Annotated in this window: 173 protein-coding genes, 1 tRNA gene and 5 pseudogenes; 114 read left to right on the forward strand and 65 right to left on the reverse strand. The window is 72.8% G+C overall.

Annotated elements, in window-relative coordinates:
• Positions 1 to 2: 2 nt before the first annotated feature.
• Entirely contained in the window at positions 3 to 1,430 is a 1,428-nt protein-coding gene (locus ACFYWG_RS23385) for a hypothetical protein (protein WP_383498619.1), read from the reverse strand.
• A gap of 1,024 nt (positions 1,431 to 2,454) precedes the next feature.
• On the reverse strand, positions 2,455 to 2,742 hold the full coding sequence (locus ACFYWG_RS23390; RefSeq protein ID WP_385415074.1) for a hypothetical protein: 288 nt from the start codon (positions 2,740 to 2,742) through the stop codon (positions 2,455 to 2,457).
• A gap of 992 nt (positions 2,743 to 3,734) precedes the next feature.
• On the opposite strand from ACFYWG_RS23390, the gene ACFYWG_RS23395 reads away from it, so the two are divergent.
• Both ACFYWG_RS23395 and ACFYWG_RS23400 read left to right on the forward strand, forming a co-directional pair.
• Positions 3,735 to 4,229: a hypothetical protein gene (locus tag ACFYWG_RS23395; protein ID WP_389203286.1), complete on the forward strand. Its 495-nt coding sequence runs from the start codon at positions 3,735 to 3,737 to the stop codon at positions 4,227 to 4,229.
• A gap of 127 nt (positions 4,230 to 4,356) precedes the next feature.
• Positions 4,357 to 4,665, forward strand: a complete 309-nt coding sequence (locus ACFYWG_RS23400; protein ID WP_389203288.1) for a hypothetical protein — start codon at positions 4,357 to 4,359, stop codon at positions 4,663 to 4,665.
• A gap of 80 nt (positions 4,666 to 4,745) precedes the next feature.
• Here ACFYWG_RS23400 and ACFYWG_RS23405 read toward each other — a convergent pair whose 3' ends face one another.
• Positions 4,746 to 5,054, reverse strand: a complete 309-nt coding sequence (locus ACFYWG_RS23405) for a hypothetical protein (RefSeq protein WP_383498605.1) — start codon at positions 5,052 to 5,054, stop codon at positions 4,746 to 4,748.
• Between the two features lie 389 nt (positions 5,055 to 5,443).
• Positions 5,444 to 5,911 carry a winged helix-turn-helix transcriptional regulator gene (locus tag ACFYWG_RS23410; RefSeq protein ID WP_389203291.1) on the reverse strand — a complete coding sequence of 156 codons (468 nt, stop codon included), beginning with the start codon at positions 5,909 to 5,911 and terminating at the stop codon, positions 5,444 to 5,446.
• Positions 5,912 to 6,004: 93 nt separating this feature from the next.
• On the opposite strand from ACFYWG_RS23410, the gene ACFYWG_RS23415 reads away from it, so the two are divergent.
• Positions 6,005 to 6,505, forward strand: a complete 501-nt coding sequence (locus ACFYWG_RS23415) for a PaaI family thioesterase (protein WP_389203293.1) — start codon at positions 6,005 to 6,007, stop codon at positions 6,503 to 6,505.
• A gap of 35 nt (positions 6,506 to 6,540) precedes the next feature.
• Here ACFYWG_RS23415 and ACFYWG_RS23420 read toward each other — a convergent pair.
• Together ACFYWG_RS23420 and ACFYWG_RS23425 are read right to left on the reverse strand one after the other, a co-directional pair.
• Positions 6,541 to 6,710 (reverse strand): annotated as a pseudogene (locus ACFYWG_RS23420) (IS5/IS1182 family transposase); the annotation flags it as partial.
• Positions 6,711 to 6,722: 12 nt separating this feature from the next.
• Positions 6,723 to 7,229, reverse strand: coding sequence for a GNAT family N-acetyltransferase (locus tag ACFYWG_RS23425; protein WP_376323988.1), 507 nt, complete (start codon positions 7,227 to 7,229; stop codon positions 6,723 to 6,725).
• Positions 7,230 to 7,851: 622 nt separating this feature from the next.
• Here ACFYWG_RS23425 and ACFYWG_RS23430 point away from each other — a divergent pair.
• The 6 genes from ACFYWG_RS23430 (at position 7,852) to ACFYWG_RS23455 (ending at position 13,485) form a co-directional block, all read left to right on the forward strand.
• Positions 7,852 to 8,742: an SDR family NAD(P)-dependent oxidoreductase gene (locus ACFYWG_RS23430; protein WP_389203295.1), complete on the forward strand. Its 891-nt coding sequence runs from the start codon at positions 7,852 to 7,854 to the stop codon at positions 8,740 to 8,742.
• Positions 8,743 to 8,821: 79 nt separating this feature from the next.
• A complete protein-coding gene (locus ACFYWG_RS23435) occupies positions 8,822 to 9,400 on the forward strand; it encodes a TetR/AcrR family transcriptional regulator (protein WP_389203297.1) in 579 nt (192 codons plus the stop codon).
• A 375-nt stretch (positions 9,401 to 9,775) separates the two neighbouring features.
• Positions 9,776 to 10,195 (forward strand): hypothetical protein, encoded by a 420-nt coding sequence (locus ACFYWG_RS23440; protein ID WP_389203299.1) that lies wholly within the window; start codon positions 9,776 to 9,778, stop codon positions 10,193 to 10,195.
• 59 nt (positions 10,196 to 10,254) lie between these two features.
• A complete protein-coding gene (locus tag ACFYWG_RS23445; protein WP_389203301.1) occupies positions 10,255 to 11,223 on the forward strand; it encodes an ankyrin repeat domain-containing protein in 969 nt (322 codons plus the stop codon).
• Between the two features lie 469 nt (positions 11,224 to 11,692).
• Entirely contained in the window at positions 11,693 to 12,190 is a 498-nt protein-coding gene (locus ACFYWG_RS23450) for a hypothetical protein (protein ID WP_389203303.1), read from the forward strand.
• A gap of 371 nt (positions 12,191 to 12,561) precedes the next feature.
• Positions 12,562 to 13,485, forward strand: coding sequence for an NADP-dependent oxidoreductase (locus tag ACFYWG_RS23455; protein ID WP_389203305.1), 924 nt, complete (start codon positions 12,562 to 12,564; stop codon positions 13,483 to 13,485).
• Between the two features lie 121 nt (positions 13,486 to 13,606).
• Here the strand turns inward: ACFYWG_RS23455 and ACFYWG_RS23460 are convergent, their stop codons facing one another.
• Entirely contained in the window at positions 13,607 to 14,122 is a 516-nt protein-coding gene (locus ACFYWG_RS23460) for a maleylpyruvate isomerase N-terminal domain-containing protein (RefSeq protein ID WP_389203307.1), read from the reverse strand.
• Between the two features lie 368 nt (positions 14,123 to 14,490).
• Between ACFYWG_RS23460 and ACFYWG_RS23465 the strand changes: the two genes are divergently transcribed.
• The 8 genes and pseudogenes from ACFYWG_RS23465 (at position 14,491) to ACFYWG_RS23500 (ending at position 21,544) form a co-directional block, all read left to right on the forward strand.
• Positions 14,491 to 14,694, forward strand: a complete 204-nt coding sequence (locus tag ACFYWG_RS23465; RefSeq protein WP_389203309.1) for a hypothetical protein — start codon at positions 14,491 to 14,493, stop codon at positions 14,692 to 14,694.
• A 60-nt stretch (positions 14,695 to 14,754) separates the two neighbouring features.
• A pseudogene (locus ACFYWG_RS23470) lies at positions 14,755 to 14,942 on the forward strand (IS5/IS1182 family transposase); the annotation flags it as partial.
• Positions 14,943 to 15,279: 337 nt separating this feature from the next.
• Positions 15,280 to 18,132, forward strand: a complete 2,853-nt coding sequence (locus tag ACFYWG_RS23475; protein WP_389203311.1) for a sigma-70 family RNA polymerase sigma factor — start codon at positions 15,280 to 15,282, stop codon at positions 18,130 to 18,132.
• A 297-nt stretch (positions 18,133 to 18,429) separates the two neighbouring features.
• The gene (locus ACFYWG_RS23480) at positions 18,430 to 18,834 is read left to right on the forward strand and encodes a DUF6153 family protein (protein ID WP_389203313.1); all 405 of its coding nucleotides are present in this window, start codon (positions 18,430 to 18,432) and stop codon (positions 18,832 to 18,834) included.
• A 115-nt stretch (positions 18,835 to 18,949) separates the two neighbouring features.
• Entirely contained in the window at positions 18,950 to 19,588 is a 639-nt protein-coding gene (locus tag ACFYWG_RS23485; protein WP_383498568.1) for a DUF305 domain-containing protein, read from the forward strand.
• Between the two features lie 190 nt (positions 19,589 to 19,778).
• The gene (locus tag ACFYWG_RS23490; protein WP_389203316.1) at positions 19,779 to 20,207 is read left to right on the forward strand and encodes a MarR family winged helix-turn-helix transcriptional regulator; all 429 of its coding nucleotides are present in this window, start codon (positions 19,779 to 19,781) and stop codon (positions 20,205 to 20,207) included.
• Between the two features lie 51 nt (positions 20,208 to 20,258).
• Complete coding sequence (locus ACFYWG_RS23495) at positions 20,259 to 20,690, forward strand: DUF6069 family protein (protein WP_389203318.1); 432 nt, start codon at positions 20,259 to 20,261, stop codon at positions 20,688 to 20,690.
• The gene (locus ACFYWG_RS23500) at positions 20,687 to 21,544 is read left to right on the forward strand and encodes an SDR family NAD(P)-dependent oxidoreductase (protein WP_389203320.1); all 858 of its coding nucleotides are present in this window, start codon (positions 20,687 to 20,689) and stop codon (positions 21,542 to 21,544) included. The genes ACFYWG_RS23495 and ACFYWG_RS23500 overlap by 4 nt, the downstream gene beginning before the upstream one ends.
• An 84-nt stretch (positions 21,545 to 21,628) precedes the next feature.
• Here the strand turns inward: ACFYWG_RS23500 and ACFYWG_RS23505 are convergent, their stop codons facing one another.
• On the reverse strand, positions 21,629 to 23,371 hold the full coding sequence (locus ACFYWG_RS23505) for a family 43 glycosylhydrolase (protein ID WP_389203322.1): 1,743 nt from the start codon (positions 23,369 to 23,371) through the stop codon (positions 21,629 to 21,631).
• Between the two features lie 173 nt (positions 23,372 to 23,544).
• Between ACFYWG_RS23505 and ACFYWG_RS23510 the strand changes: the two genes are divergently transcribed.
• Positions 23,545 to 23,997 (forward strand): transposase, encoded by a 453-nt coding sequence (locus tag ACFYWG_RS23510; protein WP_389203324.1) that lies wholly within the window; start codon positions 23,545 to 23,547, stop codon positions 23,995 to 23,997.
• A gap of 14 nt (positions 23,998 to 24,011) precedes the next feature.
• Here the strand turns inward: ACFYWG_RS23510 and ACFYWG_RS23515 are convergent, their stop codons facing one another.
• A complete protein-coding gene (locus ACFYWG_RS23515; protein ID WP_383498552.1) occupies positions 24,012 to 24,326 on the reverse strand; it encodes a hypothetical protein in 315 nt (104 codons plus the stop codon).
• 107 nt (positions 24,327 to 24,433) lie between these two features.
• Positions 24,434 to 25,057, reverse strand: a complete 624-nt coding sequence (locus ACFYWG_RS23520) for a hypothetical protein (RefSeq protein ID WP_389203326.1) — start codon at positions 25,055 to 25,057, stop codon at positions 24,434 to 24,436.
• A gap of 596 nt (positions 25,058 to 25,653) precedes the next feature.
• Between ACFYWG_RS23520 and ACFYWG_RS23525 the strand changes: the two genes are divergently transcribed.
• A complete protein-coding gene (locus ACFYWG_RS23525) occupies positions 25,654 to 26,139 on the forward strand; it encodes a hypothetical protein (protein ID WP_389203329.1) in 486 nt (161 codons plus the stop codon).
• 146 nt (positions 26,140 to 26,285) lie between these two features.
• Here ACFYWG_RS23525 and ACFYWG_RS23530 read toward each other — a convergent pair whose 3' ends face one another.
• A complete protein-coding gene (locus tag ACFYWG_RS23530; RefSeq protein ID WP_376324015.1) occupies positions 26,286 to 26,957 on the reverse strand; it encodes a hypothetical protein in 672 nt (223 codons plus the stop codon).
• A gap of 385 nt (positions 26,958 to 27,342) precedes the next feature.
• On the opposite strand from ACFYWG_RS23530, the gene ACFYWG_RS23535 reads away from it, so the two are divergent.
• The 4 genes from ACFYWG_RS23535 to ACFYWG_RS23550 all read left to right on the forward strand — a co-directional run bounded on the left by ACFYWG_RS23535 (position 27,343) and on the right by ACFYWG_RS23550 (position 32,361).
• Positions 27,343 to 29,169, forward strand: a complete 1,827-nt coding sequence (locus tag ACFYWG_RS23535) for a gamma-glutamyltransferase family protein (protein WP_389203530.1) — start codon at positions 27,343 to 27,345, stop codon at positions 29,167 to 29,169.
• Positions 29,170 to 29,255: 86 nt separating this feature from the next.
• On the forward strand, positions 29,256 to 30,101 hold the full coding sequence (locus ACFYWG_RS23540) for an inositol monophosphatase family protein (RefSeq protein WP_376324017.1): 846 nt from the start codon (positions 29,256 to 29,258) through the stop codon (positions 30,099 to 30,101).
• Positions 30,102 to 30,436: 335 nt separating this feature from the next.
• Positions 30,437 to 31,855: a phytoene desaturase family protein gene (locus ACFYWG_RS23545; protein ID WP_389203332.1), complete on the forward strand. Its 1,419-nt coding sequence runs from the start codon at positions 30,437 to 30,439 to the stop codon at positions 31,853 to 31,855.
• Complete coding sequence (locus ACFYWG_RS23550; RefSeq protein WP_383498533.1) at positions 31,852 to 32,361, forward strand: O-acetyl-ADP-ribose deacetylase; 510 nt, start codon at positions 31,852 to 31,854, stop codon at positions 32,359 to 32,361. The genes ACFYWG_RS23545 and ACFYWG_RS23550 overlap by 4 nt, the downstream gene beginning before the upstream one ends.
• A gap of 16 nt (positions 32,362 to 32,377) precedes the next feature.
• Here the strand turns inward: ACFYWG_RS23550 and ACFYWG_RS23555 are convergent, their stop codons facing one another.
• The 3 genes from ACFYWG_RS23555 to ACFYWG_RS23565 all read right to left on the reverse strand — a co-directional run bounded on the left by ACFYWG_RS23555 (position 32,378) and on the right by ACFYWG_RS23565 (position 35,818).
• Positions 32,378 to 33,211 (reverse strand): class II glutamine amidotransferase, encoded by an 834-nt coding sequence (locus ACFYWG_RS23555; protein WP_376324022.1) that lies wholly within the window; start codon positions 33,209 to 33,211, stop codon positions 32,378 to 32,380.
• A 517-nt stretch (positions 33,212 to 33,728) separates the two neighbouring features.
• Positions 33,729 to 35,138, reverse strand: coding sequence for a DUF2252 domain-containing protein (locus ACFYWG_RS23560; RefSeq protein ID WP_389203335.1), 1,410 nt, complete (start codon positions 35,136 to 35,138; stop codon positions 33,729 to 33,731).
• Positions 35,135 to 35,818 (reverse strand): potassium channel family protein, encoded by a 684-nt coding sequence (locus ACFYWG_RS23565; protein ID WP_385415152.1) that lies wholly within the window; start codon positions 35,816 to 35,818, stop codon positions 35,135 to 35,137. The genes ACFYWG_RS23560 and ACFYWG_RS23565 overlap by 4 nt, the downstream gene beginning before the upstream one ends.
• 390 nt (positions 35,819 to 36,208) lie before the next feature.
• Between ACFYWG_RS23565 and ACFYWG_RS23570 the strand changes: the two genes are divergently transcribed.
• The 3 genes from ACFYWG_RS23570 to ACFYWG_RS23580 all read left to right on the forward strand — a co-directional run bounded on the left by ACFYWG_RS23570 (position 36,209) and on the right by ACFYWG_RS23580 (position 37,965).
• Complete coding sequence (locus ACFYWG_RS23570; RefSeq protein ID WP_385415155.1) at positions 36,209 to 36,922, forward strand: HdeD family acid-resistance protein; 714 nt, start codon at positions 36,209 to 36,211, stop codon at positions 36,920 to 36,922.
• Positions 36,923 to 37,041: 119 nt separating this feature from the next.
• Entirely contained in the window at positions 37,042 to 37,512 is a 471-nt protein-coding gene (locus tag ACFYWG_RS23575; RefSeq protein WP_383498520.1) for an SHOCT domain-containing protein, read from the forward strand.
• Positions 37,513 to 37,545: 33 nt separating this feature from the next.
• Positions 37,546 to 37,965, forward strand: coding sequence for a hypothetical protein (locus ACFYWG_RS23580; protein WP_376324032.1), 420 nt, complete (start codon positions 37,546 to 37,548; stop codon positions 37,963 to 37,965).
• A 108-nt stretch (positions 37,966 to 38,073) separates the two neighbouring features.
• On the opposite strand, the gene ACFYWG_RS23585 is transcribed toward ACFYWG_RS23580, so the two are convergent.
• Positions 38,074 to 40,119, reverse strand: coding sequence for a SpoIIE family protein phosphatase (locus ACFYWG_RS23585; RefSeq protein ID WP_385415159.1), 2,046 nt, complete (start codon positions 40,117 to 40,119; stop codon positions 38,074 to 38,076).
• Positions 40,120 to 40,547: 428 nt separating this feature from the next.
• Between ACFYWG_RS23585 and ACFYWG_RS23590 the strand changes: the two genes are divergently transcribed.
• A complete protein-coding gene (locus tag ACFYWG_RS23590; protein WP_389203339.1) occupies positions 40,548 to 44,438 on the forward strand; it encodes a glycoside hydrolase family 2 TIM barrel-domain containing protein in 3,891 nt (1,296 codons plus the stop codon).
• A 27-nt stretch (positions 44,439 to 44,465) separates the two neighbouring features.
• Here ACFYWG_RS23590 and ACFYWG_RS23595 read toward each other — a convergent pair whose 3' ends face one another.
• Complete coding sequence (locus tag ACFYWG_RS23595) at positions 44,466 to 44,828, reverse strand: ArsR/SmtB family transcription factor (RefSeq protein WP_383510875.1); 363 nt, start codon at positions 44,826 to 44,828, stop codon at positions 44,466 to 44,468.
• 141 nt (positions 44,829 to 44,969) lie between these two features.
• Between ACFYWG_RS23595 and ACFYWG_RS23600 the strand changes: the two genes are divergently transcribed.
• The gene (locus ACFYWG_RS23600; RefSeq protein WP_389203532.1) at positions 44,970 to 46,439 is read left to right on the forward strand and encodes an AlkA N-terminal domain-containing protein; all 1,470 of its coding nucleotides are present in this window, start codon (positions 44,970 to 44,972) and stop codon (positions 46,437 to 46,439) included.
• 9 nt (positions 46,440 to 46,448) lie between these two features.
• Complete coding sequence (locus tag ACFYWG_RS23605) at positions 46,449 to 46,931, forward strand: methylated-DNA--[protein]-cysteine S-methyltransferase (protein WP_385415166.1); 483 nt, start codon at positions 46,449 to 46,451, stop codon at positions 46,929 to 46,931.
• A gap of 8 nt (positions 46,932 to 46,939) precedes the next feature.
• Here ACFYWG_RS23605 and ACFYWG_RS23610 read toward each other — a convergent pair whose 3' ends face one another.
• From ACFYWG_RS23610 to ACFYWG_RS23620, 3 genes are all read right to left on the reverse strand, one after another.
• Complete coding sequence (locus ACFYWG_RS23610) at positions 46,940 to 47,668, reverse strand: NAD-dependent deacetylase (protein WP_389203342.1); 729 nt, start codon at positions 47,666 to 47,668, stop codon at positions 46,940 to 46,942.
• A gap of 106 nt (positions 47,669 to 47,774) precedes the next feature.
• Positions 47,775 to 48,269, reverse strand: a complete 495-nt coding sequence (locus ACFYWG_RS23615) for an NUDIX domain-containing protein (protein WP_389203344.1) — start codon at positions 48,267 to 48,269, stop codon at positions 47,775 to 47,777.
• Complete coding sequence (locus ACFYWG_RS23620) at positions 48,253 to 49,383, reverse strand: ADP-ribosylglycohydrolase family protein (protein ID WP_389203346.1); 1,131 nt, start codon at positions 49,381 to 49,383, stop codon at positions 48,253 to 48,255. The genes ACFYWG_RS23615 and ACFYWG_RS23620 overlap by 17 nt, the downstream gene beginning before the upstream one ends.
• Before the next feature lie 215 nt (positions 49,384 to 49,598).
• Between ACFYWG_RS23620 and ACFYWG_RS23625 the strand changes: the two genes are divergently transcribed.
• Positions 49,599 to 50,759: a glycerate kinase gene (locus ACFYWG_RS23625; RefSeq protein WP_385415183.1), complete on the forward strand. Its 1,161-nt coding sequence runs from the start codon at positions 49,599 to 49,601 to the stop codon at positions 50,757 to 50,759.
• A 547-nt stretch (positions 50,760 to 51,306) separates the two neighbouring features.
• Here ACFYWG_RS23625 and pssA read toward each other — a convergent pair.
• From pssA to ACFYWG_RS23670, 9 genes are all read right to left on the reverse strand, one after another.
• On the reverse strand, positions 51,307 to 52,089 hold the full coding sequence (gene pssA, locus ACFYWG_RS23630; protein ID WP_333934415.1) for a CDP-diacylglycerol--serine O-phosphatidyltransferase: 783 nt from the start codon (positions 52,087 to 52,089) through the stop codon (positions 51,307 to 51,309).
• Between the two features lie 58 nt (positions 52,090 to 52,147).
• Positions 52,148 to 52,804, reverse strand: coding sequence for a phosphatidylserine decarboxylase (locus ACFYWG_RS23635; RefSeq protein ID WP_384321775.1), 657 nt, complete (start codon positions 52,802 to 52,804; stop codon positions 52,148 to 52,150).
• A gap of 170 nt (positions 52,805 to 52,974) precedes the next feature.
• Positions 52,975 to 54,180: an acyl-CoA dehydrogenase family protein gene (locus ACFYWG_RS23640; protein WP_055619373.1), complete on the reverse strand. Its 1,206-nt coding sequence runs from the start codon at positions 54,178 to 54,180 to the stop codon at positions 52,975 to 52,977.
• A 2-nt stretch (positions 54,181 to 54,182) separates the two neighbouring features.
• Positions 54,183 to 54,695 (reverse strand): MaoC family dehydratase, encoded by a 513-nt coding sequence (locus tag ACFYWG_RS23645; RefSeq protein WP_383321913.1) that lies wholly within the window; start codon positions 54,693 to 54,695, stop codon positions 54,183 to 54,185.
• A gap of 4 nt (positions 54,696 to 54,699) precedes the next feature.
• Entirely contained in the window at positions 54,700 to 55,662 is a 963-nt protein-coding gene (locus ACFYWG_RS23650) for an HpcH/HpaI aldolase/citrate lyase family protein (protein WP_383508716.1), read from the reverse strand.
• Positions 55,659 to 57,707, reverse strand: coding sequence for a protein meaA (locus ACFYWG_RS23655; RefSeq protein ID WP_389203350.1), 2,049 nt, complete (start codon positions 57,705 to 57,707; stop codon positions 55,659 to 55,661). The genes ACFYWG_RS23650 and ACFYWG_RS23655 overlap by 4 nt, the downstream gene beginning before the upstream one ends.
• Positions 57,708 to 57,725: 18 nt before the next feature.
• Positions 57,726 to 59,069 (reverse strand): crotonyl-CoA carboxylase/reductase, encoded by a 1,344-nt coding sequence (gene ccrA, locus ACFYWG_RS23660; RefSeq protein WP_389203352.1) that lies wholly within the window; start codon positions 59,067 to 59,069, stop codon positions 57,726 to 57,728.
• Positions 59,070 to 59,451: 382 nt separating this feature from the next.
• Positions 59,452 to 60,261, reverse strand: a complete 810-nt coding sequence (locus ACFYWG_RS23665; protein WP_376324059.1) for a TetR family transcriptional regulator — start codon at positions 60,259 to 60,261, stop codon at positions 59,452 to 59,454.
• Positions 60,262 to 60,397: 136 nt separating this feature from the next.
• Entirely contained in the window at positions 60,398 to 62,203 is a 1,806-nt protein-coding gene (locus ACFYWG_RS23670) for a 3-hydroxyacyl-CoA dehydrogenase family protein (protein ID WP_383508726.1), read from the reverse strand.
• A 396-nt stretch (positions 62,204 to 62,599) separates the two neighbouring features.
• Here ACFYWG_RS23670 and ACFYWG_RS23675 point away from each other — a divergent pair, with 396 nt between their 5' ends.
• The gene (locus ACFYWG_RS23675; RefSeq protein ID WP_376324063.1) at positions 62,600 to 63,175 is read left to right on the forward strand and encodes an adenylosuccinate lyase; all 576 of its coding nucleotides are present in this window, start codon (positions 62,600 to 62,602) and stop codon (positions 63,173 to 63,175) included.
• A 64-nt stretch (positions 63,176 to 63,239) separates the two neighbouring features.
• Here ACFYWG_RS23675 and ACFYWG_RS23680 read toward each other — a convergent pair whose 3' ends face one another.
• From ACFYWG_RS23680 to ACFYWG_RS23690, 3 genes are all read right to left on the reverse strand, one after another.
• A complete protein-coding gene (locus ACFYWG_RS23680) occupies positions 63,240 to 63,812 on the reverse strand; it encodes a GNAT family N-acetyltransferase (RefSeq protein ID WP_389203355.1) in 573 nt (190 codons plus the stop codon).
• Between the two features lie 56 nt (positions 63,813 to 63,868).
• A complete protein-coding gene (locus tag ACFYWG_RS23685) occupies positions 63,869 to 65,467 on the reverse strand; it encodes an alpha/beta hydrolase (protein ID WP_383508732.1) in 1,599 nt (532 codons plus the stop codon).
• Between the two features lie 137 nt (positions 65,468 to 65,604).
• On the reverse strand, positions 65,605 to 66,645 hold the full coding sequence (locus ACFYWG_RS23690) for an Rv2578c family radical SAM protein (protein ID WP_389203357.1): 1,041 nt from the start codon (positions 66,643 to 66,645) through the stop codon (positions 65,605 to 65,607).
• A 171-nt stretch (positions 66,646 to 66,816) separates the two neighbouring features.
• On the opposite strand from ACFYWG_RS23690, the gene ACFYWG_RS23695 reads away from it, so the two are divergent.
• The 8 genes from ACFYWG_RS23695 to ACFYWG_RS23730 all read left to right on the forward strand — a co-directional run bounded on the left by ACFYWG_RS23695 (position 66,817) and on the right by ACFYWG_RS23730 (position 77,475).
• Positions 66,817 to 67,260, forward strand: a complete 444-nt coding sequence (locus ACFYWG_RS23695; protein WP_376324069.1) for an SRPBCC family protein — start codon at positions 66,817 to 66,819, stop codon at positions 67,258 to 67,260.
• 152 nt (positions 67,261 to 67,412) lie between these two features.
• Positions 67,413 to 69,797: an MFS transporter gene (locus tag ACFYWG_RS23700; protein WP_389203360.1), complete on the forward strand. Its 2,385-nt coding sequence runs from the start codon at positions 67,413 to 67,415 to the stop codon at positions 69,795 to 69,797.
• Positions 69,798 to 69,915: 118 nt separating this feature from the next.
• Positions 69,916 to 70,749 carry a M55 family metallopeptidase gene (locus ACFYWG_RS23705; protein ID WP_383508739.1) on the forward strand — a complete coding sequence of 278 codons (834 nt, stop codon included), beginning with the start codon at positions 69,916 to 69,918 and terminating at the stop codon, positions 70,747 to 70,749.
• A complete protein-coding gene (locus ACFYWG_RS23710; RefSeq protein WP_385415215.1) occupies positions 70,742 to 72,055 on the forward strand; it encodes a M20/M25/M40 family metallo-hydrolase in 1,314 nt (437 codons plus the stop codon). Before ACFYWG_RS23705 ends, ACFYWG_RS23710 begins: the two co-directional genes overlap by 8 nt.
• Positions 72,056 to 72,059: 4 nt before the next feature.
• Positions 72,060 to 74,024, forward strand: coding sequence for a prolyl oligopeptidase family serine peptidase (locus ACFYWG_RS23715; RefSeq protein ID WP_383508744.1), 1,965 nt, complete (start codon positions 72,060 to 72,062; stop codon positions 74,022 to 74,024).
• Positions 74,021 to 74,953 carry an LD-carboxypeptidase gene (locus tag ACFYWG_RS23720; protein ID WP_389203363.1) on the forward strand — a complete coding sequence of 311 codons (933 nt, stop codon included), beginning with the start codon at positions 74,021 to 74,023 and terminating at the stop codon, positions 74,951 to 74,953. Before ACFYWG_RS23715 ends, ACFYWG_RS23720 begins: the two co-directional genes overlap by 4 nt.
• 147 nt (positions 74,954 to 75,100) lie before the next feature.
• Entirely contained in the window at positions 75,101 to 76,882 is a 1,782-nt protein-coding gene (locus ACFYWG_RS23725; protein ID WP_389203366.1) for a CocE/NonD family hydrolase, read from the forward strand.
• 32 nt (positions 76,883 to 76,914) lie between these two features.
• On the forward strand, positions 76,915 to 77,475 hold the full coding sequence (locus tag ACFYWG_RS23730) for a GNAT family N-acetyltransferase (protein WP_389203368.1): 561 nt from the start codon (positions 76,915 to 76,917) through the stop codon (positions 77,473 to 77,475).
• Between the two features lie 28 nt (positions 77,476 to 77,503).
• Here ACFYWG_RS23730 and ACFYWG_RS23735 read toward each other — a convergent pair whose 3' ends face one another.
• Positions 77,504 to 77,851, reverse strand: a complete 348-nt coding sequence (locus ACFYWG_RS23735) for a VOC family protein (RefSeq protein WP_333934216.1) — start codon at positions 77,849 to 77,851, stop codon at positions 77,504 to 77,506.
• A 109-nt stretch (positions 77,852 to 77,960) separates the two neighbouring features.
• On the opposite strand from ACFYWG_RS23735, the gene ACFYWG_RS23740 reads away from it, so the two are divergent.
• Positions 77,961 to 78,410, forward strand: coding sequence for a phage holin family protein (locus tag ACFYWG_RS23740; protein WP_389203371.1), 450 nt, complete (start codon positions 77,961 to 77,963; stop codon positions 78,408 to 78,410).
• 18 nt (positions 78,411 to 78,428) lie between these two features.
• Here the strand turns inward: ACFYWG_RS23740 and ACFYWG_RS23745 are convergent, their stop codons facing one another.
• Positions 78,429 to 79,388, reverse strand: a complete 960-nt coding sequence (locus ACFYWG_RS23745; RefSeq protein WP_376324086.1) for an LLM class F420-dependent oxidoreductase — start codon at positions 79,386 to 79,388, stop codon at positions 78,429 to 78,431.
• Positions 79,389 to 79,560: 172 nt separating this feature from the next.
• Between ACFYWG_RS23745 and ACFYWG_RS23750 the strand changes: the two genes are divergently transcribed.
• The 13 genes from ACFYWG_RS23750 (at position 79,561) to ACFYWG_RS23810 (ending at position 89,459) form a co-directional block, all read left to right on the forward strand.
• Positions 79,561 to 81,147: an NAD(P)/FAD-dependent oxidoreductase gene (locus tag ACFYWG_RS23750; protein WP_389203373.1), complete on the forward strand. Its 1,587-nt coding sequence runs from the start codon at positions 79,561 to 79,563 to the stop codon at positions 81,145 to 81,147.
• Entirely contained in the window at positions 81,144 to 82,991 is a 1,848-nt protein-coding gene (locus tag ACFYWG_RS23755) for a transketolase (protein ID WP_389203375.1), read from the forward strand. Before ACFYWG_RS23750 ends, ACFYWG_RS23755 begins: the two co-directional genes overlap by 4 nt.
• A complete protein-coding gene (ligD, locus tag ACFYWG_RS23760) occupies positions 82,988 to 83,947 on the forward strand; it encodes a non-homologous end-joining DNA ligase (protein ID WP_389203378.1) in 960 nt (319 codons plus the stop codon). The genes ACFYWG_RS23755 and ligD overlap by 4 nt, the downstream gene beginning before the upstream one ends.
• 96 nt (positions 83,948 to 84,043) lie before the next feature.
• Positions 84,044 to 84,448, forward strand: coding sequence for a gas vesicle protein (locus ACFYWG_RS23765; RefSeq protein ID WP_385415239.1), 405 nt, complete (start codon positions 84,044 to 84,046; stop codon positions 84,446 to 84,448).
• Positions 84,449 to 84,494: 46 nt separating this feature from the next.
• Positions 84,495 to 84,917 (forward strand): gas vesicle structural protein GvpA, encoded by a 423-nt coding sequence (locus ACFYWG_RS23770; protein WP_376324095.1) that lies wholly within the window; start codon positions 84,495 to 84,497, stop codon positions 84,915 to 84,917.
• Positions 84,914 to 85,687 carry a GvpL/GvpF family gas vesicle protein gene (locus tag ACFYWG_RS23775; RefSeq protein WP_383507590.1) on the forward strand — a complete coding sequence of 258 codons (774 nt, stop codon included), beginning with the start codon at positions 84,914 to 84,916 and terminating at the stop codon, positions 85,685 to 85,687. Before ACFYWG_RS23770 ends, ACFYWG_RS23775 begins: the two co-directional genes overlap by 4 nt.
• A gap of 4 nt (positions 85,688 to 85,691) precedes the next feature.
• Positions 85,692 to 85,955: a gas vesicle protein GvpG gene (locus ACFYWG_RS23780; protein WP_376324098.1), complete on the forward strand. Its 264-nt coding sequence runs from the start codon at positions 85,692 to 85,694 to the stop codon at positions 85,953 to 85,955.
• A complete protein-coding gene (locus tag ACFYWG_RS23785; RefSeq protein WP_383507586.1) occupies positions 85,952 to 86,575 on the forward strand; it encodes a DNA primase in 624 nt (207 codons plus the stop codon). Before ACFYWG_RS23780 ends, ACFYWG_RS23785 begins: the two co-directional genes overlap by 4 nt.
• On the forward strand, positions 86,572 to 87,876 hold the full coding sequence (locus tag ACFYWG_RS23790; protein WP_389203382.1) for an SRPBCC family protein: 1,305 nt from the start codon (positions 86,572 to 86,574) through the stop codon (positions 87,874 to 87,876). The genes ACFYWG_RS23785 and ACFYWG_RS23790 overlap by 4 nt, the downstream gene beginning before the upstream one ends.
• Positions 87,873 to 88,211, forward strand: coding sequence for a gas vesicle protein (locus tag ACFYWG_RS23795; RefSeq protein ID WP_376324103.1), 339 nt, complete (start codon positions 87,873 to 87,875; stop codon positions 88,209 to 88,211). The genes ACFYWG_RS23790 and ACFYWG_RS23795 overlap by 4 nt, the downstream gene beginning before the upstream one ends.
• The gene (locus ACFYWG_RS23800) at positions 88,208 to 88,969 is read left to right on the forward strand and encodes a GvpL/GvpF family gas vesicle protein (protein WP_389203384.1); all 762 of its coding nucleotides are present in this window, start codon (positions 88,208 to 88,210) and stop codon (positions 88,967 to 88,969) included. Before ACFYWG_RS23795 ends, ACFYWG_RS23800 begins: the two co-directional genes overlap by 4 nt.
• Positions 88,966 to 89,154 carry a gas vesicle protein gene (locus ACFYWG_RS23805; protein ID WP_333934199.1) on the forward strand — a complete coding sequence of 63 codons (189 nt, stop codon included), beginning with the start codon at positions 88,966 to 88,968 and terminating at the stop codon, positions 89,152 to 89,154. Before ACFYWG_RS23800 ends, ACFYWG_RS23805 begins: the two co-directional genes overlap by 4 nt.
• Before the next feature lie 41 nt (positions 89,155 to 89,195).
• Positions 89,196 to 89,459 (forward strand): gas vesicle protein K, encoded by a 264-nt coding sequence (locus tag ACFYWG_RS23810; RefSeq protein WP_333934413.1) that lies wholly within the window; start codon positions 89,196 to 89,198, stop codon positions 89,457 to 89,459.
• 75 nt (positions 89,460 to 89,534) lie between these two features.
• On the opposite strand, the gene ACFYWG_RS23815 is transcribed toward ACFYWG_RS23810, so the two are convergent.
• Positions 89,535 to 90,356: a class I SAM-dependent methyltransferase gene (locus ACFYWG_RS23815; protein WP_389203386.1), complete on the reverse strand. Its 822-nt coding sequence runs from the start codon at positions 90,354 to 90,356 to the stop codon at positions 89,535 to 89,537.
• Positions 90,357 to 90,543: 187 nt separating this feature from the next.
• On the opposite strand from ACFYWG_RS23815, the gene ACFYWG_RS23820 reads away from it, so the two are divergent.
• Positions 90,544 to 92,163 carry an ABC-F family ATP-binding cassette domain-containing protein gene (locus ACFYWG_RS23820; RefSeq protein WP_385415248.1) on the forward strand — a complete coding sequence of 540 codons (1,620 nt, stop codon included), beginning with the start codon at positions 90,544 to 90,546 and terminating at the stop codon, positions 92,161 to 92,163.
• A gap of 26 nt (positions 92,164 to 92,189) precedes the next feature.
• Here ACFYWG_RS23820 and ACFYWG_RS23825 read toward each other — a convergent pair whose 3' ends face one another.
• Positions 92,190 to 93,290, reverse strand: coding sequence for a Vms1/Ankzf1 family peptidyl-tRNA hydrolase (locus ACFYWG_RS23825; RefSeq protein WP_389203388.1), 1,101 nt, complete (start codon positions 93,288 to 93,290; stop codon positions 92,190 to 92,192).
• 64 nt (positions 93,291 to 93,354) lie between these two features.
• Here ACFYWG_RS23825 and ACFYWG_RS23830 point away from each other — a divergent pair, with 64 nt between their 5' ends.
• Positions 93,355 to 93,642 (forward strand): DUF6158 family protein, encoded by a 288-nt coding sequence (locus ACFYWG_RS23830; RefSeq protein ID WP_376324113.1) that lies wholly within the window; start codon positions 93,355 to 93,357, stop codon positions 93,640 to 93,642.
• A gap of 116 nt (positions 93,643 to 93,758) precedes the next feature.
• Here ACFYWG_RS23830 and ACFYWG_RS23835 read toward each other — a convergent pair whose 3' ends face one another.
• From ACFYWG_RS23835 to ACFYWG_RS23845, 3 genes are all read right to left on the reverse strand, one after another.
• Positions 93,759 to 94,301 carry a type 1 glutamine amidotransferase domain-containing protein gene (locus tag ACFYWG_RS23835; RefSeq protein WP_389203391.1) on the reverse strand — a complete coding sequence of 181 codons (543 nt, stop codon included), beginning with the start codon at positions 94,299 to 94,301 and terminating at the stop codon, positions 93,759 to 93,761.
• Positions 94,302 to 94,385: 84 nt separating this feature from the next.
• The gene (locus ACFYWG_RS23840; protein ID WP_383507562.1) at positions 94,386 to 94,817 is read right to left on the reverse strand and encodes a CBS domain-containing protein; all 432 of its coding nucleotides are present in this window, start codon (positions 94,815 to 94,817) and stop codon (positions 94,386 to 94,388) included.
• A gap of 278 nt (positions 94,818 to 95,095) precedes the next feature.
• Complete coding sequence (locus tag ACFYWG_RS23845) at positions 95,096 to 95,497, reverse strand: DUF2795 domain-containing protein (protein WP_389203393.1); 402 nt, start codon at positions 95,495 to 95,497, stop codon at positions 95,096 to 95,098.
• A gap of 161 nt (positions 95,498 to 95,658) precedes the next feature.
• Here ACFYWG_RS23845 and ACFYWG_RS23850 point away from each other — a divergent pair, with 161 nt between their 5' ends.
• Positions 95,659 to 95,841: a hypothetical protein gene (locus tag ACFYWG_RS23850; RefSeq protein WP_376324120.1), complete on the forward strand. Its 183-nt coding sequence runs from the start codon at positions 95,659 to 95,661 to the stop codon at positions 95,839 to 95,841.
• Here ACFYWG_RS23850 and ACFYWG_RS23855 read toward each other — a convergent pair.
• Positions 95,795 to 97,588, reverse strand: a complete 1,794-nt coding sequence (locus ACFYWG_RS23855; RefSeq protein ID WP_389203395.1) for a thiamine pyrophosphate-requiring protein — start codon at positions 97,586 to 97,588, stop codon at positions 95,795 to 95,797. The genes ACFYWG_RS23850 and ACFYWG_RS23855 overlap by 47 nt on opposite strands.
• A 243-nt stretch (positions 97,589 to 97,831) precedes the next feature.
• Between ACFYWG_RS23855 and ACFYWG_RS23860 the strand changes: the two genes are divergently transcribed.
• The 4 genes from ACFYWG_RS23860 (at position 97,832) to ACFYWG_RS23875 (ending at position 102,465) form a co-directional block, all read left to right on the forward strand.
• On the forward strand, positions 97,832 to 98,665 hold the full coding sequence (locus tag ACFYWG_RS23860; RefSeq protein WP_389203397.1) for an RNA polymerase sigma factor SigF: 834 nt from the start codon (positions 97,832 to 97,834) through the stop codon (positions 98,663 to 98,665).
• 78 nt (positions 98,666 to 98,743) lie between these two features.
• Positions 98,744 to 99,724, forward strand: coding sequence for a hypothetical protein (locus ACFYWG_RS23865; RefSeq protein ID WP_389203399.1), 981 nt, complete (start codon positions 98,744 to 98,746; stop codon positions 99,722 to 99,724).
• 441 nt (positions 99,725 to 100,165) lie between these two features.
• Complete coding sequence (locus tag ACFYWG_RS23870; RefSeq protein WP_389203401.1) at positions 100,166 to 101,413, forward strand: aminotransferase class I/II-fold pyridoxal phosphate-dependent enzyme; 1,248 nt, start codon at positions 100,166 to 100,168, stop codon at positions 101,411 to 101,413.
• Positions 101,410 to 102,465, forward strand: a complete 1,056-nt coding sequence (locus ACFYWG_RS23875; protein ID WP_389203403.1) for an MBL fold metallo-hydrolase — start codon at positions 101,410 to 101,412, stop codon at positions 102,463 to 102,465. The genes ACFYWG_RS23870 and ACFYWG_RS23875 overlap by 4 nt, the downstream gene beginning before the upstream one ends.
• Positions 102,466 to 102,542: 77 nt before the next feature.
• Here the strand turns inward: ACFYWG_RS23875 and ACFYWG_RS23880 are convergent, their stop codons facing one another.
• Both ACFYWG_RS23880 and ACFYWG_RS23885 read right to left on the reverse strand, forming a co-directional pair.
• Positions 102,543 to 103,199 (reverse strand): DedA family protein, encoded by a 657-nt coding sequence (locus ACFYWG_RS23880; protein ID WP_389203405.1) that lies wholly within the window; start codon positions 103,197 to 103,199, stop codon positions 102,543 to 102,545.
• The gene (locus ACFYWG_RS23885) at positions 103,196 to 103,969 is read right to left on the reverse strand and encodes an MBL fold metallo-hydrolase (protein WP_376324133.1); all 774 of its coding nucleotides are present in this window, start codon (positions 103,967 to 103,969) and stop codon (positions 103,196 to 103,198) included. Before ACFYWG_RS23885 ends, ACFYWG_RS23880 begins: the two co-directional genes overlap by 4 nt.
• An 83-nt stretch (positions 103,970 to 104,052) precedes the next feature.
• Here ACFYWG_RS23885 and ACFYWG_RS23890 point away from each other — a divergent pair, with 83 nt between their 5' ends.
• From ACFYWG_RS23890 to dnaK, 6 genes are all read left to right on the forward strand, one after another.
• Entirely contained in the window at positions 104,053 to 104,454 is a 402-nt protein-coding gene (locus tag ACFYWG_RS23890; RefSeq protein ID WP_383507537.1) for a hypothetical protein, read from the forward strand.
• 232 nt (positions 104,455 to 104,686) lie between these two features.
• Positions 104,687 to 106,747, forward strand: a complete 2,061-nt coding sequence (locus ACFYWG_RS23895) for a phage holin family protein (protein WP_385415278.1) — start codon at positions 104,687 to 104,689, stop codon at positions 106,745 to 106,747.
• Between the two features lie 94 nt (positions 106,748 to 106,841).
• Positions 106,842 to 107,903 (forward strand): ATP-binding protein, encoded by a 1,062-nt coding sequence (locus ACFYWG_RS23900; protein WP_389203408.1) that lies wholly within the window; start codon positions 106,842 to 106,844, stop codon positions 107,901 to 107,903.
• A complete protein-coding gene (locus ACFYWG_RS23905; RefSeq protein ID WP_389203410.1) occupies positions 107,900 to 109,693 on the forward strand; it encodes a hypothetical protein in 1,794 nt (597 codons plus the stop codon). The genes ACFYWG_RS23900 and ACFYWG_RS23905 overlap by 4 nt, the downstream gene beginning before the upstream one ends.
• A gap of 79 nt (positions 109,694 to 109,772) precedes the next feature.
• On the forward strand, positions 109,773 to 110,201 hold the full coding sequence (locus ACFYWG_RS23910) for an OsmC family peroxiredoxin (protein ID WP_369195001.1): 429 nt from the start codon (positions 109,773 to 109,775) through the stop codon (positions 110,199 to 110,201).
• A gap of 173 nt (positions 110,202 to 110,374) precedes the next feature.
• Positions 110,375 to 112,234, forward strand: a complete 1,860-nt coding sequence (gene dnaK / locus ACFYWG_RS23915) for a molecular chaperone DnaK (RefSeq protein WP_385415287.1) — start codon at positions 110,375 to 110,377, stop codon at positions 112,232 to 112,234.
• A 52-nt stretch (positions 112,235 to 112,286) separates the two neighbouring features.
• On the opposite strand, the gene ACFYWG_RS23920 is transcribed toward dnaK, so the two are convergent.
• On the reverse strand, positions 112,287 to 112,781 hold the full coding sequence (locus ACFYWG_RS23920; RefSeq protein WP_385415290.1) for a nitrate reductase molybdenum cofactor assembly chaperone: 495 nt from the start codon (positions 112,779 to 112,781) through the stop codon (positions 112,287 to 112,289).
• Positions 112,782 to 112,945: 164 nt separating this feature from the next.
• On the reverse strand, positions 112,946 to 113,809 hold the full coding sequence (locus tag ACFYWG_RS23925; protein WP_376324146.1) for a helix-turn-helix domain-containing protein: 864 nt from the start codon (positions 113,807 to 113,809) through the stop codon (positions 112,946 to 112,948).
• Positions 113,810 to 114,048: 239 nt separating this feature from the next.
• Between ACFYWG_RS23925 and ACFYWG_RS23930 the strand changes: the two genes are divergently transcribed.
• Positions 114,049 to 114,474 (forward strand): hypothetical protein, encoded by a 426-nt coding sequence (locus ACFYWG_RS23930; RefSeq protein ID WP_383504740.1) that lies wholly within the window; start codon positions 114,049 to 114,051, stop codon positions 114,472 to 114,474.
• Here ACFYWG_RS23930 and ACFYWG_RS23935 read toward each other — a convergent pair.
• Positions 114,456 to 115,262 (reverse strand): helix-turn-helix domain-containing protein, encoded by an 807-nt coding sequence (locus ACFYWG_RS23935; protein WP_389203414.1) that lies wholly within the window; start codon positions 115,260 to 115,262, stop codon positions 114,456 to 114,458. The two genes, ACFYWG_RS23930 and ACFYWG_RS23935, sit on opposite strands and share 19 nt — an antisense overlap.
• A 128-nt stretch (positions 115,263 to 115,390) precedes the next feature.
• Here ACFYWG_RS23935 and ACFYWG_RS23940 point away from each other — a divergent pair, with 128 nt between their 5' ends.
• The 3 genes from ACFYWG_RS23940 (at position 115,391) to ACFYWG_RS23950 (ending at position 117,717) form a co-directional block, all read left to right on the forward strand.
• Positions 115,391 to 115,696 carry a 4a-hydroxytetrahydrobiopterin dehydratase gene (locus ACFYWG_RS23940; RefSeq protein WP_383504735.1) on the forward strand — a complete coding sequence of 102 codons (306 nt, stop codon included), beginning with the start codon at positions 115,391 to 115,393 and terminating at the stop codon, positions 115,694 to 115,696.
• A gap of 4 nt (positions 115,697 to 115,700) precedes the next feature.
• Positions 115,701 to 116,465, forward strand: a complete 765-nt coding sequence (locus ACFYWG_RS23945) for a class I SAM-dependent methyltransferase (protein ID WP_385415301.1) — start codon at positions 115,701 to 115,703, stop codon at positions 116,463 to 116,465.
• A 340-nt stretch (positions 116,466 to 116,805) separates the two neighbouring features.
• Entirely contained in the window at positions 116,806 to 117,717 is a 912-nt protein-coding gene (locus ACFYWG_RS23950; protein WP_389203417.1) for a methyltransferase, read from the forward strand.
• Between the two features lie 150 nt (positions 117,718 to 117,867).
• Here the strand turns inward: ACFYWG_RS23950 and ACFYWG_RS23955 are convergent, their stop codons facing one another.
• From ACFYWG_RS23955 to ACFYWG_RS23965, 3 genes are all read right to left on the reverse strand, one after another.
• Positions 117,868 to 118,659 (reverse strand): aldo/keto reductase, encoded by a 792-nt coding sequence (locus ACFYWG_RS23955; RefSeq protein WP_389203535.1) that lies wholly within the window; start codon positions 118,657 to 118,659, stop codon positions 117,868 to 117,870.
• Between the two features lie 157 nt (positions 118,660 to 118,816).
• Positions 118,817 to 120,643, reverse strand: coding sequence for an AMP-dependent synthetase/ligase (locus ACFYWG_RS23960; protein WP_383504726.1), 1,827 nt, complete (start codon positions 120,641 to 120,643; stop codon positions 118,817 to 118,819).
• A gap of 326 nt (positions 120,644 to 120,969) precedes the next feature.
• Complete coding sequence (locus ACFYWG_RS23965) at positions 120,970 to 121,848, reverse strand: LysR substrate-binding domain-containing protein (RefSeq protein WP_389203419.1); 879 nt, start codon at positions 121,846 to 121,848, stop codon at positions 120,970 to 120,972.
• 143 nt (positions 121,849 to 121,991) lie between these two features.
• Between ACFYWG_RS23965 and ACFYWG_RS23970 the strand changes: the two genes are divergently transcribed.
• Entirely contained in the window at positions 121,992 to 123,029 is a 1,038-nt protein-coding gene (locus tag ACFYWG_RS23970; RefSeq protein WP_389203421.1) for a bile acid:sodium symporter family protein, read from the forward strand.
• On the opposite strand, the gene ACFYWG_RS23975 is transcribed toward ACFYWG_RS23970, so the two are convergent.
• The 3 genes from ACFYWG_RS23975 to ACFYWG_RS23985 all read right to left on the reverse strand — a co-directional run bounded on the left by ACFYWG_RS23975 (position 122,965) and on the right by ACFYWG_RS23985 (position 127,136).
• On the reverse strand, positions 122,965 to 124,200 hold the full coding sequence (locus ACFYWG_RS23975; RefSeq protein WP_389203423.1) for a DUF4185 domain-containing protein: 1,236 nt from the start codon (positions 124,198 to 124,200) through the stop codon (positions 122,965 to 122,967). The two genes, ACFYWG_RS23970 and ACFYWG_RS23975, sit on opposite strands and share 65 nt — an antisense overlap.
• A gap of 11 nt (positions 124,201 to 124,211) precedes the next feature.
• Positions 124,212 to 126,080, reverse strand: a complete 1,869-nt coding sequence (locus tag ACFYWG_RS23980) for an exo-alpha-sialidase (RefSeq protein WP_389203425.1) — start codon at positions 126,078 to 126,080, stop codon at positions 124,212 to 124,214.
• Between the two features lie 138 nt (positions 126,081 to 126,218).
• Complete coding sequence (locus ACFYWG_RS23985) at positions 126,219 to 127,136, reverse strand: zinc-binding alcohol dehydrogenase family protein (RefSeq protein WP_389203427.1); 918 nt, start codon at positions 127,134 to 127,136, stop codon at positions 126,219 to 126,221.
• Positions 127,137 to 127,239: 103 nt separating this feature from the next.
• On the opposite strand from ACFYWG_RS23985, the gene ACFYWG_RS23990 reads away from it, so the two are divergent.
• Positions 127,240 to 127,680, forward strand: a complete 441-nt coding sequence (locus ACFYWG_RS23990) for a MarR family winged helix-turn-helix transcriptional regulator (RefSeq protein ID WP_376324174.1) — start codon at positions 127,240 to 127,242, stop codon at positions 127,678 to 127,680.
• Positions 127,681 to 127,768: 88 nt separating this feature from the next.
• On the opposite strand, the gene fdhD is transcribed toward ACFYWG_RS23990, so the two are convergent.
• Both fdhD and ACFYWG_RS24000 read right to left on the reverse strand, forming a co-directional pair.
• On the reverse strand, positions 127,769 to 128,617 hold the full coding sequence (fdhD, locus tag ACFYWG_RS23995; RefSeq protein ID WP_385415320.1) for a formate dehydrogenase accessory sulfurtransferase FdhD: 849 nt from the start codon (positions 128,615 to 128,617) through the stop codon (positions 127,769 to 127,771).
• A gap of 7 nt (positions 128,618 to 128,624) precedes the next feature.
• Positions 128,625 to 128,982 (reverse strand): annotated as a pseudogene (locus ACFYWG_RS24000) (Fe-S-binding domain-containing protein); the annotation flags it as partial.
• Positions 128,983 to 129,128: 146 nt separating this feature from the next.
• Between ACFYWG_RS24000 and ACFYWG_RS24005 the strand changes: the two are divergent.
• The 3 genes from ACFYWG_RS24005 (at position 129,129) to ACFYWG_RS24015 (ending at position 131,685) form a co-directional block, all read left to right on the forward strand.
• Positions 129,129 to 130,466 (forward strand): OFA family MFS transporter, encoded by a 1,338-nt coding sequence (locus tag ACFYWG_RS24005; protein ID WP_389203430.1) that lies wholly within the window; start codon positions 129,129 to 129,131, stop codon positions 130,464 to 130,466.
• Entirely contained in the window at positions 130,435 to 130,575 is a 141-nt protein-coding gene (locus ACFYWG_RS24010) for a hypothetical protein (RefSeq protein ID WP_376324183.1), read from the forward strand. The genes ACFYWG_RS24005 and ACFYWG_RS24010 overlap by 32 nt, the downstream gene beginning before the upstream one ends.
• A gap of 171 nt (positions 130,576 to 130,746) precedes the next feature.
• Positions 130,747 to 131,685, forward strand: a complete 939-nt coding sequence (locus ACFYWG_RS24015; protein ID WP_383504705.1) for a beta-ketoacyl-ACP synthase III — start codon at positions 130,747 to 130,749, stop codon at positions 131,683 to 131,685.
• Positions 131,686 to 132,408: 723 nt separating this feature from the next.
• Here the strand turns inward: ACFYWG_RS24015 and ACFYWG_RS24020 are convergent.
• Entirely contained in the window at positions 132,409 to 132,891 is a 483-nt protein-coding gene (locus ACFYWG_RS24020) for a hypothetical protein (RefSeq protein WP_389203433.1), read from the reverse strand.
• Between the two features lie 762 nt (positions 132,892 to 133,653).
• On the reverse strand, positions 133,654 to 134,088 hold the full coding sequence (locus ACFYWG_RS24025; protein ID WP_389203435.1) for an Rrf2 family transcriptional regulator: 435 nt from the start codon (positions 134,086 to 134,088) through the stop codon (positions 133,654 to 133,656).
• 126 nt (positions 134,089 to 134,214) lie between these two features.
• Here ACFYWG_RS24025 and ACFYWG_RS24030 point away from each other — a divergent pair, with 126 nt between their 5' ends.
• Positions 134,215 to 134,964: an SDR family NAD(P)-dependent oxidoreductase gene (locus ACFYWG_RS24030; protein WP_389203437.1), complete on the forward strand. Its 750-nt coding sequence runs from the start codon at positions 134,215 to 134,217 to the stop codon at positions 134,962 to 134,964.
• A 122-nt stretch (positions 134,965 to 135,086) separates the two neighbouring features.
• Here ACFYWG_RS24030 and ACFYWG_RS24035 read toward each other — a convergent pair whose 3' ends face one another.
• Positions 135,087 to 136,481 (reverse strand): Mucin-2, encoded by a 1,395-nt coding sequence (locus ACFYWG_RS24035; protein WP_389203439.1) that lies wholly within the window; start codon positions 136,479 to 136,481, stop codon positions 135,087 to 135,089.
• Between the two features lie 234 nt (positions 136,482 to 136,715).
• A complete protein-coding gene (locus ACFYWG_RS24040; protein ID WP_389203441.1) occupies positions 136,716 to 137,513 on the reverse strand; it encodes a hypothetical protein in 798 nt (265 codons plus the stop codon).
• Positions 137,514 to 137,577: 64 nt separating this feature from the next.
• On the opposite strand from ACFYWG_RS24040, the pseudogene ACFYWG_RS24045 reads away from it, so the two are divergent.
• The 16 genes and pseudogenes from ACFYWG_RS24045 to ACFYWG_RS24120 form a co-directional block, all read left to right on the forward strand.
• Positions 137,578 to 137,806: pseudogene (locus tag ACFYWG_RS24045) on the forward strand (FCD domain-containing protein); the annotation flags it as partial.
• A gap of 215 nt (positions 137,807 to 138,021) precedes the next feature.
• The gene (locus tag ACFYWG_RS24050; protein ID WP_376324199.1) at positions 138,022 to 139,203 is read left to right on the forward strand and encodes an ROK family protein; all 1,182 of its coding nucleotides are present in this window, start codon (positions 138,022 to 138,024) and stop codon (positions 139,201 to 139,203) included.
• Positions 139,204 to 139,565: 362 nt separating this feature from the next.
• Positions 139,566 to 141,083, forward strand: coding sequence for a sugar ABC transporter ATP-binding protein (locus ACFYWG_RS24055; RefSeq protein ID WP_383504687.1), 1,518 nt, complete (start codon positions 139,566 to 139,568; stop codon positions 141,081 to 141,083).
• Complete coding sequence (locus tag ACFYWG_RS24060; RefSeq protein WP_383504684.1) at positions 141,080 to 142,099, forward strand: ABC transporter permease; 1,020 nt, start codon at positions 141,080 to 141,082, stop codon at positions 142,097 to 142,099. The genes ACFYWG_RS24055 and ACFYWG_RS24060 overlap by 4 nt, the downstream gene beginning before the upstream one ends.
• Before the next feature lie 17 nt (positions 142,100 to 142,116).
• Entirely contained in the window at positions 142,117 to 143,163 is a 1,047-nt protein-coding gene (locus ACFYWG_RS24065; protein ID WP_376324206.1) for a substrate-binding domain-containing protein, read from the forward strand.
• A gap of 55 nt (positions 143,164 to 143,218) precedes the next feature.
• Positions 143,219 to 144,430 carry a Gfo/Idh/MocA family protein gene (locus tag ACFYWG_RS24070; protein ID WP_389203445.1) on the forward strand — a complete coding sequence of 404 codons (1,212 nt, stop codon included), beginning with the start codon at positions 143,219 to 143,221 and terminating at the stop codon, positions 144,428 to 144,430.
• 13 nt (positions 144,431 to 144,443) lie between these two features.
• Positions 144,444 to 145,442 carry a sugar phosphate isomerase/epimerase family protein gene (locus ACFYWG_RS24075; RefSeq protein ID WP_376324211.1) on the forward strand — a complete coding sequence of 333 codons (999 nt, stop codon included), beginning with the start codon at positions 144,444 to 144,446 and terminating at the stop codon, positions 145,440 to 145,442.
• A gap of 266 nt (positions 145,443 to 145,708) precedes the next feature.
• Positions 145,709 to 149,440: a ThuA domain-containing protein gene (locus ACFYWG_RS24080; protein WP_389203448.1), complete on the forward strand. Its 3,732-nt coding sequence runs from the start codon at positions 145,709 to 145,711 to the stop codon at positions 149,438 to 149,440.
• An 89-nt stretch (positions 149,441 to 149,529) separates the two neighbouring features.
• On the forward strand, positions 149,530 to 150,837 hold the full coding sequence (locus ACFYWG_RS24085; RefSeq protein WP_389203450.1) for an inositol-3-phosphate synthase: 1,308 nt from the start codon (positions 149,530 to 149,532) through the stop codon (positions 150,835 to 150,837).
• Entirely contained in the window at positions 150,834 to 152,042 is a 1,209-nt protein-coding gene (locus tag ACFYWG_RS24090; protein WP_389203452.1) for an SCO3242 family prenyltransferase, read from the forward strand. The genes ACFYWG_RS24085 and ACFYWG_RS24090 overlap by 4 nt, the downstream gene beginning before the upstream one ends.
• Positions 152,039 to 153,058, forward strand: a complete 1,020-nt coding sequence (locus tag ACFYWG_RS24095; protein WP_389203454.1) for a sugar phosphate isomerase/epimerase family protein — start codon at positions 152,039 to 152,041, stop codon at positions 153,056 to 153,058. The genes ACFYWG_RS24090 and ACFYWG_RS24095 overlap by 4 nt, the downstream gene beginning before the upstream one ends.
• Positions 153,055 to 153,906: an EboA domain-containing protein gene (locus tag ACFYWG_RS24100; RefSeq protein WP_389203456.1), complete on the forward strand. Its 852-nt coding sequence runs from the start codon at positions 153,055 to 153,057 to the stop codon at positions 153,904 to 153,906. Before ACFYWG_RS24095 ends, ACFYWG_RS24100 begins: the two co-directional genes overlap by 4 nt.
• The gene (locus ACFYWG_RS24105) at positions 153,906 to 154,811 is read left to right on the forward strand and encodes a TatD family hydrolase (protein ID WP_389203458.1); all 906 of its coding nucleotides are present in this window, start codon (positions 153,906 to 153,908) and stop codon (positions 154,809 to 154,811) included. Before ACFYWG_RS24100 ends, ACFYWG_RS24105 begins: the two co-directional genes overlap by 1 nt.
• Positions 154,812 to 154,814: 3 nt before the next feature.
• A complete protein-coding gene (gene eboE, locus ACFYWG_RS24110; RefSeq protein WP_385415357.1) occupies positions 154,815 to 155,984 on the forward strand; it encodes a metabolite traffic protein EboE in 1,170 nt (389 codons plus the stop codon).
• Positions 155,981 to 157,399 (forward strand): alkaline phosphatase family protein, encoded by a 1,419-nt coding sequence (locus ACFYWG_RS24115; protein ID WP_389203461.1) that lies wholly within the window; start codon positions 155,981 to 155,983, stop codon positions 157,397 to 157,399. Before eboE ends, ACFYWG_RS24115 begins: the two co-directional genes overlap by 4 nt.
• A 114-nt stretch (positions 157,400 to 157,513) precedes the next feature.
• The gene (locus ACFYWG_RS24120; protein WP_389203463.1) at positions 157,514 to 158,701 is read left to right on the forward strand and encodes a sugar phosphate isomerase/epimerase family protein; all 1,188 of its coding nucleotides are present in this window, start codon (positions 157,514 to 157,516) and stop codon (positions 158,699 to 158,701) included.
• Between the two features lie 129 nt (positions 158,702 to 158,830).
• Here the strand turns inward: ACFYWG_RS24120 and ACFYWG_RS24125 are convergent, their stop codons facing one another.
• A complete protein-coding gene (locus ACFYWG_RS24125; protein ID WP_389203465.1) occupies positions 158,831 to 160,162 on the reverse strand; it encodes a DUF2254 domain-containing protein in 1,332 nt (443 codons plus the stop codon).
• A 142-nt stretch (positions 160,163 to 160,304) separates the two neighbouring features.
• On the opposite strand from ACFYWG_RS24125, the gene ACFYWG_RS24130 reads away from it, so the two are divergent.
• From ACFYWG_RS24130 to fusA, 6 genes are all read left to right on the forward strand, one after another.
• Positions 160,305 to 160,389 (forward strand) — tRNA-Leu (locus tag ACFYWG_RS24130).
• 170 nt (positions 160,390 to 160,559) lie between these two features.
• Positions 160,560 to 162,365 carry a S8 family serine peptidase gene (locus ACFYWG_RS24135; RefSeq protein ID WP_389203467.1) on the forward strand — a complete coding sequence of 602 codons (1,806 nt, stop codon included), beginning with the start codon at positions 160,560 to 160,562 and terminating at the stop codon, positions 162,363 to 162,365.
• Between the two features lie 27 nt (positions 162,366 to 162,392).
• Entirely contained in the window at positions 162,393 to 163,457 is a 1,065-nt protein-coding gene (locus tag ACFYWG_RS24140; RefSeq protein WP_389203469.1) for a ComEC/Rec2 family competence protein, read from the forward strand.
• Positions 163,454 to 164,734, forward strand: a complete 1,281-nt coding sequence (locus ACFYWG_RS24145) for a patatin-like phospholipase family protein (protein ID WP_389203471.1) — start codon at positions 163,454 to 163,456, stop codon at positions 164,732 to 164,734. The genes ACFYWG_RS24140 and ACFYWG_RS24145 overlap by 4 nt, the downstream gene beginning before the upstream one ends.
• A gap of 119 nt (positions 164,735 to 164,853) precedes the next feature.
• Positions 164,854 to 164,982 (forward strand): hypothetical protein, encoded by a 129-nt coding sequence (locus tag ACFYWG_RS24150; protein ID WP_389203473.1) that lies wholly within the window; start codon positions 164,854 to 164,856, stop codon positions 164,980 to 164,982.
• 90 nt (positions 164,983 to 165,072) lie between these two features.
• Complete coding sequence (fusA, locus tag ACFYWG_RS24155; RefSeq protein WP_383511623.1) at positions 165,073 to 167,112, forward strand: elongation factor G; 2,040 nt, start codon at positions 165,073 to 165,075, stop codon at positions 167,110 to 167,112.
• Between the two features lie 51 nt (positions 167,113 to 167,163).
• Here fusA and ACFYWG_RS24160 read toward each other — a convergent pair whose 3' ends face one another.
• Entirely contained in the window at positions 167,164 to 168,966 is a 1,803-nt protein-coding gene (locus ACFYWG_RS24160; RefSeq protein ID WP_389203476.1) for a coagulation factor 5/8 type domain-containing protein, read from the reverse strand.
• Between the two features lie 256 nt (positions 168,967 to 169,222).
• Here ACFYWG_RS24160 and ACFYWG_RS24165 point away from each other — a divergent pair, with 256 nt between their 5' ends.
• From ACFYWG_RS24165 to ACFYWG_RS24190, 6 genes are all read left to right on the forward strand, one after another.
• Entirely contained in the window at positions 169,223 to 170,539 is a 1,317-nt protein-coding gene (locus tag ACFYWG_RS24165) for an ABC transporter substrate-binding protein (protein ID WP_383510299.1), read from the forward strand.
• A 5-nt stretch (positions 170,540 to 170,544) separates the two neighbouring features.
• On the forward strand, positions 170,545 to 171,534 hold the full coding sequence (locus ACFYWG_RS24170) for a carbohydrate ABC transporter permease (RefSeq protein WP_389203480.1): 990 nt from the start codon (positions 170,545 to 170,547) through the stop codon (positions 171,532 to 171,534).
• Positions 171,535 to 171,542: 8 nt separating this feature from the next.
• Positions 171,543 to 172,382, forward strand: a complete 840-nt coding sequence (locus ACFYWG_RS24175; RefSeq protein WP_376324974.1) for a carbohydrate ABC transporter permease — start codon at positions 171,543 to 171,545, stop codon at positions 172,380 to 172,382.
• Positions 172,383 to 172,411: 29 nt separating this feature from the next.
• Positions 172,412 to 173,770, forward strand: coding sequence for a GH1 family beta-glucosidase (locus ACFYWG_RS24180; RefSeq protein ID WP_389203482.1), 1,359 nt, complete (start codon positions 172,412 to 172,414; stop codon positions 173,768 to 173,770).
• A gap of 140 nt (positions 173,771 to 173,910) precedes the next feature.
• Positions 173,911 to 175,788, forward strand: coding sequence for a discoidin domain-containing protein (locus tag ACFYWG_RS24185; RefSeq protein ID WP_389203484.1), 1,878 nt, complete (start codon positions 173,911 to 173,913; stop codon positions 175,786 to 175,788).
• Between the two features lie 196 nt (positions 175,789 to 175,984).
• Positions 175,985 to 177,874, forward strand: a complete 1,890-nt coding sequence (locus ACFYWG_RS24190) for a DNA/RNA helicase domain-containing protein (protein WP_389203486.1) — start codon at positions 175,985 to 175,987, stop codon at positions 177,872 to 177,874.
• 238 nt (positions 177,875 to 178,112) lie between these two features.
• Here the strand turns inward: ACFYWG_RS24190 and ACFYWG_RS24195 are convergent, their stop codons facing one another.
• Positions 178,113 to 178,736 carry an HD domain-containing protein gene (locus ACFYWG_RS24195; protein WP_389203488.1) on the reverse strand — a complete coding sequence of 208 codons (624 nt, stop codon included), beginning with the start codon at positions 178,734 to 178,736 and terminating at the stop codon, positions 178,113 to 178,115.
• Between the two features lie 168 nt (positions 178,737 to 178,904).
• Between ACFYWG_RS24195 and ACFYWG_RS24200 the strand changes: the two genes are divergently transcribed.
• A complete protein-coding gene (locus ACFYWG_RS24200) occupies positions 178,905 to 179,447 on the forward strand; it encodes a hypothetical protein (protein ID WP_389203490.1) in 543 nt (180 codons plus the stop codon).
• A gap of 56 nt (positions 179,448 to 179,503) precedes the next feature.
• On the opposite strand, the gene ACFYWG_RS24205 is transcribed toward ACFYWG_RS24200, so the two are convergent.
• Positions 179,504 to 180,463 carry an ATP-binding protein gene (locus ACFYWG_RS24205; RefSeq protein WP_389203492.1) on the reverse strand — a complete coding sequence of 320 codons (960 nt, stop codon included), beginning with the start codon at positions 180,461 to 180,463 and terminating at the stop codon, positions 179,504 to 179,506.
• A 104-nt stretch (positions 180,464 to 180,567) separates the two neighbouring features.
• Entirely contained in the window at positions 180,568 to 181,344 is a 777-nt protein-coding gene (locus ACFYWG_RS24210; RefSeq protein WP_383510323.1) for a CDP-alcohol phosphatidyltransferase family protein, read from the reverse strand.
• A gap of 108 nt (positions 181,345 to 181,452) precedes the next feature.
• Here ACFYWG_RS24210 and ACFYWG_RS24215 point away from each other — a divergent pair, with 108 nt between their 5' ends.
• From ACFYWG_RS24215 to ACFYWG_RS24235, 5 genes and pseudogenes are all read left to right on the forward strand, one after another.
• Positions 181,453 to 182,433, forward strand: a complete 981-nt coding sequence (locus ACFYWG_RS24215) for a zinc-binding alcohol dehydrogenase (protein ID WP_389203495.1) — start codon at positions 181,453 to 181,455, stop codon at positions 182,431 to 182,433.
• Positions 182,434 to 182,639: 206 nt separating this feature from the next.
• Positions 182,640 to 183,038: a 6-pyruvoyl tetrahydropterin synthase family protein gene (locus ACFYWG_RS24220; RefSeq protein ID WP_383510329.1), complete on the forward strand. Its 399-nt coding sequence runs from the start codon at positions 182,640 to 182,642 to the stop codon at positions 183,036 to 183,038.
• Positions 183,035 to 184,240 carry a glycosyltransferase family 4 protein gene (locus ACFYWG_RS24225; RefSeq protein WP_385415400.1) on the forward strand — a complete coding sequence of 402 codons (1,206 nt, stop codon included), beginning with the start codon at positions 183,035 to 183,037 and terminating at the stop codon, positions 184,238 to 184,240. The genes ACFYWG_RS24220 and ACFYWG_RS24225 overlap by 4 nt, the downstream gene beginning before the upstream one ends.
• Positions 184,237 to 185,316, forward strand: coding sequence for an SAM-dependent methyltransferase (locus ACFYWG_RS24230; protein WP_389203497.1), 1,080 nt, complete (start codon positions 184,237 to 184,239; stop codon positions 185,314 to 185,316). The genes ACFYWG_RS24225 and ACFYWG_RS24230 overlap by 4 nt, the downstream gene beginning before the upstream one ends.
• Positions 185,313 to 186,527: pseudogene (locus ACFYWG_RS24235) on the forward strand (lysylphosphatidylglycerol synthase transmembrane domain-containing protein); the annotation flags it as partial. The gene ACFYWG_RS24230 and the pseudogene ACFYWG_RS24235, both read left to right, overlap by 4 nt.
• A 155-nt stretch (positions 186,528 to 186,682) precedes the next feature.
• Here ACFYWG_RS24235 and ACFYWG_RS24240 read toward each other — a convergent pair.
• Positions 186,683 to 187,411, reverse strand: a complete 729-nt coding sequence (locus tag ACFYWG_RS24240) for a creatininase family protein (RefSeq protein ID WP_376324283.1) — start codon at positions 187,409 to 187,411, stop codon at positions 186,683 to 186,685.
• 41 nt (positions 187,412 to 187,452) lie between these two features.
• On the opposite strand from ACFYWG_RS24240, the gene ribA reads away from it, so the two are divergent.
• Positions 187,453 to 188,112: a GTP cyclohydrolase II gene (ribA, locus tag ACFYWG_RS24245; protein WP_376324285.1), complete on the forward strand. Its 660-nt coding sequence runs from the start codon at positions 187,453 to 187,455 to the stop codon at positions 188,110 to 188,112.
• A 151-nt stretch (positions 188,113 to 188,263) separates the two neighbouring features.
• Positions 188,264 to 189,313 (forward strand): saccharopine dehydrogenase, encoded by a 1,050-nt coding sequence (locus tag ACFYWG_RS24250; RefSeq protein WP_389203500.1) that lies wholly within the window; start codon positions 188,264 to 188,266, stop codon positions 189,311 to 189,313.
• Positions 189,314 to 189,397: 84 nt separating this feature from the next.
• Here ACFYWG_RS24250 and ACFYWG_RS24255 read toward each other — a convergent pair whose 3' ends face one another.
• Positions 189,398 to 190,627 (reverse strand): serine hydrolase domain-containing protein, encoded by a 1,230-nt coding sequence (locus tag ACFYWG_RS24255; RefSeq protein ID WP_389203502.1) that lies wholly within the window; start codon positions 190,625 to 190,627, stop codon positions 189,398 to 189,400.
• 129 nt (positions 190,628 to 190,756) lie between these two features.
• Between ACFYWG_RS24255 and ACFYWG_RS24260 the strand changes: the two genes are divergently transcribed.
• Together ACFYWG_RS24260 and ACFYWG_RS24265 are read left to right on the forward strand one after the other, a co-directional pair.
• Positions 190,757 to 191,050, forward strand: a complete 294-nt coding sequence (locus ACFYWG_RS24260) for an ArsR/SmtB family transcription factor (protein WP_376324293.1) — start codon at positions 190,757 to 190,759, stop codon at positions 191,048 to 191,050.
• Entirely contained in the window at positions 191,047 to 191,436 is a 390-nt protein-coding gene (locus ACFYWG_RS24265; protein ID WP_383511391.1) for a VOC family protein, read from the forward strand. Before ACFYWG_RS24260 ends, ACFYWG_RS24265 begins: the two co-directional genes overlap by 4 nt.
• Before the next feature lie 80 nt (positions 191,437 to 191,516).
• Here the strand turns inward: ACFYWG_RS24265 and ACFYWG_RS24270 are convergent, their stop codons facing one another.
• Both ACFYWG_RS24270 and gnd read right to left on the reverse strand, forming a co-directional pair.
• A complete protein-coding gene (locus ACFYWG_RS24270; protein ID WP_389203505.1) occupies positions 191,517 to 192,104 on the reverse strand; it encodes a histidine phosphatase family protein in 588 nt (195 codons plus the stop codon).
• Positions 192,105 to 192,106: 2 nt separating this feature from the next.
• Entirely contained in the window at positions 192,107 to 192,991 is an 885-nt protein-coding gene (gene gnd / locus ACFYWG_RS24275) for a phosphogluconate dehydrogenase (NAD(+)-dependent, decarboxylating) (protein ID WP_376324302.1), read from the reverse strand.
• Between the last annotated feature and the right edge of the window lie 118 nt (positions 192,992 to 193,109).

Below are 193,109 nucleotides of genomic sequence, written 5' to 3' on the forward strand. Positions count from 1 at the left end.
CCTCAGCTCCTCGACAGCGTGCAGGTGTACGCGGACGTACCGGACCCGCTGTAGGCCTCGACGTCGAGGTAGTACGTTCCCGCCCCCGACGCCGTACGGGTGAAGGTGAGCGCCTCGTCGGTCCCGGCGCCGTCGTTCACGGAGCGTTCCAGCGTGCTGCCGGCGGAGTCGAGCCAGTAGACGTCCGCGTCGTAGGCGGCGGGCACGTCGCACTGCAGCGTGGCGGTCTCCCCGGACGCCAGGCCGACCTTGAAGTGGTCCCGGTCGCTGCTGGACCCCATGCTGCCGGTGATCGTCGCCGGGGAGGAGAGCGCGGTGGCGTCGTCGGCGGTGTCGCGGGTGTCGTTGGGCTCGCTCTCGGTCAGCGCGGTGCCGCTCTGCGCGCCGCAGTTCGTGACCGGCGTCCCGTTGTACAGGCTGGAATCGGGAACCCCGTTGGTGACACTGCGCAGGTAGTAGCCGCACGTCGGACGGTTGCGGAAGTCGAAGGTGGTGCCCGGCGTCAGCCGCCAGATCTTGAAGCCCGAGTAGGTCAACGGCTTGCGGTCGACAGCCTGTTCGGGCTGGTGGTCGGCCAGGACCACGTAGGCGTCCTTGCCGTACTGGGTGCCCATGCCGTTGCGGTCGATGTAGAGGGAGCCTCCGCCCTCCTCGACGCCGACACCCCAGGCCGCGCCACCGGTGGTGAGGCCGTCCTTCACGGCCCGGGCGAGGAAGGCCATCGTCCGTCCCATCCGGTCGCGGGCGACGAAGTGGGAGTCGTTGACGACGCCCGCGTAGTCGGCCCACTGGAACATGCCCGTCGTGAACGAGATGGCACGGTCGTAGGGGTTGGCGAGCGCCTCGGTGCTGGTGACGCTGCCGTTGCAGGCGTCGTACACCACCGGGCTGTTGATGTGGTGGCCGGCGCTGCCGCCGCCGGCGCCGCCGCCCTTGGCCACGACGGACTCGACGGACGCTTCGAGCGCGGTGCCCTTCCAGGCCGCGTACCTGCACTGGTCGCCGCCCGCGAAGTAGACGAACTCGGCGTTGCGGATGTCGGTGTTCACCTGGCTGTTGTTGCCGTCGTTCGCGGCGGTGAGCGTCCACGTCGTACAGGAGTTGACGCCGGTCAGGCCCATGATCGTGTCGCACTCCGGGGTCTTGCTGCCCGAGGTGGGGGAGGAACCGGCCAGGACGACCACGTCCAGGGTGCCGGTGTTCGCGCGGATGTCGTTCAGGGCCCGGGTCATGGAGGCCGGTACGACAGCGCCCGCGCCGTTCATCGTGAACGCCGGCCCGTTCCAGGAGCTGCGGCTGACGTCGGCGGAGCTGCCCAGACGGATGCGGTTGGCGGCGGCCTGAGCGGACTGGGGGACGGTCATCGGCAGGACCACGGCCAGCAGGGACGCTGCCGTGAGCCCGACTCTGAGTGAGGGGCGGGAGTTCATGAGGGCTCCGTTTCGAAGGGGGTGCTCGGGTTGGTAGCGGAAGATACAAGTCAGTGATGCCGTGCGGAAGATGTATGACGGAGGAAGGTGGGCGCGGGGCTTCGAGGCTGGGGAAAATCAACAGCGGAAACGTTTCTGACCAGGCACGATGAGCGTCAAAACAGTGGCGTCACATGAACGTTACGCGCGATACATCTAGCCATTCATTGGCTCGTTCTGTAACTTCGCTGCTGTGCTGCCGATGGCAGGAACACGACCATGCACTTCCCGCCCGGAACGACGATCGCCACCACCGCTGCCGGAGGCGCATCGAGAGGGCGGTGCGTTCCTTCGCGAAGGAGCGCAGGACGTCCTCCACTGCCTGGCCGAGGTCGCGAGGGAGGTGCGGCAGGGGGTGCGGAGCAGCAGGTGCTGGGTGCGGTGCACGAGGATCAACTCGCCGGCGGGGGTTGCAGTCCATGAGCGTGAAGTGCTGGAGCGGCTCGTACCGCTTGTCCTCCAGATCGAGGCGCTGGGCCCGTACGCCCGTGGCCGTCGCTCGTGGCCGTCCAGGCGAACAGTCGGTACCGGTCGAGACGGTGGATCCACTCCACGTCCGCACACTCCACGGCCGTGTCGCCCGGCAGGCGGCGGGCCGCTTCGGGGAACCCTCGGGGCAGCGCCGTTCCGTTGGCCGGGCGGACGGCGATGAGGCCGTCTGCCCACCGGCCGGCGAAGGTGCGGTATCCATCGACCGTCAGCTGCGCCGCCCACCCGGGAGGCAACGTCGGATCATCGACCGGGTGCAGCGCGCATCGGCTCGGGCAGCGACCAACTGGTCGAGGACGGGAGCATGATCGACGTCTTCCGCCACCTGGCGCCCACCGCCCTCCGCTCGCCCGGACGGTCGCCAGTGGGTGCTCGCGCTCGAAGGGGAACTCCGTGCGTGAGAACCCGGGCTATTCAGGGGATGAGGACTTTCGCCCAGGTCGGAGGGCTGATCGGTAGTTCAGGCATGCAAGGCATCACCTCGCGCGGAGCAGCATCAGGATCCGTCACCCGCCTTCTGTCCCGTAGTCCGGCTGGCCAGGCGGAACAGGACCCGGGCGTACACCAGGGTCGCCGCCGTGATGATCGTCGGGATGACCGCCAGCGCCAGTATGCCCACCAACGCCCGGGCTCCTACGGCCGGTTCGAAACGTCCTCGGTCGTCGTCCAGCAGGAACCGGTAGCCGAACCACGCCCACAGCACCAGGGACAGCAGCATCCACCCGACGGCCCACTTCTCGATCAGGTGCCCGTCCTTGCGGAGTTGGTCTGCGTCCGACGTCATCTGTCCCCCTGCCTCACTGGTGATCAGTGGCAAGTTCATCACACCGCGCACGTGTCGTACGGACACCGATCTGTGAGGTGTTCCGGTCGAAACACTTCCTGCACTCGCGCCCGGAGCGGGTGAGCGTGTCCATCAAGTGGCGCGGCCGAACCGCTTTCTGGTGCCATCGTTTGCCGGAGTGGCCGGGACGGCAGCCCGCCGCCGCGCCCCGGGCTCCTGGTCGGAGGCGGCACTGCGGTGCGCGATGCGTAGACCTTCCGAGCAGCGGAGCACCCCCGCCTCGGCGGGAAGGGCGAGATTGAGGGCTGTAGGTCATCGCTGGGGCTCCTCGGGCCCGGCAGGCCAGGTGGGTGGCGGCCTCGGGTCCTGAGGTGGCGCCCCCGACTCGGCCGCCCCCGCGAAGCCGCCCACCTGCTCACCCACCAACTCACAGCCCCCGCCGCCCTGTCCTCCCTTGCCGCGCGGCGCCGCCCTACGTCAGGCCGCCGCCGAAGACCCCTGGCTCGCGCCGCCGACGAACTACGCACCACCGGCGACCGCCCCGAGAAGCCGTAAGCAGGTCGAACGAAAGGAGTCCGGTCGTAGCCCTTTCAGGCCTCACGGGTGTGACGTTTTCTCGGAAGCCGGCGCTGTTCCCTATGAGTAAGGCCGCCCACCCGCAGGCGAGTTGAGCGGAATCTGAGATTTCGGGGTGGCGGTAGTGGCCAGTCCGGTTCACGCCATACACCGCGCGATTTGCGCCACAACGTCCGTGAATGCCCGCCGGACTTGTGAACATTCCCCCGTGTGTCCGCCCGGCAGAAGCGAACGTTTCCGGGCATAAGCGTTCCAAGAGCTGGAACTCATGATCAACACAGGGTTAGGTTCTTTCCCGCCCCGGCACCGAACAGCCGGGGGTGCGGGCACCGCCCCTTCTCCGACGCACACGGTTTCCAGGCCATCAGTGCACCGGCAGGCAGCGCCCGCACCGTCTTACCCAAAGGAACACGATAGTGAATCGTCGCCACCTGCGCATGGGTGCGATCTCGGCCTTGGCCGCCCTCACCCTCGGTGTCGCCGGCACCACGGCGGCCCAGGCCACCACCCACCGGGAGACGGCCCCTGCCACTTCCGTCGCCGAGGACATCGACCCGGCATTCGACCTCTCCACGCCCGGAGCCTGGGCCGACTACCTCGACACTCCTGAGGGCCAGGAGCTGCTGAAGGAAGAAGGCCTCACCAAGCAGGAGGCCCTCACCGCCGTCAGCGGTGACGGCTTCGCCGCCAAGGGCTTCCTGGACAAGCTGAAGAAGAAGGCTCTGAAGAAGGCTTTCAAGGCCCTGCCCGACTCCTGGCAGAAGAAGCTGACCGACTGGGCGAAGAAGGGCAAGGGCTACTTCAAGGAGAAGTGGAGCTCCCTCCCCGGCTGGGTCAAGAAGACCCTGACCCTGGGAGGCGCGATCTCCGCGAAGACCGCCATCGAATGGATCATCGACCTCATCCTGTGACCTCCCTGATCACCCGATGAAGCCCTTCCCCGGGGGCTGAGAAACCCTCACCTGCGCCCCACGGTCAGTCCCCCTGCCGTGGGGCGCACCCATGCCGACCCTCGACACACCGCGGAGGCATCCCCTCATGACACACACCGAAAGTGCGAAGCCCGTACGGACCTTCGGCCCGGCTCAGTACATCGCCCCCTACCTGCTGCTCATCATCGGCAACGCAGGAGTGCAGCACGCACCCGCAAGCGAACGCCCCATCCTGTTCTGGCTCTTCACCGCCATCGCCGCGCTCGGCGCCCTGTCCGCCGGCGTACGCATCAACCGCATGTGGAGAACCCACCGCCGCCGCACCCTGCCCGCCTGGACCCGTTTCCTCGGACTGCTGCTGGCCCTGTACGGGCTGTACGTCGCCTACCGCGTCATCGCCGGCGTCAACGGATGAGGACACTGCGGGAGCCGGACGCCGGGAGGGGGAGTGACCGGCCTCCGAGTGTGCGGTTGGGTCGCCGTCGCCGCGGTCGGTCAGACTGAGTGTCCCTGCGACCGCAGCCAGCGGTGCACGGTGTCCTTGTCCGCCGGTGTGATCCGCACGTCGCTTTCGACGTGCGGGCCCTCATCCTCGTTGAACGCCGTGTCCGTGACGCGTGCGGTGACCCACGTGGCCAGGTCTTGTGCGGCCGGTTCGGGGAGGGAGCCCTGTTCCCAACCGGCACGGGCCTCGCCGGCGGCGTCGTGATCGTGATGCTCGGTCTCGGCCAGCCATGCCCTCACCAGCCGTTCCACTGTCCCGCGCTGCTGGTCGTCGATCTGCTGCCTGTCGTTGTCGTCCATGCCGTCCCGAGTGCCCACCCCTGCTGCCGCCTCCCCTGTGCACTCCGGATGTTCCCCGACGCTGCATTCCGCCCTGCCGCCATCGGACCCCTGCACCGGGCACGCAGCGCGTCAGCTGCCCTCCAAGGCGGCCGCTACCGCGCACTGGCGATCTCCGCCCCGATCGTCGTCATGCGGGATCCCCCCACCACTGCCGCCCGTGCTTGACGGGGCGGATACGAGTGCGGCCCGACCTTCGCAGGCGGGGGCGGCTGCCGTGGGGCGGGAGGAGTCGGGGCAGGCCGCCCTCGGCGGGAAGTGATCGTGACCTGATCGGCCCTCCGGTCGGAGCGGACCGGTGGAGAGGGAAGGCGGGCGAGGCCTCGCGGCCGGGCCCCGGTGCCGGTGATTCACCCCCGGGGCCGGGCGCCGGGCCCCAGCCGGGCGGTCACGTCCCTGGAAGTGAGGGCGGAATGTCCCTCGGAGCACTCGACGACGACGCGGACCGGCGTGCCGCATGCGGTGTGGCGGACGTCCAGTACCGGGCCCTCGTCGTCGAGGGCGTATCTCTCGCCCCACTGGCTCAGGGCCATCAGCACGGGCCACAGGTCCCAGCCCTTGCGGGTCAGCCGGTACTCGTTGCGGGAGCGGGTGCCCGGCTCCCGGTACGGGACGGTCTCCAGGACGCCGGCCGCGATCAGCTTGCGGAGGCGGTCGCTCAGCACGGCCTCCGACAGGCCGATGTGGCGGTGGAAGTCGTCGAACCGGCGGACTCCGTTGACGGCGTCCCGCAGGATCAGCAACGTCCACTTCTCGCCGACCACGTCGAGCGTGCGCTGGACGGGGCAGTTCTCCGTGCTCGCCTCAAGCCACTCCATCCCTCCATCGTAGAGCCCTGACTTCGTCATTGACAGTCAGGCGAGTGGGAGGCTAGCTTCACTTGCAAAAGTCAGAGGGGAAGGCACAGGGCCGTGGGGCGAATACGCACGTACCAATGGGAGGATCCCGCGATCCTGGCGGAGGCCGCCGGACGCATGGCCGGCATCGACTTCCTGCGCCTGCTGCAGGAGGGACGGCTTCCCGGACCGCCCGTCAGTCGCACCGTCGACTTCAGCCTGGACGAGGTGGAACCGGGCAGGGCCGTCTTCAGCCTGACGCCGGGGGAGGAGCACTACAATCCGATCGGCAGTGTGCACGGCGGCATCTTCGCCACCCTGCTCGACTCGGCCGCGGGATGCGCGGTGCAGAGCGTCCTCCCGCAGGGCATGGCGTACACCTCACTCGACCTGACGGTGAAGTTCCTGCGCCGCATCACCGTGGAGACGGGCACGGTGCGCGCCATCGGCACCGTGATCAACCAGGGCCGGCAGACCGCTTTTGCGCAGGCGCAGTTGCTCGACGCGAAGGACCGTCTGCTCGCCCACGCCACCAGTAGCTGCTTGCTCTTCCCGGTGCCTGACTCCGGGCGGTGAGCCCGGGCGCTTCGCAGGGTGTCGCGTGTGCCGCCGGCCAGGTGGATCTTCGTGATCAGCCCGCCGCGGGACCGGCCGATCGCCTCGCCCGGCCAGAGCCCCCTTCTCGCGCCCCGGCCGTGTGTTGGTGGGCCCGCACGGTCGTGGAGTCGACGCATGCCACGGTCCAATCGACGGCGCCGACGGCGTCGGAGTGCTGTTGGACGGCATTGCGGGGTCACAGCGCGCGGCGCATGCAGGCCCGCGGCCACCGGTCCAGGCCGTGTGCTGCCTCGCGTTCGCGGATCTTCCGTAGGCCGGGAGTGAGCTTGTTGCGGTCCACGAGTTGAAAGCCACAGCGGGCGTAGTAGGGGGCGTTCCAAGGGACTTGGGTGAACGTGGTGAGAGTCAGGGCCGGCGCCCCCTCGCTTCTGGCGTGGTCCGCCAGATGGTCCAGCAGTAGCCGGCCGACACCGCGACGCGCGCTGTCGGGGTGCACCGAGACCTGCTCGACGTGCAGGTTGCCGTCGACGCGGTCGGCGATCAGGTAGGCGATCGGGGCGTCGACGTCGTCGGTCACGACCCAGGCCAGCCCCGTGTGGTGGTATCGGGCGAGCTCATCGAGCGAGAGCGGCTCATCCTCGGCGATTTCCGGCATGCCGACATCTCGGAAGCACTGCCCGGCGGCCCTCTCGATGTCTCGGAGGACGGGCAGTTCGTCCAGGCGCACGGCTCGAATGGGCATGGACGCATTCTCCACGGCACGCCGGATGGCACCCACTGATTAAGCGTCCCAGGTGACGGTCCACCGGCGTGGCTGCGTGGCGCAGGGAGCCCGCATCGACCGGCCGGCCTCGCACCAATGCCGGCGGTCACAACGCGACGACCCTGCCTGACGCGGCACTTGCCCTTCATTCGCCGAAGGCGGGCACCGGGGCGACGTCGATGTCGGTGCGGACGCCGGTGGTCCCGACGGGGTGTCGTCACCGTCCGGCAGCTTCCCGGGCGACATCGATGACCAACTGCTCGGTGAGGGCGCGGCCGGCGGCCTGGGAGAGGGGGGTGCTGCGGCCGGTGTACTTCAGGTGACCGGCGCGGCACTCCTTCGGTGCCGGCCGCCGGCGGTGGTCCCCTGCAGACGGCGGGCCCGGGGCGACCAGCCGCGTGCTTCACGTCGACCGTCATGTGACACGGCTCCTTCGCAGCGTCATGTCCTGCCTGTCGACAGACCAGCGATTCCCCAGGCTCCTGCCGGCGGGCGGACCGCCGGTGCGCCGCCTCAACCGGATAGCTCATCCGTATTGTGTGCTACCGTCCGAGGCTAAGCGGATGATCTATCCGATTTGCTGCCCGGGGTGGAGGAGCGCATGAAGAAGACAGCAGTGATCACGGCCGGAACAGGGGGCATCGGCCTGGAGACGGCGTTGGGGCTGGCCGTCGCCGGGTTCGCCGTCACGGTGATCGGGCGCGACGCCGAACGGGGAGCCGAGGCCCTCGAGCGGATCAACGCGACGGGCCCGTTGCACCCGGCCCGCTTCTTGTCCGCGGACCTCGCCTCGCTCGACCAGGTGCGTGCGCTCGCCCGCAGGATCGCGGCCGACCACGCCGCCTCGGAGGAACCGCTGACGGTGCTGGTCAACAACGTCGGGGCGATGTTCGCCGAGCGCCAGACCCGGGGCGGTGTCGAGGCGTCGTTCGTCGTCAACCACCTCTCGCCCTACCTGCTGACCGAACTGCTGCTACCCACTCTCACGGCCGGTGCGCCGAGCAGGATCGTGAACGTGACGTCGGGCGCAGTCGCCCTGGCCAAGCGGGTGTTCGACGCCATCGAGCCGCCGGGCGGCTACTACGGCTTCCACTGGTACGGTCGCGCCAAGCTCGCCAACCTGGCCTACACCCTGGACCTGGCAGCGCGGCTGGACGGCACGGGCGTCTCCGTCTTCGCCGCCGACCCCGGAGGGGCCGCGACCGACATGACCAACGGCACCATGACCGATCCGAAGATCGTCTCGCCCGCCCTGCGACTGCTGTGGCCCCTGGTGCGCCGCACATTCGAACGCTCGACCTCGGGTCCGGCATCCGCGGCAGCCAGGCCCTCCATCACGGCCGCCACCTCCGACGCACTGACCGGCCGAACCGGCCTCGTCATCGGTGCCCAGGCGCACCCGGTCGCCCCGCACCGCGCGGCGGCCGACCCCCGCGTCGCCGAAGCCGTACGCCGACTCAGCGAACGGCACGCCCCGCTCGCCCTCGCCTGACGCGTCATACGCGCGGCGGGGCGGCCACCGGGCGGGCGGCGGAACTATCCGGATGAGCCATCCGATTAGCATGGGCCCCATGACGACGCCTCTACGCAAGGACGCGGCCCGCAACTGGCAGCGGATCGTCTCCGTCGCCCGCGACCTGGTCGACGAGGGCACGCCCCTGCAGCTCAACGACGTCGCACGCCGGGCCGGACTGGGGGTCGGCACCGTCTACCGGCACTTCGCCACGCCCGACGCGCTGCTGGAGACCGTCGCCGCCCCATGCCTGGAGGCTCTCGCCGCCCACGGCCGGCAGGCGCTGACCGATGCCGACCCCTGGCGAAGCCTCACAGGCTTCCTCTTCCACACCGTCGAGGCGCAGGTCACCGACGCCGCCCTGCCCCCCGTCGCCGCCGCGGCCACGAACGCCGTGCCTCGCACCACGGAACTCAAGGAGTCGATCGCGTCGGCCGGTGCCACCCTCCTCGCCCGTGCCCGCGATGCCGGAGTGGTCCGCCCCGACCTCACCGCCGCCGACCTCGTCCCGCTCATGTGCGGCATCGCCCACGCCGTGAGTGTCCACGGCGGCGCCCCCGCCGACCGGGTCGACACCGCACACCGCTACCTCGCCGCCCTCCTCGAAGGCTTGCGCACGACACCACCGAGCGCGTAAGCGACCCGCTCCCGGGTGCACCGGCGGAACCCCGGACGTGCACACGCACGGGACCTGAACTGCACACGAGCCACGATTACATGAGCATGGATCACGCTACGGTGAAGTCGGTCGCCTTGGTGGCCGGCGTTGTACCGCCGTCTTCAACTCCGGACTGATCAGCGCCAGTCCATGAGCCATGCCGAAGGCGAGAGGCCGGCAACTGCCGTCGATCAGGGCTGGACCGCAGGGCTGTTGACGCGAGGAGTGACGTCGGGATTCGCCGATCACGCGTACGTGTGCAGTTCCTCGACGGTGAAGTCGAAGGCAGCCTTGCGCTCGCCGACCGCGCCGGCCGATAGCCTCAGCCCTGAACACAGCGAACGGAGAGCAGACATGGGCGCCCGCCTGGACCCCACACCGGCCATGCGCCGCTACCGCGTCGAGGTGAACAGCCGAGGCTTCACCCTCTCGCGCACACTCGCCGGCCCGGCCACCCGGATCACCCGGTTCGTCGCGGCGCTGCCTCCTGCCGACCTGGACGCGATCCTGGCCGCCCTCGACCAGGTCACCGAAGACGACGCGTGGAGGAGGTGGGCGTCGGACGGGCGCCCCGCCGAGCCGGACACGTCTTGGACCGCCGACCCGCACGGCGACGGCGAGGCCGCAGACCCCGTCTGGAGCGTGCTGCGCCAGATCGACCAACTGACCATCAGCGGCCCGTGGATCGTCCGCTTCGAGCAGGGCCTGTGGTCGGCCCGGATCGCCTACAGCGACACCGAGTCACTGCGTCGAGCCCTCACCGCCGCCGTCTGACCCACGAAACGGAGCGCACGGGTCGCTCGTGCCGGTGCGAGGTGTTCCGAGGAGGAGCAGTGGCGGTAGCGGGGAACGGTTGGGCGGGCATGGGCTGGGACTGGTCGGATGCGGGCGAGATCCGTCGGCGCCTGGAGCGGGGAGCTGATCCGGAGAGCTGGAACGGAAGCCGGCCCCTGCACCGGGCAGCGGTGTTCGGCTCCCCGGAGGCGGTTGCGGAACTGGCCTGCCGGGTGGCGGACGTGGACGCGCTGGAGGACGGGGTGACGGCCCTGTGGGAAGCCGTCCTGTCGCGGAAGGCGGCCAACGCGCGAGCGCTCGCTGCTGCCGGGGCCGACCCCTGGCGGCCGCTGCTCGGCGGCTGGTCGCCGGGGCGGCTGAGCCTGGCCGGACCGACGCCCGATCTCTTTCCGGTGCCGGACGGGGTGTCCCTGAGCGCCATCGAGCGGGCGGCCGCGCAGGAGGCCCACCGGCTCACCGCGGCGCTGGGTGAGTTCTACGACGAGGGCATGGGCCTGGCTTGCGTGGCGGGTATCGACGCGGGCGAGGCGGTGCGCCGTCTTGAGGCGACGCCGGTGGTGGACGACGGCCTCCTTCAGATGCTGGACGAGCTGCTGGAGGAGCCGTACGCCTACGACATGGACGACAGCCTGCAGATCGTCGGGGTGACGTCCGTGCCGGGCGGCTGCGTCGTCACCCAGCCGTGGGGATACGCGCCGCAGATGCCGGGCGTGCTGGCCCGGCTGTCCGCGGGCACCGTCTGCTACGGCCTCTACGCCAATCCCAAGAGCGGCAACCAGGGCAGCATCGCCCGGCACGGAATCATCGAGGGCTCAGACCTGCACCCCGGCGGGGGACCGGAGGAGGACGACACCGCCGAGCAGGTCCTCGCCTCCTACCTCTACCACCTCGAACCCGTCGCCTACGCCTGCGCCTTCGCAGGCCTTCGTCTTGCCGACCGGCGCGCGGTCACCGGGCCGCCTGATGCGTGGGTCGAACTGCCCCGCGGCGACTACTGGAATCTGTGACGTCAGGAGCTGTCATGACGGAGCTGTCATGACGGTCGTGGGCGGCCGCGCCCCGGACGCCCACCGTCCCGGCCGTGCGGGCGTGCGCGGCCCTTTCCCGACCCCGGCGCAGGCGGTGCAGCGGCTGGCCGGGGATCCGCAGCGCGCCGGGACGCGAGCACTGGTCGTGTCGGCGGCTGGCGTGCCGAGGCGAGGAGATGCCAGCGGATCCACACCGCGACCGACCCGGTCGCGGTCGCCGCGGCGGCGGCCCTGCGCACGATGCGGGAGACCGCCCGCATCCCGACGAGGACGAACTGGCCGACGTGGACCGATGCCCCCGGGGGCCACGCCTCCAGAGGCCGGGACGGCCTGCCGGTGAACGTGACGGGCCCCTACCGGCCCGGGCCCCTACGGGGCTCCCGGGAGTTGGTCAGGACGACAGGCGTCGCCGGCCCGTGGACAAGGACCGGCTGTAGGCTGCCCGTTCATGACACGCCGGCTGGATCACTGGGAGCTGCGAACCGCGATCAGCCACGGGTCGTTCGCGCTGTTCGACAGGGACACGGACACCGATTGGCCGGAGCCGCGGGTCGGCGTCCTGCGGGTCGCACCCGGCCAGGTGCACGTCGAGTGCCCGCACGGCGTCACGTTCGTGCGCCTGTGCCTGGAGAGCTGGAGCACCGAGCCCCCTGCCCGCTCGGAGGAGTGGAGCGGGATCCAGGAGACGGAGATCGCCCTTGCGCATGCGGAACTGTCCTTGCGCCTAGTGGACGGGGGCTCACTGGACACGGACCTGATGCTTCCCTCCTCCGGCCGGTACCGGATGCGGCTGCTGTGGGTGGTGAGCCCGGAGTCGAGTTGCTGGTCGCGAGACCGTGAGTCGCCGCCCGGTCCGCTTCCCGTGCCCTCGGGCCACGCTGACGCCTTGGCGGATGTGGATGCGTTCTACCTTGCCCAGTTCTGGCGTACTTCCCGCACCCTCTGAGCAAGCCGCTCACGGCTCCCGAAGCGGCTTACACAGGCCGCGAACCTCCGCTGCCACATCAGGGGGTGGGCCGTCGTCGAAGACGGCCGCGGCGGTTTTGAGGTGGCCTCCGCAGTTCGGCGGGTAGCGCGAGCGCGACCGGATCGACGCCGGCATCGCGCACCTGATGGAGACGCCCGATGCATTCCACGTCCTGATCAGACCCAAGCGCCGACACCGGGCGGAGCTGCCCACGGCCCCGCAACCGTCGGCGCGGTCGGCCTGGTGCTGTGATCTGGGTCTCAGCCGGTTGCCCCTGACGTCAATGTCAGAGGTGAGGATGGTGACAACGCCCGGAATCACCGGGTCGGTCCTATGAGGGGCGGCGGAAAATGGGTCAGGCGTGGGGTTTCGGCAGGTATGGCGGGCCCGAGGTGCAGGAGTTCTTCGATCGTCCCGATCCGGTCCCCGGTCGCGGCGAGGTGCTGATCCAGGTCGACGTGGCCGGCGTGAATCCCCTCGACCACCTGCTGCGCTCGGGTCTGGTCGACGGGCTGGACGGCGGGCGTCCGTTCCCCCGCGTGCTGGGCATGGAGGCAGCCGGAACCGTTCTCGCCCGGGGCGAGGACGTCAGCGGGCTCGACGTGGGTGATGCGGTGTTCGGCTTCGCACTGACCGGTGGTGGCACCTACGCCGGGACGACGGTGCTGTCCGCGGCGAACACCGCCCGCATTCCGGAGGGTCTGTCCGCGACCGTGGCGGCAACGCTGCCGGTAGCCGGGACGACCGCGGTGGACGTGCTCGATCAGCTCAGCCTCCCGGCCGGTGCGACGGTCCTGGTCAACGGGGTCGGGGGCGGGGTCGGCCTCGCCGTCGCCCGGCTGGCCACCGGGCGCGAGCTGCGTGTGATCGGCACCGGCAGTACTGCCAAACGCGAGCACGCCGAGGCCGTCGGGGTGCGGTTCATCGACTACACCGCCGAGGACGTCGTCGCCGCGGCACACGAGCTGGTTCCGGACGGCTTCGACGGGATCGTCGACCTGGTCGGAGGCACCTCGCTGCGGATGGTCGCTCCGCTGGCCCGGGATCCGCGCAATGTCATCGCTGTGGGTGATGTGTCTGTGCCCGAACTCGGTGGGCGCTTCGTCGAGCGTCGCGTCGACCGCGAGAACCTGGAGCGGTCGGCCCGGCTGGCCCTCGACGGACTCCTCGCACCCGTGATCACCGCGGTCCATCCACTCTCCGACGCCCCGGCCGCCCTCGCCGCCGTCGAGAGCGGTCACACCTCGGGCAAGGTGGTCATCAAGGTGGCATGAGAAGTGCCCGGCCGCTGACGCTGACGCTGTCGACCGTCGCTCGCCGTCCGTGTCACCGGCGGGGAGTCACGAGCGGCCAAGGCCGGATGAGCACCGGCCGGTACGTGCCCCGGTGCCCGGGTCAGAACGCCGTGTGCGCGAACCAGCGGTCCAGGAGCCCGGTGTTGCCCGATACCTCGAATGCCGGCTCCCGGTGGGACCGGCGGCCGTAGAGGAGCAGCAGGAGGTCTGCGGCCGGAGCCCGGACGGCCGCGGAGTCCGCCGTCCCGGGGCCGCTCGCGGCGCCCGGCACCGGCCGGAAGCCGTCCGGCTCCAGCCGCACCCGCCACTCCTCGCCGGCCGCGCCGGTGGCGTCCGTGCTCCCGAACGCGAGGACCTCGCCGTCGCCGCGCAGTTCGCTCACACCCGGGGCGAAGAGTCCCGCGTAGGGGAGGTTGACCAAGAACTCGTCGACGCCGTCCGCGGCCAGCTCCGGGTCGACATCGGCGTCCCGGCCGACGGCACGCTCCGCGTCCACCCGGTGCACCAGCGTCTCGAACAGCATCCTGCGGGCCCAGAACCGCGCGTGCGGGTCGGCGCCCCAGGTCCACATCGCCGCCCCGGGATCGGTGCCCCGCAGCACAGCCGCCGACCGCACCACCCTCGTCCCGCCGGCTCGCTGACAGAACCGATTGATGTCACCCCGCGCCCGGCGGGAGGTGGGAGGCAACGGTCAGCCTTACGCCGGCCTGCCGCCCTGGCCAATGGCCTCAGCTCTCAACACAGCGAACGGGGAGGAGACATGGGTGCCCGCCTAGGACGTTTCCTCCGGATCAGTGACGGGAGTACAGGCGGTTGGCGAGCCGATACCCGGTGGGGATGGGGGCCCTACGTGTTCGAGCGAGGCATACGATGCCTGCCGTGGATGCCTCACACGACAACTTGCGGTGCGGGCTCTGTGGGCAGGTTATGGATGCCCAGCACGAGCAGAACCACGAGGGACCGGTGGTCAGCGCTGGCAGGAGCATGGAGTACGTCGTAATCGAACTGCGTGGAGCAACTGCTCATTGCCAAGCCGTCGATGAGCCGTCTCGAATGTTCAAGACCGGGGCCGACGTGCTGGCGGAGCAATTGGGGATTGCCCTGCCCGATCTCCTTGGCTGCCACTACACGTGCTGGGAGACGCCTGGGGAATACGGTGTCTTCCGGCGTGCCTTCGAACTGGTCTGACCTGTGACAGTGCGCCGGACGGTTTCAATTGGATCAGGCGATCTCGCCTGGGTCGTCGCGGTCGACTCCACCATCGTCCGGGCTCATCAGCACGTCGCCGGGGCCCGTTGAAAGGGGCGCCAGCCGGCGAGCCGGACCGTCATGCCCTCGGACGGTCCCGCGGCGGTCTGACCACGAAGATCCACCTCGCCGCGGACAGCCGCTGCCGTCCGCTCGCTTTCGTCCTCACGCCCGGGCAGGCAGGGGACGCCCCCGCCTTCGACCAGGTCATGGCCCGCCTGTGAGTGCAGCGACCGGTCGGCCGACCCAGGACCATCGACCCACGAAAACACTCCCCGGCTTTTAGCGCGTACGGTCGTGGGCGCCCTGCCGGCGGTGTAGTCCTACGGTGGGGTGCCGGAGTTCTGGGGACGGGGCAGTGACGGTCGCCCGCCGCACAGGCAGGGCAGCGGCCACCCTCGTCCAGGGTGCATGACGGGGGCGCCGGGGTGTGAAAAGTGTTATGGCCGGGGCGCTCGCTCGTCTCCTGTTGCGACAACCGCTCACCAGAGCAGTCATCCCTGCTCCCGTACGAGGATGTATCGCATGCAACATGACGGGTCCGACGGGACCGACGCGTTTCCGGACCGCCGCACGGTCGAGGCAGCCCGGAACGGGGACGCCGTGGCCGTCGAACGGCTCACCGCAGGCGCCCTGCCGCTGGTCTACAACGTGGTCGGGCGGGCGGCGGAAGCCGACCTCGACGTCGACGACATCGTGCAGGACACCATGGTCGCGGTGATCCGCGCGCTGCCGGACCTGCGGGACGCAGCCAAGTTCCGGTCGTGGCTGGTGGCCATCGCGGTCCGCCAGCTCACCGACGCCCGGCGCCGGGCGCGGAGCGGGCGACTGACGGCACTGGAGCACGCCGACGAACGGCACTCACCGGAACCCGACTTCGCGGCCCTCTTCCTGCTGCGGCAGTCGCTCTCCGCGGAACAGCGGCAGGTCGCCGCAGCCACCGCGTGGCTCGACCCGTCGCACCGCGACCTGCTGTCGTTGTGGTGGCTGGAAGCGTGCGGACGGCTGTCCCGGAAGGACATCGCGAGGGCTCTGAAGCTTCCCGCGGCCCATCTGGCCGTCCAGGTCCAGCGGATGAAGACCCAGCTGGACCTGGCGCGGACGGTCGTGCGAGCCCTGTCCCGCACTCCGCGTTGCCCGGAGCTGTCCTCGCTCGTCGGCGCGGGGGACCCGACTCCCAGTCCTCTGCTGCGCAAGCGGGTCGCCCGGCACCTGCGTTCCTGCGAGGCGTGCGGTCATCCCGCTGGCCGTCTGGTCCCGCCCGAGCGGCTGCTCGCCGGCCTGCCCCTGCTTCTACCGGGCCGCATGGGGAACTCCGCGGTGCCCGGGGCGACGGGGTGGAGCGGGCCTTCTGGTCAGCCCGCGCTCGGGGAGGCGGGGAGCGCGGCGGACGCCGTCGGCGGGCCGCCTTCGGGCGCGGACGCTCCGCTCGAGGCAGGTGGGGCCGCCGACGCCGGTGGCTGCTTCAACCCGTCCGCGACCGTCCGGCACACCGCTCACCGGCCCGCGCCGAGCGGACACGGTCGTCGCGCGGCCGGTCGCCCACGGGACGACCACGGGACGCTCGGCGGACTCTCCGCCAAGGCGACGGGCGCGAGCGTCGCCGCCGGGGTGACCGCGCTCGTTGTGACAGGCCTCGTCATGCTCCCGGCACCGGCCGAGCGCACCGCCGGCACGCACAGTACGGCCAACCAGCTGAGCCCGTCGACGCCGACCGGGACGCCCGCCCCCACCAGGCCCAGGAGCCCCCGTCCGCGCGGCCCCGAGCCGGCCGCCGCCGAGAGCCGCACCCCCGCTCCGTCCCGCGTCGCCGCGCGCGCTTCACGTACGTCCCCGTCCGCGAAGACCCCTGCCCCCACCTACTTCGTGAGCTCCAACGGCAGCGACTCCAACCCCGGAACATCGGCCGGATCGCCGCTGCGCACCCTGCAGAAGGCCGCGGACTTGGCCGGCCCCGGCGACGTCGTCGCCGTCATGAACGGCACCTACACCGAGGCCCGCAAGGGCAGCAACGTGCTGACCATCAAGCGCTCGGGGCGCCCGGGAGCCCCCATCACCTTCATGGCGTACCCCGGCCACCGGCCGGTCGTGAACCCGAAGACGGCCTGGAACGGCATCAGCGTCTACGGCGCGTCCCACATCGTCATCAAGAACCTGGAGGTCAAGGGCAACAACGCCGCCCTGTCCCTGGCCGACGCCGAACGCTCGTCGAGCAAGAGCGACCCCACGTACAACACCAACTGCATATCCGTGGAGAAGAACCGGCAGTCCGGCTCCTTCCCCCACCACGTCGACATCACCGGCAACCTGGTGCACGGCTGCGCGGGCGGCGGGATCTCCGCCATCGAGGCCGACCACGTCGACATCATCGGCAATCAGGTCCACTCCAACTCCTGGTTCACCGTCCACGGCACCAGCGGCATCTCCGTCCTCACTCCCCGCGACTCCGGCGCCGGGGACCCTCGGGCGTACAAGATCCGCATCACCGGCAACCGCGTCCACGGCAACGAGACCAAGGTCAAGTGGGAAGGCTGCCGCTGCTACTCCGACGGCAACGGCATCATCGTCGACACGACGAAGGGCGACCCCGAGCGGGCGAGACCGGCCTACAACGGACGCGTACTGGTTGCCAACAACATCAGCTACGACAACGGCGGCTCAGGCATCCACGCCTACAAGAGCCAGCACGTCGACATCGTCCACAACACGGCCTACCTCAACGGCCGCAGTACCCGCATCAAAACTCCCTACGCCAACATCTTCGCCCACGACAGCACCGACGTACGGCTCCTCAACAACATCGCCTACGGTCGCCGGGGCCAAGCCACCAACAGCAAGTCCCACAACGAGGACGTCACCTACGACTACAACCTCTACTTCGGCGGCGAGGCACCTGAGATGAAAGGCCCGCACGACATCATCGCCGACCCGGAGTTCACCGCCCCCGGCAAGAGCCCGAATGCGGACTTCCGGCTCACCAAGAGCTCACCCGCCATCGACTCCGCCACCCCGCTCCCGGCCGTGAGGACCGACTTCACCGGGAGCTCCCGTAAGGGCGGCACACCGGACCGGGGCGCCTACAGCTTCGGAGCCGCCACAAGCGACGGCGACTCGTCGGTGCCAGGTCAGGCGAGCCCGAACGCGGATGCCGACGACTCGAACGCGGATCCCTCAGCCGCGGCCGGTGGGGCCGGCGGCAAGCACGCCGCACCATCCGACGCGGCCGCCGGCAACGACTCCGGCCGCACAGCCCACGGCGGCAACGGACCGCTGGCGAGCACCGGAGCGACCGACCCGCTGTTGCCGCTGGGCATCGGCGCGGGCGTCCTGGTCGCCGGGGCCGGCTTGCTCGTGCTCGCCCGGCGCAGGCGTGACTGAAACGTCCGGCTGTCCCCGGGGCACCTGGGAGGGCCCGGACCTTTGTGGTGGCGAGGAAGACGAGTGCGCGGACCTTGCACCGTGCCGGTGCTCGGGCACCGCGTCGGCCGACTCAGCTGCGAGCGCGCTGCCTGCCGCATCGGCGGGCCGCGCCACGGCTCACGTCATCTTCGCGCTGGAGGAAGAGCACGGTGCCCGATCCCACCGTGCCGGGGCCTGCGACCGGCGAGGGTGAACGGATGAGGCAAGTGGCCGGTGGGTCATGCCCCGAGAGGGCTGCCCCGTACGATGAGTCCCGTGACCAGGTGCACCCGCAGCAGCAGCCGCCCCGCCGGGCGGCTGTTCGTGCTGCTGGTGTTGGCGGTCCTGGCCGGGGTGCTGGGCATGCACGGCCTGGCGCCGGGCGCGGCCGTCGCGGCGCAGGCGGGAGCCGGCCACGAGATGGCCATGGCCTCCGCCGACGGCGTCGCGCGCGCGGACGGGGGATGCTCGCACACGGACGGCGGGTCGGGACATCTCGATCACGCCGACGCCACCTGTGCGGCCACGGGTACCGGCTCGCCCTACACACCGCCGGCCCTGACCGTCGGCATGGCGCTGCCCACACCTGCCGCCACCGGCCCCGTCACCGCGCCCAGCGGCTCGTCGCATGACGGACGGGCTCCGCCCGACCTGTCCGAGCTGCAGCTTCTGCGGATATAGAGAGGCCCGCCCGGCACCCCCTCGCGCCCCGTGGCGTGGGTGCCGTGCTCCGGCATGCCCTTCATCCGATCCACCGCGCGCCGTGACCCGGCGCGCATCAAGGAGCTGCACGACCATGATCCGCACGCGTTCCCTGTTCCGCCGTACCGCTGTCGTCGCCGCCGCAGGTACGGCTGCACTCGTCCTGGCCGCCTGCGGCGGCGACGGCGACGACTCGTCCGGGCACGGCGGCCACGGCAGCAACAGCGCTTCCCCCGCCGCTTCCGCCTCGGCGTCCCAGGGGCAGCACAACGCGGCTGATGTCGCCTTCGCCGCGGGGATGATCCCGCACCACCGCCAGGCCGTGGAGATGGCCGACCTCGCACCCGAGCGGGCACAGTCGGCTGAGGTGAAGAAGCTCGCCGCGGACATCAAGAAGGCCCAGGACCCCGAGATCAGGACGCTGTCGGGCTGGCTGACCTCGTGGGGCGAGAAAGTACCCGCCGAGGGAGCGATGGACCACTCCATGCACGGCGGGGAGTCCGGCGGCATGATGACCATGCAGGAGATGGACCAGCTGGAGAAGACCTCCGGCAAGGCGTTCGACACCGCCTTCATGGAAATGATGATCAAGCACCACGAGGGCGCGGTCGAGATGGCTGAGACAGAGCAGGCCGACGGCGCCCACGGCCCGGCCAAGAAGATGGCCGGGCAGATCATCACCTCACAGAGCGCGGAGATCGAGCAGATGAACAAGCTGCTCGGCAAGGACTGACACACTCTCCCGCGAGCACGGGGCGGGCACCGCTGGTGCCCGCCCCGCACCGGGGCACACCACGCTTGCCGCTTGCCCCCTGCCGCCTGCTCCTGCTCACCGCTGCCGGGCTGCTGCCGGCAGGTACAGATGCGCTGCTGCGAGGCGGCGACGACTTGACTCCCTAATGTTCAGCACTAAACTCGACGGCATGCGGCACCCTGATCGTGAGCACGTGAGCGTCGAGCTGTTCGGGCAACTCGTTCGAGCCGTGCACGCCATCTCCCAGGCGGGGGCGCGTGAGCTGCGCTCCGAGGGCCTCACGCCCGCCCAGTACAAGACCCTGGCCATGGTGGCCGCGCGCCCCGACATGCAGCAACGCGACCTGAGTGACGCCCTCGGGGTGACCAAGGGCAACATCTCCATGCTCGTGGCCAGGCTGGAATCGGACGGGCTCCTCTCCCGCACTCCTGCCGGAGCTGCCTACCTCCTCAGGCTGACGCCGGACGGTCGGGACCTGGTGAACAGGCTCAGACCGCAGCACGCCCGCTTCATGGCCGCATGCTTTGCACCGCTCTCCGATGACGAGCTCGACACGCTCGGGGGACTCCTGTCCCGCCTGGAGGTCGATCGCCCCTGATCCTGCCGTTCGGCAGGAGCGAAGGTTCAGTACTGAACATTGGATATCACCGTGAACAAGCAATCCACAGAGGGCAAACGGAACGCCGCTCTCCGGCCCGTACTCGCTTCGGCTGCGCTCGGGGCGCCGGCGGCGATCCTGCTCACCCTCCCGCTTTACGGGGCTGCCCGTCTCGCCGGCAGTGACCTGCACGTCGTAACGCCCGGCAGTGCCTCGGGCACGGTGCCGCTCGCCGCGGTGATCGGAGCGTGTCTTGCTGCTGCGGTCGCCGGCGGCCTCCTGGCGGTGATCTTGGCCGGGCGTGCTCACGCCCGCCGGCTCTACCTCGTCCTCACCGCGGCAGGCCTCGTTCTTTCTTTCGGATCGCCGTTCGGGGCCGCCGAAACCACAACCACCGCGCTCTGGCTCTGCGCCATGCACCTCACGGCTGCCGTGGGCATCATCGCGCCGACCGCCCGCACCCTCGGAAGGACCACGTCATGAAGCACCTCACCGGGAAGTACGCGGTCATCACCGGTGGAACCGATGGAATCGGAGCGGCGACCGCCCGCGCCATGCGCGACCGAGGGGCCGAGGTCGTCATCATCGGCCGCTCCCCGGCCAAGGCCGCGAGCATGGAGAAGGAACCGGCCCTCAACGGAGGCTCCCTGCGCGCGCTGACCGCCGACTTCAGCTCCATGACGCAGGTGCGCTCCGTCGTGCGGCAACTGGCCGAGAACCACCGCCACATCGACTTCCTCGTCCACGCTGTCGGCATTCTCATCACCAAAGCCCAATACACCGACGAGGGCTTGGAGAAGGACTTCGCGGTGAGCTACCTGTCCCGCTACGTCTTCCTGGAGGAAGCGGCGGCGCTCGGCCTGATCGGGCCGGCCACCCGCATGGTCAACATCGCTGCCTCGGCACCGGAGGTCCCGAGGTACGCGCGCATGGAGTTCGACGACCTGGGGGCAGTGCGTGCCCGCACCGGCATGAAGGCCCACGGCCAGGCCCAGCTGGCCAACGACCTTCTTACCGCGCAGGCAGCCGACCGATACGGCATCACCGCCGTCGGTTACGGCCCCGGAGCGGTGAACACCAGCATCCGCCGGGAAGTCCCGAAGATCCTGCAGGCCGTCATGAAGCCGTTCTACGCCAGGGCCACACGCCAGCCGCAGGACGTGGCTGCGGACCTTCTCGCCCTCTTGGTCGACGAACCGACCCCGCTTTCCAGCACCACCTTCGCCAACCGCAACGGCCGCTTCGCCCCCTCGGCGTACCTCGCCGACCCCCACCGCCAAGCCGACCTGCTCAGCATCAGCGAGGCCCTGGCCCGCCAGGCGGCGCAGAGGGGCTGACAGCACATGCAGCGACCGTCAGCCAGGTCCAGCGGTTCCGGCCACCGCATCGAGCACCCGGGCAGCGGAGAAGGCGACTGATCCTCAGGGCCGTTGCACGCGAACGTAGTGGAACTCCGCCGTCGCGCCGCTGCCTCCCATGGCGCCCAGGCCGATCCGGATCCGGCTGTCCTGCGGAAGCGTCCACGTGCCGCCCGCGGTCCAGGTGCGTCCGTCGCGGCTGGTGTAGGCACGCAGGAGGTGCTCGCCCGTGGAGGGGGCGATGCGATGGCGCAGCCGAAGCCAGGTCGTTTCGGCCGGTGGTCCCACCGTCATCGAGCCGTACGCCGGCCGGCCGGCGTACGGCTGCTCCTGGGCGAACTCGGTCTGCCGTGTGTTCCAGATCGCTGTGTGCGCGAGACGCAGATAGCGGTCGTCGTCGACGTAGGCGAGGACGCCCGCCTGCTGGTAGTTGCGGACGGTCTCGACGCCGACGTCCAGGCGCACCCTCGTCTCCACGGTCCAGGCGCCCTCGGGGGCGTCCCGCAGCAGGAGCGAGGCCGAGTTGTTGTCCTTGTGCAGGTCGGCGTCCTGGGTGGGCCACACGAGGCGCCCGTTCTCGATGCGGGCGGCGGGAGTGCGCAGCCAGGTCCAGCCCGGCCGCGGCCGTTCCCCGTCGAAGTCCTCACTGAAGACGACGGAGCCCGTCGGGGCAGTGCCCGCGGGGGAGAGCGGCAACGGGGCGGGCCCTGATGACGGCCGCCGGGTGACGGGAGCGGGCTGCGGGGTGTCCGACGCACCGCGTCCCCCGCGGACGAGCGGCCAGCCCTCGACCCAGTCGAGACGGTCGATGAGCATGGGGCGGCGGTTGATGCCGTACGGCTCGTCGAGGTACGGGTTCCGGCGGTCGATGGCGTGGTAGACGATCCAGTCCTGACCGGCCAGGTCGGTGACCATGGCGTTGTGCCCCGTGCCCACCCAGCGGTTGCCGTTCGGGCTGAGGACGACGGTGCCGCCCGTGCGGGACGCGGTCAGTGGAACGCCTTCGCGGTCGAGGAAGGGTCCGCGCACCGAGCGGGAGCGTCCGACGAAGACGGAGTAACCCGTTGTCGGGCCGGCGCAGCAGTCGCCCGACGAGGCGAACAGGTACCACCAGCCCCCGCGGCGGACGACGTAGGCGCCTTCGAAGCGGTTGTCGGTGGCGACCATGACCGGCTCGCCCATGGCGCGCGTGCCGTCGGTGGAGAGGCGGGTGACCCAGATACCGCCGTAGTAGGAGCCGTAGTAGAGGTAGCGCGTGCCGTCGGTGTCGACGACATGGGCGGGGTCGTACGTCCACTTGAAGTCGTCAGAGCCGCCTGGCCCGTGGCGCGGGGCGACGACCGGTTCGTCGTGCGTGGTCCATGGTCCCGCAGGCGTCGGGGCCGTGGCCACGGCGATCGCGGAGTCGTTGCGCTCGGCCGTGGTGGTGGTCTGGGTCACCACGTAGTACAGCCAGTACCTCCCGTCGCGGTAGGTGACGTCGGGAGCCCAGTAGGACGCGTCGGCGGCAGCCCAGTCGGGGCGGTTGCCGTCGTCGAGAGCGTCCGCCACATGGTCCCAGTGCACCAGGTCGGCGGACCGCGAGATCGGGAGGAAGTGGGGCTTGCCCTCTCCGCTGCGAAGCGGGTCCGTGGTGCCGAACGCGTACCAGTATCCGTCGTGGCTGCGGATGACGGCCGGGTCCGCGTAGGTGTCCGCCATGCCGGCCGAGACCGGATTGACGTAGGCGCCGGCCGGACCGTGTGCCGCTTCGGCCGCCGCGCCGGGAGTGGCGGCGGGGACCGCGACCAGAGCGGCGAGGGTCATCGCCGTCAGGAGTGGACGTGGGGCCCTGCGCAGGAGTGGACCGATGCCGACCATAGGGGCTCCTGGTCTATGAGGAAGGGGAGCGGAGCCCCGTTTTACAACGCTGTATCAGCGTTGTACAAGACAACCGACCGCAGTCGGTCCGCGAGCAATCGGCACCACGGCAGCTGACAGTGCTCTCTCCCGAGGCGCAGGGCGGTGCGCGCGGCGTGCGGCAGGAGGCGCCGACCCGGCGCGTCCGGGTGCTGATCACTGTCCTGCCGGTGAGCTCGCTGAACGTTCGCGTCCCGAGAATCGGTCCGGGGCGGCCCCGCACGAAACCCGACAGCATCGCGGCCGACAAGGGATACAGCAACGGCCCGTGCCGTGAACACTTGAGGCGCCGGGGCATCCAGCACTCGATCCCGGAGAAGACCGACAGTCAGGCCGCCCGCCTGCGCAACGGCTCACGCGGCGGACGGCCACCCGGCTGCGACGAGGAGCGGTACAAGAAACGCACCACGGTCGATCGAGCGATCGACAGGCTGAAGCAGTCCCGGGCCGTCGCCACCCGCTGTGACAAGCGCGGCTACGTCTTCCTCGGCACCGCCACAGCAGCTGCCCTTGTCATCTGGCTCCGAACGTGATCACCCGGACGGACTTACGGTGTGCCGCCACCCTTCCGGTTACCACCAGCGAGCTGACCCACCATCATGACGAGGAGGCCGGCCAGGAGCATCGTGCCGCCGATCAGCGTTCCCGCTGGCCGAGCGCCGGAATCGCTGATCAACAACCCGAAGACCAGCTGCCAGCACAGCGCAAAGGCCAACACCAGCTGACCCCAGCCGTAGACCCGCGGGGCGCGAACATGCCGCCGGTTCATAGGGAGCACCCAGCCGCGGGTAACCGCCGCAACGCCGGAGGCGGCGATGAGCAGCGCCAACAGCGCAAGAGGCATGGCGAGGTATGGCTCCACGGATCCTCCCCGGCGTGCCGAGCCCACGCCCGACGACAGCCTGATCATGACACCCGCTGCATCGGGCGTCCATAACTCCACGGACCCCGTGATCGCCCGGACAAGTCCTAAGTGTCGGCGTCTCGGTCCGTCCCGGTCAGTGAGCACGACTTGCCGACTGCCTTGGGCAGTTCGGGTTCGATCTGGGCCCGCACGCGCGTGATCCCAGAGCCGCGGTAGTCCGAGACGAGCTGGTCCGGGAACTTCGAGACCATGATCAATAGGTGCTCGCCCGGCTTCCAGCGTTCGTAGGCGCCCTGGGCGGCAGGATCGGGAACGTTCAAGGAGACCCGCTCTCTCCCCGTCGCCGGCCAGAGCCGGTCGTTGACGGCGAAGGTGAGGATGACCCGCCCTGGCTGCCTGGCATCGCGGACGGAGACCACGTTGCCCTCCGCGATGAACCGCGAGCACGCGATCGTGCCGGCCCAACTCAGCTTTTCCCGGGCGCCACGGTCGGCGGCCTCCGAAGAGCCGTCTGCTCCGTCCGCCCACAACGACAGGGACAAGAGCCCTGCAACCCCTGTTGTCCCGGCGGCGAGTGCTGCCGCCGACCACAGCTTGTGCCGGCGCTGCCGCTGTCGCAGCTTCGACGCTGCATCCCGACCGCCGGCAGCCGCACCGCCTTCAGCGGCTGCGTCCCCGGTCAGTTCGAAGGCGGCCTGCGGCCGTGCGGGCTTCTGCCGGTGGGCCATCCACGGCTCCTTCCGTCGTTGCCCGGACGAAGAAGTCTGCGGAAACCTTCGGCGCGTGTACAGATCCGGCGCAGCACCCGAGTCCACGCGCCGAGACGTGTCCCTGCCGGGCGTGTTCGACCCCAGGGCGGCTGGCCAGCTCATCACCGCGTCGTGAGACGTGTACGAGCACGCGAAGGCCCGGCCGCACGTGGGGGCGACCGGGGGTGTGAGGGTCAGCAGCTCTCTGTGTCCTCGACCGCGAACAGGGTCACCTTGGTGTCCGTAGTGTGGGTGCCGGCCTCGGGTTCCTGGCTGCATTCGCGGTGGCCCCGTTACTGGGCTTCCCGGCGGCGGTGTCCGGATTGCCGGAGCCGGTGTCGGCGGTGTCTGCGCAAGCGGTGAGCATGCGAAGTGCCGCGGCGGTGAATGCACCGGTGGTGTGCAGGATACGTATGGTCCGTGGCGAAAATAGGTCGGTGCAGGTGTCGTTCGGGCTGTGTTCTCGTACACCTCGTCGAACCGGAGCCCGGTCTGTGAACTCGGCCCGCCCGCCGTCCATATGAGCGCTAGTCTCGGTCCTTCGCGACGGCGGGCACGTGGAGTCGAGGAGCCGTATGCCGAGAAGAACCGTCCCTTGGGTGATCGCGTTGTGCCTCGCCCTGCTCACCGGCTGCGCGGGCGCGGCGGACGGAGAGGCAGGTGGAGGCCGCAAGGCGGCGGCGCCCTCGGACCCGGCCGGAACACCGGCACCGCCGGCGGCCTCCACGGCTGCCGCGGCCTCGCCCTCCGCCGCCCCGGGCACCCCGGCGGGGAAGGCCGGGACCTGCGGCGCCCGGCCCGGCCCGGAGGACGCCACACGGCCGTACACGGAAGGCACCTACCGGGTCCCGCAGGACATCTGCCCCGGCCTGTACTCCACGCTCGGTGCCATCGACGCCTCCGAAGGCCGGTGCAGCATGGCCAACAAGTCGTCGGACATCCACCACAAGGTGAAGTCCGTCAACACGCCCGTCGGCCAGATGGCGACGTTCCAGGTGGAACCGGCCGACGAGGTGATCGTCGTCTCCGACAACTGCGAGCCCTGGCTGCGAGTCGAGTAGCCGTGGCCCGTGGCCCGTGGCCCGTGGCCGTAGCCGTGGCCATGGGGCCTTTCTGGTCGCCGCCGGGACCGGGTCGGGGGCTCCGCCTCTCGAAAACGCCCTGCGGCGTCCGATGTGGCGGCCTGCGCCCGTGAGGGGGCCGGTGGTCAGTCCTTGCCGGTCGGCTCCAAGGCGGCCACCGCCTCCTTCGCGGCCTTGATGGCGCCCTTGTTGATCGTGTCCGTGTCGGGCGCCTTCTTCGACTCGAAGTCGCTGCCGTTGTAGGTGACCGTCACCAGCGCGTTGGAGACGCGGGCGACGACGGCGCCCTCCCGGGTCTGCTGCTTGTCCTCGGTGGTGAGGTTCACGACGGAGTACGCCTCGTCGCCCAGACCGGGAACGGCCCCGCCGCCGCTGCGCTTGGCGGTCGTCGACCGGTAGGACGCGGCGGCGGCCTCGTCCGACGCCAGGATCTCGAAGGAGACGTCGAGCCAGCGGTAGTCGTAGCCCTTGAGCGCGTTCCAGGAGCAGGTGCGGCGCACCTGCGTGTCCGTGGACGGGATCTCCTTGCCGGCCGTCTTCGCACCCGGCACCAGCGCCTCGACCGTCTTCTTCGCGACGCTGTCACAGGGGGCGGGCGAGGCCGTGTACGTCTTCGGCACCGCCGATGTCGACGGGGCGGAGGCGGTCTGGGTCCGGGTCTTGTCCTCGGCCGGCTTGTGCGCGGCGGCCGACGGGGCGGCCAGCGGCCCGGAGGTCAGCGCCCAGCCCGCGGCGGCGAGCACGACGACCGGAGACAGGCGTGCCGTCAGGGCCAGAGGAAGGGGGAGGGAAGGCACGGCGCACGGCGCCCTTCTCGTGGGGGACGGACGGTGCGGAACGGGTCCGCACGGCGGACGGGGACGCCAGTGTCACACGAGTGCCTGTGGCGTGGAAGGGGCGACCGGGCACCCGGCCCGGACCGCCACCGTTCGCACCGGACCGGTCGCGCTGCGCAGCCCGGAAACGGCACCTTCACCCGCGTTGCGGGCAAATCCGGACTTGCTGCGCCTGGTAGCGGTTGGCGGCGGTTGGCCGCGATGTGAGGACCCGTGAGGTACCGCGCGTCCCGCCGTGCACACCCCGCCGTGCACACCCCGCCGTGGCGCCGCGCGAGGTTTGCGCCGCGACGCGAGTGGGGCAGGGGGAGCGGTGGCCCACGACGACGAGAGGCAGCGCAGCCCTATGTTCACGTCCCGCCCCACCCTCCAGGGCACCTTCGGCATGGTGGCCTCCACCCACTGGCTCGCCTCGCAGTCGGCCATGGCCGTGCTGGAGGACGGCGGCAACGCTTACGACGCGGCGGTGGCCGGCGCGTTCGTCCTGCACGTCGTGGAGCCGCACCTCAACGGGCCGGCCGGCGAGGTGCCGATCCTGCTCGCCCCGGCCGGCGGTGAGGTGCGCGTGCTGTGCGGGCAGGGTGTCGCCCCGGCCGGGGCCACCGTCGCCCACTACCGGGGACTCGGGCTGGACCTCGTCCCGGGCACCGGGCCCCTGGCCGCCGCCGTGCCGGGCGCCTTCGACGCCTGGATGCTGCTGCTGCGCGACCACGGCACCAAACCGCTCGACGACGTGCTGAAGTACGCCATCGGCTACGCCGAGCACGGCCACGCGCCCGTGGAGCGTGTCGGCGAGACCGTCGAGACGGTCCGCGAGCTGTTCGAGACGGAGTGGACCTCCTCGGCCGAGATCTACCTGCCGGGCGGGAAGGCCCCGCGCCCCGGCGAGCTGTTCCGCAACCCCGTCCTCGCCGGCACCTGGAGGCGGCTCCTCGCCGAGACCGCCGGGGCCGGCGACCGCGAGGCGCGCATCGAGGCCGCACGGGAGGTGTGGCGCACGGGCTTCGTCGCCGACGCCCTGGCCCGGCAGGCCGCCCGCCCCACGGCGGACACCAGCGGCACCCGCCACACCGGCACCCTCACCGCCGCCGACCTCGCCGGCTGGTCCGCGACCTACGAGAACCCGGTGACGTACGACTGGAACGGCTGGACCGTGTGCAAGCCCGGCCCCTGGAGCCAGGGCCCGGTCCTGCTCCAGCAACTCGCCCTGCTCCCGCCCGCACTGCCGCCCTACGGCTCGGCCGACTACGTCCACCTGCTGATCGAGAACTGCAAGCTGGCCATGGCCGACCGCGAGGCCTGGTACGGCGACGCGGCCGACGTCCCGCTCGGCGACCTGCTGTCGCAGGAGTACAACGCGGCCCGCCGCGCCCTGGCCGGCGAGCGGGCCGACCACGACCTGCGGCCCGGCAGCCCCGGCGGCCGCACCCCGCGTCTGTGCGCCCACGCGCGCGTGGCCGCCGCCGCGCAGGAGGGGTTCGACGCCCTCGGCGTCGGCGAACCGACCGTCGCCAAGGGCCCGGCGTCCCCGGTGCCGGGCGAGCCGGAGGTCCTCGCGGACGGCACCACCCGGGGCGACACCTGCCACCTCGACGTCGTCGACCGCTGGGGCAACATGGTCTCGGCCACGCCCAGCGGCGGCTGGCTGCAGTCCAACCCCGTCGTACCGGAACTGGGCTTCCCGCTCGGCACCCGCCTGCAGATGACCTGGCTGGAGGAGGACCTGCCCAACTCCCTCACCCCCGGCCGCCGCCCCCGCACCACGCTGACGCCCTCCCTCGCCCTGCGCGACGGCGTGCCCGTCATGGCGTTCGGCACGCCCGGCGGGGACCAGCAGGACCAGTGGCAGCTGCACTTCTTCCTCGCGGTCGCCCTGCGCGCCCCGGTGCGCGGAGGCCTCGACCTCCAGGGCGCCATCGACGCCCCGAACTGGCACAACGACAGTTTTCCCGGCTCGTTCTTCCCGCGGGGCATGCGCCCGGGCAGCGTCACCGTGGAGTCCCGGACCGACCCGGCCGTCGTCGCGGAACTGAGTCGCCGCGGCCACGAGGTGACCGTCGGCGGCCCCTGGTCCGAGGGCCGGCTGTGCGCGGTCGCACGCGACCCGGAGACCGGCGTGCTGTCCGCCGCGGCCAACCCGCGCGGCATGCAGGGCTACGCCGTCGGCCGCTGACCGGCGGCACGCGCTGTTCGTCGCGATTCCACCCGGGGTGCACCCGGCGGGTGGGGATTGTCAGTGCCGCGTGTTGTGATGGGGGAGTGATCGACAGCACCGAAACCATCGAAGAGTTTCTCGTACAGCACGCGTCCGACGTGGAAGAGGCCGTACGCAAGGCGGCCGCCGACGAGATCATGCCGCGCTGGCGCCGCCTCGCCGCGCACGAGGTCGACCAGAAGAACGGCCCGCACGACCTGGTCACCGACGCCGACCGCAAGGCCGAGCTGTACCTGACCGACGCGCTCGTCGCCCTGCTGCCCGGCTCGGCCGTGGTCGGCGAGGAGGCGGTCCACGCCAACCCCGCGTCGTACGAGGCGATCCGCGGCGACGCCCCGGTCTGGATCGTCGACCCGGTCGACGGGACACGGCAGTTCGTGCACGGCGACACCGGCTTCTGCACACTGGTCGCGCTGGCGCTCGGCGGCACCGTGCTCGCCTCCTGGACCTATGCGCCCGCCCGGGACCTGCTCGCCACCGCCGTCCGCGGCCGGGGGGCCCGGCTGGACGGCGAGCGCCTGTTCGCCGGGGCCCCGGAGCCCGGCCGGGACCTCGGCGTGGCCACCTCCCACCCCGACTACACGACGGACGAGCAGAAGCGTGCCCTGCTCGGCCTGCGCACCGACGGGGTGGCGCCGCGCCCGTGCGGCTCGGCCGGCCTGGAGTACCTCGCCGTCGCCCGCGGCGAACTCGACGCCGTGGCGTTCAGCTGGGAGGCCGCCTGGGACCACGCGGCGGGTCTGCTGCTCGTGGAGGAGGCGGGCGGCGTCCACCTGACCCGCGACGGAGAGCCGTTCCGCATCACGGGAGGCAACACCCTGCCCTTCACCGCCGCCCGGGACGCCACCACGGCCCGCCGGGTGGTCGAGCTGCTCTCCGGCGGGGTGTGAGCGGGGAGCCCGCGATCGCGCACCGGCCACCGCCTCCTGCCGCCTCTTCCGGCCCGCCGCCCCGCTGACCGGCGGGCCGACGGGCCGGCGGGCGTGTCGCGCGAGGGACCCGGAACCGCCCGAGCCGCCTGACGCACCCGCCCTCCGGCCGGCCGGCGGGGAGGGGGCCCGGAGTCGTCGCAGGCCGTACGGCCCGGTGCACGCCGCGTGCGCCCCCGTCGGTTCCGGCCGTCCCGGGCCGCCTTTCCGCCGGAAGATCCCCCGCCGCCGGTGACCTTCCGCCCCCGGGCCTATCCTGATCCTCAGTGGCCGTCGGCTGACGAAGGGGTCCGAAGGTGCCGTCGATGCTCGATGCCGTCGTGGTGGGTGCGGGTCCGAACGGACTGACCGCGGCCGTCGAACTGGCCCGCCGCGGCTTCTCCGTCGCCGTCTTCGAGGCCCGCTCCACCGTCGGCGGCGGCTCCCGCACCGAGGAACTCACCCTGCCGGGCTTCCGGCACGACCCGTGCGCCGCCGCACATCCCCTCGGTGTCAACTCCCCGGCGTTCCGCGCGCTGCCGCTGGAGCGGCACGGCCTGGAGTGGCTGCACGCCGACCTGCCCATGGCGCACCCCTTCCCGGACGGCACGGCAGCCGTCCTGGCCCGGTCGGTGGGGGAGACGGCCGCCTCCTTCGGGCCGCGCGACGCCGGGGCGTACCGCAGGCTCGTCGAGCCGTTCCTGCCCAAATGGGACACCCTCGTTCGCGACTTCATGTCCCTGCCGCTGACCTCGCTGCCCCGCGACCCGGTCACACTCGCCCGCTTCGGCCTCACCGGACTGCCCCCGTCGACCCTGCTGATGCGGCGCTTCCGCGACGAACCGGCCCGGGCGCTGTTCGCCGGCCTCGTCGCCCATGTCATGGCCCCCCTGGGGGGGTTCGCCACGAGCGCCGTCGGCCTGGTCTTCGCCCTGGCCGCGCACGCACGCGGCTGGCCGGTCGCCCGCGGCGGCTCCCAGGCGATCTCCGACGCCCTCACCGGCCACCTCAGGGAACTCGGCGGCAGCGTCCACACCGATTACGAGGTCAAGCGGCTCGACGACCTGCCTCCGGCCCGTGCGTACGTCTTCGACACCTCGCCGACGGCCCTGGCCCGCATCGCCGGATTCGGCGACCACTACGCCGGCTACCGCTACGGACCGGGCGTCTTCAAGATCGACTACGCGCTCGACGGCCCGGTGCCGTGGACCGCGAAGGAGGCCCGGGCCGCCGGCACCGTGCAGGTCGGCGCGAGCAGCGCCGAGATCGGCACGGCCCTGCGCGCTGCGGCCCGGCAGGGCCGGGCCCCGGACGCACCGTTCCTGATCACCGTCCAGCCGAGCGTCGCCGACCCGACCCGGGCCCCCGAGGGCAAGCACGTCTTCTGGGTGTACGGCCACGTCCCGCACGGCTGGACCGGGGACCTCACCGACGCGATCGAACGCCAACTGGAGCGCTTCGCCCCGGGGTTCCGCGACCGCGTACTGGCCCGCGCCACCGCCGGACCGCCCGAACTCGCCGCCCGCAACGCCAACTACGTCGGCGGGGACATCGCCACCGGCGCGGCCTCGGGCCTGCAACTGCTGCTGCGCCCGAAGCTCACCGCCTTCCCGTACCACACCCCCCATCCGGCCGTGTTCCTCTGCTCGTCGGCGACTCCGCCGGGGCCCGGTGTGCACGGCATGTCGGGGCACAACGCGGCGAAGGCCGTCTGGAAGCGACTGAGGCAGACATGACCGACATCGTCCTGGTCCAGGGAGACATCACCCGCCGCCGCGTCGACGCCGTCGTCAACGCGGCCAACTCCTCGCTGCTCGGCGGGGGAGGGGTCGACGGCGCGATCCACCGCCGCGGGGGCCCCGCCATCCTGGAGGAGTGCCGCAGGCTGCGCGCCTCGCAGTACGGCCGGGGCCTGGCCACCGGGCAGGCCGTCGCCACGACCGCCGGCGACCTCGACGCCCGCTGGGTCATCCACACCGTCGGACCCGTCTTCTCCGCCTCCGAGGACCGGTCCGCCCTGCTCGCCTCCTGCTACCGCGAGTCCCTCCGCGTCGCCGACGGACTCGGCGCCCGCAGCGTGGCCTTCCCGGCCATCTCCACCGGGGTCTACGGCTGGCCCATGGACGACGGTGCGCGCATCGCCGTCGAGACGGTCCGGGCCGCGGACACGGCCGTCGAGCAGGTCGAGTTCGTGCTGTTCGACGAGCGGGCCCACGCGGTGTTCGCCGCGCGACTGGGCTGACGCCCGCCCGGACGGCTCACACGGGCTCCGGCTCGAAGTGCCCCAGCATGTCCCGTCCGGGCTGGACGACGCCGTAACTGCTCTCCGGCACGGCGTTCCAGACGCCCGGGAGGTCGCCCAGCGGCTCCGAGACGACCAGCCGCGTCTCGTCGGAGATGTGGCGCAGGAACGCCAGATCGGGATGCAGGGCCCGGATGTCCTCCACCCGGCTGCTGTAGTAGAGCGATCGGGAGTTGCCGCCGCTGGAGTAGCGGAAGAACCAGATGCACTCCCCGTCGGTGACCGCGATGGTCATCTGCAGCGGCTCCGGCACGCCGTGCTCCCGGGCGAGCCGCTCGACGAGCCCCGTCATCCGGGCCACCGCGCCCGGCGGATCGCGGTCGAGCCCGAGGGTGAGGGCCAGGTGGAACATCACCTCGGAGTCCGTCGTGCCCTCCAGCGACGGGAACAGGTCCGCGTCGACGCTCATCATGAGGTCCCGGCGCAGTTCCGAGAAGCCGGTGATCGCCCCGTTGTGCATCCACATCCAGCGTTCGTGGCGGAAGGGGTGGCAGTTGGTCTGCTGCACCGCCGTGCCCGTGGAGGCGCGGACATGGGCGAAGAACAGCGACGAGCGGACGTGGTCGGAGATCTCCCGCAGGTTGCGGTTGCTCCAGGCCGGTCCCGTGTCGCGGATGACGGCGGGCGTGCTCAGGTGCGAGGCGTACCAGCCGACGCCGAACCCGTCGCCGTTGGTGGTCTCCACGCCCATCCGGGCGTGCAGGCTCTGGTCGATCAGCGAGTGCTCCGGCTTGTACAGGACGTCGTCGAGCAGCACGGGAGTGCCGGAGTAGGCGAGCCAGCGGCACATGCGGGGTACCCCCGTTCCGAGCCGCCCGGGCGGGCCGGGTCCGGCTCCTCGGCTGTGGATACGACTTCGGCGCGCCGGGTCGAGAGCGCGTGCCCTCCAGCCAACCCCGGCCCCGGCACGGCCGCATCGCCCGCGGCGGGTGGTTATCGGGTGGTTGTACGGCGGATCGGGGCCCTTGAGGCGCGCGTGGCTGGGCCGCCCCTTCCGGCAGGCCGGGCCCCTGCTGCGCGTCGGCCCACTGCGGGAACCGGCCGAGGCCGACTGCGGGAACGGCCGAGGCCCACTGCGGGAACGGCCGAGGCCGGCTGCTGGATCCAACCGACGGCCGTCTCGGGACCGCCGCCCCGGCTGCCGCCCTGGCCGCCGCCCCGGCCGGACCCGGCGCCGTTCCCCCCGCCGCCGTCACCGTCCCCGGCCGCGGGGACCGGACGCGGCACCGTCCGCCCCCGCACCGCCGTGAGCGTCCCCGGGCGCAGGACCGGGCGGTCGCGCGGACGCCGACGCGTCCGGTCGGTGTTCAGAGGACGGCCGTGCGGATGCGGCCGGAGCGGGCGGCGGCGCCGAGCGCCTCGAAGTCCCGCTCGTTGCGGTCGGCGTAGGACTGGGCGAACGCGGTGAGGGCGCGGTCGAATCGGTCGCCGCCGCCGAGGTACGCCGCGATGGCGACCGGGTCGCCCGAGCGGGCGTGGGCCCGGGCCAGGCTCGCCCCGCACAGCCGCGCGAACAGCCGCAGCAGCGCCGGGTCCATGGTCTCCGGGCGCGCGATGCCCTTCCAGTCGCGCAGCTGGCGTACGTAGAAGTCCCGCCCGTTGCCGTCCAGACCCACCGCGTGCGTCCAGCCGAGCAGGATGTCGCTGGTCGTCTGGATCAGCCGCTGCCCGGTCACCACCCGACGGCCCTCGTTGTCCCAGCGGGCGCCGGCGGTGTGGGCGGCGAGCACCGACTCCTGCGCCTCCTTGGCCTGCAGCAGCAGCGGATCGTCGTCGTCCCGGCCCAGCAGCAGGACGATCCAGCAGCGGGTGCCGACACTGCCGACGCCCACCACCTTCCGCGCGATGTCGACCATCCGGTAGCGGCGCAGCAGGTGCCGGCGCTCCGACGACAGGGTGCGCACGTAGCCCTCCAGCACCGAGCGCAGCTCCTCCTCCTGCTCGCGCGGCGAGGAACCGTCGACCAGGTCTCGCAACGGGGTGATCAGGGGAGGGTCGGGCGCGATGACCCGCCCGTCGGGGGTGGCGGCGGTCAGTTTCGCGAAAGCCTGCAGGTGGGTGCGGGTGCGGGCCTTCGCCGTCGCCTCGGCGGTGCGGCGCCGGGCCCGCCGGGTCATCGACGCGGCCATCAGCTCCCGCACGTGGTCGGTGTCGTCCTGCGCGTACCAGATGTCCAGGGTGCGCATGCCGGCGAACTGCCGCATCCGCGTCCGGTAGGCGGCCACGCACGCCGCCACCGCGCCGTCCTGCTCCTTCGTCCGGAAGCCGTTGGCCCGCCCGACGATGGCGAAACTCGCCGCGAGCCGTTTCACGTCCCACTCGAAGGGTCCGGCGAGCGTCTCGTCGAAGTCGTTGATGTCGAAGACCAGATGCCGTTCCGGCGAGGCCAGCAGGCGGAAGTTCAGCAGGTGGGCGTCCCCGCACAGCTGCACGCGCAGTCCCGTGTCCGGGGCCGCGCCCAGGTCGGCCGCCATGACGGCCGCGGCGCCCCGGTAGAAGCGGAACGGGGACTCCAGCATGCGGCCGTAGCGGATCGGCACCAGCTCCGGTACGCGCGTGGCCGACTGGCGCTCCACCACCTCGACCGGGTCGAAGCGCCCGGGCCCGTCCTCGAACCGGCCGTGCGAGGACCGAGGACAGCGGCGCCGAGCGGCGCGCCCCTCGGCGGCCCGCTCGGCCGGTGTCGCGAAGGGGACGGACGGGCTCGGTACGGTCACGGTTCTGCCCTCCGGTCGCGGGGGAAGTCGTCCGACGGCTCCCGGCCCTGCCGGCGCAGCGCCGCCTGCACGGCACCGGCCAGGATCTTCGCCGCCACGCCCACCAGCAGCAGCCCGCCCGCCATCTGCAGCATCGTCAGGACCCGCCCGGTCTGGGAGCGGGCGACGATGTCGCCGTAGCCGACGGTGGTGAAGGTGGTGAGGGTGAAGTACAGGGAGTCCGTCTTGGTCAGCGGCTCGCTGAACGAGCCCGGCGTCGAGTGCTCCAGCAGGAAGTAGGCACCCGCGAACAGCAGCAGGAACAGTGCCAGCGTGGTGCCCAGGGCCTCGATGGCCTTCAGCCGGGGGTAGGGCGAGTCCAGGATGGCCCGCACCTCCCACCAGAACACCACCGAGACCAGCAGCAGCCCGCAGGCGAGCAGGGCGGAGGTGCCGGAGGAGGTGCGCCCGTCCAGCGGCAGCACGTAGTACACGGTGACGAGCCCGACGGCGATGAGCGCGGTCCGCGTCAGGGCCGCGGCCGATGCGCGCCGCTGCAGCCCCGGAGGCCGCCGGGTCTCCTCGTCCGGCGGCGTCCGGGTCGCCCCGGCTCCGCCTCCGGTCCCGTGTCCCGTGCGGGTGCCGCTGCCCGTCTCGTGTCCCGTACCGGTCCCGGACCGGTGAACCGCCGGATCTGCCATTTCGTCCCTTCCGGTCGTGTCGTGCCGTGCCGTGCCCTGGGGTGTCGTGCGGTGCGGCCCCCGTGTCGTGCGGTGTCGTGCGGTGCGGCCCCGTGTCGTGCGGCGGCCTGAGGTTCTGCTGCCGGCTACGGCCCGGACCGTCACCGGCCGTGGCCGCGCCCGGAGTCCCCGGCCGCCCGTTCCGGTGCCTGCCGGTACTGAGCCGCCACCGGGCCCGGGGCGGCTCGTGCCCCGCGCACCACCGCCCCGGTGCCGCTTCCAGCTCACCGCGATCGTCGCGGCCGGGGATCACCCGCCGCGGGTGACCCGGTGCCGGGCCGCCCCGCGCGACGTTGGTCACAGGGCCTGCCGTCCGCCGACGGTCCGTGTCCGGCCCGCCGAGGAGGAGCCATGACCATGTCGTCACCAGGCCCGGCACCGGGCTCGCCGGCGGCCCCCGAGCCGCGTGCCGGCGAAGTCCGCCGCGAACGGAGCGCCGGAGAACCCGCCGGCCACGCCCCCGGGCCCGACCGCCCGGCCGACCCCGCCGACCTGCTGGCGGCGCTCGGACGCTCCTGGACCTGGATCCTCGCCTCCGCCGCCGCCACGCTCGTACCCGGTGTGCTGCTCCTGGTCTGGCCCGAGGCGACGCTGCACGTCGTGGCGGTCCTGATCGGGCTGTACCTGCTGGCGAGCGGGGTGTTCCGGTTCGTGGAGATCTTCGCCCGGCAGGAGCAGGGCCACCGCGCGGCCGGCCTGCTGCTGGCCGTGCTGTACGTCCTGGCCGGTGTGCTGTGCCTGCGCAACCCGCTGCAGACCATCACCGCGCTCTCCCTGATCGTCGGGCTGATGTGGCTGGTGTCCGGGATGCTCACGCTGTACACCGCCCTCGCCGCGCGGGACCTGCCCCACCGCGGGTTCCTCCTGGGCGCCGCCGTGCTGGCCGTGGTCGCGGGCGTGGTCGTGCTGGCGCTGCCCGCGGAGTCGGCCCGGGCGCTGACCAGGCTGCTCGGTCTGTGGCTGGTGCTGCTCGGCCTCGCCGAGGCGGGGCTCGCCCTGGCCTGGCGGGCGGCGCTGCGCAGGGCGGCGGCGGCCGTGCCGGGCGGCCCGGGCACGGGCGGCTGAGGCCGCGGCACCGGCCGCACGATCACCCTCCCCGGGTGAGGCGGTCCGCGCCGCCTCGCGCCGACGCTGGAACGGCAGGGGAGCCGCTGCGAGGCGGGCTCCCGGGACGGAGGAGCGACATGGACGCACAGACCTACCTGGCCTACGACTATCCGCTGCTCAGCGCCTTCTGGACGATCCTGTGGGTCTTCCTGTGGATCATGTGGTTCGTGCTGCTCTTCCGGGTCGTGTTCGACATCTTCCGGGACGACGACCTGAGCGGCTGGGCCAAGGCCGGCTGGCTGGTGTTCTGCATCGTCCTGCCGTTCCTGGGCGTGTTCGTCTACGTCGTCGCCCGCGGCAAGGACATGGGCCGTCGCGAGAACGCCCGGGCACGCGCGCAGCAGCAGGCCCTGGACACGTACATCAGGGAGACCGCCAGGGGCGAGGGGGAGCGGCGCAGCAGCGTCGACGAGCTCGCCCGGCTGTCCGAGATCCGCGCTCGCGGCGACATCACCGACGAGGAGTTCGACCGGGCCAAGGAGCTGGTGCTGAGCGGCTCCGGACCGTCGGGGGCCACGGCCTCCGCCACCCACCCCTCCGGCCGCTGAGCGCGCCGGACCCAGGCAAAGCAAGGAGTCAGGATGACCGCCACACACCCCACGCGCGCGTCCTCCGGGGCGAGGCGAGGCACGGCCGCCGCCGGTCTGACGATCTTCGCAGCCGTGATGCTGATGGTCGGAGGAATCCTCGCCATCATGCGCGGCATCGCGGCGATCGCCGAGGACGAGGTGTTCCTGTCGACCCCCAACTACGTGTTCGCGTTCGATCTGACCGGCTGGGGCTGGATCCATCTGATCCTGGGCGCGGTCGCCGTGCTGATCAGCTTCGGGCTGTTCCAGGCGTCCACCTGGGCACGCGTCGCGGGCGTCGGCATAGGCGCGCTGTTCATCATCGCCAACTTCCTCTCCCTGCCGTCCTACCCGGTGTGGTCCGTGGTGATGATCGCGATCTCGGCGTTCATCATCTGGGCCCTGTGCACCACGAAGAAGAGCGACTTCTGACGGCCGGGCGGTGAACCGGGCGCGACGCGCGGGCCGTGACGGCCCGCGCGTCACCGTGCGCCCGCGCCTGCCCGCGCCGCGCCCGCACACCGGCGGGCTGCTCATCCGTCAGGCGCGCCTGCGGACCAGCAGCAGCGCCACGTCGTCGTCCGGCTCGGGGCTGAGCGCGCCGAGCAGGCCGTCGCTGGTGCGCTGAAGGCTGGGGCCGGTGCCGCTCAGCAGACGCGTCAGGGTGCCCAGGCCGGTGTCGATCGGCTCCCAGCGGTTCTCCACCAGCCCGTCGGTGTAGAGGGCGAGCAGCGCGCCCGGCGCCAGCTCCGCCTCCAGCGTGCCGAAGTCGACGCCGCCCACCCCGAGCGGCACACCCCCGGGCACGTCGAGGAGGTGCGCACGGCCGTCCGCACCGGCCAGCACCGGCGGCAGGTGCCCGGCGCTGGACAGCTCGCACACACCGCGCTCCAGGTCGCACACGGCGTACACGCATGTGGCGATCGCGTCGCCGAGGGAGGCGGCGATGTCGTCGAGGTGCCGCAGCAGCTCGGCCGGCGGCAGGTCCAGGCGGGCCAGCGCCCGGGTCGCCGTGCTCAGCTGCCCCATGATCGCGGCGGCCTGCACGCCCTTGCCCATGACGTCGCCGACGACCAGCCCGGTGCGCCCCGGGCCCAGCGGCAGCACGTCGTACCAGTCGCCGCCGACCTCGCTGAGGGCGGGGCGGTAGCGGGCGGCGATGTCGAGGCCCTCCCGCTGCGCGGGCGTGCTCGGCAGCAGGCTGCGCTGCAGGGTCAGGGCGGTGCCGCGCTCCCTGCCGTACAGGCGGGCGTTGTCGATGCAGATGGCGGCGCGGGCGGCGAGTTCGGAGGCGAGCACCTGGTCGCGCTCGTCGAAGGGGCGTTCGTTGACCGTGCGGTACAGCGACAGCGTGCCGAGCACCTTGCCCCGGGCCACGAGCGGCAGCGCCAGGTAGGTGTGGGCGCCGGCCTCGCGCAATGCCCGGGCCGCCGCGGTGTCGCGGGCGAGGCGGCGCAGCATCCTGTCGTCCACGTGCTCCACCAGGACCGGCCGGGCGCTGCGCACGCACTGCGTGATGACCCGGGAGGCGCCGTAGGTGGCCAGCTCGCCCACGGGGTCGGCGGCGTGCAGGGCGTCGGTCGGGTAGCCGGCCGCCACGGCCAGCGCCCGGAACTCGGCGGGAGCGCCGCCCGACACGGGCGTGATGGTGCCGTGGGCCACGACCGACTCCAGGACGTCGACGGCCGCGAGGTCCGCCAGGTGCGGCACGACCACCCCGGCCAGCTCCCGGGCGGTCTGCTGCAGGTCGAGCGTGGTGCCGATCTTCACGCCCGCGTCGGCGATCACCGACAGGTGCTGGCGGGCCTGGGCCACCTCGGCGGCGGCCTGCTGGCGCTCGGTCACGTCCAGCACGGCCATCGCCAGACCCAGCACCCGGCCGTCGATGTCCTCGATGCGGTGGTACGACTCCGAGTAGGCCCGGTCCTCGGCGTCCGCCGCCGTACGGCCGACGGTCTGCTGGTCGAGCAGGGGCCGGCCGGTCTCCAGGACGTGCCGCATCCGGCCCTCGATGGCCTCCACGTCCAGGCCGGGCAGCACCTCGCGGATCCGGCGGCCCAGCACGGCGTCCTCGGGCAGGCCGTTGATCCGTTCCAGGGCGGGATTGACGCCGACCCAGCGCAGGTCGTTGTCGAAGACGGCGATGCCGAGGGGCGTCTGGTTGACGAGGCTGTGCGAGAGGGCGAGGTCCCGCTCGACCCGCCGCACGGTCGTGGCGTCGGTGGCCAGTCCCAGCAGGTGGGGCCGGCCCTCGCTGTCGAGGAGCCGCATCGTCCGGAACTCGACGGCGCGTTCCGTTCCGTCGCGGTGCAGCAGCGGGAACACACCGGCCCAGCGGTCACCCGAGCTGACCTGGGCGAACAGCTTCCTGCCGCGGGCCCGGTCGGCCGGAGCGACCAGGAGCGTGTCGGCGCGCTGCCGCAGGGCCTCGGCCGCACTCCAGCCGAGCAGCTGCTCGATCTCGGGGCTCCACAGCGCGATGTAGCCGTCGCCGTCCAGCACCACGGCCGCGACCTTCAGCAGGTCCAGCAGCCCGCCCGGCGCGGCCGTCACGGCGCCGCGGTCCGAGGGCGCATACCCGTTCATCCGAGCCGCTCCTTCCGGCGCGGCAAAAGGTCCGGCCAAAGATCCGTTGCGCAGGCTGTCCGATGAGGTCACATTACGTTCGCGGCGGTGACACTGTCGCGCCGAAATGACAAATTGCCGGCCACCGCGCGAGGGGTCCCGGGCGGCGTGCCCGCAGGCCGGACGCCCGGAGCGGCCCGCCCGGCACCCGCACGCGGACCCGGTGGGCCACCGTCTGCGGAAGGGAATCACCAGGACCGCACAGAGTCCGACGGGGTCATTGCTTCGTTTCTGTTCGGGTCCTAGGGTGTGCCTGCTCAGCAGTTGCTCCGTCACCGTCAGTTGCCCGCGCCCCGACGGAAACACCCCGCGTGCGGGGGGAGTTGGGTCCGCCGCTGACGTGCCCTCAGTCCGTGCAGCACTCTGTCGAACCGAGGAAGGCCACGGTCATGCCGCACCCGCTCCCGTCCCTCGCCGACCGGCCCGTCGTCAGCCGGCGCCGTCTGCTCGAAGGGGGCGCCGCCGTGCTCGGCGCGCTCGCCCTGTCCGCCTCGCCGGCCGCGGCGTCCCCGGCGGGCCGCGCCCGCGCCGCGGACGGCCCCCCGGAGTGGAACGACTCCCTCGCCACCTACCGGCTCGGCACCGAGCCGCCGCACACCACGCTCACGCCGTACGCCGGCCTCGTCCAGGCCCTGGAGGGCGACCGCGACCGCTCGCCGTACCGGCTGAGCCTCGACGGCACCTGGAAGTTCGCCTACGCGGACCGCCCCGACGACCGCGACCCGGACTTCCACGGCACCGACGTCGACGACTCCGGCTGGGACACCATCCCCGTGCCCTCCGCCTGGCAGCTGCACGGCTACGACTTCCCCGTCTACGTCAACATCACCTACCCCTGGTGGGGCCCCAACGGCGGCGGCGAGAACGCCCAGCCGCCCGCCGCCCCCACCCGGTACAACCCCGTCGGCCAGTACCGCCGCACCTTCACCGTCCCGCCCGACTGGCAGGGCCGGCGCACCTTCCTGCACTTCGAGGGCGTCAAGTCCGCCCACTACGTGTGGATCAACGGCGAACTGGCCGGCTACCACGAGGACTCCTACACCCCCGCCGAGTACGACATCACCCGCCACCTCGTGCCGGGCACCAACCACATCGCCGTCGAGGTCTACCGCTACTCCGACGCGGAGTGGCTGGAGGACCAGGACATGATCCGGCTGAGCGGCATCTTCCGCTCGGTCCACCTGTACTCCACGCCGCACGTGCACCTGCGCGACTTCAAGCTCGACACCCCGCTGAGCGACGGGTACACCAGCGCCGAGCTGAAGGTCACCGCGCACGTGCGCGACCACGGCGGCGGCGGCGCGGGCCGCCACACCGTCGAGACCCAGCTGTACGACGCCCGCGGCCACGCCGTCTGGTCCCGGCCCCTGACCGGGTCCGTCGACGTGCCGGACGGCGCCGAGGCCACCGTCGGGATGTCCCGGGCCGTCCCCGCGCCGCAGCTCTGGTCGGCCGAGCACCCGTACCTCTACACCGCCGTGCTGCGCCTGCGCGACCCGTCCGGCCAGGTGATCGAGACCCTCTCGCACCGGGTCGGCCTGCGCGAGTTCGCGCTGAAGGACGGCCTGATGCGCGTCAACGGCCGGCCGGTCTCCTTCCGCGGCACCAACCGGCACGAGATGCATCCCGTGACCGGCTCGGCGCTCACCCGCGCGCAGATGGTCGAGGACATCCGGATCATCAAACGCCTCAACATCAACAGCGTCCGCACCTCGCACTACCCCAACCACCCGCTGTGGCTCGAACTGGCCGACGAGTACGGCCTCTACCTCGTCGGCGAGACCAACCTGGAGACGCACGGCATCCGCGACCGGTTTCCCGGCAGCGGGCACCCCGCGTGGACCGAGGCGTGCGTGGTGCGGGCGCAGAACATGGTGCACCGCGACAAGAACCACGCCTCGGTGGTCATCTGGTCCCTCGGCAACGAGGCGGGCGGCGGCACCACCTTCACCGCGATGCACGACTGGATCCGCTCCTACGACCCCACCCGCGTCATCCAGTACGAGGGCGACGACCGCCCCGGCATCAGCGACATCCGCTCCGAGATGTACGACAGCCCGCAACGCGTCGAGCAGCGCGCCCTGGACACGAGCGACACCCGGCCGTACGTGATGATCGAGTACTCCCACGGCATGGGCAACTCCAACGGCAACTTCAAGAAGTACTGGGACGTCGTCCGCCGCCACGACGTCCTCCAGGGCGGCTGGATCTGGGACTTCGCCGACCAGGCGCTGCGCTGGCCCACCCCGGCCAGGAAGCTGCTCACCGAGTCCGGCCCGGGCCGCCTGCGCGGCGAGATCATGGCCCCGGCCGGCACCTTCGACCGCGGCAGGGGCATCTCCGGCGGCACCGTCTTCCCCCGCGACCCCGCTCTCGACCTCACCGGCTCCCTCACCCTGGAGGCCTGGATCACCCCGCACGTGACGGGCTATCACCAGCCCATCCTCGCCAAGGGGGACACCCAGTACGCCCTCAAGCAGACCGACCGGACACTGGAGTTCTTCATCCACGGCGGCGGCCAGTGGATCAGCGCGAGCTGGGCCCTGCCCGACGGCTGGACCGGCCGCGAGCACCACGTCGCCTGTGTCTTCGACGCGGACGCCGGCACCCTGACGCTGTACGCCGACGGCCGGGTGCGCGCCACCCGCACCACCACCCGCCGCCCCGCCCCGAACACGGCCTCGCTGTCGCTGGCCACGGACGTCGACAACCCCACCCGGGAGTTCAGCGGCACCATCCGCCGGGCCCGCGTCCACGCCCGCGCCCTGACCGCCGCCGAACTGGCCTCGGACACCCGGGGCCCGGACGACGAGGGCGTGCGCTTCTGGTTCGACGCCGCCACCGCCGCCTTCACCGAGCAGCGCCCGCGCGAGACGACCTTCCACGCGTACGGCGGCGACTGGGGCGACAACCCCAACGACGGCGCGTTCTCCGGCGACGGCATCGTCACCGCCGACCGCCGCCTCACCGGCAAGTCGGCCGAGGTCAAGCAGATCTACCAGGCGATCGGGGTCGACAAGGCCCCGGGCGGCCCCGGCGCCGTCACGCTCACCAACGAGTACCTGTTCACCGACCTCCGGGAGTTCGACGGCCGGTGGGCCCTGATCGCGGACGGCGAGGTCGTGCGGCGCGGCCGGCTCACCCGCGAGCAGCTGGACGTCGCCCCGCTGAGCAGCAAGGACATCACGGTGCCGGTGCGGCTGCCCGCGCTGCACCGGCCGGGCACGGAGTACTTCCTCCAGCTCTCCTTCGCCCTCAGGGAACGCACCCCGTGGGCGAAGGCCGGGTTCGTGGTGGCCAAGCAGCAGCTCGCCCTCGACGTGGACACCCCGGCCGTGCGGCCGGTGCCGCTGCGCGGTGTGCCCGCCCTGCGGCACACCGACGGGGAGAAGACCGTCACGGTCCGGGGCAGGGGCTTCGCGCTCACCGTCGACAAGCCGACCGGCACCCTCACCTCCTGGGAGGCGGGCGGCGAGCGGCTCCTCACCTCCGGGCCCGTGCCGAACTTCTGGCGGGCGCCCACCGACAACGACCGGGGCAACGGCCACCACACCCGCAACCAGGTCTGGCGCGACGCCGGAGCCGGGCGGAAGGTGACCGGCGTCCGGGTGCGCGCCCTGGACGACCGGGCCGTCGAGATCGCCGTCACCGGCACCCTGCCCACCGGCGCCGAGTCGGCGTTCGGCACGACGTACACCGTCTTCGGCAACGGCGAGATCAAGGTCGACAGCATCCTGCGCCCCGGCTCGCCGGACCTGCCCTACATCCCCGAGGTCGGCACCCTGCTGTTCCTGCCGCGCCGGCTGGACCGGCTGCACTACTACGGCCGGGGACCGGAGGAGAACATGTGGGACCGCAACGACGCCACCGACGTGGGGCTGTACTCCGGCACCGTCTCCGGGCAGTGGTCGCCGTACCTGCGGCCGCAGGAGAACGGCAACAAGACCGACGTCCGCTGGGCCGCGCTGACCGACGCGAGCGGACGGGGGCTGCTGGTGTGCGGTGAACCGCTGCTGGAGGTCAACGCCTCCCACTTCACGCCCGAGGACCTCTCGGTGGGCGCCCGCCACGACTACCAGCTGACCCCCCGGGACGCGGTGGTCCTGCGGGTCAACCACCGCCAGATGGGCGTCGGCGGCGACGACAGCTGGGGCGCGCACACCCACGACGAGTTCAAGCTGTTCCCCGACCGGGACCACGGCTTCACCTACCGGCTGCGTCCGCTGACGCGCCTGAGCGAGGCGATGGACGCCTCACGCCGGCGGACCGCCACCGGCTAGATACCGCGCCGGGCCCGGCGGCGCCGCTCAGCCGGCGGTGTCGCTGAGGCCCAGCCGCAGGTGCTCGACGTGGTAGACGGCCTGGTCGAGGAGCTCGGCGACATGGTGGTCGTGCAGCGCGTACACCACCGAACGGCCCCGGCGCTCACCCACGACCAGGCCCAGGTTGCGCAGCAGCCGCAGCTGGTGCGAACAGGCCGACTGCTCCATGCCGACCTCCGCGGCCAGCTCCGTGGCGGGCAGCGGCCCTTCGCGCAGCCGGGCCAGGATCAGCAGCCGCGAGGGCGTGGACAGGGCCTGGAGCGTGGTGGCGACCTTCGCGACGTTGTCCGCGTCGAGGCGTACACGCTCGGGGGCGTCCTGCGCGGGGATGACGGCTCCATGACCCATGACGTCATCGTACCGGTCCCGCACGAACACATGAATGAATCTTCATCTGTCCCGGCCGGCAGCCCGCACCGGCACGTCCATGTCGGATTCTCGCCAGCACCCTGCCGCCCGGTGGCCGATGCTGGAGGCATGCAGATGGGGATGCACACCGACACCGAGCGCTGCGTGCGCGCCGTGCAGTCGAAGGACGCGCGCTTCGACGGCTGGTTCTTCACGGCCGTCCTGACCACCGGCATCTACTGCCGTCCCAGCTGCCCGGTGGTGCCGCCCAAACCGGAGAACATGGTCTTCCACCCCAGTGCGGCGGCCTGCCAGCAGGCCGGCTTCCGGGCCTGCAAGCGCTGCCGGCCCGACACGAGCCCCGGCTCGCCGGAGTGGAACCAGCGCGCCGACCTCGTGGCCCGGGCCATGCGGCTGATCGCCGACGGCGTCGTGGACCGCGAGGGCGTACCCGGCCTCGCCGCCCGCCTCGGCTACAGCACCCGGCAGGTCGAACGCCAGCTCCTCGCCGAACTGGGCGCCGGCCCCCTCGCGCTCGCCCGCGCCCAGCGCTCGCAGACCGCCCGGCTGCTCATCGAGACCACGGCGCTGCCGATGGCGCAGATCGCCTTCGCGGCCGGCTTCTCCTCCATCCGGACCTTCAACGACACCGTCCGCGAGGTCTTCGCCCTCTCCCCGAGCGACCTGCGCGCCCGCACCCCGAAACGGCAGGGCGCGAGCACCCCGGGCTCGCTCTCCCTCCGGCTGCCGTTCCGCGCCCCCCTCAACCCCGACAACCTCTTCGGCCACCTCGCCGCCACGGCCGTGCCGGGGGTGGAGGAGTGGCGCGACGGCGCCTACCGCCGCACCCTGCGCCTGCCCTACGGCCACGGGATCGCCGCCCTCACCCCCGCCCCCGACCACATCGCCTGCCGCCTCGCCCTCAGCGACCTGCGCGACCTGACCGTCGCCATCAGCCGCTGCCGCCGGCTGCTCGACCTGGACGCCGACCCCGTCGCCGTCGACGACCGGCTGCGCACCGACCCGGTCCTCGCACCACTGGTCGACAAGGCACCCGGGCGGCGCGTGCCGCGGACGGTGGACGAGGCGGAGTTCGCCGTCCGGGCCGTGCTCGGCCAGCAGGTCTCCACCGCCGCCGCCCGCACCCACGCCGCCCGGCTGGTCACCGCGCACGGCGAACCCGTCGACGACCCCGAGGGCGGCCTCACCCGTCTCTTCCCCGACCCCCGGGCCCTGGCGGAGCTCGACCCGCAGACACTGGCGCTGCCCCGCACCCGCCGCACCACCCTCACCACGCTGGTCCGCGCCCTGGCCGACGGCGACCTGGGCCTGGGCGTGGAGAGCGACCGGCCGCGGACCCGGGACCGGCTCCTCGCCCTGCCCGGCTTCGGCCCCTGGACGGCCGACGTCATCGCCATGCGGGCCCTCGGCGACCCCGACGCCTTCCTCCCCACCGACCTCGGTGTCCGCCGCGCCGCCCGCGAACTGGGCCTGCCGTCCACGCCCGCCGCGCTCACCGCCCGCGCGGCGGCCTGGCGCCCCTGGCGCGCCTACGCGGTCCAGTACCTCTGGGCGACCGACAGCCACCCGATCAACTTCCTCCCCGCATAAGGACGTGCGATGAAGCAGCACACCGTGACCGACAGCCCCTACGGAGCCCTCACCCTCGTCGCCGAGGACGGCGTCCTGTGCGGGCTGTACATGACCGACCAGCGCCACCGCCCGCCGCAGGAGAGCTTCGGCACCCGCGACGACACCCTCTTCGCGCGGGCCGAGGAGGAGCTGAAGGCCTACTTCGCCGGGGAACTGCAGGAGTTCACCGTCGAGACGCGTCTGAACGGCACCCCGTTCCAGCGCAGGGTCTGGGCCGAACTGCGCCGCATCCCCTACGGCGAGACCCGCACCTACGGGCAACTGGCCCTCGCCCTGGGCGCCCCCACCGCCTCCCGCGCGGTCGGTCTCGCCAACGGCCGCAACCCCGTCGGCATCATCGTCCCCTGCCACCGCGTGATCGGCGCGAACGGCAGCCTCACGGGCTACGGGGGCGGCCTCGAACGCAAGCAGCGCCTGCTGGACTTCGAACGGGGAGCGGCCCTGTTCTGAGCGTGCCGCTACCCGGCCGCGAGAGCGCGCAGCAGCGCCGGCAGAGCCGTGCCGATGGGGTCGCGGACCACCTCGTCGGCGAGGTCGTCGTACGGCGTGGGCTCGGCGTTGACGACGATCAGCCGGGCGCCGTGGTCCGCGGCGACACCGGCGAGTCCCGCGGCGGGCTGCACCTGGAGGCTGGTGCCGGCGGCGACGAAGACCTGGCACGCCTTGGCGACGGCGGCCGCCTCACCGAGGACGACGGGGTCGAGACGCTCGCCGAACATCACCGTGGCCGGCTTCAGGATCCCGCCGCACCGCACACACGGCGGATCGGCCTCCCCGGCCTCCACCCGGGCGAGCGCCTCCTCCATCGGCCCCCGCACATGGCAGGCGGTGCACACGAACTCCCGCGCCGTACCGTGGAGTTCGTACACCTTGCGGGCGGGCATCCCGGCGAGCTGGTGCAGCCCGTCCACGTTCTGCGTGATCACCCGCACCGGCACCCCGGACCGCTCCAGCTCCGCGACGGCCCGGTGCGCGGCGTTCGGCTCCGCGCCGAGCACCCCCGTCTCCCACCGCATCCGCCAGGACCGCCGCCGGATCTCCGGATCGCTCATGTAGTACTCGTACGTCACGAGCTTCTCGGCCTCGGGATCCCGCCGCCACAGCCCGTTGGGCCCGCGGTAGTCGGGAATCCCGGAGTCGGTGGAGACGCCGGCACCGGTGAGCAGGGCGACGAGGGGCTTGGCCATGCGGGCGAGGGTAGGCCGGAATCCGGGGCGGCGGCGAACGGATATCGAAACGGCGGCCCCCGGAAGGGCGCCGCCGCTCATCGGCACCTGGACAGGCGCCGCGGGATCACGCGACCCGGTGGCCGTTCTCCAGTTCTGCCGGGCCCGAGCCGTCCGTCAGGGCGTCCAGGGCGGCCAGGACGCGGCGGCCGAGGGCGCCGGGCAGGTGCGCGGTCAGCTCCTCGCGGGCAACCGGGCGCCAGGACAGCAGCTCCTCCTCCTGCAGGCGGATCGCCTTCAGGTCCTCCTCGCCGAGGACCCCGCCGTCGTACAGGTACGCCACCAGCGGCGGACGGCCCGTGCCGTGCACCCAGTCCACCGCCAGCAGCCGTCCGAGCTCGCGGTCCAGGCCGATCTCCTCCAGCGTCTCGCGTCGCGCGCCCTGCCGCGGGGTCTCCCCGTCGTCGGACTCCACGGTGCCGCCGGGCAGCGCCCAGCCCTCCCGGTAGTTGGGCTCGACCAGCAGCACCCTGCCCTCACCGTCCCGGAACAGCACGGCGGCACCGGCCAGGACGCGGGGCAGGGAGGCGATGTAGGCGGCGTAGTCAGGAGAGGTGCTCATGAAGGGCAGGGTAGCCACCGGGCGCCGCTCCCGGCCCGGCGCTTCGGTCCTCCGCCTCCGCCAGCCGTACCGTCCGCTCCGCCAGTTCGCTGATCCGCACCCCGTCGAAGCCGAACACCGCGCTGCGCACCGTGTCCTCCAGCGGCGCGGTCCACTGCGCGGGGATGGCCGCCGCGCCGCCCAGCACCCCCGCCACCGAGCCCGCCGTCGCGCCGTTGGAGTCGGTGTCCAGGCCGCCGCGGACGGTCAGGGTGATGGTGCGGGTGAAGTCGCCGTCGCCGTACAGCAGGCCCGCCGTGATCACGGCGGCGTTCGGGACCGTGTGGATCCAGCCCATCCCGGCGGTCTCCTCGGCGACCGTCGTCAGGGTGTCCTCCCAGGACATCCGCGTGTCGTGCAGCGAGACCACCCGCCGGACCGTGCGGGCGAGGCGGCTGCCCGCCGGGATCACGGCCAGGGCCTCGTCGACCGCGTGCCGCACGGTGGGCGCGGTGAACGCCGCCGCGATCAGGGCCGCCGCCCACATCGCCCCGTAGACCCCGTTGCCGGTGTGCGACAGCACGGCGTCGCGCCGGGCCAGCGCGGCGGCCCTGCGTGGGGCGCCCGGGCACGTCCAGCCGTACACGTCGGCCCGGATGAGCGCCCCGATCCACTCCTGGTAGGGGTTGTCGTACGTGGCGGTCAGCGGCGGCTTCAGCCCGTTGGCCAGGTTCCGGTACGCGGCCCGCTCCGCGGTGAACGTCTGCAGGTAGGGCAGCCGCAGCAGCCACAGGTCGCCGACCTGCTCGGTGCTGAAGCCGAAGCCGTGGGTCTCCAGCAGGTCGAGGCCGAGGATCGCGTAGTCGACGTCGTCGTCGCGGCAGCTGCCGTGGATGCGGCCGCGGACGCACTGGCGCCACTCGGGCCGCAGTGCGCCCGCCTCGTCGCCGGCGGGCTCGGGCAGGTAGTCCGTCAGCGGGAGGGCGGCGGCCCGTCTGAGGTAGCGGTCGATGCGGTCGCGGGACCACACCTCGCCCTGTTCGACGGGCTTGCCGAGCATGTTGCCCGCGATGCGGCCGGTCCATCCGCCGAGGATGCGGTCGCCGAGGTCGGTGTCCGAGCGTGCGGGGGTCATGGTGGAGGTCTACCCGTTTCGGGCGCGGGGGCAGCCGTGTCCTCGGGGCGCGGCTCGTCGTGGCCGGACGCCCGGGTCCGGGCGCCCCGGAGGCGAGGGGGCCCCTGTTCCACGGGGTGGGCACGGGCTGACGGCGGACGGGTCCTGCGGTTAAGGTCGCAGCGGCGCGACTGGCCTTGACGTGCGTGAAGGCCCGGAGAGCAAGGGGAGTGCAAGTGGCGGACGCTGCAGGAAGCGGAACCCGGAAGGCACAGCGGGTGCTCGTCGCCGCGGACAAGTTCAAGGGGTCGCTGACGGCCGTGGAGGTCGCCGAGCGGGTCACGGCCGGGCTGCGCCATGTCGTGCCCGGCCTCGAGGTCGAGGCGCTGCCCGTGGCCGACGGCGGCGACGGGACCGTGGCCGCTGCCGTCGCGGCCGGGTTCGAGCGCCGGGAGGTGCGGGTCACCGGCCCCCTCGGCGACGAGGTGACGGCGGCGTACGCGCTGCGCGACGGCACCGCCGTGGTGGAGATGGCCGAGGCGAGCGGGCTGCAACGGCTGCCGGAGGGGGTCTTCGCCCCGCTGACGGCCTCGACCTTCGGCTCCGGCGAGCTGCTGCGCGCCGCGCTGGACGCCGGTGCCCGCACCGTCGTCTTCGGTGTGGGCGGCAGCGCCACCACCGACGGCGGTGCCGGGATGCTGGCCGCGCTGGGAGCCCGGTTCCTGGACGCCGGGGGGAAGCCGGTGCCCCCGGGCGGCGGCGGCCTCGCCGAGCTGGCGACCGCGGACCTGTCGGGCCTCGACCCGCGTCTGGCCGACGTCGAGCTGGTCCTCGCCGGCGACGTCGACAACCCGCTGACCGGCCCGAAGGGCGCGCCCGCGGTCTACGGCCCGCAGAAGGGCGCCTCACCGGAGGACGTGGCGGCCCTGGACGCCGCCCTCGCGCACTTCGCGAAGGTGCTGGAGGGGACGGCCGGGCCGCAGGCCGCCGCCCACGCGGCGTCGCCGGGCGCGGGTGCGGCCGGCGGCCTCGGCTTCGGCGCCCTCCTGGTGGGCGCCCGGTTCCGCCCCGGCATCGAGGTCATGCTCGACGTGCTGGGCTTCGCCCCGGCCCTCGACCGCGCCGATCTGGTGATCACCGGTGAGGGCTCCCTCGACGAGCAGACCCTGCACGGCAAGGCCCCGGCGGGCGTCGCCACGGCGGCCCGCGCCGCCGGCCGGGAGGTCGTCGCGGTCTGCGGCCGCCTGGCCCTGCCCCCCGAGGTGCTGGGCCGGGCCGGGATCCGCAGGGCGTACCCCCTCACGGACGAGGAGCCGGACGTGGCGAAGTGCATCGCCGAGGCGGGCCCCATCCTGGAGCGGGTCGCCCGACGGATCGCCCACGACTTCCTGACCTGAGCCGCCACGTGCTCCGGGCCGGTTCCCGCTCCCGAGCGGGGCCGGCCCCGGCCGGCCTCGGTTCCTGAGCCCCCTCCTGCCTACGCTCTTGCCACTGGCTGGTTCCCGTTGCGGGCCGGTTCCCGCCCCTGGCCGGTTCCCGACCTTGGCCGATGTCCCGAGCCGGTCCCGAGGCGACTCCCGCACCGAGCCGACTCCGCCCTGAACTGGTCCCGCTCCGAGCCCGTCCCGTTCCGGGCCGGTTCCCGTCCCGAGCGGGTCCCGAGGCGGCTCCCGACCCGAGGTGAGTCCCGCACCGAGTCGACTCCCCGCTGAGCCGGTCCCGCTCCGAGCAATCGGAGCTAGGCCGGTCCAGCCGGCTCCGCCCCGAGCTGGCTCCCACCCCGGGCGGCTCCAGGCCGGTACTCAGGCCGCCTGGCCCGGGGGCGAGCACCGGCCGGGGGACAGGCCCGGAGGCGGGGCCCCCGGACCGCCGGTGTTCCGGCACCCGCACAGGCGAAGGGCCCCGGACCGTCACCCGGTCCGGGGCCCTTCGCACGGTGCTTCGCTACGGCAGCTGCGCCGCCCGCGCCTCGCGACGGTTGTCGCGGAAGTTGTTCACCCGCCGCGCCGTCGCGAACAGCGGGATCACCGCGCCCATCACCAGCTGGAGCGCGCAGCCCGTCTGCAGCAGCAGCTGGCCGCTCGGCGCGTCGAACGCCCAGGCCGCCATCAGGCCCATGCCCAGCACGATCCACGACAGCATCGCCACGGCGAGCCGGCCCCGCGGCTTCGGGTACTCCACGCGGCTCACCATCAGCCACGCCGTCCCCAGGATCGCCAGCAGGGTCGCCACGAAGGGCAGCTCCAGCAGGACGATCGACACGACCGTCAGCGCGCCGAACGGTGACGGCATGCCCTGGAAGGTGCCGTCCTTGACCGTGACGCAGGAGAACCGGGCAAGCCGCAGCACCACCGCCAGCAGCACCACGATCGCCCCGACTGCCGCGACCCGCTGGTACGCGCCGTCCGCGACCATGCCGTAGACGAGGACGAAGTACGCCGGAGCCAGGCCGAAGCTGATCAGGTCCGAGAGGTTGTCCAGCTCGGCGCCCATGGGGGAGGAGCGCAGCTTGCGCGCCACCAGGCCGTCGAACAGGTCGAAGACCGCCGCACAGAGCATGAGGATGACGGCCGTGGCCGCGCTGTTGCGCGCCATGCCGGTCTCCTGGCTGCCCATGAGGTCGGGGATCAGGATGCCGGTGGTGGTGAAGTACACCGCCATGAAGCCGCACGTGGCGTTGCCGAGGGTCAGCGTGTCCGCTATCGACAGCCGCAGGGAGAGGGGCATCTCCTCTTCCTCGTCGGCCTCGTCGCTCCCCGGGACCCAGCCGGCCTTGGTATCAGGATCAACCACGGTCAATGCGAGTCACCCCAGCCACGGTCTTCTGTCCCACCTCGACCGCGACCTCCACGCCCTCGGGCAGATAGAGGTCGACGCGCGAGCCGAAGCGGATCAGGCCGATCCGCTCGCCCTGCTCGACCTTGGTGCCCTGGGGCACGTAGGGGACGATGCGGCGGGCGACGGCGCCGGCGATCTGGATCATCTCGATGTCGCCGAGCTCGGTGTCGAAGTGCCAGACGACGCGCTCGTTGTTCTCGCTCTCCTTGTTGAAGGCGGGAACGAAGCCACCGGGCACGTGCTCGACCGACGTCACGGTGCCGGCCAGCGGGGCGCGGTTGACGTGCACGTTGAGCGGGCTCATGAAGATCGCGACGCGGGTGCGGCCGTCCTTCCACGGCATGATGCTCTGCACCACACCGTCGGCGGGCGAGATGACCCGGCCCTGGGTGATCTCACGCTCGGGGTCGCGGAAGAACCACAGCATCCCCGCCGCCAGCGCGGTGGCGGGAACGGCCACGGCCTTCGCGGCGCCGGAGCGGCGTGCGCGGGCCAGGCTGAGTGCTGCGGTGGCGACGGTCGGAAGGAGCCACGGCGATGCTCCGCGCGCGAGGCGTACGCCGGCCCGGCTGTCGCGAGATGCAGAGGTTTGGCTGTGGGGCATGGATGACCTTCGTAGCGGATGATGCCGCACTCTGACGGGGGACGGCGGCTTTCCGGCGATCGTAGCGGCTCGCGGCCCGAACTGGGTAAGCCAGGCTGCCGAGTCGGCGGCTGAAGGGTGCTGACGGGGTGTGATCTTCTTCTCCAAGAAAACACCCCGTATCCGGACATCTAGCCCTGGAATCGATACTCTTCGAGCAGCCGCCTGCCGATGATCATTTTCTGGATCTCGGCGGTACCTTCACCGATCAGCAGCATCGGCGCCTCGCGGTAGAGGCGCTCGATCTCGTACTCCTTGGAGAAGCCGTAGCCGCCGTGGATCCGGAAGGCGTCCTCGACGACCTCCTTGCAGTACTCGGAGGCGAGGTACTTCGCCATCCCAGCCTCGAGGTCGTTTCGCTCCCCGGAGTCCTTTTTGCGTGCCGCGTTCACCATCATCGCATGCGCGGCCTCGACCTTGGTAGCCATCTCGGCCAGCTTGAACTGGATCGCCTGGTGCTGGGCGATCGGCTTGCCGAAGGTGTGCCGCTGCTGCGCGTACTGCACACCCAGTTCGAACGCACGCTGCGCGACGCCGCAGCCACGCGCCGCCACGTTCACGCGGCCGACCTCGACGCCGTCCATCATCTGGTAGAAGCCGCGGCCGGTGACCCCGCCGAGCACGCGGTCGGCGGGAATCCGCAGGCCATCCATGATGAGCTCGGTGGTGTCGACCCCCTTGTAGCCCATCTTGTCGATCTTGCCGGGGATGGTGAGGCCGGGGCGGACCTCGCCGAACCCGGGCTCCTTCTCGACCAGGAAGGTGGTCATCGACTTGTGGGGCGCCGTGCCCTCGGGGTGACCTTCGTCACTTCGGACCAGAACGGCGACCAGGGACGAGGTTCCGCCGTTCGTCAGCCACATCTTCTGGCCGTTCAGGACGTACTCCTCGCCGTCCTTCACCGCCTTGGACGTGATCGCGGACACGTCCGAGCCCAGGCCCGGCTCCGACATCGAGAACGCGCCCCGGATGTCGCCGGCCGCCATGCGCGGCAGGAAGTGGTCCTTCTGCTCCTGCGTGCCGTGCTGCTTGAGCATGTACGCCACGATGAAGTGGGTGTTGATGATGCCGGACACCGACATCCAGCCGCGCGCGATCTCCTCGACGCACAGCGCGTACGTCAGGAGCGACTCGCCCAGACCGCCGTACTCCTCGGGGATCATCAGGCCGAACAGGCCCAACTCCTTCAGCCCGTCGACGATCTGTTGCGGGTACTCGTCGCGGTGCTCCAGCTCCGTGGCGACCGGAATGATCTCCTTGTCCACGAAGTCCCGGACGGTGGACAGGATCTCCTGCTGGACGTCCGTCAGACCGGCTGTCTGGGCGAGTCGCGCCATGACTACTTCTCCTGCTCTCGCAGCTCCGGGCGGCCGGGCTGCTCGCCGCCGCGCTCCTTGATGTACGTCTCGGTCGGCACCATCACCTTGCGGCGGAACACGCAGACCAGCGTGCCGTCCTGCTTGTAGCCCTTGGTCTCGACGTAGACGATGCCGCGGTCGTCCTTCGACTTCGACGGCCACTTGTCGAGCACGGTCGTCTGGCCGTAGACCGTGTCGCCGTGGAAGGTCGGCGCCACGTGCTTGAGCGACTCGATCTCCAGGTTGGCGATGGCCTTGCCGGAGATGTCGGGCACGGACATGCCGAGCAGCAGCGAGTAGATGTAGTTGCCCACCACGACGTTCTTGCCGAAGTCGGTCGTCTTCTCCGCATAGTTCGTGTCCATGTGGAGCGGGTGGTGGTTCATGGTGAGGAGACAGAACAGGTGGTCGTCGTACTCCGTGACCGTCTTGCCCGGCCAGTGCTTGTACGTCGCGCCGACCTCGAACTCCTCGTAGGTGCGTCCGAACTGCATCGGCTCAGGCCTCCGGGATCTCGAACTTGCTGGTGCGCTGCATGCCGGCCGCGCGCCCCTTGCCGGAGATGACCAGGGCCATCTTGCGGCTGGCCTCGTCGATCATCTCGTCGCCGAGCATCGCCGAGCCCTTCTTGCCGCCCGCCTCGGACGTGTAGTAGTCGTATGCGTCCAGGATCAGCTCGGCGTGGTCGTAGTCCTCCTGGGACGGCGAGAAGATCTCGTTGGACGCCTCGACCTGGCCCGGGTGCAGCACCCACTTGCCGTCGAAGCCGAGCGCGGCGGCGCGCTGCGCGACCTCGCGGTAGCCCTCGACGTTGCGGATCTGCAGGTAGGGGCCGTCGATCGCCTGGAGATCGTTGGCGCGGGCGGCCATCAGGATCTTCATCAGGATGTAGTGGTAGGCGTCCGCCGGGTAGCCGGGCGGCTGCTCGCCCACGACCAGCGACTTCATGTTGATGGAGGCCATGAAGTCGGCCGGGCCGAAGATGATGGTCTCCACGCGCGGGGAGGCCTGCGCGATCTCGTTGACGTTGTTCAGGCCCTGCGCGTTCTCGATCTGCGCCTCGATGCCGATGCGGCCGACCTCGAAGCCCATCGTCTTCTCGATCTGCGTCAGCAGCAGGTCCAGCGCCACGACCTGCTGGGCGTTCTGCACCTTCGGCAGCATGATGCAGTCGAGGTTGGGGCCGGCGCCCTCGACGACGGTGACCACGTCGCGGTAGGTCCACTCGGTGGTCCAGTCGTTGACGCGCACGACCCGCGTCTTGCCCGTCCAGTCGCCCTCGTTGAGGAACTTCACGATGGTGTGCCGCGCCTCGGGCTTGGCCAGCGGGGCGCAGGCGTCCTCCAGGTCGAGGAAGACCTGGTCGGCCGGGAGGCCCTGGGCCTTCTCCAGGAAGCGCGGGTTCGAGCCCGGTACCGCCAGGCAGGAACGCCGGGGGCGAAGGCGGTTGACCGTGGTCATGCGGGGACCTCCAGGGGGTCGAGCTGGTTCGCTTTCCGGATCTCGTCGACGATGCGGCCGATGATTCCGGTGATGTCGAAGTCCTTCGGGGTGAAGACCGCGGCCACTCCGGCTGCCCTGAGCTGCTCGGCATCACCGTTCGGGATGATGCCACCGGCGATCACCGGAATGTCTGTGGCACCGGCCACACGCAGCCGTTCGAGGACGTCCGGCACCAGCTGGGCGTGCGATCCGGACAGGATGGACAGCCCGACCGCGTGCACGTCCTCCGCGAGGGCCGCGTCCACGATCTGCTCGGGCGTCAGCCGGATGCCCTGGTAGACCACCTCGAAGCCGGCGTCCCGCGCGCGCACCGCGATCTGCTCGGCGCCGTTGGAGTGCCCGTCCAGGCCCGGCTTGCCGACCAGGAAGCGCAGCTTGCCCACGCCCAGGTCCTTCGCCGTCAGGTCCACCTTGCGGCGCACCAGGTCCAGCGCGCTGCCCTCCTCGACGGGGACGGCCACCGGCGCCGAGGAGACACCCGTGGGCGCCCGGAACTCGCCGAACACCTCGCGCAGCGCCCCGGCCCACTCGCCGGTCGTGGCGCCGGCCCGGGCGCACTCCAGGGTGGCCTCCATGAGGTTCTCGTTGCCGCGCGCGGCGTCCTTCAGCCGTTCCAGGGCCTTGCAGGGCCGCGGGTGGTTGAAGGGCGGCTGGTAGCGGTTGTCGCGCCACTGCTGCAGCGCGGCCACGACCCGGGCCTCGACCGCCGGGTCGACCGTCTGGATCGCGGTGTCCAGGTCGGCGGTCAGCGGGTTCGGCTCGGTGCCCTCGAAGATGTTGACGCCGACGATCTTCTCCTGGCCGGACTCGATCCGGCCCCGCCGCTCGGCGTGCGAGGCGACCAGCTGCGACTTGAGGTAGCCGGACTCGACGGCCGCCATCGCGCCGCCCATCTCCTGGATGCGGTCGATCTCGGCGGACGCCTCCTCGACGAGCCGGTCCACCTTCGCCTCGATCACCTTCGAGCCCTCGAAGATGTCGTCGTACTCCAGCAGGTCGCTCTCGTAGGCCAGGACCTGCTGGATGCGCAGCGACCACTGCTGGTCCCAGGGGCGGGGCAGGCCCAGGGCCTCGTTCCACGCGGGCAGCTGCACGGCACGCGCGCGGGCGTCCTTGGAGAGGGTGACGGCCAGCATCTCCAGCACGATCCGCTGGACGTTGTTCTCCGGCTGCGCCTCCGTCAGGCCCAGGGAGTTGACCTGGACGCCGTAGCGGAAGCGGCGCTGCTTGGGGTTCTCGATGCCGTACCGGTCGCGGGTGATGCGGTCCCAGATGCGGCCGAAGGCGCGCATCTTGCACATCTCCTCGATGAAGCGGACGCCCGCGTTCACGAAGAAGGAGATGCGGGCGACGACATCGCCCATGCGCTCCGGCGGCACCTGGCCGGAGTCGCGCACGGCGTCCAGGACGGCGACGGCGGTGGACATCGCGTACGCGATCTCCTGGACCGGTGTGGCGCCCGCCTCCTGCAGGTGGTAGCTGCAGATGTTGATCGGGTTCCACTTCGGCATGTGGGAGACCGTGTACGCGATCATGTCCGTCGTCAGGCGCAGGCTCGGCCCCGGCGGGAAGACGTGCGTGCCGCGGGAGAGGTACTCCTTGACGATGTCGTTCTGGGTCGTGCCCTGGAGCTTGGTGATGTCGGCACCCTGCTCCTCGGCGACGACCTGGTAGAGCGCCAGCAGCCACATGGCCGTGGCGTTGATGGTCATCGAGGTGTTCATCTGCTCCAGGGGGATGTCCTGGAACAGCCGGCGCATGTCACCGAGGTGCGCGATCGGCACGCCGACCCGGCCGACCTCGCCGCGGGCGAGGACGTGGTCGGAGTCGTAGCCGGTCTGCGTCGGCAGGTCGAACGCCACCGACAGGCCGGTCTGGCCCTTGGCGAGGTTGCGCCGGTACAGCTCGTTGGACGCCTCGGCCGTGGAGTGGCCGGCGTACGTGCGCATGAGCCACGGCCGGTCCTTCTCCCGCTCGCCCTCGGCGGGCTGACGCTCAGTCATCTATGGCCTCCGCTGCCTTCAGACGTTCCGGAAGCGGTTGATGGCGTCGATGTGCCGGGCGCGCTTGGCCTCGTCGTGCACGCCCAGGCCCTCCTCGGGGGCCAGGCACAGCACGCCGACCTTGCCCTGGTGCAGGTTGCGGTGCACGTCGTAGGCGGCCTGGCCGGTGTCCTCCAGGGAGTACACCTTGGACAGGGTCGGGTGGATCTTGCCCTTGGCGATGAGGCGGTTGGCCTCCCAGGCCTCGCGGTAGTTGGCGAAGTGCGAGCCGATGATGCGCTTGAGGGACATCCACAGGTAGCGGTTGTCGTACTCGTGCATGTAGCCCGAGGTGGAGGCGCAGGTGGTGATGGTGCCGCCCTTGCGGGTGACGAAGACGGACGCGCCGAAGGTCTCCCGGCCGGGGTGCTCGAAGACGATGTCGATGTCCTCGCCGCCGGTGAGTTCGCGGATGCGCTTGCCGAAGCGCTTCCACTCCTTGGGGTCCTGGGTGTTCTCGTCCTTCCAGAACTTGTAGCCCTCGGCGGTGCGGTCGATGATCGCCTCGGCGCCCATCGCGCGGCAGATGTCCGCCTTCTGCTCGCTGGAGACGACGCAGATCGGGTTCGCGCCGCCGGCGAGGGCGAACTGGGTGGCGTAGGAGCCCAGTCCACCGCTCGCGCCCCAGATCAGGACGTTGTCGCCCTGCTTCATGCCGGCGCCGTTGCGGGAGACCAGCTGGCGGTAGGCGGTGGAGTTGACCAGGCCGGGGGCGGCGGCCTCCTCCCAGCTGAGGTGGTCGGGCTTGGGCATCAGCTGGTTGGACTTCACCAGGGCGATCTCGGCCAGACCGCCGAAGTTCGTCTCGAAGCCCCAGATGCGCTGCTCGGGGTCGAGCATCGTGTCGTTGTGCCCGTCGCTGGACTCCAGCTCGACGGACAGGCAGTGCGCGACGACCTCGTCGCCGGGCTTCCAGGAGTTGACGCCCGGCCCGGTGCGCAGCACGACGCCCGCGAGGTCGGAGCCGATGATGTGGTACGGCAGGTCGTGGCGCTTGGCCAGCTCGCTGGTGCGGCCGTAGCGCTCCAGGAAGCCGAAGGTGGACAGCGGCTCGAAGATCGACGTCCACACCGAGTTGTAGTTGACCGACGAGGCCATGACGGCCACCAGCGCCTCGCCCGGGCCCAGCTCGGGCAGCGGCACCTCGTCCAGGTGGATCGACTTGCGGGGGTCCTTGTCGCGCGTGGCGAGCCCGGCGAACATCTCCGTCTCGTCCTTGTGCACGGTGATCGCGCGGTACGACTCGGGCAGCGGGAGGGCGGCGAAGTCCTCCGACGTGGAGTCGGGCGACTGGATCGCGGCCAGGATGTCCTTCACGGTCACGGTGTTGCCTCCGGCGGTGAGCGCCCTGAGGGAGGGGCGCCGATGGTTACGTCGGTGCTGCTGAGGGTTGAAGGGGTGCCGTCGGTTCGGCGGTGGTGCTGTTCGGCAGCGCATGGTGGCGCGGGAGGTTGCCTGTGACGCAGGCGTCCGGGCGTGCAGGCGGGTTCGGCCTGCCGGGACGTCGTCCGGACTCCTTCAACGTATGACACCGCGTGTCACCCCGCAAGGCACTGAGTGCCAGAACTTCCCCTCAGATGAAATCTTTACGCAACATATGAGCGATGATCGATCGAACGGGGTCGGCGAGGGGCTGCAAAACAGCCCCTGACATGCCAAAACGGCCACCCCGAGGGGTGGCCGTCATCACAGTGCGAGAAGCCGCTCAGCGCTCCTTGAGCGCCTGCTCGATGGTCCGCATGACCTCGTCCAGCGGGGCGTCGGTGCGGGCGACCGTCACCAGCACCTCGCCCTGCGTCGAGGCCGTCGCCGCGGCCGGCTGCGGCTCCGCGGAGCGCCCGGCACCGATGCCGTTGCCGAAGGTCTTGCGCACGATCGCGAACGCGTGGTCCAGCTGCGCCTCCACGTCGCCCTGACCGCCGGCCCTGAGCCAGCGCCGCAGCACGTGGTTGTGGGCCGTGACCACCGCGGAGGCGGCCACCTCCGCCAGCAGCGGGTCGTCGTTGGCGTCGTCGGCGTGCGCCCGCTCGTCGAAGTGGCCGAGGAGGTAGCGGGTGAACAGCCGCTCGTAGCGCGCCACCGAGGCGATCTCCGCCTCGCGCAGGGTGGGCACCTCGCGCGTCAGCTTGTAGCGGGCGACCGAGATCTCCGGCCGGGCCGCGTACATCCGCATGACCTCCTTGATGCCGCGGCACACGGTGTCGAGCGGATGCTCGTGCGCGGGCGCCGCGTTGAGCACCGCCTCGGCGCGGATCAGGGTGTCGTCGTGGTCGGGGAAGATCGCCTCTTCCTTGGAGCGGAAGTGGCGGAAGAACGTCCGGCGGGCCACCCCGGCCTGGGCGGCGATCTCGTCGACGGTGGTCGCCTCGTACCCCTTCGTCGCGAACAGCTCCATGGCGGCGGCCGCCAGTTCCCGGCGCATCTTGAGCCGCTGGGCGGCGGCACGGGAGCCGGCGGCGCTCTCCGGGGCGTCGGCCGTGGCGGGTGTACGTGAGGACCTGGCGGGCTGGGACATGCCCCGAACGTACTGCATGTGCGCAGCTCGGTGCGCATGGCCCGGGTACCGGGCACCGCCGGAGGGCGGGGCGGACCGGTCCGGGCCGAGCAGCCCGCCCCACTCCGCCCCGGCCCCGAACCAGTCGCCGGGACGCTCAGCGCTTGGCATATTCGCGGAAGCCGCGGCCTGTCTTCCGGCCGAGGCAGCCCGCGGCCACCAGGTGCTCCAGCAGCGGCGCCGGGGCGAGACCCGGGTCGCGGAACTCGCGGTGCAGGACCTTCTCGATGGCGAGCGAGACGTCCAGCCCGACGACGTCCAGCAGCTCGAAGGGGCCCATCGGGTAGCCGCCGCCGAGCTTCATCGCGGCGTCGATGTCGTCGAGCGAGGCGTAGTGCTCCTGCACCATCTTGATCGCGTTGTTGAGGTACGGGAACAGCAGCGCGTTCACGATGAACCCGGCCCGGTCCCCGCAGTCCACGGCGTGCTTGCGGATCCGGCCGCAGACCTCGCGCACGGTGGCGTGCACGTCGTCGGCGGTCAGCACCGTGCGGACCACCTCGACCAGCTTCATGGCCGGCGCCGGGTTGAAGAAGTGCATCCCGATGACGTCCTGCGGACGCGAGGTTGCCCGGGCGCAGGCGACGACCGGCAGGGAGGAGGTCGTCGTGGCCAGGATCGCGCCCGGCTTGCAGACCTTGTCCAGGGCGGCGAACAGCTGCCGCTTGACCTCCAGGTCCTCGGCGACCGCCTCCAGGGCCAGGTCGACGCCGGCGAAGTCCTCGTAGGAGCCCGTGGCCGTGATGCGGTCCAGGGTCTCGGCGGCGGCCTCGGCGCTCATGCGGCCCTTGTCGACCGAGCGGGCCAGGGACTTGCCGATGCGGGCCTTGGCGTTCTGCGCCTTCTCCTCGCTGCGCGCGGCCAGCACGACCCGGTAGCCGGCCTTGGCGAAGACCTCGGCGATCCCGGAGGCCATGGTGCCCGAGCCGGCCACGCCGACCGAGGAGACGGTCCGGCCGGCGACCGCCGTCCCACCCTCGGACGGGGTCAGCGCGTCGGGCACGACGACCGCGCTGCCCGGCGCCTCGTAGGTGTAGAAGCCGCGCCCCGCCTTACGGCCCGTCAGGCCCGCCTCGCTGAGCTGCTTGAGGATCGGGGCCGGCGCGTGCAGCCGGTCGTGGGAGGCGGCGTACATGGCCTCCAGGACCGTGCGCGCGGTGTCCACGCCGATCAGGTCCAGCAGCGCCAGCGGGCCCATGGGCAGTCCGCAGCCCAGCCGCATCGCGGCGTCGATGTCCTCGCGCGAGGCGTACCTCGCCTCGTACATGGCGGCGGCCTGGTTGAGGTAGCCGAACAGCAGGCCGTCGGCGACGAACCCGGGCCGGTCGCCGACCGCGACCGGCTCCTTGCCCAGGTCGAGGGCGAGGTTCGTGACGGCCGTGACGGCGGCGGGGGCGGTCAGCACCGAGGAGACGACCTCGACCAGCTTCATCGCCGGCGCCGGGTTGAAGAAGTGCAGGCCCAGCACCCGCTCGGGCCGCGCGGAGTCGGCGGCGAGCCGCGTGACGGACAGGGCGTTGGTGCCGGTCGCCAGGATCGTCTCCGGGCGCACGATCGCGTCGAGCTCCCGGAAGATCTGCTGCTTGACCTCGTACGACTCCGGGGCCACCTCGATGACCAGGTCGGCGTCGGCCGCGGCGCGCAGGTCGGCGGAGGTGCGCACCCGGGCCAGGATCCCGGCGCGGTCCTCCTCGGTCAGCCGGCCGCGCTCCACACCGCGGGCGGTGGAGGCCTCCAGGGCGGCGACGCACGTGGCGGCCTGGGCCTCGCTGATGTCGATGCCGACGACCTCGCGGCCGGCCTTGGCGAGGACCTCGGCGATGCCGGTGCCCATCGTGCCGAGGCCGACGACGGCGACGGTGCGCAGCGGGGACGGGGACGAGTCGGAAAGGGGAGTGGCCATCGCGGGACTCCAGGATGAGGGTGACGACGGGAAACGCGTCCCGGGTGCGCCGCGGGAGGTCCGGCGGAAGCCGGGTCGCGGACGCACCGGGTGCGTGAGGAGATGCGGGTGTGGCCGGGCTGCGAAGCGCACACGCCCGGTGCCGTCTTCAGCGGGCGTGCAACGCCCGGCGGGGAACGGCCGTCCGACCGGCCCTGTCCCGGGGCCGAGTCGTACTGCGGTGCCTGGGGCACCGAACCGACTGCTCTCACGGCGGCCGCGTCACCAGACCGTCATGAGGGGTCGCGAGTGGGTAACTCGCTCGTCTGAGCTTAACCGGCGGGTAACGAGCGCGCCAGCCCCTCGTGTTTGTGATGTACGTCCCGCACGGCCCGTGACCCGCCTAACCTCTCAGTCATGGACGAAGAGTTGCGATCACTCACGGAGCGCTTACGGCGGGAGTCCGGAGGCACGCCGGCGTTCGAGCGGCTCGTGGCGACCGACGACCCCGACGCGCTCGCGGCGGTGCTGACCGAACCCGGGCAGCCGCTGTGGGCGCGGGAACTGGCCGCCTTCCGGCTGGGCCTGGCGGGGGACCGGCGGGCCTTCGAGTCGCTGGTGCTGCTGCTCAACCACCGTGATCCGCCGCGCTGCGCCTCCGCGGCGCACGCACTCGCCCGGCTCGGCGACCCGCGCACCGCGCGTGCCGCCGCCGCCCTCGCGACCAACGAACTGCGCGTCGCCTACGCCCTGCACCCGGTGCGGCTCCTGGTCGACCTGCGGGCACCGGAGGCCGTACCGGCCCTGATCACCACCCTGCGGCGGCGGTTGCGCCCGCACGACCCCTACCGCCGTGTCGCCCTGGCCTGCGTGGACGGTCTGGGGGCGCTGGGGGACGACCGGGCCCGCCCGGTGCTGAACGAGGCCCTCGCCCACCCGGCACTGGCCGAGGCGGCGGTACGGGCTTTGGGCCGCATCCCCGCTCAGCGGTGAGACCACGGCGTCGTGCGGCGGGGGCGGCGGGCGCCGGCCTCACGCCGCCAGGCGCTAGGGGCGGTCAGCGGGACAGGGGCCTGGCGTACCGCACTTCGGGCACCGCGACGCCGTCCACCTCGGAGGACTCCTCGGCGCCGTCCGGGCGGAAGCCGGCCCGGGCGTAGAAGCGGCGGGCCCGGTCGTTGTCCCTGAGCACCCACAGGAACATGCGGCCGTGGCCCGTGGCGGCGCACCGCGCCACCGACTCCGCGACCAGCGCCCGCCCGGCGCCCCGCCCCAGCCGGTCGGGATGGACGTAGACGGCGTACAACTCTGCGTCCCGGGTGCGGACTCGACCGTCCCGGTGCGGGCCGAAGCAGGCCCAGCCCACCACCTCGCCGGCGGCGTCCTCGGCGACCAGGTTCCGCACACCGTCCTCGCCCCGGGCGAGCAACGCGCGCCGCCGCTCCGCGTCCTGCGCGACGCTGAGCCCGTCGAGATACGCCTGCGGCATCATGCCGCGGTAGGCGTGCTGCCAGCCGCGGGTCCGGATCTCCGCGACCCGCCCGCAGTCGGCGGGCGTCATCTCACGGATGCGCACACCGTGCGGGGGGCGGGCACCGCCGGGGGCGGGCACGCTCGTCGGTTCGCTCATGGGCCCATGATGGCCCACGCACCGACGGCGTCCGCCCCCGGCGGCCCGTCAGCCGCTCAGTGGCGGAAGCCGAGCAGGCCGTGCAGCGCCGAGCCCTTCGAGAAGGCCGACGTCCCCCGGGCCGAGGCCGAGGTGCCGGCCGCGCCGGGCTCCGGATCGGGCAGCGCGTCGCACACCGCGTCCGCCTCGCCGTGACCGCGCGGCACGGTGCCGTCCGCGAGGTAGGCCGCCAAGTGCTCGTCCAGGCAGGCGTTTCCGCTCAGCGTGATGCCGTGGTTGCCGCCGCCCCGCTCGACCACCAGGCTGGAACGGGCCAGCAGCCGGCGGGTCGTGACGGCTCCCTGGTACGGGGTGGCCGCGTCGCCGGTCGCCTGGAAGAGCAGCACCGGCGGCAGCTTGCCGTTCGCTACGTTCACCGGGCGCAGCGACTCGGTCGGCCAGAACGCGCACGGCGCGTTGTACCAGGCGTTGTTCCAGGTCATGAAAGGCGCCTTGTGGTACACCGCCCAGTTGTCCTTGCGCCACTGCCGCCAGTCGCGCGGCCAGCCCGCGTCCCGGCACTGGACCGAGGTGTAGACGCTGTACCCGTTGTCGCCGGAGGCGTCGACCGCGCCGAAGCTCTCGTACGCCTCGACCAGCGGCCCGTCGTCCTTGCCGTTCGCGTACGCCGCGAACGCCTCGGCCAGCAGCGGCCAGTAGCCGTTGTAGTAGCCGCCGGGGATGAAGGTGTCCTCCAGCTCCGAGGCGCCCACCGTGCCGTCGGCCGGCTTCTTCGCCAGGGCCGCGCGCATGGCGTACCACCTGGCCTCGACCTTGTCCGGGTCGGTGCCGAGCCGGTAGGTGCTGTCGTGCTCGGCGACCCAGGCCAGGAAGGCGCGGTGGCGGTCGTCGAAGGCGACGTCCTGGTTGAGGTTGGCCTCGTACCAGACGTCGGTCGGGTCGACGACGGAGTCCAGCACCAGGCGCCGGACCCGCTCGGGGAAGTACCGGGCGTAGACCGCGCCCAGGTAGGTGCCGTACGAGTAGCCGAAGTAGTTGATCTTTCTGGCGCCGAGCGCGCCGCGGATCGCGTCCATGTCGCGCACGGCGCTGGTGGTGTTGATGTACGGCAGGAGGTGCCCGTACTTCTTCCCGCAGGCGGCGGCGAAGGACTTGGCGCGGTCGAGGTTGGCCCTCTCGATCGCGCGCGTCGAGGGAAGCGAGTTCGGCCGGACCGGGTCGAAGTGGCCCGGCTTGCAGTCCAGCGCGGGCTTGCTGGCCCCCACGCCGCGCGGGTCGAAGCCGATGACGTCGTACTGGGCCGCGACCTTCGCGGGCAGGGACGAGGCGACGAACCCGGCGAGCGTCAGGCCGCTGCCGCCGGGACCGCCGGGGTTGACCAGCAAGGGGCCCTGGTAGGTGCGGGCGGTGTGCGGGACGCGGGACAGGGCGAGGGTGATCTTCTTCCCCTGCGGCCTGCGGTGGTCCAGCGGCACCTTCAGGGACGCGCACTGCAGCGTCGGGTAGTTCTCGGTGGCGCAGTTCTTCCAGCTGAGCTTCGCGGTCTGCGGGGTCGGGTGGGCGGTACTGGGTGCGCTCGCCTCGGCGGGAACGGCCGTGAAGGTCCCGGCCATGACGACGGCGGCGCCGCACAGCGCGGCTGCGCGTTTTCTCATGGAGTCCTCCCAGGACGGCGGGATCGAGGCCCGCGAGGGTCACCGTCCTCGCCGCATCGTCCCGGAAACCGCTCCCGGAAGAACTCATTCCGTAAAACTCATGACCCGATTGGATCGTCGGATGCGCTCGAATGCTCCTAAAGAAGCGAAAGTTGGGTGGGCCCGGACACCGGCGGCTCCTCCGCCGGCTCGGGCGGCCGGATCCGCCGCGGCGTGCCCGCGGGCGTGGGCCCGATCCCGTACTCCTGCGCCAGCTCGTGCACCTGGCGGGTGATCCGGCGCTGGTACCACTTCGGCGCGTAGGAGCCGTCCGCGTACAGCCGCTGGTAGCGCGGCACCAGATACGGGTGGTGCCGCCCCAGCCAGGTCATGAACCACTCGCGGGCGCCGGGCCGCAGATGCAGCACCAGCGGGGTCACGGACGTCGCCCCGGAGTCCGCTATCGCCCGTACCGTCGCGCGGAGTTGGTCCGGTCGGTCGCTCAGGAACGGGATCACCGGCGCCATCAGCACACCGCAGCCGATGCCGTGCTCGCCGAAGGCGCGGACGACCTCCAGGCGCCGCTCCGGCGCCGGTGTCCCCGGTTCGACGGTGCGCCACAGCTCCTGGTCGGTGAAGCCGACCGAGACCGAGATGCCGACGTCGGTCACCTCGGCCGCCTGCCTGATCAGGTCCAGGTCGCGCAGGATCAGGGTGCCCTTGGTCAGCACGGAGAACGGATTGGCGTGGTCGCGCAGGGCCGCGACGATGCCCGGCATCAGCCGGTAGCGGCCCTCGGCGCGCTGGTAGCAGTCGACGTTGGTGCCCATCGCGATGTGCTCGCCGTGCCAGCGGGGCGAGGCGAGCTGCCGCCGCAGCAGCTCGGGCGCGTTGGTCTTGACGACGATCTGGCTGTCGAAGTCCAAGCCCGTGTCGAGGTCGAGGTAGCTGTGCGTCTTGCGCGCGAAGCAGTACACGCACGCGTGGGAGCACCCCCGGTAGGGGTTGACCGTCCACTGGAACGACATCCGCGACACCGCGGGCACCCGGTTGATGATCGACCTCGCCCGGATCTCGTGGAAGGTGATCCCCGCGAACTCCGGCGTGTCGAAGGTCCGGGTCGTCACCGCGTCCGCGCCGAACAGCGCGGCGTCGGCCCGGCCGTGTTCGGGGTCCACGGTGAGGTTCTCCCAGCGCATGACGCCTCCTCGGTAGCACTGCCCCCACAATAGAACAGATGTTCCCTTGATCGTGCGAGGCTGTTTTCCGAACGGGTGCGACCGGGTTGTGCCACCCCGATTTGGGGGGCCGCGCGGCGGGGTGGTTGGCTTGCCCCGACCCCCCGATCAACCAGGTCCTGGAGGAAAGCGATGGCGCAGGTCGAAGCCACTACGGAGCGGATCGTCGCGGCGGACGCGGAGACGGTGTTCGACGCCCTCGCCGACTACAGCGGCACGCGCGCGAAGCTGCTGCCCGAGCAGTTCAGCGAGTACGAGGTGCGCGAGGGCGGGGACGGCGAGGGCACCCTGGTGCACTGGAAGCTCCAGGCCACCAGCAAGCGGGTGCGCGACTGCCTCCTGGAGGTCACCGAGCCCACCGACGGCGAACTCGTCGAGAAGGACCGCAACTCCTCCATGGTCACCACCTGGCGCGTCACCCCGGCCGGTGAGGGCAGGTCTCGGGTCGTCGTGACCACCACGTGGACGGGTGCCGGCGGCATCGGCGGCTTCTTCGAGAAGACCTTCGCCCCCAAGGGCCTCGGCCGCATCTACGACGCGGTGCTCGCCCGGCTCGCCGCCGAGGTCGAGAAGTAGCCCCCAAAAGTCCACTCGGGAGGGCCTGTTGAGGGCCTCACCGGTTCGAGTGATTGCCGTGCGGTTCGCTCCTGTGCCGTAACTCGTCGCGCTTGCTCGTAGTTGTCGCTTTTACGCGGGAATTGTGCGGCACGTGACGAGGGGAGCGGTGGGTGGGCGGGATCACTCTGACGCAGGACGAACCGGCGGTGGCGCCTGCCGGCACCCCCGCGCCGCCGCCGGATCCGGGAGCCGAACCGGCCCCGCAGCGGGTCCGGCTGGTCTTCTTCGCGCTCATGATGGCCCTGCTCCTGGCCGCCCTGGAGCAGATGATCGTCGCCACGGCGCTGCCGAAGATCGTCGGCGAGCTGCACGGCCTGGACCGCATGTCCTGGGCGATCACGGCCTACCTGCTCACCGCCACGGTCGGGCTGCCGATCTACGGCAAACTCGGCGACCTGCTCGGCCGCAAGGGCGTCTTCCAGTTCGCCATCGTCGTCTTCGTGGCCGGCTCCGCCCTCGCGGGCCGCGCGCAGACCATGGACCAGCTGATCGCCTTCCGCGCCCTGCAGGGCGTCGGCGCGGGCGGGCTCATGATCGGCGTCCAGGCGATCATCGCCGACATCGTGCCGCCCCGGCAGCGCGGGCGCTACATGGGGCTGATCGGCGCCTCCTTCGGCCTCGCCTCGGTGGCCGGTCCGCTCCTCGGCGGCTACTTCACCGACCACCTCTCCTGGCGCTGGTGCTTCTACATCAACGTCCCCTTCGGCATCGTCACGTCCGCCGTCGTCGCGGTCGCCCTCGAACTGCCCAAGCCCGCCGTCCGGGCCCGCTTCGACGTCCTCGGCGCGCTGCTGCTGACCGCCGCCTCCACCTGCCTGGTACTGCTGACGAGCTGGGGCGGCACCGAACACGCCTGGGGCTCGCGGGTCATCCTGGGCCTGGCCGCGGGAGCGGCGGCGGCCACCGTGCTCTTCCTGGTCGTCGAGCGGTTCGCCGTCGAACCCCTCATCCCCCTGCGGCTGTTCCGCGACTCCGTCTTCAACGTCACCGGCCTGGTGGGCCTGGTGGTCGGCGTCGCACTGTTCGGCGCGGCGAGCTACCTGCCGACCTATCTGCAGATGGTCGACGGGGCCTCCGCCACCGAGTCGGGCCTGCTCATGCTGCCGATGATGGCCGGCATCGTCGGCGCCTCCGTCGTCTCGGGGCAGCTCATCACCCACACCGGCCGCTACCGGCTCTACCCCGTCCTCGGCGGCCTCCTCTCCGTCGCCGGCATGTGGCTGCTGTCGCGGCTGGAGGCCGACACGCCCCGGCTGCACTACAGCGTCTGGATGGCCGTCCTCGGCGCGGGGTTCGGCCTGGTGATGCCGGTGCTCGTCCTGGCCGTGCAGAACTCGGTGCGCCCCGCCGACCTGGGCACCGCCACCAGCGCCGGCAACTACTTCCGGCAGATCGGCGGCAGCGTCGGGGCCGCCGTCTTCGGCACCCTGTTCGCCGACCGGCTCGCCGACGCACTGGCCGAGGAGCTCCCCGCCGGCGGCGGCCTCCCCGACCCCGAGGCCATCACACCGCAGCTGGTGCACGCCCTGCCCCCGGCCCTGCGCGACGGCTACATCCGGGCCTACGCCGACGCCATGCCGCGGATCTTCCTCTACCTGGTGCCGGTGCTGGTCCTCGGACTGGTCATCGCCTTCTTCCTCAAGGAGAAACCCCTGGTGTCCCACAACGCCTCGCTGACCGACCCGGACACGGCACGGGGGACCGCCCCGGTCCCGCCCGCGCGCGCCGCGTACGCCGGCGGCGTCCCCGTCTGCGGCTCGGTGCAGCACCCCGACGGGACCGTCGTGCCGCGCGCGGCGCTCACCCTCATCGACGTCACCGGACAGCAGACCGGGCGCGGCGCGAGCGGCGAGGACGGCCGGTACGCGCTGGCCACCCCCGGCCCCGGCTCCTACGTGCTGATCGCCGCGGCCGGCGGCCACCAGCCGCAGGCCGTCTCCGTGACCGTGGGCGAACGGCCCGTCGAACTCGACATCGTCCTGGGCGGTGCCGGCAACCTCGTCGGCAGCGTGGTGACCGCCGACGGAACACCCGTGCGGGAGGCCACCGTCACCCTCACCAACGTGCACGGCGAGGTCGTGGCCACCACCCGCAGCGGCCGGGAGGGCGGCTACGTCATCACCGAGCTGGTGGCCGGCGAGTACACCCTCGCCGCCAGCGCCCCCGCCTTCCGCCCCGCCGCGCTGCCCGTCACGGTCCAGGCGGCGCGCGAGACCCGCCGGGACATCGAACTGGCCGGCGGCGCCGTCCTGCGCGGCACCGTCCGCGCCGGCGGCGGACGGCCCGTGGAGGACGCCCGCGTCACCCTGCTCGACGTCGCGGGCAACGTCGTCGACACCCTCACCACCGGCCCCGACGGCACGTTCCGCTTCGTCGACCTGTCCTCCGGCGAGTACACCGTCATCGCCGCCGGCTACCCCCCGGTCGCCACCGTGCTGCAGGTGGCCGGAGGCGGGCGCACCGAGCGGGATCTGCAACTCGGCCACGAGGACTGAACCAGGCACGGCGACCAGCGCCCGCCCCGCCCGTGCGGCCGGGACCGCGTCGTAGCCGGTTGCGCCCGCAGCGCGTAACGTGACGAACCATGAAGATCTCCATCCGGGACGGCTCGTCATGAGAATCCTCATCAGCGCAGACATGGAGGGCGCCACCGGCGTCACCTGGCCGGACGACGTGATCCCCGGCGCCTCCCCATGGGAGCGCTGCCGCGCGCTGTTCACCTCCGACGTCAACGCCGCCGTGCTCGGGTTCTACGACGGCGGCGCCGACGAGGTGATCATCAACGAAGCGCACGCGACGATGCGCAACCTGCTGCTGGAGCAGCTGGACGAACGGGCCGCCATGCTCACCGGCCGGCACAAGGCGCTGTCCATGGTGGAGGGCGTGCAGCACGGCGACGTCGACGGCATCGCGTTCGTCGGGTACCACGCGGGCGCCGGCATGGAGGGCGTCCTGGCCCACACCTACCTCGCCAACTCCATCACGGGCGTGTGGCTCGACGACGTCCGGGCGAGCGAGGGGCTCCTCAACGCGCACGTCGCCGCCGAGTTCGGGGTGCCCGTGGTGCTGGTCACCGGCGACGACGTGGCCTGCGAGGACGCGCTGGGCTACGCCCCGGAGGCGCTGAAGGTCGCCGTCAAGGACCACGTGTCCCGGTACGCGGCCGTGTGCCGCACACCCGCCCGCACCGCCGCGGACATCCGGGCCGCGGCGAAGGAGGCCGCCGCCCTGGCGGTCCGTCACGAACCGGTGCGCGAAGGCCCGTTCACCATCGCCGTCGAGTTCGACGCCGAGCACCTGGCGATGGCCGCCACCGTCGTGCCGGGTGTGGACCGGATCGCGGAACGGAAGGTGGCGTACACGAGCGGGACCATGTACGAGGGCATCCGCACCTTCAAGGCGGTCACCACGATCGTCGCGGCCGCGGTGGAGGAGCAGTATGGCTGACCAGGTGGACGCGCAGGCGCTGGACGAGGTCGTGGCCTACACGTCCGACCTGATCCGCATCGACACCACCAACCGGGGCGGCGGCGACTGCCGGGAGCGGCCCGCCGCCGAGTACGCCGCCGCACGCCTGGCCGAGGCCGGAGTCGAACCGACGCTGCTGGAGCGCACCGAGGGCCGGACCAACGTGGTCGCCCGCATCGAGGGCACCGACCCGTCGGCCGACGCGCTGCTGCTCCACGGCCATCTCGACGTCGTGCCCGCGGCGGCCGCCGACTGGAGCGTGCACCCCTTCTCGGGCGAGGTCCGCGACGGGGTGGTCTGGGGGCGCGGCGCCGTCGACATGAAGAACATGGACGCGATGATCCTGTCCGTCGTGCGCGCCTGGGCCCGCCTGGGCGTACGGCCCCGCCGGGACATCGTCGTCGCCTTCACCGCCGACGAGGAGGCCAGCGCCGAGGACGGCGCGGGATTCCTCGTCCACCGGCACGCGGACCTGTTCGAGGGCTGCACGGAGGGCATCAGCGAATCGGGGGCCTTCACCTTCCACGACGGCAACGGCCGGCAGATCTACCCCATCGCCGCCGGGGAGCGCGGCACGGCCTGGCTGAAGCTCACCGCACGCGGACGCGCCGGGCACGGCTCCAAGGTCAACCGGGACAACGCCGTGACCCGGCTCGCGGCCGCCGTCACCCGCATCGGCGAGCACGAGTGGCCCCTGCGGCCCACCGCGACCGTCCGCGCGGCACTCGCCGAACTCGCCGCGCTCTACGGCATCGACAGCGACCTGTCCGACGTCGACACCCTGCTGCGCAAGCTCGGCCCCGCCGCCAAGCTCGTCGAGTCGACCGTGCGCAACAGCGCCAACCCGACCATGATGGACGCCGGTTACAAGGTGAACGTCATCCCCGGCGAGGCCGTCGCGTACGTGGACGGCCGGTTCCTGCCCGGCGGCGAGGACGAGTTCCGCGGCACTCTCGACCGGCTCACCGGGCCGGACGTGGACTGGGAGTTCCACCACCGCGAGGTCGCCCTGGAGTCGCCGCTGGACTCCCCGACGTACGCCCGGATGCGCGCGGCGATCGAGGAGTTCGCCCCGGAGGGGCACGTCGTGCCCTACTGCATGTCCGGCGGCACGGACGCCAAGCAGTTCTCACGCCTGGGCGTCACCGGCTACGGTTTCACCCCGCTCAGGCTCCCGGAGGGCTACGACTACGCCGCCATGTTCCACGGGGTCGACGAGCGGGTACCGGTCGAGGCGCTGCACTTCGGCGTCCGCGTGCTCGACCGCTTCCTGCGGACGGTCTGAACGAGTGGGGGAGACGGTGCGGACGCTGGCGTACGGGGCGTGGCCCTCGCCCATCGACGCGGCGACGGCCGCCGCGCACGACGGGCACCCGGAGTACGTGGACTTCGTCGGCGACGAGGTGTGGTGGACCGAGCCGCGCCCCGCCGAGGGCGGGCGGCGCACCCTGGTGCGCCGGCACGCCGACGGCCGCGAGGAGGCGGTGCTGCCCGCGCCGTGGAACGTGCGCAGCCGGGTCATCGAGTACGGCGGGCACCCCTGGGCCGCGCTCCCGGGCGCACCGGGCCCGCTGGTGGTGTTCGTGAACTTCGCCGACCAGCGCCTGTACCGCTGGGAGCCCGGGAGCGAGCCCCGCCCGCTGACGCCCGTGTCCGCGGTGGGCGGCGGCCTGCGCTGGGCCGAGCCGCTGCTGCGGCCCGACCGGGGCGAAGTGTGGTGCGTGCTGGAGGAGTTCACCGGTGACGGCCCCACCGACGTCCGGCGGGTCCTGGCCGCCGTCCCCCTCGACGGTTCCGCGGCCGGGGACCGGCGGGCCGTGCGCGAACTCACGGGCCCGGCGCACCGGTTCGTCACCGGGGTGCGGCTCTCCCCGGACGGCCGGCGGGCCGCCTGGCTCGGCTGGGACCACCCGCGCATGCCGTGGGACGGCACCGAGCTGATCCTCGCCGACGTCGGCCCGGACGGCACCCTGCGGGCCCCCCGGACCGTGGCCGGCGGTCCGGACGAGTCCATTCCCCAGGCCGCCTTCACCCACGACGGCCGCCTGCTGTACGCGAGCGACCGCACCGGCTGGTGGAACCTCTACCTCGACGGCGAGCCCGTGTGCCCGCGCGAGGAGGAGTTCGCCGGCCCGCTGTGGAAGCTCGGATCGCGATGGTTCGCCCCGCTGGAGAGCGGCCTGATCGCCGTCGTGCACGGCCGCGGCGCCGCGGTCCTCGGGATCCTCGACCCCGAGACCGGCGAGGTGGTCGACGCGGCGGGCCCCTGGACCGAGTTCGCCCCCACCCTCGCCGCCCACGGCGACCGGGTCGTCTCCGTCGGGGCCAGCCCGCGCAGCGCCCACGAGGTCGTCGAACTCGACGCCCGCACCGGGCACGCCCGGGTCGTCGGCGCCGAGCACGACGACGCCGTCGACCCCGCGTACTACCCCGAACCGCAGATCCGCACCTTCACCGGCCCCGACGGGCGGGACATCCACGCCCACGTCTACCCGCCGCACCACCCCGGCTGCGTGGCGCCCGGTGACGAACTGCCGCCCTACGTCGTCTGGGCGCACGGCGGGCCCACCGGCCGCGCCGCGCTGGTGCTCGACCTGGAGATCGCCTACTTCACCTCCCGCGGCATCGGCGTCGCCGAGGTCGACTACGGCGGCTCGACCGGGTACGGCCGCCCGTACCGGGAGCGGCTGCGCGAGCAGTGGGGCGTGGTGGACGTGGAGGACTGCGCCGCCGTCGCCCTGGCCCTCGCCGAGGAGGGCACCGCCGACCGCGGCCGGCTCGCCGTGCGCGGTGGCAGCGCGGGCGGCTGGACCGCGGCCGCCTCGCTCACCACGACCGGCGTCTACGCCTGCGGCACCATCAAGTACCCCATCCTGGACCTCGCCGGGTGGGGCAGCGGCGAGACCCACGACTTCGAGTCGCAGTACCTGGAGAGCCTCATCGGGCCGCTCGCCGAGGTGCCGGCCCGCTACGAGGAGCGCTCGCCCGCCGCGCACGCCGACCGCCTGACGGTGCCGTTCCTGCTCCTCCAGGGCCTGGACGACGTCATCTGCCCGCCCGTCCAGTGCGAGCGGTTCCTGGCCCGGCTCGCGGGCCGGAACGTGCCGCACGCCTACCTCGCCTTCGAGGGGGAGGGACACGGATTCCGCCGGGCCGACACCATGGTGCGCGCCCTGGAAGCGGAACTCTCCCTTTACGCGCAGGTGTTCGGGCTGCACCCGCCCGGTGTCCCGACCCTGGAGCTCGACCGGTGAGGCCGCTCGTCCGGCCGCCCCGGCTCGCCCCCGGCGACCGCGTGGCCGTCGTGGCCCCCAGCGGTCCGGTCCCCGAGGAGCGGCTCCAGGCGGGGCTGGACATCCTGCGGGGCTGGGACCTCGACCCCGTCGTGGCGCCGCATGTGCTCGGCCGGGACCGCACCCTGGGCTACCTGGCCGCCACGGACGCACAGCGCGCCGCCGACCTCGAACACGCCTGGTGCGATCCGGCCGTCGCGGCGGTGTTCTGCGCCCGGGGCGGGTACGGCGCCCAGCGCATGGTCGACCTGGTCGACTGGGACGCCATGCGGGCGGCGGGCCCCAAGGTGTTCGCCGGGTTCAGCGACGTCACCGTCCTGCACCAGGCCTTCGCCACCCACCTGCGCCTGGTCACCCTGTACGGTCCCGCCGCCGCGGGGGTCGACTTCCTCAAGCACGCCCGGGCCCAGGATCACCTGCGGGCCACGCTCTTCGAGCCGGAGTCCGTGCGGACCGTCTCCGCCGTGCCCCCGGGCGGCCGCGCGCTGGTTCCCGGCCGGGCCCGGGGCGTCACCCTGGGCGGCTGCCTGAGCCTGCTCGCCAGCGACCTCGGCACGCCGCACGCCCGGCCGGGCGCCCGCGGCGGCCTGCTGCTCCTGGAGGACGTGGCCGAGAGCCCCTACCGGCTGGACCGGTACCTGACCCAACTCCTGCGCACGGGCTGGCTGGACGGCACCACGGGGATCCTGCTGGGCTCCTGGGAGGCCTGCGGCCCGTACGAGGACGTGCGGACGGTCCTGCGGGACCGGCTCGGTGGGCTCGGCGTCCCCGTCGTGGAGGAGTTCGGGTTCGGCCACGGCGAGGGCGCGCTGACCCTGCCGCTCGGCGTGGTGGCCGAACTGGACGCCGACGCCGGGACGTTGACGCTCGACGCACCGGCGCTGGGCTGACGCGGGCCGCTGCCGACATGCCGTCGAGAAACCCTCGTTTCGGTGATTGACGCCTCTTGACACGTGTCACACCATGACAACCGACCGGTACCTACTGGTCGGTATCCCATTGGCCGGGTGTCGCCGCCCCCCACCGTGGAGGTCCGTGTGTCCCGACGCGCGCCCAGGTTCCGCGCACCGCTCGCCCTCGCCCTGGGCGCCGCCCTCGCCGCCCCGCTGGTCCTCGTGCCCCCCGCCGCCGCGGCCGACCCCTACACCGTCACGCCGCTGCGGTTCACCGTCCGGGCCGGGGACCGGTCCTGCGCGGTGGACGCCGACCTGTACCGGCCCACCGGAACCGACCGGGACCACCCGGCACCCGCCGTGCTCGGCACGAACGGCTTCGGCGGGAGCAAGTCGGACGGTTCGACCGACAGCATCGGCAAGGCCTTCGCCCGGCGCGGCTACGTCACCCTGGTCTACTCCGGGCTCGGGTTCGGCCGCAGCGGCTGCCTCGTCTCCCTCGACGACCCGGAGATCGACGGTGCCGCCGCCTCCCGGCTCGTCGACTTCCTGGCCGGCGAGCGCGCCGCCGACGACGGCACCACTGCCGACTTCGTCACCCTCGACGCCCCCGGCGACCCCCGCGTCGGCATGATCGGCGGTTCCTACGGCGGCGCCGTCCAGCTGGCGACGGCCTCCGTCGACCACCGCCTCGACGCGCTCGTGCCGATGATCACCTGGCACGACCTGGCGTACTCCCTGGCCCCGAACAACGCCGTGGGCGCCGGGGACGTCCCCGGCGCCTTCAAGTGGCAGTGGACCAACGGCTTCTACCTCATCGGGGAGGGGCAGCCGCTGCTCCAGCCGAACCTGGACCCCTCCCGCGTCAACTCCCTGACCTGCCTGCACTTCGTCACCGAGGCGTGCCGCACCGTCCACACGCTCAACTCCGGTCGCTTTCCGGCTGACCGCACCGCCGAGCTGCTGGCCTTCGCCCGCCGGGTCTCCCCGGTGTCGTACCTGCACCGCGTCCGCACGCCCACCCTGCTCGTCCAGGGCCAGGCCGACACCCTGTTCAACCTCAACGAGGCCGCGGCGACCTACCGGACCCTGCGCGCCCAGGGCACCCCCGTGAAGATGATCTGGCAGTCCTGGGGGCACAGCGGCGGGCGGGCCGGCCCGGGCAGCGGCGAACTCGACCTGGTCACCGGCGATCTGGAGGCCGGCTACGTCGGCCGGCGCGTCCTGGCCTGGTTCGACCGCCATCTGCGCGGGCATACCCGCACCGATACCGGGCCCGCTTTCGCCTACCGCCGTGACTGGATCACCGACCCGGACCGCGCCTACGCCACCGCCGACCGCCTCCCCGGGCTCACCCGCACCTTCCACCTGTCCGGCGACGGCAGACTCGTCGACCACCGCAGCGAGGTGGTCCCGGGCGCCCGCCGCTACACCAACGGGCCCATCCCCACGAGCCATTCGGAGAGCTCCCTGGCCGGGCTCCTCGGCCTGCGCGACGGGCCCCCGCGCGACACCCGGGGCACCCACCTCGCCTGGACCAGCGCACCGCTCCCGCGGCCCCTCGACGTCGTCGGCGCCCCGCGCGCCACGCTGAGGGTGCACTCCCCGCAGGCCGAACGCACCCAGGACTCCGCCGACGCGGCCGGCAAGCTGGTGCTCTTCGCCAAGGTCTACGACATCGCCCCCGACGGCACCCGCACCCTGGTGCGCCGCCTGGTCGCCCCGGTCCGCGTACCGGACGTCACCCGCAGCTTCACCGTCACCCTCCCCGGCATCGTGCACCGCTACGACACCGGGCACCGGCTGCGCTTCGTGATCGCCGCCGGCGACGGCGCCTACTTCGGCAACCAGGGCACCAAGCCCGTGACGGTGGTCAGCACACCCGGCGACACCGGCGTCCTGCGGCTGCCGGCCGTCACGTCCTGAACGGGCATCCCCGGCGCGGTTACTGTGGCGGGGTGCCGCACCACGCATCCCGCTACCTCGCCGAAGGCCCCCGAGTGGGGATCCGCCACTTCACCCACGACGACGGTGCCGAGTTCACCGCCCGCGCCCGGGAGAGCAAGGACCTGCACCACCCGTGGCTCTTCCCGCCCGACACGGCCCAGGCGTACACGGCCTACGCGGACCGGCTGATCGAGGATCCCACCCGGGTGGGCTTCCTCGTCTGCGAGAGGAGCGACGGGGTCATCGGCGGCTTCGTCAACATCAACAACATCGTCCAGGGCGGCTTCCGCTCCGGCGCCCTCGGCTACGGCGCCTTCGCGCACGCCGCCGGGCGCGGCCTCATGCGCGAGGGCCTCGGCCTGGTCGTGGCGTACGCGTTCGGCCCGATGAGGCTGCACCGGCTGGAGATCAACGTCCAGCCCCTGAACGCCCCGTCGATCGCGCTGGCCCGGGCCTGCGGGTTCCGCCTGGAGGGCTTCTCGCCGAAGATGCTGTTCGTCGACGGGGCCTGGCGCGACCACCAGCGCTGGGCCATCACCGCCGAGGCGGTCCGGGAGTCCGGGCGGCACTGAGCGCGGGGGCGCACGGGCGGCGCCCGGATCACACCCGGCGGTCGACGTACTCGTAGACGGAACCGTCCGGGTGCAGCGCGATCAGATTGCGGCCCGCCGGGGAGGCGAGGGGACCCGCGACGATGTGCGCGCCCAGGCCGGTGAGCACCCGGTGGGTCTCCTCGACGTCCCGCACGGCGATCGTCGCGGCCACCTTGCGCAGCACCTCCAGCTCGGCCGGCGGGCCGCTCATCAGCAAGAAGCAGCCGATCGCGGCCACTTGGACACCGCCCCGCTCGAAGCGCTGGGCCGTGCCGCCCGCCAGGCGCTCGTAGAACGGGATCGCGGTCTCGAGGTCGTCGACGCAGACGCGCAGGGTGGCACCCAGAATCTCCATGCCCACGAGCCTAGTTGGGCCGCCCGCGCGGGGAGATCGGTCCGCACGATCTCGCCGCGCCGGGGGGACACCCGCCTTGACCGGCCCGGGCGCGGGTACCCGCAGGGGCATGAAGCCGTTGGATCACCTGGAGCATCCGGACAAGCACCTGGTCGACGAACTGGCCCAGGTGGCGCGCGAGACCGTGCGTGAGGAACTGCGCGAGCAGACGCGCAAGCAGCGCCGCAGGGCCGCCCTCTACGCCGCGTCCGGCGCCCTCGCCCTGTACGCGGGCGCCGCCCTGGCGCTCGCCGTGGGCCTGGCCCTCGCCCTCGGCCTGCCCGACTGGGCCGCGGCGCTGATCACCGCCGCGGTCCTCGCCGTCGCGGCGTTCGTGCTGCGCGGCATGGCCCGCCCCTCGCGTCCGGGCCCCGGCCACGCGGCCGGCACGGCCCCGCGGGACGCGGACCGCGCCACCGGCGGCGTGCCCGGCCCGCCCGTGCCGCCGGCCCCGCCCGTCCCCGGTCCGGTGCCCCCGCGTCCCGCCCACGCACCGGACGTGCCCGGCACCGGGGCTTGACGCCGCTGTTTGCGGGGGTCAGGCGGACTGGAGCTGCGGCAGCACCTTCGTGCGGTAGAAGTCGAAGAAGCCGCGCATGTCCGGGCCGATCTGGTTGACGTAGATCATGTCGTAGCCCGCGTCGGCGAACTGCTTCAGCTCCGCCACGTGCTCGTCCACGTCGTCGCCGCACACCCGGTTCGCGCGCACCATGTCCTCGGTGACCAGCTGCTGCGCCTGCTCGAAGTGCTTGGGCGAGGGCAGCACCTGGCCCAGTTCCCCGGGCAGTTGCTCGTTCGCCCAGAGCCGGTGCACCGTGCGCACGGCCTCCTCCTTGTCGGTGCCGTAGCAGACCTTGGTGCCGCCGCTGACCGGCTTCCCGCCGCCCCCGCCCTTGCGGTACTGCTCCACCATCGCCTCGTCGGGCATCACCGAGATGTAGCCGTCGCCGACCCGGGCGGCCAGTTTCGTCGCGGCCGGCCCGAAGCCGGAGATGTCGATCGGCACCGGCTCGTCCGGGACCGTGTACAGGCGGGCGTTCTCCACGGTGTAGTGCGGGCCGTGGTGGTTGACCTCGTCGCCGGTGAAGAGCCGGCGCATGATCTGGATGGCCTCCTCCAGCATCTCCAGGCGCACGTGGGCCGGCGGCCAGTGGTCGCCCAGGATGTGCTCGTTGAGCGCCTCGCCCGAGCCGACCCCGAGCCGGAAGCGGTTGTCCGTCATCACCGCGCTGGTCGCCGCGGCCTGCGCCACCACCGCCGGGTGCATCCGCACGGTCGGGCAGGTCACGGCCGTCTCGATCGGCAGGGACACCGCCTCGGACAGCGCGCCGATCACCGACCAGACGAACGGGCTCTGGCCCTGCTCGTCGTTCCACGGGTGGTAGTGGTCCGAGATCCACAGCGCCTGGAAGCCGGCCTGCTCGGCCATCCGCGCCTGCTCGATCAGCTCGGCCGGGCCGAACTGCTCGCACGAGAGGAAGTATCCGTATCCGGGCATGGGGGAGTGCCTCCGTGACGTCGGCGGTCCGTAACCCGCACCGGGTACCCGACGACGGGGCCGGAAACCGGCGCCACCGGGGCGCAGGCCGCACACCGGACGTTTGGGTGTCCGGCCCAGGGGGACGCGGAAGGCTCCCGAGCCATGCCACAGCGCCGGAGGCGAGCGAACCGTGAGTCGACCCCGCATCGTGATCGTCGGTGCCGGTTTCGCCGGGTACCGCACGGCCCGCACCCTGTCCCGGCTCGCCCGGGGCCGGGCGCACATCACCCTGCTCAACCCCACCGACTACTTCCTGTACCTGCCCCTGCTGCCCCAGGTCGCCGCCGGCATCCTGGAACCGCGCCGGGTCACCGTCTCGCTGTCGGACACCCTGCGCGACGTCCGGCTGGTGCTCGGCCAGGCCGACCGGATCGACCTCGACGGGCGCACCCTGCACTACACCGGCCCCGAGGACGAGGAGGGCACGCTCGCCTACGACCGGCTGGTGCTCACCGCCGGCAGCGTCAACAAGCTCCTGCCGATCCCCGGCGTCGCCGAGCACGCGCACGGCTTCCGGGGGCTGCCCGAGGCGCTGTACCTGCGCGACCACGTGACCCGGCAGGTCGAGCTGGCCGCGGCCACCGACGACCCGGAGACCTGCGCCGCGCGCTGCACCTTCGTGGTGGTCGGCGCGGGGTACACCGGCACCGAGGTCGCCGCGCACGGGCAGATGTTCACCGACGCGCAGGTGCGCCGGCATCCGCTGCGGCGGGGCATGCGGCCGCGCTGGATGCTGCTGGACGTGGCGCCGCGGGTGCTGCCGGAGATGGACGAGAAGCTGTCCGCGACCGCCGACCGGGTGCTGCGGCAGCGGGGCGTGGACGTGCGCATGGGCACCTCCGTGCAGGAGGCCACGCACGACGGGGTCGTGCTCACCGACGGCGAGTCCGTGGCGACCCGGACCCTGGTGTGGTGCGTGGGCGTCCGGCCCGACCCGCTGGTGGAGTCCCTCGGCCTGCCGACGGAGCGGGGCAGGCTGCTGGTCGACCCCCATCTGCAGGTGCCCGGGCGGCCCGAGGTGTTCTCCTGCGGCGATGTGGCCGCCGTGCCCGATCTGGAGAAGCCGGGCGGCTACACGCCGATGACCGCGCAGCACGCCTGGCGGCAGGGCAGGGTCGCGGCCGAGAACGTCGCCGCGTCGCTGGGACCGGGCGGGCAGCGCAAGGCCTACCGCCACCGCGACCTCGGCTTCGTCGTCGACCTGGGCGGGGCCAAGGCCGCCGCCAATCCGCTCGGCGTGCCGCTGTCCGGCGTGCCGGCCGGGGCGGTGACCCGCGGCTACCACCTGGCCGCCATGCCCGGCAACCGGGTCCGGGTGGCCGCCGACTGGCTGCTGGACGCCGTACTGCCGCGGCAGGCGGTGCAGTTGGGGCTCGTACGGTCCTGGTCCGTGCCGCTGGACACCTCCTCGCCGGAGGTCGCCCGGGTCGCGGGCGGTCCCGGCCGGCGGCAGCAGGCCGGCACGGGCTCGGGACCGGGAGCGGCCCTCGCCTCGGACACGGACGGGGACGACCGGCGGGACACCCGGCCGGGCGGGGAACCCGCGAAGAACCAGCCCGGTGGGGGACCCCCCGGGCCCGGCCCCGCACCCGGCCCCGTCAAACGCACCGACGCCCCGGACGGCAAGCGCACCCCAGACCCGGACGACCCGCGCACCGGCGCCCCGGACGACCCGCGCACCGACGACCTTGACGACTCCGCGAAAGGAGACTCATGAACACCGGTGAACTCACCGACCTCGGACAGCAGTTGCGCGTCGACAGCGTCCGCGCCGCCGCGGCGGCCGGCTCAGGGCATCCGACCTCCTCGATGTCCGCAGCCGACCTGATGGCGGTCCTGTTCGCGCACCACTTCCGCTACGACTTCGACCGCCCGGCCCACCCCGGCAACGACCGCTTCGTGCTGTCCAAGGGGCACGCCTCCCCCCTGCTGTACGCCGCCTACAAGGCGGCGGGGGCCATCGACGACGAGGAACTGCTCACCTTCCGCAAGCTCGGCAGCCGCCTCGAAGGGCACCCCACCCCCCAGCGGCTGCCCTGGGTGGAGACGGCCACCGGCTCGCTGGGCCAGGGCCTGCCCGTCGGCGTCGGCATCGCGCTGGCCGGCAAGCGCCTGGATCACGCCGGCTACCGCACCTGGGTGATGTGCGGGGACAGCGAGCTGGCCGAGGGCTCCGTGTGGGAGGCCGCCGAGCACGCCGGGTACGAACGCCTGGACAACCTCACCGTGATCGTCGACGTCAACCGCCTCGGCCAGCGCGGCGCCACCCGGCACGGCCACGACCTGGACGCCTACGCCCGCCGCTTCCAGGCCTTCGGCTGGCACACCGTCGAGATCGACGGCCACGACGTGGACGCCGTCGACCGGGCGTACGGGGAGGCCGCCTCGACCCAGGGGCAGCCCACCGCGATCCTGGCCCGCACGCTCAAGGGCAAGGGCGTCGAGGCCGTCCAGGACCGCGAGGGCCTGCACGGCAAGCCGCTGCCGGAGGCCGAGGACGCCATCGCCGAACTCGGCGGCCCCCGGGACCTGCGTGTCCAGGTGCGCGAGCCGGCCGCCGCGCGCATGCTGCACTCCGTCCACACGGGCGACTTCGAGCTCCCGACGTGGGACGAGGGCGAGGACGTCGCCACGCGCAACGCCTTCGGCGAGGCCCTGGCCGCCCTCGGCACCGGCCGCGGCGACGTCGTCGCCCTCGACGGCGAGGTCGGCGACTCCACCCGGGCCGAGTTCTTCGCCAAGGAGCACCCCGAGCGCTACTTCGAGTGCTACATCGCCGAGCAGCAGCTGGTCGCCTCCGCCGTCGGCCTCGCCGCCCGCGGCTGGGTGCCGTACGCCACCACGTTCGCGGCCTTCCTGACCCGTGCGTACGACTTCATCCGCATGGCGTCCGTCAGCGGGTCGGGCATCAACCTGGTCGGCTCCCACGCGGGCGTCGCCATCGGCCAGGACGGGCCGAGCCAGATGGGCCTGGAGGACCTGGCGATGATGCGGGCCGTGCACGGCTCGACCGTGCTGTACCCGTGCGACGCCAACCAGACCGCGCGGCTCGTCGGCGCGATGGCGGGTCTGGAGGGCGTGCGCTACCTGCGCACCTCACGCGGCGAGAGCCCGGTGATCTACGGCCCGGACGAGGACTTCCCGGTCGGCGGGAGCAAGGTGCTGCGCTCCTCCGGCGAGGACCGGCTGACGCTCGTCGCCGCCGGCGTCACCGTGCACGAGGCGCTCGCCGCGGCCGACGCCCTGGCGCAGGAGGGCATCGCGGTGCGGGTCGTCGACCTGTACTCCGTCAAGCCCGTCGACGCGGCCACGCTGCGCCGGGCCGCCGAGGAGACGGGCTGCCTGGTGACCGTGGAGGACCACCACCCCGAGGGCGGACTCGGCGACGCGGTCCTCGACGCGTTCACCGACGGGCGTCCCGTACCGCGCCTGGTGCGGCTCGCCGTCCGCTCGATGCCGGGCTCGGCCTCCCCGGAGGAGCAGTTGCACGCCGCGGGCATCGACGCGGAGTCGATCGCGGCGGCCGGGCGGCTGCTGGTGGAGGAGGCGGTCGTGCGGTGAGCGGCGCCGACGGCACGCGCAAGGTGCGGGCGGGCCGCCGCACGGTGGAGGTGCACCGGCCGGACAAGGTGCTCTTCCCCGGCGGCGGCGACGCCAAGGAGTACACCAAGGGCGACCTGGTGGACTACTACCGGGCCGTCGCGCCCTTCATGCTGCCGCACCTGCGCGGGCGCCCGCTGATGCTGGAGCGCCACCCGGACGGCGTCGACGGGCCCGTGTTCATGCAGAAGAACACCCCGGACCACTACCCCGACTGGATCGCCCGCGCCGAGCTGGCCAAGGAGGGCGGCACGGTGTGCCACACCGTGTGCGACGACACGGCCACCCTGCTGTACCTGGCCGACCAGGCGAGCATCACGCTGCACCGGTGGCTGTCCCGGGCCGCTCGCCCCGACCACCCCGACCGGTTGGTCTTCGACCTGGACCCTTCCCCCGTGCCTGAAGGGCCCGGGGGGACCCCCGGGGCCGACTTCGAGTCCGTACGCGAGGCCGCCCGGCTGCTCGGGGAGCTGCTCGACGCACTGAAACTGCCCTCGGCCCTGATGACCACCGGCTCGCGCGGGCTGCACGTGATCGTGCCGCTCGACGGGCGGCACGACTTCGACGAGGTGCGCGCCTTCGCCCGGGACGTCGCCGGCACCCTCGCCGACGCCCACCCCGACCGGCTCACCACCGCCGCCCGCAAGAAGGACCGCGGTGACCGGCTCTACCTCGACATCCAGCGCAACGCCTACGCCCAGACAGCCGTGGCGCCCTACACGGTCCGGCCCCGCCCCGGCGCACCCGTGGCCACCCCGGTCACCTGGGACCAGCTCGACGATCCCGCCCTCGGCGCCCGCAGCTTCACCGTCGCCGACGCGGTGGAGCAGGCCCGCACCGACCCCTGGGCGGGGCTGCTGGAGCGCGGCCGGGCGCTCGGACCGGCCCGCCGCAGGCTGGACGCCCTGCGCGGCTGAGCCACCCGGCCGCCCCGGCGGCCGGCGGGTGTCAGATGCATGTGTCCTGAGAGGTTTGGCGAACAGGCTTGCGGCCACACGGAGGGGGAGGTGGCCATGTCGAACACAAAAAACACTCAAGACTCACAGGATTCACAGGAGTCGCAGGACTCCCGCGAACCCCGGAAGACCAGCAGGTCGACGAGCAGGTCGGCCGGCAGGTCGGACGACAACCAGACATCCCGCAAGCGGCCGAGCCCCATGGAGGTGCTGCGTCAGGCGCGCGGCCAGCTCGCCGAACTCACCGGCATGGAGGCCGAGTCCGTGTCGTCCTTCGAGCAGACGGAGGAGGGCTGGTCGCTGGAGGTCGAGGTACTCGAACTCGAGCGCGTGCCCGACACGATGAGCCTGATGGCGAGCTACCAGGTGGAGCTCGACCCCGAGGGGCAGCTGACGGGTTACAAGCGCGTCCGCCGCTACGAACGCGGCCGTTCCGACGCGCGCAGGGGAGGCGGCCGCTAGGCCGCCCGCACCGACCCGCACCCGAACACGAGGAGGAACACCCGGCATGACTGTCGTACCGGCACAGCAGTCCGGCGGCGGAGGCGGCAGCAGCGGTCTCTACGACGTGCTCGAACTCGTTCTTGACAGGGGGCTCGTCATCGACGCATTCGTGCGCGTCTCCCTGGTCGGCATCGAGATCCTCAAGATCGACGTCCGTGTGGTCGTCGCCAGCGTCGACACCTATCTGCGCTTCGCGGAGGCGTGCAACCGGCTCGACCTCGAGGCCGGTCCGCGCAAGGACCCGGGCCTGCCCGACCTGGTCGGCGAGATCACCGAGTCCGGTGCCCGAGGCAAGTCCAAGGGGGCGCTGTCCGGCGCCGCCGAGACCATCTCCGACGCCTTCAAGCAGGGGCGCGGCGAGAGTGAGTCCGAATCGCGTCCGCGGGCCCGCAAGACGGCGTCCCGCCGGAAGGAGGAGCAGGAGTGAGCACCTACGTCTACGGCATCGCGGCGAGCTCGCACCCGGCCCTCCCGGAGGGCATGGGCGGTGTCGGTGACCCGCCCCGCGAAGTGCGCATCCTGCGCGAGGGCGACCTGGCGGCCGTCGTGAGCGAGGCTCCCGAGAACCTGCGGCCCAAGCGCAAGGACCTGCTCGCGCACCAGAACGTGCTCAGCGAGGCCGGCGCGGCCGGCTGCGTGCTCCCGATGCGGTTCGGGAGCGTCGCCCCGGACGACCACTCCGTCACCGCGGTGCTCGCCGAGCGGGCCGAGCACTACAAGGAGCGGCTCCAGGCGCTGGACAACCGGGTCGAGTACAACGTCAAGGCCAACCACGTCGAAGAGGCCGTCCTGCACCAGGTGATGGCGGAGAGCCCCGACATCCGCGGCCTGGCCGAGGCCAACCGGCAGGCCGGCGGCGGAAGTTACGACGACAAGATCCGCCTCGGCGAGATGGTCGCCGCCGCCGTCAAGGCCCGTGAGGCCGAGGACGGGGCCGCGGTGCAGCGCGCCCTGGACGGGGTCGCCGACGACGTCAGCGTGGGCCCCGAGTCCACCGGCTGGCTGGCCAACGTGTCGTACCTGGTCGACCGGGACGCGGCGGAGTCGTTCCTGGCCGCGGTCGAGCGGGTGCGCAAGGACATGCCGCACCTGGAGGTGCGGGTCAACGGCCCGCTGCCGCCGTACAGCTTCGTCGAGCCGGGCCCGTCCGAGCCGGCCGGCACCGCCGCGGGTGGCACGGACACCGGAGCGGGGTGACGACGTGGGCCTGATCTCTGAGGTGCTGCTGCTGCCGCTCGCACCGGCACGCGGCAGCGCCTGGGCCATCAAGCAGGTCGTCCAGGAGGCCGAGCGGATCTACTACGACCCCGCGACGATCCGGGCCGAGCTGGCCCGACTGGAGGAGCAGCTGGAGGCCGGGGAGATCACGGAGGAGGAGTTCGACCGGCAGGAGGACGAACTCCTCGACCGGCTGGAGACCGCTTCGCGCCGAGGCGCGGGAACAGGTAACGGGACAACACAATGAACCGAATGGGACTGGGTCTCGCCGTGGGGGCCGGATACCTCCTCGGACGGACCAAGAAGCTCAAGATGGCAGTCGCCGTCGGCGGACTGGTGGCCGGCAAGAAGCTGAACCTGAGTCCGCGCATGGTCGCGGACCTGGTCCAGCAGCAACTGAAGAACAATCCGCAGTTCAAGGAGATCGGCGACCAGCTGCGGGGCGAGCTGCAGGGGGTCGGCAAGGCCGCTTCCGGCGCCCTGGTCGAGCGCCAGCTCGACGCGCTCGCCGACCGGCTGCACGGCCGTACCGCCCAGATGCGGGAGCAGCTCTCCGGCGGGGGCTCCGGCCGCCGCGACGAGGACGCGGACGACGCACACGAGGACGAGGAGCCCGAGGGCGAGGAGCCCGAGGACTCCGGCGGCGAGGAGGACGAGGAGGAGCCGGAGGGCGGCCGGGCCCCCGCGAAGAGGGCTCCGGCGAAGAAGGCCGCCAAGAAGGCTCCCGCCAAGAAGGCCCCCGCGAAGAAGACCGCGGCGGCCCGCCGGACGGCGGCGAAGAAGACCGCGTCCGCCGGGAAGGCGGCCGCGGGGAACCGGGGCGGCGGCAGCCGCTCCCGGCAGCCGAAGGGAGGCGGTGAGGAATGACCGACACCCTCGGATCGGCGAAGTCCGCCGCGAACGGAGCGTCGAAGAACCCGTTGGCCGACGTGGCCCACAGCGAGGCCGTCGACCGGCTCAAGGCGGAGGTGCAGGAGTACCTCGCCGCGAAGGCCACGCACATGCTGACCGGTGTGGGCCGCAAGCTCGGCGAGACCACGGGCAAGCTGAACGACATCGCCGAGGGCAACAGCCCCGGCCTCGGCAAGCTCGCCCTGTCCGGTGGCCGCAAGCTCGCGGAGGGCAAGAGCCCGCTGCGGGCCGCGGTGGAGACCGGCGGCTCGGCCCTGAAGGACAAGGTCACCGGCGCCTTCAAGAACCTGGGCGGCGGCGGCAAGAAGGGCAAGGGCCGCTCCGGCAACAAGCCCACGGTGATCATCGAGCACATCGACGTGGGCGTGCCCCTGCGCACCGCCTACGACCAGTGGACGCAGTACCAGGACTTCAGCACCTTCGCCAAGGGCGTCAAGAGCGCGAGCCGCGACGACGACACCCACTCCGACTGGCAGGCGAAGATCTGGTGGTCCAACCGCAGCTGGAAGGCGAAGACGACCGAGCAGATCCCCGACGACCGCATCGCGTGGACGTCGGAGGGCGCCAAGGGCACCACCAAGGGCGTCGTCTCCTTCCACCGGCTCACCGACAACCTGACCCGGGTCCTGCTGGTCATCGAGTACTACCCCTCCGGCCTCTTCGAGAAGACCGGCAACATCTGGCGCGCCCAGGGCCGCCGGGCCCGGCTCGACCTGAAGAACTTCGTCCGCTTCATCACCATCAAGGGCGAGGCCGAGGACGGCTGGCGCGGCGAGATCCGCGACGGCGACGTCGTCAAGAGCCACGAGGACGCCGTCGCCGAGGAGGAGGAGCAGGAGGAGTCCGGTTCCGAGGACGAGGAAGCCGGCGACGAGGGCCCCGAGGCCGAGGCGTCGCAGGACGACGAGCCCGAGGACGAGTACGACGAGGACGACGAGGACGAGGACGAGGACGAGGACCGTCCGGAGGGCGAGTACGACGACGAGCCCGAGGACGAGGAGGAGGACGAGGAGCAGCCCGAGGGCGAGGACGAGGACCGGCCCCAGGGCGAGTACGACGACGAGGACGAGGAAGCGGACGAGGAGGCACCCGCGGACGAGTACGAGGACGACGAGTACGAGGACGAGCGGCCGGAGGAGGACGACGAGCAGGCCGACGAGTACGAGGACGACGAATACGAGGACGAGGACGAGCCCGAGGACGAGCCCGAGGACGAGCCCGAGGCCGAGCAGGCCGGGCGCGGGGGCCGGCGATGACGACGCCCAGCAGGATGCCCGAACCCTACGGCCAGGGGAGCGGCGCCAATCTCGCCGACATCCTGGAGAGGGTGCTGGACAAGGGCATCGTCATCGCGGGCGACATCCGCATCAACCTGCTCGACATCGAACTGCTGACGATCAAGCTGCGGTTGATCGTCGCCTCGGTGGACAAGGCGAAGGAGATGGGCATCGACTGGTGGGAGACCGATCCCGCCCTGTCCTCGCGGGCCCGCCGCGACGAACTCGCCCGCGAGAACGCCGAGCTGCGCGAGAGGCTGGCCCGGCTGGAGGAACTGGAACCCGGCCGTACGGAGAAGGAGGAGGCACCGTGACCGGACTGCGGTACGTCTACGCCGTCTGCCGCCCCTTCGGGACCCCGCTCCAGGCCCAGTTGACGGGGGTGGCGGGGGACCCGCCCCGGGCGCTGACCCACCGCGGACTCGTCGCCGTGGTGAGTCACGTGCCCGAGCGGGACTTCGCCGAGGAAGCGCTGCGCTCCCACCTGGAGGACCTGGACTGGCTCACCGCGACGGCCCGCGCCCACCAGGGTGTGATCGACGCGCTCACCACCGTCACGACACCGCTGCCGCTGCGTCTGGGCACCGTCTTCCACGACGACAGCGGTGTGCGGAGCATGATCGAGGCCCGCGAGGACGACTTCCGCAGCACGCTCGACCGGCTGGAGGGCCGCGTCGAGTGGGGCGTGAAGGTGTACGCCGAGTCCGAACCGCAGGAGAGCGCCGAGCCCGCGCAGAAGCCCGCCTCGGGCCGGGACTACCTGCTGCAGCGGCGCATGCGCACCAAGTCGCACGAGGAGATGTGGCAGCGGGCCGAGGCCTTCTCGACGCGGCTGCACGAGCAACTGTCCGCCTTCGCCGAGGACGCCCGGCTGCACGCCCCGCAGAATCCCGCGCTGTCCAAGGCGTCCGGCCGGAACGTGCTGAACGCGGCCTACCTCGTGCCGCGCGCGCACTCCGAGGAGTTCGTGGAGCTGGTGGACCGGACGAAGGGCGAGGCGCCGGGTCTGCGGGTCGAGGTCACCGGCCCGTGGGCGGCCTACTCGTTCGCGGGGGAGGCCACGACACCGTGACCGTAGTGGAACGCCGCGAGGTCGCCCTGGTGGACCTGCTCGACCGGCTGCTCGCCGGCGGCGTGGTGATCACGGGGGACGTCACGCTGCGCATCGCCGACGTCGACCTCGTCCGCATCGACCTCAACGCGCTGATCAGCTCGGTGAACGCCCAGGTGTCGTCACCGTTCGAGGAGTCGCCGTGACCACCCCCGAAGGCCCCGTGCCCGCCCCGAAGCCCAAGCGCATGGACCTGGAACCCGACACCGTCGAGCGCGACCTGGTCAAGCTCGTCCTGACGGTGGTGGAGCTGCTGCGCCAGCTCATGGAGCGCCAGGCGCTGCGCCGGTTCGACGTGGGCGACCTGACCGAGGAGCAGGAGGAGCGGATCGGCCTGACGCTGATGCTGCTGGAGGACCGCATGGCGGAACTGCGCGACCGCTACGGACTGCGGCCGGAGGACCTCAACCTCGACCTCGGGCCGCTCGGCCCGCTGCTTCCCCGGGAGTGATCCGCGCTCCGGACGGCACCGCCGGACGACGTCTCCCTGCGAAAAGGGCGCCCCGAAGCGGGCGCCCTTTTCGGTTCACTCCTCTTTTCGGCAGAGGATCTCCCCGTGCAGGACGCCGAACCACCCGTCCTCCCGCGCGCCCCACGCCCGCCATGCACGGGACACACCCCGCAGTTCCTCCTCGCCGGCGTGCCCGCCACCCAGCGCCCGGTCCGCGTAGGCCGAGGCGAGCGTCCGGTCGACCCACAGCCCGCTCCACCACGCCCGCTCCTCGGGCGTGGCGAAGGTCCAGGTGCCCGAGCTCGCCGTGACGTCCGTGAACCCGGCCCGCAGCGCCCACGCCCTCAGCCGTCGCCCGGCGTCCGGCTCCCCGCCGTTGGCCCGGGCGACCCGGCGGTACAGGTCCAGCCAGGCGTCGAGCCCTTCCGAGGCCGGGTACCAGGTCATCGCCGCGTAGTCGGCGTCCCGCACGGCGACGAGCCCTCCCGGCCGGGTCACCCGGCGCATCTCCCGCAGCGCGCGGACGGGATCGCCGACGTGCTGGAGGACCTGGTGGGCGTGGACCACGCAGAACGTGTCGTCCGGATAGTCGAGCGCGTGCACGTCGGCGACCGCGAAATCGGTGTTGCGCAGCCCTCGCGCGTCCGCCGTGGCGCGGGCCTGCTCCAGGACGGCCGGTGCCAGGTCGACGCCCGTGACGTGCCCGTCCGGCACTCGTTCCGCCAGGTCGGCGGTGATCGTGCCCGGCCCGCAGCCGATGTCCAGGACCGTCATGTGCGGTGCGAGCGAGGGGAGCAGGTAGGCGGCCGAGTTGGCGGCGGTCCGCCAGGTGTGCGAACGCAGTACGGACTCGTGGTGCCCGTGCGTGTAGACGGCGGTCTCCCGGGGTTCCGGCATGGCGGGTCCCAGCCCTTCCGATCGGTTCGGCAGGACATCACCGTACGCCGCCCGACCGCATGGTGAGACCCCCCGTCTCTCTGTGTGAGACGCGTCCGAGCGGAGAGCCCGGGGTCGGCAGCCGGCACCGGAAGGCGTTGCGTAATGGGTTTGCCCGGGCCGCTGCCCGGCCCGGACAATCGCGCCCATGGGTCATCTCGAAGCCGCGCACCTGGAGTACCACCTGCCCGACGGACGGGCGCTGCTCGGCGACGTCTCGTTCCGGGTGGGGGAGGGGGCCGTCGCGGCCCTCGTCGGCCCGAACGGCGCCGGCAAGACGACCCTGCTGCGGCTGCTCTCCGGTGAGCTGAAGCCGCACGGGGGCTCCGTGACCGTCGGCGGCGGACTGGGCGTGATGCGGCAGTTCGTCGGATCCGTGCGCGACGAGACGACCGTGCGGGACCTGCTGGTGTCGGTGTCCGCGCCCCGCATCCGCGAGGCCGCCCGCGCCGTGGACGCCGCCGAGCACGCCATAATGACCGTCGACGACGAGGCCGCGCAGCTCCGGTACGCCCAGGCCCTGGCCGACTGGGCCGAGGTCCGCGGCTACGAGGCGGAGACGCTGTGGGACATGTGCACCACGGCCGCCCTCGGCGTCCCCTACGACAAGGCGCAGTGGCGGCTGGTCCGGACGCTGTCCGGCGGCGAGCAGAAGCGGCTGGTGCTGGAGGCGCTGCTGCGCGGCACCGACGAGGTGCTGCTCCTCGACGAGCCGGACAACTACCTCGACGTGCCCGGAAAGCGCTGGCTGGAGGAGCGCCTCGCCGAGACCCGCAAGACCGTCCTGTTCGTCTCGCACGACCGCGAGCTCCTCGCCCGTGCCGCCCAGCGCCTCATCTCGCTGGAGCCGGGGCCCGCCGGAGCGGACGCGTGGGTGCACGGCGGCGGCTTCGCCACCTTCCACGAGGCCCGGCGCGAGCGGTTCGCCCGGTTCGAGGAACTGCGCCGGCGCTGGGACGAGAAGCACGCCCAGCTGAAGAAGCTCGTGCTGAACCTGCGCCAGGCCGCCGCGGTCAGCCACGAGATGGCGTCCCGGTACGCGGCCGCCCAGACCCGGCTGCGCAAGTTCGAGGAGGCCGGCCCGCCGCCCGAGCCGCCGCGCGAGCAGGACATCCGGATGCGCCTGAAGGGCGGCCGTACCGGCGTCCGGGCCGTCACCTGCGAGCAGCTGGAGCTCACCGGCCTGATGCGCCCCTTCGACCTGGAGGTCTTCTACGGGGAACGGGTCGCCGTCCTGGGCTCCAACGGCTCCGGCAAGTCCCACTTCCTGCGCCTGCTCGCCGGCGAGGACGTGGCGCACACCGGGCAGTGGAAGCTCGGCGCCCGGGTGGTGGCCGGCCACTTCGCCCAGACGCACGCGCACCCGGAGCTGCAGGGCCGCACCCTGCTGGACATCCTGTGGAAGGAGCACGCGCAGGACCGGGGCGCGGCGATGTCCCGGCTGCGCCGCTACGAGCTCACCCAGCAGGCCGAGCAGACCTTCGAGCGCCTGTCCGGCGGCCAGCAGGCCCGCTTCCAGATCCTCCTGCTGGAACTGCAGGGCGTGACCGCGCTGCTGCTCGACGAGCCGACCGACAACCTCGACCTGGAGTCCGCCGAGGCGCTCCAGGAAGGGCTGGAGTCGTTCGAGGGCACGGTCCTCGCGGTCACGCACGATCGCTGGTTCGCCCGCTCCTTCGACCGCTACCTGGTGTTCGGCAGCGACGGCCGGGTGCGGGAGAGCCCGGAGCCGGTCTGGGACGAACGAAGGGTGGAGCGGGCCCGCTAGGGCCGCTCCCCCCCCCCCCGGGCGGCTCACTTCCAGCGCAGGAGCGCCCCCAGGCCGCCCACCGGCACCTCCTGCGCCGAGACCGCCAGGGCGGGCGCGTCGGTGGCGACCGCGCAGCGGATCAGCGCGTCGTCCGCCCGGGCCGGCCAGGCGTGCTGCTCGCCGAAAGCCTGCAGGTCCGTGCGCCGCACCGCGAGCTGGCCGGGGTCCTCGCCGATCCACACCTCCTGGTGCGCGTCCGGACCGTCCACCCGGACCAGCAGCTCGTCGATGCGGTGCTCCCGCGCCGCCTCCACCAGCGCCGGCACGCCCTCGACGGCCCCGGCGCGTCCTTCGCCGTCCGGGGTGCGCGCGGCGCGGAACCGGTCCAGCTCCGTCTCGGTCAGCTCCCTCACGCGCTCGGCACGGATGCGCTCCACGTCCTCGTCCAGCAGCCGGCTGCCCGCGCCGTGCGGCGCCTCCACGGCCCTGCCGAGCAGCCGCTTGGGCAGCCGCTCGTGCACCGCCCGCCGCTCGCGCTGCTCACCGACGAGGATCAGCAGGTCGGCGCCCGTCTCCTCCTGGCAGACGGCGAGCGCGTCGGCGATCTCCGCGGCGTTGTGCTCCCAGGTGTTCTCCACGCGCAGCTGGAAATGCCGCTCGGACCAGCCCCCGGTGCTCGTCCGGTGGACCGGCCACTGCCGTCCGCTGACACCGCCCGCCTCCTGGCTGCCCAGCGCGTTGCGCAGTTCGAAGTCGGCGCCCTTGCGGTCGATGTAGGCCACCACGCACAGCGGGTCCTCGCCGGCCAGGTCGAGCAGGGGGGCGACCCGGGGCAGCGACGCCCATTCGGCCCAGTCCCCGCCCTGCGGCGGACGGACCAGCGCCGCGTCCAGGACGATCTCGCCGTCCCGGGCGAACAGGGCCCGCCCGTGCGGGTCGGAGGAGCGCCGCAGATCCTCGATCGCCCCCTGCACGGCCCGGCACGTCTCCTGGTCCGCGCCTTGGTCGGCCAGCTGCCCGGCCAGGGCCTGTGCCGTCAGCCGCCGCTCGTGCCCGGTGTCCTCCGTCTGCCGTGACGTGTCCACGTACACGGAGGCCCAGGGGCCGGGGTGTTCGTACAGTGGGTGCAGAAAAGCGAGATCCATGGCTCCCTCCCGGGTGCCTCTCGGGGGTGGTGCTCGTTGCTCCCGGGGCGGGTACCCGGACCGCATGAACGAAATCGACGAGCGGGGCGACACGATGACCGGAGTGGACCCTGACCGGCTGGACGACCAGCAGCTCATGAAAGAGCTGGAGACCATCCACCGCACGCGCCACGACACACTGCTGTACGGCTCGAACGACGCGCTGCGCGCCCACAACGAGCGCATGGCGCAGCTCGAGGGCGAGTACCTGCGCCGCAACCCCCAGCGTCCGGTGGCCGCCGGCCGCACCCGCGAGGGAGCCCGGGAGCGCACGAGCGGGGAGTCGGCGACCCCCACGACACCCGGCACCTGAACCCGGCCCGGGAAGCCCACGGCGGTACGGAACCCGGGCACTCGCCGGTACGGCACCGCACCCCTTCGGGCCGGTGCCGTACACGGCTTCGTCGTCCGACAGGCCGCGCTCTCGCGTCAGGCCGCGTTCTTGGCGAAGACCTCCAGGAAGGTCTCGCAGAACGCCTTCAGGTCGTCCGGCTTGCGGCTGGTGACCAGCTTGTTCGCCCCGTGGTCGCAGACCTGGACCTGCTGGTCGACCCAGGTGCCGCCCGCGTTGCGGATGTCCGTCTGCAGACTCGGCCACGAGGTCAGCACCCGGCCGCGTACGACGTCCGCCTCGACCAGGGTCCACGGCGCGTGGCAGATCGCCGCGACCGGGCGGCCCTGCTCGAAGAAGTCCCGCACGAACGCGACGGCCTTGTCGTCCATCCGCAGGAAGTCCGGGTTCGCCACGCCGCCGGGCAGCACCAGCGCGTCGAACGACCCGGGCGTGCTCTCGCCCACCACCTCGTCGACGGGGAAGGTGTCGGCCTTGTCGAGGTGGTTGAACGCCTGGATCTCGCCTTCCTGCGTCGACACCAGCACGGGCTCGTGGCCCGCGTCCTTCACGGCCTGCCACGGATCGGTCAGCTCGACCTGCTCGACGCCCTCGGGTGCGACCAGAAATGCAATGCGCATGATGTTCCTCGTCCTTTCTCGTCCTGCGTGTACGAGTCGTTGTTCGCGTGGTGTGGCTGTTTTCCCGGGGGATCGCCCGGGCGGTCAGGTGCCGGCGTGACCGTCCGGCTCGGCGCGGCTGATGTCGGCGAGGGCCGAGTCGGGGTCCTCGGCCGCCGCGAGGTCGCCGAGGCTGACGACCCCGACCGGGAGCCCGTTCTCCACCACCGGCAGCCGGCGCACCGCGTGCTCGCGCATCAGCGTCACCGCGGTCGCCACCCGGTCCTCCGGCCCCACCGTGACCGGGTCCTTCGTGCACACGCTCTGCACGCTCACCGTCGTCGGGTCGAGGCCGTCGGCGACCGCCCGCACGGTGATGTCCCGGTCGGTGAGCACACCGATCACGTCCTGCCCCTCGGCCACCACCACGTCGCCGATGTTCTGCGTCCGCATCAACTGGGCCGCCTCCACCAGCGAGGCGTCGGGGCGCACGGCGACCACGCCCGGGGTCATCACGTCCTTCACGTACTCGGCCATCCGCGGGCCTCCGTCCCCTTCCCGGCCGTGCGGGGGGGGGGCGGGCGGGCGCCCCCGCCCCCCCCCCCCGGGGGCCCCCGGCCCCCCCCCCGCCGGGGGGCCCCGCGCCCCCCCCCCCCCGGGGGCCCCCCCGGGGCCGGGGGGGGGGGGCGGCGCCGCGGGCCCCCGGCGGGGGGTACCCCGCTCCTCACCTTCGCCGCCCACCGGGGGGCGCCCCCCCCCCCCCCGGGGGGGGGGGGGGCCGGCGCCCCCCCCCCCCCCACCCCCGAAGCGGTTCCTCACGCGTACTCCTCCGGGCCGGTCTCCCGGGCCCGGACCACGGCCTGGGCCAGCTCCTGGACCGTGCCGTAGCGCTCCTGCCGCGGCAGTAGCGCTACGGCCTCGACCAGCGAGTCGGGCGCCTGCCCGGCACGCAACGCGCGGACCAGCTCCCGCGAGGTCGCGGGGAACGCCCTGCGGCCCAGGACGCGGGCCAGGTCCAGCCGCACCGACTCCAGGGGGCCCGGGTCCCGGCCCGGTGTCACCGGCCCGTACGCCACCTCCGGGTCGTCCTCGGCGTACGGCTCGGGGTCGTTCCACTCCTCCGCCCGGGTGGGATGCCCGGACCTGAGCAGACCCTGCAGTTCGTGCTTCATCTCGTCGTCCCGGTGGACGCTCAGCCGGTCGTTTCCTCGCTGCATGTCTCCCTCCAGACCTTCGGGGGCCCGCACCGCGTACCCGAACACCGCCGGCCGACACCGCCGGGAAGCACCGGATCGCCACGCTGCGCACCGGTTTGCGCCCGGCCCTGCGGGAGACCCGCACCGCACCCCCCCCACACGGATCCGGGGAAGGACCCGTCATGGCGATGCTCGCTGTGCTCATCCCGCTGGTCATGCTCGCGGTGGTGCTCGTGCTGGGCCGGTACGAGGAGCTGCTGCTGCCGGGGGAGGAGGCCGACCGGCCCGAACCGGCCGGCGCGCCCCCCGCCCCGGCGGTTACCGCCGCGCCCGCCCCGGCAGGAACTCCTGCATCTTCGCCTTGAGGCCCTGCTTGACCACCGATCCCCGGTCGGCGTCGCCCTTCAGGAGCGACGCCGCGGTCGCCTCCATCTGCTCCCAGGTGGCGTGCGGCGGGACCGGTGGGACGGCCGGATCGGTGAGGAACTCGACCACCGCGGGCCCGTCCGCCTCCAGCGCGGCCCGCCAGGCCGCCTCCACGTCCCCCGGCTTCTCCACGCGGATGCCGGTCAGGCCCAGTGAGCGGGCGAACTCGGCGTAGGGCACGTCCGGAAGCTCCTGCGAGGGCAGGAACGACGGAGCACCGCCCATGGCCCGCAGCTCCCAGGTGACCTGGTTCAGGTCGCGGTTGTTCCACACCGCGAACACCAGCCGCGGATCGTCCCACCGGTGGCGGTACTTCGCCGCCGTGATCAGCTCCGCCAGCCCGTTCATCTGCATCGCCCCGTCCCCCACCAGGGCGATGACCGGCCGGTCGGGGTGGGCGAACTTCGCCCCGATCGCGTACGGCACCGCGCAGCCCATCGAGGCCAGCGTGCCGGAGAGCGAGCCGCGCATGCCCGGCCGCATCGACACGTGCCGGGCGTACCAGTTCGCCGTCGAGCCCGAGTCGCACGTGACGACCGCGTCGTCCGGCAGCAGCGGGGACAGTGCGCGCGCCACGTACTCCGGGTTGACCGGATCGGCCTCCAGCCGGGCCCGCCGCTCCATGACCTCGTGCCAGTGCCGCACGTTGTCGCACACCGTGTCGTACCACTCGCGTCCGCGTCCGCCCTCGATCAGGGGGATCAGCCGCTCCAGGGTGGCCCTGGCGTCACCGACCAGGTTCACCTCGTACGGATAGCGCATCCCGATCATGTGCGGGTCGATGTCGATCTGCACCGCCCGAGCCGCGCCGAACTCCGGCAGGAACTGCGAGTAGGGGAACGACGAGCCGATGGTCAGCAGCGTGTCGCAGTCCCGCATCAGCTCGTACGACGGACGCGTGCCCAGCAGGCCGATCGAGCCCGTGACGTACGGCAGTTCGTCGCTGACGACGTCCTTGCCCAGCAGCGCCTTGGCGACGCCCGCGCCGAGCAGCTCGGCGATCCGCTCCACCTCGGCCCGCGCACCGGCCGCGCCCTGGCCGACCAGAATGGCCACCTTGTCACCGGAGTTGAGGATCTCCGCCGCCCGGCGCACGGCGTCGTCGGAGGGCACGGCCGTCCACGCGCTGCGGTCCAGGCTGGAGGGCACCATCTTGAACGCGTGCGGCGGAGGGGACCAGTCGAGCTCCTGCACGTCGCCGGGGATGATGACGGCGGTCGGGCAGCGGCGCGCGTACGCGGTGCGGATCGCCCGGTCCAGCACGTTCGGCAGCTGCTCCGGGACCGTCACCGTCTCCACGAAGTCGGAGGCGACGTCCTTGAACAGCGCGTGCAGATCCACTTCCTGCTGGTAGGAGCCGCCCATCGCGCTGCGGTGCGTCTGCCCGACGATCGCCAGCACCGGGACGTGGTCCAGCTTGGCGTCGTACAGGCCGTTCAGCAGATGGATCGCGCCGGGCCCGGACGTCGCCACGCACACGCCGAGCCGCCCGCCGAACTTGGCGTAGCCGACCGCCTGGAACGCCGACATCTCCTCGTGCCGCGCCTGCACGAACCGCGGCTCGTCCTCCGCCCGTCCCCAGGCCGCGAGCAGCCCGTTGATGCCGTCCCCGGGGTAGCCGAAGACCTGCTCCACCCCCCACTGCCGCAGCCTGTGCAGGACGTGGTCGGCGACCTTGGTGCCCATGGGCGACCTCCCGTGACGCAGCGGAACGAAGTCCTACGGGTCACCGCACGCGCACACCGGAAACCCGATACGTGTTTGCGTCGGCCGGGGAGGGGCACGCGGATGCAAGTGCTTCGGCCCGGAGGCACGCCCGTGGGAGCGGCCCAGCCGCCGCAGGCCCCGCCCGGTCCGGCCGGACCGGCGCTTCGCTCCCCGCGGTGACCGCCCGTCCCGCAGCACCCAGCAGGGAAATGGGGACGCATCATGCCGACCCGCTCCGGTGCCAAGCACCCCCACCACGACGCCCCCGACACAGCGGAGGCATTCGCCCGTCTCACCTCCATGCCCGCCGGTCCCGAACGCGACGCCCTGCGCGACGCCCTGGTCGAGGCCTGGCTGCCGATGGCGGACCGGCTCGCCGGCCGCTTCCGCAGCCGCGGCGAGAGCTACGAGGATCTGCGCCAGGTCGCGGCCCTCGGCCTGGTCAAGGCCGTCGACCGGTACGACCCCGCGCGCGGCAACGCCTTCGAGAGCTACGCCGTGCCCACCGTCACCGGCGAGATCAAGCGGCACTTCCGTGACCACATGTGGACCCTCCATGTGCCCCGCCGCGTCCAGGAACTGCGCAACCGCGTGCGCTTCGCCACCCGCGAGCTGTCCCAGACCTCACCCGGCCACCGGCCCACCGTCCCGGAGATCGCCGCCCACACGGGCATGAGCGAGGAGGACGTCCGCACCGGCCAGGAGGCACTGGAGAGCTTCACCGCCCTCTCCCTCGACGCGGAACTGCCCGGCAGCGACGACGGCTACTCGCTGAGCGACGCCCTGGGCACGCCCGACCCCGCCCTGGACACGGTGGTGGACCGCGAGGCCGTGAAGGCCCGCCTGGCGGCACTGCCCGAGCGTGAGCGGGCGATCCTGTACATGCGCTTCTTCGGGGACATGACCCAGAGCCGGATCGCCGAAGAGCTTGGCATCTCGCAGATGCACGTGTCCCGGCTGCTCAGCCGGTGCTGCGGGCGGGTGCGGGAGCAGGTCATGCGGGACGTGGCCCAGGCGGACTCCGCGTCACCCGATCGGCGGGCGCCGTCCCGCTAATGGGGTCCCGTTCCGCGCGGCGGCGACCGGGGCGGGCTGTCATGGCAGAGGGGCATGACGAACGAAGGAGTCCCCTCCATGCGCCGCACCCTGCAGGCCCTCACCGTCACCGCCGTCGCCGGAACCGCCCTGGCGGGCTTCACGCCCGCCTGGGCCGAACCGGCCGTCGAGGTCACTCCCGCCACCGTGGAACCCGAGGGCACGCTCACCGTGTCGGTCCGCTGCGATCCGACGGGCGGGCCCCCGCCCGGGAGCATCGAGGCGACCTCCGAGGCCTTCGCCGACGGCACGGTGGCGCTGCGCCGCGTCGGCGGCGGGAGTGCCGCCGGCCACGGGGCCGCCCAGTGGAGTGCCGGACCGGCCCGCCCCGGCACGGCGGCGCCCGCCTCGGCCGCGAGCGAGGAGGACACCGACCCGCTCGCGGAGGACGCCGAGGTCCTGGGCGAGGACGCCGGGCTTCTCGGGGAGGACGCCGAGGCCCTGGAGGAGGACGCCGGGCTTCTCGCGGAGGACGGCGAGCTGCTGGGAGAGGACGCCGAGCTGCTGGGAGAAGAGGAAGATCTCCTCGGCGAGGACCCCGAGGCGCTGGGCGAGGACCCCGAGACGCTCGGCGGGGGATCCGCGTGGACGGATGACGGCGGTGCCGGCACCGGCGCCGAGGGGGCCGCGCCGGTCTACCGCGGCACCGCCACCGTCGCCCCGCTCGAGGACCTCCAAGGCTCGCACCCCGGCGGGAAGGACACGGCGTGGACCGTCGACGGCACCTGCCCGGCGCCCCCCGGAGGCCGGGGCAAGGAGTGGAGCGCGACCTTCACCGTCCGGCACGGCTCCGGCCCCCACCCGCCGACGCACCAGCCCTGCCCGCAGCCCTCGGCCGGTCACGAAGCGGGCCGGACCGACTGCGGCGAGGCGCCGGTACGGCGCGGGGTACGGGCCGGCGACGGCGGTGCGTTCACCGACTCCGTACCGGCGCTGGTCGCGGGCGGTGTCCTGATCGCGGGTGCTCTGGGCGCCGCGGCGCACCGGCTGCGCACCCGCCGGAGCGACCCGTACCGCTGAACCGGCCCGCGGCGCACGCGGCACCGGACCGGGACCGCGCGGACGGCGCACACGGCCACCGGCACAGCGGCGGACCCGGACCACCCGGACAGCGCGCCCGGCCACCGGCACGGCGCGCCGGACCACCCGCAGGGCGCGTCCGGCCGCCGGCAAGGGGCGCCCAGCCACCGGCACCAGGCACACGGACCACCCGTGCCGCTCGGCCGGGACGCGCGCCCGGCGCCCGCCGGACGCGCGCGAGCCCCCCGCTTCCCCGGCCCGGCCCCGATCATGCTGTGACCGTCACGACCCGCCGCGGACCCATGAGCCGGGGCCCGCGTGGGTACTCAGAGGCCGTGGAGGCCCGGCCGCACCCAAAGGACCCGCGGGGGACGGGGGAGCGGAGCGGCGCACGCGCCGAGGCGGCACCACACGGCGGCACCAGGCACTGCGGAGGTACGGATGCTGCGGACGGACCCGCAAGGCCACGGCCCCGTCCGGTTCGGGCCCCCGCTCCCGGACGACGGGCTGCCGGTCCTGCCGGAGCTGTCCGCCGTCCTCTCCGCCGCCGCGGCCCGCGGCGGCCACGAACCCGTCGGCGCAGGTGCCGCCCTGCGGGAGGCCGCCTGCGGCTACTGGGACCGGCGCGGACTGCACTGCGACCCCTCCCGCGTCGCCGCCGCACCCGGCGCCCCGACCCTGCTGCTCGCCCTGACCGCCGCCCTCGGCGGTGATGTCCTGGTGCCCCGGCCCTGCGCCGCCTGGTGGGCGCCCTACGCCCGGCTGCTGGGCCGCCCCGCCTTCCACGTGCCGACCTCACCGGAGAGCGGCGGCGTCCCCGATCCCTACGCCCTGCTGGAGACCGTGCGCCGGGTCCGGGCCGAGGGAGGCGACCCGCGGCTGCTCGTGCTGTCCGTCGCCGACGACCCCACGGCCGGTGTCGCCCCGCCCGAGCTGCTGCACGAGACCGTCGAGGCCGCCCAGGACGAGGGCCTGCACCTGGTCAGCGACGAGACCTGGCGCGACACGCTGCACGACCCGCACGACACGGTGCTGCTCAGCCCCGCCGAGATGCTGCCCGACCGGGTGACGGTCGTCAGCGACCTGGCCGGAGCGCTGCTCCCGCCCGGCTGGCCGGCCGCCGTCGCGCGCTTCCCGGCCGGGGACGGCGGCGAGGGCCTCCACGCGCGCGTGCTCGACGTGCTCACCGCCCTCGACGCCCGGGTCGCGGCCCCGGTGGCCGCGGCCGCCGCGTACGCCCTGACCGAGCCGGAACCCGTCGCCGCGCGCGTCGCCGCCACCGTGCGCCTGCACGCGCGCCTGGCCGCCGCCGCGCACTCCGCCGTCGTCGGGGCGGGGGCCCTGGCCCGGCCCCCGCAGGCCGGGCGCCACCTGTACGTCGACCTCGCCCCGCTGCGCGACGCGCTGAGCGCGCACGGCGTCGGCGACGCCCAGGAACTGGAGGACTTCCTCACCGACCGCCTCGGCATGCCCGCCCCGGGCGGCCACCGCTTCGGCGACGACCTCCAGGCCCCGCGCGTGCGGTTGTGCACCGGCGCGCTGCTGACCGGCTCCGACGCCGAGCGCGCGGAATGCCTCACCACCCCCGCGCCGTTGGAACTGCCGCACGTGCAACGCGCGTTGATCACCCTCACGTCGGTCTTCGACGACCTCCGCGACGACGCTCAGCGATGGGAGCCTCCGCGATGACGCAGCAGTCCGAGTCGGCCACGAGCACCACGGCACCGGGAGCGGACGCCCCGGCCCTCCCCTCGCCCCTCGCACCGACCGTCCCGCCCCTGGCCGAACCCCGGCCGCTCGCCGAGCGCCGCGTGTGGCCGCGGACCTTCCACGACCGGCTGACCGCCCCGCTGCCGGGCCTCAAGGCCATGGCCCGCTTCGCCCGCGAGGGCGCCGTACGACCCGGCCCCGAGGGTCTCGCGGACATCCCCCGGCTGCCCTACGCCCCGGCCCCCCTGCCCCGCGTCGGCGCCCGCACCGTCGCCGTCACCTGGGCCGGGCACGCCAGTTGGGTCCTGCGGATCGGCGGGCTGACGGTCCTCACCGACCCGGTCTGGTCCCGCCGCATCCTCGGCACGCCGGCCCGCATCACGCCCGTCGGCGTGCCCTGGGAGGACCTGCCCCGGGTCGACGCCGTCGTCATCAGCCACAACCACTACGACCACCTCGACGCCCCCACGCTGCGCCGACTGCCCAGCGACACCCCCGTGTTCGTCCCGGCCGGGCTCGCCCGCTGGTTCCACCGCCGCCGCTTCACCCGCGTCACGGAGCTGGACTGGTGGGAGGCGGCCGAACTGGACGGCGTCCGCTTCGACTTCGTGCCGTCCCACCACTGGTCCAAGCGCACCCTCACCGACACCTGCCACAGCCTGTGGGGCGGCTGGGTCCTCACCGACCGGGACGGCCGGCGCGTGTACTTCGCGGGCGACACCGGCTACGGCCACTGGTTCGCCCGCATCGGCGGCCGCTACCCGGGCATCGACCTCGCGCTCCTGCCCATCGGCGCCTACGACCCGCGCTGGTGGCTCAGCGACGTGCACTGCGACCCGGAGGAAGCGGTGCGGGCCGCCCAGGACCTCGGCGCGGCCCGGATGGCGCCCATGCACTGGGGCACGTTCGTGCTGTCCGCCGAACCGGTCATGGAGCCGCTGACCCGCGTGCGCGCCGCCTGGGAGAAGGCGGGCCTGCTCCGCGAGAACCTGTGGGACCTGCCGGTGGGCGGTTCCAGGATCCTCCAGTAGCCCTCCGGGAGCCGGGCCTCCGAAGGGCGGGCGCCCACCTGGACGGCCCCGCCGCGGCCACCCCGGCCGTCAGAGCACTACCGTGCCCGCCGCACCCGCCGCACCCGCCGCACCAGACCCGGCACCACGCTGATCAGCAGGGTCAGCCCGATCGCCGCCACCACGCCCTCCCACGGCTCGGCGAACAGCGAGCCGCCCAGGATCCCGATCAACTGGTACGTCACCGCCCAGGCCAGACAGGCCGGCAGGTTCCCCCGGGAGAACCTCCGCAGGGGCCACTCGGCCAGCAGGCAGGCCAGCATCACCGGGATGCGCCCCGCAGGCACCAGCCGGGACAGCACCAGCACGGCGACCCCGTGCGAGGCCAGCTTCTCCTGCGCCTGCTCCAACCGGTCCTCCGGTGCCCGCCTGCGGATCCCCTCCAGCCACCGCGAGCCGTTCTTCGAGCCCAGCCCGCGCCGCCCCAGCCAGTACAGCGCGGCGTCCCCCAGGAACGCGGCCAGCGACGCCGTCACGAACACCATCGCCAGCGAGAACGGCGCCGTCCGGTGCAGCGCCACGACCGCCGCCGAACTCACCAGCGCCCCGGTCGGGATCACCGGCACCAGTGCCCCGGCCAGCACCAGGACGAACAGCGTCGGGTACCCGATCGCCTGCTGCGTGGTCTCCGGCACGACGGACGCCGGGGTGACGGCCGACGCCGCGAGCAGGGACACCCCCGCGGACCAGCTCACCGCGCGGCCTCCGGCCGCACGCTCTCCCCGTGCTCCAGCCGGTGCACCGCCACCCCGGGCGCGTGCCGGGCGGCCAGCCGCACGAACTCCTGCCCCGGCGTGTGGAACTCGTGGGGCCGCACGGCGTCCATGCCGATCGGCCAGTACGTGCCGTAGTGCACCGGCACGGCACTGCGCGGCGCGAGCCGGGCCAGCGCCTGTGCCGCCCGGCCGGCGTCCAGGTGCCCCTCGCCCAGGTACGGTCCCCAGCCGCCCACCGGCAGCAGGGCCACCTCGACCGGCCCGACCTCCTTCGCCATCTCCTCGAACAGGCCCGTGTCCCCGGCGAAGTAGGTCCGGGCCTCGCCGGATATGACGTAGCCGAGGGCGGGGGAGCGGTGCGGCCCGAACGGCAGCCGCCGCCCGTCGTGCCGCGCCGGCACGGCCCGTACGACGAGGTCGCCGACCCGTGTCTCGTCCCCGGGCGCCACCTCGCTCATGCGCAGGTGCGTGAGCCGGCGCAGACCGGGCACGGCCCGGCGCGCGCCCCGGGGCACGAGCAGGCGCGTGCCCGGCTCCAGGCGCATCAGGGACGGCACGTGCAGGTGGTCGGCGTGCAGGTGGGAGACCAGGGCCACGTCGGCGCGGTGGGCGGCGGGCGGGGGCGGCGCCCCGCGCCGGCGCCGCAGATGCGCGAGCCGGCGTGCGAACAGCGGGTCGGTGAGAACCCGTACGTTCGAGTCCTCCACCGTGCAGGTGGCGTGACCCCACCAGGTGATCTCCACCGGCACTCCTCTGCCTCCTTCGCGCGACTCCCCGAAGCCTACGTGCAGGAGTAGGGTCGGCGGCGAAACCGGAGGTGAGGGGGGACGCCATGGGGCCGGTGCGGGTCACGGCGATCGCGAGTCTGACGCCGCTGGAGGAGCTGGACGAGGATCCCTTCCTCGTCGACTCCCGCAGCCAGCACGCGATGTGCGCCCGCTGGGCCGCCGAGCGGGGCTACGTCGTCAGCCGCGAGTTGCTCGTGCGCGGGCTGCGGCCCGACCACGGGGCCCTGTGGGACGGCGTCCGGCCCGGCCGCGACGTCTTCGTGGCGCCCAGCCTGCGGGTCCTTGAGAGCGCGCTCGCCTCCGTCGAGGAGTTCACCGCCGAGTGCGCGCGCCGCGGGGTGCGCATCGAGACGGTGGGGCACGCGGAACCGGCGTACGACGCGGAGATGAAGGCGTGCGTGCACCGCCGCCTGTCGATGCCGACGGCCGGCTACGACGGCCGCTGACCGTCGGATCCGCCGCCACCCCACCCGCTCCCGCCCGCCTTCGGCCGTGCCCGCCGTGCGGCCGGGCACCGCGCTCCCGCCACGGCTGCCGCCGTGCGTGAGCCGTCCCGCGGCGGGGAAGGCGAGCGGCTCGACCGGAAGCGGCACGCGGGAGGCGAACGGGTCCCCGCGTGCGTTGTGACACTGTGAGCAGGGAGCCCGTGGGACGGGCCGGGACGTGAGGTGGCTGGGCGTGCGGGGCGTGCGGTGGCGGAGAGCCGCCAGTCAGGTCGGGCGGAGCGTCGCCGTGTGGGCGGTCTCCACCGTCACCATGCTCGTGCTCGCCGGGATCCTGCCCGACTTCCGGCTCCGCTCGCAGGACGGGTCCAGCGCCACCGACATCGCCGTCACGGCGGCCTTCGGCGCGGGCGCGTTCGGCCTGCTGTCGGCGCTGGTGTGGCCGCTGCTCGTGCGGCTGCTGCTCCTCGTCCCGGCGCTGGTGCTCGGCCTGCTGGTGTTCTTCCTCAACGGCGCGCTGCTGCTGCTCGCCCTCAACCTCAACCCGGCCGAGCGGGGAGCCGCCGCCCCGGAGACCGCCGTCGTCGTCGCCGCGGTGATGTCGGCCGTGGCATCGGCGACCGGCGCCGCCCTCGCCGTGCGCGACGACGACGCCTACCGCCGCCGGCTGTACCGGCTCTCCGACCGCCGCCGGCGCTCCGGACCGCCCAGCCCCTCCAGCCCCGGCACGCTCTTCCTCCAACTGGACGGCGTCGGCCACGACACCCTCCTGGACGCGGTCGGCAAGGGCCTGATGCCCACCGTCGCCCGCTGGATCGAGGACGGCGGCCACCGCCTCACCCCCTGGCGCACCGACTGGTCCAGCCAGACCGGCGCCAGCCAGCTGGGCATCCTGCACGGCAGCAACCACGACGTCCCCGCGTTCCGCTGGTACGAGAAGGACACCCGCGAGATCGTCGTCTGCAACCGGCCCACCAGCGCCGTCGAGCTGCAGCGCCGCGCCGTCCGGCACGCGGGGCACGACGGGCTGCTCGCCGTGGACGGCGCCAGCCGGGGCAACCTGTTCAGCGGCGGAGCCGACGAGCAGGCGCTGGTGCTGTCCATCGCCGTCCGCCGCCGCAGCCCGGAGAACCGCTCCCGCGACGGCTACTTCGCCTACTTCTCCGACCCCGCCAACGCCGTGCGCACCGCCCTGTCCTTCCTCGCCGAGGTGGGCCGCGAGATCGGCCAGTCCACCCGGGCCCGCCTGCGCAAGCAGCGCCCCCGGGTCTCCCGCGGGGGCCTCTACCCGCTGGTGCGGGCCTTCGCGACCGTCGTCGAACGGGACGTCGTGGTCGCCGCGGTGACCGGCGACATGCTCGCCGGCCGCACCGCCGTCTACGCCGACCTCGTCGCCTACGACGAGGTCGCCCACCACTCCGGCCCCGCCGGCCGCGACGCGCAGAAGGTCCTCGAACGGCTCGACCGCTGCCTCGCCCTCATCGAGAACGTCGCCGAACACGCCCCGCGCCCCTACCGGATCGTGGTGCTGTCCGACCACGGGCAGAGTCCCGGCGAGACGTTCCGCTCCCGCTACGGCCTCACCCTCGGCGATCTGGTGCGCGCCGGCTGCGGCCTGCCCGTGCCGCGCAGGGCGGAACGCACCCGCAGCGGGGCGGAGGCCCGGGCCGCCGTCCGCGCCGCCCTGCGCATCCCCGAGGAGGACGGCGGCGAGCGGCACCGCCCCGGACGACGGGAGGAGCCGATCGTGCTGGCCTCCGGCAACCTCGGCCTGATCTCCTTCCCGGACGTGCCCCACCGGATGACCAAGGAGGAGATCGACGCCCGCCACCCGGCGCTGCTGCCGACCCTCGCCAACCATCCCGGCATCGGCTTCCTGCTGGTGCGCAGCGAGGAGCACGGCGGAGTCGTCCTCGGCGCCTACGGTGCCGAGATACCGCTCGCCGACCTGGACGACAACCCCGGGCCGCTCGCGGCCTTCGGCCCGGGCGCTGCCGACGCGGTACGCCGGACGCACTCCTTCCCGCACACCGCCGACATCATGGTCAACTCCTTCCACGACCCGGCCGACGGCGAAGTCCTCGCCTTCGAGGAGCAGATCGGCTCCCACGGCGGGCTCGGCGGCGCCCAGGGCAAGCCGTTCCTGCTGTCGCCCACCGCGCTGTCGGCGCCGGTCCGGGACGGAGAGGCGCTCGTCGGCGCCGAGCACGTGCACCGGGTGCTGCGCCGCTGGCTGCGCGAGTCGAACGGACCGCAGGTGCCGGTGGAGACCGGCGAGGAGGAGCGCGCCGCCTGAAATTCGGCTGCGCCGGGCAGGCCGTCCGCGCACACTGTCGGTGTCCCACGCCGCACAGCTGCGCGTATGTCCCCATCCCCGAGGAGTAGCTGCTTTGCAGGCAGCCGTCACCGTCACGCCCTCCCGCGTCCCCGACCTGCTGCTCGGCCTCGCCACCGTGCGGCCGGTGTTCCTCTGGGGCGCCCCCGGCATCGGGAAGTCCTCCCTGGTGCGGGACTTCGCCGAGTCGCTGGGCCTGGAGTGCGTGAGCCTGCTGGGCACCCAGCTCGCCCCCGAGGACCTCATCGGCGTCCCCCAGATCCGCAACGGCCGCTCGGTGTTCTGCCCGCCGCAGGCCATCGCCCGCGACGAGCCCTACTGCCTGTTCCTGGACGAACTCAACGCGGCCACGCCCGACGTGCAGAAGGCGTTCTACTCGCTGATCCTGGACCGCCGCATCGGCGACTACGAACTGCCCCCCGGCTCCCTCGTCATCGGCGCCGGCAACCGCGCCACCGACAACGCCCTCGCCCGGCCCATCGCCTCCGCGCTCGTCAACCGGCTCACCCACGTGCACCTGGAGGCCTCCGCCGCCGACTGGCTGGCCTGGGCCCAGGGCAACGGCATCCACCCCTGGGTCGTGGACCACCTCACCGACCGGCCCGACCACCTCTGGTCCAAGCCGCCCAAGACCGAGGAGCCGTTCTCCACGCCCCGCTCCTGGCACATGCTCTCCGACGCCCTGCACTCCTTCGGCCCGGACCTCGACGAGGACACCCTGAAGGTCCTCGCCCACGGCACCCTCACCCCGGCGCACGCCACCGCCTTCTGCGGCTACGTCAAGATCGTCCGCAGCCGGTACGGCATCGAGGCGATCATCAGGGGCGACGCCGGCTGGCCCCATCGCCCCGAGGACCGCGACCTGCTCTACTACCTCGCCGACTCCTTCCGCGGCCGGCTGGTCAAGGAACTGCCGGTCAGCCGCGAGCACATGTCCGCCAACGGCCGCCGGACCGCCTACCGCGCCAAGTCGCTGCTGGTGCAGCTCGCGGAGATCTCCGTCGAGGTCGCCCAGACGGTCGTCGCCTCCGACAGCGACGGCAACCCGGTGCTGCCCTCGTGGTTCCTCGTCGAGGCGGCCCGGGACATGCCCCGGCTGGTGGAGGCGCGGCGGTGAGCCGCAGCCCCGCCAGGAAGAAGAAGCGGGACCTCGCCGGCGAGGCGTTCGCCGAAGGAGTACGCCTGCTGAAGGCCAACCCCGCCCTGGCGGCGGTCGAGTTCGACATCTGCCGCCGGGAGGAGTGCTCCCTCGCCCCGCGCGGCGGACTCGTCGCCGTCGACTCGGACGGCGACCTGCACGTCCACCCGGACCGGCTCGCCGAGCCCGCCGACTGGGCCTGGGCGCTCGCGCACGCCGTCCTCCACCTCGGCTTCGGCCACATCCCGGCGGTCAAGGGCGCACGCGTGCAGCCCGACGCCTTCGACGTCGCCGCCCGCTGCGTCGTCGTCAACCGCTTCCTGCTCGGCTTCACCGTCGGCAGCACCCCCGACCACCTGCCCGCCTCCTATCCGGACGGCGACGAGGACCAGCTGGCCGCGCGCTGGCGGCGCGACGGCCTGCCCGCCGCGTACGCCCGCTGCGGCACGGCCGGCGACGAACCCGACCAGGTGCTGGTGCCGTGGACCGGCTGGTCCCGTCCGCCCGACTGGCAGCTGGCCTTCGCCACCGCCCTGACCCGGACCGTCTCCGCCGCGATGGACATGGCGGGCGGCCGCCGCGACACCCTGGGGGGCGAGGCGCCCGACCGGCACCCCTGGCAGCGGGCCCTGAGCTGGTTCGTCTCCTCCTACCCGCTCCTCGGCGGCATCGCCTCCGGCATCGAGCTGGTCGCCGACGCCGAACTGGCCCGTGCCCACGGCATCGCGATCGCCGCCGTCAACGCCGAGGCCGGGGAGATCTACCTCAACCCGCTGCGCCGGCTGGACGAGGACGAATGGCGCTTCGTCCTCGCCCACGAGATGCTGCACGCCGCCCTGCGCCACGGCGACCGCTGCGGCACCCGCGACCCCTACCTGTTCAACGTCGCCTGCGATTACGTCGTCAACGGCTGGCTGACCGAGATGCAGATCGGCACCATGCCCGAAGGACTGCTCCACGACCCCGCCCTCGCCGGGCTGTCCGCCGAGGAGATCCACGACCGCATCGCCGGCGACCTGCGCCGGCAACGGCGCCTGGCCACCCCGCGCGGCAAGGGCGCCGGCGACGTGCTCGGCGCGCCGCTGGGCTCACCCCGCGCCTACGTCGACCTCGACGCCTTCTACCGCCGCGGTCTCGCCCAGGGCTTGGACCTGCACCAGCGCCAGGAGCGGGGCTTCCTGCCCGGCGGACTGGTCGAGGAGATCCGTGCGCTGTCCCATCCGCCGCTGCCCTGGGACGCGCGTCTCGCCCGCTGGTTCGACGAGTTCGTGCCCCGCCCCGAGCCGCTGCGCACCTACGCGCGCCCCTCGCGGCGCCAGGCGGCCACACCCGGCATCCCGCGCGCCGGGCGGTACTTCCCGCCCGAGGAGGTCGCCCGCTGCACCTTCGGCGTCGTCCTGGACACCTCCGGCTCCATGGACCGCACCCTCCTCGGCAAGGCCCTGGGCGCCATCGCCTCCTACGCCGGGGCCCGTGACGTGCCGGCCGCCCGGGTCGTCTTCTGCGACGCCGCCCCGTACGACGCGGGCTACCTGCCCGTCGGCGAGATCGCCGGCCGGGTGCGGGTGCACGGGCGCGGCGGGACCGTGCTGCAACCGGGCATCGACCTGCTGCACCGCGCCGACGACTTCCCGCCCGGGGCGCCCGTGCTGATCATCACCGACGGCTGGTGCGACGACCTGCGTGTGCGGCGTGAGCACGCCTACCTCCTGCCGCCGGGCGCGCGGCTGCCGTTCCGGCCCAGGGGTCCGGTCTTCCGCGTCAGTTGAGGCGTGATGTGATCGGATGGGGGACACAGGACCCGCCGGACGGGCCCCCACGCGACTCCGTACGCGAAAGGAAGAACTCGTGGCTACCACGCGCTCCGCACACACGGTCTGGGAAGGCAACCTGCTGGAGGGGAAGGGCGTCGTCACCTTCGACTCCTCCGGTGCCATCGGCGAGCAGCCGGTCACGTGGGCCTCCCGCGCCCAGGAGGCGAACGGGAAGACCAGCCCCGAGGAGCTGATCGCCGCCGCCCACTCCAGCTGCTTCTCCATGGCCTTCTCCAACATCCTGAACAAGGCCGGGACGCCGCCCACCAAGCTCGTCACCTCGGCCGACGTCTCCTTCCAGCCCGGCGAGGGCATCACCGGCATCCACCTCACCGTCGAGGGCACCGTCCCCGGCATCGACGAGGAGGCCTTCCTGGCCGCCGCCGAGGAGGCCAAGACCGGCTGCCCGGTGAGCCAGGCGCTGAAGGCGACGCCCATCACGCTGTCCGCCAAGCTCGCCTGAGCACACCCGGCTCCCGACGCGCGGGACCGCCCTGCCGGGGCGGCCCGCGCGTCGCGCTGTCCGGCGTGCACCACCCCCACCGGGCTGCGGCCGCCCGCACCCGGCATTGACAACAGCGCACTCAAGTTTTGTGCTGGAAGGTGTGCGGGGCGCCCTGACGGAAGGGGACAGCGATGGGACGGGCGGTCGGGATCGACCTCGGAACGACGAACTCGGTGGTCGCCGTGCTGGAGGGCGGCGAACCCACCGTCATCGCCAACGCGGAGGGGGCCAGGACCACACCCTCGGTCGTGGCGTTCGCCAAGAACGGCGAGGTGCTGGTCGGCGAGGTCGCCAAGCGGCAGGCCGTGACGAACGTGGAGCGCACGGCGCGGTCGGTCAAGCGGCACATGGGAGACGCCGGCTGGCGCTTCCCGGAGCACGGCGACGTCGACGGCACCCGCTACCGCGCGCAGGAACTGTCGGCGCGGGTGCTGCAGAAACTGAAGCGGGACGCGGAGTCCTACCTCGGCGAGGACGTCACCGACGCGGTGATCACCGTCCCCGCGTACTTCGACGACACCCAGCGGCAGGCGACCAAGGAGGCCGGCGAGATCGCGGGCCTGAACGTCCTGCGCATCATCAACGAGCCGACCGCCGCGGCCCTCGCCTACGGACTGGACAAGGGCGACGACCGGACGGTCCTGGTCTTCGACCTCGGCGGCGGCACCTTCGACGTGTCGCTGCTGGAGATGGGCGAGGGCGTCATCGAGGTCAAGGCCACCAACGGCGACACGCACCTCGGCGGCGACGACTGGGACCAGCGGATCGTCGAGTACCTGGTCAAGCGCTTCCAGGGGCAGTACGGCGTCGACCTCGCCCGGGACAAGATGGCCCTGCAGCGGCTGCGCGAGGGAGCGGAGAAGGCCAAGATCGAGCTGTCCAGCTCCACCGAGACGACCATCAACCTGCCCTATATCACGGCCTCGGCCGAGGGGCCCCTGCACCTCGACGAGAAGCTGACCCGGGCCCAGTTCCAGGAGCTCACCGCCGACCTGCTGGACCGCTGCAAGGCCCCGTTCCACCAGGCGGTCCGGGACGCGGGCGTGCAGCTCTCGGCGATCGACCACGTGATCCTCGTCGGCGGCTCGACCCGCATGCCCGCCGTGACCGACCTGGTGAAGGATCTCACCGGCAAGGACCCGCACAAGGGCGTCAACCCCGACGAGGTCGTGGCCCTGGGCGCCGCGCTCCAGGCGGGCGTCATCCGCGGCGACGTCAAGGACGTGCTGCTGCTCGACGTCACCCCGCTGTCCCTCGGCATCGAGACCAAGGGCGGCATCATGACCAAGCTCATCGAGCGCAACACCACGATCCCCACCCGGCGTTCGGAGATCTTCACCACGGCCGCCGACAACCAGCCCTCGGTCGGCATCCAGGTCTACCAGGGGGAGCGCGAGATCGCCGCGTACAACAAGAAGCTCGGCGTCTTCGACCTCACCGGACTGCCCCCGGCCCCGCGCGGCGTCCCGCAGATCGAGGTCGCCTTCGACATCGACGCCAACGGCATCATGCACGTCTCCGCCAAGGACCTGGCGACCGGCCGGGAGCAGAAGATGACCGTCACCGGCGGCTCGGCCCTGCCCAAGGACGACATCGACCGCATGATGCGCGAGGCCGAGCAGTACGCGGAGGAGGACCGCAAGCGCCGCGAGGCCGCCGAGACCCGCAACCAGGCCGAGCAACTCGTCTACCAGACCGAGAAGTTCCTCAAGGACAACGCCGACAAGGTCCCGGCCGACACGAGGACCGAGGTCGAGTCGGCCCTCCAGGAGGTGAAGGAAGGGTTGAAGCAGCAGGCGGACACCGCCGCCCTCCGCGCCGGCGTCGAGAAACTCGCCACGGCCGGCCAGAAACTGGGCCAGGCCCTCTACGCCCAGGCGCAGCAACCCTCCGCCGACCACCCCACCGCCACCTCCCGGGACGAGGACGGCGTGGTGGACGCGGAGATCGTCGACGAGGACCGACGCGACGCCAAGGAGGGCCCGGCCTGAGAAGCCGTGACGGCGGCGGCCGCGGCCGTCCGGCCCGTCGGGGGCGCGGGCGTCAGGGCCCGGGCAGGCGGGCCCCGGGCGCGGCGGTGACGGCCGGCGGCAGCGTCGCGCACACCGCGTCCAGGACCGCGGCGTAGGGGGTGCCGAAGGACGTCAGGCCCGTGCGGAGGGATTCCAGGCCGTCGCGGTGGTCCGTGAGCGGCCGGGTCGTGCCCGTGCGGGCCGCGAGCTCCAGGACCGCCGGCAGGAAGTCCGGGGGCTCCTCGCCGGTGGTCCGCAGGCCGTGGGCGCGGTAGAGGTCCTCCGAGGGCGCCGGGGCCGCCTCGCGCCAGACGCGCAGGTACAGGCTGTGCTCCCGGTGGCCGGACTCGAAGACCTCGACGTAGTGCGCGGCCAGCTCCCGCTGCGGGGTGACGGCCGCGTGGTCGGCGAACTCCCGCAACTGCGGCGCGGCTTCACGCAGCAGCGGCAACCGGGTGCGGAAGCCGTCGTCGGGGTACATCAGGCACAGTGCCGCCGCCTGGTACAGCACCTCGAATCCGGGCATCGGACCTCCTTCGCGTGCTCCCCGTCCCCCCGACGCTAGGGGCGCCCCGCCGGGGCCACCCGCCGACGGGGCCCGTACGGGTCAGGCCGCCGCGCGCCTCCAGGGGGCGACAGCCGGGACGGGCCGGGCCGCCCCGTCGCGCCAGGGGGGCGCCCGTAGGGGGCTCAGTACGCGTCGCGGTACTCCCGCAGCAGCTCCTCCGCGCGCCGCGTGGAACCGGACCGGGCCGTCATGTGGTCCAGGACCTCCAGGTGCGCCGAGACCTCCTTGCGCGAGTCCAGGTACAGCGCGCCGGTCAGGTACTCCGTGAAGACCATGTCCGGCAGCTCCGGCTCGGCGAAGCGGAACAGGGAGAACGGCGCGTACGTCCCGGGGTGCGGGCCGTCCCGGAACTCCGCGATCTGCAACGTGACCCGGTCCCGCGCGGCGTACTCCAGCAGCTTGTCCAGCTGCTCGCGCATCACCCGGCCGTCGACGCTCACCGGCCGCCGCAGCACCGTCTCGTCCATGATCACCCACAGGTGCGGGGGATCCGGCTGCTCCAGCAGGCGCTGCCGCTCCATGCGCAGCGACACGTGCCGCTCCACGGCCTCGGGCCCGGCGTTGGCGATGGTCCCGGTCTCCAGCACGGCCCGCGCGTACCCCTCGGTCTGCAGCAGGCCGGGCACGAAGTGCGGCTCGTAGGAGCGGATGATCCGGGCCGCGCCCTCCAGGCTCACGTACAGGCTGAACCACTCCGGCAGCACGTCGTGGAACCGCTGCCACCAGCCGGGCCGGTTCGCCTCCTCGGCCAGGTCCACGAACGCGGTCACCTCGTCCTCGCCGACCCCGTAGGCGGTCAGCAGGATCTGCACGTACGGGATCTTCAGCGCCACGTCGGCGGTCTCCATGCGCCGGACCGTCGCGGGGGCGACGCGCAGCACGCGCGCGGCCTCCTCCCGGCTCAGCCCCGCGGCCTCACGCAGTTCCTGCAGCCGCTTGCCCAGCACCACCTGGCCCACGGTGGGTGCGGCCCGCCGTTCGCTCACGCCACGCCTCCCCAACGTGCCCGGTCCGCGATCAGTCTGTCACGCCGGGTCCGCGCTCTCCCAGAGCCGGAAGCGGAATTGATCGACACGGCCGGTCGGGCGGGGGCATGACCTCGCGGGTAATCGACCCGGCCCGGCCGGTCCGGGATCGTCGTCCGTACCCCGCTCCGGGCCGGCGCACTCCGGCCCGGGGCGCGGCCCCGGCCACCGCACCACGACCCGACGGAGGGTGATGCCCCATGTCCGCGATCCAGCTCGCCGCGCTCGCCCGGACCTCCGAGCCGCAGTCCATGCTGCGCCGCTTCCTGGCCCTGGACGCCGTGGTGACCGGCGCCAACGCCGTCGCCTACCTCGCGTTCTCCGGCCCGCTGGGACGGTTCCTCGGCGTCGGCTCCGACCTGCTGCTCGGCGTCGGCGCCTTCCTCGCCCTCTACACGGCCGGGGTGGCGCTGCTGGCCGGACACCGGCGGCCGCCCACGGCCGCGGTGCGGGCCGTCGTCGAGGGCAACCTCGCCTGGACGGTGCTCAGCCTGGCGGCCCTGGCGCTGTGGCTGTCGCCGAGCACGGCCGGCGCCGTGTGGACGGTGCTCCAGGCCCTGGCCGTCGCCGGGTTCGCCGCCGCCCAGCACCTCGCGCTGAAAGCACGTCAGGAAGACATCTCCTGAAGGTACTTGACCGTCGCCGGGTCGGCCGGGAGCAGCGTCTCGATGGCCAGCTCGGCGACGGTCACGTCCATCGGGGTGTTGAACGTCGAGATCGACGAGATGAACGACAGCGTCCGGCCCTCGTGCTCGATCCGCAGCGGCAGCGCGAAGTACGGCACCGGCTCCGCCGCCTCCTCGGCCGGATCCTCCGCCGGTACGGGGTACGCCGAGACCTCCTCGTACAGGGCCCGCAGCGGCGCGGAGCGGTGCAGCGCGATCTGCCGCCGCATCTGCTCCAGCAGATGGCCGCGCCAGGCGCGCAGATTCCGGATGCGCGGCGCCAGCCCCTCCGGGTGCAGCGCGAGCCGCATCGCGTTCAGCGGCGGCTCCAGCAGGCCCGCGGAGACCCCGTCGACCAGCGCCATCACCCCCCGGTTGGCCGCGACCACGTCGTAGCGCGCGTCCACCACCAGCGCCGGATACGGTTCATAGCCGCCGATGAGCCGCTCGATGCCGGCGCGCAGCGCCTCCAGCGCCGGGTCGTCCAGCGGCGTCTCCGGGTAGCGCGGGGCGTAACCGGCCGCCAGCAGCAGGGCGTTGCGCTCCCGCACCGGGACGTCCAGGTGCTCGGCCAGCCGCAGCACCATCTCCTCGCTCGGCCGGGAGCGGCCCGTCTCGACGAAGCTGATGTGCCGGGCCGAGGAGTCCGCGCGCAGGGCCAGCTCCAGCTGGCTCACCCGGCGCTGCTCCCGCCAGGCCCGCAGCAGCGGGCCCACGCCCTGCCCGGCGGTGGACGCGTGAGTGGTCATGCCGCCGACCGTAGCCGAGATCCGGCCGTACCGGTCAGGCACACCGCCTGACCAGGGACGCAGGCCTCCCGCTGTGGCAGGCTGAGAGACGACGAGGACGCCGAGAGCCAGGGGAAGGAGCGCAGCCCATGCCCGTCGCACCGCTGTCGCAGAAGGAGATCGAGGACCGGCTGGCCGAGCTGCCGGGCTGGTCGCTCGACGGCGACCGCATCCGCCGCTCCTACCGTCTGGCCTCGCACACCGCCGCGACGGCCATGGTCGTGCACATCGCCCAGGTGCAGGAGGAGCTCGACCACCACTCCGACCTGACGCTGGGCTACGACACCGTGTCCCTGTCGGTGCACACGCACAGCGCCGGCGGCGCCGTCACCGCGAAGGACTTCGAGCTCGCCCGCAGGGTGGAGGACCTGGCCCCGGCGCACGGGGCACACTGACCGCGTGCTGGACTACGACAAGGAAGCGGAACGCTACGACGCCTCCCGCGGCGGCGAACCCCGGGCGGCCGCCGCCGCCCAGGCCGTGCTGGACCTCCTGCCGCCGCACGCGCGCGGCCTGTTGGACGTCGCCTGCGGCACCGGCATCGTCACCCGCCGGCTCGCGGCCGGCCGCCCGGACCTGCGCGTGACCGGCGTCGACCTCGCCCCCGCCATGGCGCGCCGGGCCGCCACCCGGCTCCCGGGAGCCGTCGTCCGCGCCGACAGCCGCCGACTGCCCTTCCGGGACGGGGAGTTCGACGCCGTGTGCAGCATCTGGCTGCTGCACCTGGTCGACGAGCCCGATGTGCGCGCCGTCGTCGGCGAGTGCGCCCGGGTGCTGCGGCCCGGCGGGGTGTACATCACGACCGTGGACAAGGCCGCCTCCCACAACGTGGGCAGTGACATCGATGTCGTCCTGTCCGAACGCCCGCCCGGGCCGGTCCGGGACGCGGCGGCGGACGTCACGTCCTGCGCCGCCGCCCACGGCCTGGTGCCGGCCGGGCGGGCGCGCTTCACCGGCCACGGCCAGGGCCGCAGCCCCCGCCGCACCGTCGCCGACCTGCGCCGGGGCTGGTTCGTCACCCTGCCGCCCGGCGACCCCCTCGCCGAGGACTTCGCGGCGCGCCTGGCCCGGCTCCCCGACCAGGACCGCCCGCGCCCCGACCCGGTGTTCAGCCTCAGGGCGTTCCGGAAGGGCGGCTTCGACCAGGGCGGCGCCGCCCCATGACCCGGCCGGCCGGGCCTCGCCGACACCGTTCGGCATCCGGCCCGTCCCGCCGCGCGCGATGCCGCCGGCCGTGGCGCGACGTGCTGCGCCCGGCCCGCCGGACCGGGTCGGCGTACCTCGGTCCATGCCCAGGCCGCTGGTTCCCCGCCCGGTTCCGGCAACCGATGCAGAACGCCCGAACGCCGCTGTCCTGGCCCCCTGAGGTGCCGTCCGCGCGGGCCCGCCGGGGCTTTCCGCCCCGGCGGGCCGGTGCCCGATTGTTGCCGGGACGGCAACATCGGTGGCCCTTTCGCGGTGCGTCGGCGCACGCTGGCCGCATCCGAGCGAGAGGCTGAGCCCCATGGCGCACCGGCACGACCACCCCCACGAGCACGAGCACACGCCCGGACAGGGCCACCACCACGGCCACACGGACATGGACTGGGCCGAGATGGGCCCGCTGCTGGAGTCCTCGGCCGAACTGTTCGCCTCCCTCTACGAGCGGGCACTGGGCTGGCTGGCGAAGGAGGTGACCGAACCGGGGCTGATCGTGGACGCGGGCAGCGGGCCGGGCGTCGTGGCGTGCCTGTTCGCGGAGACGTTCCCGGGCGCGCGGGTCGTCGCCGTGGACGGCTCCGTGCCGCTGCTGGAGCGGGCCCGGGCGCGGGCCGAGCGGCTCGGATTCACGGACCGCTTCGGCACGATCACCGGTGAACTCCCTGACGTACTGGGCGAGTTGGAGTACCCCGCGGACCTGCTCTGGGCGAGCCGCAGCCTGCACCACCTCGGCGATCAGCGGGCCGCGCTCGCCGCGTTCGCGGCCCGGCTGGCGCCCGGCGGCACGCTGGCCCTCATGGAAGGCGGGCTGCCCCCGCGGTTCCTGCCGCGCGACATCGGCATCGGCCGGCCCGGACTCCAGGCGCGGATCGACGCGGTGCAGGCCGAGTGGTTCACCCGGATGCGCCACGACCTGCCCGGGCACGTCGCCGAGACCGAGGACTGGCCGGCCCTGCTGTCCGCGGCGGGCCTGAAGCCCACCCGGACCCACAGTTTCCTGCTGGACCTCCCGGCACCCGTGTCGGACCGGGCCCGGGCCTACGTCGTGGCCTCGCTGTCGCACATGCGCGACAAGCTGGCCGAGGGGCTCGACGCCGAGGACCTCGCGACCGTCGACCGCCTCCTCGACCCCGACGACGAGGCGAGCGTGCACCGCCGCCCGGACGTGTTCGTCCTGGAGGCCCACACGGTTCACACGGCGGTCCGGCCGGGATAGCGCCCGCAACGGTCGTCGTCACCGGGCGGGGGACACCTGCGGGGACCTCGCCGGGGGCCGGCATCGCGCGGGTGCGCAACGCGCGGCGCCCCGGTCCGTGAGCCGCGGGGGCTTCGGGCCGGGGCGCCGCGCGTCGCGCCGGGGTGCCGGTCAGGCGTCGTTGAACTCCGCCGGGTGCGGGCCCAGGCGGCGGTCCTCGTTCAGGGCGCTGATGGCCGCGAGGTCCTCGTCGTCCAGGCTGAAGCCGAAGACGTCGATGTTCTCCTCGATCCGCGCGGGCGTCACGGACTTCGGGATCACCACGTTGCCCAGCTGGAGGTGCCAGCGCAGCACGACCTGGGCGGGGGTGCGGTCGTGCTTGCGGGCGATGGCCACGATCGCCGGGACCTCCAGCAGGCCCTTGCCCTGGCCCAGCGGCGACCAGGCCTCCGTGGCGATGCCGTGCTCCGCGTGGTAGTCGCGGGCGGCCTGCTGCTGCAGGTGCGGGTGCAGCTCGATCTGGTTCACCGCGGGGACGACCGACGTCTCGTCGATCAGCTGCTCGAGGTGCTCCGGAAGGAAGTTCGAGACACCGATGGCCTTGATCCGCCCGTCGGCGTGCAGCTTCTCGAACGCCTTGTAGGTGTCGACGTACAGGCCCCGCTCCGGCGTCGGCCAGTGGATCAGGTACAGGTCGACGTAGTCCAGGCCGAGCTTGCCCAGCGAGGTGTCGAAGGCGCGCAGGGTGGAGTCGTATCCCTGGTCGGCGTTCCAGAGCTTGGTCGTGACGAAGAGTTCCTCGCGGGGGACGCCGGACGCGGCGATGGCCTTGCCGGTGCCCTCCTCGTTGCCGTAGATCGCCGCTGTGTCGATGCTGCGGTACCCGGCCTCCAGCGCCGTCGCGACGGCCGTCTCGGCCTCGTCGTCCGGCACCTGCCAGACGCCGAAGCCCAGCTGGGGCATCTCGACGCCGTTGTTCAGGATGATCGGGGGGACCTTGCTCACGAGCTCTCGATCCTTAGGTTTGCGGTCAGGTGTGCTCCCATCGTCAACGATCACGAGCCGTGATGCATTCCTGACGGGAGAATTCCGAAGCGACGAATGCCCCGTACGGCAGGGGTCACGCCCGGTACAGCGCCTCGACCTCGTTCTCGTACGCCTTCTCGATCGCCCTGCGCTTGAGCTTCAGGGAGGGCGTGAGCAGCCCGTGCTCCTCCGTGAACGGCTGGGCCAGGATGCGGAAGGTGCGGATGGACTCCGCCTGCGAGACCAGCGTGTTCGCGGCGACCACCGCGCGCCGCACCTCCGTCTCCAGGTCCTCGTCGCGCACCAGCTCCGCCGGGGACATCCGCGGCTTGTTCCGCATCGCCAGCCAGTGCTCCACGGCCTCCTGGTCGAGGGTCACCAGAGCGGCGATGTAGGGGCGGTCGTTGCCCACGACGATGCACTGGTTGACCAGCGGGTGGTCCCGGACCCGCTCCTCCAGCACTCCGGGTGAGACGCTCTTGCCGCCCGAGGTGACCAGGATCTCCTTCTTGCGGCCGGTGATCGTCAGGTAGCCGTCCTCGTCGAGCACGCCGAGGTCGCCGGTGGCCAGCCAGCCGTCGTGCAGGGTCCCGTCGGTGGCCTTGGGATTGTTCAGGTAGCCCTGGAAGACGTTGTCGCCGCGCAGCCAGATCTCGCCGTCGTCCGCGATGTGGACGGTCATGCCCGGGATGGGCCGGCCGACCGTGCCGAAGCGGGTGCGCCCGGGCGGGTTGGCCGTCGCGGCGGCCGTGGACTCGGTGAGCCCGTAGCCCTCGTAGATGTGCACGCCGGCGCCGGCGAAGAACAGCCCCAGGCGCCGGTCCATCGCGGAGCCGCCGGACATGGCGTGCTTGATCCGGCCGCCCATCGCCGCACGGATCCTGGCGTAGACGAGCTTGTCGAACAGCTGGTGCTGCAGGCGCAGCCCCGCGGACGGGCCCGGCCCGGTGCCCCACGCCTTCGCCTCCATGGCGTCGGCGTACTGGACGGCGATGTCGACCGCCTTCTCGAAGGGGCCGGAGCGGCCCTCCTTCTCCGCCTTGCGGCGGGCCGCGTGGAACACCTTCTCGAAGATGTACGGCACGGCCAGGAAGAACGTCGGCCGGAATGCCGCGAGGTCCGGCAGCAGCGCCGCCGCGTCGAGCTGCGGCTGGTGGCCGAACTTCACCTTCCCGCGGATCCCGGCGACCTGGACCATCCGCCCGAAGACGTGCGCGAGGGGCAGGAAGAGCAGCGTCGAGGCCTCGTCGCCCCGCTTGGAATGGAACACCGGCTCCCACCCCTCGATGACGGTGTCCGCCTCGTACATGAAGTTGCCGTGGGTGAGGAGGCAGCCCTTGGGGCGGCCGGTGGTGCCCGAGGTGTAGATGATCGTGGCGACCGAGTCGGGGGTGACGGCCTGCCGGTGGCGGTGCACCACCTCGTCGTCGAGGTGCGCGCCGGCGTCGTACAGCTCGTGCACCGCGCCCGAGTCCAGCTGCCACAGACGGCGCAGCTGCGGCAGCCGGTCGATCACGGTGGCGATCGTCATGGCGTGGTCCTCGTGCTCCACGACCGCGGCCGTCACCTCGGCGTCGTAGAGCATCCAGAAGCACTGCTCGGCCGAGGAGGTCGGGTAGACCGGCACGACCTGGGCGCCGACGGTCCACAGGGCGTAGTCGAAGAGGGTCCACTCGTAGCGGGTGCGGGACATGATCGCCACGCGGTCACCGAACCGGACGCCGCTCGCCAGCAGTCCCTTGGCCAGGGCGAGCACCTCGTCGCGGAACTCGGCGCTCGTCACGTCCCGCCACTGCCCGGTGTCGTCCTTGCGGCCCAGCGCCACGTGCCGCGGGTCCTCCTCGGCATGGCGGAAGACCACGTCGGCCAGACCGCCCACCGGTGGTGCGGACGCCGACGGAGGGTTGGTGAACTCGCGCAAACCCCGCTCCCCGCTCCTCGGCGCTTCGATCGGGTGACGCCCCGCACAGCGCCGTGAAAGCTACCCCACACGTCCGGGGCGCGGGAGGGGGTGCGCAGGTGAGCAGCGCTCTCGTCCGCGCTGGTCAGCGGGGGAAAATGCGCTCACATGGGGAAGGGTCGGACACATTCCTGACGGTTGAGTAAGTTTCGGTGCCGTAATCTCCACCGAATCTGTACGACCCGCGTGCCGGTGCGGACGGCCGCAGAAAAGGGTGTCTCCCCTGTCAGCGCACCGCAGGCGCGTTCCGTCACCCGGCGGCGTGGCACCTCCGCCGCGCGCCCGGGTCACAGGTCCTCGCGCTCGCTGCGGCGCAGCCGGTCACCGCCCGACAGCAGCGCCGCCGCCAGGGCGTCCGCCGCTCCTTGCGCGGACGGCCGGCGCCGGCCGTGCACCACGACGAAGTCGACGTGCCCCAGCTCCGGCAGTCCAGCCCGGTCCGGCACCCGGACCAGGCCCGGCGGGATCAGCCCCCGCGAGTGGGCCATCACGCCCAGCCCCGCCCGGGCCGCGGCGAGGAGACCGTTGAGGCTGCCGCTGGTGCACACCACCCGCCATTGGCGGCCCTGCCGCTCCAGCGCCTCCAGGGCCAGCGCGCGGGTGATGCCCGGCGGCGGGTAGACGATCAGCGGCACCGGCCGGCCGGGGTCGAGCCGCAGGCGCTCCGCGCCGATCCACACCAGCCGGTCGTGCCGGACCAGCTCGCCGCGCGGGTCCTCGGGCCGCCGCTTGGCCAGCACGAGGTCCAGCTTCCCGGCGGCCAGCTGCTCGTGCAGCGTGCCCGACAGTTCGACCGTCAGCTCCAGGTCGACCTCCGGGTGCTCTTGCCGGAAGGCCTCCAGAATCTCCGGCAGCCGGGTCAGCACGAAGTCCTCCGAGGCGCCGAAGCGCAGCCGGCCGCGCAGCCGGGTGCCGGTGAAGAACGCCGTCGCCTGCTCGTGCACCTCCAGGATCCGGCGGGCGAAGCCGAGCATCGCCTCACCGTCCTCGGTCAGCTCCACCGAGTGGGTGTCCCGGCTGAACAGCGTCCGCCCGGTGGCCTCCTCCAGCCGCCGTACGTGCTGGCTGACGGTCGACTGGCGCAGCCCGAGCCGCCCCGCGGCTCGGGTGAAGCTCAGCGTCTGCGCCACCGACAGGAACGTGCGCAGATGGGCGGGCTCGTACACGCCCCCACGTTATCGCGGACCGTGATAGCAGTGAGTGCGGCGTACGGGATTCCCGATCGCCGGAGGGGGGAGCAGGATGGAAGGGGGCCGCCCCGGTCCCGCCCCGACCCAAGCACCGCAGCAGCACGAGCAAGTGGAGCACCGTGAAACGCCTGCACCGGCCCCGTCGGCTGCCGATCGACCCGTTCATCCTGCTGCTCCTCGGGACCGTGGGCCTCGCCGCCCTGGTCCCGGCACGCGGGCCGGCCGCCGACGCCGCCTCCTGGGCCTCCACGGCGGCCGTCGCCCTGCTGTTCTTCCTGTACGGCGCCCGGCTGTCCACCCGCGAGGCGCTGGACGGGCTGCGCCACTGGCGGCTCCACGCCACCGTGCTGGCCTGCACCTTCGTCCTCTTCCCGCTCCTCGGCCTCGCGGCCCGGGGGCTGGTGCCGGTGGTCCTCACGCAGCCCCTCTACCAGGGGCTGCTCTTCCTCACCCTGGTCCCGTCGACCGTCCAGTCCTCCATCGCCTTCACCTCCCTCGCCCGCGGCAACGTGCCCGCGGCGATCTGCGCGGGCTCCTTCTCCTCCCTCGTCGGGATCGTCGCCACCCCGCTGCTCGCCGCGTCGCTGCTCGGCAGCAGCACCGGGTTCTCCGCCGACTCGCTGCTGAAGATCGTGCTGCAGCTGCTGGTGCCGTTCCTCGCGGGGCAGGTGCTGCGCCGCTGGATCGGCGGGTTCGTCGCCCGCCACAAGAAGGTCCTGTCCCTGGTGGACCGCGGCTCGATCCTGCTGGTCGTCTACACCGCGTTCAGCCAGGGCATGGTGCAGGGCATCTGGCACCAGGTCAGCCCCGCGCGCCTGGGCGGGCTGTTCGCCGTGGAGGCGCTGATCCTCGCCGTGATGCTGGCGCTGACCTGGTACGGCGGCAAGGCCCTGCACTTCGGCCGCGCCGACCGGATCGCCCTGCAGTTCGCCGGCTCCAAGAAGTCCCTGGCGGCCGGACTACCCATGGCCAGCGTCCTGTTCGGCGCGCAGGCGGCGCTCGCGGTGCTGCCGCTGATGCTGTTCCACCAGATGCAGCTGATCGTGTGCGCGGTGATCGCCAGGCGGCGCGCCCGGGACCCGGAGGCGCGGCTCAGCGCGGCGGAGCCAGCCGCAGCGTCACGAACCGCGGCCGGTACAGGGACACGTTCCGGCTGAGCCGGTCCGCCGCGCCGGTGATCTCCAGCGTGTTGACGTCGTAGCTCAGGACCAGGCGCCCCTCGCCGCTCAGCACCGGATGCGCCTGCGGGTTGTAGGCGGCGACCTCTCCCTGCGGCAGCGGAGGGGTGAACTCCTTCCCCGGGCCGTGCCACGGTCCCTCCGGGGCGCAGGCCCAGTACGAGGCCACCGTCGTCAGGCCCTCGGCCCCGGTGGCCATCGTGAACAGCACGTACGTCCCGCCGTCCCGGACGACCGAGAAGGCGCTGCCCACGCCCTTGCGCCGCCCGTCCCCGAGCACCGGGCGGGGCCGGGCCCCGGGCACCCAGTCCGCGCCGCTCCAGTACTCCCAGGCCGCCGGGTCCGCGAGGGCACCCCTCGGCACCCGGGCCAGGTAGGCGTGCGAGGCGGGGCGGGCGGCGGGCCGGCCGTCGTCGCCGCCGTAGACGTACGTCCAGCCGTCCCGGGCCACCAGGGTCGTGCCGAACAGCACCCGCCGGGACGCGTCCGGTACCCGGCTCTGGTCGAGGACCTCGACGATCGACTCCAGTTCCAGCCGCGGCAGGGACAGGGTGGCGACCTCGGTGGCAGCCGGGACACCGTAGATCCACGGGGCCTGGCCGGTCGTGCGCACCCACAGCAGCACCCGGAGCACCTGCTCGGCGGAGCCGGGGGAGCGGGGCTCGACGCGGGCGGCGACCGGCCAGCGCCACCGGCCGGGCGACGGGTCGGGGAAGAGCGGTGCGGGCAGGGTGGATTCGAGCCGTCCGCCGCGCATCAGCACCGCCGAGTTGCGCACCATCGGCGCGGTCGCGTCCCGCCAGGCGACGGGCTCGCCGACGGGGTTCGGCGGGCCGTGCACCCGGCCCAGGTAGGTGTCCGAGAACAGCCACAGCACCCGGCCGTCGGGCAGCCGCACCGAGTGGGTGCCGTCCCCGCCGGTCCAGTCGTCGGTGCGCGCCGGGTCGTCGCCGTACCGGGCGAACTCGCCGGTGAGGCCGTCGTCGGCACGCCAGGAGGCGACGGTCCGGGCCCGGCAGGCCGCGTCGTCCGGACCGTCGTCCTCCGGCAGGGCGATGAGCAGCGCCGCGCCGAGCACCAGAACCAGCAGCATGCCGATCCCGGTGCCCGCGCGCCGCCGTGCTCGTGCTGCGTCTGTGTCGTCCGGCACGTCGCGTGACGTTAGTTGCTGCCGTCCACCCGGTCCATGGGCAGGTGCAGCACGGTGCCCCGGGAGGCCGCGCCCGCGGCGCCGGACGCCAACTCCCCGTCGGACAGAGCCCGGTTCCACACCCGGACGTCGTCGACCGCACCGGTGAGGAAGGCGCGGCTGTCCATGCGCTGCCCGATGTGCACGCCGAACGGCGAGGTGCGGCTGACCGAGCCCGGTACGCCGGCGGTGCCGAAAGCCTCGCCGTCGAGGAAGAGGGTCAGCCTCCCGCCGCCGCGGCGCAGCGCCAGGTGGTGCCAGCGGCCGTCGTTGCGGGCGCCGGGGGCCGACACCGAGGCGGTCCGGACGGCGGCGGCACCCGAGCGGGTGGTGATCAGCGCCCGGATCCGGTGGCGGGCCGGTTCCCCGCGCAGCCAGACCTGGGGCTGGGCGCCGCCGGTGCCGCCCAGCCACAGCAGCGGCTGCTCACCGCCCCTCGCCGTGTAGCGGAAGTGCAGTGAGGCGGTGAAGTCGTCCTCGCCGAGGGCCAGTCGCGCGCGGTGGGGCAGCCGGACGGCGTCGTCGGCGCCGTCGAAGATCAGGGCGCCCCCGCGCACACCGTCCGTCCGCCGGGCTCCGCCCAGGACGGCCGCCGGTGCGGCGCCCGGTGCCGTGTCGGGGGTGGTCGGGTCGGCGGCCCGGCGGGGTGCCAGCCAGTCCTCGGTGAAGCGCGCGAACCTGATCTCGTCGCGGGCGTCGGCCGTGCCGCCCTCGTAGAGCAGCCCCACCGTCCGGTCGTCGACCGCCGCCAGGTCCGAGTAGCCGGACCAGTCCCGTGTGACGACCGTGCCGCGGTCCACGCTCTCCCAGGTGCGCCCGCCGTCGTAGGAGGAGCGGACCATCATCGTGCGGCGGCGGTCGGGGTCGGCCGGTGCCGACAGCAGCAGCCGGCCGCCCAGGCGCAGGGTCGCGCCCTGGACCTGCGGGGTGTAGAGGTCGGGGAGGGACCGGAAGGGGCCGGCGAAGGAGCCGCCGCCGTCGAGGCTGAGGGCCTGGGAGCGGTGGCCGGGGTCGGTGCCGTCCTGCTCGCGGCCGCTCACCAGGACGGCCCCGTCGGCGCGTTCGGTGAGCGTCATCTCCGACGGCTTCTGCCGGAACATGCCGTCCGGCGCGGCCGGCCACGTCTGCGTGGCGCCCACCCGCCAGTGGGTGCCGCCGTCGTCGCTGACGATCAGTGCGGCGTGGTTGGCGCTGACGCGGGAGCCGTCCCACGTCTCGGCGTTGACGCCCAGCACGAGCCGTCCGGCGCGGGTGCCGCGGGTCAGCTGGATGCCGTGCACGGGTCCGGTGGCGTACCAGGCGTTCCAGTGCGCGGGCCGGATGTCGCGGCTCAGGTCGCGCGGCCTCGACCAGGTCCGCCCGTCGTCGTCGCTGTACTGCAGGTACGGGGTGCGCTCGCAGGGCGTCGCGCAGTTGCCGGCGTCGCGGCGGCCGCGGTTGTACGTCTCGGCCAGCAGGATCCGTCCGGTGCGGCGGTCCACGAGGGGCGTCGGGTTGCCGCGCGTGTCGCCCGCGCCCTCGGTGACCACCCGCAGCGGGCCCCAGGTGCGGCCGCCGTCGGTGGAACGCTTGACGACGATGTCGATGTCGGCCGCGTCACCGCAGTTGAGGACCCGGCCCTCGGCGAAGGCGAGCAGCGTGCCGCGGGTGGTGCGCACGATCGCCGGGATGCGGAAGCAGGCGTATCCCGGGTCGCGGCCGGCCTCGAAGAGGACCCGCTGCGTGAACTCCGGCGCGGCGGCGGCCGGCCGGCCGTGGGCCGGACCCGCGGGCAGGAGCAGCGCCCCGGCCGCGGCGGCGGTGAGGGAGCGGCCGAGGGGTGAACGAAGGCGTGACGGCATGGTGCGACCTGTCCTTGAGGCGCCCGCCGGCCGGACCACCGGGCAGGAGGACGGTCGCCCGGTCTCCCGGACGTCCCCCGCGCGGGCGCCGGGCCGTGGACGGTACGTGGCTTCGCTGATCCCCCCGGGGAACACTCGTCAGGGAACGAGGACGACCTTGCCCAGGTTGGACCGGCCCTCGATCTCCCCGTGGGCCTTGGCCGCGTCCTCCAGGGCGAACCGCCCGTGCACGACGGGCCGGACCTCGCCGGCGGCGAACAGCCGCCACAGCTCCTCGCGCCACCGCTCGTACAGCTCGGGCCTGCCGCGGGCGACCCGGGCCATCTGGAACCCGATGACCGACTTCGCGCCCACGAGCAGGTCGTACGCCTGGATGGCCCCGCCGCCCGAGCTGTACGCCACCAGCCGGCCCTCGGGGACGAGCGCGTGCAGGGCCCGGGTGAGCAGCTCCCCGCCGACGGCGTCCAGGACGTAGTCGACGGGGGTGCCCCAGCTCGCGTCGCCGTACGACAGGACGTGGTCGGCGCCGAGACCGCGCACGAAGTCGGCCTTGCCCGGGTCCGAGACGGCGCCCACGACCCGCCCCGCGCCGCGCGTCCTGGCCAGCTGCACCGCCAGGTGGCCGACCCCGCTCGCGGCGGCCGTGACCAGCACCGCCTCGCCCGGCTCGGGGCGCGCCGCCTCCAGGGCGCCGAGGGCCACCAGACCGCTGCGGACCAGGGCCACCGCGTCGACGGCGCTCGCCTCGTCCGGGACCGGGGAGGCCATCGCCTCGTGCAGCAGCGCGTGGTCGGCGTATCCGTGCCCGACGCACAGGCCCGTCACGCGGTCGCCCGTGCCGAAGTCGGAGACGCCTTCGCCCACGGCCGTCACCTCCCCGGCGATCTCCCCGCCCAGCGGCACCGGTTCGGGGGTCTCGGCGACCTTGCGGACGGCCGGGAGCGTGACGCCGATCGCCTCCGTGCGCACGAGCAGCTCCCCGGGGCCCGGCTCCGGAAGCGGCGCCTCCTCGACGAACAGGGGGCCGCCTGGCGATTCGTAGCGGACGCGGCGCATCACACCTCCGGGATCGTCGGTGGACCCGACGAGATCGTTGGGGAGTCCAACGGTATAGGAGGATCGTAGGAACAACCAACGATCAGAGGGTTAGGCTGCGTCCATGTCGGAAGCCCCCCTGCCCGCGATCCGCTCCCTGCCCAGCTGGCTGCTGGGCCGTGCCGCCGCCCGCGGCCGGGCCCTGGTGGCCGAGGCGCTGGCCGCCGAGGACATGCGCATGTGGCACCACGTGGTGCTCTCCGCCGTCCGCGATCTCGCCCCGGTCGCCCAGGCCGATCTGGGCCGCGCGGTGCGTCTGGACCCCAAGGACCTCGTCGGTGTGCTCGACGACCTGCAGGGGGCCCGGCTGGTCGTCCGCGCACCCGACCCGAAGGATCGCCGCAAGAACGCCGTGTCCCTCACCCCCCGGGGAGCCCGGCTGCTGGAGCGCTGCGAGAAGGCGGCCCGCGCCGCCAACGACGAGCTGCTCGCCGAGCTGTCGCCGGCCGAGCGGGAGCAGTTCACCGGTATGCTGCGGCGGATATCCGGCACCGCCGCCGGCTGACGGCGGGGGACGCACCGGGACGGGGCCCCCGCGGCGCAGGGCGCGCTCCCCGTCGGCCGGGGCCCCGCCGCCGTGTCGCGGGAGGGGTTCAGCCCTGGGCGGCCGGGGCCCGCACGGCGATACGGCCCTCACCCGCGTACACGTTCATGGAGGCGCCCCGCAGGAAGCCCACCAGCGTCAGCCCCGTCTCAGCGGCCAGGTCCACCGCCAGCGAGGACGGCGCCGACACGGCCGCCAGCACCGGGATGCCGGCCATCACGGCCTTCTGCGCCAGCTCGAACGAGGCCCGGCCCGACACGAGCAGGATCGCCCGCGACAGCGGCAGCCGCCCGCTCTGCAGGGCGCGGCCGACCAGCTTGTCGACCGCGTTGTGCCGGCCCACGTCCTCCCGGACGTCCAGCAGTTCGCCCTCCTCGGAGAAGAGCGCCGCCGCGTGCAGCCCGCCGGTCCGGTCGAAGACCCGCTGGGCGGCGCGCAGCCGGTCCGGCAGGGCCGCCAGCAGCTCGGGGCCGATCCGCACCGGGGGAGTGTCCGCGAGGGGCCAGCGGGCCGTGGTGCGCACCGCGTCCAGCGACGCCTTGCCGCACAGGCCGCACGAGGAGGTGGTGTAGACGTTGCGTTCCAGCGTGATGTCCGGGATCACCACACCGGGGGCCGTCTGCACGTCGACCACGTTGTAGGTGTTGGAGCCGTCGGCCGTCGCCCCGGCGCAGTACACGATGTTGCGCAGGTCCTGCTGCCCGGCCAGCACGCCCTCGCTGACCAGGAAGCCCGCGGCCAGCGCGAAGTCGTCACCGGGCGTGCGCATGGTGATGGCCAGGGGCTTGCCGTTCAGCCGGATCTCCAGTGGTTCCTCGGCGACGAGTGTGTCGGGCCGGCTGGAGACCGCGCCGTCCCGGATGCGGAGCACCTTGCGTCGTTCCGTGACTCGTCCCATGTCCTGATCAGTCCCGGTTCTGTATGTTCTCGGTGGCCGAAGCGGCCCTTGATGCGGAGATCACCGCGGGTCACCGGGTGGTCGTGCGGCGAGGTGACCTCGACGATCTCATTGTCCTGCAGGTGCAGCGCCAGGTTGCAGCCCACTCCGCCGTACGCGCACACCGTGGTCGTCTCCCTCTGCCGCGACGGCTCCCCTGTACCCCCCGCACGCAGGTCGAACTCGGATCCGAAGGAAAGTGCGCCCGTGGGGCACACCTCGATGCGGTTCCCGCAGTTCCCGCAGTTCCCCCAGACGCAGGCCGAGTCGGTCAGCGGCGCGTCGTGCTCCACGGCCGACCGCGCGTCGAAACTCCGCCCGGCGACCACCCCGGGCGACGCGAGCCGCCCCAACCCTTGCGGGGCCGGGGTCCCGCGATCGACCGTTCGGCGCAGGCCGGGGACCGCTCGTCGCACCCGGACCGCCGGCGGCCTTCTCAACGCCGCGTGCGGAGTCCTACCGTCCGGGGTTCATGAGTCCCCCCGTCGCGCCCCCGGGCTGGAGCCGCTGGCTCGTCCCGCCCGCCGCTCTCTCGGTCCATCTCTCCATCGGCCAGGCCTACGCCTGGAGCGTGTTCAAACCGCCCCTCGAGTCCGCGCTCGGCCTCAGCGGCACCCAGAGCGCGCTCCCCTTCCAGCTGGGCATCGTCATGCTGGGGCTGTCCGCCGCGTTCGGCGGCACGCTCGTGGAGCGCAACGGCCCGCGCTGGGCGATGACGGTCGCCCTGCTCTGCTTCTCCTCCGGGTTCCTGCTCTCCGCACTGGGCGCGTCCCTGGAGCAGTACTGGCTGATCGTCCTCGGCTACGGCTTCGTCGGCGGCATCGGGCTCGGCATCGGCTACATCTCCCCGGTCTCCACCCTCATCAAGTGGTTCCCGGACCGGCCCGGCATGGCCACCGGCATCGCCATCATGGGCTTCGGCGGCGGCGCTCTCATCGCCTCGCCGTGGTCCGCGCAGATGCTGGAGTCCTTCGGCTCCGACAGCTCCGGCATCGCGCTGGCGTTCCTCGTCCACGGCCTGTCCTACGCCGTCTTCATGGTGCTGGGCGTGCTCCTGGTCAGGGTCCCGGCCGCGGCCGCGAAGACACCGGGGGCCGTGCCGCGGGAACCCGCCGGCCCGCAGGTCTCGGCCGGCCGGGCCGTCCGCACCCCTCAGTTCTGGCTGCTGTGGCTCGTGCTCTGCACGAACGTCACCGCCGGCATCGGCATCCTCGAGAAGGCCGCGCCGATGATCACGGACTTCTTCGCGGACACCTCCGCACCGGTCTCGGCGACGGCCGCGGCCGGGTTCGTGGCGCTGCTGTCCGCGGCGAACATGGCGGGCCGCATCGGCTGGTCGTCGACGTCCGACCTGATCGGACGCAAGAACGTCTACCGCGTCTACCTGGGCGCAGGCGCCCTGATGTACGCCCTCCTCGCGCTGTTCGGCGACTCCTCCAAGCCGCTGTTCGTCCTGTGCGCCCTGGTCATCCTGTCCTTCTACGGCGGCGGTTTCGCGACCGTCCCGGCGTACCTGAAGGACCTGTTCGGGACCTACCAGGTCGGTGCCATCCACGGGCGGCTGCTCACCGCCTGGTCCACGGCCGGGGTGCTCGGCCCGCTCATCGTCAACTGGATCGCCGACCGGCAGGAGGAGGCCGGCCGGCACGGCGCGTCCCTGTACGGGCTGTCCTTCGTCATCATGATCGGCCTGCTCGTCACCGGCTTCGTCGCCAACGAACTCGTCCGGCCGGTCGCCGCCCGCCACCACCACGTCCCCGCCCCGAGGGAGGCCGCTCATGCCGAGCGACACCGGTCCGAGCACACCTAGCCCCGGCGGGCGGTGGCTCATCGCCTTCGCCTGGCTCTGGGTGGGCGTCCCGCTCGCCTACGGGCTCTGGGAACTCGTCCGGAAGGCGGCCCAGTTGTTCACCGGATAGCCTTCCCGGTCCTGCCGGGTGGCCGTTCGACAGGTGTCCGGGCGTCCGAGGTGCTGACGGAAGCCGACAACCCGCGCGTCCGTTTCCTGTCGCCTCACCTGCCGTCGTACCCGCGAGTCACTGTCCAGACTGGTGGATCCGCTACCCAAGGCAACGAGGGGGACCCGCCCAATGAACGGCTCGCGCATCGCCGCCGTCGGCCACTACCAGCCCGCCAAGGTGCTCACCAACGAGGACCTGGCGGCGCTGGTGGACACCAGTGACGAGTGGATCAGGAGCCGGGTGGGCATCCGCACCCGCCACATCGCCGGTCCCGACGAGCCCGTCGACGAACTCGCCGCACACGCCGCCGCCAAGGCCCTCGCCTCGGCCGGGCTGACCCCGGCCGACATCGACCTGGTGCTGGTCGCCACCTCCACCGCCGTCGACCGCTCACCCAACACGGCCGCCCGGGTCGCCGCCCGCCTCGGCGTCCCGCAGGCCGCCACCATGGACCTCAACGTCGTGTGCGCCGGGTTCACCCACGCCCTGGCCACCGCCGACCACGCCGTCCGCGCGGGCGGGGCGAGCCGGGCACTGGTCATCGGCGCCGACAAGATGTCCGAGGTCACCGACTGGAGCGACCGCACCACTTGCGTCCTGGTCGGCGACGGGGCCGGCGCCGCCGTGGTGGAGGCCGCCGGCGAACCGGCCATCGGCCCGGTGCTGTGGGGGTCGGTGCCGGAGATGGGCCACGCCGTGCGGATCGAGGGCACCCCGCCGCGCTTCGCGCAGGAGGGGCAGAGCGTCTACCGCTGGGCCACCACCCAGCTGCCCCCCATCGCCCGCCGGGCCTGCGAGCGCGCCGGGCTCGAACCGGCCGACCTCGCCGGGGTCGTGCTGCACCAGGCGAACCTGCGCATCATCGAGCCCCTCGCCGAGAAGATCGGCGCCGTCAACGCGGTCGTCGCCCGCGACGTGACCGACTCCGGCAACACCTCGGCCGCGAGCATCCCGCTGGCCTTCTCCAAGCTGGTCGAGCAGGGCGCGCTCACCTCGGGCGACCCGGTCCTGCTGTTCGGCTTCGGCGGGAACCTGTCGTACGCGGGACAGGTCGTGCGCTGCCCCTGATCATCGCCGTGCTGGGCGGGGGTCCTGGCGTGAAGCACGGTGATGACGGTGCTGGGCCATCTCGCGGCGGTCGTGGCGCTGCTGCCCTCGCTCGGCCTGCTCGTGCGGCAGCTCACCACAACCGTCCACGGTTCCGGCTCCGCGCCCGCTCGCGCCCCGGCACCGGAGCCGACCGGGGCCCGAGCAGCCGCAGCGATGACCTCCACCCCTCAGGACGACTTGCCCGCGGCCGGTGACATGCCGGACGCCCCGTTCTCCGTGGCGCCCGCCCCGTTCGGGCCCGGCCGCAGAGGCCGTCGCGCGGAGCCGATGGCCGAGAACATCGGCCCCAGCCACCAGGCGCTGCTGGAGCCGCAGGAGAGCGGAGATGCGGGTCCTGGAGCAGCCGGTGATCCGGGCGAGCTCGTCGAGAGTGAAGCGGAAGCGGCCGGCGGCCCCAACCTGCCCCGCTACGCCTGGCGGTCGCTGCGTTCCCGCGACACCACCCTCGCTGTCGTGTCCTTCACCACCGCGGCCGTCGGTGACGGTTACCGCCGTCACCGCGACGTCGAGATCCCGGCGCCCGGCCCCTCCTTCGCTGAGATGCTGCACATCATCCCGGCCTCCCTCATGCGCTTCCTGCTGGGCCGCCGCCCAAGCAGCCCAGGCCGCGTCCGCGACACCACAGTGCGGGACGGGAGCGAGGACGCCGGTCGCTGCTCGGAGTCCTGGTGGTCGCGGCTCCTACGGCCGGAAGGTGAAACAACCTGGAGGAGGCGTGAGAGTGTCCTTGGAGATCTTGAACGACGAGATGTCGTTATCCAAAGTGATCTGGTAGCGGAAACCCTGGTTGACCGCAGGAATCAGGGTGAGACGGGGCAGCGTCCACCCTTTGGGGACGTAGAGGCATGTGCCCCCGTAGTTCACGTTCCTGAAGACGAGCAGGTCCACGGGGGACTGCCCGCCGCCGTCCGTCCTCAGTGACGATATGACGTCGTTCCAGTTCCCGTCACAGTGCCAGAGCCAGCATCCCCGGCCCTCCTTCGTCAGGTCGGGAATGTTCGCGTACCCCTGGCCCCAGACGTCTTTGTCGAGTTTCTGACCGCCCAGCCCTTCATCCATCCAGAATTGGGCACGGGGTGTGCCGGCGGCGCTAGCCGGACTCGCACTGACGACGGTCGTGAAGCAGAGCGCCACCGCGACACTCACAACATGACGAAGACGCATGGGCAGCCCTCCAGGCTTCGCAGAGCAGGGAATCGCGAAGGTGGAGCGCGACGGTCAGAACCGCGCCCCGAGTGAACGCCTTCGAATCTCGCATGCTGAGGACGACTGCAGGAGAGGCGCTCGGCATCACCGGAAGCTTCCTCCCTGGCGGTACGCGCGCCTTAAACGTCTTGCGCGCCCGGCACCGATGACCCGGGACTCGCTACAGACCCTTCGCAAGCAGTCGTGACCACATCAGCCTCGGCCGCGTGTCCAGCCAAGTGGTGTTCGGAGCTAGTCGGGTCTCGGCCGACTGGCAAGGGGCCCGTATGGGACCCGTCGTCCCGGAGCCGACGCCCAGCTCCCAGGGGAGGCGTTTCCCACTGGCTGTTCGTGCGCGGCGAGGCGGTGCCGTGCGGGAGGCACTGTGGTGGCACCCGGTCCACACGCACGACGCCGCGCCAGGAGAGCGAAGGTGCCTCCTCCGGGGGCGCGCAGGGCGTGAAACCGGACCCGGAGGCGGCGCACCCCGCGCATCGCGCGCGCCTGTTACGCCGTGCGCGGCGCGTCCGCTGGTTGCCACCGCAGCCGGCGAGAAGCAGGGCCACGCCGACGAGGGCCGCTGCCGCTGCCTTCCCGAACTCCGGGCCGGTGGCTCCGCCGCACGGCCGCCTTCGTGGGCTGCTGCTGAACGTCACCGCAGTCCTTCCTCGGAAAGCACATACGTACTTGATCAAGGAGCTGCGAGATCCGCAGGGGTGCCCCGCACCTGGTGACGGAGGGCTAGCGGGGTGTCGCGAGGACGTCCTGGAGTACGTCTTCGAGCGTGACCCGGGCCAGTTCGTGTCTCAGGGTCTGCTCGATGCCGTCGTAGACCCGCTGCATCGTCGGCTGGATGCCGTGGCCCACCACGCAATTCTGGTCCGGCGCGGTGCGGTGCATCGCGAACAGGGGGCCGGACTCCACTGCCTCGTACACGTCGAGCAGGGTCATCGATCCCAGGTCGCGCGCCAGTGACCAGCCCGCTCCTACGCCCCGCCGTGATTCCACGAGCCCGGCCCTGCGCAGATCGCCCAGGAGCCGTCTGATCACCACGGGGTTGGTGTTCGCACTGGGCGCGATCTGCTCGGAGGTGGCGACCTCATGGCCCTGACGTTGGTAGAGGCCGATCCAGGCCAGGGCGTGCGAGGCGATGGTGAGCCTGCTGTTGGCGCTCATGACCCTCCTCTCCGGACGCAACGCCTCATGTTACGACAGCCCAGTCGTAACAATGAAGGTTGCAACTGGCTGTCGTAACAACTAACGTTTCGACAGCAGGACGGATCGATCAACGAGGTGAGAAGAATGAGCAAGCCACTCACGGGCAAGGTCGCCCTGGTCACCGGGGGGTCACGAGGGCTGGGGGCCGCGACTGTGCGACAACTGGCCGAGCAGGGCGCCGATGTCGCCTTCACCTATGTCAGCTCCGAGGACAAGGCGCAGGCCGTCGTCGACGAGGTGCGCGGCAAGGGAGCGAACGCCGTCGCCCTCCGGTCCGATCAAGCGGACACGAGCCGGGCGCCGGCCCTGATCGACGACGTGGTCGCACACTTCGGCGGCCTGGACATCCTCGTCAACAACGCCGCGATCTCCGTGGCCGGCGCGGTGGACGATCCGGACGCCGACACCGCCGCCCTGGATCGGATGCACGCCACGAACTACCTCGGCGTGATCGCGGTCATCCGTGCCGCCGCCCGAGTGCTGCGCACGGGCGGTCGCATCATCACGGTGAGCTCCGGCCTGGGTTCCCGGGTCGGCGCCCCCGGCCTTGCCGACTACGCGGCGACCAAGTCCGGGATAGAGAGGTACACCATGGGTGTCGCACGCGACCTCGGGCCCCGGGACATCACGGCCAACGTCGTGGAGGCCGGACTGATGGACGGTGGCATGCAGCCGCCGGACCCCGAGACCCTCAAGACCCTGCTCGGCTCGCTGTCCCTTCAGCGCATGGGGCACCCCGAGGAGATCGCCGCGGCGATCGCCTTCCTGGCGAGCCCGGCAGCGTCGTACGTCACGGGCGCGGTGCTGGACGCTCACGGTGGCTACAACGCCTGAGCCGCCGATTCCCGCCGCTTGATCCGCCGGGAGTCGTCGCGCAGGGCGGGGCTACTGGGCGCGTGACACGTACGCGAGCTGCAGTGGGACCTGACCAGTGAGCCTCTCGATTCGCTCGGCGGTCAGGCGGGAACACCGGCCCGGTCCAGGACGGCGGCCATCTCGTCCTCGGGGAGCGCCGGGTTGGCGCCCGCGCTGGAGGCCAGTTCGGGGATATGGAGCGCCTCGCGGAGCCGGTGGAGCGGGAGGCGCGGGTCGCCGGCCGCCGCCTGGCGCGTCCAGACCTTGGGGTCATGGCTGAGCCGTTCGATCAGCGCGGGTGTGGCGGCCGGGTCCCGGACGGCCAGCCGACGGTAGTTGCCGTCCGGGTGGTCCGCGTAGCGGGCCGCGAGGCCCTCACGAGGAAAGCGGGGGTGCGTCTGCGCCATCCAGGCGGAGAACGTCCCACCGAGCCGCGCGAACACACGCAGCAGGACCTCCTCCGGGGTGTCGGGGTGGTGAATGCCCAGGCGGTTCTCCACCACAGGATCCTCGACGCGTGCGAGCAGGCGCAGAAGGTCGGGCGACAGATGGGGGCTCCGAGCGGCGGCGCGCCGGAGCAGCGGGTGGGCGGAGACCGCTGCCCGACGCAGCACCTCGGGGTCGGCGAGCCCGTCCCGTACCCACTGCACGTCGTCGCCGCTGTCGAAGTCCCCGACCGTGAAGTCGATCGCCATGCGCCGTGTCTCGTCCAACTCGGGCCTGAGGGAGACCGCGAGCCGTACGGCCTCGTCGGGGTCGACTGCGAGCCGCTCCACGAGGTCGGCCGGCAGCGAGGGGTTCTCGGCGAGGGCCAGCAGGTGCGTCCGTTCGGCGACGCACCGCTCGGCGTCGGCGCGGAGAAGGAGCCCTCGACGCAGCGCCTCGGGGGCGGACTTCGGGTCGCGGAGGAGTGCGGCGGTGACGTGTGCGTCCCGTCGGCACTCCCACAGCGCGGCGGCCCGCCGCACCTCGGGATCAGGGTCGGCCAGCAGCGCCGACCGCTTGCCCGGCGGCAGGATCTCCCATGCGCGCACCGCTTCCTGGCGCACAGCCGCGTGATGATGAGTGGCGAGTGAGGCCACGAACGACGGTGCCACATGGGGCGAGGCCAGCAGCGCCGTCCGGACGGAAGGGGCGGGGTCGTCGAGCAGGCGGACGCACACGGCGTCCGGGAGCGGCGCGACCTTCGTGCGCGGCTCGTATCCCTCGGGCCCGTAGGCAAGAGCTGCCCGCACCTCAGGAGAAGGATCGTCCGCGAGCCGGGCCCGCTGTGCAGGCTCCGCCCTGGCGCTCATGGCGAAGTCGATCCGGGCGGCCGGGTTCGGGTGGGTCAGGATCACCACGACGGCCGACTCGGGGAGGCCGGCCCGCTGGAGGGCGTCGCGGGGCGGTCCGTCACCGTCCCCCTCGAAGGCGAGCAGGCGCAGTAGCAGCGGTGTCGGCAAAGCCGGATTGCGGGCGACTCCGTCCAGCGCGGATGCGTGGAACGCCACCATGATTCCCCCCCTGTGTCTACCCCGATTGGTCCGCGACCATGATCCCCCCGATGCACGTCAGGAACCGCCGAACGGCACCACCCGTCCGGCTGGGTCCGCCCTGTCCGGGTACCGGGAAGCCCGGCCGTACCGAGTGACATCGGTCCTTGCCATGCGAGCAGTCCGGCCAGGCGAGGCGAGTTCCGGATTCCCAGCGGCGCCGGGCCCGCGGTGGACGGTCTTCCAGGCGGTCGCTCAGAGCGTGAGCACCGGCCGCGTGGAGAAGTTGTCGTACAGACCTTCCCCGTCGGGTCCGTGCACGAACTCGGCCGTGTCGGGGTTGCGGTTGGCGGTCGCCAGGGGGAGCCAGGCCAGCAGGTGGCCGTAGCCGCCGCACACCGACTCGCCCCCGTCGCCGCCGTGGACCGCGGTGACCTCGCCGGTCAGCTCGGCGCGGTAGGTGTCGTAGGCGATGTGCAGGCCGAAGGCGTTCAGGTCGTTGTGGGGGCCGGTGCCGTCGCCGTAGGGAATGCGGTCGAGGGGGCAGTCGTCACCCCACCGGAACAGGGTGCCCGCCCCGGCGCCGCAGGCGTGCTCCCACTCGTCGGGGCTCGGCATCCGCAGGCCACGGGCAGAGAGGGCTGCCGGTATGTCGGCCGGGGGTTCGGTCAGGGTCTCGTCCTCCACGGCCATGAGGACGGTGGCCAGGTGGACGCTGCGGGGAGCGCTGAGGATCCGCGCGAGGTGGGTGTGCAGGTCGGGCCCGTAGCCGTAGCCCTGCTCCCGGCTTTCGGCGTAGTCGGCGGCCTGCCGGGGGGTCGGCTGCCAGGTGTTCAGGTCGAAGCCCAGGGACACCTGGCCTCCGGGTATCAGGGCGAACTCCTGCCCGTCCCGCTCGATACGGACGCGGTGCAGCGGGGCACCGAGGTGTTCGGTGGCCTCGACCAGTGACACCCGGCCGTCCACGTGGTCGGCGGCCTTCTGGGCGATCCGCCGGGCGGTGACCTCATCAAAGGTCCGCCACAGGTCAAGAGTGAGATCAGCGAGCGACATGGCCGGCAGTGTGGCACGCGGCACTGACACAACACCTGCGACGAAGCGGCTAGCAGGATGGGGCCTACGGCTGGCCGGCAACACGGTCCTCGCCGAACTCGCCGCGCAGGTCGACCCGGCGCGTGCGCTGGTACTGCACGCCGGTGGCCCGTCGGCGCGGCGGGCAGTCCTGGATCGAGCACCGCGAACTCGTCGCCGCCGTGGCCGCGCGGGGCGAGCAGCGGGCCACGCGGCTGATGGGTGAGCACACCGAACACACCCGGCGGTCGTACCACGCGCGAGGGCGCTCGTAGGCACCGGGCGGAACCGCCCCGTCGCTTTCGCCCGGTGGGTGAGCCTCGCCTCCTCGCCTTTGTCCTGTGAGTGGAAAAAGTCGGCGGCAATTCCTGCGCGACTTCTTCCCAGTCCCGGCAGCCGCTGCTACGTTCCCTCCGAAAGCACGCCACCGCTGGTGGCGGAAAACCGGCGCGCAGAGGCCGAAAGAGGCGGGGAGGGGCTCGTGAGACGTATGACCGCACGACCCGGGAACGCGCACCAGGCCCGACTGCTCAGGCTGTTGCGCGACGGCGGCCCCAACTCGCGTGCCCAGCTGGGCGACCAGGTCGACCTCTCGCGGTCCAAGCTCGCCGTGGAGGTGGACCGGCTGCTGGAGACGCGGCTGGTCGTGGCCGACGGACTCGCCGCCTCGCGCGGCGGGCGCCGCAGCCACAACATCCGGCTCAACCCCGAACTGCGTTTCCTCGGCGTCGACATCGGCGCGACCTCGATCGACGTCGCCGTCACCAACGCCGAGCTGGAGACCCTCGGGCACATCAACCAGCCCATGGACGTGCGCGAGGGCCCGGTCGCGGTCTTCGAGCAGGTCCTGGCGATGGCGGCCAAACTGCGGGCCTCCGGGCTCGCGGAGGGCTTCGACGGCGCCGGCATCGGCGTTCCGGGCCCGGTCCGCTTCCCCGAGGGCATCCCCGTGGCGCCGCCGATCATGCCCGGCTGGGACGGCTTCCCCGTGCGGGAGGCGCTCAGCCAGGAACTCGGCTGCCCGGTCATGGTCGACAACGACGTGAACCTGATGGCGATGGGGGAGCAGCACGCGGGCGTCGCCCGCACCGTCGCCGACTTCCTCTGCGTCAAGATCGGCACGGGCATCGGCTGCGGCATCGTCGTCGGCGGTGAGGTCTACCGCGGGACGACGGGCAGCGCGGGCGACATCGGGCACATCCAGGCCGTGCCCGACGGCCGCCCGTGCGCCTGCGGCAACCGGGGCTGCCTGGAGGCACACTTCAGCGGAGCGGCCCTCGCCCGCGACGCCCTGGAGGCGGCGCAGCAGGGGCTCTCTCCCGAACTGGCCTCACGGCTGGAGACCGGCGGCGCTCTCACCGCCGCCGACGTCGCCGCCGCGGCGGCCGCCGGGGACGCCACCGCCCTGGAACTGATCCGTGAGGGCGGCAACCGCACCGGCCAGGTCATCGCCGGCCTGGTCAGCTTCTTCAACCCCGGCCTGGTGGTGATCGGCGGCGGGGTGACCGGCCTCGGCCACACCCTGCTCGCCGCGATCCGTACCCAGGTCTACCGCCAGTCGCTGCCTCTGGCGACCGGCAACCTGCCCATCGTCCTGGGCGAGTTGGGTCCCGCCGCCGGAGTGACCGGCGCAGCCCGGCTCATCAGCGACCACCTGTTCTCTCCCGCGTAGCCCGTCTCGCCCGCGCAGTCCTCCACGACAGCACGGCAGCACAGCAGTCCCGCACAGCACTCCGCACCGCGCACACCGCACAGCACTCCCGCACCGCGCACACCGCACAGCACTCCCGCACCGCGCACACCCCACGCCGCCCGTACGGCCACCACACCGCACCGGGTCGGCCCACCCACACCCGCACCAGCACGGCTCTCCGCACCCGCTCCCGCACCAGCCCGGCCCACCGCCCGCACCCGCACCGCACCCGGCACAGGCACGGCTCACCCGGCACAGCGCCCTGCTCCGCCCTGCCCTGCGCCGAACACGTCTGCCCGGCAAGCGCCCTGTCACCGGCCCGCCCGCCAAGGGGAATCCGCATGGCACCAGAACCACCGCTGCTCAGCATGTCCGGCATCACCAAGTCCTTCCCCGGAGTCCGGGCCCTCGACGGCGTCGACCTCGACGTCCTGGCCGGGGAGGTGCACTGCCTCCTCGGCCAGAACGGCGCAGGCAAGTCGACCCTGATCAAGGTCCTGGCCGGCGCGCACCAGCCCGACACGGGCGCCATCCGCTGGCGCGGCGAGGAGGTCACCCTCCGCTCGCCCATCGCCGCCATGCGGCTCGGCATCGCCACCATCTACCAGGAACTCGACCTGGTGGAGCACCTCTCGGTCGCCGAGAACGTCCACCTCGGGCACGAGCCGACCGCTGCCGGGTTCGTCGTCCGGGGCAGGGCGGCCAAGGAGTCGACCGCCGCGCTGCTCAAGCGGCTCGGCCACGGCGAGATCGACCCGGCCCGGCTCGTCGGGGACCTGTCCGCCGCACAGCAGCAGATCGTGTCCATGGCCCGGGCGCTCTCCCACGACGTGCGGCTCATCGTGATGGACGAGCCGTCCGCCGCCCTCGACCCGGACGAGGTCGACAACCTCTTCCGCATCGTCGGCGACCTGACCGCCGCGGGCGTCGCCGTCGTCTACATCTCCCACCGCCTGGAGGAGATCCGCCGCATCGGCGACCGGGTCACCGTCCTGAAGGACGGCCGGGCCGTGGCGAACGGACTGCCGGCGAAGTCCACCCCGACCCGCGAGGTCGTCGCCCTGATGACCGGCCGCAACGTCGAGTACGTCTTCCCGGACCGGCCCGTCTCCCCACCGACCGCCGAGCCCGTCCTGAAGGTGCGAGGGCTGTCGCGGCAGGGCGAGTTCGAGACGCTGGATCTGGAGGTGCGCCCGGGCGAGATCGTCGGCTTGGCGGGACTCGTCGGCTCCGGGCGCTCCGAGATCCTGGAGACCGTCTACGGCGCCCGTCGGCCCACGACCGGTCAGGTGCTGGTCGACGGGCGGGCGTTGAAGCCGGGCAGCGTGCGGGCCGCCGTGCGCGCCGGACTCGGGCTCGCCCCCGAGGAGCGCAAGGCGCAGGCCCTGCTGATGCTGGAGTCCGTCACCCGCAACGTGTCGGTCTCCTCCATGTCCCGCTTCTCGCGCGGCGGGTGGATCGACCGGGGCGCCGAACTCGGCGCCGCCCGGGCCGCCACCCGCGAGCTGTCGCTGCGGCCCGACAACCCGTCCGTGCCGGTGCGCACCCTGTCCGGCGGCAACCAGCAGAAGGCCGTGCTCGCCCGCTGGCTGCTGCGCGGCTGCAAGGTGCTGCTGCTCGACGAACCCACCCGCGGCGTCGACGTGGGCGCCCGCGCCGAGCTCTACGCGGTCGTCCGCCGCCTGGCCGACGAGGGCCTGGCCGTGCTGCTGGTCTCCAGCGAGGTGCCCGAGGTGCTCGGCCTCGCCGACCGCGTGCTGGTCCTGCGCGAGGGCCGGGTCGTCCACACCGCACCCGCGCGCGAACTCGACGAACACCGCGTACTCGACCTGGTCATGGAAGGAAGCCCGGCGTCATGACGCAGCCCGTCTCCCCGCCGCGGGACAGCAGCACCACCAAGGTGTCCCAGGCCCAGCCCCCCGCCTGGCGCGGCCTGATGGCCCGCGCCGACGTCCGCACCCTGTCCCTGCTCGGCGTCCTCGCCGTGCTGATCCTCATCGGGGGCATCACCAAACCCGACGAGTTCCTCGACACCCGCAACCTCCAACTCGTCCTCACCCAGGCGTCCGTGATCGGTGTCGTCACCGTCGGCATGACGTTCGTCATCGTCTCCGGCGGCATTGACCTGTCGGTCGGCGCCATCGTCGCCCTCGCCTCGGTGTGGGCCACCACCGTCGCCACCCAGGAGTACGGCTTCGCCGGCATCCTCTTCACCGCGGTCGTCGTCGGCGTCGGCTGCGGCCTGGTCAACGGGATGCTCATCGCCTACGGCGCGATGGTGCCGTTCATCGCGACCCTGGCCATGCTGGCCTCGGCCCGGGGCCTCGCCCTGCAGATCACCGACGGCAAGACCCAGATCGTCACCGTGCCGTCGGTCCTGGACCTCGGCGAGCGCGACGCCTACGTGCTGGGCGTCCCGCCGCTGGTGCTGGTGTTCGCCGTCGTGACGGTGATCGGCTGGCTGGTGCTCAACCGCACCACCTTCGGCCGCCGCACGGTCGCCGTCGGCGGCAACCCGGAGGCCGCCCGGCTCGCCGGCATCGATGTCCGGCGCCAGCGGCTCTACCTGTACCTGCTGTCCGGGCTGTGCTGCGGCATCGCCGCCTTCCTGCTGATCGTCCTGTCCGGCTCCGGACAGAACACCAACGGCAACCTCTACGAACTCGACGCCATCGCCGCCGCGATCATCGGCGGCACGCTGCTCACCGGAGGCCGCGGCACCATCGTCGGCTCCGTGCTCGGCGTCCTGATCTTCACCACGATCACGAACATCTTCGCCCTGAACAACCTGCAGAGCGACGTCCAGCAGATCGCCAAGGGCGCGATCATCGTCGCCGCCGTGCTGGTCCAGCGCCGTACCGCGAGCACGACCTGAGGAAAGGGTTCACCGCCATGCCAGAGATCACGAGCCGCAGAGGGCTGCTCTTCGGGGCCGCCGCCGTCTCCGCCGGAGCCCTCATCACGGGCTGCACCAGCAACGAGCCGTCCGAGTCCAAGGACGAGCCGGCCGGCAACAACCAGCCCGCAGCCGACGACAAGCCGGGCAAGCAGGTCACCATCGGCTTCGCCGGACCGCAGGCCGACCACGGCTGGCTGAACGCCATCAACGACAACGCCAAGAGCCGGGCCGAGAAGTACTCCGACGTCACCCTGGAGATCACCGAGGGCTCCAACGACACCGCCCAGCAGATCGGCCAGATCGAGACCCTCATCAACAAGAAGGTCGACGTCCTGGTCGTGCTGCCCGCCGACGGCAAGGCCCTCACCCAGGTCGGTCTGAAGGCCATGCGCGCCGGCATCCCGGTCGTCAACCTCGACCGCATCTTCAACACCCCGCAGGCCTACCGCTGCTGGATCGGCGGCGACAACTACGGCATGGGACTCAACGCCGGCCACTACATCGGCGAGAAGCTCAAGGACAAGAAGGACGCCCGCGTCATCGAACTGGCCGGCCTGGACAACCTCGAGCTGACCAAGCAGCGCACGCAGGGCTTCGACGACGCCCTGAAGAACTACCCGAACATCAAGAAGGTCGCCCGCCAGGCCGCCGAGTTCACCGTGGAGTCGGGCCAGGCGAAGATGGCCCAACTGCTGCAGGCCCAGTCGAAGTTCGACGCGCTGTGGAACCACGACGACGACCAGGGAGTGGGCGCCCTGCGGGCCATCGAGCAGGCCGGGCGCGACGGCTTCCTCATGGTCGGCGGTGCCGGCGCGCTGTCCGCCTTCCAGGCCATCAAACAGGACGACGGCGTGCTCAAGGCGACGGTGCTGTACCCGCCGACCATGGCCGCCTCCGCCATCGACCTCGCCCGCGCCCTCGGCCAGGGCAAGGGCATCGGCGGCCTCTCCGAGTTCGAGATCCCCTCGTCGCTGACGCTCTACTCGGCCGTCGTCGACAAGACCAACGTCGACCAGTACATGTCCACCGGCTTCAAGTGATCCCACCCGCACCCCCCACGTGCGCCACCCCGACCAGGACGAGGAGGACACCCGTATGGGACAGCCGCAAGCGCAGCCGGAAGGGACCGAGGCAGGGAAGCCACCCCTGCGCGTGGGAATGGTGGGGTACGCCTTCATGGGCGCCGCCCACTCCCAGGGGTGGCGCACCGCGGGCCGGGTCTTCGACCTGCCGATGGATCCCGTGATGGCCGTGATCTGCGGCCGGGACGCCGGCGCGGTGCGGGCGGCGGCCGACCGGCACGGCTGGGCGTCCACCGAGACCGACTGGCGCGCCCTCGTCGCACGGGACGACGTCGACCTGGTCGACATCTGCACCCCCGGCGACAGCCACGCCGAGATCGCGCTGGCCGCCCTGGCCGCGGGCAAGCACGTGCTGTGCGAGAAGCCCCTCGCCAACACCGTCGAGGAGGCCACCTCGATGGCCCGGGCGGCCGAGGAGGCCTACCGGCGCGGCCAGATCGCGATGGTCGGCTTCAACTACCGCCGGGTGCCGGCCACCGCGCTGGCCCGCCGGATGGTCGCCGACGGCCGCCTCGGCAGGCTGCGCCACGTGCGCGTGACGTACCTGCAGGACTGGCTGGTCGACCCGCAGTTCCCGCTGACCTGGCGGCTGCGCAGGGAGCAGGCCGGTTCCGGTGCGCTCGGCGACCTCGGCGCGCACATCGTCGACCTCGCGCAGTACCTGGTGGGGGAGCCGCTGGCGGGGGTCTCCGCACTGACGGAGACCTTCGTGCGCGAACGGCCCCTGCCCACCGGCGCCAGCAGCGGGCTGTCCTCGGTCACGGCCGCCGGCGCCGGGCAGGTCACGGTGGACGACGCGGCCCTGTTCACGGCCCGCTTCCCCTCCGGGGCCCTCGCCTCCTTCGAGGCCACCCGCTACGCCACCGGCCGCAAGAACGCCCTGCGCATCGAACTCAACGGCGAGCGCGGCTCGCTCGCCTTCGACCTGGAGCGGCTGAACGAGCTGTCCTTCCACGACGGCACCGGGCCCGGCGCGGAGGCGGGCTTCCGGCGGATCCTGGTCACCGAGCCCGACCACCCCTACCTGGACGCCTGGTGGCCGCCGGGCCACGGCCTCGGCTACGAGCACACCTTCGTGCACCAGGCCCGCGACCTCGTCCACGCCGTCGCCGAGGGCCGCCGCCCCGACCCCTCCTTCACCGACGGGCTCCAGGTGCAGCGGGTGCTCGCCGCGGTCGAGGAGAGCGCAGAGAAGAACTCCGTCTACACGCCGATCGCCCTCTGAGGAGGCCCGCAGGATGCCGCGCACCTTCACCCTGTTCACCGGCCAGTGGGCGGACCTGCCCCTGGAGGAGGTCTGCCGACTGGCCCGCGACTTCGGTTACGACGGCCTCGAACTCGCCTGCTGGGGCGACCACTTCGAGGTCGACAAGGCGCTGAGCGACCCCGGCTACGTCGCGTCCAGGCACCAGCTCCTCGACAAGTACGGCCTGAAGTGCTGGGCGGTCTCCAACCACCTGGTCGGCCAGGCCGTCTGCGACGCCATCATCGACGAACGCCACCGGGCGATCCTGCCGGACGCGATCTGGGGCGACGGCGACCCCGAGGGCGTCCGGCAGCGGGCCGCGGAGCGCATGAAGGACACCGCCCGGGCGGCGGCCGCCTTCGGCGTGGACACCGTCATCGGCTTCACCGGGTCCGCCATCTGGCACCTGGTCGCCATGTTCCCGCCCGCCCCCGACACGATGATCGAAGCCGGCTACCAGGACTTCGCCGACCGCTGGAACCCGATCCTGGACGTCTTCGACGCCGAGGGCGTGCGGTTCGCGCACGAGGTCCACCCCAGCGAGATCGCCTACGACTACTGGACGACCCGGCGCGCCCTGGACGCCGTCGGGAACCGCCCGGCGTTCGGCCTGAACTTCGACCCGTCGCACTTCGTGTGGCAGGACCTCGACCCGGTCGGCTTCCTGTGGGACTTCCGCGACCGGATCTACCACGTCGACTGCAAGGAGGCCCGCAAGCGCCTCGACGGGCGCAACGGCCGGCTGGGCTCGCACCTGCCCTGGGGCGACCCGCGGCGCGGCTGGGACTTCGTCTCCGCCGGGCACGGCGACGTCCCCTGGGAGGACGTCTTCCGGATGCTGCGCTCCATCGACTACCGGGGGCCGGTCTCGGTCGAGTGGGAGGACGCCGGGATGGACCGGCTCCAGGGGGCGCCCGAGGCCCTGACCCGGCTGAAGGCCTTCGACTTCGAGCCGCCCAGCGCGTCCTTCGACGCCGCGTTCAACAGCTGATCGGGGCACCCGGCGCAGGCCGGGGACCGGGGGCCGGCACCACCGCCGGTCCCCTCTCCGGCCTGCGCGGACACCGCTTTGTCCAGTGATGGGAAAAAGTTCAACCGATCCTGGCGCAAGGGGTGTTCGGGCCGGACGGACCCGGTTACCGTCCTTTGAAGTGTTCAGGACACACGCACCTCCGGGGTGACGGCGCACCCCGGCGCCCGCGCACCGCACGTCTTCGACCCACCCCGTACGGCCCACCCCGTTCCCGGAGGGACTTCGTGCACAGAAGCAGAATCAGCACCACCCGCACCCCCAGGCGGCCCAGGCTTCGCACCTCTCTCGCCCTCTTCACCGGCCTGCTCCTGGCCGTGGGCACCCCCGCCGGCGTGGCCGGAGCCCACCCCGGCCACCCGGAGCACGACGGACCGGCCGCCGCCGAAGGACAGTTCCAGCAGGTCCCCCTCGCCAAGGGCGAACCCGAGATGGGCGAGCCCATGTCGCTCGCCGTGCTCCCGGACCGCAGCGTCCTGCACACCTCGCGCGACGGCACGCTGCGCCTGACCGACCAGGGCGGCGTCACCAAGGTCGCCGGCAAGCTCGACGTGTACAGCCACGACGAGGAGGGCCTGCAAGGCGTCGGCATCGACCCGGACTTCGAGAAGAACCGGGCCGTCTACCTGTACTACGCCCCGCCGCTGGACACCCCCGCGGGCGACGCCCCCGAGACCGGCACCGCCGAGGACTTCGAGAAGTTCGACGGCGTCAACCGCCTGTCCCGCTTCACGCTGAACGCCAACGGCACCCTGAACCTCGCCAGCGAGAAGAAGGTCCTGGACGTCGCGGCCTCCCGCGGCACCTGCTGCCACGTCGGCGGCGACATCGACTTCGACGCGGACGGCAACCTCTACCTGTCGACCGGCGACGACACCAACCCCTTCTCCTCCGACGGCTACACGCCGATCGACGACCGCCCGAACCGCAACCCGGCCTTCGACGCCCGCCGCAGCTCCGGCAACACCAACGACCTGCGCGGCAAGATCCTGCGCATCAAGGTCGCCGAGGACGGCTCGTACACCGTCCCGGAGGGCAACCTCTTCGCCCCGGGCACCGAGAAGACCCGCCCCGAGATCTACGCGATGGGCTTCCGCAACCCGTTCCGGATGAGCGTCGACGACAAGACCGGCATCGTCTACGTCGGCGACTACGGCCCCGACGCCGGCGCCGCCGACCCCGAGCGCGGCCCGGCCGGGCAGGTCGAGTTCGCCAAGGTGACCAAGGCCGCCAACTTCGGCTGGCCCTTCTGCACCGGTGACAACGATGCCTACGTCGACTACGACTTCGCCACGAAGGAGTCCGGCGAGACCTTCGACTGCGCCGCCCCGAAGAACACCTCGCCGCACAACACGGGCCTGGTCGACCTGCCGCCCGCGCAGGCCGCCTGGATCCCCTACGACGGCGGCTCCGTACCCGAGTTCGGCAGCGGCTCCGAGTCCCCGATGGCCGGCCCGGTCTACCGCTACGACCCCGAGCTGGACTCCGGCGTGAAGTTCCCCGAGGCCTACGACGGAGACTTCTTCGCCGGTGAGTTCGGCCGCCGCTGGATCAAGCGGATCGAGCAGACCTCCGACGGACCCGACGGCACGGTCGCGAAGATCAACGACTTCCCGTGGACCGGCACCCAGATCATGGACATGGAGTTCGGCCCCGACGGCGCGCTCTACGTCCTCGACTACGGCGTCTCCTGGTTCCAGGGCGACGAGAACTCCGCGCTGTACCGCATCGAGAACGCCGAGGACGGCTTCTCCCCGATCGCCGAGGTGAGCGCCGACAAGACCTCCGGCGCGGCCGGCCTCAAGGTCAGGTTCACCGGCTCCGCCAAGGACGCCGACTCACCGCAGCTCACCTACAGCTGGGACTTCGGCGACGGCACCGAGGGCGAGGGCCTCAACCCCACCCATACCTACAAGAAGGCCGGCACCTACAGCGCCACCTTCACCGCCGAGGACCCCGAGGGCAACACCGGCAACGCCAGCGTGCGGATCGTCGTCGGCAACACCGAACCCAAGGTGCGCATCGACGTACCCGGCAACGGCTCCCTGGCCGCCTTCGGCGAACCCGTGCCGTTCAAGGTGACGGTCACCGACCCCGAGGAGACCGTCGACTGCTCCAAGGTCAAGGTCGCCTACAGCCTCGGCCACGACTCCCACGCCCACGAGCTGACCAGCGAGACGGGCTGCGAGGGCACCCTGAAGCCGCCGCCCGGTGACGGGGGCCACGACCCCAACGCCGACATCTACGGTGTCGTCGGCGCCAGCTACACCGACGGCGGGGCCAACGGCCAGGAGGCCCTGACCGGCACCGCCCGCTCCGTACTGCAGCCGCTGCACCGCCAGGCCGAGCACTTCACCGCCCACTCCGGCGTGTCCGTGATCGACAAGACCGGCGCCAACGGCGGCAAGACCGTCGGGGACGTCGACGACGGCGACTGGATCTCCTTCAGCCCCTACCGGTTCGACGGGCAGAAGAAGGTGACCGTGCGGGCCTCCTCCGGCGGCGCGGGCGGCTTCGTCGAACTGCGCACCGGCTCGCCCGAGGGACCACTGCACGGCTCGGCGTACATCCCGCCGACCGGCGGCTGGGAGACCTTCCAGAACGTCGACGTGCCGCTGCGGGCGCTGCCGAAGAAGACCACCGACATCTACCTGGTCTTCAAGGGCGGCGAGGGCGCGCTGTTCGACGTGGACGACTTCGAGTTCTCCAAGCAGCCCTTCAAGGGCGGCAAGAAGGTCCTGGTCTTCTCCAGGACCGCCGGCTTCCGCCACGACTCCATCCCGGCCGGCATCACCGCGCTGAAGGAGCTCGGCGCCCCCGCCGGCATCACGGTCGACGCCACCGAGGAAGCACGGCAGTTCACCACGGCCAACCTCGCCAAGTACGACGCGGTCGCCTTCCTGTCCACCACCGGCGACGTGCTCGACGCCGGGCAGCAGAAGGCGTTCGAGGACTATGTGGCGGGCGGCGGCGGCTACATGGGCATCCACGCGGCGGCCGACACCGAGTACGACTGGGAGTTCTACGGCGGCCTCGTCGGCGCCTGGTTCCACTCGCACCCGGCCATCCAGAAGGCCACCGTCCGCGTCGAGGACCACGACCACCCGTCCACCGCGCACCTGGGCGACACCTGGGAGCGCACCGACGAGTGGTACAACTACCGCACCAACCCGCGTGAGCAGGCCAAGGTCCTCGCCACCCTGGACGAGACCACCTACCAGGGCGGCACCATGAAGGGCGACCACCCGATCGCCTGGTGCCAGAGCTACGGCGGCGGCCGCTCCTTCTACACCGGCGGCGGCCACACCAAGGAGTCCTACGCCGACGAGGCCTTCCGCGCCCACCTGCTCGGCGGCCTGCAGTACGCCACCGGCCAGGTGAAGGCGGACTGCAAGCCGAGCAAGGACTACCGGAAGATCTTCAACGGCCAGACCCTGGACGGCTGGAAGCAGGCCGGCCCCGGCAAGTTCGTCGTCAAGGACGGCGTGATGGAGTCCGAGGGCGGCATGGGCCTGCTCTGGTACCAGGCCAAGGAGCTGACGTCGTACTCTCTTAAACTCGACTGGAAGATGCGGGGCGACGACAACTCCGGGATCTTCGTGGGCTTCCCGGCCTCCGACGATCCCTGGTCCGCCGTGAACAAGGGCTACGAGATCCAGATCGACGCGACGGACGCGCCCGACCGCACCACCGGCTCGGTCTACTCCTTCAAGTCGGCCGACATCAAGGCCCGTGACCAGGTCCTGCGGCCGCCCGGCCAGTGGAACTCCTACGAGATCAAGGTCCGGGGCGAACGCCTCCAGGTGTTCCTCAACGGAGTCAAGATCAACGACTTCACGAACAAGGACCCCGAGCGGAGCCTGACCGACGGCTACATCGGCCTGCAGAACCACGGCGCCGGTGACCAGGTCTCCTTCCGCAACATCCAGCTGAAGGAACTGCCCGTCCAGGGCCAGTGAACGGCGGCGGGCGGGGGACGCCGGACCCCCGCCCGCCGTCTCTCCTCCCTCCGTCCCCCCTCGGTTCGCGCACGACCAGGAGGCTGCCCATGTCCGCGTCCCTTCCCCGACCGCGTGTGGGGGTGTGGCTGATCGGAGCCCGCGGCTCCGTCGCCACCACCGTCGTCACGGGGTGCGCCGCCGTCACCGCGGGACTGCACCCGCCCACCGGCATGGTCACCGAGACACCCGCGTTCGCCGACAGCGGCCTGCCCGCCCTGTCCGATCTCGCCTTCGGCGGCCACGACACCCTCGACTGCCCCCTGCCCAAACGGGCCGAGACCCTGACCGCCGGCGGCGTCCTGCCGCCCGGCGTCGCCACGGCCGTCGCCGCCGAACTGGCCGCCGCTGACCGGGAGATCCGCCCCGGAGGCCCCACGCCCGGGGACACCCGGAGCGAGGCCGAGCTGATCACGGCCTTCGCCGACGACATCCGCGACTTCACGCACCGCCACGCGCTGGAGCGGACCGTGGTGGTGAACGTCGCCTCCACCGAACCCGCCTCCCACGGCCCCGGCGCCCCCCTGCCCGCCAGCACCCTGTACGCCCTGGCGGCCCTGCGCGCGGGCTGCCCGTACGTCAACTTCACCCCCTCCGAGGGCATGCACCACCCCGTCGCCGCGCGCGAGGCCGAACACAGCGGACTGCCCCACGCCGGCCGCGACGGCAAGACCGGCCAGACCCTGCTGCGCGCCGTGCTCGGCCCGATGTTCGCGCAGCGGGCCCTCACGGTCCGGGCCTGGTCCGGCACCAACCTGCTCGGCGGCGGTGACGGAGCCGCCCTCGCCGACCCGGCCGCCGCGGCGGCCAAGAACGCCGGGAAGGAACGCGTCCTCGCCGACACCCTCGGCGCCGTCCCCGAGGGCGAGGTGCACATCGACGACGTGCCCGCCCTCGGCGACTGGAAGACCGCCTGGGACCACATCGCCTTCGACGGGTTCCTCGGCACCCGGATGATCCTGCAGACCATCTGGCAGGGCTGCGACTCGGCGCTGGCCGCACCCCTGGTGCTGGACCTCGCCCGCCTCACCGCCCGCGCCCACGCAACGGGCCTCACCGGCCCGCTCGGCCCCCTGGGCTTCTACTTCAAGGACCCGGTGGGCGAGGGACCCGCGGGGCTGTCCGAGCAGTACGGGGAACTGCTCCTCTTCGCGCGGACCCTCCGGCGGTCCGAGGGGGAGGGGGGCGCCGCGCCGGTTCCGGGGCGGGCCGAGGGGGAGAGCGACGGCGGTGACGCGCCGGGCCGGGAGCGGGCCGGTGGGACGGGGCCCGAGGCGCCGGGCGGGAAGCTGGACGGCGGGGAGGGCCGCACCGCGCGGGCGGTGAGGAGCTCCGGGGGGACGGGGGAGAGCCTGTGACCCTGCGCCACGTCCCGGCTGCCGGTGCGGCCCGCGGCGGCCCGCCCGTCCCGGCCGCCGCTCCGCAGGCCGCTCCCGCCGAGGCGACCTTCCAGGCCCGCACGGAGCGCTCGCGCCCCCGGCGACGGCGCGCCTGGGCGGAACTGCTGCGGCTGCCCGCCCTGTTCAGCGTCCCCGGCGACGCCCTGGCCGGGGCCGCCGCGGCAGGGGCGGTGCCCAACGCGCGGACCCTGCTCGCCATCGGCTCCTCGCTGTGCCTCTACGAGGCCGGCATGGCTCTCAACGACTGGGCGGACCGCGACGTCGACGCCGTCGAACGCCCCCACCGCCCGCTGCCCTCCGGCCGGGTGCGCCCCGCCGCCGCCCTCACGGCGGCCTGCCTGCTCACCGGTGCCGGGCTGGCCCTGGCCGCCCGCGCCGGCCGTCCCGCCCTGGCCGTCGCCGCGCCCCTGGCGGCGACCGTCTGGGCGTACGACCTCGGCCTGAAGCACACACCCGCCGGGCCCGTGGCGATGGGCGCTGCCCGGGGACTCGACCTGCTGCTGGGAGCCGCGGCCACCATCGGCCGCACCCGCCCGGCCGCGCCGTCCGCCGCCCTCCTCGGCACCCACACCCTCGCCGTGACCACGGTCTCCCGCCAGGAGGCACAGGGCGGCTCACCCCTGGCCCCCCTGGCGGCCCTCGCCACAACGGCGCTGCTGACCCGGCGGACGGCGTACCGGCCCGCCCCGCCGATTCGCGACCCCGCGAGAGCGACCGGCCACGAGCCACGACCAGAACCGGCCGGACGCCCAGGGCACCGGGGCCCGGCAGCGCCGCTCACCACCGCCCCGCCCGGGCACCCGGCACGACAGAGCCCCGCAGCGCCGCTCACCACCGCCCCGACCGGGCACCCGGCACGATCGGGCCCCGTGGCGCCGCCGACCGCCGCCCCGACCGGGCAGCCGGGGCGTCCGGAGCCCGCAGGGCTCCTCGCCACCGCCCTGGCGGCCGCGTACGCCGTGAGCACCGCCCGCCCCTACGTCCACGCCGCGCTGAACCCCTCGCCGCCTCTCACCCAGCGCGCCGTGGGCGCCGGCATCCGCGCCACCGTCCCCCTCCAGGCGGCCCTGGCCGCCCGCGCCGGGCGCCCGGTCCCCGCGGTCCTCATCGCCGCTCTCGCCCCGCTCGGAGCCCGGTTCGCGAAGAAGGTGAGCATCACATGAGGCCCGTGGCCCCTGAGCCCGGCGGCAGCCGGAACCCCAGGAAGGGTGCCTTCGCCGCAGCCGTATCCGTCCCCTCGGACACCCCCCTCCGTTTCGGCTACGGCACCAACGGGCTCGCCGACCTCCGGCTCGACGACGCACTCCGCCTCCTCGCCGATCTCGGGTACGTCGGCGTCGGCCTGACGCTCGACCACATGCACCTGGACCCGCTCGCCCCCGACCTGGCCGCCCGCACCCGAAGGGTTGCGCAGCGGCTGGACGCGCTCGGCCTGGACGTCACCGTGGAGACCGGGGCGCGCTACGTGCTCGACCCGCGCCGCAAGCACGGCCCGTCCCTGCTCGACCCGGACGCCGACGACCGGGCCCGCCGGGCCGACCTCCTGGTCCGGGCCGTACGGGTCGCGGCCGACCTCGGGGCGCACGCCGTCCACTGCTTCAGCGGCGTCGTCCCGGACGGAACGGACCCGGACACCGCCTGGAAGCGTCTCGCCGAGGCCCTCGCCCCCGTCCTGGAGGCCGCCTCAGCCGCGGGCGTCCCGCTCGCCGTCGAACCCGAGCCCGGCCATCTCCTGGCCACCCTCGCCGACTTCCACCGCCTGCGCCGCGCCCTCGGCGACCCCGAACCCCTCGGCCTCACCCTCGACATCGGCCACTGCCAGTGCCTGGAACCCTCGTCACCCGCCGACTGCGTACGCGACGCCGCCCCGTGGCTGCGGCACGTGCAGATCGAGGACATGCGGCGAGGAGTCCACGAGCATCTCCCGTTCGGGGACGGGGAGATCGACTTCCCGCCCGTCCTGGCGGCCCTCGCCGCCACCGGCTACCAGGGCCTGACCGTCGTCGAACTGCCCCGCCACTCCCACGCCGGCCCCCGGCAGGCCGAGCGGTCCCTGCCGTTCCTCCGCCACGCCGAGCAGGCCGCGGCCCACCCGCCGCACCGGCCCGAACCGGCTCCCCAGCAGTCCGCGCCACCCCACGGCGCTCCCTCCGCATCCCCTGAAGGGAGCAGCAGATGACAGGCCACCGCGCCACCCACGCGCCCCGGACCGACAGCACCCAGGACAGCCACGGCACCACCGAGGACCGCGGCGACCCCGCGGACCGCGACGCCACGCCCTCCGCCGACGACAACCCCGCGGACCGGGACGCGACCGACCCCGTCCACGGCAACTCCGCCTCCGGCACCGGTTCCACCCCCTCCGGCACCGCCCCCGCCGCCTTTCCCTCGCTCGACGATCTCCGCCGGCAGCTCGCCGCCCGGCTCGAACCGGCCGCCCGCGCCTGGCTCGACCACGCCCTGGACGAAGCCGCCGCCCACCCCGGCACCCACGGGCCCATCTCCGCCTGGGAGCTGCGCCTGGCCGAGGCCGGGCGCCGCTGCGGAGCCGCCCACGCCGACGCCGCGCGCGTCCTCATCCTGGACGCCGCCCGCGCGGACACCGACGCGCTGAGCCGGGTCTACTTCCAGGGCACCGCCGACGAACGCCGGGCCGTCCTGCACGCCCTGCCGCACCTCGTGCCCGGCCCCGGCGCCCTCCCGCTCGTCGAGGACGCCCTGCGCACCAACGACACCCGTCTGCTCGCCGCCGCCACCGGCCCGTACGCCGCCCGGCACCTCGACCCGCACGCCTGGCGCCACGCCGTGCTGAAGTGCCTGTTCACCGGCGTCCCCGTCGACGAGGTGGCGAACCTGCCGGAACGCGCCCGGGGCGACGGCGAACTCGCCCGCATGCTGGCCGACTACGCCGCCGAGCGCACCGCCGCCGGCCGCGCCGTACCCGAGGACCTGCACCGCGTCCTGGACCTGACCGAGTCCGCGCCCGGCGCCCCCGGCGCGGACCACCCCCACGGCAAGGAGTCCTGATGCGCATCTTCGACCCCCACATCCACATGACGTCCCGCACCACCGACGACTACGAGGCCATGTACACCGCCGGTGTGCGCGCCGTCGTCGAGCCCTCCTTCTGGCTGGGACAGCCCCGGACCTCGCCGGCCTCCTTCCGCGACTACTTCGACGCCCTGCTCGGCTGGGAGCCCTTCCGCGCCGCCCAGTACGGCATCGCCCACCACTGCACGATCGCCCTCAACCCCAAGGAGGCCAACGACCCGCGCTGCACACCCGTCCTGGACGAACTGCCCCGCTACCTCGTCAAGGACAACGTCGTCGCCGTCGGCGAGGTCGGCTACGACTCCATGACCCCGGCCGAGGACACCGCCCTCGCCGCGCAGCTGCAACTGGCCGCCGACCACGGCCTGCCCGCCCTGGTGCACACCCCGCACCGCGACAAGCTCGCCGGTCTGCGCCGCACCCTCGACGTCGTCCGGGAATCCGCCCTGCCCGCCGGCCACGTCCTCGTCGACCACCTCAACGAGACGACCGTCAAGGAGGCCAAGGACAGCGGCTGCTGGCTCGGCTTCTCCGTCTACCCGGACACCAAGATGGACGAGCAGCGGATGGTGGCCGTCCTGCGCGCCTACGGCCCCGAGCAGATCCTGGTCAACTCGGCAGCCGACTGGGGCAGGAGCGACCCCCTCAAGACCCGCAAGGTCGGCGACCTGATGCTGGCCGAGGGCTTCGACGAGGACACCGTCGACCAGGTGCTGTGGCGCAACCCCGTCGCCTTCTACGGGCTCAGCGGGCGGCTGCGGCTCGACGTCGCCGGCACCGGGCCCACCCACGAGGGCAACTCCGTCCTGCGCGGAGCCCCCAAGGACCAGCCGGAGCCCGGCCGCACGGCACCCGCACGCGTCCCCGCAGCGGAGGCGTGAGCCATGCGCTTCCGCCACCCCGACGGCTCCACCGTCCACCTCGCCTACTGCACCAACGTCCACCCCGCCGAGACCCTCGACGGCGTCCTCGCCCAGCTGCGCGACCACTGCGAACCCGTCCGCCGGCGCCTGGGCCGCGACCGGCTCGGCATCGGGCTGTGGCTCGCCCGGGACGCCGCCCACGCCCTGGTCACCGACCCCGCCGCCCTGCGCGCCCTGCGCACCGAACTCGACCGCCGCGGCCTGGAGGTCGTCACCCTCAACGGCTTCCCCTACGAGGGCTTCGGCGCCGAGGAGGTCAAGTACCGCGTCTACACACCGGACTGGGCCGACCCCGCACGCCTGGAGCACACCACCGCCCTGGCCCGCGTCCTGGCCGGGCTGCTGCCCGACGACGTCACCGACGGCAGCATCTCCACCCTGCCCCTCGCCTGGCGCACCGCCCACGACGCGACACGGGCGTTGCGGGCCCGCACCGCCCTGCGCACCCTCGCCGAACGCCTCGACGCCATCGAGGAACTGACCGGCCGCTCCCTGCGCATCGGCCTGGAACCCGAGCCCGGCTGCGTCGTCGAGACCACCCGCGACGCCATCGCGCCGCTCACCGCCGTCGGCCACCACCGCATCGGCGTCTGCGTCGACACCTGCCACCTCGCCACCTCCTTCGAGGACCCGCACACCGCCCTGGACGCGCTCACCGCCGCCCGCGTCCCCGTCGTGAAATCCCAGCTCTCCGCCGCGCTGCACGCCGAACACCCCCACCTGCCGGAGGTCCGCGAAGCCCTCGCCGCCTTCGCCGAACCCCGCTTCCTGCACCAGACCCGCACGGCCACCCCCGCCGGGCTGCGCGCCACCGACGACCTCGACGAGGCCCTCGCGGGCCACGCCCTGCCCGACACCGCCCCCTGGCGCGCCCACTTCCACGTCCCGCTGCACGCGGCCCCCGCCGCCCCGCTCACCTCCACCCTCCCGGTCCTCAAGGCCGCCCTGGCCCGGCTCGTCGGCGGCCCGGCCCCCCTCACCCACCACCTGGAGGTCGAGACCTACACCTGGCAGGCCCTCCCGCCCGAGCTGCGCCCCAAGGGCCGGGCCCAGCTGGCCGAGGGCATCGCCGCCGAACTCACCCTCGCCCGCGACCTGCTGACGGACCTCGGCCTGAAGGAGCTGCCATGAGCACCCGCGAGCACCCCGACCCGGCCTCCGCGGGCTCCGGACGCCCCGTCCCGCTGCTCGTCCTCGACGTCGTCGGGCTCACCCCCCGCCTGCTCGACCACATGCCCCACCTGAAGGCCCTCGCACAGAGCGGCTCCCGCGCCGCCCTCGGCACCGTCCTGCCCGCCGTCACCTGCGCCGCCCAGTCCACCTTCCTCACCGGCACCATGCCCTCGGAACACGGCATCGTCGGCAACGGCTGGTACTTCCGGGAACTCGGCGACGTCCTGCTGTGGCGCCAGCACAACGGCCTCGTCACGGGCGACAAGATCTGGGACGCCGCCCGCCGCGCCCACCCCGGCTACACCGTCGCCAACATCTGCTGGTGGTACGCCATGGGCGCCGACACCGACATCACCGTCACCCCCCGCCCGGTCTACTACGCCGACGGCCGCAAGGAACCCGACTGCTACACCCGGCCCCCCGCCCTCCACGACGAACTCACCGGCAAGCTGGGCACCTTCCCCCTGTTCCACTTCTGGGGCCCCGGCGCGGACCTCGTCTCCAGCCGGTGGATCATCGACGCCACCCGCCACATCCTGCGCACCCGCCACCCCGACCTGGCGCTCTGCTACCTTCCGCACCTCGACTACGACCTGCAGCGCTTCGGCCCCGACGACCCGCGCTCCCTGAAGGCGGCCACCGACCTGGACACCGCGCTCGCCCCGCTCCTGGACGACGCACACGCCGAGGGCCGCACCGTCGTCGCCCTGTCCGAGTACGGCATCACCCGCGTGAACCGGCCCGTCGACATCAACCGCGCCCTGCGCCGCGCCGGCCTGCTCGAGGTGCACACCCAGGACGGCATGGAGTACCTCGACCCGATGGCCTCCCGCGCCTTCGCCGTCGCCGACCACCAGATCGCCCACGTCTACGTGCGCCGCCCCGAGGACCTGGACGCCGCCCGGGCGGCCCTCGACGGCCTGCCCGGCATCGAGCAGCTCCTCGACGACGAGGGCAAGAAGACCCACCACCTCGACCACCCCCGCGCGGGCGAACTCGTCGCCGTCGCCGAACCGGACGCCTGGTTCACGTACTACTACTGGCTCGACGACGACCGCGCGCCCGACTTCGCACAGCTCGTCGAGATCCACCGCAAGCCCGGCTACGACCCGGCCGAGCTGTTCATGGACCCCCAGGACCCCTATGTGAAGGTCAAGGCGGCCACCGCGCTGGCGCGCAAGAAGCTCGGCATGCGCTACCGCATGGCGGTGGTCCCGCTGGACCCCTCATCTGTGCGCGGCAGCCACGGCCGCCTCCCGCAGAGCGACGACGACGGTCCGCTCCTCATCTGCTCCACCCCCCGCGCCGTCGGCGACCGCCTCGCGGCCACCGACGTGAAACAACTCCTGCTCCGGCTCGCCGGACTCGGCTGACACCGCACCCCGCGCGCCGCCGACATCCGACTACCGAGAGTGAAACACACGGCACTGACAACGGCCGGTCCCGGCGGCACCGGAACCGGCCACGACCGAGAAGGCAGGCCACCCGTGACCCCGTACTCCGACCCCTCCCGCACCGACGCCGCCGCGTCCGCCGCCCCGGACGAGGAGCTGCGCCGCAGCCTCGGCGTGAACCGGCGCCGCTTCCTGACCACGTGCACCGCCGTGGCGGCCGGAGCCGTCGCGGCCCCCGTCTTCGGCGCGGCCCCCGCCCTGGCGCAGGACCGCGGCAGAGACCACGGGCACGGACGCGGCCAGGTGCTCGTCCCGCCCCACAAGCGCGGCATCATCCTCTACACCGTCCGTGACGCCACCGCCCGCGACCCCCTCGCCTCCGACCTGCCCTCCGGCTTCCGCGAGGTGTTCAAGCAGCTGGCCCGCCACGGCTACCGCCAGGTCGAGTTCGCGGGCTACCGCCAGCACGCCAACGCGCCCGGCGGCGACAACCTGGAGACCGTCCAGGGCGCCCGGCTGCTGCGCTCCTGGCTGGACGACCACGGTCTGCGCGCCCAGGGCAACCACGGCTTCATCCCGTCCTCCTGGCCGCTCACCACGGCGGACGAGGACACCTTCAAGAAGCACCTGGAGATCGCCAACATCCTCGGCATGGACCACATGGGCACCGGCGGCGACCCCACCGGAAGCTCCTACCGCGCCGACTGGGACGTGGCCGCCGACAAGTGGAACGCGCTCGGTGAGATCGCCCGCCGCGAGGGCATCAAGCTCTACACCCACAACCACGACAGCGCCTACGGCTTCCTCCTCGACGGCGGACCGCTGGACGACCAGGGCCGGCCCACCCGCAGCTCGGGCATCCGGAAGCTGGAGTACTTCCTGGAGGTCACCGATCCCCGCCTCGTATGGCTGGAGATGGACGTCTTCTGGGCGCACGTCGCCCAGTACAAGTTCCACACCTACACCGCCCACGACGGCTCCACCCGCCGCAGCGTCTTCGACCCGGCCGGCCTGGTCACCCGCCACAGCAAGCGCTACCCGCTGTTCCACGCCAAGGACGGCGTCGTCAGCACGACCAACGGCATGGGCTGGGACATGGTGCCCTTCGGCACCGGCGACATCGACTACACGACGTTCTTCTCCCGGGTCGGGCAGCCGAACTACCGCAACCCGATGGTGGAGGACGACAACTCGCCGAGCGCCACCGACCCCGCGCAGTCCCTGCGGGAAGCCAAGATCAGCTACGACAACATGGCGGCCCTGCGCAAGCGGCGCTGCTAACGGCGGACACAGACCAGGCGGCCCCTCCCGCGACACGCGGGAGGGGCCGACAACACCACAGCAGCGGGACCCGGCCCGTCCTCCAGGGCACCAGCGGGCTGTAAGACGCCGCTGCCTGGGGACCGCCAGTCAGCCGATCCCCTGCCGGTCCGGCCGCAGGGCGAACGCGCGGTCCGCCGGGGTGGGGGCGGCCAGACCGACGGCCTGGCGGAGCAGTTCGCGGTGGCGCAGCAGCGGCTCACGGCGCTCCGGCGGCGCGAGCAGGAGCAGGTCCTCCAGGCCGGCCAGCAGCCGGCGGCACACCTGGGGGCTTCCCACGGCGCAGCCCCGCACCTCCGTGAACCCCAGGTCCACCAGCTCGGTCCACCCCGGCAGGGGCTGCACCAGCCGAACCGCGCCGTCGCGGTCCCGGTGCCGGGCGGTGTCCAGCGGCCGCCGGCTCAGCGCCGCCAGGAACTGCACGACCCGGTCCAGGGCCTGCACCGCCGTGGTCGGATCGTTGATCGCGGACGACAGGGCCCGCAGCGCGATGTCCACCAGCTGCCGCAGGCCGAAACCGAGGTCCTGGTGATAGGTCCGCTCCACCCCCACCGAGACCGCGCGGCGCAGCGCCCGGCGCGGCGGCACCGGCCCGCCGTGCACCGCCAGCACGGGCATCCCGGGCACCACGAAGTCCCCGATGCGGGGGAGGAGCCGCAGCACCACCCCGTGCTTGCGGGCCACCCGCACCAGCCGCGCGATGTGCACGTCGCGCAGCACCCCGGCCCGGCCCTCGTGCGGCACCCACGCGGTATCGGGACCGAGCCCGGCCGGGTCGCCGTCCTCCACCGGCACCGGCATCGAGGCCACCACCCGGAAGGACTCCGTGGCGATGCGCGCGATCACCTGGCTGATCCGCATCAGCCGCAGCGTGCTGTTCACGTACAGCACGAACAGGAGCAGACTCAGCGCCACCATGCCCAGCGTGAGCACCGACTGCAGCAGGGGCACCGACGTGACGGCACGCGGGTCGTCGGCGCTGTCGAAGGACGTCAGGACCAGCAGGGTCAGCACGAACGTCGCCAGGAACACCGCGAACGTCGCCTTGGTGATCCGGCTCCGGACGAAGAGGCGCACCACCCGCGGGGTGAACTGCCCGCTCGCCATCTGCACCGCCACCAGCGAGATGCTGAAGACCACACCGATGAAGGTCATCATCGCGGAGCTGACCGCGTTCACCACGGCCTTCGCGTCGTCGGCGAACCGCATCAGCTCCTCGAGCGTGTCGTAGTCACCGTCTTCCTGCAGCGCCTCCACCAGGGCGGTGTCGAGCAGCTGCGCCCCGGCCCAGACGGCGAAGACGCACACCATGGCGGCGGTGGGGGCGAACCAGAACGTGTCCCGCAGATGCTCCGCGAGCGGTGACAGCGCTCGCGGGCGGCGCCCGCGCGAGGGGCTCTGCGTCACCATCCAGTCACTCATGGTGTGACCCTAGAGGCATCGGGCCGCGAGGTCCCGGACCCCCGCCCGGCGGACGGAAACGCAGGTGAAAGGCGCTCCGAAAGCTTGGTATTGTTGTGCGTGTCGCCGCGGGGAACACCCCTGGCACGGCGGCGGACACCTCGTCCGGGTGGCGGAATGGCAGACGCGCTAGCTTGAGGTGCTAGTGCCCTTTATCGGGCGTGGGGGTTCAAGTCCCCCCTCGGACACAGATCGGCCCGGGTGGGCCGGGAGGCATCCCGGCCCACCCGGGCCGTCGTACGTCGCGACGCGGTTGCAGCGGTCATGACCAGGGCCGACGATGGAATCAAGGCCCCGACGGCCGCCGCCGTCCGCACCACCTCGCGCAGGGCCTCACTCCGGCGCACCGGGAATCCTCATGGACCGAGCCGACCTCGCCGACCTCTCAGCGGTCTTCTACGGGGAGGGTCCCGTCCCCGTCCTGTGGGCCACCTACTGTCCGGTCCACTTCGACGTGTGGCTGGCGTTCTCCCAGCCGCCGACCGACGCCGTCCCCGACACCGGCGACGCCGCCCCCGGGACGACGGCAGCCGCGCCCGGGGCGGAGCAGGCGCGGCGCGACCTGATCCTCGCGATCCGCGAGGAGTTCGGCGTGGAGCAGGTGCTGGACCGGCTGCAGAGCCGCGCGCTGACCCGCACGTGCCGTCCCATCGCCGCCGGCAGCTTCGTCGCGGCGCAGCTCACCCTGAAGGAGCTCGTCAGCGACGTGCTGCCGCTGACCAGCCTCGCCGGTGCCGTGCGCGTCGCCCGCGAACTCGCCCTGCACAGCGGAGCGGAGGGCATCGAGGCGGCCCTGGCCGGACACGTCAGGACCCCGGCCACCAGCGAGATCCACGACAGCATGGAACGCCGGCAGGAGCGCGGCCGGCACGTCACCTGGCTGCTGCGGCTGCTGCACCGCGTCGTCGCCGGCGCCCGCCCGGACCTGCACCGGCACGAGGACGTCACCGCCGTCCTCGTCGACATGCTGAACGCCGTCGTCCTCGACAGCACCCCGGCGCGCAGACCGCACACACCCGGCGACCGGGACACCGACCGCCGGCGGAAGTACCCGGTCGTCTCCGTGACGACGAACCGGCCGGCGACGGTCGCGGTCGTGAGGTCGCGCCGCACCATCAAGGCCGACGCGGCCGAACAGGTCTTCTCCGTCGACACCGGCTCCATCGGCTGGGCGGTGGTCGACAGCGGCATCGACCCGCGCCACCCCGCCTTCCACGACTGGGACACCACCGGCCCCGTGCCCGAGCGGCTCGAGTCCCGCATCGCCCGCTCCTTCGACTTCACCGACGTACGGCGCACACTCGGAGCCGACGTCCTCGTGGGCGGTCTGGTGAACTGGGCGGCCGCGCTGCCGTCCCTCGACACCACCCCGTCCCCGGATCAGCCGCCCCGGCCGCCGCCGGGGGACCAGCACGGCACCCACATCGCCGGAATCATCGGCGGCTGGTGGCCGGAGCTGGACTTCCGGGGCATCTGCCCGCGCATCCGGCTCTACGACTTCCGTGTCCTGGACGACCGGGGCGCAGGCGACGAGTTCTCCATCGTCACCGCGCTCCAGGCGATCCGGCACATCAACGAGCAGGCCGGGCGGTTCATCGTCGCCGGGGTGAACATCAGCCTGTCGGTCCCGCACGACGTCGCCGGCCACTCCACCGGGTGGACGCCCGTGTGCGTCGAGTGCGACCGCCTGACGCGCTCGGGCGTGGTGGTCGTCACCGCCGCCGGCAACGCCGGATTCGCGGGCACCGCACGGACCCTCGGCGCCGACTACCGCAACATCTCCATCTCCGACCCGGGCAACGCCGAATCCGTCATCACCGTCGGCTCCACCCACCGCAGCAACCCCCACCGTCACGGCGTCAGTTACTTCTCCAGCCGCGGCCCCACCGGCGACGGCCGGCCCAAACCCGACCTCGTCGCACCGGGGGAGGACATCGACGGCCCCATCCCCGGCGAGGGCATCGCCGCCATGCACGGCACCAGCCAGGCGGCAGCCCACGTCAGCGGCGCCGCGGCCATGCTGCTGGCCCGCCACCGGGAGCTGCTCGGCCGCCCCGAACGCGTCAAGGACGTCCTGTGCGCCACGGCGACCGACCTCAACCGCGAACGCCACTTCCAGGGCCACGGGCTGGTCGACGTGCTGCGCGCCATCCAGTCCGTGTGACGCACCGCCCACCCGTCAGGAGCCGACATGCTCACCTTCGATTTCCTCGACGCCCGGCACGGCGACTGCTTCCTCGTCCGGTGGGGCCCCTCCGGGGAGCGGGTCATGCTCGTCGACGGCGGCCCCGGCGGCGTCTACCGGGCCACTCTCCGCGCACGGCTGCGGCAGCTCGGCGACCCGCCGCACGTCGACGTGGTCTGTCTCTCCCACGTCGACGACGACCACGCCGGCGGGCTCGTGAGGCTCTTCAAGGACATGCGGCAGGCCCAGCAGGACGGGGAAGCCCTGCCGTACGCGGTGGACGCGCTGTGGCTCAACTCCGTCGAGGAACTCGTCGACCGGCGCGCCCCCGGACTGAGCGCCTCCGTCCGGCCGTTGATGGAGCGCGCCGCCACCGACGCCGCCGTCGGGGCCAGTTACCGGCAGGGCCGCGACATCCGCACCGCGGCCGCCGCCCTGCGCCTGGACGGCAACGCCCCCTTCGGCGGCCCGCTCACCGAGGGCGCCGAGACCGAACTCGCCGACCTGGACGTCACGGTCGTCGCCCCCGACGAGCAGGCGCTGCGGGAGCTGGAGGAGCGCTGGCGGGAGGCGAGACTGCGCGAGGACCCCGGCGTCATCACGGCCGGGTACACCGACGGCTCGGTGCCCAACCTGTCCAGCATCGTCCTGCTGCTGCGCCACGAGGGCCGCACCGCCCTGCTCACCGGGGACGCCCGCGGCGACCGCGTCCTGGCCGGGCTGCGCGAACTGGGCCTGCTCGACGGCCCCGAGCCCTTCCACACCGATCTGCTGAAGCTGCCGCACCACGGCAGCGGCCGCAACGTGGACACGGACTTCTTCGAGCAGGTGCAGGCCGACCACTACGTGATCTCCGCCGACGGCGTCCGCCACCACCACCCCGACGAGGAGACCCTGCGTATGCTCGTCGGCTCCCGGGACCCGGACGAGGAGTACGTCGTCCACCTGACCAACCACATCCCCTTCGCCGAGGAGGAGCTGGCGCGGCTGGGCGAGGGCCGCTCCTTCGGCGTCGACGTACGGGACCCGGCCGCGCAGTCCCTCCCCGTCACGATCGGAGACCGGCCATGACGACCTCCCGGCACGCCCCTGCCCCACCCGCGGACCCGTCCGGCGCCCTGCCGGCCGGTGATCCGCGGTGGACCGTGGACTCGCCCGCCGTGGGAACCGGCCTGACGGCGCGTCCCTGCGGCGACACCCTGCGCCCGGCCGAACCGCCCGCGACGGCCCGGCCGGTCGCGCTCGCCCTGTCCGGCGGCGGGTTCCGCGCCACCCTCGCCGCACTGGGCTTCGTCCGGCTGCTGGCCGACACCGGGCTGCTGCCCCGGCTGCGGTACTCCGCGTCCGTGTCCGGCGGTTCGGTCGCCAACGGCTGCCTGGCCACCGCCTGGCCGGCCCTGCGCGAAGCGGGGTTCACCGCACGCGCCGTCGACGACCTCCTCATCGAGCCGGTGCTGGACCGCGTCTCCGGCCGCTCCCTCAAACACGCCCTGGTCGGCGGCCTGTGGCGGACCCTCGGCCCCACGACCCGCACGGACCTGCTCGCCCGGTGCCTGGACGAGTGGTTCCTCGACGGCACCGAACTGGAGCACCTGGACGCGCAGGTGCGCTGGATCGTCAACGCCGCCAACCAGACCACCGGCGCCCGTTTCACCTTCGAACGCGACGTGTACGGCGACTACACCATCGGCCTGGCCCCCACCGCCGGCACCGGACTACGGCTGAGCCGGGCCGTGTCGGCCTCCGCGGCCGTGCCCGGCGCCTTCCCGCCCGTCGTCCTGGACCGCGGCCCGTTCCCGTGCGCCACCCACCCGCCCGCGCTGCTCGACGGCGGCACGTACGACAACACCGGCCTGGAAGCCGTCGACGGGGACCGCTACCGCCACACCTTCCTGTGCGTCCTCAACGCGGGCGGACTGCTGCGCCCCGGCGTCTACGGCCGCGTCCCCGTGGTCCGCGACCTGGCCCGCGCCAACTCGCTGCTGTACCGGCAGAGCACCGCACTGCGCACCCGGGCCGTGGTCGAGCGCTTCGAGCGCGCCCGGGCCGTGGGCCCGGACGACGACGTGCCGCACGGTGCGCGCCGGGGCGTCCTCGTCCAGCTGTCCACCCGCTTCCCGGCGGACGGCTCCGAGGCCCTGCGCCGCTGGCGCGCGGCCTTCACCGAGCAACCCGCCCACGACGGGCGGCACCTCGCCCTCGTCCCCACCGTCTTCGACCGCCTGGACGCCGGTCTGTGCCGGGCCCTGGTCCGGCGCGGCTGGTGGCTCGGCGGCGCCGCCCTGGCCGCCTTCCACCCGCACCTGCTCCCCGAGGACCTGACGGCCCTGCGCCCACCGCAGCGGTGAACCGCGGGCCGGGATAATCGCTCGCTCCCGGCCCGCGCCCCTCCCTACACTCACGCACGTACCCGCGCCGCCCACGACCCGGCCCGGTGCACCGACGCGACGAACGAAGGGAGACGGCCGTGCGTGACCACACCGCTGCCGCCGCCTCCCTGCCGCGCTACGAGGTGATCCTCGTGTCCCGGTCGCCCCGGTGCCCGCTGCGCGGCGGCACCGGCCGACCGGGACGAACCCGCAAGCCGCACCGGTGAGCTGACAAAAAGTCAGTTCTCTGCCGGCCTGTGTTGCACCCGGCGAATCGCGCTGCCCTCCTCCCGATTCGCACCGAAAGGCCTCCGGCCGTGCGCACCCACCGCAACCCGCTCGCCGCCGTCCGCAACCTCGGCATCCTCGCCCACGTCGACGCCGGCAAGACCACCGTCACCGAACGGATCCTCTTCGCCACCGGAACCACGCACAAGCGCGGGGAGGTCCACGACGGCACCACCGTCACCGACTTCGACCCGCAGGAGCGGGACCGGGGCATCACCATCTTCGCCGCGGCCGTCAGCTGCGTCTGGGACGGGCACCGGATCAACCTCATCGACACCCCCGGCCACGTCGACTTCGCCGACGAGGTGGAGCGTGCGCTGCGCGTGCTCGACGGTGCGGTGGCGGTGTTCGACGCGGTGGCCGGCGTGGAGCCGCAGAGCGAGTCCGTGTGGCGGCAGGCCGACCGGCACGGCGTCCCGCGCATCGCCTTCATCAACAAGATGGACCGCGCGGGCGCCGACCTGGACGCGGCAGTCGCCTCCCTCAGGGAGCGACTGCACCCCGCCCCGCTGGTCGTGCAGGTACCCGTGGGAGCCGAGGAGACCTTCACCGGTGTCGTCGACCTCGTCCGCATGCGCGCACTGCTGTGGAGCGAGGGCGACACGGTGGAGGAGGTCCCCGTGCCGGACGGCCTGCGGCAGCAGGCCGCCGCACGCCGCCGAGGGCTGGAGGAGGCCGTGGCCGAGCTCCATCCGGGCGCGCTGGAGGAGTTCTGCGCGACGGGCGCGCTCACCGAGGACACCCTGCGGCGTGCGTTGCGGGACGTGACCCGCGACGGCGGCGGCCTCGTCGTGCTGTGCGGGTCGGCCTACCGCAACCGCGGTGTCGAACCGCTGCTCGACGCCGTCGTGGACTACCTGCCGTCCCCGCTGGACGTGCCGCCCGTCACGGGCACGCACGCCGGTGAGGAGCGGCGACGGCCCGCCGACCCGGCCGCGCCCGTGGCCGCGCTCGCGTTCAAGGTGCACGCCACCGCGACGGGACGGCTCACCTACCTGCGCCTCTACTCGGGCACCGTCGAGAAGGGAGACACCCTGTGGGACGCGACCGCGGGCCGCGCGGAGCGGATCGGCCGGATCCTGCGCGTCCGGGCCGACCGGCACGCACCCCTGGACCGGGCGGTCGCCGGCGACATCGTCGCCGTCGTCGGGCTGAAGTCGGCCCGCGCCGGCTCGACGCTGTGCGCGCCCGACGCCCCGCTCGTGCTGGAACCTCCCGGCGCGGCCGAGCCGGTGGTGTCGGTCGCCGTCGAACCCCGCAGGGCTTCCGACACCGGCCGCCTGGCGTCGGGACTGGCGCGCCTGACCGAGGAGGACCCCTCGCTGGCCGTGCGGACCGACCCGGAGACCGGGCAGACCGTGCTGTCCGGCATGGGGGAGCTGCACCTGGAGGTGGCGGTGGAGAAGCTGCGGCGCGACCTGGCGCTGGAGGTCAACGCCGGCCGGCCGCGCGTCAGCCACCGCGAGACCGTCGTCCGCGGCGTGTCCGGTCTGGTGTTCCGGCACGTCAAACAGGACGGCGGGGCGGGCCAGTTCGCCCACGTCGTGCTCGACGTGGAGCCGTACGAGGGCCACTTCGCGTTCCGGTCCGCCGTGACCGGCGGGCGCGTGCCGCAGGAGTACGTCCGGGCGGTCGAGGCCGGCTGCCGGGACGCGCTCGGCGAGGGCCCGCTCGGCGGGCACCCGGTGACCGGGGTGCGTGTGACGCTCACCGACGGGGCGACCCATGTGAAGGACTCCTCGGACACGGCGTTCCGCACGGCCGGCCGGCTGGGACTGCGCGATGCCCTGCGCAGCTGCGGCATGGTCCTGCTGGAGCCGGTCGTCGAGGTGACGGTCACCGTGCCCGCGGACGCCGTCGGCGGGGTGCTCGGCGACCTCGCCGCCCGGCGCGGCCGGGTGACCGGGTCGGTCACCCGGGCGGGCGCCGCGGTCGTCACCGCCACCGTGCCGCTGGCCGAACTGTTCGGCTACGCGACCCGGTTGCGCAGCCGCACCCAGGGCCGCGGCACCTTCACCGCCCGTCCCACCGGCTACGCCCCGGCGCCGGCCGCGACACCGGCCCGCTAGGGCCGGGCGCCCCTCCCTTCCCCTCGCGAGGGGAAGGGAGGGGCCGTCGCCTCACGGGTAGGACACCACCGTCGACGGCACGGTGGACGTGCCCGAGGTCGGCGCCCCCGTGTCGTTGATGACGCACTCGTACTGCCCGTTGCCGCCCAGCGACACCACCAGGAGGTCGTGGAAGCGCACCCCGGGCCGGTTCGGCGCCGCGAAGCCGTGGTGCTGGACGATCGTCGGGTCGACGTTGTAGTAGCAGTAGCTGCCCAGGCCCCAGCCCTCGTGGGTGGTCACGGCGTCCCCGACCCGGTAGGCCGCGTACCCCTTCACGGAGCCGTTCTGGATCGCCGCCTGGTTCGGCGCGTCGTACGCCTTCTCGTTCTGGTAGAAGATCGTGCGGCCGCGCTCGCCGAACCACTGCACGTCGTACTTGTTGAAGTGCTCCACGAACAGGCCGGTGGCCAGCACGTCGTGGCCGTTGACGACCACGCCGTAGTCCGCGCGGTTGGTCTCCCAGCCGACGCCGTCGCCGTGGTCGGCGCGCCAGACCCAGGTGTGGTCGACGATGGTGTGGCGGCTGTTGACGACCATGCTGGTGGTGGCCTTGCCGGGGCCCGCCCCGCCGATGCGGATGAACACGTCCTGGACGGTGGTCGGGTCGGCGGAGTGGTCCCGTGAGGCGCCGGCCGGGCCGACCTCCAGCAGGGTCGGGGAGTTGACCGGCCCGGCGTCGATGAGGAACCCGGCCAGCCGGACCCCGTCGACGTCGGCGACCTTGAGCGCCGTGACGCCGTTGTCGGGGATGAGCGTCGCGTAGCCGAGGCCCAGCACCACCGTGCCCGCGCGGTCGACCCGGACGGTCCGGTCCAGGTGGTAGATGCCCGGCGTGAGCAGCAGGTGCAGGCCCTCGGACAGGGCCTGGTTGAGCGTGGCCGCGCTGACACCCGGCTTGGCGACGTAGAAGCGGCTCAGCGGCAGGGAGGTGCCGCGCGGGGTGCCGCTGCCCCAGGTGACGCCCCGGGCGTTGGTCCGCTTCTCCGGCAGGAAGACCCGGTACTCGCCGCCGCTGAGGCAGAGGAACGGCTTCTCGCGGGAGACGGGCGTGGTGGTCAGCGTGGTGTACGGCGGGTTCGGGAAGCCCTGCGCGGGGGCGCCCTCGACGCCGGAGAACACCATGTTCCACACGCCGTTGAGCCAGCCGCCGATCGCGCTGTCCCGGGTGTACCACTGCTGCTGCGAGTACGGCTGCACCTGGCCGTCGATCCGGCTGTCGGCGATGTAGCCGCCACTGGACCAGCCGTAGCCGCTCGGGGCGAGGTTGAGGTTGCCGCGCACGTGCATCCGGCGGAACGGGGCCGCCTGGGACACCGCCCAGCGGTTGGTGCCGCTGACGGGGACCACGGCCAGGTTCTCCGCCGAACGCCAGAAGTTCTGGGTGGCGTTGCCGTTGAACCAGCCGGCGTCCACGGTGATGTCGCCGTGGATGGTGGTGTCGTCGGGGGAGAGGCCGAGACCGGAGACGGACGTGTAGAAGCCGATCTGCGCGTTCAGGCCGTGGTAGGCGCCGGGCTTGAACAGCACCTGGTAGCGGCCGGTGCCGAACTGGGCCGACTCCTGCCGGCGGAAGATCTCGTCCAGTCTGCCCTGGATGTCCGGCGTGGACGGGTCGAAGACCAGGACGTTCGGGCCGAGGTCGCCGCCGCCGGGCAGGGCGCGCGGCTTTCCGCGGCCGGGACGCCGGCGGTCGGCCGGGGCGGCCGCCGCGGTGCCGGGCACGGCGGCGAGGGCGGACGCGGCCGCGGCGGCGCCGAGCACCGCGCGGCGACCGGGCAGGGGCGGACGGGAGGACGGGGAGTCAGCAGGCATGGGGCGGCTCTCCTGGTTCAGGAAGTGAACGGAGTGGGGTGTGGGGAGCGCTCTCTCGCCGCTGAATGGTTCATCCCTGGAACACTTGCGTCAAGGGCTGCGACCGGAGTTCGAAGAGTGTGTCCAAACCCTTGACGGGACTGGCTTCCGGGGATTAACTCACGTCCTAAATTAAGCCATGACGCCTCACTCGCGGGTCGGGGAGGCGGTCGGGGAGATGTACTCGCGTACTTTCCCGGAAGGGACACGAGCAGCCATGCGCAGCATCCGAGCCGCGGCGGCAGGCGCCGTCACCTTGTCACTCGCCCTCGCGGCCACGGCCTGCGGAGGCGGCTCCGCGACGGGCGGCGGATCGAACGACTCACCCAAGACGCTGACCTACTGGGCCTCCAACCAGGGCGCCAGCATCGAGATCGACAAGAAGGTCCTCCAGCCCGAGCTGGACAAGTTCGAGAAGCAGACCGGGATCAAGGTCGAGCTGGAGGTGGTCCCCTGGTCCGACCTGCTCAACCGGATCCTCACCGCCACCACGTCCGGCCAGGGCCCGGACGTGCTGAACATCGGCAACACCTGGAGCGCCTCGCTCCAGGCCACCGGTGCGCTGCTGCCGTGGGACGCCGAGAACTTCGACAAGATCGGCGGCCGTGACCGGTTCGTCGACTCGGCTCTCGGCTCCACCGGCGCCGAGGGCAAGGACCCGGCCGCGGTCCCGCTGTACTCGATGTCGTACGCGCTCTACTACAACAAGAAGATGTTCGCCGAAGCGGGCATCTCCAAGCCGCCCGCCACCTGGGACGAGCTCGTCGCCGACGGCAAGAAGCTCTCCAAGGACGGCAAGTGGGGCCTGGGCGCGGAGGGTTCGAACCCGTCGGAGAACATCCACCACGCGTTCGTCTTCGCCGAGCAGCACGGCGCCGACTTCTTCACCCCCGAGGGCAAGGCCGACTTCACCGGCGACGGCGTGGTCACCGCCGTCAAGCAGTACGTCGACCTGATGGCCAAGGACAAGGTCATCGCACCGGGCAACGCCGAGTACGCGCAGAACCAGTCGGTGAGCGACTTCGCCAAGGGCAAGACGGCGATGCTGCTGTGGCAGTCCGCCTCCGCCAACCTCGCCTCCCAGGGCATGAGCGAGGACGACTACGGCATCGCGCCCGTGCCCGTGCAGTCCGGCACCCCCGGCACCGGCAAGCAGGTCAACTCGATGGTCGCCGGCATCAATCTGGCGGTCTTCGAGAACACCGACAACCTCGACGGCGCCACCCGGTTCGTGAAGTTCATGACCAGCGACGACGAGCAGAAGATCCTCAACAAGGCCTACAGCTCCATACCGCCGGTGAAGTCCGCGCAGTCCGACAGCGCCTTCAGCACGCCCGCCAACGCCGTCCTGAAGGACACCCTCGCCAAGAGCGCCGTCGCGCTGCCGCAGGTCGCCGACGAGTCGCAGTTCGAGACGGCCGTGGGCACCGCCATCAAGGGCCTGTTCGCCGACGCGGCCGCCGGACGCGCGGTCACCACCGCCTCGGTGAAGGCGGCCCTGCAGAAGGCCCAGCAGCAGATGCCGGCGGCCTGACGGACATGACCACCACGGTTGAAGCCGGCACCCCGCCGGTCCGCAAGAGCCCGTCCGGTGCGGCGCGCGGCCCCCGCCGCCGCCCCGGACGGATCCACCGCGCCGGGCTGCCCTACCTGCTGCTCCTGCCGGCGCTGCTGCTCGAACTGCTCGTCCACCTGGTGCCGATGGTGATCGGCATCGTCATGAGCTTCAAGGAGCTCACCCAGTTCTACATCCGCGACTGGAGCGCGGCCCCCTGGTCGGCCCTCGACAACTACACGGTGTCGGTGGACTTCGACGCCCCCGTCGGCGAGGCGCTGCTGCACTCCTTCCTCGTCACCGTCGCCTTCACCCTGCTGTCGGTGGGCCTGTGCTGGTTCATCGGGACCGCGGCGGCCATCTGCATGCAGGACACCTTCCGGGGCCGCGGCCTGCTCAGGGCCCTGTTCCTCATCCCGTACGCGCTGCCCGTCTACGCGGCCGTCATCACCTGGGTCTTCATGTTCCAGCACGACAACGGCCTGGTGAACCACGTCCTGCACGACCAGCTGGGCCTCACCGACAAGCCGTCGTTCTGGCTCATCGGCGACAACAGCTTCATCGCGCTGCTGGTCGTGTCGGTCTGGAAGGGCTGGCCGTTCGCCTTCCTCATCGTCATGGCGGGACTGCAGAACATCCCGCGCGAGCTGTACGAGGCGGCCGCCCTGGACGGCGCCGGCGTCTGGCAGCAGATCCGCCGCATCACCCTGCCGTCCCTGCGGCCCGTCAACCAGGTCCTGGTCCTGGTGCTGTTCCTGTGGACGTTCAACGACTTCAACACGCCGTACGTCCTGTTCGGCCGCACCGCGCCGGAGGCCGCCGACCTCATCTCGGTGCACATCTACCAGGCCTCGTTCGTTACCTGGAACTTCGGCACCGGATCCGCGATGTCCGTCCTGCTCCTGCTGTTCCTGCTGGTGGTGACGGGCGTGTACCTGGCTGTGACCTCGCGCGGACGGAGGGCCGCCTCATGAGTTCCCCCCTGGCCCCGCCGCGGTCCTTCCAGTGGTCCCGGCGGATTTTCCTCACCCTGCTGACGGGCTTCGTGCTCGTGCCCGTCTACGTCATGGTCTCCAGCTCGCTCAAGCCCCTCGCCGACGTCACGGGCAAGTTCCGCTGGCTGCCGAGCGAGCTGACCGTCCGCCCCTACATCGACATCTGGTCGACCGTCCCGCTCGCGCGCTACTTCGTCAACTCCCTGGTGGTGGCGGGCGCGGCCACGGTCTGCTCGGTGGTCATCGCGGTGTTCTCGGCGTACGCCGTCAGCCGCTACGACTTCCGCGGCAAACGTGTCTTCACCGTCACCGTCCTGTCGACGCAGATGTTCCCCGGCATCCTCTTCCTGCTGCCCCTGTTCCTCATCTACGTCAACATCGGCAACGCCACCGGCATCGCCCTGTTCGGCTCCCGCGGCGGGCTCATCCTCACCTACCTCACGTTCTCGCTGCCGTTCTCCATCTGGATGCTGATCGGCTACTTCGACTCGGTGCCGCGCGACCTGGACGAGGCGGCCCTGGTCGACGGCTGCGGCCCGCTCGGCGCCCTGTTCCGGGTGGTCGTCCCGGCCGCGGTGCCCGGCATCGTCGCCGTCGCCGTCTACGCCTTCATGACCGCCTGGGGCGAGGTCCTGTTCGCCTCGGTGATGACCAACGACACCACCCGCACCCTGGCGGTCGGCCTGCAGGGCTACTCCACCCTCAACGACGTGTACTGGAACCAGATCATGGCCGCCTCGCTGGTCGTCAGCGTGCCCGTGGTCGCGGGCTTCCTGCTCCTGCAGCGCTACCTCGTGGCCGGCCTGACGGCAGGAGCCGTCAAGTGACCGACTCGCCCGTTCTCGAAGGGACTTCCGTGACCATCGACCTCGCCGCACTCCCGCACGACTTCCTGTGGGGCACGGCCACCTCGGCGTACCAGATCGAGGGAGCCGTGGCGGAGGACGGCCGCTCGCCGTCGATCTGGGACACCTTCTCGCACACCCCCGGCAAGACCGCCGGGGGCGACCACGGCGACGTCGCCTGCGACCACTACCACCGCTGGCGCGAGGACATCGGCCTGATGCGCCGGCTCGGCGTCAACGCCTACCGCCTCTCGGTGGCCTGGCCGCGTGTCGTCCCCGGCGGGGACGGCCCCGTCAACGCCAAGGGCCTGGCCTTCTACGACGAGTTGATCGACGGGCTGCTGGAGGCCGGCATCACCCCGTCGGTCACCCTGTACCACTGGGACCTGCCGCAGGTGCTCCAGGACCGCGGCGGCTGGCCGGAGCGGGACACGGCTCTCGCGTTCGCGGAGTACGCCTCGGTCGTCGCCGAGCGGCTCGGCGACCGCGTCACCCACTGGGCGACCCTCAACGAGCCGCTGTGCTCGGCGTGGATCGGCCACCTCGAGGGCGTGATGGCCCCCGGCTGGACGGACCTGACCGCCGCCGTGCGCGCCTCCTACCACCTGCTGCTCGGCCACGGCCTGGCCTCCCATGCCGTGCGGGCGGCGGTGCCGGGCCCGCAGGTGGGCATCGTCAACAACCTCTCCACCGTCCACGCCGCCTCCGACCGGCCCGAGGACCTCGCCGCCGCCCGCCGCATGGACGGCCACACCAACCGCTGGTGGCTCGACCCGGTGCACGGCCGCGGCTTCCCGGCCGACATGCGCGAGGTCTACGGCGTCGACCTCCCGGAGCAGCCCGGCGACTCGGCGGCCATCGCCGCGCCGCTGGACTGGCTGGGCCTCAACTACTACTTCCCGCAGACGGTCGCCGACGACCCCGAGGGCCCGGCCCCGTACGCCCGTGCCGTGCGCCGCGAGGGCGTCCCGCGCACCGGCATGGACTGGGAGATCGACGCGAGCGGCATCGAGACACTGCTGCTGCGCCTCACCGAGGACTACGGGGCGCGCCGGCTGTACGTCACGGAGAACGGCTCGGCCTTCCCCGACGTCGTCCGCCCCGACGGCACCGTCGACGACCCGGAGCGGCAGGACTACCTGCTGGGCCACCTCGCCGCCTGCGCCTCGGCCGCCCGCAAGGGCGCCCCGCTGGCCGGCTACTTCGCCTGGTCCCTGCTGGACAACTTCGAGTGGGCCTACGGCTACGAGAAGCGGTTCGGCCTGGTCCACGTCGACTACGCGACGCAGCGCCGCACGATCAAGGGCACGGGCCACCGGTACGCCGACGTGGTCCGCTCCCACCGCCATCAGGCGCGCAAGGCGGCCTGAACCCCCGAACGCCGGGGTGGGCGAGGAACGCGGGAGTCCACGCCCACCCCGGCTCCACCTCCCGCGTCTGCGTCTGTCAGGTACACGTCAGTACGACCTGTACGTCCTGCAGGTACGTCCCCCCACCGGAGGAGAGAGCCATGCCGTCCCCCACGCCCCGCACCCTCCTGACCGCCGTCGCCGCACTGGCCCTGCTCTGCGCGGGCCCCGCCTTCGCGGCCCCCGCCCCGCCGGCACCCGCCGCCGCGGCCGCCTGGGACACGGACCGCGCGGCCGCCGCCCACGCGGTGAACCCGGCCGCTGTCACGGCCTCCGGCAGCGAGAACCCCGACACCGCCCCGGGCCGCGCCTTCGACGGCAACGGCTCCACCCGCTGGTCCAGCGACTTCGCCGACAACGCCTGGATCCGCGTCGACCTGGGCTCGACGATCCGCGTCGACCGGGTCGTCCTCGACTGGGAGGCGGCCTACGGCAAGCGCTACGTCCTGGAGTCCTCCAGGAACGGCACCGACTGGACGCCCTTCTTCACCGAGACGGCCGGCACCGGCGGTTCGGTCACCGCCCACACCCACCCCCAGGAGGTCACCGCCCGCTACGTCCGCCTCCGCGGCGTCGAACGCGCCACCCCCTACGGCTACTCGCTGTGGTCGATGAAGATCTACGGCGGCGAACCCGCCCCCGCCTCCACGACCCGCACCAACCTCGCCCTCCACCACCCGGCCTACGCGAACTACCACCAGCACGCGGGCAACTCCCCGGCGTACGTCACGGACGGCGGCCGGCCCGCCGACCTGAAGGCCGACATCAGCCGCTGGTCCAGCGACTGGAACGCCAACCGCTGGGTCTCCGTCGACCTCGGCGCCACCTCCACGATCGACACGGTCGACCTCTACTGGGAGGCGGCCTACGCCGTCGACTACGAACTGCAGGTGTCCGACGACAACCGCACCTGGCGCACCGTGCACCGCCCCTCCGCCGCCGAGGTCGCCACGCGCCGCGCGAACGTGAAGACCCCGGCGGAGGCGGTCGGCCTGCACGACTCGATCCGGCTGCCGCAACCCGTCACGGGCCGCTACGTCCGCATGCTCGGCAAGGAACGCCGCTCCTTCTTCAACCCGGCGCCCGCCACGGCCCAGTTCGGCTATTCGCTGTACGAGTTCGAGGTCTGGGGCACCGGCGGCAGCGCGACAGCCGCGTACCCGCCGCTCCCCGCCGAGCGGCCGGGCACCTACCGCACCACGTTCTTCGACGACTTCACCACCTCCGGGCTCGACCGCTCCAAGTGGCGGGTGGTGCGCACCGGCACGGAGATGGGCTCGGTCAACGGAGAGTCGCAGGCGTACGTCGACTCGCCGGACACCATCCGCACCGAGAACGGCACGCTGGTGCTGTCGGCCAAGTACTGCAAGGGCTGCACCCGCGCGGGCGGCGCCACCTACGACTTCACTTCCGGCCGCGTCGACACCCACACCCGCTTCGACTTCACCTACGGCAAGGTCAGCGCCCGCATGAAGCTCCCCGTCGGCGACGGCTTCTGGCCGGCGTTCTGGCTGCTGGGCAGCGACGTCGACGACCCCTCGGTCGGCTGGCCGTCCTCCGGCGAGACCGACATCATGGAGAACGTCGGCTACGCGGACTGGACCAGCACCGCCCTGCACGGCCCCGGCTACTCGGCCGACGGCAACATCGGCGCCCGCCAGACGTATCCCGGGGGCGGCCGGGCGGACGAATGGCACACGTACGCGGTCGAATGGACCCCCACGACGATGCGCTTCCACGTCGACGACCGCCAGGTCCAGGAGACGACCCGCAACAAGCTGGAGTCCACCCGCGGCCAGTGGGTCTTCGACCACGACCAGTACGTCATCCTCAACCTGGCCCTGGGCGGCGCCTACCCGGCCGGCTGGAACAAGGTGACGTCCGCGTACTGGGGCCTCCCGCAGTCGAGCGTGGACCGGATCGCGGCCGGGGGAGTGCGGGCGGAGGTGGACTGGGTCCGGGTGGAGCAGAAGGGGTGATTCGTGGGGGCCAGGGGCGGACCGCTCGCCCGTGGCCCGGCTCGACCCCGGCGACCACTCGTACGGTGCGCCCCCCGGCAGGTAATCTCGACCCCATCGTCAATGCGGCCCGACGGGCTTCCGCTCCGCCTCGGCGGAGTCTCGAAGGACACGCCCCCATCCGCACGAGTCACTTCGTGCTGCCTGGGGGAAGTTCTTGCTGTTCCGCGCGTCCGCGAAAACGGTCGCCGTCATGGCGCTCGACCGCTCGCTGTTCCTGCACCTCAATGACCAGTTCGTCCACATGCACGGTTACCGGCCAGGCGCTTCCGAGGTGCGCTCCTGGGAGCGCAGCATCCCGGTGCTGGCCGCCGCGCTGAACGACGCGGGTCTGGGTGACGTGGAGGTCCTGCTGGAGTACGCCCTGCCCCTGAACAGCAAGCGCGCCGACGTGGTGCTCGCCGGGGTGCACCCCGTGACCGGGGAGCCCTCGTACGTCGTGGTCGAGTTGAAGCAGTGGAGCCAGGCACTGCCTCACGAGGACGATCCCACGTTGTGCCACGTCGACGCCTACGCGCACCCTGTCCTCAACCCGATCGAGCAGGTACGCCGCTACTGCGACTACCTGGTCAACTTCAACGGATCGGTGGCCGAACGAACGCACCGGGTCAACGGGGTCGCGTTCCTGCACAACGCCACCGAGTTCGGCGTCACGGGCCTGCGGACGATCGAGCGGGACGGCAAGGGACTGCTCTTCACCGGGGAACGCCGCGGCGCTCTCGTGGACCACCTCCGCTCGCTGCTGAGCGACAAGCACCGAGGGGCTCGAGCGGCGGACGAACTGCTCGCGGGCGCCACGGTGCCGTCGAAGCAACTGATGTCCGTGGCCGCGGCGGAGGTACGGGAGCGCCGACAGTTCGTCCTCCTCGACGAGCAGCAGGTCGCCTACCGCATGGTGCTCAACGCCGTGGACCAAGCGAAGCACGCCGACCGCAAGGAAGTGGTCATCGTCACCGGTGGCCCCGGCACCGGCAAGAGCGTCATCGCCCTGCAGTTGCTCGGTGAGCTGTACCGGCGCGGGGTCCCGGCGCTGCACGCCACCGGCTCGCAGTCGTTCACCAAGACGATGCGGAAGGTCGCCGGTGCCCGGAAGCGGGAGGTCCAGGACCTGTTCAAGTACTTCAACAGTTTCATGACCGCCGAGAAGAACAGCCTTGGCGCCCTGATCTGCGACGAAGCCCACCGCATCCGGGAGACGTCGGCCAACCGCTACACCCGTGCCGCACTGCGGACCGGCAGGGCCCAGATCGACGAACTCATCGATGTCGCCTACGTACCCGTCTTCTTCCTCGACGAGCACCAGGTCGTGCGCCCTGGCGAGATGGGCACCGTGGCCGACATCAAAGCGGCAGCGGCCGAGCGAGGTATCCCCTGCCATGTCGTCCCGCTGGACAGTCAGTTCCGCTGCGGCGGCAGTGACGCCTACCTGCGCTGGGTGGTCCGGCTCCTCGGGCTCGAGCCCGGCGGCCCGGTCGTCTGGGATCCTGACGACCGCATGCAGCTGCTGGTGGCCGACAGTCCGCAGGAGCTGGAGGCGATGCTCGAAGCCCGCCGTGCCCAGGGCTACGGTGCCCGCATGTCGGCCGGCTACTGCTGGCGCTGGTCGCCGGAGCCCAAGCCGGGAGAGCCGCTTCCGCCCGACGTGGTCATCGGCGACTGGGCGCGCCCCTGGAATCTGCGGGGCGACCGCTCCGTGTCCGGCGCGCCCCCGGCCGCCCTGTGGGCGACCGATCCGGCGGGCTTCGGTCAGGTCGGCTGCGTCTACACCGCCCAGGGCTTCGAGTACGACTGGTCCGGCGTCATCATCGGCCCCGATCTGCTCTGGCGCGGTGATCGCTGGATCACGGACCGCACCGCCTCGAAGGACCCGGTGTTCAAGAAGTCCACGACCGACACCGACGTGGACCGCCTGATCCGCAACACGTACAAGGTGCTGCTGACCAGGGGGATGGTCGGGACGATCGTGTACTCGACGGATCCGGAGACTCGGGAGAAGTTGAGGGAGCTGGCAGGCCACCGGCTGGAGCGGCAACCTTCCGTCGTTTGAGACCACGTACTTCGGTTGAGACCTGCTCGCCGTGACTGAACGACCGCTGGGTGACCAGTGAGCCCACCAGCGGACGGGGCATACGGGCAACTCGGCGACCCTGAGCGCCTGTTGCGTCATCTGAAGGGGGCGGTTGGACCTGCCGCACCGGACAGCCGTGGCACCGGCCTCCCAGCGGTCCGCCGCCGGTGCGGCCCGACCGACGGAGCGAGCGCTACCGCTCCACCTCCCCGAGCCGTCATGCCCGCCCTGCAGCGGCCGCGGACCTGTCCTCCGGGCGGAAGCCCGGCACGGGACCGGTGAGCGCAGGGTCGCCGAACTGCGCGCGCAGGGCCTCGAAAGCCGCCACCTTCTGCGCGCCGAAACGAGCCACGTGCAGGGCGTATTCATCGGGGGAGAGGTACACCGAAGGCCGGGACTTGGTGTGGAACTTGTCCGCGTACATCACCAGCCTCTCCTCCTCCGTCACCGCCAGGTAGTCGGCGGGCGGGAGGGGCAGCCTCTGGGCCACGATGTCCTGCCGCGTGAGTCCGACTCCGGTGTGGTGGGAGCAGAATCGGCGCAGCACCTCGGGCAAGCCCTCCGCTTCGAGGATCTCGTGGCCGAGCAGCCCGTGCCGGATGTAGTTCCGGTGGTCCAGCTGTCCCTGGTCGTCGTAGAGGCGGTAGACACCGATGTCGTGCAGGAGGCAGCCGGCACGGATCAGGTCGGCATCGAGGTGTGCGAGGTGGGGAGCGGACAGGAGCTGCTCCGCGATGCCCCACACGACCTCGCAGTGCGTGTGGACGAGTCCGAACGCTTCGGCGGTCGGCGCGTGCTTCTCGTGCAGTGCGCGAATCTCTGCGGGATCCGGAATCCTCATCGCGGGAGCGTAGCAACCGTTCACCCGGCTGAGCCCGGCAGTTCCCGGAGGGCGACAGTTCACACCATCGGATGGCCCTCCCGAAAGCGGGCACCCGCCCCCTCGGCCGACCGTTCGTGCTGGTGACGGGACTTGTCCTCCCGTCACCTACAAGGACGGGAGCACATCATGGGCCTGCATTTCCGACGCAACCCCGACGGCACCACGACCGGCCGCAACGAGGCGAACGGGTTCACCGTGACGCTCGCCGACGCCGAAGAGGTGAAGCGGCAGTTGTACGAGGACGCGGGGTGGGAGTACAGCCCGCCACCGCCACCGCTGCCGCCCGGCCGTCACCGGTTCACGCTGGTGCACGAGGAGTCCGGGGCCTGCGGGTTCGGGGACGAGCGGTACGCGGGGCTGCGGGCGCGTCCGCCCGAGGGGTGCGTGCCCGTGGATCGGGGATGGTTCGCCCTGGAGTGTGAGCGGCCGGGCAGAACGCTCGTGGACGCGGTCGCCGGCACCGTCGCGCAGGTCCGCCGCGAGCACGGGCTCGTGATGAACAGCCTGGGCGTCGAGAAGCCCCAGGAGTGGTTCGACTCGGGTCACAAGGACGGACATGCGGCCGAGATCGTCGCGCATCTGGTCCTGACGGCCGCCGACCGTGCCCGACTGCTCGGGTACCGGCGCAAGGACGTGGTCCGGCTACTCGATGCCACCGGGATCGAGTAGCCCGCCGAGCCGGCTGAGAGGGGGAGGAGGCGGCAGGCCCAGGGCCGGGCCGGGTCTCAGGCCGAGGCCGCCGGGCCCGGGACGTACTCCGGGTCCACCTGGGCCGTCAGGTTCCCGCCGGTGCGCGCGTCCGCCCACGCGCGGACGTTGCGCAGGTGGAACTCCACCGCGTGGCGGTGCAGCCGGTCCCAGTCGCGTACCTCGGCGTCGACCGTCTCGCGCAGGACGCGCAGGGCGTGGAGGTTGTGCGGTTCCAGGGAGGCGAGGGCGTCCGGGCCCGGCTCCGTGCGGCCTTGCTCCGCCGCGCGGACCCAGGGGGACTGCACCAGGTGGGTGAGGAGGTCGTCCCCGACCTGCTGCTTGAGGAAGAGCAGGTCGTCCTCGCAGGTCACCTTGTTGCCGACGACGGCGATCCGGATCCCGAACTGCTCCGCGTGCTCGCGGTACTGGCGGTAGACCGACACGCCCTTCCGGGTGGGCTCCGCCACCAGGAACGTGAGGTCGAAGCGCGTGAACAGGCCCGAGGCGAAGGCGTCGGTGCCGGCGGTCATGTCCACCACGACGTACTCGCCGGGGCCGTCCACCAGGTGGCTCAGGTACAGCTCCACCCCGCCGAGCTTGGAGTGGTAGCAGGCCACGCCCAGGTCGGACTCGTCGAACTCGCCCGTGGCCATGAGGGGGACGCCACCGGCCCGGCCGACGTGGCGGGCGTGCAGATCGTCGTCGCCGAGCGGGCGCAGGAGGCGGGAGCCGCGGCCGGGCGGCGTCGTCTTGATCATCGCCTCGGCGGAGGGAATGCGCGGGTTGGTGCCGCGCAGGTAGTCCTTGATCTCGGTCAGGTGTGCGCCGAGGGGAGGGGCCGGCACCTCCTCGCCGCCGAGCGCCTCGGCCAGGTGCTGGTTGATGTCGCCGTCGATGGCGAGGACCGGGGCGCCGGAGCGCGCCAGGTGGCGGGAGAAGAGCGCCGACAGGGTGGTCTTGCCGCTGCCGCCCTTGCCGACGAACGCGACCCTCACGACCGTTCCACCTTGTTGAAAATGGATGTCATGTCGTCAGGTTTAGGGAGTGGACCGTGTGCCTGTCAAATCGCTTGAGCCGTTCGGGAGCCGGGAGCTCACCGTCACCCCGCGACCAGCTCCGGGACCGGGCGGGCGGCCGGGGTCTGCTCCGTGCCCGCGGTCGCGGGGCGCCGGCTGCGGTACAGCCACAGCACGTCCCGGCCGAACGACCAGACCAGCAGGGTCAGGGCCAGCGCCGCCACCGCGAAGTCGGCCGCGTACGGCAGCAGTCCGGCGCCCGCCAGCAGCAGGAGGACGCCCTGCAGCGCGGCGACCGTCTTGCGGGCGGTGCTCGGCGGGAGCGCCGCCGTGAGCCAGGGCCAGACGCGGGCCGCGGCGACGAAGACGTACCGCATGCCGCCGATCAGGAGGACCCACGGGCCGAGCCGGGTCGACACGTACACGCTCAGTACGAGGATGAGGAACGCGTCGACCTCCATGTCGAAGCGCGCGCCCAGCGGGGTCGAGGTGCCGGTGCGGCGGGCCACCTTGCCGTCGACCCCGTCGAGGATCAGCGCCACCGCGGTCAGGCCGACGAACAGCGACACGGGCGGCGAGCTCTGGAAGGAGTCCGCCACGAGGGCGGTGACGCCGCCGACGAGGGTGGCCCGGCCGAGGGTGACCCGGTTCGCCGCGCCGAAGCTGCGCAGCCCCGACCGGTGCAGGGCCCGGGAGAGCACCGCCCAGGTGGCGACCGCGAACGCGAGACCGCTCAGCCAGCCCACCGGGCCCATCCCGATCGCCGTGCCGATCAGGGCCAGCAGCAGCACCTGCACACCCGCCCCCAGGGCGGTCTCCTGCTGGACGAGCCTCGCGTCGTACGTGTTGTTCAGGGCCACCGAACACCCTCCGGCCGTGTGACAGAGTCGATCAAGGCCGCTACCTTGTGCGCGGCCTGTGCACCCCTCGGTACGCAAGCAGCTTCCCGATCGTTCAGGAGGACTTCGATGAACCACACCGGACGCGCGTTCTGGGTCGACGCGCCTGGGCGAGGCGTGATCCGGGACGTCGAGGTGCCCGCGCCGGGAGCCGACGAGGTGCTGGTCCGCGCGCTGTACTCGGGAGTGAGCCGCGGTACCGAGACGCTCGTCTTCCGCGGCGGCGTGCCGGCCAGCCAGCACACGGCCATGCGGGCGCCGTTCCAGGAAGGCGACTTCCCGGGGCCGGTCAAGTACGGCTATCTCAGTGTCGGCGTGGTGGAGGAGGGGCCCGCCTCCCTGGCCGGCCGGACGGTGTTCTGCCTCTTCCCGCACCAGACGCGGTACGTCGTCCCGGCGAGCGCCGTGACGCCCGTGCCCGACGGGGTGCCCGCCGAACGGGCCGTGCTCGCCGGGACGGTGGAGACCGCGGTCAACGCGCTGTGGGACGCGGCGCCCCTGATCGGCGACCGGATCGCGGTGGTGGGCGGCGGCATGGTCGGCTGCTCGGTCGCGGCCCTGCTCGCCCGGTTCCCCGGCGTGCGCGTCCAGCTGGTTGACGCCGATCCGTCCCGCGCGGACATCGCCGGGAAGCTCGGCGTCGGCTTCGCGGCCCCGCAGGAGGCCCTCGGCGACTGCGACCTGGTGGTGCACGCCAGCGCGAGTGAGCAGGGCCTGGCGCGCTCACTGGAACTCCTCGCCGCCGAGGGCACCGTCATCGAGCTCAGCTGGTACGGCGACCGGGCGGTGAGCCTGCCGCTGGGCGAGGCGTTCCACTCGCGGCGCCTGACCGTCCGCTCCAGCCAGGTCGGCACCGTCTCCCCGGCCCGCCCCGGCCGCACCTACGCCGACCGGCTCGCCCTCGCCCTCGACCTGCTCGCCGACCCGGCCCTGGACGCCCTGGTCACCGGGGAGTCGGCGTTCGAGGACCTGCCGGACCTCCTGCCGAAGCTGGCCGCGGGCGAGATCCCGGCGCTGTGCCACCGCATCCGTTACGGCACGGGCGGCTGAAGTACGGCCGTAGGACGGGCAGGCCCGGCGTGCCCCGGGGCCGGCCGTTCGTCCCGCCGGGGCCGGCCTCGCGGCAGCACCGGCGCCTGACCTTGGAAGAAAGACGTAGCGCAGGCTGAACGGGGGAAGGGAAGGAGCCGTACTACACGGCATCCCCGGCAGCCATCAGCGGGGGAGCAGACGCGCCGCACCTGGAGGGTCGTCCGTTGTTCAGCATCACCGTCCGCGATCACATCATGATCGCCCACAGCTTCCGTGGCGAGGTCTTCGGACCGGCGCAGCGCCTGCACGGGGCCACGTTCCTCGTCGACGCCACGTTCCGGCGCGAACAGCTGGACGAGGACAACATCGTCGTCGACATCGGGCTCGCCACCCAGGAGCTGGGAGCGGTCGTCAGCGAGCTGAACTACCGCAACCTGGACAGCGAACCCGACTTCGCGGGGATCAACACCTCCACGGAGTTCCTCGCCAAGGTCATCGCCGACCGGCTCGCCGAGCGGATCCACAAGGGGGCCCTGGGCGAGGGCGCCAAGGGCATCGCCGGCCTCACGGTCACCCTGCACGAGTCGCACATCGCCTGGGCGAGTTACGAGCGTGCGCTGTGACCGACACGACCGTCGAACGGCCGGGGCAGAGCGGGCCGGCGCCCGCGCGGCTCAATTATGTTCCCGTGCAGCACGCCCCCCTGAAGAACGCCGAGATCATCCCCATGTCCCTGCGCACCGTGCACTTCGTGCTGCCGGGCGGCGTCGACGACCCCACGGCGCCGAGCGGCGGCAACGCCTACGACCGCCGCGTCTGCCTGGACCTGCCCGGTTTCGGCTGGCAGGTGACCAAGCACGCGGTCGCCGGCGACTGGCCCCGGCCCGCGGCCGCGGCCCGTACGGAACTGGCCCGCACGCTGGACGCCCTGCCCGACGGCGCCGTCGTCCTGCTCGACGGGCTCGTGGCCTGCGGCGTGCCGGAGATCGTCGTGCCGCAGACGCAGCGGCTGCGCATGGCCGTCCTCGTGCACCTGCCGCTCGGCGACGAGACCGGCCTCGACCCGGCCGTGGCCGCCGAACTCGACGCCCTGGAGCGGACCGTGCTGCGGGCGGTGCCCGCGGTGATCGCCACCAGCGACTGGGCCGTGCGCCGCTTGGTCGCCCACCACGGCCTGCCGCCGGAGCGTGTGCACGTCGCCGCCCCCGGTGCCGACATCGCGCCGCTCGCACCCGGCACCGACGGGGTCTCCCGGCTGCTGTGCGTGGCCGCCGTGACCCCGCGCAAGGGCCAGCACCGGCTGGTGGAGGCCCTGGCCGCGGTGGCCGACCTGCCGTGGAGCTGCGTGTGCGTCGGCGGGCTGAATCAGGACCCGGAGTACGTCGCGCACCTGCGGTCCCTGATCGCCCGCCACGGGCTCGAGGACCGGCTGGAGCTGGCCGGGCCGAAGACCGGCGCCGCGCTCGAGGCGAGCTACGCCACCGCCGACCTGATGGTCCTCACCTCCTACGCGGAGACGTACGGCATGGCCGTGACCGAGGCGCTGGCCCGGGGCATCCCCGTGCTGGCGACGGACGTGGGCGGCCTGCCGGAGGCCGTCGGCCGCGCCCCCGACGGCGGGGTGCCCGGCATCCTCGTGCCGCCGGAGAACCCGGCCGCGATCGCCGCCGAACTGCGCGGCTGGTTCGGCGAGGCGGACGTACGGCGTCGCCTCAAGGCCGCCGCCCGCGGCCGCCGCGCCGCCCTCGGCGGCTGGGCGACCACCGCACAGAGCCTGGCGGCGGTGCTGCGCCGGCTGCCGACCGACCCCCGGAGGGCCGCATGACGAACCCGGTGACGACCCAGCGGAGCGGGACCGGGCCGGCGCAGCCGGGACCCGGGAAGGCGGTCGCGACGAGGGACGGCGAGACTCCCGTCGGCGGAGCCGCTCCCGCGGGGGAGCGGCCCGGCGACGGCCCGCCCGCCGGCGCCCCGCAGGCGTCCCCCGGCGGGGTCATCCCCGGCGCCGGCCCCAGCGGGAAGCCGGGCTCGCGGCCCACGCTGAAGCTGCGGGAGGCCGACCCCGACGACCCGCCCCGCTACGCGCCCGAGTGGCTGCAGTTGCGCGAGCCGGCCGATGCCGCGGCGCGCGCGGAGGACCTGCTCGACCCGCTGCGGATCCGGCTCGCCGACCTGCCCGGCCGCCCCGGCGGGGTCGTCGTCCACGACCTCGGCTGCGGCACCGGCTCGATGGGCCGCTGGCTCGCGCCCCGCCTGGACGGCGCGCAGCACTGGATCCTGCACGACCGCGACCCCTACCTGCTGCACTTCGCCGCCGTCGCCTCCCCGCGCGCGGCCGCCGACGGCAGCCGGGTCTCGGTGGAGACGCGGCGCGGCGACGTCGCCCGCCTCACCGCGGACGCCCTGCAGGGCGCGTCCCTGGTCACCGCGTCCGCCCTGCTGGACGTGCTCACGCGCGAGGAGGTCGGGACGCTCGCGGCTGCGTGTGCCGGAGCGGGGTGCCCGGCCCTGCTCACCCTGTCCGTCGCCGGGCGCGTGGAGCTGACTCCGGCGCACCCGCTGGACGAGGCGATCACCCAGGCGTTCAACGACCACCAGCGCCGCGACGGACTGCTCGGCCCGGACGCCGTGACGGCGGCGGCCGAGGCGTTCTCCGAGCACGGCGCGACCGTACGGCTGCATCCGAGCCCCTGGCGGCTCGGGCCCGAGCAGGCCGCGCTGACCGAGCAGTGGCTGCGGGGCTGGGTGGGCGCCGCCGTCGAGGAACGGCCCGGGCTGAAGGCGGAGGCCGACGCGTACCTGGCCGACCGGCTGGAGGCGTGCGCCGCGGGCGAGTTGAGCGTCACCGTCCACCACACCGACCTCCTGGCCCTGTGCCCCCCGGTGGACGGAGCGTCATGACGGCACAGGCGACGGGAGCGCGCGTGGCCCCGCCGGGCGGGGCGGCGACGGTGGCCCGGTGCACGGCGACGGCGCCCCGCGACCGCCGGGCCCCCGGCGGCCCGGGGGCGGCCACCGATGCCGGTGCCCCGGTCGCTGCCGAGCCCGTGACCGCCGCCGGCCGCCGGCACGGCCTCGACCCCGAGGACCGGGCCGGCACGACTGCCGGTACCGCCACGGGCACCGCTGCCGATATCGCCAGGGGCACCGCCGCCGGTACCGCCACGGGCACCGTCGCCGCCACCGCCGCGGGCACCGCCGTTACCGGCACCCCCGAGGCCGGCCCCTGTTCCACCCCGGCCTCCCGCGCGCCCCGTTCGCCCCGCTCTCTGCGCGGCGGTCTCGCGCGGCTCGGCTCCGCCAGGGTCCGCGCGCACCTCGGGACCGCCGCCGGTGTCGTGATCCTCGGTGTGCTGTTCTGGCGTCTGGGCACCGGCGTCTTCGTGGACGGTCTGCGGCGGATCGACGGCGGGGCCGTCGCGCTGGCGCTCGGCATCGGGCTCGTCACCACCGTGTGCAGCGCCTGGCGGTGGATGGCCGTGGCCCGGGGCCTGCGGATCCGGCTGCCGTTCGGGGCGGCCGTCGCCGACTACTACCGGGCGCTGTTCCTGAACGCCGCCCTCCCCGGCGGCATCCTCGGCGACGTGCACCGGGCCGTGCGGCACGGGCAGAGCGAGGGGGACGTGCGGCGCGGTGTGAAGGCCGTCGTGCTGGAGCGGACCGCCGGGCAGCTGGCCCTGTTCGCCGTCGGGGCGGTGGTGCTGCTGACGATGCCGTCCCCGGTGCTGGCCGAGGCCCGGCACATCGCCCCGCTCGCGGGCCTGGCCGCCCTGGGGGCGCTCGCCGTCGTCCTGGCCCTGCGGATGAACCGCTCGGCGCCCTCGCGCCGGGCCGGACGGCTGCGGGCGACGCTCGCCGGGGCCCGGGACGGACTGCTGTCCCGGCGTATCGGCCCCGCGGTGGTTGTCTCCTCCGTGGTGGTCCTGGCAGGTTACGTCGCCATGTTCGTCCTCGCCGCCCGCGTCGCCGGGACCGCCGCCTCCGTGGCCGTCCTGCTGCCCCTCGCCGTCCTCGCCCTGCTGGCGATGGGCCTGCCGCTGAACGTGGGCGGCTGGGGGCCGCGCGAGGGCGTCACCGCCTGGGCGTTCGGCGCCGCCGGCCTCGGCGCCGGCCGGGGCCTGGCCGTCGCGGTGGTCTACGGGGTGCTGAGCCTCGTGGCGGCCCTGCCCGGCGCCGCCGTGCTCGTGGCCCGCTGGTACGCGGGAGTGCGCGCCGGGTCCCGGTCCGCCGAGACGGACCCGGTTCCCGGTCGCGCACCGGCGGCCGGCTACGCGTCGGAGGTCATCATCGAGAAATACGTCCCGAAGGATTCCGCCAGGCTCGCCAGGAGTTCCTTCCCCTTTTCCGCCGAACCCAGTGAAGGACGCCCGATGACACCGGAATCGGTATAGCCGGACATGCCGAGGGTGAGCAGATGACGACGGTCGTCAGCGACGAAATCGGAAGTCTCGTATCCGGGTCGGAGCATTTCGGGATGAGCGTGCAGCAGCACGGACGTCTCGATTTCCCCCGCGTGCATGTCGGTCAGCAGCGAGGTGACCACACCCGCCCGCTGCCGCGCCGCCTCCCAGTCCTCCGCCGCCGGGAACAGCGCCATCCGCTCCCCGCGGGCCGAGGCCTCCTGGACGACGTTGCCCAGCACGTAGTTGCCGCCGTGCCCGTTGACCACCACCAGGGCGTCGACTCCGGAGCGGCGCAGCGAGTCCGCGATGTCCCGCACCACCGCGTGGAGGGTCACCGCGGAGATGCTCACCGTCCCCGGCCAGGCAGCGTGCTCGTGCGAGCACGAGATCGTCACCGGAGGAAGGAGGTGCACCGGGTACGCGCCGGCTATCTCCCGCGCGACGGCACAGGCGACGAGTGTGTCGGTCGCCAGCGGGAGGTACGGACCGTGCTGCTCGAAGCTCCCCACGGGAAGCACCGCGACCTGCCGTGAGACACCGGCCCCCCGCATCCGTACGTCCTCCGAGGTGTCCGCCGGCACCAGATCACTCATCACGACACGGCCTTTCGTCTCTGCTTAGGAACTCGAGAATCATGACAGAAAAAATTGGCGTACTCGGCAAGAAGTCCCCGCAGCGGACCGGCGTGGAACGCGTCGTGAATGCCCCCCTGCCCACCGTCTACGGGAAATTCCAGGCCGTCGGCTATCTGGACCACGACCGCGGGGACGAACAGGTGGCCCTCGTCCACGGCGAGATAGGCGCGGACGGCGTTCTGGTCCGCCTGCATTCGGAATGCCTGACCGGTGACGCGTTCGGCTCGCAGCACTGCGAGTGCGGTGACCAGCTGGACGCCGCCCTGCGCGCGGTCGCCGCCGAGGGCGCCGGTGTCGTGGTCTACCTCCGGGGGCACGAGGGCCGCGGCATCGGCCTGCTCGCCAAGCTCCGCGCCATGGCCCTGCAGGCGGAGGGCCTGGACACGGTCGAGGCCAACCTCGCCCTCGGCCTGCCGGTCGACGCCCGTGACTACGGGGTGGCCGCCCGCATCCTGGAGGACCTGGGCGTGCGCTCCGTACGGCTGATGTCCAACAACCCCCGCAAGCGCGAGGCGCTGGTCGACCACGGCATCGCGGTCGCCGAGCAGGTGCCCCTGCTGATCCCGCCGTGCGAGAGCAACATCACCTATCTGCGCACCAAGCGGGAGCGGCTGGACCACCACCTGCCCCACCTGGACGCCGTGGTCAGCTCCTCCTGACCGCCCGGACGGGCGGGGCCCGGCACCCCGGCGCGACCCGGTTCCGATCCGTACGCGACCGGCCCCCCGGCCGCGTACGCTTCGTGGACGTCCGCCCCTTGAGCGCCGGCCCCGCCGCGGCCGGCACCTCACGTCCGGAGGCCCACCCGGTATGACCGAGCTCCACCTGTGGCTGCGCCACGAGGCCCGCACGACCGAGCGACGCACACCGATCGTTCCCGACGACGCCCGGCGGCTCGTCGGGAACGGAGTGGAACTGACCGTCGAGGAGTCCCCGCAGCGCGTCTTCCCGACCGGCGCGTACGAGGCGGCCGGCTGCCGGGTGGCGCCCGCGGGCTCCTGGGTGTCGGCGCCGCCGGACGCCGTCGTGCTCGGCCTGAAGGAACTGCCCGACGAACCGCCCGAGCTGACCCACCGGCACATCTTCTTCGGGCACGCCTACAAGGGCCAGCCCGGAGCGGCCGCACTGCTGCGCCGCTTCACCGCCGGGGGCGGGGCGCTGTACGACCTGGAGTACCTGGTGGACGACACCGGGCGGCGCCTGGCGGCCTTCGGTTTCTGGGCCGGGTACCTGGGGGCCGCCCTGGCCGTGCTCCAGCACCGTGGGCGGCTGCGGGCGCCGCTGACGCCGACGACCAAGGAGGAGCTCGACGGCGTCCTCGAACCCGCTCCGGGCGACGAGGAGTTCACCGGTCTGGTCGTCGGCGCCCTGGGCCGCAGCGGCCGTGGCGCCCGCGCGGCCTTCGCGGCGGCCGGCACCGACCCCACCTGCTGGGACCTCGCCGAGACCCGCGACCTGGACCGCCCGGCCCTGCTGCGGCACGACGTGATGGTGAACTGCGTGCTCGCCACCAGCCCCGTTCCGCCCTTCGTCCGCCAGCAGGACCTCGACGACCCCGGCCGGCGCCTGCGCACCCTGTGCGACGTCACCTGCGACGTCGGCTCACCGCTCAACGTTCTGCCGGTCTACGACGAGACCACCGACTGGGACGCGCCCGCACGCCGGCTGCGTGACGCCCCGCCGCTCGACCTCATTGCGATCGACAACCTGCCCTCCCTGCTGCCGCTGGAGTCCAGCACCGACTTCTCCGCGGCTCTCCTGCCCCACCTGCTCGACTTCGGCGTCTCCGGGCCCTGGGGACACTGCCTGGACCGCTTCCGCCGGGCCGTGGACGCACACGGAGTCGACCGGGGAGTGTGACAAGAGCCCGCCGGGCGTGTGAGGGGCCGGCAGCGCACGCAGGCCCGTGCCGCGGAGACCCTCCGCCGCCCGGGTCTCTCCGCGTCAGTCCGGCAGGGCCGCGTGCACGAGCGTCCTGAGGTCCTTGAAGACCGTGTGCGACGTCCTGGGCCGCACCTGCGACATGAACTGCACCGTCAGGTCACGGCCCGGGTCCACCCAGAAGGTCGTCGTCGCCACGCCGCTCCAGCCGTAGGCGCCGAGCCCGGAGGGCACCTGGGTGCGGGAGGGGTCGATCACCACGGAGCAGTTGAAGCCGAAGCCCATGCCGTCGTTGCCCGGTTCGTCATGGGCGGGGCGGCTGCCGAAGGCGCGCAGATCGGCGCCGCCGGGCAGGTGATTGCGGGTCATCAGGTCCACCGTCCCCGGCGCCAGCAGGCGCACCCCGTCCACCTCACCCCTGCGGCGCAGCAGTTCCATGAAGCGGTGGTAGTCGTGGGCCGTGCACACCATGCCGCCGCTGCCCGACAGGAACCGGGGCCGGCCGTGCAGCGGCAGCCCGGGGGCCGGTGCGATGCCGCCGCCCTCCTTCTCGCCGTACATCTCGGCCAGCCGGGGCGCCTGCTCGTCCGTGACGTGGAAACCCGCGTCGGTCATGCCGAGGGGGCCGAAGATCCGCTCGGCGAAGAACACGTCGAGCGGCTGCCCGGACACCACCTCGACGACCCGCCCCAGGACGTTGCTGGCCACGGAGTAGTTCCACTGGGTGCCGGGCTCGAACTGCAGGGGCAGGCTCGCGTACACCTCGACGGTCTCGGCCAGGTCGGCGCCCGGCGGCACCGACGACTCCAGGCCGGCCGCGCGGTACAGGGCGTCGACGGGGTGGGTGTGGTAGAAGCCGAAGGTCAGGCCCGCGGTGTGGGTCAGCAGGTGCCGGACGCGGATCGGGCCGTCGGCCGGGCGGGTCGTCACGTCCGGCCCGGAGCCGCCGACGTGGACCCGGGGGTTCGCGAAGGCCGGCAGGTGGGCGGCGACCGGGTCGTCCAGCGAGAGGCGGCCCTCCTCCACGAGCAGCAGCACGGCGACCGCGGTGACGGGCTTGGTCATCGAGTAGACGCGCCACAGCGTGTCCGGCTCGACGGGGAGCCCGGCGGCGATGTCGCGCAGACCATGGGTGGTGAGGTGGGCGACGCGTCCGCCGCGGGCGACGGAGACCAGGAAGCCCGGCAGGCGTCCTTCGTCCACGAAGCGGGCGAGGTGCGCGTCCAGCCGGTCCAGCGCCTGCGGATCCAGTCCCGCCTCGTCCGGCTCCACCTCTTGCCGCAGCTGTGCCATCGCTCTTCCTCCGTCGCCTTCGTCGAGGTGAGAACCGGCATACCCCGCCCTGGACGCCTCCCCTCCATCCTGGCTCCGTAACCCGCGATCACTTGATAGGCAAGTCGGCACTTGCCTATCGTGGGAGTCATGGCGGAGGATGTCTTCAAGGCACTGGCCGACCCCACCCGTCGGCGGATAGTGGACGAACTGGTGGAACGAGACGGGCAGAGCCTGTTCGAGATCTGCACGCGGCTGGTGACCAAGCACGGTCTGACCCTGTCCCGCCAGGCGGTGAGCCAGCACCTGGCCGTGCTGGAGTCGGCGGGTCTCGTCGTCACGCGGCGCGAAGGCCGCTACAAGTTCCACGACCTCGACACCACGCCCCTCGAGCGGATCGTGACGCGATGGCTCACGCCCGAGAAACCGGAGCACCCCTCATGAGGATCCACATCACCAGCGTCTTCGTCGACGACCAGGACAAGGCCCTGCGCTTCTACACGGACGTCCTGGGCTTCGTGAAGAAGCACGACGTGCCCGTGGGCGCGGACCGCTGGATCACGGTCGTCTCCCCGGAGGCACCCGACGGCACGGAACTGCTGCTGGAGCCCTCCGGGCACCCCGCGGTCCAGCCGTACAAGACGGCGCTGGTCGAGGACGGCATCCCGGCCGCGTCCTTCGCGGTCGACGACGTCCGGGCGGAGTTCGAGCGACTGCGCGCGCTCGGGGTGCGCTTCACCCAGGAGCCGCTGGAGATGGGCCCGATCACCAGCGCCGTACTGGACGACACCTGCGGCAACCTCATCCAGATCGTGCACACCAAGGGATAGGCCGCGGGAGAGCGGGCGGATTCACCTCTCGTGGGACGGCCCTCGCCGGAGGCGCTGGACGCGCCTCCGGCGAGCAGGTGTCACGCCCGGGTGTTCCACTCCGCCACCACCGGACGGCCGTGTTCGGTGGACAGCCGGCACACGGTGCCCGTCTCCAGCCGGAACAGCCGGCCCTCCGCCGGGGACAGGCCCAGCCTGCGCGCGGTCAGCACGCGCAGGAGGTGGCCGTGCGCCACCAGCAGCACATCGCCGCCCGGCAGCGCGTCCGTCACCCGGGACAGCACCCGGTCGGCGCGGACGCCGACCTGCTGGGGGGACTCGCCCGGCTCGCCGTCGGGCCCGGTCGGGCTGCCGTCCGTCCACAGGTCCCAGCCGGGGCGGGTGCGGTGGATGTCCTCGGTGGTGATGCCCTCGTAGGCGCCGTAGTACCACTCGTGCAGGTCGGCGTCCCGCTCCGCCCCGGCCACCCCCGCCAGCTCGGCCGTGCGTACGGCACGGCCGAGAGGGCTGGTGAGGACCAGGGCGAAGGAGCGGTCCGCCAGGAGGGGCGCCAGCGACTCCGCCTGCTTCTCCCCGCGGGGGGTGAGGGGCAGGTCGGTGAAGCTGGTGTGCTGCCCGCTCCGGCTCCACTCCGTCTCGCCGTGGCGGACCAGCAGCAGATCGCCCATGCCTACGCCTTCTTCGCCGACTCGACGGCGTGGCCGCCGAACTGGTTGCGCAGCGCCGCGATCATCTTCATCTGCGGCGAGTCGTCCTGCCGCGAGGCGAACCGGGAGAACAGCGAGGCCGTGATGGCGGGCAGCGGCACGGAGTTGTCGATCGCCGCCTCCACGGTCCAGCGGCCCTCGCCGGAGTCCTGGGCGTAGCCGCGCAGGTTCTCCAGGTGCTCGTCCTCGTCGAGCGCGTTGACCGCGAGGTCCAGCAGCCAGGAGCGGATGACGGTGCCCTCCTGCCAGGACCGGAACACCTCGCGGACGTTGTCCACCGAGTCCACGGCCTCCAGCAGCTCCCAGCCCTCGGCGTAGGCCTGCATCATGGCGTACTCGATGCCGTTGTGGACCATCTTGGCGAAGTGCCCGGCGCCGACCCGGCCGGCGTGGACGTAGCCGTAGGGGCCCTCCGGCTTGAGCGCCTCGAAGATCGGCAGCAGCCGGTCGACGGTCTCCTTCTCGCCGCCCACCATCAGCGCGTAGCCGTTCTTCAGGCCCCACACGCCGCCCGAGACACCCGCGTCGACGAAGCCGATGCCGCGCTTGCTCAGCTCCTCGGCGTGCTTCTCGTCGTCCGTCCAGCGGGAGTTGCCGCCGTCGACCACGGTGTCGTACGGCTTGAGCAGGCCGGCCAGCTGGTCGATGACGTGCTGGGTGGCGCCGCCGGCCGGGACCATGACCCAGACGGTCCGGGGCGCCTCCAGCGCGTTGACCAGGTCGGCCAGGCTGGCGACGTCGGACTTCTCGGGGTCGGTGTCGTAGCCGACGACCGTGTGGCCGGCGTTGCGCAGGCGCTCGCGCATGTTGCCGCCCATCTTGCCGAGACCCACAAGACCGATCTGCATGTCAGCTCACTTCCCGAAGAGTGCGGTAGGCGGCCACCAGTGCGGCCGTGGAGGGGTCGAGACCGGGGACGTCCGCGCCCTGGGTCAGGGCGGGCTCGATGCGCTTGGCGAGGACCTT

It is taken from the genome of Streptomyces sp. NPDC003456 (assembly GCF_042878735.1).
Taxonomy (GTDB): Bacteria; Actinomycetota; Actinomycetes; order Streptomycetales; family Streptomycetaceae; genus Streptomyces.

Coding starts and splice junctions, on each gene's coding strand:
- ACFYWG_RS23385 (WP_383498619.1), bottom strand. CDS start 1,430: ATGAACTCCCGCCCCTCACTCAGAGTCGGGCTCACGGCAGCGTCCCTG.
- ACFYWG_RS23390 (WP_385415074.1), bottom strand. CDS start 2,742: ATGACGTCGGACGCAGACCAACTCCGCAAGGACGGGCACCTGATCGAG.
- ACFYWG_RS23400 (WP_389203288.1), top strand. CDS start 4,357: ATGACACACACCGAAAGTGCGAAGCCCGTACGGACCTTCGGCCCGGCT.
- ACFYWG_RS23405 (WP_383498605.1), bottom strand. CDS start 5,054: ATGGACGACAACGACAGGCAGCAGATCGACGACCAGCAGCGCGGGACA.
- ACFYWG_RS23410 (WP_389203291.1), bottom strand. CDS start 5,911: ATGGAGTGGCTTGAGGCGAGCACGGAGAACTGCCCCGTCCAGCGCACG.
- ACFYWG_RS23425 (WP_376323988.1), bottom strand. CDS start 7,229: ATGCCCATTCGAGCCGTGCGCCTGGACGAACTGCCCGTCCTCCGAGAC.
- ACFYWG_RS23430 (WP_389203295.1), top strand. CDS start 7,852: ATGAAGAAGACAGCAGTGATCACGGCCGGAACAGGGGGCATCGGCCTG.
- ACFYWG_RS23435 (WP_389203297.1), top strand. CDS start 8,822: ATGACGACGCCTCTACGCAAGGACGCGGCCCGCAACTGGCAGCGGATC.
- ACFYWG_RS23440 (WP_389203299.1), top strand. CDS start 9,776: ATGGGCGCCCGCCTGGACCCCACACCGGCCATGCGCCGCTACCGCGTC.
- ACFYWG_RS23450 (WP_389203303.1), top strand. CDS start 11,693: ATGACACGCCGGCTGGATCACTGGGAGCTGCGAACCGCGATCAGCCAC.
- ACFYWG_RS23455 (WP_389203305.1), top strand. CDS start 12,562: ATGGGTCAGGCGTGGGGTTTCGGCAGGTATGGCGGGCCCGAGGTGCAG.
- ACFYWG_RS23465 (WP_389203309.1), top strand. CDS start 14,491: ATGGAGTACGTCGTAATCGAACTGCGTGGAGCAACTGCTCATTGCCAA.
- ACFYWG_RS23475 (WP_389203311.1), top strand. CDS start 15,280: ATGCAACATGACGGGTCCGACGGGACCGACGCGTTTCCGGACCGCCGC.
- ACFYWG_RS23485 (WP_383498568.1), top strand. CDS start 18,950: ATGATCCGCACGCGTTCCCTGTTCCGCCGTACCGCTGTCGTCGCCGCC.
- ACFYWG_RS23490 (WP_389203316.1), top strand. CDS start 19,779: ATGCGGCACCCTGATCGTGAGCACGTGAGCGTCGAGCTGTTCGGGCAA.
- ACFYWG_RS23500 (WP_389203320.1), top strand. CDS start 20,687: ATGAAGCACCTCACCGGGAAGTACGCGGTCATCACCGGTGGAACCGAT.
- ACFYWG_RS23505 (WP_389203322.1), bottom strand. CDS start 23,371: ATGACCCTCGCCGCTCTGGTCGCGGTCCCCGCCGCCACTCCCGGCGCG.
- ACFYWG_RS23520 (WP_389203326.1), bottom strand. CDS start 25,057: ATGGCCCACCGGCAGAAGCCCGCACGGCCGCAGGCCGCCTTCGAACTG.
- ACFYWG_RS23525 (WP_389203329.1), top strand. CDS start 25,654: ATGCCGAGAAGAACCGTCCCTTGGGTGATCGCGTTGTGCCTCGCCCTG.
- ACFYWG_RS23535 (WP_389203530.1), top strand. CDS start 27,343: ATGTTCACGTCCCGCCCCACCCTCCAGGGCACCTTCGGCATGGTGGCC.
- ACFYWG_RS23550 (WP_383498533.1), top strand. CDS start 31,852: ATGACCGACATCGTCCTGGTCCAGGGAGACATCACCCGCCGCCGCGTC.
- ACFYWG_RS23555 (WP_376324022.1), bottom strand. CDS start 33,211: ATGTGCCGCTGGCTCGCCTACTCCGGCACTCCCGTGCTGCTCGACGAC.
- ACFYWG_RS23565 (WP_385415152.1), bottom strand. CDS start 35,818: ATGGCAGATCCGGCGGTTCACCGGTCCGGGACCGGTACGGGACACGAG.
- ACFYWG_RS23570 (WP_385415155.1), top strand. CDS start 36,209: ATGACCATGTCGTCACCAGGCCCGGCACCGGGCTCGCCGGCGGCCCCC.
- ACFYWG_RS23575 (WP_383498520.1), top strand. CDS start 37,042: ATGGACGCACAGACCTACCTGGCCTACGACTATCCGCTGCTCAGCGCC.
- ACFYWG_RS23580 (WP_376324032.1), top strand. CDS start 37,546: ATGACCGCCACACACCCCACGCGCGCGTCCTCCGGGGCGAGGCGAGGC.
- ACFYWG_RS23585 (WP_385415159.1), bottom strand. CDS start 40,119: ATGAACGGGTATGCGCCCTCGGACCGCGGCGCCGTGACGGCCGCGCCG.
- ACFYWG_RS23590 (WP_389203339.1), top strand. CDS start 40,548: ATGCCGCACCCGCTCCCGTCCCTCGCCGACCGGCCCGTCGTCAGCCGG.
- ACFYWG_RS23595 (WP_383510875.1), bottom strand. CDS start 44,828: ATGGGTCATGGAGCCGTCATCCCCGCGCAGGACGCCCCCGAGCGTGTA.
- ACFYWG_RS23600 (WP_389203532.1), top strand. CDS start 44,970: ATGCACACCGACACCGAGCGCTGCGTGCGCGCCGTGCAGTCGAAGGAC.
- ACFYWG_RS23605 (WP_385415166.1), top strand. CDS start 46,449: ATGAAGCAGCACACCGTGACCGACAGCCCCTACGGAGCCCTCACCCTC.
- ACFYWG_RS23610 (WP_389203342.1), bottom strand. CDS start 47,668: ATGGCCAAGCCCCTCGTCGCCCTGCTCACCGGTGCCGGCGTCTCCACC.
- ACFYWG_RS23615 (WP_389203344.1), bottom strand. CDS start 48,269: ATGAGCACCTCTCCTGACTACGCCGCCTACATCGCCTCCCTGCCCCGC.
- ACFYWG_RS23620 (WP_389203346.1), bottom strand. CDS start 49,383: ATGACCCCCGCACGCTCGGACACCGACCTCGGCGACCGCATCCTCGGC.
- pssA (WP_333934415.1), bottom strand. CDS start 52,089: ATGCCCCTCTCCCTGCGGCTGTCGATAGCGGACACGCTGACCCTCGGC.
- ACFYWG_RS23635 (WP_384321775.1), bottom strand. CDS start 52,804: ATGCCCCACAGCCAAACCTCTGCATCTCGCGACAGCCGGGCCGGCGTA.
- ACFYWG_RS23640 (WP_055619373.1), bottom strand. CDS start 54,180: ATGGCGCGACTCGCCCAGACAGCCGGTCTGACGGACGTCCAGCAGGAG.
- ACFYWG_RS23645 (WP_383321913.1), bottom strand. CDS start 54,695: ATGCAGTTCGGACGCACCTACGAGGAGTTCGAGGTCGGCGCGACGTAC.
- ACFYWG_RS23650 (WP_383508716.1), bottom strand. CDS start 55,662: ATGACCACGGTCAACCGCCTTCGCCCCCGGCGTTCCTGCCTGGCGGTA.
- ACFYWG_RS23655 (WP_389203350.1), bottom strand. CDS start 57,707: ATGACTGAGCGTCAGCCCGCCGAGGGCGAGCGGGAGAAGGACCGGCCG.
- ACFYWG_RS23665 (WP_376324059.1), bottom strand. CDS start 60,261: ATGTCCCAGCCCGCCAGGTCCTCACGTACACCCGCCACGGCCGACGCC.
- ACFYWG_RS23670 (WP_383508726.1), bottom strand. CDS start 62,203: ATGGCCACTCCCCTTTCCGACTCGTCCCCGTCCCCGCTGCGCACCGTC.
- ACFYWG_RS23675 (WP_376324063.1), top strand. CDS start 62,600: ATGGACGAAGAGTTGCGATCACTCACGGAGCGCTTACGGCGGGAGTCC.
- ACFYWG_RS23680 (WP_389203355.1), bottom strand. CDS start 63,812: ATGAGCGAACCGACGAGCGTGCCCGCCCCCGGCGGTGCCCGCCCCCCG.
- ACFYWG_RS23685 (WP_383508732.1), bottom strand. CDS start 65,467: ATGAGAAAACGCGCAGCCGCGCTGTGCGGCGCCGCCGTCGTCATGGCC.
- ACFYWG_RS23690 (WP_389203357.1), bottom strand. CDS start 66,645: ATGCGCTGGGAGAACCTCACCGTGGACCCCGAACACGGCCGGGCCGAC.
- ACFYWG_RS23695 (WP_376324069.1), top strand. CDS start 66,817: ATGGCGCAGGTCGAAGCCACTACGGAGCGGATCGTCGCGGCGGACGCG.
- ACFYWG_RS23705 (WP_383508739.1), top strand. CDS start 69,916: ATGAGAATCCTCATCAGCGCAGACATGGAGGGCGCCACCGGCGTCACC.
- ACFYWG_RS23710 (WP_385415215.1), top strand. CDS start 70,742: ATGGCTGACCAGGTGGACGCGCAGGCGCTGGACGAGGTCGTGGCCTAC.
- ACFYWG_RS23735 (WP_333934216.1), bottom strand. CDS start 77,851: ATGGAGATTCTGGGTGCCACCCTGCGCGTCTGCGTCGACGACCTCGAG.
- ACFYWG_RS23740 (WP_389203371.1), top strand. CDS start 77,961: ATGAAGCCGTTGGATCACCTGGAGCATCCGGACAAGCACCTGGTCGAC.
- ACFYWG_RS23745 (WP_376324086.1), bottom strand. CDS start 79,388: ATGCCCGGATACGGATACTTCCTCTCGTGCGAGCAGTTCGGCCCGGCC.
- ACFYWG_RS23755 (WP_389203375.1), top strand. CDS start 81,144: ATGAACACCGGTGAACTCACCGACCTCGGACAGCAGTTGCGCGTCGAC.
- ACFYWG_RS23765 (WP_385415239.1), top strand. CDS start 84,044: ATGTCGAACACAAAAAACACTCAAGACTCACAGGATTCACAGGAGTCG.
- ACFYWG_RS23770 (WP_376324095.1), top strand. CDS start 84,495: ATGACTGTCGTACCGGCACAGCAGTCCGGCGGCGGAGGCGGCAGCAGC.
- ACFYWG_RS23785 (WP_383507586.1), top strand. CDS start 85,952: ATGAACCGAATGGGACTGGGTCTCGCCGTGGGGGCCGGATACCTCCTC.
- ACFYWG_RS23790 (WP_389203382.1), top strand. CDS start 86,572: ATGACCGACACCCTCGGATCGGCGAAGTCCGCCGCGAACGGAGCGTCG.
- ACFYWG_RS23795 (WP_376324103.1), top strand. CDS start 87,873: ATGACGACGCCCAGCAGGATGCCCGAACCCTACGGCCAGGGGAGCGGC.
- ACFYWG_RS23810 (WP_333934413.1), top strand. CDS start 89,196: ATGGACCTGGAACCCGACACCGTCGAGCGCGACCTGGTCAAGCTCGTC.
- ACFYWG_RS23815 (WP_389203386.1), bottom strand. CDS start 90,356: ATGCCGGAACCCCGGGAGACCGCCGTCTACACGCACGGGCACCACGAG.
- ACFYWG_RS23820 (WP_385415248.1), top strand. CDS start 90,544: ATGGGTCATCTCGAAGCCGCGCACCTGGAGTACCACCTGCCCGACGGA.
- ACFYWG_RS23825 (WP_389203388.1), bottom strand. CDS start 93,290: ATGGATCTCGCTTTTCTGCACCCACTGTACGAACACCCCGGCCCCTGG.
- ACFYWG_RS23830 (WP_376324113.1), top strand. CDS start 93,355: ATGAACGAAATCGACGAGCGGGGCGACACGATGACCGGAGTGGACCCT.
- ACFYWG_RS23835 (WP_389203391.1), bottom strand. CDS start 94,301: ATGCGCATTGCATTTCTGGTCGCACCCGAGGGCGTCGAGCAGGTCGAG.
- ACFYWG_RS23840 (WP_383507562.1), bottom strand. CDS start 94,817: ATGGCCGAGTACGTGAAGGACGTGATGACCCCGGGCGTGGTCGCCGTG.
- ACFYWG_RS23845 (WP_389203393.1), bottom strand. CDS start 95,497: ATGCAGCGAGGAAACGACCGGCTGAGCGTCCACCGGGACGACGAGATG.
- ACFYWG_RS23850 (WP_376324120.1), top strand. CDS start 95,659: ATGGCGATGCTCGCTGTGCTCATCCCGCTGGTCATGCTCGCGGTGGTG.
- ACFYWG_RS23855 (WP_389203395.1), bottom strand. CDS start 97,588: ATGGGCACCAAGGTCGCCGACCACGTCCTGCACAGGCTGCGGCAGTGG.
- ACFYWG_RS23860 (WP_389203397.1), top strand. CDS start 97,832: ATGCCGACCCGCTCCGGTGCCAAGCACCCCCACCACGACGCCCCCGAC.
- ACFYWG_RS23865 (WP_389203399.1), top strand. CDS start 98,744: ATGCGCCGCACCCTGCAGGCCCTCACCGTCACCGCCGTCGCCGGAACC.
- ACFYWG_RS23870 (WP_389203401.1), top strand. CDS start 100,166: ATGCTGCGGACGGACCCGCAAGGCCACGGCCCCGTCCGGTTCGGGCCC.
- ACFYWG_RS23875 (WP_389203403.1), top strand. CDS start 101,410: ATGACGCAGCAGTCCGAGTCGGCCACGAGCACCACGGCACCGGGAGCG.
- ACFYWG_RS23890 (WP_383507537.1), top strand. CDS start 104,053: ATGGGGCCGGTGCGGGTCACGGCGATCGCGAGTCTGACGCCGCTGGAG.
- dnaK (WP_385415287.1), top strand. CDS start 110,375: ATGGGACGGGCGGTCGGGATCGACCTCGGAACGACGAACTCGGTGGTC.
- ACFYWG_RS23920 (WP_385415290.1), bottom strand. CDS start 112,781: ATGCCCGGATTCGAGGTGCTGTACCAGGCGGCGGCACTGTGCCTGATG.
- ACFYWG_RS23930 (WP_383504740.1), top strand. CDS start 114,049: ATGTCCGCGATCCAGCTCGCCGCGCTCGCCCGGACCTCCGAGCCGCAG.
- ACFYWG_RS23935 (WP_389203414.1), bottom strand. CDS start 115,262: ATGACCACTCACGCGTCCACCGCCGGGCAGGGCGTGGGCCCGCTGCTG.
- ACFYWG_RS23940 (WP_383504735.1), top strand. CDS start 115,391: ATGCCCGTCGCACCGCTGTCGCAGAAGGAGATCGAGGACCGGCTGGCC.
- ACFYWG_RS23950 (WP_389203417.1), top strand. CDS start 116,806: ATGGCGCACCGGCACGACCACCCCCACGAGCACGAGCACACGCCCGGA.
- ACFYWG_RS23955 (WP_389203535.1), bottom strand. CDS start 118,659: ATGCCCCAGCTGGGCTTCGGCGTCTGGCAGGTGCCGGACGACGAGGCC.
- ACFYWG_RS23980 (WP_389203425.1), bottom strand. CDS start 126,080: ATGCCGTCACGCCTTCGTTCACCCCTCGGCCGCTCCCTCACCGCCGCC.
- ACFYWG_RS23985 (WP_389203427.1), bottom strand. CDS start 127,136: ATGCGCCGCGTCCGCTACGAATCGCCAGGCGGCCCCCTGTTCGTCGAG.
- ACFYWG_RS23990 (WP_376324174.1), top strand. CDS start 127,240: ATGTCGGAAGCCCCCCTGCCCGCGATCCGCTCCCTGCCCAGCTGGCTG.
- fdhD (WP_385415320.1), bottom strand. CDS start 128,617: ATGGGACGAGTCACGGAACGACGCAAGGTGCTCCGCATCCGGGACGGC.
- ACFYWG_RS24005 (WP_389203430.1), top strand. CDS start 129,129: ATGAGTCCCCCCGTCGCGCCCCCGGGCTGGAGCCGCTGGCTCGTCCCG.
- ACFYWG_RS24010 (WP_376324183.1), top strand. CDS start 130,435: ATGCCGAGCGACACCGGTCCGAGCACACCTAGCCCCGGCGGGCGGTGG.
- ACFYWG_RS24015 (WP_383504705.1), top strand. CDS start 130,747: ATGAACGGCTCGCGCATCGCCGCCGTCGGCCACTACCAGCCCGCCAAG.
- ACFYWG_RS24020 (WP_389203433.1), bottom strand. CDS start 132,891: ATGCGTCTTCGTCATGTTGTGAGTGTCGCGGTGGCGCTCTGCTTCACG.
- ACFYWG_RS24025 (WP_389203435.1), bottom strand. CDS start 134,088: ATGAGCGCCAACAGCAGGCTCACCATCGCCTCGCACGCCCTGGCCTGG.
- ACFYWG_RS24030 (WP_389203437.1), top strand. CDS start 134,215: ATGAGCAAGCCACTCACGGGCAAGGTCGCCCTGGTCACCGGGGGGTCA.
- ACFYWG_RS24035 (WP_389203439.1), bottom strand. CDS start 136,481: ATGGTGGCGTTCCACGCATCCGCGCTGGACGGAGTCGCCCGCAATCCG.
- ACFYWG_RS24040 (WP_389203441.1), bottom strand. CDS start 137,513: ATGTCGCTCGCTGATCTCACTCTTGACCTGTGGCGGACCTTTGATGAG.
- ACFYWG_RS24050 (WP_376324199.1), top strand. CDS start 138,022: ATGACCGCACGACCCGGGAACGCGCACCAGGCCCGACTGCTCAGGCTG.
- ACFYWG_RS24055 (WP_383504687.1), top strand. CDS start 139,566: ATGGCACCAGAACCACCGCTGCTCAGCATGTCCGGCATCACCAAGTCC.
- ACFYWG_RS24060 (WP_383504684.1), top strand. CDS start 141,080: ATGACGCAGCCCGTCTCCCCGCCGCGGGACAGCAGCACCACCAAGGTG.
- ACFYWG_RS24065 (WP_376324206.1), top strand. CDS start 142,117: ATGCCAGAGATCACGAGCCGCAGAGGGCTGCTCTTCGGGGCCGCCGCC.
- ACFYWG_RS24070 (WP_389203445.1), top strand. CDS start 143,219: ATGGGACAGCCGCAAGCGCAGCCGGAAGGGACCGAGGCAGGGAAGCCA.
- ACFYWG_RS24075 (WP_376324211.1), top strand. CDS start 144,444: ATGCCGCGCACCTTCACCCTGTTCACCGGCCAGTGGGCGGACCTGCCC.
- ACFYWG_RS24085 (WP_389203450.1), top strand. CDS start 149,530: ATGTCCGCGTCCCTTCCCCGACCGCGTGTGGGGGTGTGGCTGATCGGA.
- ACFYWG_RS24095 (WP_389203454.1), top strand. CDS start 152,039: ATGAGGCCCGTGGCCCCTGAGCCCGGCGGCAGCCGGAACCCCAGGAAG.
- ACFYWG_RS24100 (WP_389203456.1), top strand. CDS start 153,055: ATGACAGGCCACCGCGCCACCCACGCGCCCCGGACCGACAGCACCCAG.
- ACFYWG_RS24105 (WP_389203458.1), top strand. CDS start 153,906: ATGCGCATCTTCGACCCCCACATCCACATGACGTCCCGCACCACCGAC.
- eboE (WP_385415357.1), top strand. CDS start 154,815: ATGCGCTTCCGCCACCCCGACGGCTCCACCGTCCACCTCGCCTACTGC.
- ACFYWG_RS24115 (WP_389203461.1), top strand. CDS start 155,981: ATGAGCACCCGCGAGCACCCCGACCCGGCCTCCGCGGGCTCCGGACGC.
- ACFYWG_RS24125 (WP_389203465.1), bottom strand. CDS start 160,162: ATGAGTGACTGGATGGTGACGCAGAGCCCCTCGCGCGGGCGCCGCCCG.
- ACFYWG_RS24135 (WP_389203467.1), top strand. CDS start 160,560: ATGGACCGAGCCGACCTCGCCGACCTCTCAGCGGTCTTCTACGGGGAG.
- ACFYWG_RS24140 (WP_389203469.1), top strand. CDS start 162,393: ATGCTCACCTTCGATTTCCTCGACGCCCGGCACGGCGACTGCTTCCTC.
- ACFYWG_RS24145 (WP_389203471.1), top strand. CDS start 163,454: ATGACGACCTCCCGGCACGCCCCTGCCCCACCCGCGGACCCGTCCGGC.
- ACFYWG_RS24160 (WP_389203476.1), bottom strand. CDS start 168,966: ATGCCTGCTGACTCCCCGTCCTCCCGTCCGCCCCTGCCCGGTCGCCGC.
- ACFYWG_RS24165 (WP_383510299.1), top strand. CDS start 169,223: ATGCGCAGCATCCGAGCCGCGGCGGCAGGCGCCGTCACCTTGTCACTC.
- ACFYWG_RS24170 (WP_389203480.1), top strand. CDS start 170,545: ATGACCACCACGGTTGAAGCCGGCACCCCGCCGGTCCGCAAGAGCCCG.
- ACFYWG_RS24185 (WP_389203484.1), top strand. CDS start 173,911: ATGCCGTCCCCCACGCCCCGCACCCTCCTGACCGCCGTCGCCGCACTG.
- ACFYWG_RS24195 (WP_389203488.1), bottom strand. CDS start 178,736: ATGAGGATTCCGGATCCCGCAGAGATTCGCGCACTGCACGAGAAGCAC.
- ACFYWG_RS24200 (WP_389203490.1), top strand. CDS start 178,905: ATGGGCCTGCATTTCCGACGCAACCCCGACGGCACCACGACCGGCCGC.
- ACFYWG_RS24215 (WP_389203495.1), top strand. CDS start 181,453: ATGAACCACACCGGACGCGCGTTCTGGGTCGACGCGCCTGGGCGAGGC.
- ACFYWG_RS24230 (WP_389203497.1), top strand. CDS start 184,237: ATGACGAACCCGGTGACGACCCAGCGGAGCGGGACCGGGCCGGCGCAG.
- ACFYWG_RS24240 (WP_376324283.1), bottom strand. CDS start 187,411: ATGAGTGATCTGGTGCCGGCGGACACCTCGGAGGACGTACGGATGCGG.
- ribA (WP_376324285.1), top strand. CDS start 187,453: ATGACAGAAAAAATTGGCGTACTCGGCAAGAAGTCCCCGCAGCGGACC.
- ACFYWG_RS24250 (WP_389203500.1), top strand. CDS start 188,264: ATGACCGAGCTCCACCTGTGGCTGCGCCACGAGGCCCGCACGACCGAG.
- ACFYWG_RS24255 (WP_389203502.1), bottom strand. CDS start 190,627: ATGGCACAGCTGCGGCAAGAGGTGGAGCCGGACGAGGCGGGACTGGAT.
- ACFYWG_RS24260 (WP_376324293.1), top strand. CDS start 190,757: ATGGCGGAGGATGTCTTCAAGGCACTGGCCGACCCCACCCGTCGGCGG.
- ACFYWG_RS24265 (WP_383511391.1), top strand. CDS start 191,047: ATGAGGATCCACATCACCAGCGTCTTCGTCGACGACCAGGACAAGGCC.
- ACFYWG_RS24270 (WP_389203505.1), bottom strand. CDS start 192,104: ATGGGCGATCTGCTGCTGGTCCGCCACGGCGAGACGGAGTGGAGCCGG.
- gnd (WP_376324302.1), bottom strand. CDS start 192,991: ATGCAGATCGGTCTTGTGGGTCTCGGCAAGATGGGCGGCAACATGCGC.